The following is a 230,686-nucleotide window of genomic DNA, read 5'->3' as shown; positions in this document are numbered from 1 at the left end:
ATAGGTGTTGGTGCTCGTGAAATCGGTTTCCTTTTTGGGATGTATAAAAAAATACGCAACGAATTTACGGGGGTACTGACAGGTAAAGGACGTTCTTGGGGCGGTTCTCTTATTCGCCCTGAAGCAACTGGTTATGGAACTGTTTATTTTGCCGATAGCATGCTGAAAACCAATGGGGAATCTTTTAATGGCAAAAATGTTGTGATTTCGGGTTCAGGAAACGTGGCACAATATGCCGCTGAAAAAGTATTACAACTTGGTGGGAGAGTGTTGACCCTTTCCGATTCTGGTGGATACATTTATGACAAAGACGGAATTGACAATGAAAAACTAGCTTTTGTGATGGACTTAAAAAACAACCGTCGCGGAAGAATTTCCGAATATGCCGATAAATATGCTTCTGCTACTTATCATGCCGGTAAAACCCCGTGGGAAGTAGCATGTGATGTCGCATTACCGTGCGCCACGCAAAATGAATTGCATGGCGGTGATGCAGAAATTTTGATTAAAAATGGCTGTATTTGTGTTGCTGAAGGGGCAAATATGCCCTCTACACCAGAAGCTATTCATGCTTTCCATGAGGCTAAGATTTTATTTGCTCCAGGTAAAGCTTCCAATGCAGGTGGTGTTGCTACTTCAGGACTTGAAATGTCTCAAAATTCACTTCGTATTAGCTGGACCCGTGAAGAAGTAGATGAAAAACTAAAAGGAATTATGGAAGATATCCATGATTCTTGTATTGAGTTTGGCAAAGATGAAGAAGGCTACTGTAACTATGTAAAAGGTGCAAATATTGCCGGCTTTGTAAAAGTTGCCGATGCCATGTTGGCCCAAGGTGTTATTTAGGCCTCAGGCTTAAGAATACATATTTAGACCCGTTAGGCTTGTGTCAAGAATTTGGCATCTAAAAACCTAACGGGTCTTTATCTTTACAAAATGCTAGTAACCACCAAAGCAATTGTTCTTTCTTCTTTAAAATATGGAGACACCAGTCTTATTGTTAAAGCGTACACTGAATCAGATGGTTTAAAATCATATTTATTGAAAGGTGTTCTAACTTCAAAGAAAGGGAAGCTAAAGCCTGCATATTTTCAACCGTTAATGCAATTAGAGCTTACTGCATTCCATAAAAACAAAGGCACTTTAGAAAATATTAGAGAGGTTAAGGTCATTCATCCCTATTTAAATTTACATACCCATATTATAAAAAATAGTTTAGTGTTGTTTTTAGCCGAAATGCTTGGAAACAGTATTCAAGAAGAAGAGAAAGATCTTTCGCTTTATAACTATTTAGAATATGCATTGCAATGGCTTGACTTAAATGATAAAATTGCAAATTTCCATCTATTATTCTTATTGAATTTGACCAAGTATTTGGGGTTCTATCCGGAAGAAACAAATCATAAATCTAACTATTTTGATCTCTTGGAAGGTCAGTTCATTACAAGACCATCATTGAATCCTTTAATTGCAAAAGATCAACTTCTTTCTTTCAAACAGCTTTTGGGCATAAATTTTGATGCATTATTGACACTAAAAATAACCAAGGCCAATCGCGAATCGCTTTTAAAATCAGTTATTCTGTATTTTGAGCTACATTTGCACGGATTTAGAAAACCCAAGTCTTTGGCCATTTTAAATGCAGTGTTCGACTAGTATGCACAAGGTAGGCTTCATTGTTTTTTTGTTTTTCATTACCGCTTCAGTTTCTGCCCAGCAAATACATGTTTTAGATGCTGATTCAGGCAATGGCATAGTCAATGCAGCTATTTTCAACCAAGATAAATCTAAGACCGCCATCACCGATTTTGATGGACGCAGTGACCTTTCCACTTTCAATCCAAATGAGCGTATTACCTTCAGACATATCAGTTACGAGACCTTCCAAACCACAAAAGCTCAATTAAGTAAAAAAGGCAATCGAGTGTATTTGACCCTTAAACCCGAACAATTGGATGAAGTAGTCATGTCTGTATCTAAATGGGAACAACAACGAAAAGACATTCCTCAAAAAATAGCATCCATTGACGCAAGAAGCATTGCCTTTGCTAATCCTCAGACTTCCGCGGATGTGTTACAGAACAGTGGAAAGGTTTTTGTTCAAAAAAGCCAGTTAGGTGGTGGAAGTCCCATGATCAGGGGGTTTTCTACCAATCGCTTATTACTTTCGGTCGATGGCGTTCGTATGAATAATGCTATTTTTAGAGGTGGTAATGTTCAAAATGTCATCTCAATTGATCCTTTTACCATAAAAAATACTGAGATTATTTTTGGCCCTGGATCCGTCATTTACGGCAGTGATGCAATAGGCGGAGTCATGAATTTTTTTACTCAGGTACCAAGATTTTCTTATACGGATAGCCTTACTTTTTCTGGCAATACCAATTATCGATTTGCTTCAGCAAATTCTGAAAACACTTTTCATACTGACTTCAATTTAGGTCATCAAACTTGGGCTGCATACACCAGTTTTTCATATAATGATTTTGGTGATTTAAGAATGGGCAGTCATGGCCCTGAATCTTACCTACGTAATAATTTTGTGATTCGAGAAAATGGGCAAGATGCTTTAGTGAATAATGAAAATCCAAAAAAGCAAATTACATCAGGTTATAACCAGATAAATTTTCTTCAAAAATTTCGGTATAAGCCCAATAATATATGGAACTATGATTTAGGGCTATATTATTCTGAAACTTCTGATTATTCAAGATATGATCGGTTAATCAGGCCCAATGACACTGACGATGGATTACGCTCTAGCGAATGGTTTTACGGACCCCAAAAATGGTTCATGGGTAATTTCCAAATAACAAAACAAGGGAAAGGTAAATTCTATGATGGGGTAAAATTAACTACTGCCTATCAATTTTTTGAGGAGAGCAGAAACAGCCGAAACTTTCAAACTCTCGCCAGAAACACTACACTTGAACAAGTGGATGCCCTATCAGTAAATTTAGATTTTGAGAATAAAAAAATTGGCGATTTACAGTTGTATTATGGTGCAGAGTATATTTTCAATAAAGTGCGTTCTTTCGGAGAAGATCGAAATATTGAGACAAATGAAGTTTCTAGAGCCGTATCACGCCATCCTGATAAGTCTACATGGCAAACCTTTGCTGGCTATGTAAATGCCAGTTATCAAATAAAGCCTAATTTAACTTTACTTTCGGGCATGCGCTACAGCCAAGTTTGGGTTGATGCACAATTTGATGATACACTATTTGATTTTCCTTTTGATGAAGCAGATTTGATAACCGGGGCATTGACTGGCAGTTTGGGTATAAGTTGGTTTCCAAAAGCAGATTTGCAAATCACCTTAAACGGCTCAACAGGGTTTAGAGCCCCCAACATTGATGATATTGGAAAGATTTTTGATTCTGAGCCAGGTTCGGTTGTAGTGCCTAATCCTGACTTAGAGCCTGAATATGCTTATAATGTTGACTTCGGTATTCAGAAAAACTTTAACGATAAAGTAGTTGTTAAAGGTGCTGCCTTTTACACCTATTTAGTTGATGCATTAGTCCGCCGGGATTTTACTTTTAACGGTTTGTCTGAAATAGAATTTAACGGAGAGTTGAGTAATGTACAGGCTATTCAAAATGCAGCGAAAGCCTATGTATATGGTTTTGAATTCGGAGCTGAAGCTTTTATGACAGAAAACCTATCATTCGTTGGAAATTTAACCATAACCGAAGGGATTGAAGAAGATTCAAATGGAACTGATTCGGCAGCTAGACACGCAGCCCCCACATTCGCGGATGCCCATTTGATATGGAAAAATCAAAAATTTAAAGCTGACTTATTTTTAAATTATAATGAGGAAATTGCCTTTGAAGATTTGGCGCTTTCTGAACAGAGCAAAGATTTTATTTATGCTTCTGATAAGAATGGAAATCCTTTTTCTCCTTCGTGGTATACGTTAAATTTTCGGTCGCAATATCAAATTTCAAATGCTTTAAAAACTACCTTGAGTCTTGAAAATTTTACAGACCAACGCTATCGAACCTATTCATCAGGCATTGTTGCACCCGGCATCAATCTAATTTTAGGTTTAGGGTATTCCTTTTAAAACAAAAAACCCTGACTATTATGCCAGGGTCTAAGCTAGTGTGGGGTGTCTTAGCTTATCTATTATCGTCTGTGACTTCCTCTACTTCTTTAGCTATTTTGTTAGCTGTACCTTTCATATCATCTCCAGCTTCCTTTACAGCATCTTTAGCATCCTCCCCCATTTCTTTGGCTTTATCCATAGTCGCTTCTCCCGTTTTCTTGATACTATCCATAGCCTGCTCACCAGCTTCTTTTAATTCTTCTCCGGCCTCATTTGCTGCATCTTTTAAATCTTTGCCAGCTTCCTTTAGATTCTCACCTGCTTCTTCAAGCGCGTTTTCTGTTGCTTCCGCAGCATCCTTAGCCTTCTTTGTAGCTTCTTTACAAGAAACCAATACAGATGTGGTCATTGACAATGCCAAAATGGCCAATAATACTTTTTTCATTTAAATGGTTTTTAGTATTCGTTATATATTCATCTACGTTCGATAGTATGATTTAGATCTAAATCATACTAGTAAGACACAGCTTTTATCTTTTAGGTCACTGAATACTACCTAATTCGGTCTAAATTTTTATTTTTGCACCCTTATAAATCCAGAAGGAGAACGCTTTATGAAGTTTGCAGAATATAAGGGATTAGACCTGCCTAAAGTAGCCGATGACATATTGGACTATTGGAAGGAAAATAACATCTTCGAAAAGAGTGTGAGTACTCGTGAGGGTAAGGAAAGCTATGTTTTTTATGAAGGTCCGCCATCTGCAAACGGAATGCCAGGGATTCATCACGTTATGGCACGTACCATAAAAGATATTTTTCCTCGGTATAAAACCATGAAAGGTTTTCAAGTAAAGCGAAAAGCAGGTTGGGATACCCATGGCCTACCTATTGAGCTTGGAGTGGAAAAGGAGCTCGGTATCACTAAAGAAGATATCGGCACAAAGATTTCTGTTGAAGCCTATAATGAAGCTTGTAAAAAAGCGGTCATGCGCTATACTGATGTATGGAACGAAATGACCGAAAAAGTAGGGTATTGGGTAGATATGGATGACCCATATATTACTTACAAATCAAAGTATATGGAATCTGTTTGGTGGTTATTAAAACAGATTTATGATAAAGAATTGATTTATAAAGGGTATACCATTCAGCCTTACTCACCAAAGGCGGGTACTGGTTTAAGTTCACACGAACTTAATCAACCTGGCACTTATCAAGATGTTACGGACACAACGGTTACTGCGCAATTTAAAGCTGTCGAAAGTACCCTCCCAGACTTTTTGCAGAATGAAGGTACAGTTTACTTTTTAGCATGGACGACAACCCCCTGGACCTTGCCTTCAAATACAGCATTAACCGTAGGGCCAAAAATTGATTATGTTTTAGTGGAAACTTATAATCAATATACTTTTAAGCCTATGAATGTTATACTTGCCAAAAACTTGGTAAGTAAACAATTCGCTGGGAAATTTCACCAGGTTGAAGAGAAGCCTGCACTTATTGATTATAACGCAGGTGATAAACAAATACCTTTCTACATTGTAAAAGAATTTAAAGGTAAAGACTTGTTGGAGATTCGATATGAACAGTTGATTGATTATACATCTCCATATCAAAATCCAGAAAATGCTTTTCGCGTAATCGCAGGTGACTTTGTAACTACTGAAGATGGTACCGGTATTGTGCATACAGCTCCTACTTTTGGAGCAGATGATGCCTTTGTAGCTAGGCAAGTACAACCAGAAGTTCCGCCTATGTTGGTGCTAGATGAAAACAACAATCCTGTTCCCCTTGTAGATCTACAAGGTAGATTCCGTCCAGAATTAAAAGAGTTTGGAGGGAAATATGTTAAAAACGAGTACTACGATGATGGCAAGGCACCCGAAAGATCTATTGATGTTGAAATTGCCATTAAACTAAAAGAGGAAAATAAAGCATTTAAAGTAGAGAAGTACCTGCACAGTTATCCGAATTGCTGGCGTACTGATAAGCCTATTCTATACTATCCACTTGATTCTTGGTTCATTAAGGTCACCGACATTAAAGACCGTATGTTCGAATTGAATGAGACTATCAATTGGAAACCAAAATCAACAGGAGAAGGTCGATTTGGCAATTGGCTGGCGAACGCCAATGATTGGAACCTTTCACGTTCACGCTATTGGGGAATTCCATTACCAATTTGGAGAACCGAAGACGGTATGGAACAAATCATGATTGGCTCTGTAGCAGAACTCAAAGCGGAAATGGGAAAAGCAGTTGAAGCTGGAGTTCTTGAAAAAGACATCTTTGATGATTTTGTGGTGGGTGATATGAGTGAGACTAACTATGATAAAATTGATTTACATAAGAATATCGTAGATCAAATTATACTGGTTTCCGTATCAGGAAAACCCATGAAACGTGAATCTGATTTAATTGATGTATGGTTTGACAGTGGTTCTATGCCTTATGCGCAATGGCATTACCCATTTGAGAACAAAGACTTTATCGATAATAACAAAACTTTTCCAGCAGACTTTATTGCCGAAGGTGTTGATCAAACGCGCGGATGGTTCTATACACTTCATGCGATAGGCACCATGGTCTTTGATTCTGTCGCCTATAAAAATGTGGTCTCCAACGGATTGGTACTCGATAAAGAAGGCAAAAAAATGTCAAAACGTTTGGGCAATGCCGTAGACCCATTTGAAACACTACCAGAACATGGTGCAGATGCAACACGCTGGTATATGATTTCAAATGCAAATCCCTGGGATAATTTAAAGTTTGATATTGATGGCGTTGTTGAAGTAAAGCGCAAATTTTTTGGAACGCTTTACAATACGTATTCCTTCTTTTCGCTTTATGCCAATATTGATGGATTCTGCTACAAAGAAGATGAAATTGAACTTGCTAATCGTCCTGAGCTTGATCAATGGATTCTATCAGAATTGAATACAGTCATCAAAAAAGTTGATGAAGCTTATAACGACTATGAGCCCACCAAAGCGGCTCGTTTTATTTCTGACTTTGTACAAGAAAATTTAAGCAACTGGTATGTACGTTTAAGTAGGAGACGTTTTTGGAAAGGTGATTATCAACATGACAAAATATCTGCCTACCAAACTCTTTATACCTGTTTGCAAACTGTTGCCAAATTGGCTGCACCCATTGCTCCATTCTTTATGGATAGGTTGTATAGAGATTTGGATGCCGTAACCAATAATGAAAGTTTTCAAAGTGTGCATCTCGCGAACTTTCCGGAGTTTGATTCATTAATGGTCAATACAGGTTTAGAAAGCAAAATGCAAAATGCTCAAAAAATTTCGTCTTTGGTTCTTTCAATCCGTCAGAAAGAAAAAATTAAAGTACGGCAGCCTTTACAAAGAATTATGATCCCTGTTTTAAGTGCTGTGCAAAAAACAGAAATTGAGGCAGTTACGGAGCTTATCAAATCAGAAGTCAATGTAAAGGAAATTGAATTAATGGATGACGCCTCTGATATTTTGGTCAAACAAATTAAGCCCAATTTTAAGGTTCTTGGTCCTAAATTTGGGAAGGACATGAAATTAGTTTCAAATGCTATTAGCACCTTGAATCAGGAAGATATCCAAAAAATTGAACAACAAGGCGAAATATCGCTTGCATTAGAAAATAAAACTATTATTTTACAGTTGTCAGATGTAGAAATTACATCTCAAGATATTGAAGGTTGGTTGGTAGCAAGTTCAGGTTCTTTGACTGTTGCCTTAGATATTTCCATTAGTGATGACTTAAAAAATGAAGGTATCGCTAGGGAGTTGGTCAATAGAATTCAAAATTTGAGAAAAGAATCTGGTTTTGAAGTTACTGACAAGATAAATTTAAAAATTTTAAAAGATGGCTTTGTAGAAAAAGCTGTAGCAAATAACGAGAATTATTTAAAAAGCGAGACATTGACAGCAGAACTCGTTTTTGAAGAACACTTAGATGAAGGCACTGAAATTGCCTTTGATGAAATAAATACAAAATTGTTTATCCAAAAACATTAAAAATGGCACAAGATTTAAAAATAAGATACTCAGATAAAGACTTGGCAGAGTTCAAGATTTTGATTGAAGAAAAAATAGAAAAAGCCAATAAACATCTAGAATTGTTAAAGAGTTCTTACATGAACGATGGAAACAATGGCACCGATGATACCTCACCGACTTTCAAAGCTTTTGAAGAAGGTTCAGAAACCATGAGCAAAGAAGCAAATACACAATTGGCAATTCGTCAAGAAAAATTTATTCGAGACCTAAAAAATGCACTTCTTCGTATAGAAAATAAAACCTATGGTATTTGCCGTGTTACAGGAAAGCTTATAAATAAAGAGCGCTTAAAACTTGTTCCACACGCAACATTGAGCATTGAAGCAAAGAATATGCAGAAGTAGTAAAAACGCTTGTAGGCGTTTTTAAAGTTATGAGAGTATCTCTCTTTTTTATTTCCTTTATTTCATTTTTCCATTTAATACAATCACAAAAATTGGTTAAAAAAGTGATTGCAAATCCTGATAACCAATATATTTTTATTGATACAAAAAACTGTTATCAGGTTAATTTAAAAACTATCGCTTCTAAAGAATTGGTAGTAAAGGCATCTATAGAAGGGGAATATCTGAGAGATTTAGTAGTTAAGGTCGAAGACAATGGCAAAGATGTGTTTGTCAGCGCAGGTTTTCTGCCAAATTTTATAGCACCTAACGATAAGTTAAGTGCACATAAGGTAATTTCTATATCCTTGGATATTAACATTCCTCAAAACTCCAATGTCCAACTTTTTGGAACAAATAGTATTCTTTATGCAGAAGGAAATTACAAGTTATTGCAAGTAAGTCTAGCTGACGGTGACTGTACTTTGAACAATATAATTGAAAAAGCAGAGGTTAAAACCCAAAAAGGCAATATCGTAGTAATCGCAAAAAACGGAACTATTGAGGCAACAAGTACTTATGGGGAAGTTAGTGAACATAATATTCCGAAAGGCTTCGCAAGCTACATATTAAAGTCTGTTGAGGGTGATATACAAATAAATAAAACCGAATAATATGGTTATTTTTGCCAATCTATAATTGAAAAATGAGTCTAAAAAAATCACTGCTTCTAATAGTTCTTGTACTACTGATAGACCAAATCAGTAAAATTTATATAAAAACACATTTTGTATATCAAGATTCTATTGAGGTATTTAGCTGGTTCAAAATTCTTTTCATTGAAAATGAAGGAGCGGCTTGGGGAACAAAACTCAGTGATCTCTTACCAATTTCAGATTCGGCAGGAAAACTAGTCCTAACTATTTTTAGACTTTTTGCCATTTGCGGAATTGGCTATTGGCTATATGATATCATCAAAAAAAGTGCTCCCAAGGTATTGATATTGGCAGTATCTCTAATTTTTGCTGGTGCTTTGGGAAATATTATCGATTCTATATTTTATGGAGCAATTTTCAATGATAGCTATAATGAAGTTGCCACATTGTTTACTGATGAACCCTACGGTAAGCTTTTTTATGGTAAAGTTGTAGACATGCTTTATTTTCCAATAATCAAAAACGCAACTTGGCCATCATGGATTCCATTTATCGGTGGGGATAATTTCTCTTTTTTTGATCCCATTTTTAATGTAGCGGACACCGCAATTAGCACTGGTGTTGGTATTCTTATTTTCTTTAACAAAAAAGCATTTGCTAAAGCCAAAGCTTAGAACTTATATATATTATCAGGAGCAACGCAATAGTCCAAGGGGATATCATGTTCCCCAACATCCTTAATTTCCTCTTCAGGCTCAAAAAATGAAAGTCCGACTCTAGTAACATCTTTTCTACATTTAGCTAGAAAAGAATCATAATACCCTTTTCCGTAACCCACTCTGTTTCCATTCTTATCATAAGCCAATAAAGGAATGAAGACAACATCTATTTTGTTATCTTCAATTTTTATTCCATCTACAGGTTCTGGAATATTTAATTTATTTGGTTTTAGTAATGTGCTATCTGTTAAAAGATAGTTCTCTAAACGATTTGCTGAGATAGTTTTAGGAACTACAATGTTTTTATCCTTGCCTTGAAGTATAGTAATAAGGGGTGAACTATCAACTTCTTGATTTTCTTTAATCGATAAGAAAGTGTGATAAAAAGAAAAATTCCAAATAGGAAGACTTAACATTCTATTTGAAATTTCTAAACTTTGATTTGCAATAGTATCGGAATTGAGTAAAGCTCTTTTACTCTTATAATGTAATCTAAGTTCTTTTTTTAGCACCTACTTTTTAATGTAGATTTAGTTTTAGGGAATCAAAAAGTACTTTAATCTCGTGTTGCTACAGCGTAGTATATTTTGAAAAATAGCATCAAAATCAAATACATCCCTAAAACAATGATATAATTTTCCATGCGTGAATTAATTTTCATCTAAAATAAGGAATAATATTAATAAAGTCCTATGAAATGTTTGATTTTATCGTTGAAATACACTTTTTTCAGAAAAATTTAACTAAAAAACTATAAATAATTGAAAATCAAACATTTAAATTTTTTAGCTTTTTGACATTTAAATACATTATTTAGGTGTTAGAACTTGAAAATCTCGAATGAAAGCGAAAATTTGTAAGATTATGTAAAAAAATAGGCTCACTAAATGTTGAAAATGAATAATCTTAATAAATAATTGAAAAATTAATAATTCCAAATTACTTGTATGGGATTGAAACACTTTCAAGTTCGATATAAATGTTGGTTGAATAATGTGCCGAAAAGCAGTAATTTTAAATCATCTCATTAAAAATGAGAACGGTTTATGACAGGCTTACCTATAGATGTACAACTTAGTGCGCTCCCCTCAAATCCAGGGGTGTATCAATTTTATGATACAGAGGGCAAGATACTTTATGTTGGCAAGGCTAAAAACCTAAAGAAACGCGTATCCTCATATTTCACAAAAAACCATGAATATGGCAAGACCAAGGTTTTGGTCAAAAAAATCGAAGACATCAAGCACATTGTGGTTGCAAATGAATCTGATGCTCTTTTGCTTGAAAATAGCCTTATAAAAAAGCATCAGCCCAGATATAATGTTCTTTTACGCGATGATAAAACCTACCCTTGGATTTGCATAAAAAACGAACGTTTCCCTAGAATCTTTCCAACAAGAAAATTGATTAAAGATGGGTCTGAATATTTTGGCCCGTATACAAGTATGAAAACGGTAAAAACACTCTTAGAACTTATTAAAAGTGTTTATCCTCTCAGAACATGTAATTATGACCTTTCTGCTCAGAAAATAAGCTCAGGTAAATACAAACGTTGTTTAGAATTTCATTTGGGCAATTGCAAAGCTCCATGTGAAGACTTGCAAACAGCGGAAGAATATCATAGACAAATAGATGATATTCGACTTATCATTAAGGGTAATTTTAAAAGCTCTTTAAATTATTTCAAACATCAAATGAAAGTTCTAGCTCAAGAAATGGAGTTTGAAAAAGCACAACGCATCAAAGAAAAAATAGAAGTCCTTGAAAATTATCAAGTTAAGTCGACTATCGTCAATCCTAAAATAAGTCACGTAGATGTGTTCTCTATTTTTGCTGATGAAACGCATGGTTATGTGAATTTTTTACAAGTCTCACATGGTTCTATAATTAGGTCACATACGCTAGAGATAAAAAAGAAATTAGATGAAACCGATGAAGAATTGCTGCAATTGGGTATCATTGAAATACGCCAACGTTTTGGTTCAAAATCAAAAGAACTTTATCTACCATTTTACGTGGCACTTGACAATAGCTTAAAAGTCACCATTCCTAAGTTAGGAGATAAACGCAAATTACTAGACCTGTCAACAAGAAATGCTAAATTTTTCAGGCAAGAACGGTTCAAACAAATAAGGATTACAGACCCAGATAGACATACCAAACGAATTATGGCTCAAATGAAAGCCGGTTTAAGACTTTCCGAAGAGCCAAGACATATTGAATGTTTTGACAATTCAAACATTCAGGGCAGTAATCCTGTTGCTGCATGTGTCGTTTTTAAAGATGGAAAGCCATCAAAAAAAGAGTACCGTCATTTCAACATAAAAACAGTAACGGGGCCTGACGATTTTGCATCTATGGAAGAAGTGGTATTTAGAAGGTACAAAAGACTTCTTAACGAAGCAGAATCATTACCGCAGCTTATTGTAATTGATGGAGGAAAAGGACAACTTTCTTCTGCCGTTAAAAGTTTAGATATTTTAGGTCTGCGCGGTAAGATTGCCATTATCGGAATTGCTAAACGATTGGAAGAGATTTATTTTCCCGAAGATTCCATACCGCTATACTTGGATAAAAAGTCAGAAACCCTAAGAATTATCCAGCAATTACGCAACGAAGCACATCGTTTTGGCATCACTTTTCATAGAAACAAGAGAAGTACTAAAGCGATTAACTCAGAGCTGGCAAAGATTGAAGGAATTGGTGACAAGACAGCAGAACAACTTTTAAAAGAATTCAAATCTGTAAAACGAATAAAAGAGGCTTCTATTGATACCTTAGCAGCGACGATTGGCCCGGCCAAGGCAAAAAAGGTTTTTGAATCATTTCATTGAAGTAACGGTATGCTCAAAAAAAACATTTTTCTTGTCTTCTTACTTATTGCTAGCAATGTGCTTTCTCAAAAGGAACAGAAAATTGGCTTGGTATTAAGCGGAGGAGGTGCCAAAGGCCTTGCACATATAGGAGCTTTAAAGGTTATTGAAGATGCTGGTGTTCAAATAGATTACATAGGTGGAACAAGTATGGGAGCCATAGTTGGTGCTTTGTATGCCTCAGGTTATTCGGCGTATGAATTGGATTCTATTTTTAGTTCAACTGATTTTGCAAAGCTTATTCAAGATAATGTACCCCGCGGCGCAAAAACATTTTACGAGAAAGATGATTCTGAACGATATGCCCTTGGGTTACCTTTTGATAATTTTAAAGTTTCTTTCCCACAAGCGATTTCCGGCGGACAAAACATATACAATGAATTCGTTCGATTACTATATCATGTAAAAGACATTAAAGACTTTAATAAATTACCTATTCCGTTTTTATGTATTGCAACGAATGTTGAAACAGGAAAACCTGTTTTATTGAACAACGGCTATCTACCAGAAGCCATTATGGCAAGTGGAACATTGCCATCACTTTTTGAACCGGCAGAAGTTGGTGGAAATATATTGATTGATGGGGGTGTTGTCAATAACTACCCAATTGATGAGGTTAAGGCCCTTGGTGCAAATTTAATTATTGGTGTTGATGTTCAAGACGAATTATCTAGCCGAGAAGCTCTATCCTCGGCCACTGAAATACTCCTTCAGATTAACAATTATCGAACGGTTAACGATATGGTATTAAAAAAAGAAAACACAGATATTTATATAAAGCCCGATATTAAGAACTTTTCGGTTATATCATTTGATGAAGGAACTGAAATAATTGAAAGTGGAGAACTTGCGGCAAAACAAAAGCTGGATGAACTAATTGCCTTAAGTAAAAAAAAGAAAAAAGAAGCTTTGTTTCAAGACAAAGTAAATACTATTGATAGTCTTACCATTAATCGTTTAATAATTAATGGCAACGAAACCTATACAAGAGGTTATATAAAAGGAAAACTGCGTTTTAACCTAGCCGATAAAATCTCTTTTGAGAAATTAAAAAAAGGCATAAACAACCTTGCAGCAACAGGTAATTTCAAGGCTATTCGATATCAATTGGTCTCTAATGGCCTAGGTACAGACCTTATTCTAAAACTTAAGGAAAAGCCCACGAAAATGTACATAAAAATGGGCGCACATTATGATGACCTTTACAAAAGCTCGGCCTTGATAAATCTTACTCGAAAGAATTTTTTTTTAAAGGATGATGTTGCCTCTTTTGATCTAATACTAGGTGACCATGTACGTTATAATATGCAATACTATGTTGATAAGGGTTTTTATTGGAGTTTTGGCGTCAACTCAATGTTCAATGATTTTGATGAAGAGATTAATTTTAATTTGATAAGAAACAATTTCGATGTATTAGATGACCCAAATATTGCGGAAATAAATTTAGACGTAACAGATTTGACCAATCAGGTTTATTTACAGACCGTTTTGCGAGAGGAATTTGCATTTAGTATGGGGCTAGAACACAAACTACTTCGCTATAGTACAAGAACGATTAACAATATTGCTCCTGACCAATTAGAAAATTTTCAGCCCGCACCAGGCAATAGAACATTTTTTGAAGACAGTCATTATTTTAGCACTTATGGTAAATTGACTTTTGACACTTATGATGATAAATACTTTCCAACAAAAGGATTGTTTTTTGACGGTGATTTTCACTTTTATCTATTATCATCTGACTTTAATAATAACTTTAAAGAGTTCTCCGTTACAAAGGGCAGAATAGGGACAGCAATACCTATTTTTTCTGATTTGTCAATAAACATTGAGACAGAAGGTGGATTTAAGTTAGGCACTTCAAATGTCACCTCGTTCGATTTTGTTTTAGGCGGTTTTGGCAATGACCCAATAAACAATTTTATTCCTTTTTTTGGATACGATTTTTTAAGCCTGCCCGGTAATAGTTTTGTAAAAGCTTATACAAGGTTAGACTATGAAATCGCTCCAAAAAACCATTTCTTGTTTACGGTTAATGTAGCTAATGTGGCCGACGATATTTTTAGAACGGGAGATTGGTTTACCAGTCCTGATTTTTCGGGTTATGGAATAGGTTATGGCCTTGAATCTTTTATTGGTCCTATTCAAGTTTACTATTCTTGGACACCGCAATTAGACGCAGGCAACGTATTTTTTAGTATTGGGTACTGGTTCTAAGATTGCATTTTGTTAGCAATTTGTCTTAGTTTTTTCTTAAAAAAACAAATAGATATATTAAGGTATTGCAAATAGTCTGGTATCAAAGTTAAAGTTGGTTAAAAACAAAAACATACAATTGCATACAACATATATTTGTAGAGCAAGAGGGGTGGTTCCCTCTTAACTTTAAGTATTGGTTTTTCATAATTTAAAGTTTGGTTGGTTATTTAGGAAAAGCCTTGATGTGTACATCGGGGCTTTTTTTGCACAATACTTTGGAACAACTTTTGTTTAAATAATTGTAAAAAGCTGTTAGCTAGCACGTATTTTAATAATTTTACATCAACTATGCAGTTATGAAAAAGATACTCATATTCATATTTTGCTTTTCTGCAATTTCCCTTTCTGCGCAAAAAACAATGGCTTATAAGTCGGGGGAATGGCTTAAGTTTAGAATTCACTACGGTATTTTCAATGCTAGTTTTGCAACTCTAAAATTGGAATCTGAAAAATTAGACACGGTTCCAGTTTATCATGTCATAGGTAAAGGAAGAACAACAGGTTTAGCAAAGATTTTCTTTAAAGTGGACGATACTTATGAGAGCTATTTTGGCAGATATGACAATAAGCCCTACAGGTTCATTAGAAAAATTGATGAGGGTGGTTATACCAAGGATATTGAAATTGACTTTGATTATGAGGAAGATAAAGCCTTATTAACAGATAACAAGAATAAAAAGAAGTTTGATTTTGAAATTCATGATAATGTACAAGATTTACTTTCGGCAGCTTACTATCTTAGAAATAATTTTTCAGTTGAAGAATTAGTTATTAATGAAAGTATCGTTATGGATATGTTGTTCGATGATGATGGAATGTACCAGTTTAAACTCAAATTTTTAGGCAAAGAAGTCGTAAAAACCAAGTATGGTAAAGTCGAATGCTTAAAATTTAGGCCGTATGTACAATCTGGTAGAATTTTTAAAGAGCAAGAAAGCTTAACTTTGTGGGTGTCGAACGATTTAAATAAGATTCCCATTAGAATCAAAGCAGATTTAGCTGTAGGTTCAATCAAAGCCGATTTAGATGGTTATAATGGACTTAAAAATCAGTTCAAAATAATTATGGATTGATTATCACCAATGAAGAAAGATGAGCTAATTGAGTCCCAAATCAACAAGCTTGAAGAAAAATTTAAAAACTCTGGTCAAGATTTAAGTTCTTATCTAGATGGTCTTCTCTACCAACGTTACCTTACGTACTGGGACTATATACATTTAGACACCTTACTTAGCATCCAGGTTCCACGAACCCACTTTCCAGATGAAGAAATTTTCATCATGTACCACCAAATTACCGAGCTATATTTTAAGCTCATTCTACATGAAGAAAAACAAATTGTTGATGACAAATCGCAAGACTTAGCGTTTTTTATTTCAAAGGCAAATCGAATCAATAGTTATTTTAAGGCATTGACATCTTCGTTCAGCATCATGATAAATGGTATGGAGCGAGAGCAGTTTTTGAGGTACAGAATGGCTCTATTGCCAGCTAGTGGTTTTCAATCGGCACAATATCGCATGTTGGAAATTTATGCCACTCCAATGCAAAATTTGGTACACCATACTGAGCGAAACGATTTTTCAGAAAAAGATTCCATTGAAGAGCTTTATGAGCATATTTATTGGAAAAAGGGCGCAACTGATCTTAAAACCGGAGAAAAAACTTTAACCCTCAAGCAATTTGAATATCGTTACACCCCAAGATTGATACGTATTGCCAATCAGGTTAAAGGAAGTACTATTTATGAAAAGTACCTTAGCCTACCTGAATCACATCAACAAAACAATACGTTAATAGGGGCACTTAAAAACCTTGATATCAATGCAAATATCAATTGGCCATTAATGCATATGGGGTCTGCTTACCGTTATTTGGCAAAAGATAAAGCTACGGTTGATGCCACGGGAGGCACCAATTGGAAAGAGTATTTGCCCCCAAGTTTTCAAAAAATAATATTTTTCCCAACTTTGTATTCTAAAACCGAGTTAGAAACTTGGGGAAAACAATGGGTGGAACATATCTTCAACCCTCAGAATAAAAATTAAAGCATGCAAAAATATTGGGGCATTATTTTGGCATTGGTCGTACTTGTTGCTTGTAAAAAAACACAAAAAGTAGAATCACCGGAAATTGCACAACTTCCGGTTCAACAACCAATTGTCAAGACTTACGGATTTAATTTTGAGAAATTTGATGTTATACATGACACCATAAAGAATGGAGATAGTTTTGGCAAACTAATGCTTCAAAATTATGTTGACTACCCCAAAATTGTAAAAATTGCGGAAGAGTATAAAGATACGTTTGACGTAAAAAGAATCAAGGTTGGCAAACCATACATAATTCTTAAAGCAAAAGACACTACAGAAAAGGCCCAGATATTCATTTACGAAAATGACCGAATCAATTACACCGTAGTTGATTTGCGCGATTCCGTTCAGGCCTACACCAGTAAGAAAAAGGTTAAATACGTTCAGCGCGAGATTGCAGGAGTAATTAAAAACTCCTTATCCATTGATATGGATTCACTTGGCGTTGATTATAATGTCACTTTGAATTTAGCAGATATCTATGCTTGGACTATCGATTTTTTCAGATTAGAAAAAGGTGATGAATTTAAAATAATCTATGATGAACGTTATATAAATGATTCTATATATGCAGGTGTTGAACCCATAAGAGCCGCATATTTTAAGCATAAGGGGAAACCTATCTATGCATTCCCTTATATAGCTGACTCCTTAAAAAGCCTAACAGATTATTATGATCAAGATGCGAACAATCTCAGGAGCACATTTTTAAAAGCACCTATTAAGTTCAATTATCGTTTGTCTTCAAGATATAATTTAAGAAGGCGTATCGCCTACTATGGTTATAAAGTACGTCCGCATAAAGGAACTGATTATGCCGCCGCAATTGGAACACCAATTGTGGCAACAGCCGACGGCACTGTTACAGAATCAAGAAGAAAGGGCGGTAATGGTAAATATGTTAAGATAAAACACAATGGCACATACAGCACGCAATATTTGCACATGAAGGCCCAAAAAGTTAAAAGGGGAGAGTTTGTCCGCCAAGGAGATGTTATTGGATGGGTGGGCATGACCGGTAATACAGGGGGTCCACATGTTTGCTATCGCTTTTGGAAAAATGGCAGACAAGTTGATCCCCTTAGAGAGAAATTGCCTTCTGCTGAGCCGGTAGCTGATTCACTAAAAACTAACTATTTTAACCATATTGAACCCATAAAATCACAACTTGATTGCATCGAGTATATTATCCCAATTAAAAATGAAGAGGAAGACCTCATAACACTTAACCAAAACGATGGCACTATCCAAGATCAATCCAACATCAACTGAAGCGTGGTCTAAACTCGCTTCACATTTTGACAAGACCCAAAATCAAACCTTAAAAACTCTTTTCGAAACTGATTCCTCCAGAGCAAAAAAGTTTACCATAAAGTGGAACGATTTCTTTGTGGACTTCTCAAAAAACAGAATCTCTGAAGAGACCATAAGTCTGCTCTTGGAATTGGCGGATCAAGTAAATCTAAAAGAGGCAATTACCGCTCAATTTTCAGGAAAGCTTATCAATGAGACTGAAGGTCGTGCTGTTTTGCATACTGCTTTACGAGCGAAAAAAGATGATACCGTTATAGCAGATGGCAACAATATAGTTCCTGAAGTGTTTGAGGTCAAAGCGAACATCAAAGCCTTTACAGATACTATTATTTCTGGGACTAAAAAAGGCTATTCAGGTAAAGCTTTTACTGATATTGTGAATATTGGTATTGGAGGTTCTGATCTGGGACCTGCAATGGTGGTTGAAGCGCTTAAATTTTACAAAAACCATCTAAAAACACATTTTGTCAGCAATGTAGATGGCGACCATGTTCATGAGATATTAAAAGAGCTAAATCCTGAAACAACTTTATTTGTTGTCGTTTCTAAAACGTTCACCACCCAAGAAACACTTAGTAATGCAACAACCATTAAAAAATGGTTTTTAAAAGATGCTTCTCAACAAGATATTGCCAAGCATTTTGCTGCGGTTTCAACAAATACTGAAAAAATAGCTGAATTCGGAATTTCACCTGAAAATGTTTTTCCAATGTGGGATTGGGTCGGTGGACGCTTCTCACTCTGGAGCGCAGTAGGGCTTTCAATTGCATTATCAGTTGGGTACGACAACTTTGACAAGCTATTATCCGGAGCAAATGAAATGGACACTCACTTTAGAGAAGCTGAGTTCTCTCAAAACATTCCGGTTATGCTTGCTTTGTTAAGTATTTGGTATAATAATTTTTATGGAGCTGAAACTGAAGCTATAATACCCTATACGCAATACTTAAGTCGCTTTTCTACCTATTTACAACAGGGCATTATGGAGAGTAATGGCAAAAGTGTAGATAGAGGAGGCAATAGAATAAACTATGAGTCTGGCACTATTATTTGGGGCGAGCCAGGAACAAATTCACAACATGCATTCTTTCAACTGATCCATCAAGGGACGAAATTAATTCCTACGGATTTCATCGGCTTTAAACATTCCTTACATGGCGATACAGATCATCACAATAAATTAATGGCCAACTTCTTTGCCCAAACAGAAGCATTAATGAACGGCAAACCAAAAGAAGAAGTTGAAAAAGAATTTGAATTAGTGGGCAAAGCTATATCTGAGGTAGACCAGCTTATTCCCTTTAAAGTTTTTGAAGGCAATAAGCCTACGAATACTATCTTAATTGACAAATTGACCCCTAGATCTTTAGGCTCTCTTATCGCCTTATATGAACATAAAATCTTTGTTCAGGGTATTATTTGGAATATTTTTAGTTATGACCAATGGGGGGTAGAATTGGGTAAACAACTTGCCAAAAATGTGCTCAATGATATTGAAAATTCCGAAATTGGCAAACATGATTCTTCCACAATACAGCTTTTGCAATATTTTAAGAATTGATTAATGATTTCATAATTTTCACGTTTTTATAGTGTGTTGAATTACAGGTACTTATTCATAATTTAAATTGTTTTTACCCTTCATTCTTAACATTAGATTAACGTATTGAATTGAGTAAAAGAAGACTTTTGCGCAGACAATTCAAACACATTTAAAATGAAAAAAATCTACTTACTTGCTGTTGCTGTACTATTTTCCGCAATGGCTTTTTCACAAGGGGTTACCACGTCCTCCATTGGTGGACAGGTAACCGATAACACAGGAGAACCTCTACCAGGAGCAAGCGTTGTGGCAATCCACACTCCTTCTGGTACTACCTATGGAGCAGCAACGGATTTTGATGGCTTTTACCGTATATCTGGTATGAGAATAGGCGGTCCATACACCATCACCATTTCGTACATTGGTTTCAATGATGATGTGAGTCAGGGAATTTATTTAAATCTAGGGCAATCAGAGCGCATAAGTAAACAAATGAGTGAAAGTGCCACTGCATTGGATGAAATCGTTGTTACGGCACAAAACAACGGGATCTTTGATTCTAACAAAACTGGAGCGTCTACTAGTATAGATAACAGAAAGGTAACTGCACTGCCGAACGTATCGAGGTCTATTGCCGATTTTGCAAGGCTTACTCCCCAAGCACAAATTAGAGAAGATAACGAGATTTCAATAGCAGGTCAAAACAATAGATATAACGCATTATATTTGGATGGTGCTGTAAATAATGATGTTTTTGGACTTTCTGGATCGGGAACCAACGGTGGACAAACAGGTGTGAACCCGATATCAATTGATGCCATTGAATCTTTTCAAGTAAATGTTGCACCGTATGATGTTAAATTAGGTGGTTTTGCTGGTGGTGCCATAAATGCCATAACCAAATCAGGGACCAACGAGTTTAAGGGAACCGCGTATTATTTATTCAGAAATCAAGATTTAGCTGGTAAGACACCAGGTGTTGAAGAAGACAGAGAAAAGTTACCCGAGTTTACAGCCGAAACATATGGGGTAAGCATTGGAGGCCCTATTGTAAAAGACAAGTTGTTCTTTTTCTTGAACTATGAAAGACAAGACGATGAAACGCCGACCCCTTTTGAAGGTGTTTACGATGGAGACTCAGGCTTAGCTGGTTTAGAGAACTTCAGTAATTTTCTCCAATCAGAATATGGTTATAACCCTGGCTCATTTGAAACGAATACATCTACCTTGAGCAGTGATAAATTGACTTTAAGATTGGACTGGAATATCAACGAAAACCATAAACTTTCGTTTAGAAACAATTACGTTAAGGCAAATAACTTTAGTGTTGGCAGATCAACAAGCACAAATATCAATTTTGATAATGGGGGACTAGATTTCGAATCAATCAGTAACACTGCATCATTAGAACTAAATTCAACATTTGGCAATAATTTGGCTAATAACTTCATATTGGGATACACTAGAGTAAGAGACGATAGAAATCCAGTAGGAGATCCATTTCCAAGAATAGAAATCAATGATGGAGATTCTCGTATTTTTGCTGGTTCAGAACCTTTTTCTACGGCTAACCTGTTGAATCAAGATATTATAACATTAACAAATAATTTAGAGATTTACTCTGGTCGGCATACAGTTACATTAGGTACACATAATGAATATAGTGATATCACCAATATTTTCTTTGGTAGAAATTTTGGAGAATATACCTATAGCACTCTTCAGGGCTTTTTTGATGATGATGCCAATGAGTACAGAAGTAGTTATTCTGTTTTAGGTGGTGTTGGTGATGATTCAGTTGGAGCAGCTGAATTTGAATTGTATCAACTTGGATTTTATGTGCAAGATGAGGTTCAAATTTCTGATAACTTCAAAATATCTGCCGGTTTACGCTTCGATTTCCCTATCTGGGATGACGGAAGGGGAAATACTGATTTCAATACCAGAGGCATTTCACTTTTAGAAGCTGCAGGCAAAGATTTACAAGGGGCTAGAGTAGGTCAAGGACCTAAAACTTCGGTCCATATATCGCCAAGGTTAGGATTTAACTTAGATGTCAAAGGCAATAAAATGACCCAAATCAGAGGTGGTCTCGGTATATTTACATCAAGAATGCCCTTAGTTTGGCCTGGAGGAGCTTATAACAATACAGGAAATAATGTTGCTAATACCAGAATTTTTCGCCCACGTGATGCGGGTGACCCTAACAATGTACCTAGTTTTAACCCAGATGTTAATACGCAATTCAGAGAAGATACGCCATTTCAAGGTAATATAGATTTACTAGCTGAAGATCTAAAATTACCTCAAGCGTTTAAAGCTAGTTTAGCAATAGACCAGAGATTGCCTGCTGGTTTTACTATTTCAGCTGAAATCTTAAGTAATACTACCATAACAGGATTGAATGTTGAAAATGTAAATTTAGCTGGACCTCAATTTTCTACATCTGGAGCTGGAGCAAGGACTAATTTCGGGGGAGTCACTTTAGATGATACATACGGAGGAATATTTTTAGTGTCCAATACGGGGGAAGGAAAATCTTGGAATACATCTTTGACATTATCGAAGAATTTCTATAGTTCTTTAGTGGACGTTCGTGCACAAGCTACCTATTCTTATGGGGATTCTGATGTATTGTTCGATGGAACATCATCGCAGATAATCTCTAATTGGGCATTTAATGAAAGTGTAAATGGAGTAAACAACCTTACATTATCTACTTCAGATTTTGCTCAGGGAGACCGTTATTTGGCTAACGTTGTGGCCGATTTCAAATGGTCTGAAAACCTTAAAACCACAATAGGTCTGTTTTATGAAGGAGTTGATGGAACGCCTTTTAGTTATGTGGTTGGTAACTTCGGCAGTGCTGATTTGATTGATGACAGTGGCGAGGCTTTTACGGCATTACCATTTATACCTCGAAATTTTACAGAAGCACAACTTGTTGATGATGGAGACTTAACTGCCGAACAACAATGGGAGCTTTTGGATGCTTTTATTAGTAATGATGATTATTTAAGTACCAGACGAGGTCAATTTGCTGAACGCAACGCTTCAAGAGCTAGAATGAGTCACATTGTGGATTTAAAATTGGCTCAGGACTTTTCTTTTAGTGTAAAAGGGGGTAAAAAGAATACCATTCAGATTTCTGCAGACATCTTTAACTTTACAAATCTTATTAATAAAGATTGGGGCAGAAGGTACTTTACAAGTACTTTTGATACAGCTAGTCTAGTAAATTTTGAAGGTTTTGAAGCTGATGGTACCACTCCAACATATTCGTTTAACACCAATATAGATGGTGCACTTAACAATATAGATGATGGCGGTTTTTTATCTTCAAGATGGCAAGCACAACTTGGTTTACGTTATATCTTCAATTAAGTTTAGTAAAAAAGTTCAAGCAAAAGCCCCGCGATTGCGGGGCTTTTTTATGCCTAAAATTCTGTACATTTAAGCATCAAATTTTTATCATGGAAATTGTAAAAAACCTTCATTCTTATTTTGCTTATATCGTATTGTTTATTTTACTCGCCGCTACATTAAATGCCATTACAGGTTGGCTGGGGAAAAAAGAGTTCCGATTTGAAAAAGACTTAAGAATCAGTTTATTTGCGTTGATTTTGAGCCATATCCAATTACTTGTTGGTTTGATTCTCTTCTTTGTTTCTGTAAATGGATTAAAGGCAATTCAAACATTGGGTATGGGTGGCTTAAATTCTGCTTCAAGACTGCTCGCGATAGAACATCCATTTATAAATATCATAGCGCTTGCTTTAATTACCATTGGGTGGTCGCGCCATAAGAAAAAAACCGATGATACCGCAAAGTTTAAGAGTATTGCTATTTTTTATGGGCTTGGGCTACTTTTAATCTTAAGCCGTATTCCATGGGGGCAGTGGTTTAATTAATATAAATTATTCCGTTTTAACCACTTTTACCAAAATCGAATACGATGAATTTATCTGAGTATTAGGATCTTCTAAAGAAATAGTGGTGCTGTTATAGTCTGCACTTTCTAAAGTAACTGAGGTTCCACAATATACAACACCCTCAAACTTATCCCTTATCTCGGCAATTGCCAAAGTGTAATTTAAGGTGTCTTTATCAGTTTCCGACAAGCTGATAACCCATTGATTTTTTTCTTCATTACCTAAAAAAGTTGGCAAGTACAAGGTGTGTTCTTCTTCGATAAATTCTGGCGTTAAATCTTCCGAATTTAATACAATTCCACTAGTTGAAGCATGAATAAAATCCATATCGTAAAATCCGTTTTCAATAAGATTGTTGTTGTCTTCATCTACCAATTCAACCAATAGACTTCTTGAACCAACAAAATCGATAACACCGCCACATTCTTCATCAAAAATATCATCTGAACTGCACGATACCACAAAAAAGCCAAGAATAACGAATAATAATATCTTTCTCATAGTCCATAGATGCTTGTTAAAACTTCTGGTTGCGTTAAGAAATCATTACCCTATTCTATTGTTTTTAGTAAATAGAGATAAATAGGAAAATGATCAGCATAACCACCTTGATAAGTAGTGCCTACATAAGTTCTAAAGGGATACCCCTTGTACTTACCACTTTGATTCTGCAAATAAATAGGGTTAAAAACTCCTACTTTCCAATAAGAGTAATTTGTCTTTTCTTTGCTTATTAGGTTAGATGTGAAAAAAAACTGATCAAAGAGATTCCATTTATCCCGATATGCCAAAGAACCTACTCCTCTTTTAAAAAGCTTCTCCATAGGATTAAAGAATGTAATACTATCTAACTTCTTTGACTTTCCAACAGTCTTTAAAACCTTTTTGAAACTATCATCTATTGGGTCATCATTAAAGTCTCCCATACTTATAACCCGCGCCCTACCATCCATTTTTTGAATAGAATCAATAATCCGCTTGTTCTGTTGAGCAGCTTTAATTCGGTTAGGCTTACTTCTCGCTTCACCTCCGCTTCTTGAAGGCCAATGATTTACTATAAAATAAAACTGCTCATCATCCAATAATCCGCCAACTATCAATTGGTCTCTCGTATAATCGCGTTGACCATCGGTATCAAAAAGTAATACTCTTTGACTTTTAAATGAAGTAGGCATAAAAACTTCTTTCTTATAGAGTAAGGCTACATCAATTCCCCTTTCATCAGGTGAGTTAAAATGGATAATTCCATAATTTTCATCTCGCAAATTATCATGAGCTATTAAATCTTCAATGACTGCTTTTTTCTCGACCTCACAAAGACCGATAACATCTGGAGAAGTAGTAGTAACATCGTTCCCTATTTCATAAAGTACTTTTGAAATATTGGCAATCTTTTTTTGGTAACGCTCTTCAGTCCAACGATAATCTCCCATTGGTGTTCGTTCACAATCAAATACCAAAGTGTCGTTTTTAGTATCGAAAAGATTTTCTACGTTGTAAAAAGCAACGGTCCTTACCTTATAGGTATTGGTAGATTGTGCAAAACAAATTGCAGAACATAAGAAAATAAGAGAAAACAAAACCTTCATAAGATCGAAAATAACCAAGAAGTTGAGTTTTTTAATTAAAAAGTAAGCGGTTTGTGCATTTTTATGTAACATTGATAGACACACCAACCATTTTATGCGATTATTGCTTTCGTTCACTTGTTTATTGTGGACATGCTTTTATTGTACTGCACAACAAACCCAATCGGTTTCAGGCAAAGTATTGAACAACCAGACCAAGGAAATCTTAGCTAGCGTCACTATAGTCATTGAAGGCACTATTTACAATACCCAAACCAATTCGGTTGGAGCTTTTAAGATTGATACCGATCTTCAAGGTGATTTTGTATTGAACATTTCTAAACCGGACTTCAGTGCTCAACGATTGGCAATTTCTTTGGATGGAAATTCCATAGATTTAGGAACCATTTTTCTTGAGAAAGATTTTACTTTAGAAAAAAGTGACAACCTAATTACATTGACCGATGGCGATTTATCTGACGATGATCAATCTACTTCCGTTTCGGCAGGTTTATTACAGGCAACCCGTGATGTTTTTTTAAATCGTGCAGCTTTTGATTTTGGACAGGCATTTTTTCGCGTTCGTGGTTACGATTCGCAAAATGGGCAAGTATTGCTAAACGGAATTGCCATGAACAAATTTTTTGATGGCAGGCCGCAATGGAATAATTGGGGCGGATTAAATGACGTGATTAGAAATCAAGAATTTTCTAACGGTTTAGAAGCTTCTTCTTATACTTTTGGTGGCATTTTAGGCAACACCAATATTGACATGAGACCTTCAACCTTGCGCCCAGGCACTCGACTGTCAAGTTCCATATCAAATCGTACCTATACAGGTCGTTTAATGACCACTTACACTGCTCCAGTTTCTGAAAAAGGTATTGCTTACACCTTTTCAGCATCGCGTAGATGGGCAAAAGAAGGATATTTAGATGGTACTTTATATGATGCCTATTCCTTCTTTGGGGCTTTTGAATATAAGCCCAATGAAAAGCATAGTTTCACTTTGACTTCTATTCTTGCTCGAAACAGAAGAGGGCGTTCTTCTGCTATTACCGAAGAGGTTTTAGAACTTGGTGGCAGAAAGTACAATCCGTATTGGGGCGAGCAAAACGGTAAGATTAGAAATGCCCGAGAGCGAGAAATTTTTGAGCCTATTTTCATGTTCAATCATTATTTTAAAAATAAAAGTTTAAAATTGACCTCAGGTATATCTTATCAATTTGGAACAAATAGTAGAAGTAGGTTAGGCTATTTTAATGCTCCAAACCCAGATCCAACCTACTATCGATACCTGCCCAGTTTTTATATCAATAATCCTGTTGGAGCTGATTTTACAAATGCAGCTTTAGCACGTGAGGGTTTTGGTGAAAATCCCCAAATCAATTGGAACAATCTTTATACTTCTAATTCAAATATCCAAAATGGTGGAAAGGCATCTTATATTTTGAACGATGATACTACCAATGATTCCCAATTGTCCATATCCAGTATTGCTAACATCAATATCAATGCAAAGTTTAATCTTGATTTTGGAATAAATTACCGCAGTATAGCTTCAGAAAACTACGCTCAAGTCAACGATTTGCTCGGGGCAGATTTTCATGAAGATATTGATCCATTCTCTGATACCCAAAACGATATCAATGGCAATTTGAATAAAACGGTTGGGGACATTTTCAATTACCATTATGATATAAAGGCATCCAGATTTAGTTCTTTTGGACAATTTCGGGCAGCATTTAATAAATGGGACGGCTTTATAGCTATTTCTGCATCAAATACAAATTACCAGCGTATTGGGCTATTTCAAAATGAGCGTTTTTTAGAAACTTCTTTTGGTGAAAGTGAGCAAATCAAATTCTCCGATTATGGCTTCAAAACCGGATTTGCCTATAAGCTTACAGGCAGGCATTGGATAAAAGTAAATAGCGCCTATATTTCAAGACCACCGACTTTACAAAATGTTTTCATTAACCCACGAGAAAATAATGAGTTGGTGTCCAATCTGCAAAGCGAACAGATTTCTTCTGCAGATATAAACTATTTTATACGATTACCTGATCTAACAGGTAGACTAACAGGTTTTTATACACGATTTCAAAATACAACAGATATTAATTTTTTCTTTGTTGACGCTGGCTTAGGCTCTGATTTTGTTCAAGAAGCCATTACCGATTTAGATAAACTCCACATGGGCATAGAAATGGGTCTTGAGTACCAAGCCTCATCAAGTGTGAAACTTTCTGCGGTCGCCAATATTGGTAAATACGTTTATGCTAGCGATCCTAATGTTACCATAAATTTTGATACGGCTGGCGCGGAAGAAGATTTAATTGACCCAGAAGGAAACATTGACCTGGGAGTTGCCAAAATAAAAGATTTGAAATTGGCTCAAGGACCTCAACAGGCTTTTGCATTAGGCATTGAATATCGTGATCCTAAATATTGGTGGGTCGGGGCAACAACAAATTATTTGGCGAACAATTACGCTAATATCTCGACCATTACAAGAACACAAAGTTTCTTTCTAGACCCAGAAACGGGAAAAACTTTCCCCGATGCCACTTCTGAAAATGTTGAGAATTTATTGAGACAGTCCAAACTAGATGATTTTTACCTATTGAATTTAGTTGGTGGCAAGTCTTGGCTCAAAAATGGAACTTACATTAGCATTTTTGCCAGTATCAATAATGCTTTTGATACGGTATTTAGAACTGGTGGGTATGAGCAAAGTCGTAACGGTAATTTTGGGCAATTACAACAAGATAACTTAAGGAACGACCCCTCTTTTGCTCCAAAATATTGGTATGGTTTTGGTCGAACGTACTTTTTAAACTTTGCGATTAGTTTTTAGTATCGCAAACGTTATAGCATTTCAGAATATTCATAAACCTCGTAAACTCATAAAAAACATCCAACTTTTAACTATATTAGAGGTTCAATCTGATTAAACAACACTGAACTAAATTCAGCATAAATGAAAAAACTTATCCTATTCATCGCTTTAGGAGCTTTTATTGCAAGCTGCGGTGGTAAAAAAGACGCAAAGAAAGACGGTTTTGAAGTAAGCAGAACCAAAGAGGCTAAAGCAGTTGCCGAAAGTGAAGGCGTCCCCATTGACTTAGACAACAAAGGCATTGGTCCAATTAAAGAAGTAGACTTTTCTGGTGACATTGACACAGAAATGGCCGCTCGGGGTGAAGCTAAATTTAATGCTATTTGTGTGGCTTGCCATATGGTCGACCAACGTATGATCGGTCCAGCAATGGAAGGTGTTTACGAAAGAAGAAGCCCTGAATGGGTGATGAATATGATTCTGAATCCTGATGGAATGCTAAGAGAAGATCCTATTGCAAAGGCGTTATTAAAAGAATATAACAATGCCATCATGCTTAATCAAAACCTAACGGAAGATGAGGCACGTGATGTAGCAGAGTATTTGAGAACACTATAAGACTTAATTATATTTTTTTGAAATGCTGTTATCCATCACAACTGGGTAACAGCATTTTGTTTTAAACCCATTATTATGAAAAAACTAACGCTACTTTTCATTTGTTTGACATTCATCACTTTTTCCAATGCACAATCACTTATCGGGGCATGGGAAGCCATTGTTGAACAAGAGGGCAAAACCCTTCGCAACGTTGTGATTTTTTCAGAGGGGCATCAAGTAGCTACTTTCTATGAGGCAAAAACTGGTGTGTTTATTAGCTCGAATGGCGGAAGTTGGTCTTTAGAGGGCAGTACCCTTTCGGAAACTGTTGAGTTTGACACCGAAAATTCAGAAAGAGTAGGTACAACAAGTTCGTTTGAAATTGAATTGAACAATCAAGAGCTCAAAATAAAAGATTCGCCCATGGTCTGGAACCGTCTCGACGATGGCACACCTGGAGCGCTTTCTGGCGCCTGGTTAATGTCTGGTCGTAAACGAAACGGAGAGTTTCAATCAAGAGACACCAATCGCCCGCGTAAAACCATGAAAATACTTTCTGGAACTCGTTTTCAATGGATTGCTTACAATACCGAAACCAAACAATTTATGGGTACAGGTGGTGGAACCTACACTACCATTGATGGAAAATACACCGAGAATATTGAGTTCTTTTCAAGAGATGATTCGCGGGTTGGCGCAAGCCTAGGTTTCGATTTTGAATTAAAAGATGGTGATTGGCACCATTCAGGTTTCAGTAGTAAAGGAGCTCCTTTATATGAGGTTTGGAGCCTTCGAAAAGATTAAAGTCAATTTTCAATGAGGAAGCATAATCAATGGGATGTTTTCAGATTGCATTTACGACACCGGGCAGTTAGTTCTTATGCGAAGGGCAAACGGTTCCCCGAAACCTAAATGTCAATGTATTCTTAGATAAGACCAGAGAAGATTATAGCCCCCAAACTTTAAAGGGGTTGTGCTCATTTTCATTATTCTTTTTCTTAACCTTATCCGTAACCACTTTATACGTTGGGTCTTCTAAAACATTGACTTCAATAATATCTTCTGCATTTTTAAGAAGCCTAATACAGTCTTTACTCAAATGCCTTAAATGAACATTCTTACCAGCTTTCGTGTAACGCTCTGTTAGCCTGTTTAGAGCTTCAATACCAGACATATCGGCAACCCTACTTTCTTGAAAATCGATAATGACTTCTTCTGGGTCGTTTTGAATGTCAAACTTTTCAGCGAACAACGTGGTAGACCCAAAGAAAAGTGGCCCGTAGATTTCATAATGCTTGATGCCATCTTCATCAACATATTTTCTAGCTCGAATGCGTTTTGCATTCTCCCAAGAATACGCAAGTGCAGAAATGATTACCCCTAATAGAACCGCAATGGCCAAGTTATGGGTTATTGCCGTAATCAAAGTCACTAAAATCATCACAATTACATCTGAATTAGGCATTTTACGGAACGTTTTAAAACTTGCCCATTCAAACGTGCCAATTGCAACCATAAACATTAGCCCCACCAAAGCAGCCATTGGCAACTGTTCTATTAAACTACTTCCAAACATGATAAAAACCAATAACATTACTGCAGCGGTTATCCCCGAAAGTCTGGCACGAGCTCCTGATGAAGTATTGATCAAACTTTGACCGATCATGGCACAACCTCCCATTCCTGATAGAAAACCAGACAGAATGTTGGCAGTGCCTTGAGCAACACATTCTTTATTACTTCGCCCTCTCGTTTCGGTTATTTCATCAATAATGTTTAAGGTCAACAAACTCTCTATCAAACCTACACCTGCGACAATGGCCCCATATGGAAGAATAATCATAAAGCTTTCCAATGTAAAAGGTATTTGTGGGATTGATAATGGAGGAAAACCACCTTTAATAGTCTCACCTTCCCTCATGGTATCTGCAACGGTCAAAGTATCGATACCAAAGCCTAAGACAATAGCTGAAACCACCACAATGGCCAATAATGATGACGGCACTGCTTTGGTCAATTTTGGCAAACCCCATATGATGAGCATTGTTAAAAGGGTCAGTCCAAGCATGATATAAAGTGATGACCCTGATAATAGTTCATCTGTTCCTTTTTCGTAAAAATTAGGAAATTGTGCCATAAAGATGATAATGGCCAACCCATTTACGAAACCAAACATTACAGGATGTGGTACTAAACGTATAAACTTTCCTAGACGTAATAGTCCTGCTAAAATTTGTAATACCCCCGCAATGATTACCGTTGCAAAAACATAATTTAAAATGGTAGTTGGCTCAATACCAGGAAAGGTATTTTTTAATTCTAAAATCAATCCAACAAAAATAACTGCAACGGCACCTGTCGCCCCTGAAATCATACCGGGACGGCCTCCTAAAATTGAAGTAACCAAAGCCAATATAAAAGCAGCATACAGACCGGTCAAAGGTGAAAATCCTGGAATTAATGCAAAAGCAATCGCCTCAGGCACCAAAGCTAATGCAACAGTTAACCCTGAAAGGATTTCGGTTTTATAATCTACCTTTTGTTTAAAGTCGAACAGGTTAAGGTACTTGCGCATATCAGTCTATTTGAAGCCGGCAAAATTAATCCATTATATTTAAACGCAGCCTTTTAAGCCTTCGATTTACATACTCCAACTTATTATTGAGAAAATTGGATTATTTGAGCTGTTAATTTGCCCAATAGTCAACAACAAATACCTTTTCTATATGGGGGCCCAAGCTGGCCACAAATTCTTGATGCTTAGGATGAGGCGTGTATATACTATCTCGATCTTCTTCTGATTTAAATGTAAGCAAATAACAATGCGTAAAGCCCTGATGAAAATCTTCTGGACTATCATTTAGACCCCATTCAAAATCTTGGATAATATCGATATGATTGGTTAAATCAGCAAAGCTTTTGTTTAATTTTTCAACCTGTTCAGTACTTGTGCTATCATTAAATTTAAAAATAACAACGTGTCTCAATAATTTTTCCTCTTTCATTTCTTCTGATTTAACTTCTTTTTCTACAACTACTTTCTCTTTTGTATCCATACATGAAATAAGTAATATTACACCCAATACTGCTCCTAATAATTTTTTCATTCCTCTATTTTTATAATTAATAATCAATTGTATGCTATTAAAGGTTTTAAATTAATCCCCCAGTACTGCCACCATCAACTTTAATAGCAGCTCCATTCGTTGCCGATGCCAGCGGACTGCAATAATACAATATTGTAGAGGCCACTTCATCTACACTGGCAAAGCGTTGTAAGAGTGAAGACGTTCTTATATCTTTAAAAAAATCAGCCTCTACATTTTCTTTTGTTTTACCTGATTTGGCTGCTTCATTCTCCAAAAACTGTTCGGCCCCTTCTGATAATGTTGAGCCAGGTACGATTGAGTTGATGGTTACACCGCTAGCTTTAGTTAATTGGGCTAAACCTTTTGCAATGGAAATCATTGCTGTTTTTGTCATACTATAAGCTAACAAATCTGGGGGAACCAATTCTGCACATTCACTTGAAATGAACAAAATACGACCCCAGTTCTGGTCCAGCATCTTAGGCAAAAAATATCGCGACAAACGTACCCCACTCATCACATTGATTTCAAATTGTTGTTGCCAATCACCATCCTTCATATCGAAAAAGGATTCGGCTTTGTAGATACCAACATTATTAATCAATATATCTAAATCTGGTAGTTTTTTGCACAAAAGATTGACTTCATCAGTATTTTGAAAATTGGCCGCAAAACCAGAAACATCATTAAGGGGAAACTCTTGTTCTAGCTTTGCCACTGCCCTTTCAACAGATTCTTTCGAACGCCCATTTATAATTACCCTAGCCCCTTCGTTTAAGAGCGTTTTAGTAGTTGCGAAACCAATTCCAGCGGTAGAACCCGAGATAAAAACCGTTTTATTTTTTAGTTTTAAATCCATATTAACTTGCTAATCCCAAAGGGCTAAATAATGCCCATAAGGCCAATACAAAAACTATTAATACCACTGTCAAGGTTGCATCTTTTGACCATTTACTTGTGGTGGTTTTATTGGATTTTTGAAAGGTCACCAAGGCTAATTCTTCATCGGACTTTGATTGTCCAAATCGACTCACTATGGCTAATACAGATCCACAGAATAGAAAAAGAACTAGTGCAAAATGCAAAAAATTAATCTCTAAAAAATAGGACAATAACGTTCCCTTCTCTACCTGAAATACACCTTCATTGGCCATGAATTCAGTAACCAACCTAAGAATACCTAAAATAAAGCCTGACCAGAGCGCAACAATCGCCCCTTTGGCATTTATCCATTTATAAAAAAGTCCGAATAAAAATACTGCAGCAATCGGAGGGGAAATATAAGCCTGTACACTTTGTAAATAATGAAAAATTCCGCCTCCCATTAAGCTTCGCATGAATGGTATCCATCCTAAGCTTACAATAACTAATATGATTGTAGCCACCTGCCCAAATCTAACCAAACTTTTGTCTGAGGCGTTGGGCCTATATTGCTTGTAGAAATCAATGGTCAATAATGTTGAGCTTGAATTAAAAGCAGATGATAATGAACTCATTAACGCCGCTAACAGTCCTGCAATTGCTAGACCTTTCAACCCAATTGGAAGAAAGCTATTGATCATTGCTGGCAATGCTTGGTCTGCATTATCCAACACAAAATTAATCTCCCCTTTTTGGAGCAATGCATAGGCAATCACCCCAGGAATGAAAAATATAAAAACAGGTAATAACTTTAAATAACCCGCAAAGAGCGCTCCTTTTCGAGCATTGGAAACATCTTTGGCTGATAAAGTTCGTTGAACGATATATTGGTCGGTACACCAGTACCAAACACCTAAAATTGGCGCCCCAAAAAGCATTCCCGTCCAAGGGTATTCGGTATCCGACATTGGTCTCCAAAGATTAAAAAAACGTTCAGCAGGCGGATTACCAGGAGTCTGCGAAGCAACTTCAAGAGTGTTAATTAGTCCATCCCATCCCCCAAGTTGATATATTCCAAAGAAGGTAACAGCTATAGTTCCTACCAATAAAATTACAGCCTGAACCATATCTGTATAAATTACCGCTTTTAAGCCTCCTAAAACTGTATAAAACCCTGTTGCGATTACTGTAATTATAGCACCCGTCCAAAAGGGTACTCCTATGGTCTCAAAAACCAAAGCACCAGCAAAAATGATAAGGGAGATTTTTGTGATTACATACGCCAATATAGAGACTACAGAAAGATAATTTCTACAAGCTTTTGAATATCTTTTTTCTAAAAATTCGGGCATCGTATACACCCCTGTTCTTAGGTAAAAAGGAACAAATACCCAGCCCAATAAAATCAAGACTAAAGAAGCTATGATTTCAAAATTGGCCATCGGCATATTTGCCCTAGCACCAGCGCCGGATACGCCTAAAATAATTTCAGAGCCAATATTTGAAGCAAATAAAGAGGCCCCTACAACTAGCCATCCTTGATTTTTGCCGGCAAGAAAGTAATCTGCAGCACTACCTTCTTTGTTCCCCTTTGATGCCCATTTTGCAATCCATAATATTATAGCAAAATAGAATAGGATGATACCCACATCCCAAAAACTCATTGTGGTTGTCATATATTTAGTTTGGTTTCTTAGTGGTTGTTCTCAATTACCAATTTTTCAAACCTAGTAATTTTTCCCCAAGGTCTGTGAGTTTGGCAGCGTCATATTTATCTCGTTCCCAGTTTCTTGGATCACCAGGAAAAGCGTAACCTTCTGGAGCAACTCTATTTTTCCATGAGTTGACGCGCCAATTACGAAGTTGTTGATTATCTTCCTCAGCAGGCATCATGGAAATGTACTGTGCGATACGTACCTTATCTTTTGATTTATTAGGTCTGATTCCATGAGGTTCCGTGCTATTGAAGATCAATAAATCTCCTGCCTCCATTTTCACTTTTTCAATTTTGTCCTCCAAACCTTCTAAACTAGGTTGAAAATGATTCCTGTCTTCAGGCTGGGTCAATTTCCATGTGTCATAATTTCTATACAACCAAGGTATGCATTGAAAGCCACCCATATTCTCATCGGTCTGATTGGCCAAAGCCAATACTCCTTGAACATTCTGAGGTCGAGTTTCGGGATCATAATCCCAATGAATAAAACCTTTTTTATTCTCTCCTGCTCGTTGCGGGAAATTTAAGTTTGCTCTATCAATGGTTACCCATAATTTTTCAGTTCCCCAAACATCTACAAAAGCGTCATAGACTCTTTGCATTTGTCTATTATTCCATAGATGTTGATTGTTGTAAACTTCCACCATCCCTGTTCCCGTAAGCTCTTTCATTTGCATTTCGGCTCTTGGTGGCGCATACCATGTTGAGGAATCGTTAGGGTCTTTTTCATCAAATTCCCATAAAAAATTTGCTGTGGCTTGAGCTTGTTCTCTTGGAACAGCATTTTTAATAACAATATATCCATTATGCTTCCAAAATTTCCAATCTTCTTCAGATAATACCCTTAGTTGTTTTCCATTGGACCTATCATTCAAACTTATCTTACTGCTAGTAGCTGTGGATGGATTACCAGGAATTTCTTCATGTGCTTTGTTGGCCATTTCCAATTTTTCTTCGTTCTGCATCATATCTATTATTTTAGTTTACATCTTTTTTCTTAAACAAAACTAAAGGTAGGTCAAACTGTTTTCAACCTTGATATTGATTTAAATTTGAACAATATTGATATTTTACTTATTTTTTAGTTATTTTTTAGTGAATTTTGTATAATTTCAATTAAGAATCATTCTGAAATCTTCAAGTGAAAATCCAATTAGAAACCATCTCACCAATTAGTAAAAGTCCATTTAGACTTTTACATGACCCAAAACTGAATCATTTATTTTATTGGCATTTTCATCCTGAATATGAATTAGTATATATAGAGGGGGCAAGCGCTAAAAGACATGTTGGTCACCATATTTCAGAATATAAAGAAAGTGATTTGGTATTAATAGGTTCAAATATTCCACATCTTAATTTTGACCATGGCGTAACAACCACTTACCTAAAAGAAGTGTTACATATTAAATCAAACTTTAAAGATATAATCTTAGATGGCCTACCAGAATTACAACAAATAGATCGGCTAATTGAATTATCTAAATATGGGATTGCTTTTTCTGGTTCTACTAAATATGAGGCAGGAAAGCTTTTAAAAAAACTTCATCAACTAGAACCTTTTGATTTTTTTTTAACCATAATCCAAATCTTAAAACTGCTAGCGAATAGTAACGAATTTGAACTTTTACATAAAAAGCCTTTCATAAATAAATACAGTAAAAAAGAACAAGAACGAATACGAAAGGTTTATGCCCTTATTGATGAGCGATACCAAACCAAAATTAAACTAGATGAGGTTGCCACCTTATGCAATTTAACTAAGCCTGCATTTTGCAGGTACTTTAAAAAAGCCACGGGAAGCACTTTTATTGAATTTTTAAACCAATATCGCATTAGCCAAGCAAAGCGTTTACTTTTAAAGGGTAAAAATGTGAGTGAAGCCTGTTATGAATGTGGTTTTGAAAGTCTATCCTATTTTAATCGTAGTTTCAAAAAAGTTACTGGCGAAAACCCGTCAGAATTTAAAACCACTTTTAGTACAAAAAAGAACCGCCCTGAGTAAAGATACTCCAGGGCGATTCCTAACTAAATAACCAACCAAAAAACTTTTATAATAGTCGAAGACTATTTGTATTCCTTACATTTTACGCTGACGCGTTACATTCATTTTCTTATTTGAGGATTTCACCCTCTTTTTATCAACCTTACTTGACTGACTTTTCGACTTCAAGAATTGTACGAAACCACGTCCTCCAAATTCATATACCGTTTCGCTAGTGACATGATATAGTTCTATGGTACCATCATCAATAACGTAGAGTTCAAAGTAATCATTGCCCATAAAGTCATAATCGAGTGTTAAAGTTTTGAGTGTTTCATCATTTGTGTCAAAAACCTCATAGTCACCTTCAAAATCCCATTGCAGGTTTGTTAAAGGAGTACCTATTTTATCAACTGAAGATCTAAAATAGCCGCCATTGTCAGAAAAAAACTGAAGGTAGTTTTCATCATCAAACTCATTTATAGCTCCTACTTCGCTCGTAAAAGTTTTCTCCCAAGCGTCATATTCTTGTAAAAAGTAATTGATGTTCTCATAAAATACCCGATCGTAATCAAAATTACTTGTACGATATCCGTTCAAAAAATATGAGGTTCTAGATCTAGAGTCATACAGTTCTATAGTGTTATTATTTATGGCATATACATCTAATGACCATAGACCATCAATATCATGGTCGATTTCAACAATGCCGCTTAACGTGGCGTAAGATCCAACATCAATACCTAATCCGCCACCTGTCTTGCCAATACCCACAATGTTATTGTTGGCCAATAAAATTCCGTTATCGAATGCTACGGTAAAAGCACGTTGTAAAAATGGTACTTCTCCATTGCCTTCTGTAGCATTAATATCTACATACCATAAATCATAAGACTGTAAGACTTGATCCGTATTAAATGCTGATTCTACAATAAAATCATCTTCAATAATAACTTCTGTATAACAAGAAGTTGCTAAAAGAGTGATTCCTAATAATCCGAATAGTAATTTTTTTGCTTTCATATCTCATGGTTTTATGGTTCGATTAGTTAAAACCAAGCATCATGCCAAAAATCATAATATTCTGATAATCAATTATTAACATATCAAATTTGAATTTATATACCTTTGGTGCGGTATAAATAAAACTCAAGAACTATTGAAATTTGCTGTTTTAGGAGGAGGTAGCTGGGCAACTGCTATAGTAAAAATGTTAACTGAAAACTTAGATACTGTCCATTGGTATATGCGAAACCACAGTGCCATTGAACATATACAAAAAGAAGGCAATAACCCAAATTACCTTAGCTCGGTCGATTTAAAGATTCGTTCGCTATTTTTAACAAGTAATATCAATGAAGCAATTTCTTCAGCAGATTATCTGATTTTTGCTATCCCCTCTGCTTTTTTGGATAAAGAACTTCAAAACCTTAGTGCCAACTTAGAAAACAAGGTTATTTTCTCCGCAATAAAAGGTATTGTTCCTGAAACAGGACTTATAGTCGGCGAACATTTTCATGAGGAATATAGTGTCCCTTTTGAAAATATCGGCGTGATTACTGGACCATGTCACGCAGAAGAGGTAGCTCTAGAGCGATTATCTTACCTAACCATAGCATGCGCTGATGAAGTCAAAGCCCAATTATTGGCAGAACACCTTACCAGTCATTATATAAGGACGAAAATCTCTGATGATATTATCGGAACAGAATATGCAGCCATGTTGAAAAACATTTATGCCATTGCCGCAGGAATTGCACACGGATTAGGATATGGCGATAATTTTCAGAGTGTACTTATGAGCAATGCCATTCGCGAGATGAAACGATTTATTGGCCGCGTGCACAAAATGAAACGTAATATTAATAACTCTGCTTATCTAGGTGATTTATTAGTTACAGGTTATTCCACATTTAGCCGTAACCGAATGTTTGGCAATATGATAGGAAAGGGCTACACGGTAAAAAGTGCCCAAATGGAAATGAATATGGTAGCAGAAGGCTATTATGCCACAAAAAGTGCCCATTTATTGAACCAAAAGCATGAGAAGAAATCTAAGACGCCAATTATAGATGCAGTGCATCAAGTGCTGTACGAAAAGAAAAACGCTAAAAAGATTTTTAAGAAGCTAACCGAAAAATTGGATTAAGCTCGTTCCAACGAAAAATTAGAATGCCGCTCTAGTTCCTTTTCTAATTGTTCTTTAAAATGCAACATCGAATCATCTGAATATCCAAAAGCCTTTTTGACATCATCAAAGACAGGATTCATGTACATTCTGATACTCTCTATGTCAAAATACAATCTGCCTGTACGTCGAATAAAGAAATCTAAGGGATTTGAAACCATTTCATGTTCCATACCAAACTTTAGTTCTGCTCGCATCAATCGCAATTGGCTGTCCTTATTTCTAAAGCTCTTGTAATTGTCTAAAATTATTTCAGTCTGCTTACCATAATTGGTGACCAAAAACCAGGCATCGTGTTCTGTAAGCCCATCTGGCTGAATTCGTTCGAAAACTTCTTGAATGTATTTTTTTACATGTTTGAATTTTTTAAAATCACTACCACATAATGGAATCTTATCTGTAGTACAAGCAGCAACTTCAACGCCAGTCTCTTCCTCTATTTTTTTTGTAATACGATTGACGACACGTTCAGCCATTTTTCGATATCCGGTAAGTTTACCTCCCGCAATGCTTATTAATCCGCTATCTGATGTGAAAATCTCATCTTTTCGAGAGAGTTCAGAGGCAGATTTGCCTTCTTCGTGAATCAAAGGACGGAGTCCTGCCCAGGATGAAATAATATCCTCCATCTCCAAATTGATATCTGGAAACATGTTGTTTACTGCGGATATCAAATATATAGCATCTGCAAGGTCCGTTTCTACCCTGTCCTTGTCTAGATTGAAATTGGTATCGGTAGTGCCAACATAGGTTATCTTGCCTCTAGGAATTGCAAACATCATTCGTCCATCTGGAATGTCAAAATAAACGGATTGATTTACAGGAAGCTTTTCAAAAGGAAAAACTAAATGAACCCCTTTGGTCAAGTGTAAACGTTTTCCTTTTTTAGAGTTATTTGTACTTCTAAGCTCATCAACCCAAGGGCCAGCAGCACTAATTACATAGTTAGACTTTATCTCTAACATTTCACCGCTAATATTATCCTTGATTTTTACCCCTGCAACTTTTTCGTTTTCATAAACAAAATCGGTAACCTCGGCATAGTTTAGCGCTTTAGCGCCATATTGCAAACTGGTTTTAATATTCTCCGTAGTCAAACGGGCATCATCAGTTCTATATTCCGCATAATAACCCGCTCCGTTCAATATCTTTTTTGGTAGGAGCGGCTCTAATTTGAGAGCTTCTTTTTTTCCTAACATTTGTCGTTGATCTTCTCCCTCGACCTGAGCAAGAATATCATAAACCTTTAAACCAATTGATGTGAGCCATTTTCCATAAGAACCACCATCAATAAGTGGTAATAACATTTTTTCCGGAAGTACCAAGTGAGGTGCCAATTTGTGCACTATAGCACGTTCAGAACCAACTTCTTTGACCAACCAAAAATCAAACTGCTTCAAATAACGCAATCCACCATGAATAAGTTTGGTTGATTTACTGCTGGTACCTGAGGCATAGTCTCCTTTTTCGACCAAAGCAACTTTAAGCCCTCTCGAAGCAGCATCCAATGCAATTCCACCACCAGTTATTCCGCCGCCAATAACTACGAGGTCATAGCGCTCTTTAGACAATTCTTGAACAATTTCTTTTCGATCAAGATTTGAAAATCGTAATGGCTTATTCATATGGTACAATTTTTTGCAAAGATGTAAAAAAATACTGTGCTATTCTGTGCTATTATTTAGATTTTCTATGATTAAACTCATATTCCCGTTCTACTCGGCAAACCCGAACTTTATACCAAGAATACCAATCAGACATTCCTTTATTTTGAGCAACCTGATGGTCAAGATTGGCCTTCCAATTCGCAATAGCCTCCAAACTATCCCAATAACTAACAGATATGCCCAATTGATCACGAGCTGTTTCAAAATCTATAAATCCCTTTTGTTTTCTGGCAAGAGTTTCCATTGCTGCGGCCATTTCGGCATAGCCATTATCACCTACTGTTCTGGTATTGGTAAAAATAACTGCGTAATACTGTTTTAGAAGTTCCATTAGGTTATAAATTGTTTTTCAACAAAGTAATTTACGATGGCCTCCTTCATCAAAACAGTTTGTTCACCTGCTTTTAATGGGGGTAGTTCTTCTTTGATACTATAATGTGGCCAGCCATCATCATCAAAAAAATCAAACTCATAATAACCATAGGGTTCCAAAAGTCTACATATGGCAATATGCATTAAATTTACTTTCTCATCCTTTTTATAAGCACGCTGGTATTGACCTAGTTCTTGAACCCCTACCAAATAAATAATAGCATCCAATTCCAATGGATCGCCATCAGAGAATTTTGCGGATAGTTTATCAACCAATAAACCCCATCGTTCTTTTAAAACAATATCTCTTGACATATACGGCAAAGATACTATTCACGGCGTACACAATTGAAATCTATTTGTTCCAAAATTTTGATGTTGTTCGCTATCAACTATATTTGTTTAAACCGGTGGCATGAGCTTCATAGATATCGTTTTGGGCATTCTTTTAATTTGGGGACTATATAAAGGCTTAAAAAATGGTCTTTTTGTTGAGCTCGCATCTTTGATAGCTTTGATTGCTGGCATATTTGGATCTATTCATTTTTCATATATCGCTGGGGACTATCTTTCGCAAAACATGAATTGGAATGAGCGTTATATAAAAATAGCATCCTTCCTTATTACTTTTATTGCGATTGTTTTGATTGTACACTTAGCTGGAAAATTTTTAACAAAGATTGCTGATTTTGCTATGCTTGGGCTTTTGAATAAAATTGCAGGGGCAATATTTGGCACTTTAAAAGTAGCAGTAATTCTTGGTGCACTACTTATCTTCTTTGAAAGGGCCACCTCTTCTTTCAATTTTGTCAATAAAGAAACGCAAACAGATTCTATACTGTATAAACCAATTCGTGATATTGGTGCACTTGTGTTCAGTACTGTTTTTAAACAAGAGACTAATTCTTTAGAAAAGGAATAATGTTTTTACCACTAGTCGACACTTTTTTGCAATTGACCTAGCCCCATTTTTAACATATGCCGACAAACGGTATTCAACACTCGACAAGAGGTTAAAATTCGTTCAAAACGTCTCTTTTCTTCGATGAAATGACGGCAGCATTTTGTCGATAACCCCTTATTATACTTGATTTAGCAGCTTGTCGATTAAAAAGCGATTCTTAAAGATATTCTGAGGTCTCGCCAAAGACTCGATATACTTTAGCTAAACAAATCAGAAGCAAAACAACCAAAGCAAAAATTTTAAGCCTACAAAACATGAAATTACATTACACTATATTATTTATTTCAATTTTAGCCTTTACTTCATGTAGCACAACTTCGGTACAGGATGAGGAAGTCCTTTTTGAAAATGAAGAAACTGCATTAATTATATCAGAGAAGGAATCTGAGCTTTTTAATATTGTTAACACTTATAGAACTTCATATGGCTTAAGTGAATTGACTTTCAGTACTACTATATATAAATATGCGCAAGAACATACCCAGTTTATGATAGTAGAAGATGAGATAAGTCATGATAACTTTAATGCTAGGGCAACACAAATAGCTAAGGAAACAAGTGCTACCCATATTGCGGAAAATGTTGCAAAAAACTATCCCGATCCAGAAATGGCTTTACAAGGCTGGTTAGATAGTGCTACGCATAAAAACACAATTGAAGGTAATTTCACGCACACATCAATAAGTATCAAAGAAAATTCAGAAGGAGAATTGTTTTACACCCAAATTTTCTTCAAAAAATAAAAATACTATTCGATTTTTATATTAAGTGTTTTAATAAGTATTTCAATGGTTTGAATAGGGCTCATATTATTATGGGCCTTATTTGTTTTTGTATTATAACAACAGCTTTTTTGTAACTTTCAAAAAAAAATATGGCCATAAAAGCCCCTTTTAATCTCAATAAATGGATTGAAGAAAACAGAGGTTTACTAAAACCGCCAGTAGGAAATAAAAATCTATATAAAGAAGCAGGAGATTATATTGTAATGATTGTGGCAGGACCAAATGCACGTAAAGACTATCACTACAACGAAACAGAAGAGTTATTTTATCAACTTGAAGGAAATATAGAGGTCCATATTCAAGAAGATGGAGAAAAGAAAACCATGAAACTAGGGCCAGGGGATATGTATTTGCATCCGGCTAAAGTTCCCCATTCGCCAGTTCGTCATAAAAAATCAATTGGTTTGGTGGTTGAACGTAAGAGAAATCAAATGAATGTTGATGATGGTCTTTTATGGTTCTGTGACAATTGCAACCATAAATTGTATGAGGCTTATTTTACACTCCATGATATTGAAAAAGACTTTTTAGGTCATTTTAAACATTTTTACGGGTCTAAAGAATTACGGACCTGCAAGAATTGTAATACTGTGATGCCCGTTGATGAACGCTATATCGCCAAAAACAAAGAATAATGATACTACTCATTACTAAAATTATTATCGCTATTGTTGCCCTATTACATTTTTACTTTCTATGGTTAGAGATGTTTGCTTGGACCACTAAAGCGCGAAAAGTCTTTCTAAATTTTCCGCAAGATTTATTCGAACCCACAAAGTCAATGGCTGCTAATCAAGGATTATACAATGGTTTTTTAGCTGCTGGTCTTGTGTGGTCTCTTCTAATCCAAGATATGCAGTGGCAAATTTACACCGCACTTTTCTTTTTGTCATGTGTAGCTATTGCAGGTATTTATGGAGCGATTTCGGTTTCAAAAAAGATATTTACTATTCAGGCCCTCCCTGCGTTAATCGCCATTATTTTGCTTTTAGCTACCCTTTATTCTTCGTAGTTTTGTGCAAAATCCAACAATACTGCTTTAAAAAGTTATAAAATGTCAAAAATTGCTTCAGCTTTCGGATTAGATACCGCCCTAAAACAACTAGGCCTAAAAGAAATTAATGATGGTACCTCAACGGGTATAAATAGTTTTGGGTCGGGCGAATTAATAACATCCTATTCTCCAGTTGATGGTGAGTTAATTGGAAAAGTAAAAGCAACCACAAAAGCTGAATATGAGAAAGTGATGCAAGCAGCCACTACAGCTTTTAAAGATTGGAAAACCATGCCTGCTCCTCAACGTGGTGAAATTGTCAGACAGTTTGGTGAAAAATTAAGAGAGCTCAAAGAGCCTCTTGGCAAGTTAGTTTCATATGAAATGGGCAAGTCATACCAAGAAGGATTGGGCGAGGTACAAGAAATGATTGATATCTGTGATTTTGCTGTTGGTTTATCAAGACAATTACATGGATTAACCATGCATTCTGAACGCCCTGGTCATCGCATGTATGAACAATATCACCCTTTAGGGGTAGTTGGAATCATTTCCGCATTTAACTTTCCTGTTGCTGTTTGGGCATGGAATACGGCTTTAGCATGGGTAAGCGGAGATGTTTGTGTTTGGAAGCCTTCCGAAAAAACGCCTTTGTGTGGTGTTGCCTGTCAAAATATTATAGCCGAAGTTTTAAAAGATAATAATTTGCCAGAAGGAATTTCTTGTTTGATCAATGGAGATTACAAAGTTGGTGAAATGATGACCAACGACAAAAGAATACCTTTAGTTTCGGCTACAGGATCCATTAGAATGGGGAAAATAGTTGCTCAAGCCGTAGCAGCTCGCCTAGGCAAATCATTATTAGAGCTTGGGGGAAACAACGCTATTATTGTAACGCCAGACGCGGATATTAAAATGACCGTTATTGGTGCTGTTTTTGGTGCTGTCGGTACTGCTGGACAACGCTGTACATCAACCCGTAGATTAATTGTTCATGAATCTGTGTATGACCAAGTAAAAAACAGCGTTGTCGATGCGTATAAACAGCTTCGTATTGGCAATCCATTGGATGAGAACAATCATGTAGGGCCGTTAATTGATACTGATGCAGTAGCCATGTACAATGCTTCTCTTAAAAGTGTTCTCCAAGAAGGTGGTCAGATTTTAGTGGAAGGTGAAGTTTTAAAAGGAGACGGATATGAAAGCGGTTGCTATGTAAAACCGGCAATTGTAGAAGCTGATAATTCATTTGAAACGGTACAGGAAGAAACTTTCGCTCCTATTCTTTACCTGCTCAAATATTCTGGAAGTGTAGAAAACGCCATAGCACAACAAAACGGTGTAGTACAGGGGTTATCTTCCGCCATAATGACCAATAATTTGCGTGAAGCCGAGCGTTTTCTATCAGCTGCTGGCAGCGATTGCGGAATCGCAAATGTAAACATTGGTACTTCGGGTGCTGAAATTGGCGGGGCTTTTGGTGGTGAAAAAGAAACAGGCGGTGGTCGAGAAAGCGGCTCTGATGCGTGGAAAGTTTATATGCGCAGGCAAACCAACACCATCAACTATACAACCGAACTTCCGTTAGCACAGGGGATTAAATTTGACCTATAAAGTCTTAACTAAGCCTTCTTAAATTTTTATACGAGTTTCTTAAAGTTTCCTTAGGGTTAGGGGCTATATCACGTTCCAAAAAAAGTGATCTACGCCCGATACTTTTGCTTGTGCGATAATTTGGGCAATATCATAAACCCATCGCCTGGGTCACTCTTTAAAGGAAAACCTGCCATCCATTGATCTGGTGTTTGACCGTCACCTTCAAAACGGAATTCTTTCGCAGCATCTTTAGTATACGATACTTTATGATTTCTTAAATACTTTTTTATGCTCTTCAAAAAAATAAAAAACCGCTACCCACAAAGGACAACGGCTTTTAAAACCAACTTAACTAACTCAAACTTATATTTTGAAAACCCTATCTCAATGCCGGAACCTTGTCGGGAGAAATAGAGTTCTAATAAATTTTGAATTCAAATCTCTAAATAATACTCCAGACTATAAACACCACTGTTATAAGTGGTCAAAAAAACTGTATAATTGGTTAGTTTTTAGGCTTTCTACATTTTTAAATTCGTAAAGGTTGTAAATTACAATTTCGTAATCCTTTGGTAACGAATAATTTCCTAGTAAAATTTTAACTTTTTTAACTAATTTTTAATACTTTGTGCCTCAAACACTAAACTATTAAACATGACAAGAAACCTATCCTATTTATTGGGTATAATTATTACCATTTTAATAGGAACCTATTTCTATTTTACTTGTTGTAGTGATTGCCGTTTGGCGACTACAGACAATGAACAGGCTCACGAAGAAATAATACCTGTTACTGAACCCCAACCTACTTCGTTTCCATTTTCGGTTAAAGATGGCGAGTATGCATTTGAAGTTAATGACAATTTCAACTTTGACCTTTCGTCGAAAAGTATTCTTATGCCTATTTCTGAAAATGTTAGCAACGGTGTTCAAAGCCTAAAGTCGTACTTATTGGAAAATACCAATAAGGTCATTGAAATTACTGGTCTTTACCGCAATGATGAAGACAATCCTTCAGCTTTTCCAAATCTTGGCTTGGCCCGCGCCAATTCGGTCAAAAATTATCTCGTATCTAATGGCATTCCATCAGCCCAGACAAATACTTTTGGAAAGCTTATGGATGAATTGTTGCCCATGAATAATAAATTGTTAGGCCCAATTACTTATTTAATTTCTGCTGGTAATGAAAATACAGCTGATGATTTAAAAGTCTTACATGATGAAATCGTAGCTAGTCCTCTAGTCTTATATTTTGAAACCGGAGAGGCTGCAATTTACTTAACTGCAGAACAACGTCAGAAAGTAGCAAACATCTCTACTTATCTAGATAAAGTATCTGGAGCTGCTTGTAATGTGGTTGGTCATACTGATAATACTGGTAATCGAGCGACCAATATTGGGTTAGGTCAAGAACGTGCAGATTTTGTCAAGGCTTATCTTGTTCGAAATGGAATTATAGCTGATAAAATAAATGCAACTTCTCATGGCCCTGATTCCCCTATTGCAACAAACGCAACTGAAGAAGGAAGGTCAAAAAACAGACGAACTGTTGTAACACTCAATTAAAAATTAAATAACACTTAAAACTATAAAAAATGAATTTTGATAATATTTGGTGCTGGTTAATTCCATTGTTAGTAGGCGCAATTTGTGGTATAATTGGCTATTACTGGGGCAAAGGAAAAAGTGACGTCATTGATAATTCTCCAGAGCTGAAGGCCCTTGAAAATGAAAATGCAAGTCTGAAAGCAGATTTGGATGCCTGTAACAAAAAATTGGCTGTAAAACCAGTTGCAAAACCTGCTAAGTCTAAGGTTGCTTCTTCATTAGCCGCCGGGTCAGCTGCAATGGCTTTTGATGCGGCAGCAGCCAAAGCTGCTTTTGGAAAAAAAATAAAGCAGGATGATTTAAAAATTGTTGAGGGAATTGGGCCAAAAATTGAAGGTTTGTTTCACAATTTTGATATTAAAACATGGCAGGCACTATCAGACGCGACAGTTGCTAAATGTCAAGAAGTTTTAGACTCTGGGGGCAAACGCTATCAGATACATGATCCAGCTTCATGGCCAATGCAGGCTAAGATGGCCTTTAAGGGAGACTGGAAAAAGCTTGCCAAATGGCAAGATGAACATAAAGCAGGTAAACTATAAAAAGTTTCTGCGCTTAATAACCACCAAAAGAAAACCGGCTTCTTTCGAAGCCGGTTTTTTATTATAGCATTCCATTCGCCTCAACCCATTTAAATTTATATTGGTCTTGACCAAACTGCATGCGTTCTGAAATTCGTTGTAATCTATCTGGTAATTTCATTAAATAATCACGGGCTTTCTCGGCTTGCTCCGAAAGAGAAGTTACATTACCTATATCCCAATAATCATTCAATTTCCTCAAAATATCAACATAGTCCTGCGCCGTATAAACACCGAGTCTTTGTGCGCAATTAGAAAACAACTCAAATGCAGAACTGCTTTCGCCGCCAGATTCTCTTAAAAAATGAGCTGGCATAACAATTTTCTTTCTCATCATATCGGCAAAAGCAAGCATCATCCCATCGGAATCTTGACCAAAAATAGTTTTCACAAACTCTCTATAAGCTAAATGATGGCGCATTTCATCACCCGCTATTATAGTGCACATCTTACCAAGTAATGCATTACCTTTTTTCTTTGCCATTTGACCCACTCTTTTATGTGAAATGTTGGTAGCAAGTTCTTGAAAAGTAGTGTACACAAAATTTTTATAAGGATCTCTATCTGTGCCTATATCAAATCCATCAGCAATTAGATGTTGGGTTGTGATTTCTATTTCACGCATGTTCACTCTACCAGACAAATACAAATACTTATTAAGTACATCGCCATGTCTATTTTCCTCAGCAGTCCATGCACGAACCCATTTTGACCAGCCATTATCTTTACCTGAATGTTGATCAATACCCTCAACATCCATTAACCAAGATTCGTAGGTAGGCAAAGCTTCTTCCGTTATGGTATCAGCGACTAAAGTCACCCAGAAGTCATATCCCAACTCTTTTGATTCTTCACGAATTTGTTGCACTTCATCAAAAAAAGTATCTTCTTGAGAGTTAGGCAAAAAATCTGTAGGCTGCCATATCTTTTCAATGGGCACCAAAAAGTCTTCCATAAAACCTTGAACTTTTGGTTCTATGGCCTGCATTACTTCTAAACGTATATTCTTTAACGACATGGAAAGCGATTTTAAGTAAAGGTCATTAATATTATCCGAAATCGGATCTTTTAAATTTAGTTTCTTCCTTTTTCATTCGGATAGAAACTTTGAACGGGTTCACTTTGCCAAAATTCCTTTGTGTTTACATCCATAGCGCTTAGAGGTCCTTTAAAAGCGGCCCCGGTATCAACATTCCAGACATTAGCTCCGTTTTCTGGTATTGCGATACCTGTTTTTGAAAGTGGCGTATGACCAATAAAAATCTCTTTATAATGTGTCAATCGTTTTGGGTAGTCTTTATCTTCCGGCTTAAGGTTAGCATCAAGTGCTTTGGCAAGTTCCCAAAGGGTCCTATCCCAATAAAATAATTTTTCAAAATACTCGTAATCTATTCCCTTAAGATTAGTGAATCCAGCATGCAGATATAACCTATTGTCTTTATCAATATAGGTGTTTTTCAACGACTCATAAAAATTCAAGTGCGGTTTCCAGTGCTGCTTACCCGCCTTAAGATAAGAATCTCTTGTTGCTACTCCACCGTGCGCCAACCATGTCGGATTCTCCTCTCCTGTCAACATCCAGTCTTTACAAAGCTCATCGTGATTACCGCGAATAAAAGTACAATTATGCGATTCATTCAAAGCAATCAAAAATGATACTGTCTCAAAAGCATCACTCCAAGAATCCACATAATCACCCAAAAAGACAAGATGATCTTGTGGAGTAACCTTTGCACGTGCTAACAATTGTTTCAGACCCTTAAGCCCAGAATGGACATCGCCAATAACGAGTCTTCGCATTATCTTAAATTTTTGGCAATATTAAACACAATTATATCTTTAGATGAAAAGTTTCGGTTAAGATTTAAAAAACCGAGTTCGATATTTTTTGTACAGGGAATAGAATTCTATGTACCTTGTATTCTCATTTTAATCATCAAATCATGACCCGAGTTTTTTGTATCGGTGAACTTCTTATTGATTTTGTTGCCGAAAACCAAGGCAGCGACCTTTCAAAAGCCATGGATTTTACTAAAAAAGCTGGGGGTGCTCCTGCCAATGTCGCTTGTGCTATAGCCAAATTGGGAGGTAAAAGTTCATTTATAGGTTGTGTTGGAAAAGATCCATTCGGATCTTTTTTACTCGATGTGCTCAAAAATGAAAATGTGGACATTTCTATGGCTCAACGATCTAAAACGTTCACCACTTTAGCTTTTGTTTCATTGGCAGAAGATGGAGAGCGTGACTTTGTTTTTAATCGGGGCGCTGATAAAGAATTAAAATATGACTCTAACATCAAAAAAGAATTTGAACGAAATATAATTCATCTTGGAGCTGCGACAGCCATGCTTGGAGGCGCCCTTGAAGAAGCTTATGGGCATTACTTTTTTGATGCATTGACCAAAGATTCGTTTATAAGTTTTGACCCAAATTTTAGAATTGATCTTTGGAAAAACAATGAATCGGTTTTTATTAAAAAGTGCATGCCTTATGTACAAAAATCACATCTATGCAAATTCAGTTTAGAAGAGGCTTTACTGCTTTCTGGTAGAGATACCGCAGAAGATGCCTGTAAGGTTCTTCATGAGGCTGGGGCAAAAATTATCACTATTACCTTGGGTAAAGAAGGTACTTTTGTAAGTATGGAAACTTTGCAGCAAACTGTACCGAGTGTTAAAGTTTCTCCAGTAGATACAACTGGTGCTGGCGATGCTTTTATTGGGTGCCTATTGTACCAAATTTCTAAATTACCTAATTTCAACACAATCTTTGATAATGCTTCATTATTGTTGAAAATGGTTGAAAAAGCGAACAAAGCCGGCGCCATCACTACTACCAACTATGGGGCAATTATAGCTTTGCCCACCTTAAAACAACTAGAAGCTTAAAATGAACCAGGCCGCGTTGCATAGACTAGTTTCTTCAAAATCGAAGAAAAAAGACCTTGACACTTTATTTGAATTACGGTTAGCGACTAATCTTACTTTAATCAAAGATTTGTTTCTATCTATTTATCCTGATTCTCAAAATAAGGCATTTGAAAATCTATTATTGATTCTTCCAAAATTATTTGAAAAACGTCCTCAAATTCTTAAAAAGCAAGACATACATAGAATAGAAGTGGGTAATTGGTATCAATCAGAAAAGTTGATGGGCATGCAACTTTATGTTGACCATTTTAATAAAAATCTCAAGGGCCTTCAAGACAGGTTATCTTATTTTGAAGATTTAGGTGTCAATTTTTTGCACCTGATGCCAATTACCACTAGACCAAAAGGAGAAAATGATGGTGGTTATGCTGTGAATAGTTATACAAAAATTGACAAGCAATACGGCACTAAAAAAGACTTACAAGAACTCACCTCAATTCTTCAAAAAAAGAAAATGTACCTGATGCTCGACTTTGTGGTCAACCATACATCAGATGAACATCAATGGGCAAAAAAGGCAAAAGCTGGTGATAAAAAATATCAAGCTTATTATTATTCTTATGCTGACCAAACAATACCAAAAGAGTTTGAAAAGACCCTTCCTGAGGTCTTTCCTGAAACGTCTCCAGGCAATTTCACCTATATAGCCGAAATGGAAAAATGGGTGATGACGGTTTTTAATTCGTATCAATGGGATTTAAACTATACAAACCCTAATGTCTTTATCGCGATGCTCTCTAATTTGGTGGAACTTTCTAATTTGGGTGTAGATGTGGTGCGTTTTGATGCATTGGCATTCCTCTCGAAAAAGTTGGGGACCAACTCTCAAAACCTTCCTCAAGCACATAATATTATTTCTCTTTTTAGAATGTGTCTTCAAGTAATTGCACCTGGTACCATACTGCTAGCAGAAGCCATTGTTGCACCTTCGGATATTGTTAAATATTTTGGCGAAGAATCAAAAACGGGTAATGAATGTGAAATTGCTTATAATGCTTCATTGATGGCTTTATTATGGAATTCTATCGCCACAAAAAAAACAGCGTTGCTTCATAAAAGTCTAACTAATGCGCCCAAAAAGCCAGTAGATGGAACATGGGTGAATTACATTCGCTGTCATGATGATATTGGACTGGGGTTAGATAACCAATTTATTAATGAGTTGGGATGGAACCCCCAAGGGCATCGAAAATTCTTATTGGATTATTACTGTCAACGACTTGATTGGTCACCGGCTAAAGGGCTAAGTTTTATGTACAACCCTAAGACCGGGGATGGTAGAATTACTGGCAGTGCTGCCTCATTATTAGGACTTGAAAAAGGATTACAGGAAAAAAATTCTGAATTGATTCGTCAGGCCATCGACAAAATTATCATGATGCATGGTATCATATTGTCTTTTGGTGGAATACCTCTAATTTATGCTGGTGATGAAATTGGCACCTTGAACGATTATTCTTTTTTAAATAACGCCAATAAAAAAGAAGATAGTCGCTGGGTGAATAGGCCTCAACAAGACTGGAATGTTATTGATGCATTAACAAAAAAGACGACTCCACAAACTGAAATTTATCACAAGCTAAAAAAAATGATTGCCATTCGAAAGAAAAATTCCGTTTTTGCTGATAAAAGCAATTGGGAGATTTATCATACGGGCAATGAACACATTATGATCTTTGAGCGAAGCTCAAAAACAAAAGATGGTTTACTTGTTATTGCAAATTTTGACAATAGTCCACAAGTCATTGATGCAAGCTGGATATCTAAATTAGGTTATTTAAGAAACCAAGAATGTCACGATTTAATAACGTACGACAGCATAAAATTGACTAGTGGGTTTTTAGAAGTAAACCCATATCAATTGCTCTGGCTGCAAAAAGATTAGTTGTACCTCACCTTTCTCAAAACCCTAAGCGACTCTTTTAAAGATTGATAAATGCTTGTGTCCATTTTTTTAAGAATTGCTCTTGCCAGCTCCATTTGCTCTTTTGCATCTTCAAAACCATTGAGATAACAAATCAAATACGTATCGGGTAAAAATTCTAAATCAACTTTTTCGGCAGCTGTCAACTGTATTTTCTTCTCTAATTTTTGCAACAAGGCGTTGTTCGCATTAAAAATATGATAAAGGGTTTTTTTATCATATTGCGGAGGTTCAAAAATTAATTCACTGTTAATCGTATAGTTCCCATTGTCAGAAAAGGTGATTGTAACTTCTTCAAGCGGATAATATTTTTGTTTTTTACTCAATCCAAGTTGTACGAATTCAAGAATTGTAAAAGAATCTTCATCATAGGTAATTGTAATTTCATCTAAGGCGGAGTAAAATAGTTTTACTTGTTCATTGATGAGTTCAATATCAACCCGGGAATAATAAACTTGCCTTTTTACCTTTTTCTCATGCCCTGCCCAACAAAGCACAAACTGCTCTTTGAAAACTTTATAATTACTGCTCAAATCGGCATGACGGTTATTGATAAAATCGATTACCCCATCCAAGGTCAACTCAATATTGTTTTTGGCGTGCAGCTCTATAGTGGCAACCTTATTAGAATTGATATCCTCCAATTTTATATCAAACGCCTTGGGCAGGCTTATGCTGCCCTCTCTAAAAAAAACTGCTCCCCCATAATACTTCCAAATATTCTTTCGCAAGGCGCATACCTGACCATTAGACATTATAGTCACTAACCCCACTACCTTGCCGTCGGGCAAGTGTGGAAAAGGTATGTTTTCATATGAAATTTTGGGAGGATTATCTAAATAGGCATTGACCAAATTTTGAATTTTACTATCGTCAAAAAAATCAACCCCAACAATTTTATTATCTTCATCTTCAACACCCACAACAATGAAAGAATTGTTTTGGGGATTGCTATTTGCCAATGCGCAAACATGCTTTAGAAATTTTGCCTTACCCTCTTTTTCACCAATAGAAATAAAGCGTTTTTTGTCATAGAAACTATTTTCATCGTTATGAGCAAGTAAGTTTTTGACTAAAAGACGTTTATTGATCATAAACTTTTCTTCACAATAGTAGAACTTGCTTGAGCTGTTGACATCACTACTAAATCGGCTATGTTAACGTAATAGGGTCTAGTGACTACAAAATGGATAATGTCTGCAACATCTTCAGGTCTTAACGGTTGGTAGCCTTGGTATACTTTTTCTGCTCTCTGAGTATCTCCTTTAAAACGGACCTCACTAAATTCAGTTTCCACAAGGCCGGGATTCACAGCTCCAACTCGAATCCCATATTCATTCAAATCTATTCGCATGCCTTGGTTAATTGCATCTACGGCGTACTTGCTTGCACAATACACATTACCCTTGGGATACACTTCTTTACCCGCTGTAGAGCCAATATTGATAATATGACCTTCTTTTCGTTCGACCATTTGTGGCAGAACTGCTTTTGAAACATAAAGCAATCCTTTTACATTGATATCGAGCATGGCATCCCAATCATCGAGATTCCCATTTTCAATAGGGTCAAGCCCATGGGCATTACCAGCATTATTAATCAATACATCTATTACAGAAAAGTTAGCTGGAAGTGATGCTACCGAATCAAATACCGCTTTTCTTTCTCTTACATCAAAATTTAAGGTGATCATATTAGTGGCCTTACCGAGTTTTTCTTCTAAGTAATCTAGCCTATCTTGGCGCCTTCCACAGAGTATCAGTTGAAATCCATTTTGAGCAAACAATTCAGCCGTAGCTTTGCCTATTCCACTAGTTGCCCCAGTAATTAATGCAGTTTTTGACATAATAAATTATGGTATTGGCTCTCCTTTACTGGCTTCAAGTAACTTAAACCAATCTTGCAAGTCTAAATTAATATTGACCGCTTGCATAGAAGCTTTTAATCGATCTTTTGTAGCTGTACCTACAACCGGATATATTCCAACCGGGTGTTTTAAAATGAAGGCAAGTAGTAATTGACTTTCATCAACATCGTATTTTTCTTTTAGTCCATCAATAACCAACTTAATTCTAGAGTTCTGTTGATTTTCTTCTCTAAAATAAGTGCCTAGCGGACTCCAAGACATTGCCATTCTCTTATTGGCAATACAATCATTGAAAGTTCCATCATACATTGGATCGTCATGGGTCAGTGAAAATTCTACTTGATTTGCCTCTACTGGCAACACCATCTCTAACATTTCTATTTGGGGGGGAGTAAAATTTGAGACACCAAATTTTTTAATCTTACCATCGGCCAAAAGATTTTGAATAGCTTCTGCAATTTCATCTGGTTGCATTAAGGGGCTTGGACGATGTAAAAGCAACAAGTCTACATAGTCAGTTTGTAAGTTTTTTAAAGATTGTTCAACAGACCAAGTAATATAAGCGGAATCATATTGATAATGAGCTACTTTGTTCTTTCTGTGATTTATCATTTGAATACCACATTTGGTAATCAACTGAATATCTGATCGCTTAATTCCACACTGAGCAAAGGCTTTACCAAAGTCAGATTCGGTGCCGTAATCACCATAAATATCAGCATGGTCAAAGCTGCTAATCCCTAATTCGAGACAATAATTCATAAGGTCGATTATTTCACGAGTAGAAAGTCGCTTTCCCCAGCTGCCCCATGTCATGGTGCCGGCAATAATTTTTGAGTAAAAAGATGTATTTTGCATAAGATGTGAAAATATAAAATTAATACCTTAAACTCTTCATAAAACTAGGGCTTCCGCAGTTTTTTTAACCAATAATTAACAGGTCATTTTTAAATAAATTTTCATTTTGCACTCTGTTAAAATTTTAAACCAAAGAATAAGTCATTACAAAATTTCGTATGGAAGAAAATACTACAATAGACATTAGTGCTGTGAACGAGAAAATTGCAAAAGAAAGCGCTTTTATCGACCTGCTAACTTTTGAAATGAATAAAGCAATCGTTGGTCAAAACCATATGATAGAAAGGCTCCTCATAGGGTTATTGGGCCAGGGGCACATTCTGTTAGAAGGCGTCCCCGGGTTAGCAAAAACCTTAGCTATTAATACTTTGGCCAAAGCGGTAAAAGGGAGTTTCAGTAGAATTCAGTTCACTCCCGATTTATTACCTGCTGATGTTGTTGGCACCATGATTTACAACATAAAGGAAAATGATTTCTCCATAAAAAAAGGCCCAATCTTTGCAAATTTTGTTCTTGCCGATGAGATTAACCGTGCCCCAGCCAAAGTACAGTCCGCCTTATTAGAGGCCATGCAAGAAAAGCAAGTGACTATTGGTGATGAAACTTTTAAGCTTGCACCTCCTTTTTTAGTAATGGCGACCCAAAATCCTGTAGAACAAGAAGGAACTTACCCTCTTCCTGAAGCACAGGTTGACCGATTTATGCTGAAAACAGTAATAGATTATCCAAAGTTGAATGAAGAACAATTAATTATCCGTCAAAACTTAAAGGGTAGTACAGAGGCCATTAAACCAGTAGTGACCCTCAAACAAATATTAAGTGCACAGCAAGCAGTTCGAGAGGTTTATATGGATGAAAAAATTGAAAAGTACATTCTTGATATTGTTTTTGCCACTAGATATCCAGAAAAATATAACCTCGAACATTTAAAACCCCTTATCAGTTTTGGTGCTTCTCCAAGAGGTAGCATCAACCTTGCCAATGCTTCAAAGTGTTATGCTTTTATAAAACGAAGAGGCTATGTAATTCCAGAAGATGTTCGTGCTGTAGTTCATGATGTTCTTAGGCATAGAATCGGAATCACATATGAAGCTGAAGCTGAGAATATTACTTCAGAAGGAATCATAAATAAGATTGTAAACGAGGTTGAAGTGCCTTAAAGTTCAAAGTATCGAGTTCAAAATTTGTTGAACCTTAAACCTTGAACATTTATGAATACAAAAGAGTTACTAAAAAAAGTTCGTAAGATTGAGATTAAGACAAGACGATTGTCTGATCATATTTTTGGAGGTGAATATCATTCCACTTTCAAAGGTCGAGGTATGACTTTTAGTGAAGTAAGGCAATACCAATTTGGTGATGATGTTCGCGCCATAGATTGGAACGTTACCGCACGCTACAACGAACCTTTTGTGAAAGTTTTTGAAGAAGAACGCGAATTGACCATGATGTTAATGGTTGATGTAAGCGGTTCTGAACTTTTTGGAACATCAAATCAGTTCAAAAAAGAGGTTATTACTGAGATTTCCGCAACGCTTGCGTTTTCTGCGATGCAAAACAATGACAAGGTCGGGCTCATTTTATTCTCAAATGAAGTGGAATTATTCATTCCTCCTAAGAAAGGTAAAAGCCATGTACTTCGCATTATTCGAGAATTGTTAGAATTTGAACCTAAGAGTTATGAAACCAATATATCCGAAGCATTAAAATTTCTAAGAAACGTAATGAAAAAGAAAGCTATCGTTTTTGTGCTTTCTGATTTTATTGCTGAAGATTATGATAATACACTTCGCATTGCAGGCAACAAACATGATGTTACCGGGATTCGGGTTTATGATGAAAAAGAAGAATATATTCCCAATTTAGGTATGATTCAGGTGCAAGATTCAGAAACAGGAGCTATTCAGCTGGTCAATACCAGTTCAAAAAGAGTTCGCCACGAGTATTGGAAATATCATTTGGAGCGTGTAGATTATTTTAATGATGCTTTTGCCAAATCAGGAAGTGGGGTTATTAGCTGTAGAGTTGATGAAAGCTACGTGAAAAAATTGTTGGGGTACTTTAAACGAAGGGGATAAATGAAAGTTAAGAGGGCAAATTTTAAAATTCAAAGTTTACCAAGACCTATTAATCGAGGGTGGCTGGGTGGCTGGTTGTTATTTTCATTTGTTGGGTTGGCCCAAACTCAATCTACCGTTAAAGCTAATATTGATTCCACTTCTATAAAGATTGGAGAACAGATTCAATATAAGATTACCGTAGAAACTGATTCTCTTAATATTGTTTATTTCCCTGAAGACCAAACATTCTCTCCCCTAGAAATGGTGGAGGCGTTAAAAATTGATACTACTAAAAACAAAGATAGAATTACTTTACAGCGAATTTATGCCCTAACACAGTTCGATAGTGGTGCCTACACCATACCACCTCAGCGGATAGCAATCAACGAAGAACCTTTCTTTACCGATTCTTTTCAAATAAAAGTTGCTGATGTCGTTGTAGATACTACTAAACAGAAAATGTTTGACATAAAACCGCTTATTGAAGTGGAAAAAAGCAATGCAAAACTTATAAGAACTTTACTTTGGGTTTTGTTTGGCTTACTTATTGTTGGTGGGTTGATCTATTGGTTCTTCTTAAGAAAAAAACCACTTACCGAAGAAGAGAAAGTGGCCTTATTACCTCCTTTCGATCGTGCCTTGTTGCAGCTGAAAGAATTAGAGAATTCAAGATATCTTATCCAAGATGAATACAAAAAATACTACTCAGAACTGACTGATATTGTTCGTTCATATTTAGAAGAAGATGTACATGTATCTGCATTAGAAAGTACAACTGATCAATTGATTGAAAAATTAGAGCTATTAAAAGATGCTGGTGAGCTTACGTTAAAAGAAGATACTATTGAGCAGTTTAAGAAGGTATTAAAAACTGCCGATTTAGTGAAATTTGCCAAATCAAAACCACCTACTTCGGTTGCCGAACAAGATCGGCAATTAGTTGAAGATATTGTCGTAAAAACGAAAGAGGCGCTTCCAGAACCAACTGTAGAGGATTTGTTGCAAAATGAGGCTTATCTTGAAGAACTGGCGAAGAAAAAACAACGAAAAAGAATTTATATTGCTGCCGCAGTATTTGCAGGCCTATTGATTATTGGTGCGGCAACTTCCATAGGGTATTATGGGTTTGGTTATGTTAAAGATTCTATTTTAGGTCATCCTACAAAAGAATTATTAGAAAGTGAATGGGTACAGAGTTCTTATGGTTATCCCCCTATAGATATTGCCACCCCAAAAGTATTGATACGCCAAGAAATTAGGCTTCCTGAAGAAGCAAAAGCACAAATATCGGGCTTGCAGGCTTTTGGATATAGAAGCTCAATAGGCCTTTTTACCGTCTTGACAACATCAACAACTTTTGCCGAAGCCAACGAGCCTGATTTTGAAAAACCCATAGAACAATTACTTCAAGGTTTTGAACAGCAAGGGGCAAAAAATATTATCACCAAGCAAGAAGAGTATGTAACTCTAGCAGGGGTAAAAGGCTTAAAGACTTTCGGTAGCGGAAAGTTTAAAGTGCCAGAATCATCAGAATTGATTAGGGGAAAATATGCAATTCTAAGTTTTGGAGGTAAAGGATTTATGCAACAAATAGTAGTTACTTGGTTGGATGGGGATGATTATGCAGAGCAGATTGTTGAACGTGTATTGGCCTCGGTCGATGTAAAAACCCAAGCCTAATGTTTGTTACTACAGAATTTGCCCACCCCCAGTTTTTTTGGCTTTTATTATTATTGCCTCTTGCTATAATTTGGTATATCCTAACTCGGAAAAAACAGCTTGCATCATTAAAAATCTCTACGGTAAAAGGTTTCAAGGGAAGTAGTGTATTATCCAAATTAAAACCATTACTTTTTACATTACGTTTGTTGGCCTTAGCTTCAATCATAACTGCTTTAGCACGACCCCAAACGGAGGATATTTCAACTCGAACAAAAACAACTAAGGGTATTGATATTGTAATGGCTATCGATGTTTCTTCAAGTATGCTGGCTCGCGATTTAAAACCCAATCGCCTAGCTGCCTTAAAAGAAGTCGCCGCCGAATTCATAAAAAAAAGACCCAATGACCGAATAGGTTTGGTTGCCTATGCAGGTGAAAGTTATACTAAAACGCCAATTACAAGCGACAAATCAATTGTTTTAGGCGCACTACGAGAAATCACTTACGGACAATTAGAAGATGGCACCGCGATTGGAATGGGATTGGCAACATCTGTAAATCGATTAAAAGAAAGTAAATCGATAAGCAAAGTCATTATTTTGCTGACCGATGGAGTTAACAATTCAGGTTTTATTGAGCCTCAAACAGCAGCTGACCTGGCTGTAGAATATGATATCAAAACCTATACCATAGGCCTTGGTACTAATGGAAACGCACTTACTCCAATAGCTTACAAACGAGATGGCACCTTTCAATATGGCATGCGCCAAGTTGAAATTGATGAAAAATTGTTGCAAGATATCGCCGATGCAACAGGTGGCCAATATTTTAGAGCAACGGATAACGAAAAATTAGAAGAAATCTATAACGAGATCAATAAGCTTGAAAAAACCGAAATAGAAGAGTTCAAATATTACAAATACGAAGAAAAATTTCGTCCTTGGGTGTTTTTGGCAGGGGCTTTGTTATTATTAGAGTGGGGATTGAGAACAACGCTATTTAAAAGTTTTATATAACAAGATGGTTCAATTTGACGAAAAATTATACTTCTATTTACTAGGTATTGTACCTGTACTTGTATTGCTTTTTCTCTTGTTACAGGTTTGGAAAAAAAGCAAGCAGCATGAGTTTGCAAATTCAAAATTATTAAAACGTCTTGCTCCTAATAAATCAAAATTTAAATCAACATTAAAGCTAATAGTTCTTTTATTAGGGCTTGCTTGTTTAGTAGTTGCCTTAGTCAACCCAAAAATTGGAACCAAATTAGAAACAGTTAAGCGTGAGGGCGTTGATATAGTCTTCGCCGTTGATGTATCTAAAAGTATGCTTGCTGAAGACATCGCGCCAAATCGCTTAGAGAAGTCAAAACGCCTGGTTTCAGAAATCATTAATCAATTAGCAAGTGACCGTATAGGTATTATTGCTTATGCTGGTCAGGCTTATCCACAATTACCGATTACAACGGATTATGGTGCTGCAAAAATGTTTTTACAAAGCATGAACACCAATATGCTTTCATCACAGGGTACGGCGATAAATTCTGCCATTGAACTTGCTACTACCTACTATAATGATGAAGAGCAGACCAATCGTGTATTATTTATCATATCTGATGGAGAAGATCATTCAGAAGGCTCCACTTTAAATGCAGTTGGAGAAGCCACACAAAATGGAATTCGAATATTTACTATTGGGGTAGGTAAACCCAAAGGAGCACCAATCCCTATAAAACGTAAAGGGGTTGTTGAAAGTCTAAAGAAAAATGCTGAGGGTGAAGTTGTAATTACCAAACTCAACGAGCCAGTTTTATCGGCAATAGCCGACGAAGGAAATGGAGTTTATATTAATGGGGCCAATACCGAAAATGCTGTTGAATTTATTAAAGAAGAGTTGAATAAAATGGATAAAAAAGAATTTGAAGCCAAGCAATTCGCAGAATACAAAGACCAATTTCAATGGTTTTTGGGTATGGGCCTTTTCTTTTTATTTTTAGATATTTTCTTATTAGATAGAAAAACTAAATGGTTGAAAAAGTTGAATCTTTTTAATGAGCATGATGAATAGAAAACACATAGTCTTAAGTTTTGTTTTGTTATTTCTAGGTTTTGTTCAAGCCCAAGAAGATACGGATGCTATAAAAGCTCAAGAAAGAGACTTTAAAGAATCGAAGAATATTACCTATGATGCTAACGAGACTCTTACCCAAAATGACTTTATTAATGCAGAAGCTGATTATAGAAGAGCAATTTCGAAAAGCGAAAAAAATGCTGCCGCTCCTTATAATTTAGGGCGGGCGTATTACAATCGCGAAAGCTTTACTGAAGCTTTTGGCAGGTTCAAACAAGCTGGTGAAAAAGCTGATGAAAAACCAGATAAACATAAAGCTTTTCATAACATGGGCAATGTATTCATGAAAAATGAAGAATATGAAAAAGCAGTTGAAGCCTACAAACAAGCATTGCGCAACAACCCTAACGACGAAGAAACTCGTTACAATCTTGCTTTAGCCAAAGAAATGCTAAAAAAACAACAAGACGAGCAAAAAAACGACCAAAACCAAGACGACAAAAAGAACGAAGACCAAAAAGACGATAAAGAAAAAAATCAAGATCAAAATCAAGACGGAGATAACGAAAAGGATAAAGAGGGCGATCAAAAAGATGATGAAAATAAAGATGAGGGCGATGATGGTGATAAAGGAAAAGAAAAGCCCGAAGAAAATAAAGAAGGTGAGGGCGACGAAAAGAAAGAGCAAAAACAGAAACCCAATGAAGGTGATAAACCTAAAGAACAGAATAAACCAAGACCCAACCAGCTTTCAAAACAGCAAATTCAGAATTTGCTAGAAGCCATGCAAAATGAAGAAAAGAAGGTGCAAGAAAAGATGGAAGCCAAGAAAGTGAAAGGTGCCAAAATCAAAAATGAAAAGGATTGGTAATGCCCAATATACTGTTTAAACGTATTTTATTTTTAATCCCCCTTATACTATTGGGTTGCTTTGTTTTTGGGCAAGAACAAAGTGATGTTACTTTTGAACTAAAGCTCAGCAAAGAAAAGCTTGGCATTAATGAACGTTTACGTGTTGAGTTTACCATGAATAAAGATGGTGACAATTTTAACCCTCCATCTTTTGAAGGTTTTAAAGTGGTAATGGGACCTTCACAATCGATAAGTTCATCTTGGATTAATGGTAAACGAAGTTTTTCCAAATCATATACTTATGTTTTAAAACCCAATCGACAAGGTTCATTCGCTTTAGGTCAAGCTACGATTGAAATTGAGGGAAATACTTATAAAACATTATCAAAGAATATTGTGGTCACGGCAGCGGTTGACAACCCAAATGCTCCTAAAAGTGCAGATGATGTTGCAGATGAAAGTCTTCATTTGGTTGCAGAGGTTTCTAAGGCTAGCCCTTATTTGAACGAAGCTGTAACGGTAGTTTATAAGCTCTATATAAGCCCATCTATTTCTGTTACCAATTTTAGGCCGGTAGATAGCCCAAAGTATAATAATTTTTGGAGTCAAGATATTCCCGTAACCAAGTACAATACAAATAATGGCACTTATGAAGGCAAACCTTATCGAAGTGTAGTCTTAAAAAGGGTTGTCCTTTATCCACAAAAAACTGGCAAACTTGACATAGAACCCTTATCTCTTGAAATTTATGTTGACGTACCCACAAATAGAAGAGATTTTTTTGGTGGTAAGATTTATACTCAAGCCAGTAAAACTGTTTCTGCAGGAAGAAGGACCTTAACTGTAAAGTCATTACCCGAATCTGGTAAGCCTGCCAATTTTGGAGGTGCCGTTGGTGAATTTAATTTTTCGGTATCTACGAGTAAAACAGCTTTGAATGCTTCAGAATCATTGCAAGCCATTGTAGAAGTTACAGGCAAAGGTAATTTAAAGCTATTTCAACTACCTGAGCCAGATTTACCAAGTGCTTTAGAAGTTTATGAACCTGAATTTGGTGAAAGTGTTAGAACCACTGTTTCTGGTATGCAAGGAAAAGTTTCTAATAATTATACCGTAGTTCCATCTTTTAGGGGGAAATATCCTATTCCTTCAATCTCATTTAGTTTTTTTAACCCTAAAACAGCCAGATACACTACCATCAATTCTGATGAAATCACCATAAATGTAATGGAAGGACCTGCGGATGCCGCAGCTATTAATCCTGCAACTGGGGGGGTAGCAAAGATTGCAGTTCCAACCAGTGAACAATTTCACTTCATAAAAGTCACTCCAAATTTAACCAATATAGGAGCTAATTATTTTTTTGGATCTAACCGATTTTATGCTCTTTTGTTCTGTCCTTTTTTACTGATTCCCTTAGTTATTGTATACAGGAAAAAGCTTAAAAAAAATGCTGAAAGTATTGAAGGAAATAGGTTAAAAAAAGCAAATAGATTGGCAAGGAAATATTTATCAACCGCAAAAAAAGAATTGGGCGATGAAGACAATTTTTATGTTGCTTTAGAAAAAGGTTTACATAACTATTTAAAAGCAAAGCTTAAAATAGAAACTTCAGATTTTAGTAAAGAAAAGATAACTGGATTATTGAATGAAAAAAATGTTGAAATTGAACATACCGAAAGTTTTATTGCATTATTGAAAAATTGTGAAATGGCACGTTACAGCCCTTTTACAGATGTTCAAATGCAACAAGATTATCACAAAGCGAGCGAAGTAATCTCATTGATGGACAAGCAATTATGAATAGGAAACTTCTGACCATTTTATTCTTAATTTTTTCATTTGGTGTTGTTGCCCAGAACAATACCCTTTTTGAACATGCGACCGAAGCTTATAACAAAGGAGAGTATCAAAAAGCCATTGGCTTTTACGAAAAGATATTAGAGAACAAACAACACTCTCCAGAACTCTATTTTAATTTAGGTAATTCATATTATAAGCTGGGCGAGATTGGTCCCAGTATTTATTATTACGAAAAAGCATTATTACTTAAACCAAATGATATTGAAATAAAGAATAATTTGGGCTATGCTAATAATATGCGGTTGGATGCCATTGATGAAATGCCAGAAACCGCATTTACAAGTTTTTATAAAACAGTTACAAATTACCTTTCATTTGAACAATGGGCCTACTTGTCTGTGGGTATGGTTTTTCTTTTCGTTTTAGGGTATGTAGTGTATTATTTTTTATACAATGCCACGCAAAAGCGTATTGCTTTTATAATTAGTGCTTCCGGACTAGTTATCGCGGCAATATCGGTCGTAATGGCTTATTTTCAATACAAAGATTTTAAACATGATAAACCTGCCATAATTTTCAGCCGTGAAATTGCGATTACTTCTGAGCCTAATGAACGAAGTGAGAAACTATTTACATTACATGAAGGCACTAAAGTTAATGTGTTAGAAAAACTCGGAGATTGGCAAAAAATCAAAATTGCCGATGGACAAACGGGTTGGTTACCTTCAGAAAATTTAAAACTGTTAAAGAATTTTTAACAGAATTTAATAGGTTTACTATTATCTTTATAATTCAGATTTGTCGGATGTTAAAGTCTTTTACATTTTCGTTGATTGCAATAATGCTTGTCATTTCTATCCTAGCACCTTCCATTGAGGCACTTTGTAAATCTGATCATGAAAGCGCTGTAACTATGGATTTAAATGAAGAAGAAAATAACAAAAAAGAAACTGAAAAAAAATTTGATGAAAACGAATTATTTTTTTCTAATTCAATAGAGAACAAAAGTATTTATCTTACTCAGCAATTGACTAGAAATCAAGCTTATTTGTTATTTTATGCTGACGTTTCAACAGAAATAATACTTCCTCCACCAAAAAGAGTCATTTAAGACTTTACTGTTTTTTAATCATTTTTTTCAATTGTCTTTAAAACAACTTAGAAGACTAAAAACTATTTCACATGTTTAAATATATAAAAAACGACTTGCCAGCAAGTATCGTTGTATTTTTTGTAGCACTTCCTTTATGTCTAGGTATCGCCTTAGCAAGTGGTGCACCTCTTTTCTCGGGTCTAATTGCTGGTATTATTGGTGGTATTGTTGTGGGTTCTTTAAGCGGATCACACATAGGCGTTAGTGGTCCGGCTGCAGGTTTAGCTGCCATAGTATTAACTGCTATTGGTGCCTTAGGAGGTTATGAAAACTTTCTAGTCGCGGTTGTTTTAGGTGGAATCATTCAAGTAGTTTTTGGCGTTTTAAAAGCTGGTATTATTGGATATTATTTCCCTTCTTCTGTAATTAAAGGAATGTTGACCGGAATTGGTATTATTATTATTTTAAAACAAATTCCCCATTTCTTCGGATATGATCCAGATCCAGAAGGAGATTTTGCTTTTTTTCAAGTTGATGGTAAAAATACGTTTTCAGAAATTTTTGAGACTATTAATAATATAAGTCCTGGTGCAACTATAGTTGCTCTTATCGGTCTGGCTATTTTAATTCTCTGGGATAGAGTTCTTTCTAAAAAAGGAAAAATATTTCAACTAGTTCAGGGTCCTTTAGTGGCCGTAGTTGTTGGCATCATTTTCTTTGTGCTAACAAAGAATAACGACACACTTGCTATTTCGGCGAATCATTTAGTAAGTGTTCCCATACCCGAAGACGCCGAATCTTTTATCGCACAATTCAGTTTTCCCAATTTTTCAGTCATAGGGAGTCCTGAAATATGGATAACGGCCTTCACCATAGCTTTAGTAGCGAGCTTAGAAACCCTACTTTGTGTTGAAGCTACCGATAAATTGGATCCCGATAAGAGAGTTACCCCTACCAACAGGGAGTTATTGGCACAAGGAACAGGAAATGTTATTTCTGGAATGATAGGTGGCTTACCTATAACTCAAGTTATTGTTCGCAGTTCGGCAAATATTCAATCTGGTGGTAAATCAAAAGCTTCTGCTATTATTCATGGATTCTTCCTTTTAATTTCTGTAATTCTAATTCCAAGGTTACTGAATATGATTCCTTTGTCCGTTTTAGCGGCAATTCTATTTATTGTTGGTTATAAACTTGCGAAACCGGCTCTTTTTAAAAAAATGTATGATATGGGATGGAAACAATTTATTCCTTTTACAGTAACAGTCCTGGGAATTGTATTCACAGACCTATTGATAGGTATTGGGCTTGGCTTGGCAGTTGGTATCGTTGTTATACTCATTAAAAGTTACCAGAATTCCCACTTTTTACATATTGAAGATAAGAGTAATGGAAAACATAAAATTAAGATGACGCTGGCTGAAGAGGTAACCTTTTTCAATAAAGGAGCAATTCTGAAAGAGTTAGATAGTCTTCCTGAAGATTCATATCTTGAATTAGATGTTAGAAAAACAAGGTATTTGGACAACGACATTATTGAAATTCTTGAAGATTTTTCTGAAAAGGCTAAAAACAGAAATATCGATATTAAATTAATTTCACAAAGAGGTGAAGTAGAAAACCCGGATAGCTATATCCAATTTTTTAAACTGAGACCAAAAAAAGTATAAAATAAAATCATGATAACACAAACTAAAGAATCTCAAGCGGCACTTAATCCTAATAGTGCCATAACCTTATTAAAAGAAGGTAACGAGCGCTTTGTTGAAAATAAAAAAGCCAACAGAGATTTACTTGGTCAAGTAAAGCAAACCACATCAGGCCAATATCCTTTTGCAACAATATTGAGTTGTATTGACTCAAGAGTATCAGCCGAACTTGTTTTTGACCAAGGAGTAGGCGATATTTTTAGTGCTAGAGTAGCTGGAAATATTGTAAATGAAGATATTTTAGGCAGTATGGAGTTTGCCTGTAAGTTGGCAGGCACAAAAGTAATTGTTGTTTTAGGACATACAAGTTGCGGTGCCGTAAAAGGCGCTTGTGATGATGCTAAAATGGGTAATCTCACTACCTTGCTCCATAAAATAAAACCAGCAGTAAGAGCAGTAAGCGAACCTGCTGATGAAAGTCAACGAAATTCAAAAAATCTTGATTTCGTCAATGCTGTCGCAGACACAAATGTTCAATTGACCATAGAAGATATACGAAGTTTAAGTCCAGTCCTAAAAGAAATGGAAGATAATGGTGAAATTGCTATTGTTGGTGCCATGTATGATATTGCAGATGGTAAGGTTCATTTTATGTAAAACAAATCACCCACCCTGAATTTAATGTCAATGTTATTTTTAGCATTGACTTTTTTTTTAACATTAATTCTATATAAAGGTCCTAATGAATCTAAAATAGGTAAAAGTTTAAAAAAGGACTAAATTTGTAGGTTAATAGCGCCATCAACCATGATTGATACTATAAAAGAACATCTTGCTAAAGTCGAAAAATTCACTTCTACCTCAAAAGAGGAAATCGAGACTTTTCGAATCAAGTATTTAGGAAAAAAAGGGTTATTAAATGACTTTTTCGCTGAATTTAAAAATATTCCCAACGACCAGAAAAAGGAATTTGGCCAAGTTATCAATCAATTGAAGACTACTGCTACAGAAAAAGTAAACTTACTTAAAGAAGTTCTTGAAAACCAGACGGAAGTTGCAGGACTGTTTGGTGACCTTACAAGACCAGGGCAGCCCATTGAAATTGGAGCAAGACATCCAATTTCTATCGTTAAAAATCAAATCATCGATATTTTCTCAAGAATAGGTTTTAATGTTTCTGAGGGGCCCGAAATTGAGGATGATTGGCATAATTTTACAGCCCTAAACTTACCAGAATATCACCCAGCTAGGGATATGCAGGACACTTTCTTTATTCAGACAGATCCAGATATTCTATTGCGAACGCACACCTCGTCGGTACAAGTGCGCTATATGGAAAATAATCAACCTCCCATAAGAACTATTTCTCCTGGAAGAGTATACCGTAATGAAGCTATCTCAGCCCGTTCTCATTGTTTTTTCCATCAGGTAGAAGGTTTATATGTTGATAAAAATGTTTCGTTTGCGGATCTAAAACAAACACTACAATTCTTTACTTCTGAGATGTTCGGAAAATCAAAGATTAGACTTCGACCTTCTTATTTTCCATTTACGGAACCAAGTGCAGAAGTTGATGTTTACTGGGGATTAGAAACAGAGACCGATTATAAAATGACCAAGGGGACTGGTTGGTTAGAAATTATGGGCTGTGGAATGGTAGATCCTAATGTTTTGACCAATTGCGGAATTGATCCAGAAGTTTATTCTGGTTTTGCCTTTGGTATGGGCATTGACCGAATTACATTATTACTTCATCAAATATCTGATATTCGTCTGCTGAGCGAAAATGACGTACGCTTCTTAGAACAGTTCAAAAGTTCACTTTAAGGTTAAATCCATAACAAGCTTTAGCTCTTGTAGTTTGTTTAAAGAATTATTGTGATTATTTTTAAATAATCAAACACTAGTCTTTAACTATACTGCTATGGCCAAATCATTTTATAATACCAAATACTTGAAAGGGGATATTACCGGCGGACTTGTTGCCGGAGTAGTTGCTCTGCCCCTTGCTCTTGCTTTCGGTGTACAGTCTGGCTTAGGAGCAATTGCTGGGCTTTATGGTGCCATTGCCGTCGGTATTTTAGCAGCACTTTTTGGTGGTACGGCCACACAGGCCAGTGGACCAACTGGACCAATGACAGTTGTATCAGCTGCTCTTGTAGCTAACGCAATTGAAGTGGCAGGTAGTCTTCAAGATGCCATGGGCATTATTCTTTTGAGTTTTTTGGTAGGGGGTGCATTACAGATTGTCTTTGGGTTGATAAATATTGCTGGATACATTAAATACTTTCCATATCCTGTTGTTTCTGGGTTTATGAGTGGTGTAGGGCTTATTATTATAATTCTACAGATATTCCCATTTGCAGGATTAGATTCTGCTAAATCCACACTTAAAGTCATGGCAGATTTACCAAGGCTATTCACTGATTTTAATTGGCAAGCATTGGTTTTGGGTGGGATGACCGTTATCATATATTATCTTTTTCCAAAGATTACGAAAACGATTCCAAGTGCGTTGGTTGCGCTTATTACCGTTTCAATATTTGCTTATTTTATTAAATGGGATGTTCCTATTATTGGTGAAATCCCTTCAGGATTACCTTCTTTGCAACTAGATGGTCTGTTTTCTGTTGATAGCGATGCATATGGCCTAGTACTTGAATATGGATTGGTTCTTGCAGTTTTGGGATCGATTGACTCCCTATTGACATCTGTTATTGCTGACAATATGACCAAGACCAAACATAACAGTAACCGTGAGCTTATAGGTCAGGGTATTGGCAATATGGTCGCTGCCCTAATTGGGGGAATTCCTGGTGCTGGCGCAACTAAAGGTACAGTAGTCAATATTAATTCTGGTGGCCGTACTAGACTATCTGGAGTACTACATGGTGTATTTCTTTTAGCCGTACTACTAGGGCTAAGTTCATTGGCCGCCTATATCCCCTTAGCGGTTTTAGCTGGCATTTTAATCCCTATCGGATTTAAAATAGTAGACACCAAAGGACTAAAACATCTTAAGGTAGTACCACGAGCAGATACCATCGTTTTGATAATTGTATTGCTTTGGACTACTTTTGGAAGCCTGATACAAGCAGTAGGAATAGGTGTAACCTTAGCTGCATTGTTATTTATGAAGCGTTCGAGCGATATTGGTGAAGAGGGTATGGAAGTGGGTACCTTAGCTGGTTTTGATGGTGAAAAACCATGGGAGGATGAAACTGATTTCTACGAAAAATTCAAAGATAAAATCTACATCAAACATTTGTATGGACCCTTATTCTTTGGTTTTACCTCACACTTTCAAGAACAGGTAAAAAATATTGATGATGGCATTAAAGTCTTGATAATTAGAATGGATCGCGTGCCCTATGTCGATCAATCAGGCATTTATGCCTTAGAAACCGCTATTTTAGATTTAACCTTAAAAGATATTAAGGTTATCATAACCGGACTGCAAGAGCAGCCCAGAGATCTTTTAAAAGGTATTGACATCATTCCTGATTTAGTGCCAGAAAATCAAGTTTTTGCTCATATTGAAGATAGTTTTAGTTGGGTTTCAACTCAATTGAAAAAATAAATTTCAACTCCATCAAGATTCATGAAAAAGGATATTGAAATTCCCGTTGCTAAGGATGTTTACGTTGTTATTGCACATGAATGGAATAAAGAATTCTTAGGCAAAGACTGGAATGCGTATCTTATCAATAACCGTTCTACAACAATTGAAATGGCACTTGTTGTATCAAAAGGTTATGATGGCGAACGAAAAACCTCAACGCTACGATATGCCTTTGGTGTAGTTAAAGCTAAAGGATTTGAAAAAATTGAAATGGTTCAAGAAGAGGTTTTAAATTTAAATAATGAATTCTACGTCACTTATTACGCAGATAATAAGCTGTACGAAAAGCGTTTTTTCTTCGCAAAGAACAGTGTTTCCGAAAAAGATTTAGTTCAAATTCCTCTTTTAGAAATGGAAGGCATCTTTGCCAAATAAGGGTCACTAGTTTTGTTTAAACATTTCATATTAATAATTTTTATAGGGTCAAAATTCACATCTCATATTTTAACGCATTGATTTTTATTGTTTTACCATAGGATTTTTATAGTACTCCCTATAATTTAGACATATTGCTAATTCACAAGAAAACACCTATGAAATCAACCACGTTAAATCGAAGAGATTGGCTTAAAAGAGGAATGCTAACTGCCGGTGGAGTTATGGCAGCACCGTACTTTAGTTTTGCTGAAACTTCTGTCGTACCATTACGGTTAGATATAAATGGAGATGCTATTTATAGTCCTTTTTTTAAAGAATATTTACAAGAAAATGTTAGAGAGTTTCCTGTCTTGGAAGCCAAATTGAATGCTAATGAAAATCCGTACGGACCATCACCAATGGCACTAGATGCTTTAAAAAGTTCTGCTGGCGGAGGTAATCGATACGCATGGAAAGAACTTTTTCAACTTGTTGATAAAATCGCTGATTTTGAAGGTGTTACCCCAAAGAATATTATGATGGGCCCAGGATCATCTGATTTATTGGAGAAGACAGCCATGGTCTTATTCATGAATGGTGGTAATGTAGTTTCTGCAGATCCTGCTTATATGTCTTTGATAAGGGTAGCTGAAGCTGCCGGTGGTACTTGGAAATCCGTACCCTTGAAAGACGATTGGTCTCATGATTTAAAGGCAATGGAAGCTGCTATTGACGAAAATACTAAGTTAGTCTACATCTGTAACCCTAATAATCCCACGGGCACCATAACTGATTCTTCTGAGCTGCTTGATTTCTGTTCTAGAGTTTCAGAAAAAGTTCCCGTTTTTGTTGACGAAGCTTATTTGTGGTTTTTAGAAGATGGCGCAAAACAAAGTATGGTTTCTTTGATTAATAAGGGCAAAGATGTTATTATTGCGCGTACTTTCTCTAAAATTCATGGCATGGCGGGTCTTCGAGTAGGTTACGCCGTCGCTCAAGAAACTACCTTAGATAAGCTTCAAAAAATAACCCGTGCAGGAATGGGAATCTCTTACCCTTCTGTGTATGCGGCAATGGGTGCGATGGATGATGCCAAATTTTTAGAAAGTTCTCGAATCAAGAACACCGCCTGTCGCGAATATGTTTATGAAGAGCTGAAGAAAATGGGCATTGAATATGTGCCGTCATACACAAGCTTTATGATTTTTCCTATCGAAATGGATGGCAAAGAATTTCTCCAAAAAATGACCGAGTTAAAAGTAGGAGTCCGTGCCTTCAATTTTATGGGTAAAAATTGGTGCCGTGTCAGTATGGGTACCATGGATGAGATGAAACTTTTTACCGCTGCATTAGGTAAAGTTATTGTCTAAACAAATGGATATTAGTTTTCAAAAAACGATAGTCTTTTTATTTTTTATCTTCATTGGATTTTTACTTAAAGCTAAATTTAAATCCAAAGAAGAAGTAACTGGCATTAAAAAAATCATTTTAAACCTTGCCTTGCCGGCTACAATTTTTATTGCCCTTTTGGGTGTTCAGGTTGAACTAAATTTGTTGTTGTTACCCCTGCTTGCTCTTGCACTTAACTTGCTTTTGTTTTTAATTTTTCCATTAGTCTTGCCCATTTTAGGAATCAAAAAAAACACCTCAGAATTTAGAACTGCCCGATTGTTGGTTCCTTCATTAGCACCAGGATTATCCTGCTTCCCCTTTGTATTAGAATTTTTGGGCGAAGATTATCTCGCCAAAGCAGCAATGGCCGATTTAGGGAATAAAGTATTCGTTCTGGTCATTTTGTATTTGGTTGCAATGAATTGGTACTTAAGAACACATGATAAAAAACGAAAAAAGGGAGTATCAAAAACAAGTTCTATGTTTAAGGTCATGGTTTCTGAGCCAGTAAACATCTTTATCGCTATGGCATTATTGCTGCTCAGTTTTGGTTTTAACATGGATTCATTGCCTTTTGTTATTAGCGAAACCTTGCAAAAGTTAAGCTTAATAATGACACCATTGGTATTGTTATTTATTGGGCTAGCTGTAAAAATTAAAAGGAAACAATTTATTGAAATCTTCTCTTTATTGACATTACGGGCTGGTGTCGTTTTTTTAATAAGTGGTTTGTTTGTTGTATTCACAGGGTTACAAGCTAAAAATGAAATATTATTGCTTTTAGCTTTTGGACTTAGCGCTTGTAGCTTTTGGCCCTATGCACATATTTCGGCAGTTGATAGTTTAGAAACAGCTGCTAAGGCAAAAAAAAATACCTTTCATAACAATTATGCCATTAGTATCCTAGCGCTCTCTTTTCCACTTTCTACGCTACTTATCTTAGGGGTTCTCAATACAGGTTCGTTCATCATGATTACATCTAACATTTTCGTGATTTCTGCTACCTTGTGCGCGATTGGGTTACTTGTACCGCTATTTTCTTGGTTCAGAAAAGGAATAAAAGGACAAAAAATCTTGAATCCTAAAATAGATTCAGCCAGGGCAGAACATATCTAGATACTGTCGATTAGTCATAGTATTCAAAATAATTGACTAATTTTCAAAGTATTAATCAACCAAAAATCAAGTACAGCCATTGGTACTGTTCTGTAATGATTAAATTCTTTTAGAAATCATCAAACCGGCATTGGCAATCAAAGTAATCGCCAGCCAATAGATTGATAAAATTATAAGACCTGAACACTCCAACGGAAATTTAAATTTGTTTACGGCAATCATAGTATCAGAAAACATAAATAATACCACTCCAAAAACTATGAAACCATATGCCTTTTTTTATCTGCAACGTATAATCCAATTCCCTGTCAAGCCATAAAAAGAATGATCAATAAGGTAGTTGATGGTTTAAACAAATTGAACAAATAGTTATCACTAAAATCTAAGACAATAGAAATAGTTGCGCTCAATAAAATCAGCACGTTCAAAGATTTTCTTAGATTCCCTGAACCCATTTGCCAAAGGGGTTTTTACTTAGTTGTGAATTGTAATATTTAGTTTGCCCCGTAACTTCATCACCAAGCCAATCGGGTTTTGTAAAGTGTTCGTCTTCATGCTTTAGTTCTACTTCCACTATGACCAACCCTTTATTTTCGCCCAAAAATTCATCCACTTCAAAAACAAGGTTTTCAAATGGCACTTCAAACCGATTTTTTTCTAAAATGCCTGGCTCACACAAGTCAATCAAATTGGTAGCTTCTGAAACTGGTATCTCACTTTCCCACTCAAAACGGGTAGTTCCCGAATCGTTTCCTTTTCCTTTTACGGTCAAGTAACCCTTATCGTTCCGTATGCGAACACGCACTGTTCGCTCTGGGTCTGTGTTCAAAAAGCCCTGAACAATTCTACTAACTGCGGTAGCCTTGTTTTTATATGCTTCTGAGCCGACCAAAAACTTTCGTTCAATTTCTAAGTGTTGCATTATCTGCTATTTGCTTTAAAACGTGAGAGGGAATCCGTTTTTTATTGTTAGGATTATTGGCCAACCAAACCATCGTTATTGCAATAGTATCAGGATGGATGACTCGATATTTTTTTAAGGATCCTTGTAGTAAAAACCCAAAAACTAACATTAGTTTTTTAAAGAAGTACTCTCCCAATCTTTTTTCTTTTCTATCACCACCGATCATTGAAGGTTGCACAAGATGCGTTTTGGCAATCTTCAATCGTAGAACCTCATCTTCCATTAAACCTTTAATTCGATTATAAAAAATACGGCTACTACTGTCGGCACCAAGAGCAGACACCACAATTATAGTTTCTATTTTATTAGCGACACATAATTGGGCCGCCGCAACAGGAATGCCATAATCTATTTCTTTATAACGACTCTTATCTGATGTTTTTGCATTCGTCGTACCTATACAACAGAACACCTCATCGGCATAAAATCTTTCAGTTTGAGTTTCTAAATTGAGTAAATCAATCACTTCTTCTTCTATCTTGGGATGTTCAAAACCAATAGCCCGTCGAGAAAACAACTTGATTGTTTTGTAACGCTTATCGTCAAGTAATCGTTTGATCAAAAAGCCACCGATCAAACCTGTTCCTCCTAGAACAATAGCTATTTTTTGATTTGTTCCCATCAAAATAAATATAACCTAAATTTGAGTATGGGCTTTGATTTTCCTTTACGAAAAATTATTCATGTTGATATGGATGCCTTTTACGCTTCTGTAGAACAATATGATAATCCTGAACTCAAGGGGAAACCCGTTGCGGTTGGTGGAGGCTCAAAGCGTGGGGTGGTTTCAGCAGCCAGTTATGAAGCTCGAAAATTTGGGGTGCGCAGTGCCATGAGTGGTTACATTGCACAACGCAATTGCCCCGAACTCATATTCGTTAAGCCACGCTTTGACCGTTATAAAGAAGTCTCACAACAAGTGCGAAAAGTATTTTTTGAATATACTGATTTGGTGGAGCCGCTTTCCTTAGACGAAGCTTATTTAGATGTAACTGAAAATAAGAAAGGAAATCCATCAGCTACCCTTATCGCTAAAGAAATTCGGCAAAAGATATTAGATAAAACAGGTTTGACAGCCTCAGCAGGAATTTCCATAAACAAGTTCATCGCTAAAGTGGCCAGTGACTATAACAAGCCAAACGGTCAAAAGACGGTAAACCCTGAAGAAGTCATTACTTTTTTGGAAGATTTGGATATTCGGAAATTCTATGGCGTGGGTAAGGTTACCGCCGAAAAAATGTATAAACTAGGTATTTTTACGGGTAATGATTTAAAAACCAAATCACTAGACTTTCTTGATAGTAACTTTGGAAAAAGTGGACGGTATTATTTTAATGTAGTTCGCGGCATTCATTTAAGCGACGTAAAACCTCACCGTATCCCGAAGTCAGTAGGTGCCGAGCGCACCTTTAGTGAAAACCTCAGCAGTGAGGTTTTTATGCTCGAAAAATTAGAGCATATTGCAAATGAGCTAGAAAGACGATTAAAAAAATCAAAAATTGCAGGCAAGACAATCACCCTTAAAATCAAATACAGTGATTTTACGCTTCAAACCCGAAGTAAAACACTACCCTACTTCATCACCGAAAAGGCTTTGATTTTTGATTCCGCCAAAGAGCTGTTATACCAACAGCAATTACAAAACTCTGTCCGTTTATTAGGTATTTCATTGGCAAACCTCAACACTGAAAAGAAGAAAGCTCCTACCCCAAAAGATAATGAGCCTTTATTGGTACAATTAAAGTTTGATTTTTAATCAAAATCAAACCTAGACAGACCAGTCTTTACTATCTTTACAATATGCAAAGAACAAATATCAAAGAACATATTATCACCATCGCCAGTAAATTGTTCTACATGAATGGCTATAATGCTACTGGTATTAATGAAATCATTGCAAAAGCTGAAATTGCCAAGGCTACTTTATATCATCATTTTAAATCAAAAGAAGACATTTGCATAGCATATTTAGAGGAGCGTCATGCTGTTTTTATGGATGATTTAAAAGAATATATAGCCAAAAAAAACGATGGAAGGCAAAAACTGATAGCTATTTTCGATTTTTTAAGAGATTTATATCGAAAAGGAGATTTTCATGGTTGTTGGGGCATAAAAACACTTGGTGAACTTCCTCCCGAAAATCAAAAAATTGTTGCTGTCATACAGCGCCAAAAAAAGGAGTTGCTATTGTTCTTGGGCGAAATAGTAGGTGATACTATTGCAAACATCTCCAGAGCCGAAACCGAGAAAATTTCTGGTGGGCTTTACTTGCTTTATGAGGGCGCCATTACAGAGAGTCATTTGCATAGAAATGATTGGCCCATACACTTAGCAAAAAGCATTGCACCTTCAATTTTTGCCGAATCAAAATTGAACTGAAAAAGCCAGCTATAGATTTAAGTCTACAACTGGCTTTTACTTTGAATCTAATGTAAAATAATTATTCCACTACCAAAGTATTGTCAGTAGCAGTAGGGTTCAATGGACAGAAATATACATATTCGCCCTTGCTTAAAGCTGTAGGTTTTGAAGTTTGAGAACTATTAGTTTCTACTGGAGAAGTAACATAAGCTGTCTGAATATGATTTTCAGGTTTACTGATATCTTTTCCTTTTTCTACTAACACAAAACCAACATTATGGTCAACCCCTTTATTGGCAATTTCAAATACATAAGTGCCTTCTGAAACTGTTACTGTTTTTTGGGTGAACTCTCCTGGCACTTGTTCCAATTTAATGGTCTTTACTGCCTTGTCCATCATTTTTTCTTGCGCATTTACTGAAAACACTGTCGTTAACGCTATTACTAATATTACGATTACTTTTCTCATGATACTTATTTTATTTCTATTGTTAAATTATTTATACTATTACTTCTTCTAAAGGTTGTGCTACCGGAAAATCAACAGGTACATCAGTAGTCTTGTGCAAATAGTTTGAAATAGTCTTATCTCCAACCAAAACGATAGTGTCAATAAGATTTTCTTTTGTCCATCCTGCAGTAAAGAAATTATCGACCACTGCACTATCTGTCGCTCCTCTATTCTCCGTAATATTCTTCGCTAAACGTGCAAGCGCATCTAATTTGTTGTCAAAAGCTGAATAACCTGCTCTCAATTGCAGAATTTCTTCTTCAGTAAAACCATTCATTTTACCAATAGCTGTATGTGCAGATAGACAGTAAATACAATTGTTAACCTGGCTTACAGCAAGATTTACCACTTCTTTCTCTTTTGCTTTTAATGAGGTCTTTGCATTAGATAGGTTCAAATAGTTGCCCAAAGCATTTTCTGAGTAGGCATAGGTTGCAAAAAGGTTTGGAACAAAGCCCACAGCCTTTTCTAGATTGTCAAAAATAGCTTGGTTTTTACTACTTACTTCTTCTCTTTTGGGTACATCAAATGTGCTCATAATTATTGCTTTAAAAATTATTATTAATTGAATTAAATATTTGTTACAAATGGTTTCTCAGCATCACAATAAAAATCGTGGTGGTGTTTCTGTTCACAATGTGATTCTGATAATACGCTCTGAATAGAAGGTTTTCTGCCTACTCTAAATATTTCGATTAAATTGAAAATCGATTTCTCTGCTATGTTCATCTCTATTGATTTTTAATTACACGGCAAAGATGTGGCGAAATGATTGGCAGTTGTTAGCAGCAATTTCCCGACTGCTTGCAGAAATTTCCCTTATGAAACAATCTTCTGATTTTCTCGGTATTCAGAAGGGGTCATTTGTGTCATTTTTTTAAAAAAACGACTGAAGTGGGCAGGGTCATTAAAACCAAGTTCATAAGCAATCTCTTGGTTTTGTTTTTCAGTATAATGAATAAGGCGTTTAGCTTCCAATGTCAAACGATCAAGAATGATACGCTGTGGTGATTTTTGGTTGTAAATAGAAAACAGATTAGAAAGTGTTTTGGGTGATTTAAACAATAAGTCTGCATAATCACTTACTTTCCGTTTTGTCTTATAGTGAAGGTCTACTAAATAATTAAACTTTCGAATGACCTCAACTTGATCATTATTCAAGGTTTTTACAATGAGTTGTTCTTTGGCCAAACGGGTACTCATGATAATAAATCGTTTTAAAAGCATTTGAAGCATATCACCTTGAATTTTATCTGGGGTCGTAAATTCTTCTACAAATACATCATACCATAAATCAAAACGATTTTGTAGATTATTGGGGATGGTAATTATAGGTAAATCTTGTGTGCCAAAAAACAATATTCCGTTACAAGATACTTCGCTATCATGATCCGATATACAGTAGAATTCACGATTAAATAAAATGGCAGTTAGAGGAAGCTCTAAAGCCTCATATGAGACATGCTGCAAATAGGTAGTGGTGACCATCTGGTTTGGCAATAGCTCAAGTAGTAGTCCATCAACCTCAAATATTACTGGCTTTTCATTTCTATTCCATAAAAACTTGATGGTACTATCAATGCTTGAAAAATGGTCTTGATTTTTTTTAATATCATCTGTCAATACTAAAATTGAGTCTAATTTGCTTTCACGAAATTCAAATTTCATATGCTTTTATTACTATAATTCATCCATTAGTCCAAAAATTCTGTTCATTCTTACAGTCATCTATAAGCATTTCGGGTACTAATATTTTGAACAGAACTGTTAATGAGGGTTATATTTTTTTATAGGATTGGAACTTTTCATAGTATTGATTATGAAAGAACTACAACATTACGATAAGGCTGCACATAATTTCTATAGAAAACAGAGTGTACTAAGCTTACCGATTTATGGGTGGGACATATTCTCTAAGTATTTTCAAAAAGTGTGTGATAACCTTAGTGATTTGGTAGTTCTTAAAAATATTTCTGAAGAAAAAGCTTGGGAAAACCGCTTCCCTTTCGAAAAAGAAATCATTCAAAAAAAGCATGTTATTGTTGTCACTGATGCCGAATTAAACATTGTTCATGCTACCAAAAATATTTTTGATATGAACGGTTATATGCCCGATGAAATATTAGGTAAAAAACCAAAAATATTTCAAGGCGCAGAGACTTGTAAAGAAACTGCGTCTGAAATATCTAAAGCTGTAAAAAATAAACAAGCTTTTGAAGCTGTTATTTTAAATTACCGAAAGGATGGTTCTACTTATAATTGCTGGATAAAAGGAGCTCCTATTAGAAACAAAAAGGGTGAAGTTGTAAACTTTATAGCTTTTGAAAGAGAAGTAGCTTAAAAATTACAAGTTTCAATCTCAGTTACTCTTAGGGTATTTACCATACCCTTATCCTTAATTGGCATAGCTGCAAGGCTAATTAGCATATCACCAACATCTAGAAAGCCTTTCTTACAGGCAATTTGATTTACATCATCAATGGTCTCATCAGTTGAGACGTATTTATCATAATAGAATGCCTTTACCCCCCATAAGAGGTTTAATTGCGTTAATATTCTTCTATTAGAAGTAAATACCAGAATATGCGCACTTGGTCGCCAAGCTGATATTTGAAAAGCAGTATAGCCGCTATTGGTTAATGTAGAAATTGCCTTGGCCTGAATCTCATTAGCCATTAACGCCGCATGATAACAAACTGATTTTGTAATATATCTTTTTGTCTTAATATGAGGCGGTGTTTGTGGTACATTGATTAGACTAGAACCCTCAACACTTTTCAAAATACTTGTCATTTTCTCAATCACCTGAACCGGATAGTTTCCTACAGATGTTTCACCAGACAACATTACCGCATCTGCACCATCCATAACCGAGTTAGCCACATCATTCACTTCTGCTCTCGTTGGTGTTAAACTGGTAATCATGGTCTCCATCATTTGGGTTGCAATGATTACTGGTATTCTTGCTTTTTTAGCACGAAGTACCAATTGTTTTTGTATCAATGGCACCTCGTGTGCAGGCACTTCAACACCTAGATCGCCACGAGCAACCATCAGTCCATCGCAGTAAGCAACAATCTTATCAATATTTTCAACCGCTTCAGGCTTTTCAATTTTTGCTACTATCGGAATCTTGTGCTCTGAATGTTCTTTGATCAAATTTTGAAGGTCGATTAAATCTTGGCTAAAGCGGACAAAAGAAAGTGCAATCCAATCTACATCTTGACCAATCGCAAAAATGGCATCTTTTACATCTTTCTCGGTTAATGCCGGTAAAGAAATATTCGTGTTTGGTAAATTTACCCCTTTCTTTGATTTTAAAGGACCACCTTGTATAACCTTTGCTTTTACTTCATTTTCTCCGTTTGTAGAAACTACTTCGAACATCAATTTTCCATCATCTAAAAGAATATTTTCCCCTGCTTTTACATCTCTAGGAAATTCTTTATAGTTCATATACACACGCTCAGCATTACCTTCGAAAGGTTCCCCTGTAACAAAAAGAATCTCATCGCCTGGTGCTACGACCACTTCGCCACCCATAACACCGACCCTTAATTTGGGCCCTTGTAAATCGGCTAAAATAGCAGTGCTCATTTGCAGCTCTTCATTTAATTCCCTAATGATTTTAATTCGCTCAGCAACATCATCATAACTAGCATGGGAAAAATTGATTCTAAATACATCTACCCCGGCCAATATCATGTTTTTCAACACTTCCTTTTTACTAGTTGCAGGACCTAAGGTTGCAACAATTTTCGTCTTTTTCTTAGTTGGCATTATTAAAAAATTAGGTTTCTCTTTGATTTTAAACTAGCTGCATCAATATTGTAAGCAGTAATCACTTTTGGTATTTTATTAATAGATGTTACAATCGTATTTATCGGACAATTAGCATTCTCTTCAATCTTTAAAAAGTAATCAACTTCCTTCCGTTCCTCAATCAAATAATGTGTTCTTTCTTCATTATTTTGATTAAAAAGGTCAAAAGATTCTCTTTTCTCTGTCTTCGTTATGGCATTACTCACCAAAGTCCAATTTGCATCATTACTATCATCTTTCCATTCAAAAATGGGAAATGAAAAATTAGCGACATCTAAATCTTCAATGCTTCTTTCTAGTTTCAATGCAACTGCCTTATTAATATTATATGCCATGGCATAGTCGTTCAAACTGCAGTGCAAAGCAATGAGCTTAAAACTATCGTCATATAACTCAGCAGTTATCTTGTGCGTTGTTATCATAAAATTAAAGCGAATTGTAAATATAGTTCTAATACATAAACCAGCCTAGTGTATGGTACTGTTTAGAAATGTAGGAGGTTACGAAAACGTTTTAGTTTACTTTTTCTTAAAACTAAGGGCTTTCTATTTTATGCTGAAGGGCGAAATATGCTCTTTTTGAGGCTTTTTCTTCTGCCTTTTTTTTTGAAGTAGCTCTTGCCTTGGCCAATATTTTTTCTTCAATAGTCAATTTCACTGCAAAATGTTTTAAAACATCGTTGCCTGTGTCCTCATAAACATCGTAATAGAAGCTCTTTTTCTGTTTTTGACACCATTCAATGACAAGGCTTTTATAACTTATTACCTTGCCTTCTAACTGTTCTATATCTACATAAGGCTCAATAACACGTGATTGAATAAATTTCTCGCAATATGTATATCCACGGTCTAGATAAATAGCTCCGACCAAAGCTTCAAATACATTACCATGAATGTTCTCTCCAAAATGTGATTTCGGAATTCGGCTTTCCACATAACTCAATAAATTCAAATCTTTGCCTAGTTCATTCAGGTGCTTTCTGCTCACAATTTTAGAACGCATTTTGGTCAAATAGCCTTCATCCCCTTCTGGAACACTACTATAAAGATGTTTAGAGATAATGGTACCCAACATAGCATCTCCCAAAAACTCTAACCGTTCATAATTCATTGGATTACCTTGATCATCGCGTTTGTTTACTGATCGATGCAAAAAGGCCTTTTTATAAATGTTGGTATTTTTAGGTTTGAATCCTAAAATGCGCTTAATCCCTAAAAAAAAATCCCCATCCTGTTCAGAATGGGAATTAAATATTTTGGGAGAAAATTTCATCTATTATATTAACTAAGTTTTTTAAATAGCACACAGGCATTATGTCCTCCGAACCCAAAAGTATTGCTCATGGCTACATTCACCTCTCGTTTTTGCGCGGTATTAAGCGTTAAATTTAATGAAGGGTCTATATTTTCATCAACTACATTATGATTTATAGTTGGAGGAACCAAACTGTGTTCCATTGCCAAAATAGATGCAATTGCTTCAATAGCCCCAGCCGCCCCTAGTAAATGGCCAGTCATTGACTTAGTAGAATTAATATTAATGTTTGGGGCATGAGATCCAAAGACTTTTGATATTGCCTTAAGTTCTGCTACATCACCTAATGGCGTAGAAGTTCCATGCGTATTTATAGCATCAACATCTTCCGCTTTTAAGCCCGCATTTTCAAGACAATTTTCCATTACCTTAACAACCCCTATACCTTCTGGGTGAGGAGCGGTCATATGATAGGCATCGCTTGAAAGACCTCCACCTAATACTTCGGCATAAATTTTTGCTCCTCTCGCCTTGGCATGTTCATATTCTTCAAGAATCAATGCTCCAGCACCCTCTCCTAAAACAAAACCATCCCTTGTTGCATCAAATGGTCTTGAAGCAGTTTCAGGGCTTTCATTTCTAGTAGATAGCGCATGCATAGCATTAAATCCGCCCATACCTGCAATGGTAACGGCAGCTTCGCTACCCCCGGTCACAACTATATTACAATGTCCCAACCTTATATAATTTAAAGCATCAATCATTGCATTAGCAGATGACGCGCAAGCTGATACCGTAGTATAGTTTGGCCCCATAAAGCCATGTTTAATTGAAATATTGCCAGGAGCAATGTCGGCTATCATTTTAGGGATAAAGAAAGGGTTGAATCTAGGCGTACCATCACCAGCTGCAAAATTCAAAACTTCATTTTGAAAAGTTTCCAAACCACCAATACCTGCGCCCCAAACCACACCTACTTTAAACTTGTCAATTTTTTCTAAATCAAGTCCAGAATCAATAATTGCCTCATCAGAAGAAATCAGTGCATATTGTGCAAAGCGGTCTAATTTTCGAGCTTCTTTTCTATCAAAAAAGTTTAAGGGGTCATAATCTTTAAGTTCGCAGGCAAACTTTGTCTTAAACTTTTCAGTATCATAATAAGTAATGGGAGCAGAACCGCTTTTTCCGTTCTTAAGAGCATCCCAATAGGTTTTAATATCGTTCCCAATCGGTGTCAGAGCACCAAGACCAGTAACTACAACTCGCTTTAACTGCATAGAACTACTTTTTACCTATTTACCGTTGAAATTAAAAAAAATTATCCATGTGGAAGATTACCACATGGATAATTGTTACTCTTTAGTAAGATAACATGAAATTACTTAGCTTCTTCTATATAACTGATTGCTTGACCTACAGTAGCAATGTTTTCAGCTTGATCGTCTGGAATTTGAATATCGAATTCTTTTTCGAACTCCATGATAAGTTCAACAGTGTCCAATGAATCAGCACCTAAATCGTTGGTAAAACTTGCTTCAGATACAACTTCATTTTCATCAACTCCTAATTTATCAACGATGATAGCTTTAACTCTTGATGCAATGTCTGACATAATAATATCGGTTTTAAAATTTAATCTCGGCAAAAATATAAAACTTTGGATTAAATCCACCATTTGTCGATAAAATGTGCTGTAAATTACTGTTTTAACCTACTTAGACTTAATTTAGCGGCTAATTTAAAGCATATATGTGCCTTGAAAACTAGAAATGAATAGAATAGTTATACTTGCCTCAGGGTCGGGGTCAAATGCAGAAAATATAATTAATTACTTCAAAAAAAGCCCTCAGATAAAAGTGGTTTGTGTTTTGACCAATAAAAGATTAGCTGCGGTGATTGACCGGTGTAACCGTCTAAAAGTGCCAGCATTTTATTTTAATAAAACTGCTTTTTTGAATTCAGATATGGTTCTTTCATTTTTGAAGTCTCAAAACCCAAGCCTTATTGTTCTTGCTGGTTTTTTATGGAAGATTCCTAAAAATTTAATTGTTGCTTTCCCTAATAAAATTGTAAACATTCACCCTGCATTACTTCCTAAATATGGAGGAAAAGGTATGTACGGAAACCATGTACATGAGACAGTAAAAGCCAATAAAGAAACGGAGACAGGTATAACCATACATTTTGTCAATGAAAATTATGATGAGGGTGCCGTTATACATCAAGCCTCAACAAAGGTTTCACAATCAGATACCGCCGAAGATATCGCAACTAAGGTGCATGCTTTGGAATATGAACATTTTCCAAAGGTCATTGAAAAATTATTGAACAATAATGGCTAAAAAGAAAAAGTTTTATGTGGTATGGAAAGGAAAGCATCCGGGTATTTTTGATTCTTGGGATGATTGCAAAGCTCAAATTGAAGGGGTGAAAGGAGCCCAATACAAATCTTTTCAAACTTTTGTTGAAGCCAAAAAAGCATTTAACAGCAATTACCTTGAATATAAAGGAAAGACAAAAGGCAAGTCTGAACTAACACCTGAAGAACTTCTTAAGATTGGAGAGCCCAATATGCATTCCATTTCTGTAGATGCAGCATCAAGTGGCAATCCCGGGGTAATGGAATACCAAGGGGTTGATACCAAAACCAAAAAAAAGCTATTCAAACAAGGCCCCTTCAAAGAAGGCACTAATAATATCGGGGAGTTTTTAGCCTTGGTGCATGGTTTAGCTTTTTTAAAACTACAAAAAAGTGACCGAGTCATATACTCAGATTCTAGAATAGCTATTGGATGGGTTCGCAAAAAAACTTGTAAAACCAAACTAAAGCCTAATCTTAAGAACAAAGAAGTTTTTGAATTGATTACCCGTGCAGAAGCTTGGCTGAAAAACAACAGTTATAGTACTCCAATTGTAAAATGGGAGACCAAGGCTTGGGGTGAAATTCCAGCGGATTTTGGAAGAAAATAGTTTTATAAATAAAGGTATATTTGCAGCAAAATTCCAATTTAATGGGTAAACTTTTGATTGTTGGCTCCCTTGCATTTGATGCTATTGAATCACCTTTTGGCAAAACCGATAAAATATTGGGAGGTGCAGGAACTTTTATAGGTCTGGCCGCATCAAAATTTCATGTTGACGCTGCCATAGTTTCTGTAGTAGGTAATGATTTTCCCCAGGAATACTTTGATGTATTGACGGGCAGAAACATTGATATTTCAGGCGTTGAAATTGTAAAAGATGGAAAGACTTTTTTCTGGAGCGGAAAATACCATAACGACATGAATTCTCGTGACACTCTAGTTACTGAATTGAATACCCTAGGTGATTTTAATCCCATTGTTCCTCAAAATTATAAGGATGCCGATGTGGTAATGCTGGGCAATTTACACCCATCAACCCAGCTGAGCGTAATCAATCAAATGAAAGAACGACCAAAGCTCATCATTTTAGATACCATGAATTTTTGGATGGACAATACCTTACCAGAATTGTTAGCTGTAATAAGACATATAGATGTCATCACCATTAATGACGAAGAAGCGAGACAGTTATCAGGTGAATACTCTTTAGTTAAAGCAGCTGAAAAAATAAGTGAAATGGGACCCGAGTATGTAGTTATTAAAAAGGGTGAACATGGTGCGCTTCTCTTTCATGAAAAAAACATCTTTTTTGCTCCGGCGCTTCCGCTAGAAGAAGTTTTTGACCCTACAGGTGCAGGAGATACTTTTGCAGGTGGTTTTGCAGGATATTTGGCAAGCACAAGGAATATTTCGTTTGAGAACATGAAAAATGCCATTATACATGGCTCTAATTTAGCATCGTTTTGTGTCGAGAAATTTGGAACGGAACGAATGCAAACATTGCAAAAAGAAGAAATTGATAAAAGGCTCCATCAATTTAAAGCCTTGACACAGTTTAATATTGAATTACAATAACCCATGCCCTGAAGATTCGGGGCATTTTTATTTGACAAAACATGAGTGATGCTATTAAGCACGAATGTGGAATTTCATTGATTCGATTGTTAAAACCTCTTGAATATTATAAAGAAAAATATGGTACAGCCTTCTACGGCGTAAATAAAATGTACCTAATGATGGAAAAACAGCACAATCGTGGCCAAGATGGTGCAGGTTTTGCAAGTATCAAGTTAGACATGGAACCAGGCGAACGCTATATGAGCAGAGTTCGTTCTTCGCAACAACAGCCAATTCAAGATATTTTCAAACAAATAAATGATCGTATCAACTCGGCTATAGCAGAAAGCCCTCAGTTATGGAATGATGTTGCACGTCAGAAAAAAGAGATTCCCTATATAGGGGAATTGTTGTTGGGTCATGTGCGCTACGGAACTTTTGGTAAAAATAGTATTGAGAGTGTTCATCCATTTTTAAGACAGAACAATTGGATGCATCGAAATCTCATTGTCGCTGGTAATTTCAATATGACCAATGTTGATGATTTGTTTGGAAGCTTAATTCAGTTAGGGCAGCATCCAAAAGAAATGGCAGATACCATTACTGTAATGGAAAAAATCGGTCACTTTTTAGATGACGCTGTAGCTAAGCTCTATAAGCAAATTAAAAAAGAAGGTTTTAACAAACGTGAAGCTTCTCCAATAATCGCAGAACGGTTAAACGTGGCCAAAGTGTTAAGAAAAGCCGCAAAAAATTGGGACGGTGGCTATGCCATGGGTGGTTTACTAGGTCATGGTGATGCTTTTTTATTGCGTGACCCCGCAGGCATTAGACCTAGCTACTATTATAAAGACGATGAGATAGTTGTTGTTGCTTCTGAAAGGCCGGTTATACAAACTGTTTTCAATGTAAAATATGAAGAAGTTAAAGAATTAGACCCAGGTCATGCCATCGTTATCAAAAAAAACGGAGCGGTTACCTTTGACCAAATATTAGAACCAACAGAAAGAAAAGCATGTTCTTTTGAGCGTATTTATTTTTCTAGGGGCAGTGACAAAGAAATTTACCAAGAACGAAAAATGCTTGGAAAATTGGTGTTTCCAGAAATCTTAAAGGCAATTGATGGAGACATCAATAATTCAGTTTTTTCATACATCCCTAATACTGCCGAAACCTCTTTTTTAGGAATGGTAAAAGAAGCACAGAACTATCTTAACAATAAGAAAGAAGAACAAATTTTAGCTCTAGGTTCTGATATCACCAAAGAACAATTGCACAAAATATTAGACGTCAGACCCAGAATTGAGAAAGTAGCTATTAAAGACGCGAAGCTAAGGACCTTTATAACCCAAGATAGCAGTCGTGATGATTTAGTCGCCCATGTTTATGATATCTCTTATGGTTCTGTAAAACCCGATGATAATTTGGTCATTATTGATGATAGTATTGTTCGTGGTACGACGCTTAAAAAAAGTATACTTCGTATGCTTGATCGCTTAAACCCTAAGAAGATTGTTGTAGTCTCTTCAGCTCCTCAAATTCGTTATCCTGATTGTTACGGTATTGATATGGCTAAGTTGGAAGATTTTGTTGCATTTAAAGCTGCCTTGGCACTGCATAAAGATTATGGCACTACTGCCAAAATTGAAGAAATCTATCATAAATGCATAGAACAGGTGAATTCAAAAGACAAAGACGTTGTCAATTATGTAAAGGAGTTTTATCAACCCTTTTCTTCAGAGCAGATTTCTAAAAAAATCGGTGAAATTTTAAGCCCTGATGGTATTGGCGCTGATGTAGACATCATCTACCAAACCATCGATAACCTACATATTGCCTGTCCTAAAAATCTCGGTGATTGGTATTTTACAGGAAACTACCCAACACCTGGTGGAAATAGAGTAGTTAATAGAGCTTTCATCAACTTTTTTGAAGGTAAAAACGAACGTGCTTACTAATTCTGCATTCCAATAATCAGAAGAGTGCATTTCATCGATGAAAATGGCCTTTTGCCGTCTTTTTGATTTTTCGACTTTACAGCAGTTTATATTAGTAGCTACCATAGCATAAGTAGGTTAAGTTCATGGTAAGATTTGGGGCAAAAAAGGTGGAGACTTCTCCACCTTTTTTATTTTAATCGACTTTCTTCAGCACTTGTACTCCTTTTCTTTAGCTTTTATAATCCATTTTTTGACTTGTGGCAGTTCAACCTAATTAAAGGGCGTTTGTCTAAAAGCTTTTATAGTAGAGAACTGTTAAGATACATTTGTAGAACCATAGCATAAGTAGGTTAAGTTCATGGTAAGATTTGGGGAAAGAAGGCGGACATTGTTCCGCCTTCTTTATGTTTGAATACCAATGTATTATCTCCAAAAAATGTTAAATTCAAAATTTCCGTTCATTTTTCGGTATCAAAAAATTCTTAAAATTTCTTTGTTATTTCTCACAATACCAGTAATTTAGTCATGCCATAGCATAAGTAGGTTAAGTTTATGGTAAGATTTGGGACGAAAAGGGTGGAGGCTTCTCCACCCTTTTCTATTGTACTTATTTCGTTGTAAGACAAAAAAAGCGCAGTTATGAAACTGCGCTATTATTCCTACAAACAAAACTTGCGTCTATTTACTCGCTGCATAATTCTCTGAAACCTTGTCCCAATTGATCACATTGAAAAAAGCAGAAATATAATCAGGTCTTCTGTTCTGATAATTTAAGTAATAAGCATGCTCCCAAACATCCAACCCCAAAATTGGATGACCTTCACAGGCAATACCGGGCATGATTGGATTGTCTTGATTGGCAGTAGAACAAATTTCAAGTTTACCTCCTTTGTGAACACATAACCAGGCCCAACCAGAACCAAATCTTGTCCCTGCTGCTGCGCTAAATTTTTCTTTAAATCCATCAAGAGAACCAAACGCATCATTTATTGCATCTGCAAGCTCCCCTTCAGGATTTCTCCCTCCATCAGGTGACATTACTTCCCAAAAAAGTGAGTGATTATAAAAGCCCCCTCCATTATTTCTAACAGCTGCATTATTCATGTCCATATCAGAAAGTATGTCCATAATACTTTTTCCATCTAAGTCCGTACCTGCAACGGCACCATTCAACTTGGTGGTATAACCATTATGATGCTTGGTATGGTGTATTTCCATGGTACGTGCATCAATATGTGGTTCCAATGCATCGTACGCGTATGGTAACTTGGGCAATTCAAAAGCCATAATATGTGTGTTTTTAAGTTATTAATTCTGTCTATCAAAAATACAATTTTAACAAACAAAATCAGTATAATAAATGTTAACAAGATGGTAAGAATCCGTACTTTGCAATAAAACTATTTGAATACTACAGGCTTTAAAATATATAATGCTTCAGCTGGTTCTGGAAAAACATACCAACTCACCAGAAGATATCTTATACTAGTACTTACACCAAAATCAACACAAAAGTACGCACAACTTTTAGCCATTACATTTACCAATAAAGCCGTTGGTGAAATGAAGCAACGTATTCTACAAAATCTTTATGATTTTGGACTTGTAGAAGCACCATCAAATAGTGCCGATTTATTTGAAGAAATAAAAGCTTATTTCAATTTAACTTCAGAAGAACTTAGAAAAAAAGCAAAAGTAACCTTAAAAGAGTTATTGCATAATTATGCTTATTTCGAAATTTCGACAATAGATAAATTTAATCACAAAATCATTCGAACTTTTGCACGTGATTTAAAAATCGCACAGAATTTTGAAGTTGAACTTGATATCGATTTACTTTTAAATCAAGCAGTTGCCAGGGTATTGAACAAAGCTGGCACAAACAAAAAGCTTACTGACTTTCTAATTGATTTCGCTTTAGAAAAAATTGATGATAACCGAAGCTGGAATATAGCCTATGATCTAAACATAATTGGGAAAATTTTGTTTCGCGAAAATCATGTTTCTCATCTAAAAAAACTTGAGAATAAAAATATTGATGATTTTATTGCTCTTAAAAATCTGCTGAAACTTCGTATCAAAAAGAAACAAAACGGTATTGTAAAAAAGGCGCAAAAAAATTTAGAGCTTATTTCTGAAGCTGATCTGGAATTTCAGGATTTTTCTGGAAAATATTTTCCAAAATTCATGGAAACCATAAGCCGTGCCAATTTTACTGTCAATTTCAATGCGGGATGGAAACAAAATTTTGAGACTAATCCATTATACAATAAGTCTTGCCCTGAAAATATAAAAGCCATCATTGACGAACTTCAACCAGAATTCACGACTAATTTCAATACTATTAAAGAAGGGTTTCAATATCTGTCGTTCTTATCAAAAGCCTACAAAAAGATAGTACCATTAACCCTCATAAATGAGATTTCAAAAGAATTAAAAAGTATACAAGAAGAACAAAATCTTCTGAATATTAGCGAGTTTAACTCCATCATTTCTAATGAAATAAAAAACCAACCCGTCCCTTTTATCTATGAACGGCTAGGCGAAAAATACAGGCACTATTTCATTGATGAGTTTCAAGATACTTCACAAATGCAATGGAAAAACCTTATTCCTTTAATCGGCAATGCTCTAGAAAGTGAAGATGAACTAGGTCAAAGAGGATCTTTGTTATTAGTAGGTGATGTAAAACAGGCTATATATCGTTGGCGTGGCGGTGAAGCCACCCAATTTTTAAATCTTTCATTGGAAAATGAAAACCCGTTTGTTGTCCACCCCTCCATAGAAAACCTAGATAAAAATTGGCGAAGTCATGATGAGGTAATAAACTTTAACAATCACTTTTTCACATTTATAGCCAAAAAACTTGAGAATAATCTGTATCAAAAGCTTTATCAAGAAGGAAACCAACAATTAAAAAACGCTAAATCGGGTGGTTATGTTTCCATTTCTTTTTTAGATGCTGATAGACAGCAAGAAACACATACGCATTGTATGCAAACTCTAGAAAACATTCAAAGCGTTTTGTCTAAAGGGTTTGACTACAAAGACATTTGTATTCTCGTTCGCAACAACAATCAAGGGGTGTTGATTGCCGACTTTCTTTCCCAAAACGAAGTGCCTTTAGTCTCTGCTGAAGCGCTTTTGCTCAAAAACTCTCCTGAAGTCAATTTTCTGATAGCACTATTATACTTCATTGAGCAGCCACAACATAAAGAGTATCGATTTTTGATTTTAGAATATCTAGCTGACAATACTTCCCTTAAACATGATTTTATTGCCGGCAATATTCAAGAATTAGAAAAATTTTTAAGCAACGTTTATAGCTTTAAAGTAGGGGTTTCAAAACATTTACCATTATTGGATTTGCTGGAATTAGCTATTCAAAAATTCAACTTAGTCCCAAAATCAAATGCTTATGTAGCTTATTTACTAGACGAAGTCTTTGTTTTTGGAAAAAAAGAAAGTAATTCTATTTTTGATTTTTTACAATACTGGGAGCGCAAAAAAGATAAACTTTCTATTGTGGCTCCTCAGAATTTAAATGCGGTCTGTATTATGACCATCCATAAATCCAAGGGACTGGAATTTCCGTTCGTTATCTTTCCATTTGCTCACAATAAAATTGATGACAAATTAAAAAGCAATGATCTATGGGTGCCTGTACCCGAAGAAGATTTTAATGGATTTGATGAATTATTGCTAAAAAATTCTTCTGAACTTGAAGATTTCTCTGAAGAAGCCAAAATGGCTTACATTATAGAGTCTAATAATTCGGTATTAGATGATTTTAATGTACTTTATGTTGCCCTCACAAGGGCTATTACTGGTCTATTCATAATTTCAAGTCCTCCAAGAAAAAGTAGTACAGACTCAAAAAATATGTCTTATGTATCTCTATTGACAAATTATCTTAAGTACTTAGGTCAATGGGAAGATTCAAAACCTCATTATTCATTTGGTTTACTTGAACAGAACAAAGCTGTTCAAAAAGACAAGAATCTACAATTTAGCATACCATATATATATACAACCAAAAGTACTGCCCGATTTAACATGGTGAAATCAGAATTTGTATTTATCAATCCTGACCAACAAGAAGCCATAAATACGGGCAACCTTTTACATAAAGCATTGAGTTTAATTTATACAAAAGCTGATATTGTTCCTTCTATCAATGAACTCCTAGAAAGTGGTGAGGTAAACCAACTTGAGTATAGCTACCTTGAGAAAATAGCACATGAAATTGTAATGCACAATCAACTTAAAGAGTACTATGCCAATAACCTTATTGTTCAAAATGAGATTGAAATACTAAACCCGAGTGGTTCGTTGGTTCGGCCCGACCGTGTAATTATAAAAGATAAAGAGGTTACCATTATTGACTATAAAACTGGGCAACCCTATGAATCTCATAAAAATCAGTTGGAAGATTATGCGGCGGTCTTTACAAAAATGGGGTACTTTGTATCTGATAAAATACTTGTTTATATAAACAAAACTGTCAAACCCATATTCGTTTAATTATGTACGGTAAAATTAAAAAGCATTTACAAAAAGAGTTGAAATCTATTGAAGAAGCTGGCCTCTATAAAAAAGAGCGAATCATTACTTCCCCGCAAGATGCTGTCATCAAAATTAGCAGTGGAGAAGAGGTTGTCAATTTTTGTGCAAATAACTATTTAGGGCTATCGTCACATCCTGAAGTCATCAAAGCTGCAAAAGACGCTCTTGATACGCATGGTTTTGGAATGTCATCGGTTAGATTCATATGTGGGACTCAAGATATACACAAGGATTTAGAGTCAAATATCGCTGAATTCTATAAAACAGAAGATACTATATTATATGCTGCAGCATTTGACGCCAACGGTGGGGTCTTTGAACCCCTATTTACTGCTGAAGATGCTATTATTTCAGATTCTTTAAACCACGCCTCTATCATTGATGGTGTTCGCCTATGCAAAGCTAAAAGGTATAGGTATGCCAATAGTGATATGAATGATTTGGAAGAGCAACTAAAACAGGCTAACTCAGATGGTTCGCGGTTTAAGATTATTGTAACTGATGGTGTTTTTTCAATGGATGGACTTTTGGCCCCGTTAGATGACATATGTGATTTAGCAGATAAATATGATGCATTAGTAATGATTGATGAATGTCACTCAGCTGGTTTTATTGGAGAAACTGGCCGAGGAACTCTTGAAGAAAAAGGGGTTATGGGCCGCATCGATATTATAACTGGAACTTTGGGTAAAGCATTGGGCGGTGCCATGGGCGGTTATACTACTGGAAAAAAGGAGATTATTGAGTTATTGCGACAAAGATCAAGACCTTACCTATTTTCAAATTCTCTAGCACCGGCAATAGTAGGTGCATCCATAAAGGTTTTTGAAATGCTGCAAAACGACACTACATTGCGTGACAAACTTTATGAAAACACCCTCTATTTCAAAAAAGGAATGAAGGAAGCTGGTTTTGACATTGTTGAAGGTGATTCCGCTATAGTTCCTGTCATGCTTTATAATGCCAAGCTATCCCAGCAAATGGCCGATATGTTACTAGAAAAAGGTATATACGTTATTGGTTTCTTTTATCCAGTAGTTCCTAAAGAGAAAGCTAGAATTCGAGTACAACTGTCTGCAGCTCATGAAAAAGAACATTTAGATAAAGCAATTAATGCATTTATTGAAGTTGGAAAAGCATTAAAAATCGTTTAAATGCTTAAAAAAATCTATATAATACGTTAAAAAAAAAAGAAAATTGATTTTGTTAATAGTTCTTAACAACTTACATTTGCAGCTGATAAACACTTAAACGTAAAATTTTGAACATGAAACATCTTAGCAAATTATTAGTTGTTGCCTTATTGGTTTTAGGCGTAAACAACATACAAGCGCAAGACGAAAATAATCCTTGGCAGATTAGCTTTGGTGTAAACGCTATTGACGTTTATCCAACTAATGACGCTTCTGCTTCTTACCCTACAGGAACTTTATTTTCTGAGTACTTTAATGTCAATGACCACTGGAATATTATTCCCTCTTTATCTTATGTCGGAGTGTCTAAGTATATTGGTGATGGCTTCTCAGTTGGGGCTAGAGGTTCTTTGAACAAAATTGAAAACCTTGGTGATGTAGCTGTTGACGATCTTTCGCACTATGCAATTGATGGTACAATTAAGTACAACATTTTAAAAAATAAAAAACTTGATCCATTTGTTGAAATCGGTGGTGGTTACACATGGGTTGATGAAATAGGTGCTGGTACTTTTAATGGTGGTTTAGGCTTGAACTATTGGTTCAGTGACAACGTAGGTGTTACCGTTCAATCTCAATACAAGCATGCTTTTGAAGATTACGGTGTAAAACACTTCCAACACTTAGCAGGTATAGCAATCAAATTTGGTGGTACTGACACTGATGGTGACGGTATTTATGACAAAGACGATGCTTGTCCAGAAGTTGCTGGTCTTGAAGCTTTCAATGGTTGTCCTGATTCTGATGGCGATGGCATCGAAGATGGTAAAGATAGCTGTCCTGATCAAGCTGGTTCTAAAGAAATGAACGGTTGTCCTGATGCTGATGGAGATGGTATTGCTGATAAAGATGATGCTTGTCCTAATGAAGCAGGTATTGCTGCCCTTGCAGGTTGTCCTGATGCTGATGGTGATGGTGTAGCTGATAAAGATGACGAATGTCCTAGTGAAGCAGGTCCTGCTGAAAACAAAGGATGCCCTTGGCCTGATGCTGATGGCGATGGTGTATTAGACAAAGATGACCAATGTCCTCAAGTTGCTGGTACTGTTGCTAACAACGGTTGCCCTGAAGTAACTGAAGAAGTTCAAAAGCAATTAAATGATTATGCTAGAACTATATTGTTTGATACTGGCAAGGCTTCTATTAAAGCTGAATCAACTTCTGTGATGGTTGATATCATTCAAATCTTGAGCGAATACCCAACTGCTAAGTTTACGGTTGAAGGTCACACTGATAGCGTAGGTAGTGCTAAACTAAACCAAAGTCTTTCTGAGAAGCGTGCTAACTCTGTTAGAGATTTCTTAATTGACAAAGGAATTGGTTCTGATAGATTAACTGCTATTGGTTATGGAGAAGACAAGCCAATCGCTACAAATAACACTAGAGCTGGTAGAGCTCAAAACAGAAGAGTTGAAATCAACTTGATAAAATAAGTTTAAGTATAGACTTTTAAAAAAGCCTCGACAAATATGTCGAGGCTTTTCTTTTTATAATTAATGGATTCTTTTTTACAATATGTAACCAAAAACACCTACAATAAATACGGTTCTTTTGAGAACTTAATTTTTGTTGTACCAAGTGTTCGTTCTGGCACCTATTTAAAAAAATATATTGCCCAATTAATTAACACACCCATTTTTAGTCCCACTATTATAAGCATTGAAAACTTTATCCAAGAAGTTTCTCAACTACGAAAAACACCAAATACAGAATTAGTATTCAGGCTATACAACATTTACTTGAAATCAGATATAAAAGAAAAGGATGATTTTTTCTCCTTTAACCGATGGTGTCAAACCTTATTGGCTGATTTCGATGAGCTCGATAGGTATCTAATAGATACCCACAGTCTATTCGATTACTTGACTGCCCTTACTAAAATTAAAGAATGGGGTAAGACCAACAATCTTACTACTTTGATTACCGATTATGTGAAATTTACTAAATCATTCAAGTACCTCTACGATACTTTGACCGATGATTTGCTGAAAACTAAAGATTCTTATCAGGGGCTTCGATACAAAGAAGCTGTTAAAAACATTAAATTATATATTAACCAAACAGAAACCAAATCACATATTTTCGTTGGTTTTAATGCGCTAAATAGTGCGGAAGAATTTGTCATCCAAAAAATTCTAAAAGAATCCAATTCTGAGATATATTGGGATATTGACGAATACTTTTTAAAAGATTCGTTACATGATGCCAGGTATTTCATCCATAAGCATAAAAAAAACTGGTCTTATCTTACCGATAAACCCTTAAATGGAATAAGCAACCATTACCTTTCTAAAAAGAGATTTGAAATTACGGGTATTCCTAAAAACATTTCTCAAGCCAAATTTATTGGCTCATTATTGTCAAAAATCCATTTAAAGAAAGATTCCAATCAGCCCATAGCTCTTGTTCTTGCCGATGAAACATTATTGCCCGCTGTATTAAATTCAATTCCTTTAGAAGTTACTGAAATCAATATCACCATGGGGTATCCTTTAAGTGATACAACGGTTTCAAATTTCTTTTCAATTCTTATCGATTTTCATATAAGTGCCTCAAATGATTCTTGGTACTTTAAAGATATTCTGCGCCTACTTTCAAACCCAATCTCAATAACACTATTAGATAGCAATGAAGCACTTACCAGCATGCTTATTGAAAAAATTCTGAAAAATAATTATTCTTATTTAAGTGCTGAAGAACTTCATGGGCTAATAAAACATGATAGTTCTTTCTTTAATGGCTTATTTCCACTAAAAAAGTTGAATTCCAAAGAATTTATAAACCTTTCTGTGGCCATTGTTTCTTATTTAAAATCTTACTATACCCAGGCAAATCAACTTATTGAATCAGAAAGCTTACAACTCTTTCATAAATTATTTAATCAACTCTCGCAATACACGACCAAGCTAGACTATCTTAAAGATTTAAAACCTCTAAAAGCAGTATTGGTGGAACTCATCTCACTAGAAAAACTGAATTTTCAAGGTAGCGCGACCGATGGGTTACAAATTATGGGAATGTTAGAGAGCAGAACTCTAGGTTTTGAGACTGTTATTATAAGCTCTATCAATGAAGGTATTTTACCCGCTGGAAAAAGTAATAACTCCTTTATACCCTATGATGTAAAAAAGGAGTATCATATGCCTACTTTTAAAGATAAAGATGCTGTTTATACATATCACTTTTATAGGTTGTTACAAAGAGCCAAAAATATTTATCTAACCTATAATACAGAACATGATGTTCTTGAAGGTGGTGAAAAAAGCAGGTTTATAACACAATTGATGACCGATTCTAATTTGACGGGATCTGTTATTCATCAAATTGCTGTGCAGGATACCCCATCTAATCTATACTCTGAAAAACAAATAGATAAAACCCCTATGCTGCTTAAACAAATTAAGCAGATCTGTTCATCGGGGTTCTCGCCTACATCTTTGACGAATTATATTAAAAATCCTTATGGTTTTTATAAACAACATATCTTAAAAATTAAAGATTTACAACAGGTTGAAGAAACCATCGCCCACAATACTTTCGGTACCATTATACATGATACTTTAGAAGATTTGTATACCCCTTATATCGGAAAAACACTAAATAAAACTTTAATTACGTCTCTTAAAAAGAGAGTAGAAGTTATTGTGCGCCATAATTTCTCCAAAAGCTATTCGGATAAAAATATAGAGAAGGGTCAAAATCTTATTGTGCTAAAGGTCATTAATAAGTACATTCAATCGGCTCTTGATTTTGAAATACAAGAGGTAGAAAAAAAGCAAATCAAAGTTTTGGCATTAGAGCAAGAACTAAAAATAGAACTTGATATTCCTGATTTAGATTTTCCTGTTTTTCTAAAAGGAAAGTTAGATCGTATCGATGAGGTCGATGGTCAATTGCGAATTATAGATTATAAAACTGGGCAAGTTACTTCAAGTGAGTTAGAAATTTCAACCTTTGAGGAGCTTACTCTTGATGATAAAAAAACCAAGGCTTTTCAATTACTTTGCTACGCATTACTCTATTGCAATAAAAACAGTATACAGTTTGTGAATGCAGGTATTCTTCCCATCAAAAATCTAAATAAAGGGATTTTATATTTCGCCAAAAAATCTACCGCTAAACCAATCAGTAAAAACAATTCAATTACCGAGCAGCTCTTGCAAGATTTTCAATCTCAACTAAAACACCTTATTTTAGAAATTACAAACCCCAATATTCCATTTAAGGAAACTCTGGTTTAATTATTTTAAATCGGGTCTAGTAGGTCTAACCTCTATCTTACTAGGCAGCGTTCTTGGATTCATCTGAAGTAAATCAATGACCAATTTACCAATATCTTCAGGTTGAATTTTCCAAGCATCTTTTTCAGAAGGCTCATTACCATTAAAATAAGTCGCTACAGAGCCTGGCATAATCGTACTGACTTTAACGTCATATTTTCTTAAATCTAACATTGCGGCTTGTGTAAACCCGACCACCCCAAACTTTGTCGCGTTATAACCGGCTCCTGAAGCAAAAAAGTTTGTACCGGCCAAACTGGCCAGAGTCATATAATAGCCTTTTGCATTTTTTAAAGCTTCCACAGTTGCTTTTAAGGTATAAAAAGCTCCTGTTAAATTCGTATTCAACATTTGATCCCATTGCTCCAAATTCATTTTGTCGATAGGCGCAAAATACCCAACTCCAGCATTTGCTAATACAACGTCCAATTGTCCCCATTTATTCAGAATATCTGTAACAGTCTTCGCTTCGTCTTCATATTTTGTTACGTCTGATTGTAGTCCTAAAACAACATTTGTTGGACCCAAACTTTCTGCAGCTTTCTGAACTGTATTTAGATTTCTACCACTAATAGCAACTCTCATTCCTTTTTTTAATAATGCTTCGGCTACGGCATATCCAATTCCCTTACTTCCTCCTGTTATATATGCGACTTTGTTTTCTAAATTCATGTCAGCGTCTATTCAAAAATTAATCTATTATATAGTCAAAAATAACAAGTTATATTCCTAAAAATCCTAATTTGAACTTTATAATCGTATTTTTTAAGTTCTCTATATGATTAAAGTTAAAGCCCCGGGAAGAGTATGTTTGTTTGGTGATCATCAAGACTATTTAGGGCTACCCATTATTGCCTGTGCCATTGACAAACATATTTATTTAGAAGCCGTCCCAAATCAATCTCAGGTGATTAAAATTCAATTCATAGATATCAATGAAAATAGAGCTATTGCTGTTCCCATTAAACTTGAAAATTATGATCCAAAAGATGCATTTACGGCAGTTTTAAAAGTACTTCAAAAACAAGATTGTTTTCCCAACAAGGGATATGATATTACAATAAAAGGGGCTATCCCCATCAATGCTGGCCTATCGAGTTCTTCAGCCTTACTATTGGTTTGGATTGGTTTTTTGGTCGGAGCTTTTGGAAAGGGCAAACAGTACCACCAAGAAGAACTAGCTAAAATCGCCTATGAGGCCGAGGTTCTAGAAAGAAATGGTCCAGGAGGAAAAATGGATCAATATAGCATTGCTTTAGGCCACATCATTTATCTTGAAACGAATGACAATGCCAGCTACAAAACATTTAAGAGAGAATTACCAGGTTTGATTATAGGTGAATCAGGTATCTCTAAAGACACCTTAGGACTTCTTGCCGACAGGCGTAGTTTAGCTATTGAAGCGTTGAGGTTTCTAGAAAATCAGTTGCCAAGTTTTGACATTAAAAAAGTAACCCTATCGACAATTGGTACTTATACAAAAGTATTACCCAATCATCTTAGCCCTTATTTCAATGCTGCAATCAATAACTATTTGATAACTCAAAAGGCTTTATTAGAATTTCAAAGAGATAAGCTCCACCTAAAAAGTATAGGCGTTCTGATGAGTGCACACCATCTTATTTTAAAAAATGACTTAAAAATTACCGTCCCCAGAATTGACCATATGATTGATGCTGCCGTATTAAACGGTGCCTATGGCGCCAAGATTGTAGGCTCTGGCGGAGGTGGTTGTATTGTAGCATTAGTGCCAGAGCAAAATGAAGAATTAGTAATCAATGCACTTAAAAAAGCAGGAGCGGTTAATGCTTATAAAGTCAGTGTATCAGAAGGCATTATATTATAAATAATACTGCAATGAATCAGAATCTTATCATTTTAGCTGGAGGTGTCTCTTCGCGTATGAAGAAACAATCTGAAAGACAGAATCTATCTTCAAAAACTATTCAACAGGCGAATACACGCAGTAAGGGACTGATTGAGATTGGAGATGGCAATATACCTTTTTTACATTATTTGGTAAACAACGCAAAAATGGCTGGTTACCTAAATATTTATATGGTCATTGGTGAAAATGATACGCTGTTTCAAGAAGTTTATGGGAAAAAAGAGCGTGAAAACAACTTCAAAGGGCTTATTATCTCTTTTGTCCGGCAATATATTCCTGACGGAAGAGTAAAGCCCTTTGGCACTGCTGATGGGGTTTTTCAAGCTTTAGAACAGTATCCTACTTTACGGTCAAGTATGTTTACCGTATGTAATTGTGACAACCTTTATTCTAAAAACATACTTGCGGCATTAAGAAAAACAAAAGCGCCCAACGCGCTAGCTGGTTATGACCGTGATAGTCTTAAATATACTACAGAACGAATTGCTAGATTTGCCCTAATGAAAGTGGGTCAAGACAATAGTCTAATCGATATTATAGAAAAACCATCCGATGAAGAAGTATTGAACTATTATGATACTGAAGAAAAATTAAGGGTCAGTATGAATATTTTCAGATTCAATGGCGACCTATTTTACCCTTTTCTACAAAACTGTCCAGTCCACCCACAACGAAATGAAAAAGAACTACCTACAGCTTTATTGAATATGGTTAATGAGATTCCAAGAAGTGTGGAGGTCATTCCAATTTCCGAACATGTGATTGATTTGACAAGTAAAGAAGATATTGCTACTGTCAATGAATATTTAAAGAAACATTATCCTAATGGGCTAGATTGGAAATAAAAAGCCCACGTATCTATGAAGGCTTTTTCGTTTGAAATAATCCCTCTTTAACTTATTTAGTTGTAGAGGGTATTTAAAATTCCAATTCGGCAAGGGCAAAATCCCCTTTCGGACTACCGCATACAGAACAACAATAATCTTCAGGAAGATCATTAAATTTTGTTCCCTTCGCAATAGTGTTTTTTTGGTCGCCAAAACTATGGTCATATATGGTCATACAAGAAAGACATTGATATACCTCGTTCAATATTATTTCCTTATCGGAAACCTCAGTTTCCTTGTTTTTTAAAGTCCCCAACTGGTGAAAGTACTTTTTGCTAAGTTCCATTAATAAACCAGGTAGCTCAATCTTATCGATATCTTGGGCGTAAGTAATATAGTTGTTTGTATTGGGGTCAAAACTTTCAAAGTGCAATACATTGTATGTAGGTCGCACCTCAAAATTCCTTATAATAGTGGGAGGTTGGTTCTTCTCGATAATAACCGAAGAAAAGTGAGATCGCTTACCGACATCATTACTTATACCAAAAGTGAGTCCATAAGTACTAATATCATTTTGGTCAAAACTACGAACCAAGTATTTTTTCAATTCTAGTGCTTCATCATCATCTACCGGCAGGTGCCAATTCATCTCTAATTGCGAGTGCCTTACGTTGATACCCCATTGCCCTAAAAAACGCTCCAAATCAGGCCTGCTGTTTTGTTTTATGCCTTTTACAATGAAGGACTTCCAAGGTGTAATGCAGATTTTCCCAACTCCATTATCGAGGCAGAAACCACAAAATTCCTTTAAAAAATCAAGGTTGTATCGATTATTCCTCCAGTACAGTCCAAGCCAATATTGATCTAGTCCCATTCGATTCATTCCCTCATAGTAAGGAAAAGTCAAATACGGAATTTCTAAGGCCTTATCCATATGCCTATGATTGGCATCGGTTCGTTGGTTGAGCATATAGAAAAGAGATTCAATATTCTCTGCCTCTTCAGAAATCTCTTCAACTGCTTTACATATTTTTATAATGTCCCAGGTATATACCAATACTGATAAATACATGGGTTTCTTCCAATGTGGAAGATCTACATGCAGATACCAATAATCTTCTTGTTCAGAAGCTATAAAATTAAGATTCCCGCTAAAAATGGGTACTAATCTTTGTTTAGGATCAGTAATGTTGATTTTTAGCTTTGGTAAATAATCAAATTGTTCTAAAATATAGAGATACGTAGACCCTTTGAGCCAATAGGTCATATCAAATATGTCAGCCGCGACGTATGAACTCACGATGTTTTGATAGCTCCTGTCACCAATGATATCGGTATTAAATTTTGATTCACATTCAAGTTCTAGCTCATTATTATGTTTTAAGGGGAAAAGAAGGTCTTGTCGTGAACCAAAAAATACTTCGGTTAGACCTGCAGAGACCAACATAGCGATACTGTCCTTTAGTTCACCAGGTGAGGTAACACCCCCTTTAAAAAGTATACGGTATAGATCATTATTTTCCATAAATCTTATTTAGGTAGCCACTGATTTTAATTCCATATCCAAAAGTGCTTTAACCTCTGGCTTGCAACTTCCGCAACCAAGGCCAGCCCCGGTCTCTGAACAAATGTCAGCAAAATTTGTACGGCCATTGGAAATAACCTCTTTAATGTTTCCTTCACCAACTTGACTACATGAACAGACCAGTTTACCTTTTAAAGGTGCCGTTTTTGAACTACCCCGTAACAATTCATCCCTTTTTTCCGAAAGTTCAATTTGTTCTTCAATCAAACGCTTGAATTCCGCAAATTCATTTTTATCCCCCATTAGAATGGCTCCCTTAAGGGTATCATCTTTAACAATACACTTTTTGTAGAATCGTTTGCGCACATCCATCAAAATGATTTCTTCATAAGAATTGTCTTTTGGCGGAATATTAACCATTCCTATACTGCACAAATCAAGGTTCTCAAATTTCAAGATGTTCATTAATACCGAACCCGAATAAATACTGCTCAAATCGCCCAACAAATAGTTCGCAGCAATATCAGCTTGCTGTTCGGCGGCCGAAGTAATCCCAAAAAGTGTATTTTCAAATTCTGCAATTTCACCAAGAGCAAAAATTTCAGGCTTGCTCGTCTGCATATATGGATTCACCTCAACACCTCTTCGCGTCTTTAATCCGCTATGTTTTGCCAACTCAATATTGGGTCGGGTACCTATGGAATAGACTATAGCATTACAACTTATAGTACGACCTGTTTTTAGCGTGACCAGTAGGTTGTGTCCATCTTGGTTTTCCTCAAAAATCGTACTTACCTCATTATCAAAATAAATTTGTATGCCCCTTTCCCCTACATCTTCTGCAAGCAATCGACTGGCCACAGGGTCTAACTGACGTTCCATCAACCGAGGGGCACGTTGAATGATACTAATATTGATATCTATTTTTTTCAACGATGCCGCAAGTTCCAATCCAAGAAGACCTCCACCTACAATGACTACATGCTGTTGATTTGGGGGCAAACCGGTTTCATCTAAATATCTTTTTAATCTGTCGGCATCGGTTCGTTCGCGCATCGTAAAGCGACCTGGCAAATCCATACGTACATCAGCAGGTACAAATGCCCTGCTACCTGTAGCAATGACCAAAATATCATACCTATGCAGTAGCCCATTATCATCGGTTACTGTTCTTGCTTCAGTATCTATAGCGCTTATTCCATTCGATGGGTATAAGTTGACTCGTAACTTCTCTAATTCTCCCTGCTTCAACTTTAATAGGGCATCCCATGGTAGTTCTTCATTCACATACTCGGGCAACAATACTCGATTGTAAAATGGATAGGCTTCTTTTGAGAAAACATGTAGCTCGTCGTCTTCATTTTTCTCACGATAAGATTGTATAAAGCGATATGCAGCAGCCCCAGCACCGATAACAACTATTTTTTGTTTTGGTTTGATATATTTTTCTACGCGAACTGCACAATACTTAAAATCAGGTTCTTTTGAAATGGGATCTACAAGATTATTGGTCAGGTTATTGGCCCTACTAAAATCACTGTTCAAAATCTTGCCCCAATGCATGGGCATAAAGACTACCTTTTCGCGGATATCTAAATTAATCTTCACTTTTACCCTAACACTTCCCCTTCTGCTTGTTACCACTGCAATATCTCCTTCATTGAGCTTGTTCAAATAAGTATCTACCTTATTCATTTCAAGATATGGGGTTGGTATATGCGTCAATAGACGTTTGACTTTGCCTGTTTTTGTTCTTGTATGCCATTGATCACGTATACGACCCGTATTCAATATCAATGGATATTCTGCATTGGTTCTTTCTGACTGATTGTAGATTTGCTTAGGTGCATTGAAATGAGCCCTGCCGTTCATGGTAAAATATGTCTGATCTTGAAACAGTCGTGGGGTACCTTTATGGGTTTTATGTGGCACGGGCCATTGAAAACTACCCTCGTTTTTTAATCGTTCATAAGAAAGACCTGAAATATCAATATTCGTGCCTTTGGTCATCAAACAGTACTCATCATAAACTTCACTGGCAGAAGTATAGTCAAAGCCAGAATAGCCCATTTCTTGAGCAAACCTCCATAAAATTTCAGCATCTGGCCGAGCCTCTCCCGGGGGGTCAATAACTTTTGGCAAATAGCTGATTCTACGTTCAGAATTCGTCATTGTACCCTCTTTTTCTAGCCAACCAGCGGCAGGTAGCAAAATATCGGCGTATTTGGTTGTTTCTGAGTTATGTGAAATATCTTGAACCACCACAAAATTTGCTTTTTTTAGTGCTGCTTCTACTTTTCTAGCATTGGGCATGCTCACTACCGGATTGGTACAGATAATCCAAATAGCCTTTAGTTTTTCACTATCCAGAGCATCGAACATTTCTGTGGCGGTAAGGCCAGCCTCTTTTTTAATGGGTTTACCGCCCCAAAACTCTTGTACTTCATTTCTGTGGTTGGCATTGTTCAAATCACGATGTGCTGCCAAAAGGCTTGCCATTCCTCCAACTTCACGCCCGCCCATGGCATTGGGCTGCCCCGTTAATGAAAAAGGCCCGCAACCAGGTTTTCCAATTTGCCCGGTCAATAATGATATGTTCAATAGCGAAACATTTTTGTCCACCCCAATGACGCTTTGATTCAGACCCATGGTCCACATGCTGATAAAGCGCTTGGCACTACCTATAATTTTAGCTGCTTTTTTTATTTCCTCTACGGTGATTCCACAATGTTTTGCAGCCTCTTTTAAGGTTAAACTAAATGCACTTTGTTTACATGCTTCAAAATTGGAAGTATATTTTTTAATAAAGCTGGTGTCTATTTTCTTGCGTTCAATTAACCAACGTGCGATAGCATTGAACAACACAACATCCGTGCCTGGTAATATTTGCAAATGAAGGTCTGCCAAAGTACATGTCTGTGTTTTCCTTGGATCTACCACCAATACTTTAACCTTAGGATTGTTTTCTTTATGCTTTTCTAACCTTCTGAATAAGATGGGATGGCACCATGCCGGGTTCGCCCCTGCAATCAAGAAACAGTCGGCAAGTTCGATATCGTCATAAGAGATAGGAACAGCATCCTCACCAACTGCTTTTTTATATCCTACCACAGCAGAACTCATGCATAGACGAGAATTAGTGTCTATATTATTTGTGCCTATAAAACCCTTGGTCAATTTATTGGCGAGATAATACTCTTCCGTCAAACATTGTCCCGAGACGTAAAAACCCACGCTATCCGGACCATAATTATTAATAATACTTTTAAACACAGCGGCGGCACGTTTAAAGGCGATATCCCATGTAACCCTTTGTAATGGATGGTTTCGGCTCCATTTCATTTCAGGATGTAAAATTCTATCGCTCGTATCTTGGGCAACGTAATTCAGGTTTTTACCTTTAGAGCACAACATCCCTTTATTTACGGGGTATTCATCATCACCTACCACACTGAGGGCACCATTGTTATCCTTATTAACCGTTATACCACAGCCCACTCCGCAATAGGAACATATGGTATTATGGCTTTCTTTTTTTTGCATTCAAAACATGGTATTGGTAGGACTTCCTAAAAGGGAAAATTATAAAATTACGTAGTAATACGTAGTGTATAATTCATAATAGTTAGATATTATTCTACTAGAATCGCAATTTTTTATTAATAATGTTGGGAGTTCCTCAACGCGTGAATTGAAGTAGTAAATACTATATCAAACCTGCTTCTCCAGCCTTCTTTGAAAGTTCTATCAAGTTTTTGACTTCCATCTTTCGCATAAGGTTAAAACGATGGGTCTCTATGGTACGCTTACTATTGTGAAGCTTTTCTGAGATTTCTTTATTGGTATATCCGGCAAGAATAAGTTCTAATACCTTGAACTCTTTATTTGTAAGATCAAAGGTATTTGCTTTGTTTGTCTTGGACGATTGTGCTTTCTCATCTGGTAATCCTTGGTTGAGCAGATTATTGACCAAAACATTTGAAATATCTCCACTAAAATATTTGCCCCCTTCTTCCACAGTGTGAATGGCCTTGATAAATTCGTTTTTATCGGTATCCTTTAACAAATAGCCATTTGCCCCAGCCTTCACAGATTTTAAAATATACTCCTCAGAATCATGCATGGAAAGAATAATACACTTGGTCGTCGTCTTGTGTGCATTCAATTTTGCCACAGTTTCTATGCCTCCCATTTTAGGCATACGAATATCAATAATCAAAATATCAGGGGCTTTGTTCTCCACCATAGACATGGCCTCAATACCGTTCGACACCTCACCAATAACCTCAAGATTCGTTTCTTCTTCCAACAAAGCACGAATACCATCGCGAACCAGTGCGTGGTCATCTGCAAGTACTATCTTGGTGGTTTTTTGAAGTATGGCTTCGTCCATCTTAACAAATGTAAGTTAAAATTAAACCATACTAAAAAATGGGGCTACTGTACTAAATTATGAGTGCAATAACCCCTTGAAGCAAAATCTTTTTTCCTTTTTGATAAGGAAAAACAAATTAGTTATTGGCAGTGTTTAGAAATTTAGGCTTAATAATCAACATGGCCCATGCCCAGTTTTGGGTATCTGATGCCAATTCTTCGGTAATGCCCTTTAGTTCATACATGCCATCAGCCGGGAACAAGTGAGAGTATCCTATTTTTAGAGCAAAACCTTTAAAGCCTTGTGTATATACCAAATCAATTTCAGTACCTAGCGCATTCTCTCCACTTGGCAGGTCTTGTTGACCAGAAAAATTCAACACTTTAGCAAAAAGGCTTCCTTTCTTGCCTAATTTGAAATTAGCACTTGCGTGAATATCGAATAAACCAATAGTATTGACATGGTTGCCCACATAAAAATAATCCATAAAACCATTAAATTTATGATTGGTGCCAAAGGTGGGTAAGAAAGCTTCGGTTTTGTCGTTCGTATCGGCGTCATCGCCACTGATTATCTCTATTCCTGCACCCAAGCCTAACTTACTGGAAGCCTTGTAAGACAAATCAAGGCCCAAAAGAAAGGCGCCTTTTACATCAGTACTTCCATTAAAAAAAGTCCCTGATTGAATAAAAACATTGGCGGCAGCTCCAAAACTGCCTTTTTTATAGTTAAGGTGTGAACCTAAGGTAAGAAGGCTGTTTACACCATCGGCCTCGCCATTGGCATCAAAGTTTTGATGGGCATAGTTGACCGCTAACAAACTTGCGGAAAAGCTTTCCCATTTTTGCTTAGCATAAAGATATTGCATGGTCTTGTATTGAAAGGGATTGTTAGCCGGATAAGTTGTGCCTTGATTTTGGAACCCAAACAAAGGCCCTCCATTATCATCTAGGTCTTGGTTAAACGCCAAGCCAATATCCATAATGAAACTGTCTTTTTTATATTTTATCATGGCCAAATCGTGGTTTCGGCCTTGCTGCGCCCAATCGAGCCCTCCGAAAAAGCGTTGGTCATCATAAGAAAGTACTTGTCTACCAAGTTTTGTAGACCACCCTGAACCTAGTTGTAGTTCTGCCCATGCCTCAAAAATGGCAAAGGAGTTATTAGAATCAACGGGAATTATCTGTGGGTTTTCACCCCATACCAAAAGGTCTTGTATACTCAAATAAACCTTGAAGGTTTCTGCCGTAAAACCGGCATTTAATCTAGCCCTAGTATTAATTGCAAACCCTGGGTCTGCTGCATCTGGAATCAATGTCTGAAATCCATTTCTATATTCTGCTCGTGGTCTAAACTGCCCATCTAAAGTGAATTGGGCATTTATTAATTGTACCGATAGGATAACTAGGATAACTAATCCATATTGTTTTTTCATGATAAACTGGTTTTTAATTTTTTTTGATTGTTAGTGTTCTAAAAAGTCGATTAAGTGTTTCCGGTAATTGTAATAGTCATTGTGCTCTAATACTGATTTTCTGGTTCGTGGGCGTTCAAAATCAATAGTAAGGATATCCCCTATTTTTGCGCTTGGCCCACTTGTCATCATTACAACACGGTCTGCCAAAAAGATGGCTTCATCAACGTCGTGAGTAATCATAACCGCTGTAATTTTTTCTTTATTCCATATTTCTATGAGGATGTCTTGTAACTCACCCCTGGTCAGTGAGTCCAGCATTCCGAATGGCTCATCCAACAATAAAACTTTTGGTTTTATGGCAAATGCCCTGGCAATACCTACTCGTTGTTGCATACCCTGCGAAAGTTCATTCGCTTTTTTGTCAAAAGCACCCTCAAGGCCCACTTTATGCAAATAGTATTTTGCGATGTCTTTTCTTTGTGCCTTCGTCGCATGAGGAAATACGCGATTCACTCCCAACAATACATTTTGAAGTGCCGTCATCCAAGGCATTAAGCTTGGTGCTTGAAAAATGACTCCCCTATCTGGCCCTGGACCTTTTACCGGGTTTCCTAGTATGGCAATATTGCCCCCAGAAATAGGATTTAAACCGGCAATCATGGATAGCATTGTTGTTTTACCACAGCCTGAATGGCCAATAATAGTAACAAACTCCTCCTTCATAATTTGAAGGTTGAGGTCCTCTAAAACCACATAGTCTCCCTTTGGTGTTGGATAGACTTTTTTAAGTTCTTTAAGGTCCAACATGATGTTGGAAGGAAAAACAATTCCGTTTTCAACATCTGTCTCTTTTGTTATGGTAGTTGTACGCATCTTTTTTTATTTCAAGGTTAGGCCACAAAACTCTTCGGACTCAAATCAGGCAGTTCATAATTTAGCTTTGAGACCGCTTTTCGCTCTTCGCCAATGCCCATTAAATAAGCGATTATGGCATTTCTTGTTTTCTTGTATTCCGCATTATCATTTAATTCTGTTTTATCTCTTGGGCGGTCAATGTCAATCTTAAATTCTGGTCCTAATGTAGCTTTTGGTCCAGGTCGCAATGGAATAATTCTATCAGCCATATAAATACCTTCGTCAACATCATTGGTAATCAATAAAGCAGTTCGTTTATCCTTTGTCCAAATATTTAAAATCTCATCTTGCAAGTTTCCCCTAGTAAGGGCATCTAATGCCCCCAGTGGTTCATCCATTATAATCATCTCTGGATTCATGGCTAAGGCGCGGGCGACGGCAACTCGTTGTCGCATACCACCAGAAAGTTCTTTGGGTCTTTTGTTCATTGCTGGTGTCAAACTCACCATCTCCACATAATCTGCTACCCTTTTTTGAATGACCGCCTTATTTTCTTTTGGAAACGCCTCTTTAACAGCCATTGCTACATTTTGACCAACGGTCAACCATGGCAACAACGAGTAATTTTGAAAAATGACACCCCTTTCATGACTGGTGTCTTTCACAAGTTCTCCTTTGAACAATACCTCACCACTTGTCGGTTGCAATAATCCGTTGACTAGATTGACCAAGGTCGTTTTTCCGCTTCCTGTAAAGCCAACGATAGCCACAAATTCTCCTTCTTCTATAGAAAGATTGATATCGCTCAATACCTCGGTGGTATTTAACCCTTGTCCATAAGTCTTGCAAACATTTTTAAGTTCTAAATAAGCCATATCTAGGTTTTAAGCAGTTGCATTTTTATTGAAGGACACCGTATTTTGAATCATCAACATAATACGATCCAATAAGAATCCAATAATTCCAATAACGAACATGGCGACTATGATCTTTGAATTTGAATCATTTGCCCCATTCTGAAACTCTTCCCAAACGAATAAACCAAGACCTGGACTTTGCGCCAATAATTCAATGGCAATCAATACCATCCAAGCTACAGAAAGTGTTATACGAAGTCCTGTAAAAATCAAAGGCAAAGAAGAAGGCAATATCACCTTAAATACTTTTTGAAGAGGGCGTAATTTCAAAACTTTGGCCACATTGATATAGTCTTTGTCCACTGAAGAAACGCCCATAGCCGTGTTTACTAAAGTTGCCCACATAGAGCATAGGCCCACACTTATAAATGAAATCACAAAAGAGTTATCAGAACTCGTACCTATCAATAAGGTCTTTACAATCATAAAAACCAGGAGGTACCAAACTACGGGGGATACTGGTTTGAAAACCTGTATAAACCAGTTGATCGCGTTGCGCAAGGTATCGCTCAACCCAATTACAATTCCAATTGGTACAGCAATAAAAAACGCTAACAAAAACCCTGCAAAAACGGTCTTTAAACTGGTTAAAACAATATCAATAAAAGATGGTCTTCCCGTGTATACGATTGCCGATTTGCCTTGCTCTGCGCGCTGTGCATTTACTGCCGCAGTTTTTTCAACGAAGGCTGCCTTGTCTGCTTTAATAACATAGTGATCTGCAACCAATGTTTGTACCGAAGCCCAAACCTGACTTGGTGAGGGCAAGGTATTAGTTTGACAATCTGTGCCGTTACCCGCAAAACAGTCAGCCATAGCGTCTGCAGCTACTTGACCTTGATCTTGTAACGTTTTTTCAATTCGAAAATCAATTTCGCGCTGGCGCAATAAATCTGCTCCAAAATGCCAGAGGCCAAAAAATGCGACGATGGACACCAAAGGGATAATGAGCTTTTTCAATATTGTATTAAACTCAAATTTTGGTGGTTTTACCTTAAACTTTGCTAAGAGCGCTTTTAAAGTATCCGCTAGTTTAAATGATGATGTTTTGGGTACTGCTACACTTTGCTTCATTGGTATAGATTTTATAAGGAAGAATCTTCGTCCTTGTTCCCGATTTTAAAACTGTTGATATATCCGATAGGATCTTTGGCATCATAGCTGTTACCATCAATAAAGTCTGACGAAGCCGGCTTATAACCATCCGTAGTTGGGATATCACCTGCTGGAATATGACCTTCCGTCACCAAGATATCAGCGGCTTTTTTCCAAATATCTGGTCTATAGATGTCCTTTATAGTTTCTTGATACCAACCTGCTGGCTTGGCTTCAGGAATTTGTCCCCATCTGCGCATTTGGGTCAAAAACCAAATACCGTCAGAGTAAAAAGGGTAAGTGGCGTTGTACTTATAGAATACATTAAAATCAGGCATTGATCTTTTATCTCCTTTTTCAAACTCGAATGTACCTGTCATAGAATTTGCTAAAACTTCTTCAGGGGCACCTACGTATTGTGACATTGACAAAATCTTCACTGCTTCTGCACGATTGTTCGGTTCATCCAACCATTTTCCGGCACGAATCAACGCTTTGGTCACGGCAATTGCAGTATTTGGGTTCTCATCAACAAATTTCTTTGTCATTACGAATACTTTTTCAGGATTGTTTTTCCAGATATCATAGTTCGTGGTTACCGGCACTCCAATTCCTTTGAATACCGCTTGCTGATTCCAAGGTTCTCCAACGCAATACCCATATATGGTTCCGGCTTCCAAAGTTGCCGGCATTTGTGGTGGTGGAGTTACTGATAATAATACCTCTGCATCAATCTGTCCCTGTACATTATCTGCGGTATACATTCCTGGATGAATCCCAGCTGCAGCCAACCAATATCTAATCTCATAGTTATGTGTTGATACCGGAAAAACCATTCCCATTTTAAAGGGCTTTCCGTTATTCTTATATTCAGTAATTACCGGCTTTAAAGCATCTGCTTTTATCGGATGTGCCGGTTTTCCCTCAGCATCAGTAGGTACATTGGGTTTCATTTTTGACCATACATCGTTTGATACTGTAATTCCATTTCCGTTCAGATCCATAGAAAAAGGAGTAACCAAATCAGCCTGCCTTCCAAAGCCTGCGCCAGCAGCGATGGGCTGACCAGCCAACATATGGGAACCGTCCAATTGACCGTCGATTACGCGATCCAGAACATTTTTCCAGTTTGACTGGGCCTCAACAGAAACAAACAATCCTTCATCTTCAAAAAATCCCTTTTCTTTTGCTATGGCCAAAGGCGCCATGTCGGTAAGCTTAATAAAACCGAAGGTCAATTGTGGCTTTTCTATTTCGAGCGACGTGGTCGTCTCTGTATTCGCTTCGGCTAAATCTTTCGATTTTTTTTCTTTCTTTCCGCCACAAGCTATTAATAACATTCCTGCCATTAGTAAGCTGCATAAATTTTTCATGGTTGTTTTCATAATAATATGTTTTAAAAGATTGTGTTCTTTATCTGTAACAAACATAATGGTTTATTTAAGTATTAATACGTAGCTATTAAATATTTTACGTTTTAATACGTATTTTTATTTACTTGTATCGAAAACCTTTTGAAAAATTGTGAATTGAAAAAAATCCTTATTCCAAATTGTGAAATTCAAAATTATTGTTTGAGACAATGGAATATGCAAGGCTTTTGCGGAACGTAGGATTCCCTGAAACTAATAAAGTCCGATACGGACTTTATTAAAACAGTAGTTTGCTGACCTTATTTACTTTTGTTCGAAAATGTGATTCTAGACCTATTCGGTCTTTGCAACTGCAATATCTTTTTTTGTACTTAAAGCAATTGCCGCTACCTCATCTATCATATCCCCAGGCACATTCAACTCTTCTAAACTAGAGACTAAGTGTTCTGCTACTGAATTAAAATGATCTTCAGTAATATTCATATGCGCATGTGCCTCTCGCATACTTTTTCCTGTATACCCCATAGGACATCCAAAAGCATAGGCCAAAAATGCTTTTTGTTTTCCAGCTTGATATTTCATATTCGTATTCGTGAAAAAATGACTTATACTTTCATCAGCTAATACTTTGGTGTAGAAAATGTCTACTGCAGCATTAACTGCGTCCATACCGCCTAGGCGGTCAAAAAGAGGTTCTTGTTGTTCCATTTTACGTGTTGAGTTTAATTATCCAAATCAATTTATAAGTATTATTACGTAAAATCTAAAAAGCAAGTAGCGTTTGTTGCATTTTTAGTGATTCTATAAATCAACGGTATATATTCTAAATACTACTAAAAATTTCATAAGGGTTTTTAATGATTTACTAACTATAGTTGTGATGCAATAACCCGCTGTACTTCGTCTTCAAAGAAAGTAGGATGTTCTGAGACAACGTCACCAATAACAATAATACCAGGCTGTGAAACATCCAAATTAGAGGTTATATCTCCCATATTATTTAATGTGCTTACCATACAAAACTCATTTTCCAAGGTTCCGTTTTGTATAACAGCTAATGGGGTTAACCCACCTCTAAATTCCTTAACAAGTGTAACTATAGCATCTATTTTTCGTAACCCCATCAATATTACCAGGGTCGCTGATGACTGTGCTGCAAGACGTAAATCGTTCGAAAAAGACCCTTCTTTTTTAGTTGCCGTAGCCACCCAAAAACTACCACTTACTCCTCGTTTTGTTAAAGGTATCCCCTGATTTGCTGGCACTGCTATGGCGCTACTTATCCCTGGAACTACGCCTACTGGTATTCCAAAAGATTCTATATGTTCAATCTCTTCGGAGGCTCTTCCAAAAACAAAAGGATCTCCGCCTTTAAGACGTACAACATGTCCATAATTAAAGGCGGACGCCACTAGTAAAGCATTAATTTCTTCCTGGACCATGGAATGATGCCCACATCGTTTTCCTACGTATATTTTAGGCGTATTAGCAGAAGCTTCATTTAACAACCCTTTGTCCACAAGTGCATCGTACAGAATAATATCTGCTTGTTGCAAAGCTCTTAAACCTCTTATTGTTATTAAGTCTTTACTACCAGGGCCAGCACCTACCAAGGTAACTTTTGGAATTATTGATGATTGCTTCATTGTAATTATTTCTTAGTTCCTATTAGCAATATGGCAACAAGAGTACGTAATTATTTTGATATAATTATATAAAAAATACGTAATTATACGTAATATTGTTTTTTCAATTTAATTGGCTCCTATGAAAACAATTCTTGTTATTGGTAATGGAATGGTTGGATACAAATTCTGTGAAAAGTTTGTAGCACAAGAGAAAGCTCAAGAATTTAAGCTAATCGTATTTGGCGAAGAGCCAAGGCCAGCTTATGACAGGGTTCATTTAAGCGCCTTTTTTGACAATCAAGACGCCAAAGCGCTGGAAATGGCTCCAGCATCATGGTACGCAAAACATCATATCAAATTAATTACAGGGGAACGTGTTGCCGAAATTCATAGAACTGATAAAAAAATTACTACAGCTAAAAATCGAACTTTTTCCTATGACTATTTAATTATGGCCACGGGATCTTCACCTTTTGTGCCACCTATTAAGGGTGTAGAGAAAGAAGGTGTTTTTGTATACAGGACTATTGAAGATCTTGAGGATATGATGGCCTATGCTCAAAAGATAAATGCAGAAAAAAGCAATGGAAGAGCTGCTATTTTAGGCGGCGGGCTTCTAGGGCTAGAAGCCGGAAAGGCAGTTTTAGATATGGGATTAGAGCCTCACGTAGTAGAATTCGCTTCTAAATTAATGCCAAGACAGTTAGACGCAAGAAGTAGTAATGTACTTCAACTAAAATTAGAATCCATTGGACTAAACATACACTTAAGTAAGGCAACAAACCAAATTCTAGGCGATAGTAAAATCACTGGAATGGAGTTTGGTGAAGAAGATATTCTAGATGTGGATATGCTCATTATATCGGCAGGTATTAGACCAAGGGATGAACTTGCTAAAGCTTGTGGGTTGGATGTTGGTATTAGAGGCGGTATTGTTGTAGATAATACAATGAAAACTTCCGACGACAGCATCTATGCCATTGGAGAAATTGCACTTTACAATCAAATGATTTATGGCTTGGTCGCTCCTGGATACGAAATGGTAGCAGTAGCGGTAAATCAAATTATTGGAAATACAAATATCGTAATGGCAGAAGCCATTGATATGTCCACTAAACTAAAATTAATTGGCGTAGATGTAGCAAGTTTTGGTGAGCCTTTTATGCCTGCTTCTAAAGGACATTCTATCATTTTTGAGAATAAAACCGAATTCTCCTATAAGCGAATAAATGTAAGTCATGATGGAAAATCCTTATTAGGCGGAATATTGGTTGGTGATGCTGCAGATTACAATATGCTCCATCAAATGTATTTAAACGGTATGAAAATACCAGAAAACCCTGCGCAGCTAATTCTTCCTGCAAGTGATGGTTCCACTTCTTTAGGGAATGTGATGGATTTACCAGATGAAGCGCAAGTATGTTCTTGCGAAAGTGTTAGCAAAAGGCAGATTTGTGGCGCTATTGAAAACGGTGAGGCAAAAGATTTAGCAGGTGTAGTTAGTTGTACAAAAGCAGGTACGGGCTGTGGTGGTTGCAAACCAATGGTAAAGGACTTAACTGTAGCTACTTTAAAATCTTTAGGTATTGAAGTAAAAGATACCATATGTGAGCACTTTGATTACAATCGTCAGGAATTATATAGTCTTATACAGGTCAAGGGATACCAAACTTTTAATGAAGTCTTAGATACCCATGGAAATGAAGGGGACGGTTGCGAAATTTGCAAACCTGTCATTGCATCTTTAATGGCCTCCATAAATGGCGATACTGCAAATAAAGAATATGCTATCCAAGACTCCAATGACCGGTTTTTGGCAAATATCCAACGTAATGGAACCTATTCTGTTGTTCCTAGAGTGCCTGGTGGAGAAATTACCCCAGACAAGTTAATTGCCTTAGGGGCAATTGCCAAAAAATATGATTTATACACTAAAATTACAGGTGGAGTCCGGATAGATTTATTTGGTGCTACCTTAAATCAATTGCCCTTAATTTGGAAAGAATTAATTAGTCATGGTTTTGAAAGTGGTCACGCTTATGGAAAATCCTTGCGCACAGTGAAAACCTGCGTAGGTTCCACTTGGTGTCGCTATGGCATGGATGAAAGTGTGAGTTTTGGGATAAAGCTAGAGAACCGTTACCGTGGTATACGGGCTCCTCATAAAATTAAAGGTGGTGTATCTGGTTGTATTCGAGAATGTGCAGAAGCAAGAGGTAAAGATTTTGGTTTAATCGCAGTAGAAGGTGGTTGGAACCTATATGTTGGTGGAAATGGCGGGGCAACACCACGCCATGCTAAATTATTAGCAGAACAAATTGATAATGCAACTGTAATAAAGTATTTAGATCGGTATTTAATGTTTTACATGCGTACCGCAAAACCATTACAACGTACGGCCTCTTGGCAAGAAAACCTTGAAGGAGGCGTGGAGCACTTAAAAGAGGTCATTGTTCATGATAAATTGGGTATTGCAGAAGATTTGGAGCAAGAGATGCAAACTCTGGTGAATAAATTTGAATGTGAGTGGACACAAGCTGTTAATGACCCAGAAATGATGAAACGCTTTAGTCATTTTGTAAACAGTGAAGAAGAAGATGACAACTTGGTTTTTGTTCCTATGCGAGAACAAAAAATGCCACAACAATGGAATTACTAGTTTCCCTTTAATCCTTAGAAAATTATGGAAGAACTATTAGAAAAATATACAAGCACTCCATTAGAAAGCATTAAAACTTGGTACAAAGCAGCGGCTGTAGCAGATTTCCCCATAGATGGGGGGGCTTGCGTAAAATACAAAAACAAGCAAATTGCCGTTTTTAATTTTGCTCGAAAAAACAAGTGGTACGCATGTCAAAACCTATGCCCACATAAAATGGAAATGGTATTGAGCAGAGGTATGATTGGAGATGATAAGGGAATCCCAAAAGTAGCCTGCCCAATGCACAAAAAAACCTTTTCGTTGGAAGATGGTGTTAATTTAAATGGTGATTTACCAGCAATTGCCACTTATCCCGTTAAAATAGAAGAAGGTTTTGTGTATCTTGGTTTTTCAGAGTAACCTTCTGAAAAACGATGTATTTAAATGGCACTATCTGAAAAATTAAAAGATGCTTTTCAACGCTTTGATCAAGCAAATAGCGAAGACCCCAATATAGAAGTATTCGGTGGGGCTCCATATCCCAAAGAACTTTTGTATGCAGAAAGAATGACCGCGGTTCTCAATGATTTTGAACCAAATGCCTCCGAAGCCCTTCAACTCACTGCGCGCTGTCAACATATTTGCCGCTGGGAAATACCTCGCAATCAATATGAAATGAACAAGCCAGGTTATCTTAGATGGCGGCAGGACCTAAAAAAATTCCATGCTAAAAAGGCTAGAACCATCTTGACCGAGGTGGGTTATGATGAAGATACCATCAAACAGGTGGCCTTTTTACTCTTAAAAAAACAATTGAAAAAAAGCGCTGAAACACAAGCACTTGAAGATGTTATCTGTCTGGTGTTCTTACAATACTATTTTGAGCCCTTTGCGGCAAAGCATCCAAATGAAAAGGTAATTGATATTCTTCAAAAAACATGGGGAAAAATGTCAGAGAAAGGGCGACAAGCTGCATTGCAAATATCCTTTTCGAAGACCTCAAAAAATTTGATTGACCAAGCACTAAAAGCCTAAATGGCTTAGATTAGGTACTGCGATGATGGAAAAAACCAAAAAACTGGCATTAGATACGACGACATTTCTTAGGATTCAGAAATGGTATCTACTTGCTTTGGCCGGTATCGCTATAACCATCATTTTTGCCCAAGTACTCATTCAACAACATTTGACCTCACAATTGACCGATTCTCGTGTTATTAATGTGGCCGGGCGCCAACGTGCATTTAGTCAAAAGTTGGTGAAAGAAATATTGTTGTTGCAAAAAGCCGACGATACTGATAAACAAAATATACTTTCCAATTTAAAAGAAACCTTAAAGGTTTGGAAGGTCTCTCATCTAGGGCTACAAAAGGGTAATGATAGCATTGGTCTACCCGTAGAAAAGAACAACGAAATCATACTGCTATTTAAAGATTTAAATCCTCACCATGAAGCTATGGTTGAAGCTGTCGAACATATTTTGGAACATGATAACAGCATTGAGAGCCAAATCGCCGTATTGCTTGAAAATGAGCGGCCCTTTTTAAAAAAAATGGATGGCATCGTCAACGAATATGATGAGCTTAGCAAGGCACAGCTAGAAAAATTGAAATTGAAAGAATTATTGTTATTTGCCTTCTCGCTCTTGATTTTATTTCTTGAGATTGTCTTTATTTTTCGCCCTCTTTCATTGCAAATTAAAGAGACCATTTCAAAACTCATATCAAGTCAAAAGAAGACAGAAGACGATGCTGCGGAAATTAAAAAGCTTTTTGTTGAAAAAGAACGGTCTCTTGTTGAGCTTCAAGAACTAAATTTCGTTATTGATAATGCTGCGCTTTTTGCCAGTACACGAAAAGATGGTTCAATAGTCTTTATGAGCAAAAAGTTTCTTGCCCTGTTGGAGCAAACCAAAGATAGTTTAAACCACCCTCTTTCTGAGATTTTGACCCAAGAAGAAGGTCAACAGCAATACCTACGTGAAATCATGATTAGCAGACGTAAACATATTCGGTCTGAAGAAATAGAAGTGAAAACAGCTTCGGGTAATAAGTTATGGCTTGATATGTCTATCATCCCCATGCGCCAATCAAACTTGGAACAGAGTATCCTTATTTTATGCTCTGATATTACCGAACGAAAGCGAAACCAGTTAAAGATTGAAGAGCTCACCAAGCAGAGTTATGAAGAAAGTATTCGTCAAAAACAATTGCAGGCAAGTCAAATCGTAGAGGGCCAGGAGGAAGAGCGTAAACGCATCGCCAAAGATATTCATGACGGTATCGGCCAGATGTTAACGGCGCTGAAATTCAATATTGAATCTATAAATCTTGACCAAAAGGAAAAGACAAAGGAAAAAATTACTTACCTAAAGACCTTGACCTCAGACCTTATCAAAGGGGTTCGTACGGCAACCTTTAATTTGACCCCGCCTGAACTACAAGACCATGGCATTTTCCCTGCACTTCAAAAAATGACTCAAGAATTGAGCAAATTGACTGGAAAAAATATCTTATTCGAAAACAAATCAAAAAAGAATATCCGTTTTGATCAACTGGCGGAAACCAATATTTATAGGGTGACCCAAGAAGCTGTTAACAACGCTATTAAATACGCGCATCCAAATTACATCTTAGTAACCATAAACCACACCGATACCCTTCTTAGTGTAGTCGTTGATGACGATGGCAATGGCTTTGATCCGGCAATTTTAAATCAGGCTCCAAAAAATAATAGTGAAGGCGGTATGGGAGTTTTCTTTATGAAAGAACGCATCGGTTATATTAATGGAAGATTATTTATAAATTCAACCCCTGGCAAAGGCACCAGAGTGACCATAAACTACAATCTTAGTAATGAAAACATCAATGGAACGAAATGAGCTATATCCCGTTTTTCTTAAGGTCAATAATCTTAAGGTTTTAATTGTGGGTGGAGGCAATGTAGCCGAAGAGAAATTGACTTTTTTGCTTAAATCGAGCCCCAACGCAAGGGTAGAGATGATTTCGCCGATATATCGTGAAGCAACTGTTAAATTAGCTAAAAATCATGGTGTGAAGATGTTCAAGGGTAAATACCGCAGATCATTTTTAAAGGGAAAACACATTGTGGTCGCCACGACCGATGTGCCAAAAGTGAATGAAAAAGTGTATGCAGATTGCCGTAAACGGGCCATTCTTGTCAATGTGGCCGACAACCCCCCCTATTGCGATTTTTATATGGGCGGAATCGTAACCAAGGGCAATGTAAAAGTTGCCATTTCTACCAATGGTAAATCTCCAACCACAGCAAAGCGTCTTCGACAGTTTTTTGAAGATGTAATTCCAGAAAATATAGATGATCTCGTCAAAAACCTAAATGAATATCGAAAGACAATCAAGGGTGATTTTGAAGAAAAAGTGGAAACCCTGAATGAGTTCACCAAAGGTTTGGTCAATAAAAAAGATAGTAATGAAAATTAGAATCAAAGGAAATTCAGTAAGGCTACGCTTAACGAAAACAGAAGTTGAAACTTTTAGCGAAGCCGGCTCTCTCTCTGAAACCACTTACTTTGGGAGCAAGGCGCTGACCTATTGTTTGCAATCAAAAATGGGAATCTCCGAGCTTGAAGCGGATTTCATTGATGATATCATTACAGTGCACATCCCTGCTGAAGCCCAAAAAACATGGGCAAGTAGTAATCGGGTTGGTTACAGTAATAAAGTAGATTGGGCTGATGATACTGAGCTTTCCCTTTTAGTAGAAAAAGACTTTACCTGTTTAGATGAGACTGTTGAAGATCAGTCAGATAATTACCCGAATCCGAGGTTAAAACCCTGATAGGACTGAAAAGATAAGATTCTCATCTGGTTCTGATTAAATTGATTTAAAAAACGTCTCTTTTTGGTTTTTCTATCAGTAGTTTCCATGTCAAATTAATCGCCTTATTTTCTTTTTTAAACACCTCTGTTCTTTTAAGTTGTTCTTTGTTAGTCTTCTTATTTTAGAAACGAGAAATCAAGACCAATGAAATTATTTCTATTACAAATTTTATATTTTTTATGAGCTCCTATTCTTTCTCAGTATTTTGACAATACGGTTGATTACAATCTCTGAGAGGTTCCATTCATATCCATTAAAATCAGTAGTATTGATAAATTGAACAACAACCGCATCTATATCTTTGTGGTATTCTGCAAGGCTCTGATAGCCAACAACCAAACCTCCATGATCGTATTCATAGGGATAAATTTCCTGCTCTCCTTCATCAAACACAGAACCATCGTTTAAGGCCCGCAAGAATATGCCCACATCTTCTGCAGTAGCTAACATTCCATACTCCCTAGCTTTAAAATCTTCATCATATCCAACATAATAGCCACTCATTACATCATCTAAATCGACTTCGTTTATCGAAAAAAAAGTGTTCTTCAGTTCGAGTGGCATTAATATTCTCTCCTTGATATACTGTTGGTGGCTATAACCCAATACTTTATCCATAAGCTCTCGAAGCAATAAATAATTGGTGTTAGAATATTCATACCCATCATCAGGTTCAAAACTAGCTGGTAAATCAAGAGCAAAATCAAGGGGTTTTTTACCATTTTCTTGTTCATTTTCCCAATATTTCGGATTATCGGTGAAATTGGGAATACCGCTGCGATGTTGCACCATCATTCTCAAAGTAATTTTTTCTGCATTTTCGATTCGACCCACAAGTTCTGGAAAGTAATCAGCGACCGTTTCATCTAAGGACAAACGTTCGTCTTTGGTCAGTTTCGTGATAGAAACGGCAGCATACAATTTGCTTATACTGGCAATTTTGAACAACGATTTTGGATCGGCAGGTATTTTGTTTTCTCGGTCTTTCCAACCTGCCGTATAAAATGCAGGTGGTTTTCCTGCTTCGTCCACATAAACAATCATTCCATCAAACCCATGACCAATGGCTTCATCCACTTGTTCTTGAACGGTATCGGGCAATGGTAAAATCCATGCCTTTACCAATATCCATGGCACGAAGTACAGGGAGCCTATGCTTATAGCAATAAATAGTATTTGGAGTAATTTCTTTATTTGTTTCTTGGTCATTTTTTCTTCTCTAGAGTTTGACAAATGGGTCGAAAGAACTTATTCATTATTAATAGCATCTATTTCCTCAATTACGTTTTCGCCTAAATCTTTTAATTGAGTATAAAGATCAACCATGGTATCAAACTGCCAGGCTGCTAAACTAATCACGTTCCGATAGGGGGCGGCCGATGTATATGCTGCAAAATCCTCAAAATACTCAGCTTGCGTTGTCGCCCTTATTTTTCGGGAATCTGGTGGCACAAAAGCATAAGCGAGCATCAGAGATCTATCGAACTGGGTAGAAAGATATGCCTGCTGACTTTTTGCATAATCGTTATAACTACCTTCGCTTGCTGCAATTTCTTCAATTAAACTATGGTATCTGGTTAAGAGGGAATCCAATGGTGTATTGTTGATTTTTCCAAAATAGTCTGAATTTTTTAATGCTTCATAGCCCCCGGTATTCGGTTTAAAATATAAATCTGCAAAGGCAAACCCACTAGACATAAAAAGAATAAGGTTCTCGTGTTCTGTCTTATCCAAGATACTTGCACGGGCCTTTTTACAAAGCTCGGCTATTTGTGTTCTACCCCTTGCTATCGAGTCCAGTTTATAAAGGTCTTCTATTGTGTGAGACTTGATCTTAACCAAATACTCTTTTAAAGCATTGTTATCCTTTTTGGCTTGGTTCCAATTATTGATTTGCAAGGCAATCAAAATACCTATGACCACCAAAACAATTTCGCCAATGGCGTATTTTAAATACTTACCTGTTTTATTATTTTCGATTTGTTCGTAGCGGATTTTTCGAAAGATTTTCATCTTAATTTATGGATTTCAAAAGTTGCTTTCATATAAATAAAATGATGGGAATTAACCATAGAATCAACTTTAAGTTATGCTATTCTTACTTCAGGTCGGACATTGAAGTTTTGTTCTTTAGAATTTCATTGAAGTCCATTTCAATCCGAATAAAGGTCTTAAGAAAACCACCCTTCGAAGAATAAATTCATAAATAAGATAGCAAATAATATCCGTAATCACCGTAATCGCGATAAATTTTAGGATTACAGAAATTTACTTAAAACGTTTCGACAATACTACTTTAGATGATGCAAATGAATTAATAATATTGTAATTAAAAATGAGGAAGGAATCCCTACTTTTTATTCCAGACATATCAAGATTCACCGAGTTCATCGAAAGAACGGAGGTCAATTATAGCCAGAATGTCATTGCCGAGCTTTTGGAAATACTCATTGGAGCCAACACATTGGATTTACAATTAGCTGAAATTGAAGGGGATGCACTTTTCTTTTATAAAGAAGAAATGATTCCATCACAGGAACTTTTACTGGCACAAATTGCATCTATGTTCACAGCGTTCTATAGTCACCTCGAACTGCTGAGAAAAAACAGGATATGTCCGTGCAATGCATGTGCGGAAGCACCAAACCTTCAACTAAAGATCATTGCAATACCTCTAGCAAGAAGCTAAACATTTTTTTAGAAAATATTGTCTTGAAAATCGTTCGTTTTTAAGAGGCTTTCTAGAAAAACTTCAATACAAAAAGTAGACTTATTTAATCGGACAAAACGTTAAGAATAAAAAATCACATCCTAATAGAAGTAGGTATTTTTTTAGTTTATTTAAGGCTGTTAAGTACATACTTTTTAACTTACCAGACAAAAAAGACGCAACCTTAATGATTGCGCCTTTTCGCTTAAACTAACTCAAACTAAACAACTCAAATTATGAAACTAAACTACTTAACTTTTACTCTTTTAATTTTCTAAATCCTTTCAATTTTAAATAGGATAATAGTTCCTCTGGCCTATCCGTCATTATTCCATTAGCACCATTTTCTATTAACCATCCCCATGAGTTATCTGGTCCTTCCAATAGGCTCATTTCATCGGTGTGTCCTGCCACCAAAGCATCCCATAAGGCAATGTTGAGCACAAAAACACCCTCTCTCTTCAACATTGCAATTTGTTTGAAATTTTTAGAACTCTCTGTTTCAAAAGTCACTTCATACGCAAAGGGAGATAGATTCTTATTATAATCTTCAACAAATTTTACAGGATTCTCTGTATTATCAATTAAAATAGGCATGTAAACAATAGAATCTAACAAATCACCATATTTGGACCTCATGAACTGTACAGTCTCCCTTCCTTTGAAAATTGCTTGATTAACTGTATTTGTTTTCTTTAGTATAGCATAAGCCTCTTTAACTGTTTCTCCTTCCACCTTATCAAGATTGATCATAATTTTATCTTTGGTCAAATTCATTATCTCTTCCAAAGTAGGCACTTGTATTCTAGAACCTCTAGCACCACAAGCATTTTTAAGACGAAGTAATTTTATCTCTTCTAAAGTTAGGTCATTTACCTTGCCTTTTCCGTTGGTCGTGCGGTCAACAGTTTTGTCGTGCATAGCCACCAAATGTCCATCTTTAGTTAGTCTCACATCTATTTCAACAATATCCACACCCAAATCAACACACCGTTGAATGGCAGGTAAACTATTCTCAGGGGCGTATCTCCAATCTCCTCTATGGGAGACAGCTAGAATGTAATCTTTTGAAGGGTTTTTTAAATGATCTAAAATTATAGAAGTCCTAGTCGAATCAGTTTGTCCTTTAAGCAAGAAACCGATAAGCAGCAAACCGATAAGGATAACTCTTTTAAAATATTTTTTCATGGTTAAACCGATTTATAAGCTTGTATTATTATTTGTGTAATTCTTTACTTCTTAAATATTCTATAAGTAGTTTTGGCCTATCCGTCTGAATGATATCAATATCATTTTCAATAAACCAATCGTAGATAGTAGGGTCTAGAACTGCCTTTTCATCATCATGGCCTCCATTGTGTGGTGGCCATAAAGAATTTACCCATACAGAGGAACCTGCTTCGCGGATGTCATCAAAATATTCAATCATTTTTATGGTGTCTTGAGGAACAGTAAATTCAAATGCCACAGGTTGAAGACTGTCTAAATAACTATCTACTATTTCTCTAGAATTAGGTTCTTTAAGACGGACGATTGGCATAAAAAACACGTTATCCAAATAGGTGCCAAATTCGCTTTTTACTTGTTGATAAGGAATAGCTCCTTTGATAACTACTTGGTTTTGAGTTCCCGTCTTTTCAATGATTTGGAAACATTTATCAAAAATGGAGTAGCTTTTATCAAGGTTAACCAAGATTTTGTCTTTGCATAAGTTCAAAGCCTCTTCTAAGGTGGGTATTTTATGAGGGGTTTCATGCCCAATACCATCTCTCAATTGTAATGTCTGTAGATATTCCCAAGTAAGGTCAGAGATCTTTCCAGAACCGGTTGTTGTTCTATCAATAGTTTCATCGTGCATTAATACTAATTGTCCATCCTTGGTCTCACGGATATCAATCTCAACCATATCTACACCCATTTTAATGCAGTTTTCAATAGCCTGAAGTGAATTTTCTGGGGCATTTCTCCAATCTCCCCTATGTGCGACCACGATAACCTGATTATCTTTTGAATCTTCTAAATTTGATATAAGTGCAGCTATTGGGGCAACAGTTTTTTCAGTTTTAGTTACCTCTTCCCTAATTTGTGTAATTTGACTTGATTTAACTTCCTTTTTACAAGAGGAAAAAGTCAAGAAGCACAAAAAGAAAATTATGGATATTGGATGTTTCATTGCTTAAGTTTTAAAAAAGGGCGATTTTAGATGAACCGCCCTTTTTTGTTTTAAATCTAATACCCAGGGTTTTGTTCTATAAAATCAGGATCAGTATCAATTTGACTTTGCGGAATAGGCAAAACCAAATTGTTATTGTCAATGGTTACGTTTGCTCCGGTACTTCCAAAAAAAGCGTTCATTACTTCTACAGCAGTACCATAACGCTTGAGGTCAAACCACCTTTTACCTTCACCAATGAATTCAAATCTGCGTTCTTGTCTAATAGCTGCTCTTACATCGGCCTGGCTAGTTGCCGTTGTTTCGGCTAATCCAGCTCTGGAACGAATGCTATTTAATTGCGTGATTGCTTCAGCAGTTTGGTTATTCTCATTCAATGCTTCCGCATATTTCAATACTACATCTGCGAAGCGAATGATTAGGTGATCACTACCCCCATCATCAGCACCAGTTGCTGAAACCTCGTACTTTGTTAAGAAGTAAAAAGGGTTGGCATCAGGGTCTACCGTAACGTAATCATCAAGTCTGGTGTCACCAGCTTCAAAAGAATCAATGAAAGCTTGAGTTGGCAAATTGTGACCTTTTGCATTTGCAGTTGTTCCAGAAGGTCTGAACTGAGACCCAGCTGAACTTCCTTCGTCACTTCCGTCAGCATTAAATCCACTTGCATACTGAATTTCAAAAAGAATTTCTGGATTTCCTTCATTTGCCACTCCAAAAATATCAGAAGTGGTAGGCATCAACTCATATTCCCCTGAATTTACTACAGCTTCTAAATTTGCTAGTGCAGTAGAAAAATTACCCTGAGTCATCTGTACATCAGCAAGTAAAGCCCTTGCTGCCCCATTAGCAGGCCTTCCAGGAGCCTTTGTAGTTGGTAAATCTTGAGTTGCTTCCGTTAAATCTAGCTCTATCTGGGCATAGACTTCTGTTGATGGGGTACGACCTTGACCAAAAAAGTCAAAAGGGCTTTCCGTTTCTTCTACAACTAACGGTACATCTCCATACAAGCGAACTAGATTGTAGTAAAGTAAAGCACGAATAAACTTCATTTCTCCAATACGATTGGTTTTTAGAGAAGCATCTTCAAACTCGATATCAGTAATTCTATTTAAAACTACGTTTACGCGTTGAATACCTTCATAAGATTCTCTCCAAATGTCCCCAACTAAGTCATTGCCAGCATTGGTAGAAAAATCATCTAACTGGCCAAAACGGCCTCCGTCATTTGCTGCGATTTCTTCAAAAGTGTCTTCTGCAGAAATTTCTCCAACTCCAATTAAATCAAGACCATATAACCCATTGTTTTGCAATTGTCCATAGGCACCAATTATAGCACTTTCAATTTCAGCCTCATTGGAAAAAAAGCTGTTTGCAGATTTTTCTGTTATAGGAATAATATCTAATTCGTCTTCACAAGCAATAAAACTTAGTGAAACTGTCGTCAATAAGAATATGTATTTATAAATTTTCATTTTATCAATCTTTTGATTTAAAATTTAACGTTTAATCCAAGGGCCACAAATCGAGTTAATGGACTGGTAGAATTTATAAATCCTCTTGTTAAGGTTTGAGATTCGTTACTGGTAGCCGTAATACCGTCAGAATTGTATCCTCTATAATTCGTTATATTGAAAATATTGTTTCCTGTCATATAGAGTCTTAGGGAATTAATACCTAGGTAATCGGTTATTACTGGCTGGAAATTGTATCCAAGTTGAACACTTCGTAATCTGAAATAATCAGCATCATAAACAGACAAGCTTGACGCTCGAGTTAGCCTACCCGCTGAAGAGAAACTTGAGAAATCAGGCCTTCTGAAAAATCCATCAGGATTTCTATCGTTAAAATAATTGTCAACATAATACTGGGTTGGAACAAAGAAGCCTTCTCCACTCTCCGCATCATAAAGCATATTATCAGTTACTTTTCTTCCTTCAATACCTGTAAATTGCGCATTAAAATCAAAGCCCTTATAATTTAAGTTGATGCCAAAACCATAAGTGAATTCTGGATTGTATTGTCCCAATGTAGTTCTATCATCTGGGGTAATTTCTCCATCACCATTTACATCTCTGACTACGTAGTCTCCAACCTCGGTTCCTGCTAAAGGAGAAATGGTTTCAGCATCTAATTGTTCTTGCGTTCTGTAAACCCCAACAATATCGTAAGTATAAAACTCGGCGATACTACCACCAACTTTAGTTAAAAAACCCATACCACCATTACTGGTAATAATCTGGTCTTGTCCTTCACCCAGCGCTATAACTTCATTTTTATTGGTTGTAAGGTTGGCATTAAAACCTAATGCGAAGTCACCAATTTTAAAATTGCTTCCGCGTACTTCAAATTCAAAGCCCCTATTCTCCAATTCACCTATGTTCTGCAATGATTGCGAAAACCCCGATTGTTGTGGAACTGGGACGTCCAAAAGAAGATCTGTTGTTTTTGAGTTGTAGTATTCTGCGGTTAAGAACAGCTTATTGTTTAAGAAACCTAAATCTAGACCTAAGTTCAGGGCAGTATTGGTTTCCCAAGAAAGATCAGGGTTTGGAGAAGTTCTTGTGAATGAGCCCGAAACCAATTGGTTATCAATAACATAGTTGTCAGGTTCTACAAGTGCAATTGCGGCAAAATCACCAATTTGATTATTTCCTGTTTGCCCCCAACTAGCTCTTAGCTTAGCAAAGCTTACTAACCTGTCTTCTGGAAAAAAAGTTTCATTGCTCAAAACCCAACCACCAGAAAGGGAAGCGAAATTACCGAACTTAGTATTTGCTCCAAATCTTGAAGAGCCATCTCTTCTCAAAGAACCAGATATTAAATATCTGCCATCGTAGTCATATTGCAGTCTACTGAAATAAGAAGTTAGAGCCCATTTACTTCTAGCTACTTCAGAGGAAGGATTGGTAGCTCCAGCAATATTTCGAAGGTTGTCATCAGCAAAATTGTTGCTTTCTAAACGTGTCCTAAAAAAGCTTTCTTGCTGATAACTGAATCCAAATAGAGCGTCAATTGTGTGCTTTCCAAAAGTATTATTATAAGTCAATAGATTTTCGGTAATGTAATTTTCCCTTCTATCATTATTTTCAAATGCAATTGCTAGATTATTTTCAACTGGGGTTCTGTAGTTCCCAATATTGGAAGGAGCAAAGAATTCTGAAAAAATAGTATTGTAATCCCCTCCAAATGAAGTTTTGAAACGAATACCGTCCCAGATATCAAATTCCACATAAGTGTTTCCAAAAACTCTAAGACGGCGTTCAAAAAAATCTGTTAGTTCTGCCTTTGCAACGACGTTTTCAGATATTGGACCATCCCAATTATCATTGTTATCATCTATTTGATTCGCAATGGCAAAAGAACCGTCCGCATTATAAATTGGATAATACGGATGCATAAGTACAATAGCATATGCGGGATCGGGTTGTCTGTTTACCCCTGTTTCATGCGAAGACCAACCTCTTTCACCAGTTGGGTTTGAGTTAACCAAGGAGATATTGGAGGTTATACCAAAACGAATTCTATCGCTGACCTGCGTATTCAACTGAAAATTGGTCGTGTAACGCTTATAATCAGAACTGATGATAATATTTTCCTGATCTAGATAACCGAAAGACACAGAATAATCTGTTTTTTCGGTACCTCCGCTCAAATTAATATAATGGTTCTGTTGGCTAGCTGTTCTAAAGACCGCATCTGTCCAATTGGTATTGGTTAAACCAGATTGACCATTTATATAGTCTTGTAGAAAAGGTTGTACTCTACTACGTTTTCCACCACCATTAGCATCACGTGTGGCATTATCGTCATTGACACTTCTTCCAGAACCACCTGAAACATAACCAAAATTACGAGCATCAAGATCAAAAAGTGCCGTATCAAACGCATCAGCCAATGCGAAGTTATCTATTCGGTCTTGGAAACCGTAATAAGTATCATAAGTAACTTTTAAGTTTCCTTTGCGACCTTTTTTTGTAGTAATCAAAATTACCCCATTGGAGGCCCTTGAACCATATATTGCAGCCGAAGCAGCATCTTTTAAGATGTTTATGGACTCAATATCTTGAGTACTGATTGAACTAAAAGAAGAACCTTCAGAAAGTGGATTGCCATCAACAACAATTAATGGATTAGTGCCAGCTGTTAATGTATTCAAACCTCGAATCTGAATAACTGAATTTTCACCAGGGTTCTTTCCATTACCAACAACTTGCACACCTGCAATATTACCAGCCAGGGCTTGCTCAAAATTAGCAGAAGAAAAGTTATTCAGTTTCTCGGTTTCTACTTTTGAAACAGCTCCATTAAATTTTTCTTTTGTTCCTGTACCATAACCATAAACAATAACCTCCTGTAATTTATCCACATTCTCTGTTAAAGTAACGGTCAATTCTGTCTGATCACCAATAGAAACTTCTGTTGTAGTAAAGCCTAAATAAGAAAAAACAAGCACATCACCTATAGAGGCCTGTATACTGAACTTACCATCAAAATCGGTTACAACTCCTGTATCACTGCCTTTTACAAGAACGGTGGCACCAGGTATTGGAGCCCCTGATTCATCTAGGACACTCCCCATAATGAAACGTTGTTGCATTGATTTTTTTACAGAAATGTTAGTGTCTGAAATTTTGTAAACCAGATTAGCTTTCTTGCCTATATCATCCAAAACTGTTTTGAGAAGAACGTCTTTGTAGTTAAATGAGAATTCGAGTTGGTTCTCCAAAATATCGTTAGAATAGCGAAATGAGAATGGCGTTTTTTCTTCTATGTTTTTAAATATTTCATCTATTTTCTTGTTTTCAGCTTCAATACTAATTTTGATATTTTCAAAATTATTTGCTTGGGCATGTAATGAAATACTGAAAAGAAGTACTGTTATAAAGAGTTTGTAAATAGCAAACCGTTGTTTGCCATATTTGTTGGTTTTCATATGTTTGTAATTAGAGATTTATTTGCTTTAGTAAATTTCTTTTTGTGGGTTGGGACCATTGCACTGGTTTCAACCCTTTTTTCATTTTTCAGTTCTTGTTCATGTAGTTGGGTTTTAGTGTGATCTCGTTATTTTTTTCATTTTTATCAAAATCAAAGTCAGTCATAAAAGCCAAATCTGTAAGCACTGTATCTAATGATTCACTTTTATAGCTTGCCCTAATTTTAGTTTTAAGAAGTTCAGAATTTGAGCAAAGAATACGCACGCCATATTTCCGTTCTATCTGCCTAATAGCCTGACCCAATTCTAGGTTCTCAAAGTGTAACGTGTCATTTCTCCATGCCATGATTGACATTGAATCGAAAGCGGTTTTTACCAAGTTACCGAGCTTTAAATCATAATTGGATTGCTCACCTTTAACTAGAGTAATTTTAGAATCGGAAGCAATATGTGAAACCTCCACTTTTCCACTTTTGACTGAAACAGTAGAAGGTTCATCTTTAAAATTGGATATGTCAAATGATGTTCCGAGTACTTTAACCAAAAGCCCATCAGTTTCAACAGTAAAAGGCTTTGATGGGTTTTTTTCAACCTCAAAAAAAGCATTCCCTTCTAAAACTAGATTTCTTGATTCTGATTCGAATTTTTTTGGATAGGAAATAGATGAACCATGATTGACCCAAACTTTCGAACCATCAGGCAAGAGCACTTGTTTTATTTGTTCACCGGATGTGACTTGCACCTCTACAATATTGTTAGTGGCTGAATACAAGAAAACAGACAATGCAATTAATGCAGCCAAACCTGCCGCAGCTCCATATTGATATAGTCTAATAACACTGCGTTTTCTAATACCAATTGTATCAGCGAGCTTATTCCATGCAACATTTTTTTCTTTATTACTTACCTTAATTGAATTTGATTTTTTCCAATTTGCATGCAAAACTTCTTCAAAATCAGCATCATTTTTATTAAGAGCTTCCAAAAGCTCTGCTTTTTCTTTAGAAGTTGCTGTTCCTTTCTTGTACTTGTTCCAAATATTTTTGATGGACGTCATAAATTATAATCTACTTTATAGATATATCTAAATTGAGGTATTTGCACCCTAGAGGAACATGTTGTCAAAACGTTATGAAAATATATTTTTGTTGTTAACGATGCTTATTGAAGAAATAATAGGATAAGACTGGCCAGATATCGCAATTCTTTTTTGAGTGAAGACAAGGCGGAATTCATATAATTTTCAACTGTCTTAGGTGAAATACCCATTTTTTGTGCTACTTCTTTGGTGGTCAACCCTTCATAGCGTTTCATTTGAAATACAGTTCTTGATTGTGGCGGTAAATTAGCAATTGAAGATCTTATCTTTTTATCGTAGAGTCGAATATCCAGCATTTTATCTACAGGAATAGTAGAATCTTTTACTTCAATTTTTAAAGATTCAATATCACCAATGATTTGTTTTCGTAAGTTCTTTAAAGCAAGATTTTTTGCAATGGTAAAAATGTAAGAATCAAAGGATTTCTCTAAATCTATATTTTCTCGCTTATTCCAAATAATGATGAATGTTTCTTGAAGAATATCATCTAAATCTTTTTGCAAATTAGAGGCAACAAGAAAGGATTTGACTTTAGGATAGTACATTTCAAACAACTTTTTAAAAGCTATTTCATCCGATTTTTTAAGTCTTATGAAAAGTTGTTTCTTTAACATCTAAGAGATTTATTCTACTTTAATGTAAAACCAAAGTACTCAAAAAAAAATGTTTTGTCTTTCTTAATTCTAAATATAACCTTTAATTAATAAGAGGTAAAAGGAGATAATAAACATCCTGTTTTTCAAAGAAATATTTGAATAATATCACATGCAAAATAGAATATTTTCATCCTACAATTTTAATTCGCTTCCTCAAATAATAGCAAAAACACTTCTTCTCAAACCTATTCCTTAAAAGGCCAGTTCCTGAAACTGTTTTAGTAGTCGAGCGGTTTTCAAAAAATCGTTAGGTTCTTTAGGGCTTGAAAAACTGAGGTCGTTAGTTGAAAAATGACTAACTTACTTCTTGTTAAATTTGAAGTTATGGTACAAAAAATCAGTTTATTAGCTTTATTTATAGTGCTATGTTCTTGCAAGGACAACAACAAACAAACGGTGAATTATTCGCTAGATGCTATTAACAAATGTCAAGAAGCCTGCGTCCTAGACTTCGATGGCATTCTTAAAGGCGCGCAGAACAATCTTTCAGAATGTCAAACCATCGCTTACAATGCATTTAGTGTGCAAATGGAACGATGTTATGGGCTGAACTTAAATGATCTTTCTGGATATCGGGGTTGTATCATACCGGAGGAGATAGTTTATAGAAATGCTCTTAAGTCATGCCAACTGAACTATGATGAAGAGTCTGACGATGCGATATGGAGGGAAATCAACAGAGTGAGAGCCTGTCGACAAAAATGTATTAAGGATGTAATAGGGGCAATTTCAGAAGAATAATAAATAGCAACACTAATGTACTTCTTCTCATGTTCATGCGCCAAACGACAAATCTTTTTGAGGGTAAAATATAAATGGAGAAAACCCCAACAAATTGATTAATAATTAGTTGAGGTTTTTTGTAATAAGAGAATACCGGAGTAACGATGTTCCTCCTTTTTATCGCACTTCTGTAAATAGAAAAGCAACTGCATAGTGCTATTTTTTACAAAAATTTCAAAAATGAATTTTTTAATTTTTGCATAAGAAAAGCTGTGCGTATACGCACAGCTTTTCTGCTTAATGTGGAGAATACCGGAGTCGAACCGGTGACCTCTTGCCTGCCAGGCAAGCGCTCTAGCCAGCTGAGCTAATCCCCCAAGAATGGGCAAAGGAAATACTTTTTAGCCCAATTTCAAAATACTATGAAAATCAGTCCTTTTTGGCACTAAGAACCAATACCGGAACAGTGGCATAAAACTCCGCTTTGGGAACAGTGCTTTTCTCCCAAAGCTTTTTGAAAAAACCTCGTTTTCTTCTGAACACACAAAGCATATCTGGATTCTTATCATGTAAATGTTCCAAAACACCAAGGTAAGTAGTTGGGTTTTCAGAAATGATGAGGTTTCTACTTACATCTAATAATGCCGTATTTATTTGTAAATCTTCTTCTTTATAACCAGGAGTTTTTACAAGTAAAAGGTTTACAGTTGCCTTATTCTTGCGCATTATACTTACCAATGGATACAATATCTTGCTGCGTTTTAAAATCCCAGATTTAAACGCAGTTAAAATACTCTCAATAGGCTTATACGAGGTAGCCTTTGGAACAATCAGCGTGGGAATATCAGTTTGCTTGATAATACGCCCCGAGGTATTACCTAAATACAATTCCTCATTAATATCATTACTTCTAGGGGCGATAATAATCAAATCAATTTCAAGTTCTTTAGTTATCTCTTTAAGCCCATCAATAATGTCCCCATTATAAGAAGCAATTTTCACATCTACTCCCTTAGTGTCTATGTTTGAGACTAATTCTTTAATTTTTTCTCGGCTAGTACTAGTTACTTTTTCTGTCACATTGCCTAAACTGCCCGCTCCTGTGCTTACTACGAATACATCCATAATAAATACACTTGCCCCAAAGTCAGCGGCAAAATCTATGGCATATTTTAAAGTTTCATGTGAGTCCGGCGCTGTGCCCAGCGGTACCAAAATATTGTTCATGGTCTGGTTATTAGTATTATACTCTAAATTTACAATTTAATCGAAATCAATTCATGATACGACGTGCAAAGTTATCTGAAATAAGTGATATTCTAACAATAACAAGGGCCTGCGCTGCCGTTATGGAGCAAAAAGGCATTTTTCAATGGAATGACCACTACCCTTCTGAACAGGTTTTTTTAAATGATTTAAAGCGAGATGAGCTTTTTGTTTTAGTCAAAGAAGAAAAAATTATAGGAATAATTGTAATTTCTACTTTAATGGATGAAGAATATGTTCCGGTCGAGTGGTTGACTAAAAATAAGAACAATATTTATATCCATCGCTTAGGTGTCCATCCAAAATTTCAGGGCAAAGGCTATGCTCAAAAGTTAATGGATTTTGCAGAACACTTTGCTAAAGAAAATGACTACAGCTCTATTAGACTTGACACCTTTTCTCAGAACAAGCGCAATCAACAATTTTATGAAACAAGAGGATATAAAAGATTAGGGGATATCTTTTTTCCTAAACAAAGCACTCATCCTTTTCATTGCTATGAACTAGTTTTGTAGCCCAATGATAACCAAAACCGCTGTTACTTTTAAAAACATCAATCGGTTGGCGATTCCGGCAACTATTTCAGGTATTGCAGAGCCAATTCTATCCATTACTGACACAGCAATTGTAGGTAATATTCCGGTTGATGGATTAGAATCTTTAGCAGCAGCAGGCATTGTGGGCTCTTTCTTATCCATGCTCATTTGGGTACTTGGACAAACCCGAAGTGCCATTTCGGCAATAATTTCACAATATTTAGGTGCAGGTAAAATCAAAGAAGTGGCGAACTTACCGGCGCAAGCTATAGCTCTAAATATTACCCTCAGCTTAATTATTTTGGGAAGTACCATTTTTATAGTTGAAGATATTTTTATGTTGTTTGAAGCCTCTGGTAAGATTTTGGAATACTGCGTTTCGTATTATTCTATTCGTGTTTGGGGGTTTCCGTTAACCCTGTTCACGTTTGCCGTTTTTGGCATTTTTAGAGGCCTGCAAAATACCTATTATCCTATGGTCATTGCCATAATAGGTGCAGTACTTAATATCATTCTTGATTTTATAATGGTGTACGGTATTAATGGACTTATTCCGGCAATGTATTTAGAAGGTGCGGCCTGGGCGAGTTTGATTTCGCAAGGCGTTATGGCTATTCTAGTTTTCTTTCTACTTCGCTCTAAAACCGATATCAGCTTAAAACTTCGATTTCCATTCAATAAAGAGTTGAAAAGATTGATTTTTATGAGTTTAAATTTATTTGTGCGAGCTTTGGCCTTAAACGCCGCACTGATCATAGCCGTTCGAGAAGCAACAGCCCTCGGAGATCGATTTATTGGGGCCCATACTATCGCTATCAATTTATGGTTATTTTCCGCTTTTTTTATTGATGGATATGGAGCCGCTGGAAACAGTATGGGGGGCAAATTGCTGGGTGAAAAAGACTACGGCGGACTTTGGTCTCTAGCTAAAAAAATCATTGCATATGGAATGCTGGTCAGTCTGGTTTTGATGGCTTTTGGGTTCATTTTCTATTACCCGCTAGGGCGTATTTTCTCTAATGAGGCAATCGTTTTGCAAACCTTCTATGGCATCTTCTATATTGTGATTTTAGGATTGCCTATGAACACACTGGCTTTTGTGTTTGATGGTCTTTTCAAAGGCTTAGGTGAAATGAAATATCTGCGGAATGTGCTGCTCTCTGCTACATTTTTGGGCTTTATCCCTACACTATTTTTAGGCAAATACTTCGGCTGGGGCTTTTATGCCATTTGGATTTCTTTTGTAGTATGGATGGCCATAAGAGGTGGTGCCTTGGTCTGGAAGTTTCGCCGAAAATTTCGCCCCCTCTTGCAAAACCAGTAACTTTCAGCAATCAATTAAATTGAACAAAATGGGTACTGATAGACCTAACGGAAGTCTTTATACCAAAATTGAAAACCGAATAGCCACAATAGAATTTGGCCATCCGGCAAGCAATTCTTTTACTTCTGAATTGTTGCAAAGACTGACGGATGAAATTCATAAATTATCTGAAAACGAAGCAATTTCGATTCTAGTCTTAAAATCTGAAGGGGAGCGTGCTTTTTGCGCAGGAGCGTCCTTTGATGAATTAGTGGCCATTTCAAACTTAGCAGAAGGCAAAGCCTTTTTTAGCGGTTTTGCGAATGTTATCAACGCCATGCGCACTTGCTCTAAGCCTATCATTGGCAGAGTACAAGGCAAAGCTGTTGGCGGTGGAGTGGGCCTGGCAGCAGCATGTGATTATGTCTATGCCACTGTAGATGCCGCAATTAAACTTTCTGAAATCTCTATTGGTATTGCACCTCTGGTTATCGCTCCAGCCGTAGAACGAAAAATTGGTAAAGATGGCCTTGCAGAAATGGCTTTGCATCCTACGGAGTGGAAGAATGCCTACTGGACCAAAGAAAAAGGCTTGTTTGCCAAGGTCTATGATTCTATTTCTGAAATGGACAAGGCATTGGAATATCATAGTTCAAGCCTGTCAAGTTATAACCCAGAAGCCCTTTCCGTTATGAAAAAAGCACTTTGGGAAAATACCGAGCATTGGTCTGAGCTTTTAATACATCGAGCCGAGCAATCAGGAAAATTGGCTTTATCAAAAACTACAAAATCAGCCTTAGCGAAATTCAAAAAATAAGATTTCTTACCTTATCCTCTACTAATCAAAAAACTAACCGAAACTAAATTTAGTACAAATGAAAAAATTCGCAACGGAGATTAAATGGGGTATTATTTTCACTATTGCCAGTCTTTTATGGATGGTATTAGAAAAAGCTTTGGGTTGGCATGATACCCATATTGACAAACATGCTATTTACACAAATTTCTTCGCTATAATAGCTATTGCAATTTTCGTATTTGCCTTATTAGAAAAACGCAATAAAGATTTAGGAGGGAAAATGACATGGGTCCAGGGTTTTGTTTCGGGTATCATTATCAGTGTTATAGTCGCCATACTTTCACCGCTTTCGCAATATATTACCCATGAATATATCACTCCTGATTATTTTCAAAATGCTATAACCCATGCAGTCGAAAATGGGGGAATGACCCAAGAAAATGCAGAAACCTATTTTAACTTCAGTAGCTATCGTATCCTAGCTGCTTTTGGGGGCCTAGGTTCGGGTATCGTTACCTCAGCCATAGTTGCGCTATTTATTAGAAAAAAATAATACAAAAGAATCTTCGTTGTTAAGTCATGGTCATTCTAACGTCAAACAACCATAGGCTTTTAAATCCCAATCTATAACCAATGGACATACTTTCAATTTTAAATAGCGATTTAATACTTCCCATTGTGGCCTTATTTGTCATTGGTATATATATCTTCACCCGTGTCAGAAATAATAGAAAGTTTAAAAGGTAGTCATAGTAGTTCCCTTTTTGATATTAAGATTTTCATATCTTGTTTATCAAAAGAATTAAGATGAATATGAGGCCCCTATTGCTGTTACTTTCTGTTTGCCTGTTTTGTTTTTTAGGATGTAAAAACAAAGTCGAATTAGAGGATCAAAAGACAAGTGAACTGCCAAAAGAACAAACTTATTATCAAGGTAAGCCTCTAAAAGTGGCCGTTATCGGTTTAGTACATACCCATGTACATTGGATATTGGGCCGCGAAAAATGGGGCGATATTGAAATCGTTGGTATTGTAGAACCTAATAAGCGACTTGCCAAAGGGTATAGCGAACAGCACGGTTATTCCATGGATATTGTTTTTGACACCATGGAAGAATTATATGAGAATATCAAACCTGAAGCAGTCACCGCTTTTAATACGATTTACAACCATTTAGAAGTCGTAGAATTCTTTGCGCCAAAAGGGATTCATATTATGGTCGAAAAACCGCTAGCGGTAAATTGGGAGCATGCACAGCAAATGGCTGAAATTGCAAAAGTGAACAATGTACACTTGTTAACTAATTATGAAACCTCATGGTATGGCTCTAATTATGATGCCTTTAATCGAGTAAGCACAAAAAATGAAATAGGTGAGATTCAACGTATGGTTTTTCACCATGGTCATCCTGGACCCATTGAAATAGGTTGTAATGAAGAGTTTTTAGAATGGTTAACCGACCCTATTTTAAATGGTGGGGGCGCAATTACCGACTTTGGTTGTTACGGCGCGAATTTGGCAACATGGTTTTTAAAAGGCGAAAAACCTGAATCAGTGGCAGCAATAACTAGAAATTATAAACCTGAAAAATATCCAAATGTTGATGACGATGCCACTATTATTTTGAATTATGATAGCTCGCAGGTACTCATTCAAGCTTCGTGGAACTGGTCTCATAATCGAAAGGATATGGAAATCTATGGCAAAACCGGTTATGTAATTTGCCAAAATGACCAAGATATGCAAGTGCTCTTAAATGAAAATGAAGGAGCAGCCAATTTTAAGGCCAATAATTTGAAAATGGGTATTCATGACCCTTTTGCCTATTTAAATAAGGTTGTTCAAGAAGAATATCCAATTGCTCCTTTTAGTGTTTCATCCATTGAGAATAACCTCGTTGTCATGCAAATTCTTGAGATTGCCAAAGCGGCCGCTAAGACAGGCAAAACAATTGAATGGGACGTTTTTTTCAACCAACCTGAGCATTAAGTTTGTTATTTTTACCTAAGAATGAGCAAAATTGAAATCCCAAAGGGCAAAAAAGTCTACTTCGCAAGTGATAACCATTTGGGCGCTCCCACCTCTCAAGATAGCTTGCCCAGAGAGAAAAAATTTGTGGCTTGGCTCGATAGTATTAAAAAAGATGCAGGGGCTATTTACTTAATGGGAGATCTTTTTGATTTTTGGTTCGAATACAAAAAAGTTGTTCCAAAAGGATTTACAAGAACCTTAGGCAAGTTAGCTGAACTATCAGATTCAGGAATTGCCATCACCTATTTTGTGGGTAACCACGACCTTTGGATGAACGGATACTTTGAGAAAGAATTGAATATTCCCGTATTTCATACCCCACAACAAATAAGCGTTAATAACACTTCTTTTTTTATTGGTCATGGTGATGGTTTAGGCCCGGGTGATAAGGGCTTTAAAAGAATGAAAAAAGTGTTTTTAAACCCAGTAAGCAAGTGGTTGTTTCGCTGGTTACATCCTGATTTAGGAGTACGGTTGGGGCAATATATGTCAGTAAGCAACAAAATGATTTCGGGTGATGAAGATGCGAAGTTTTTAGGTGAAGAAAGTGAATGGTTGGTGCAGTATGCCAAACGAAAATTAGAAACCCAGCATTATGATTATTTTGTTTTCGGACACAGACACCTTCCTTTAGAAATCAAACTAAACGAAAAGTCTACTTACATAAATCTTGGAGATTGGATCAATTACTTCACTTATGCAGTTTTTGATGGGGAAAAATTATCCTTGGAGAAATTAGAAAAATAAGCAGTTCATTATTTAAAAAACAGCCCTCCTCTCGACAGCTGACCCAGAGAAATGAATTCGCCTTTCTGGTTACGATTGGGGGACTGTATTTCTAAACTACAGTTATCAAAAATGATAACAAAGTTTAAGGCACTTTATTCGATAAAGTGACACAAAAATTGAAGCTTTTAAACTAAGCCTCTTTTTCGTGTTCTTCAACGTCTTTTGACAAATCTAATCGTCGAAATGTAGGTGAAACCAATGCTGTTGTCCCAACAGTCAGCAATGTCATACAACCTCCAAAAACAACCGCTGTAACGGTTCCTAGTAATTTGGCAGCTAAACCACTTTCAAAAGCGCCCAATTCATTTGAAGATCCTACAAAAATAGAATTCACTGAAGCCACTCGACCCCGCATATTATCAGGTGTTTTTAATTGAAGTATTGTTTGGCGAATAATCATACTCACGCCATCTACAGCACCACTTAGAAAGAGTGCAATTACAGAAAGCCAAAAGAGTTCAGAAACTCCAAATACAATAATACAAATCCCAAATGCAAAAATTGCCCATAGTAATTTACGACCCGCATTCTTATGTAAGGGGAAACGGGTGGATCCAAGCATGGTTATGGATGCGCCCACAGCTGGTGCTGCCCTTAAGATTCCGAACCCTTCCGAACCCACATGTAAAATATCTTGGGCATAAATGGGCAATAAGGCTACTGCTCCACCAAAAAGTACCGCAACCATATCTAAAGTCAAGGCGCCAAAAATAGCTTTGCTGCTGAACACAAACTTTAAGCCATCCTTTAAACTTTGAAAAACAGGCTCCCCCAGTTTTGGATTCAATATGGGCTTCTTTGAAATTCTAAAAAGGAATAGCAATGCTAAAATTGAAAAGCCAAAAATGATACACATGGACCAGTGCACCCCAATCCAACTGATTGCAAATCCGGCAAAGGCCGGACCGAGTACCGATGCCATTTGCCATGTTGAGCTGCTCCAAGTTGCGGCATTAGGGTAAATCTTCTTAGGTACTATTAAGGCTATTAATGAAAAAATAGTTGGACCAATAAAGGCACGGACCAATCCGCCCAAAAAAACCAAAGTATAAATTGAATACAATACCGTTTTTGAAGTATAATCAACTCCTACCGAAGGATGGGTAATTAAAAATAAGCCCAAACTGACCACTGAAAATCCCAAAATACACTTTACCAAAAGGTTCCTTTTCTCACTTTGATCTACGATATGACCTGCGAACAAAGCAATGCTTACCGCAGGAATAATTTCCATTAACCCAATAATCCCTAAGGATAAAGGGTCTTTGGTCAACGAATATACCTGCCATTCAATAACAATAAATTGCATCGACCAAGCAAATACCATCGCAAAACGTACTCCTAGAAAAATGTTGAACTCCTTAAAACGTAAGGCTGCATAAGGGTCTAGTTTATTTTCCATATTCAACCCTGATTTCGATTTGGTTCAACCTGCATATCGCTATTTTAAATCTTTTAGTTTCAATTGAATACTTACATTGCCCTGCCATTCATTTTCATCAAGATTGAAGGCGATATCAAAACGATTTTTACTTTTTACAACACCAATCTTATCGCCAAGATTAAATCCAATTGCTCCAATTGGTTTCGAGCCTTTTTGCGTAACGGTTAATTTTAAATGCTTTTCATCTTCGCCAACGCCTTTTGCATAACCCGTATCCTGAACATTTTCTGCCATAAAAACAGGGTTCATATTTCCAGGCCCAAAAGGAGCAAACTGGCGTATAATCCGCATTAGTTTAGAGCTAATTTTATTTAACGCGATTTCAGCATCAATCTGTTGTTCAGGAACTAAAAGTTCAGGTGGAATGCTATCTGCAACCACATTCTCAAATTGTGATTTGAAATTTTCATACTGCTCTTCTAAAAGTGTAAGCCCAGCAGCATATTTATGTCCGCCAAATTGTTCAATGCAATCAACACATCCTTCTAAGGCCTTATAGACATCAAAGCCCTTTACAGAACGAGCAGAGGCAGCTAATTTATCTCCACTTTTAGTAAAAACCAAGGTTGGGCGATAATAGATTTCCGTCAGTCGTGAAGCCACAATACCTATAACCCCTTTATGCCAGTTCTCATTATAAACGACAGAGGTAAATCGATTTTCCTCTTTATTGGTTTTGATTTGGTCCAATGCCTCTTTAGTGATTTCTTGGTCTAAAGACCGTCTATCAAAATTGTATTGTTCTATTGCCGCTGCAAAAGTTTCTGCCTGTTTTAAATCTGTTTCTGTGAGCAGATTTACTGCATGTTGCCCATGTTCCATTCTGCCAGCAGCATTTATTCGTGGAGCTATAATAAAAACGACATCGGTAATGGTCAATTCTTTCTTTTTGACCTGATTGATAATCGCTTGAAACCCAATTCTAGGATTGGAGTTTACTACCTGCATGCCGTGGTACGCTAAAACACGATTCTCTCCTGTGATAGGAACGATGTCCGCTCCAATAGCTGTGGCTACCAAATCTAAATATGGAATCAAACTTTCAATGGTTTGCCCTTTTTTAGATGCCAAAGCTTGTATCAATTTAAACCCCACTCCACAACCGCACAATTCATCATACGGATATTGGCAATCATTTCTCTTTGGGTCAAGAACTGCTATAGCATCAGGTAATTTCTCCCCCGGACGGTGGTGATCGCAAATAATAAAATCAACGCCTTTTTCTTTAGCATAATTTACTTGATTAATGGCTTTTACTCCACAATCCAAAGCAACAATCAAAGAGAAATCATTATCCTCGGCAAAATCAATTCCTTTTAAAGAAACTCCATAACCCTCACCATACCTGTCGGGTATATAAGTGGCCACATTAGTATAATCTTCCAATAAATATGATGAAAGTAAGGCAACTGCAGTAGTGCCATCAACATCATAATCCCCATAAATGAGAATATTCTCATTCGAATCAATTGCCTTTTCAATTCTAGCGACTGCCACCTCCATATCTTTCATCAAAAAAGGATCATGAAGATCACTTAACTCGGGACGAAAGAATTTCTTGGCCTCGTCATAGGTCGAAACTCCTCTTTGTAATAGCAATTGGGCAACCAAATCATCTACCTTGAGCGAATTCGCCAATTGGTCAATGTCAGCTTGCTTGGGTTTGGGTTTTATGGTCCAGCGCATTATGTAATAAGTTCATTTTTCGTTTTGACCAGAAGTCAGTTCGAGTTTTCCGAACAAGTTCGGAAAGTATCGAGAACAAATCATTTAAATTTCATTTTGGCCAATTTTGGAATGTACTTCTCGATACATCCCGACTCTTCTGTCAAGACACTCAAAGCGACGTTAACTTACTTTTTATGAAAAACCGTCTTGATTTCTAACTCTGCAAACCGTCTGAACATTTCCATCACACCGCAATACTTCTCAACCGACAAATCTACGGCACGCTTCAGTTTTTCTTCATTTAAATTAGCCCCATGAAAATGATATTCAATAACCACATAATCATAATATTTTGGATGCTCATCAGTAAGATTCGCTATGGTTTCAATACTAAAATCATCAACATCAAGTTTCATTTTTTTAATAAGTGATGCAACATCTAATCCTGAACAACCCGCCAGGCCTGAAAGCATTAGCGCCTTTGGTCGCAATCCCTCTCCTTGACCTCCGTCATCGGGGCCTGCATCAATGGTTAAATTAAGTCCTGAAGGATTGTTGCTTTCAAAGGCCATTCCGCCTTTCCATTTCGTGCTAGTATGATTCGTTGTTCCCATAAATTTTTGTTTCTTGTAAGAGATAAAAATACGATAAAAGAAACCAAATGGCATTAGTACAACCCCTTGATCCAAACCATGATGCAGACACCAAAAAATTAGCTGAATTCTTTAATGAGACCTTAGGTTTCTGTCCAAATTCAGTGCTTACCATGCAGCACAGACCGGCTATTTCTAAGGCATTTATCAACCTAAATAAAGCAGTAATGGCCAATGAAGGACGCGTTACTTCAGCTTTAAAAAGAATGATTGCTTGGGTGAGCAGCAATGCTACCGGTTGCCGTTATTGCCAAGCACATGCCATTAGAGCTGCAGAGCGCTATGGTGCAGAACAGGAGCAATTGGATAATATTTGGGAGTACAGAACACATCCTTCATTTTCAGAAGCTGAACGCGCCGCATTGGATTTTTCTTTGCAGGCCTCCCAAGTACCCAATGCGGTTGATGCAGAAATAAAAGAACGTTTGTACCAACATTGGAATGAAGGTGAAATCGTAGAAATGCTTGGTGTTATTTCCCTCTTTGGATACCTAAACCGCTGGAATGATAGTCAAGGAACCGACATTGAAGACGGGGCCATTGAAAGTGCCAATCAATATTTGGGCAAACATGGCTGGGAGAAAGGGAAACATGATGGGAGTACGTATTAGAGATTAGAACGTTTCGCTTTAGATATGAGATTTTAGACCCTGCCCCTTGGCGGGGTTTTTCATAGTTGAAACTATTGAATCTCATGATACTGTTATTTCTTGACCTAAATCAACTTCTGGAAAAAGACTTAGTTGCAACTTTGTTGTAATCAAAAAACGAACAGTCATGGCAAATTTGTTACTTACCCCTGAAAACCAAATTCAGCGATTGAACCTAATTTTAAGCAAGGTTGAAAATCTTCAAAAGCTACCGCTTAATCATTTAATAGATGCACCATACAAATCATGGAACACCCTAGAGGTTTTGGAGCATTTAAGCATTGCCTTTAGCTTTTATGATTCAAAGATTGAACATGCTCTTAACGAACTAAAAGGAGAAGCTTCTGAACCTTGGTCTTTTAAAGCAAGATGGTGGCAAAAGTTTGTTATTGAAGGACAACGTCCGAAAAACGGGAAAAGGCCTTTTAAAATTAAAACCTTGAAACGCTTTGAGCCTTTACTTCAAAAAGAACAGCTAACTTCAGAAAGCACAAAGATTATTTTTAATCGGTTTTTAACCTCATATGATAGTTTAAAATCAAATGTTTTAAAAAGCCGAAACAGGCATATGAAACACAAGACCTTTAATTCCGCTATTGGTCCAATCGTCAGTTTTTATCTTCCAGAAGCTTTTGAATTTTTGATTTGCCACGCAGAAAGACATATGGTCCAAATTGATAAAATTCTTACTTCGCCAACATGATTACTATCTTTATGCACATATGAACGAGATACATTCAAGAGCATTAAAATCAGTATTCAAAGGCATTTCTTTTACTAGAAAACAAGAAATTACATTTACTGATTTATGGCATGAAAAATCATTTAAGCAAAACGAATTCCTGACGGAAGCAGGGCGAATTGAAAAATACTTTTATGTAGTACTTGAAGGTGTTCAAGCAGTATACCTCTTAAATCAAAAAGGGGGAAAAGTGGTGTTGGGGTTTTCATACTCTGGTAGCCCTTCTGGTGTTTTTAATTCTTTTATCAACCAAAAGCCGGCTGACATGTTTCTTGAAGCATTAAAACCCTCAAAACTACTGGCTATTTCTAAAAAAGATTATGTTTCCTTATTTGAAACTTCTCATGACTTTCACAAATGGGCGCATGGGTTTTTCAAAACAATATTATTTGGAAGACTTTCGAGAGAAGTGGAATTATTAACCTTATCTGCCGAAGAACGCTATATGACTTTTATGAGACGTTGCCCAGAAGAGCTTAAAGTGATTCCACAAAAATATCTGGCCTCTTATTTAAATATGAAGCCCGAAACCTTCAGTAGAATACGTGCTTCGGTTAGATACTAAAAGCTTCTTTTACACTACTCCCAAGTTTAGGAACTACCTCATCATCAAACCACGGATTCTTTGACAACCAAAATCGGTTTCGTGGAGATGGGTGCGGCAGCGGAAAATATCTAGGCAAGTAGTTTTTATAGGCTCGAACAGTTTCAGTCAGGTTCTTTTCCATCCCTTCTTTTAGATAATATTTTTGGGCATAGGTGCCTATTACTATGATCAACTCTAAATTAGGCATACTGTTCCATAGTTTTTGATGCCATAAAGGAGCACATTCTGGTCTTGGTGGTAAATCTCCTCCCCTTGCCTTACCGGGATAGCAAAAACCCATAGGTACTAATGCTATTTTTGTTTCATCATAGAATACCTCATCGGAAACTCCGAGCCATTTTCGTAATTGTCGACCGCTTGGGTCATCCCAAGGCACCCCTGTTTCATGAACTTTGGTACCAGGTGCTTGGCCAATAATGATGATTTTAGCTTCGGGATGAGCGGAAACAATAGGTCTCGGGCCCAGAGGAAGGTTTTCTGCACAAACCGAACAGTTTCTAATTTCTGTGAGCAGATTCTTCATTTCTTCCCTCCTACAACAATGACCAACTCTCCTTTAGGGGGCTTTTGCGTGTAGTGCTCCAAAACCTCAACTACTGTTCCACGCACTGTTTCCTCATATAATTTGGTCAATTCTCGAGATATAGAGACTGATCTGTTACCTCCAAAATATTCAGAAAATTGGGTGAGTGTCTTTAATAACTTATGCGGAGATTCATAAAAAATCATGGTTCTATTTTCTTGGGCCAAAAGTTCTAGACGAGTCTGTCGCCCCTTTTTAACCGGAAGAAAACCTTCGAACACAAAGCGGTCGTTTGGCAAACCACTATTCACTAAAGCGGGCACAAAAGCAGTTGCCCCGGGCAAACATTCTACTTCAATATCATTTTCAATACAAGCACGAGTCAATAAAAAGCCTGGGTCAGAAATGGCTGGAGTTCCAGCATCAGAAATCATCGCCATGCTGGTGCCCGCTCGTAGCTTATGTATTAGGTTTTCTGTTGTGCGATGCTCATTGTGCATATGATGGCTATGCATCTGGGTGTTAATATCAAAATGCTTTAAAAGCTTACCGCTAGTTCTGGTATCTTCAGCAAGAATCAAATCCACTTCTTTTAAAACAGTAATCGCCCTAAGTGTAATGTCCTCTAAATTTCCAATTGGTGTAGGTACCAGAAATAGTTTTCCCATACAACAAAGTTAGGGCCTAACTTCTTTCCCTGTAAAATAAGAAACTAAAACTGCTATAGTAGCTATTAATGCACCCATGTGTTCACCATCATTTACCATATAATGCGCAAAAAATGCCAAGACCACATTAAAAAAGAAGCCGGCATATGCCCATTCTTTGAGTGATTTAGAGAAATTACCCCATATGGCCACTAACCCTAAAAGTTTGGCAATTGCAAGCGGATAAATGATATAGGTCGGATACCCAAAATTCTCAAAGAAACCTACTATGAGATCATGGTTGAAAAAATAATTATAAACTGAAAAACACATCATTAGGGTCAACATCCCTGTTGAAACCCAAAAAAGAATCTTTTTTATCACGACTAAAACATTTAGTTGGTTTCACTAAATGTACAAAAAAGGATAATTAGGCGAACTTTCGCTCCACTAGGGCAATGAAACGTTCAGCATATTCTTCTTTTCCTTCCCAGTTTTTATATTCTGGTTTTACCATATTATTGATAAAGGCAATGGAACGTTCTTCAGTATCAATGGTGGACAATTGTGAGAGTACTCGCGTATAATCTTCCATATTGTTGTTAAACAGATGCTTTACAAAGGCAAGTTTGTCATTCAAGCCAATCTGCAAGTCCTTATTCAGCTTATCGTTCAGTGATTGGTTCTTTGAAATGGTATTTTCTGTAGTAGGTTCAGGTGAAATTTCTTCATTATCGTTCTTTATGGGCTTCGCCATAAAATCTCCAAAAATATACTCAATAGCCTCCGTAGGCATCTCAGAAACCATTCCTTTTATGGTATCCATTCCTGGCGTGATGATGTCCTCTTCATGCGGGTTCGTCTCTGGAACTGTTCTATTTTCACTCATTACGGCACCTGCCATTTTTTCAAAACGAGATGCTATCACATTTTTCGAAACATCAACTTCAACATCATTGAGCTTCTCATCAATAAATTTTAGCACAGCCAATTTCTCGTACAAGTTCTTGGCAACCTCGTATAGGTCCGTAAGTTCTTTGTCTTCGCGAGAAGTGATTATATTGGTGGAAAGTTTGACCAACTCTTCTCTTAGCTTTCTTTTCATCTTCTATCTCTTTAACTCGATAATCGAGATTTATATATTTCGACGTTTGTATCGGATTTAATATTGTATTTACTTTTAATAATCCACAGGTTTTCCTGAAGATAGTACTATAAATGTAATACCTATTGTCATTTTAATTTGAGAACAAAAGGTTAAATTATTAAGGTTTAAGCCCCAGTATTTTTAATTAATTTCGCGCCTCACATCAATTAAAACGAACAAACCTCTTAATTTAGTTTAAAAGTACAATATGTTTCTTGAAAACACCGTAAACCATAAAGAACAATTTGGATGGATTGAAGTCATCTCGGGTTCTATGTTTTCAGGAAAGACCGAAGAGCTGATTCGCCGCCTAAAACGCGCCAAATTTGCACGTCAAAAAGTAGAAATATTTAAACCTCAGGTAGATACACGCTATAATGAGGAAATGGTGGTGTCGCATGATTCTAATGAGATTCGCTCTACCCCAGTTCCTGCGGCGGCAAATATTCGATTATTGGCTGATGGTTGTGACGTGGTTGGTATTGACGAAGCCCAATTTTTTGATGATGAGATTGTAACGGTTTGCAATGATTTGGCCAATCGTGGGGTTCGTGTTGTAGTTGCCGGACTTGATATGGATTTTAAAGGAAATCCGTTTGGTCCTATGCCAGCCCTAATGGCTACTGCTGAATATGTCACAAAGGTGCATGCTGTTTGCACAAGAACAGGTAATCTGGCTAACTACAGCTTTAGAAAATCAAGTAATGACAATCTAGTTTTATTAGGTGAAACGGAAGAATACGAGCCTTTAAGTAGAGCTGCCTTTTACAAAGCCATGTTGAAAGAAAGGGTGAAAGAGATTGATGTTGATGTTGAACAAGTTGAAGTTAAAAAGAAAGCGCCCAATGAGTAATATTGGAGAAACTACCTTAGAAATTGACCTTTCGGCACTGGAACATAATTTCAAGTATTTTAAATCAAAATTAAACCCCCAAACCAAATTTTTAGGGGTAGTCAAGGCTTTTGCTTATGGAACTGATATGGTCGTCATTGCAAAAAAATTAGAAGCACTCGGAACCGATTATTTTGCGGTCGCCTATGTAAAAGAAGGTGTTTTGCTCAGAGATGCCGGCATCACATCACCCATTTTAGTATTACATCCCCAACCTATTAACTTCGGCGTACTCATCGACCATTGTTTAGAGCCAAGTCTGTATTCTCCAAGAATATTAAAACTCTTTTTAGAACATGCAAACGAAAAGAAACAAACCCACTACCCTGTACATTTAAAATTTAATACGGGACTCAATCGGCTAGGGTTTTGGGAAAACGATATTGATTATATACTTAAGACTCTTGATGCGCGAAACGAGTTAAAAATCAAGTCTATTTTTTCACATTTGGCAGCATCAGAAGATCAGGGTGAACGCGAATTCAGTCTTACCCAAATCAGCACCTTTAAAAAAACAGCAAATGAATTGAAAGAAAAAGTAGATTATTCTTTCTTTAGACATATGCTGAACACCTCTGGTGTTTTAAATTATCCGGAAGCACAATTTGAAATGGTTCGAAGTGGAATCGGGCTCTATGGTTATGGAAACCATTCAGAAATAGACAAACACCTTAAGCCCGTTGCCACTTTAAAAACTAGTATCTCTCAAATACATAAAATTGAGCCTGGCGAAAGTGTGGGTTATAATCGGGGCTACACCTCCGATGGATATCGCGTAACGGCAACCTTACCTATCGGCCATGCAGACGGTATTGGCCGGCAATACGGAAATGGAAAAGCCACTGTTATAATCAATGGAAAACACGCTACCATTATCGGTAATGTATGTATGGACATGATTATGGTTGATATTACCCATATTGATTGTAAAGAAGGCGATGAGGTCATCGTTTTTGGAAAGGAATCATCTGCAGAATCGTTTGCCAATTCAAGCGGAACTATTTCCTATGAAATTTTAACGGCAATATCGCAGCGGGTCAAAAGAACTGTTGTTTAAACCGTTCAAATCAACTTTTAACATCTCTTTTAGTTTTTTTGTACATTGTGTGGGTATTAACCACTTAAACTATAAATACAATGCTTAAAGAATTTAAAGAGTTTGCAATGAAAGGAAACCTGGTAGATATTGCCGTTGGTTTCGTTATGGGTGCTGCTTTTAAAGAAGTAGTGACATCATTTACTGGTGGAATAGTTTCTCCACTAATTGGATTACTTTTTGACTCGGACTTCAAAGCTTTACGAATGAAATTAAAAGATGGTGCATTAAACGATGCAGGAGAAATGGTAGGAGAAGTATATTTAGAGTATGGTACATTTTTGACCAGCGTCATTGACTTTATCATCGTTGCCTTTGTCATGTTCTTAATGATCAAAGGAATCAACAATATGAAGAAAAAAGAAGAAGAAGCACCCGCGGAACCAGCAGGGCCAACTACAGAAGAATTACTTGCTGAAATTCGTGATGCACTCAAAAAATAATTGTTCTTAGTATTTTTCTAAGAATGCCGTTACATCACATTTTAACCTTAAGCCGCTTGGTAGCATTCTACCAGGCGGTTTTTTTGTTTTATTTTAGTTCCGAACATAGGCTGAGCTATATGGATTATTAATAATCTATATACAATTGTTATGTGCAAGCCCCTTCAAAAATGAAAATACTGACGAAAGGACAATATTACGGCATAAAAGATTTGGAAAAATCATTCAATGGGATTCTGTTATCCCAATACAATTATAACACAGGTAGGCCTACTGATTGGCATTACCATGAAAACCCCTATTTCTGGTACGTTCTAAACGGAAATATGAAAGATTGTAATACCAAAATGAAAACCTTATGTCCTGCAGGAAGCTTAATGTTTACTAATTGGCAAGAAACCCATTATGGTTCCAAGCACTCGGAGAATGCTGCAGGGTTTCATCTTGAATTTGAAAAAAGTTGGCTTAAAAAAAATGATATAAATCTGACGATTTTAGAAGGCAGTCAATTAATACAACACCCTAAAATACATTTTCTTTTTGCTAAACTATACCAAGAGTTTTTACAAAATGACACATACAGTAAAATAGCCATTGAACTTTTATTGGTACAAATTTGTGATGCTCTGAGTGACTTAAGAGATAGTAGCACTACTCAAAATATTCCTGAATGGGTTGAACACTTGAAAGAACTTGTACATTTTGATAATTCCGATCTCAATTTAAAATATCTTTCAGAACAGCTTGGAGTGCATCCGACTCATATTTCTAGAGCCGCCTCCAAATATCTTTCTGTAAATCTGGGTGAGTACATAAGGCAACAAAAACTAAAAAAGGCCATACCCCTTTTACTCAACATAGATTATTCGCTAACTACTATCGCATACGAAGCAGGATTTGCGGACCAGAGCCATTTTAACCGCGTGTTTAACTCTGTTTTTGATATAAATCCTAGTTCCTACCGAAAAAAACTGAATAAATTCTAGTCATGTCAATCTGATACAATTTTTGCTAAAATCCTTATGCTATTTTTGGGTTCAATTAAAACCTGAATTATGTTTAAATACCCACGATTTTTAGTATTCTTTTTACTAATAGTTATATCCAGTTGTGCGCAGCAAATAAGTGATAAAGACCTTGTAGGTGAATGGGTAGGAAAACTTAAAGATACCAATGGTTTATTATTAGATATAATTATAAAATTAGAAGAAGAAAACGCAATTTTCGCAATTTCCTCCAATAAAAAAATTATAACAAAAGAGTTTAAACTTAGTAATGCGTTTAGGCTTGAGTTAGATGAAAATATTATGTTTAACGGTAAGATCAATCAAGGTCAATCTATAATAAATGGATTTATGGGCTTAAAAGGAAATTTTTATCCGGTCAAACTATACAGAAAAGGAAATCTTTATGTCGGCAACTTAAATTTGACAGTATTACATCATTTAAAACCAAACAATTTAAGGCTTAAAATAGAAGAAGTAAATGAAAATGGCCATACGATATATCCTCTATTGGGATCATTCTGGGTTAGCGATTATAAACAAGAAAAAAACAACATCTCTTTTAATGATTATCCGACAGGGCTCAAATTTCAAGGCCAAGTAAAACCTTCAGAGATTGTGTTTGATATTAGCTTAGCAAATAATTTAATTGCAAAAACAACATTTAAAAAAATTGATCTATATAACGCGAACCCTTTAGTTTCAACAAATGAAAATATAAGAATAAATGACGCCTGGGAGTCATCAAAAAATCGCTTAGCACTGCCACAAATGGAAGCAGATATTCAAAGTGATAGTCTAGAGGGTATGGAGAGCATTCTTGTCGCACAAAAAGGAAAAATCTTATATGAAAAATACTTCGCAGGTTTCGATGCCAATACACCACACACTACACGTTCTGCCTCTAAAAGTATATCATCAGCTATCATAGGCATTGCTATTGATGACGGAATCATCGAAAGTGTTGATGAGAAATTATATGATTTTATACCCCAAGAATATCAATACACAAAAGATTCCTTAAAGTCTAAAATCACGATTAGACATTTATTGACGATGAGTTCTGGATTAGATGTAAATAATAAAGCATCTGAGGAATTCTACCAAGATGGATCAGATGATAGTTGGTTGAAAACAGTTTTAGAAGCGCCTATTGTACATAAGCCAGGAGCTTATACCGATTATGGTTCTGCCAATCCATTTTTATTAGGGGTTTACCTATACAATCGGTTAGATATGCCCTTAGAATTTTATATGCATGAAAAGCTTTTCGCTCCTTTAGGGATTACAAATTATATTATAAATACTGATGATACTGGAATTATACCCTATTTTGGAGGTGGTTTGCCCTTAACCCCAAGAGATATGCTCAAATTTGGTCAACTTTATCTTAATGAAGGGATATGGAACGGTGAGCAAATAATTTCTAAAAGTTGGGTTCAAGAGTCTTTTAAAAAACATACGCGCCTTCAAGATTCTCGCAATAAAGATGAATATGGCTATTTCTGGTACCACCATACCTATTTGATAGATGGAAAGTCTATTAAATCTATTGAAGCAAGAGGCACTGGGGGGCAATTTATTTTTGTAGTGCCAGAGTTAGAAGTTGTAGCTGTTACTACAGCAGGTAATTACAGAAATAGAAAAACAGGGCAATCACTTGAAATATTCAGAGATTATATCCTTCCTGCTTTGTTGAAATAAAAAGCTAGCACATAACAATATGTAAAAACAATTGCTTGTTGCTTAGGTATTCAGAAAATTTCACGGATTTTCCTTTGGCTCGTTTCATTTTTAGTAAGTTAGTTGCTTAATCTTGCAGCTATTTTTGCACCAACCGTTAGCGCCAATTTCAAAACAGCGTCAACTTATATAAAAATGAAAAAAGAAATTGATTTAAGTATGATGATTCGTAAGTCATCAATTCAATATAGGATTATTTTTTTAACGCCTGGGCTATTATTTTTTTTATCACCGTTAGTTTGGTCACAGAAAAAAATAGTTAAAGATTCGGTATCAACTGAACTATCCATTGAAAAGATGGTATTGCAAATCAATAAGGAAGTTGATCCTGAATTTGATTATGATTACAAAAAGACAAAATTTGTTCCTCCCCATGGAAAAACTCTACTTATCATGGGTCAAACGGTTGAAAGTATTTCAGAATATCTTGAGAATTTTCCGAATCAAAAGAATCCAGGGGGCTGGTCAGCCTATTGGGGTATCCCCGAATTTAAAGGGGTTACCGAGACCCATATAAATGAAAGCGGTTCTTCTCAAAACCACCAGATGTTAATCGAGAATTTTCCCAATACTGTTATTCAAAGTGCTCTGTGGTTGGTAGGAAAATGGAATATTGCGAAATTTACAGGCAATGGGGATTACGACCGTATTATTAAGAAATATAGTGCTTGGGCCAAATCGGCGAACAGACCTATTTACTTGAGAATTGGTTACGAATTTGATGGACCCCATAATGAACTTGAACCAGAGGAATTTATCAAGGCATATAGACATATTGTTGATCTTATACGCAAAAAAAAAGTAGACAATATCGCATTTGTTTGGCACTCTTATGCATCTAAACCATTTAAGAACTATCCACTTTCTGCCTGGTATCCGGGCGATGATTATGTAGACTGGGTAGCTATTTCTGTCTTTGGGCATGCATATAACGGCACAGACTTTGGTGCTTACTGCGATGATGTTCTGAAATTTGCCAAACAACACAAGAAACCAGTAATGATTGCAGAATCTAACCCGATTAACGGTATTGACGGCAAAAGTGTTGACGTTTGGAATCAATGGTTTGTAAACTTCTTCACATTCATTTACCAAAAGAATATTAAAGCCGTTAGTTTTATAAACGAAGATTGGCCTCAAACAAGAATTTCCGGAATTTCAGAATGGAAAGATAGTCGTCTCTACAACAACGAACAAGTATCCCGAGCTTGGTTTGAAGAGACCAATAAAGATCGTTATTTAAAACAATCAACAGAACTCTTTAAATTGCTGGGGTATTATTCTAAGAACTAATATTAAAAATTTTTACGAAAGAATTATATCAAAGTGTTCTGCAAAAGTATTAAACACAAAAATCGCTAACAACTTGCTCAACCAAATTACACAGTACTTTGTAACTACAAATAACTCTCAGCAGCTCCTTCAAACGGCCAATGTGCAATAATATAAAATCTCCAAGATACAACCACTATAAGCTATCTACTTGACAAAGGGCAAAATCAGGGACATAGGAAGTCAAATTCCGATTTCATAGTTAACGGGTAGAAGAATATGATATGGCGATTGTGTTAAATCAATAGGTGCTTTCTTAAAATTTCTAATCACGATAAATCATAATATTAAGGCATATAAAAAATTATCCGCTTATCGGGTTTGGATGGTATACAACCAAACCTAAATTATAATAATCGAAAACGCGATACACTTTTTCAACCTTAAGACGCTTGACAGCATTCTAATAAGCGGTTTTTTTGTTTTACTTTAGTTCCTTACATAAAAGAAATGTCCAAACAAATTAGGATGTGAAATTTACTTTCAAACAAACGCCTTACAATTATGGGTTTAAAAGCCAATTATTGATTGGGGTTTTTCTGGGGGGAATATTAACCTTTGTTATGATTTTCCTTCAACCTTTTGGCACATATAGTTTTGAATCAAATCATAAATATTTAATATTTTTTGGTTTTGGTCTGTTATTCTTTATGATGTATTTGCTTTGGTCAAGAATCGAGAACTTATGGTACAATTACAAAAGCAAAAACTGGGAGATTAAAGATGAAATTATTTCTTTCATTCTTTTCATTCTGATTTCTAGTGTGCCAATCCATTTTTACAACGAAGTCTTCCTCAACGATTTTTTTAATTCCAAATATTATGAATATGATTATTTGAAACATGGCCTATGGTTCTTTCAACACTCAATAGTACCAATCATGTTGATTCTTCTCCCTTTTTATATTTACTTAAGAAGTAAATTCGGGGAATTAATTACTTCTGATTCTTTAAATGAAATTGATATCTATGGAATTAATAAGGATGAAAAAATAACAATTAAAAAAGAAGAGTTATTGTATATTAAAGCATCTGAAAATTATGTAAATATTTATTATACAAAAAACAATATTATACAGCTCAAAACCTTTAGAAGCACCCTAACGGCGGTCAAGAAACAAGTGCCATTTTTATATAAATCACATCGCTCTTATTTGGTAAATCTTTCAGAAATAAAAGCAATAAAGGGAAATTCTCAAAATGGCAAAATTGAGTTTCATTATGAAGGTCTCCTTGTTCCCTTATCAAAATCGTACTACAAAACCATAAAGTCAATGTTAGGCATTTAGCCCAGAAATTATTATTTCAGCCTAAAAATTAATATTCAATCAATATAAATATCGATTTGTCACAATTTTTTTTGTCTTCATAATTTTCTGATTCTATTAGATGAATTATTAAAAATGTAACGATGAAAATAATTCAAATTAAAAGCCTACTTGTATTATCTATACTGCTATTAATAGTCCTAATAAGTTTTAGATTCTTAAATCAAAACAACTTACATCAAGAAATAGAAAAGCAGACAAATGAAATTTCCAATAGTTTAATTAAAATAAGAAGGGATTTTCACCAGTATCCTGAATTGGCTGGATATGAAAAAAGGACTTCTAAAGCTATTGCCGAATATTTATCGAATTTAGGATTAGAGATTAAGACAGAGGTCGCGGGTTACGGCGTCATTGGAATTCTGAAAGGAGGAGGAGAAGGAAAAAATATAGCATGGAGAGCTGATATGGATGCCTTACCCATGCATTTTCCAGAACAAGTATCATATAAATCTAAAATTAAAGGAGTACAGCACGGCTGTGGTCATGACGTTCATATGGCAATAGGACTCGGAATAGCAGAGGTACTATCCAAAAACAAAGAATCAATTAATGGTACCGTATATTTTATATTTCAACCTGAAGAAGAAACCTTTGATGGTGCCAAAAATATAGTCGACAGCAACTTATATTCAGAAATGAATATAGATGAAATTTATACATTACATGTAACTGCCTTGCCAGTAGGTCAGATAATGGTTAAACCAAACGAGTTATATGCTTATCAAAAAATAATACAACTTAAATTCAACGGTGAATTGTCAAAAGAAGATGCAGAAGAGCTATACAATCAATTAAGAAATGAAACTTTACGAAGAAAAGATTCTACAAATCCTTGGCAAATTCTAAAAGCATTTGATGCTAAACTTGGATTAACGAACCCTAATACTTTTTTCAAGGACTATCTGTATCTGCAAGAAAATTTTATCATTGAAGAAGACGACAATCAACTTACTTTAATAACTGAGGCCTACGAAACCGATAAGTCTAATTTACCTAATATCTTGCCAAAAATTGAGCAGATAATTAGTAAGTCAAAACACCAAGACAAATTCATATCGGCATCTTTTATTCAAGAAAATCCAACAGTCTTTAATCATAAATCCTTAACAACAGATGCGATTAAAACTTTGACTACTATTTATGGTGAGAACCATGTTGAAATGAGTCATGGACAAATCCCATATTTCAATGATGACTTCATTTATTTTCAACAGAAAACACCAGGGGTTTATTTTTTATTGGGTGGTGCAAATCCTAAAAAAGGAATTAGTGCTATGAATCACGCACCCAATTTTGATGTTGATGAAGAATGTATAAGAGTTGGAGTGAAATCTTTTTCATCATTGATTTTAGAAAGAGTTAATAATGAATAAGGCACTATAAACAACAATTGTCATAGGTAGTATATTATAGCTAATATCCTAGGGGTTTTTATAGTAACTTAGTGCAGCTTCAAAACAATTTTGATTACTAATCATCCCTATTAAATGTAAGTCTAAAGATGACCAAATCAACAACTAAACTTATTATAACATATATAGTAAAAACCCTTTTTTGGTTCTTGATTTTTACGGAGTCCGTATCTGCTCAAGAAAGATTATCTAAAAGCAATGTTGACCTTCAAGATTCTCAATTCGAAACCTTGGTCTGGTCCGATGAGTTTGAAGGTGAAGGTGCGATAGATACCGAGAAATGGTTTCATCAAACACAGTTGCCCCCAGGAGGAAGTTGGTGGGGCGGAATAATACAGCATTACACAGATCGACAAGAAAATTCTTTTTTAAAGAATGGGTATTTAAACTTGATGGCTAAAAAAGAGGTGTTTGATGACCAAGGCCAAATAAAATATCATACTTCTGCGCGATTAAACTCAAAGTTTGCCTTTACCTATGGACGCATAGAGATAAGGGCAAAACTGCCAAAAGGTGTTGGCACTTGGCCAGCTATTTGGATGTTAAATAAAAATATTAATGAAGATGGTGCCTATTGGGACAACAAAGGTTTTGGAACGGTAAATTGGCCAAATTGCGGTGAAATAGATATTGTAGAACATTGGGGCAAAAATCAAGATTATGTTTCAAGTGCGGTCCATAATGGGTCAAGTTATGGGTACCAGGTAAAAAATGTTGGTGGGCAAAACATCAATAGTGCTTCAGATGAATTTCACCTATATACCCTCGATTGGACTGAAGATAAAATGATATTTAGTGTTGACGGCATTAAGCATTTTGAATACAAGCCATCAACAAAAGATACTGATACTTGGCCTTATGATGCTGATTATTATTTCATATTGAATATAGCTATAGAGCCCGATATTGAGTCAACTTTTAGAGAAAGTCCCATGGTAGTGGATTATATAAGGGTTTATCAATAGCCTAAAACCATATTTGATTCAAAGAAAACACTCCCTGCTTAATTGTTGTAAATATAACTTTTTGTTTCATTTTGTAATTGGTATTTTCATTGCTTGTAATTTCCAAATTGCGAACTACCTTTGGCATTCTAAAAAAATTATAATGAAAGTAGCAGTTGTTGGCGCCACAGGCATGGTCGGCGAGGTCATGTTAAAAGTTTTGGCAGAACGTAATTTCCCAATCACAGAATTGTTGTTGGTCGCTTCTGAACGCTCTGTTGGTAAAAAGTTAAGTTATAAAGGCAAAGCATATACTTTAGTTGGTTTACAAACGGCCGTGGAAGCTAAGCCAGAAATTGCTATTTTTTCTGCTGGCGGAGGCACTTCACTAGAATGGGCTCCCAAATTTGCAGAAGTTGGCACTACGGTCATCGACAACTCTTCCGCATGGCGAATGGATCCAACTAAGAAATTAGTGGTTCCAGAAATCAACGCTTCTGAACTCAAAACCGACGATAAAATTATAGCTAACCCTAATTGCTCTACAATTCAATTGGTCATGGCCCTGAATCCTTTGCACAAAAAATACGAAATGAAACGTGTAGTGATCTCTACCTATCAATCAGTATCAGGTACTGGTGTTAAGGCCGTTAAACAGCTTGAAAATGAAATGGCGGGTATTCAGGGTGAAATGGCATATCCATACCCTATTAACCGTAATGCTTTACCACATTGCGATGTCTTTTTAGAAAATGGGTATACTAAAGAAGAAATGAAACTCGCTCGCGAGCCTCAAAAAATATTGGATGACCGTAAGTTTTCTGTTTCGGCAACCGCGGTTCGTATCCCTACTGCAGGTGGGCACTCAGAATCTGTAAATGTTGAGTTTCAAAACGATTTTGACGTATCAGAAGTGAGAAAATTATTAAGTGAAACTCCAGGTATTACAGTACAAGATAATCCAGATACTAACACCTACCCAATGCCTATCTATGCACATGATAAAGATGATGTTTTTGTTGGGCGAATTCGCCGAGATGAAACACAGCGCAATACTCTAAATATGTGGATAGTCTCTGATAATCTTAGAAAGGGAGCCGCTACCAATGCGGTACAAATTGCAGAGTATTTGGTTGAAAATAAGTTGGTATAAAAACCTTGGACGTATACGTTAAAAAAAGTTAAGTCTTCATTATTTTAAGGCACTTTTCATTGATTTGGACTATTTTGGGGTGGTTAAATCAATATGAAATGAAAACCCTAGCTTCTTTATGTACAGTACTTTTTTTTATCTGTACCCAAACGACCATGGCACAGAACAAAGTCATAAAAGATTTAATTAAAGTGAACTACCCTTACACCAGTAAAATTGGACAATCAGATACCTATTTTGGAACTGCCGTTGAAGATTCCTATCGTTGGCTTGAAGATGACCGAAGTAAAGACACTGAAAAATGGGTCAACAAACAAAACAACGTCACTTTTGGATACTTAGAGAGAATTCCCTTTCGAGAAGACTTAAAGAAAAGGCTTGAAGAGCTTTGGAACTATGAAAAAGTAGGTTCTCCTTTCAAAGAAGGTGATTACATTTATTTCTATAAAAATAATGGGCTTCAAAATCAATATGTGGTCTACCGAAAAAAAGGAGATGGGGAAGCCGAAGAGTTTTTGAATCCAAATACTTTTTCAGAAGATGGAACAACTTCTTTGGCCGGTTTAAGTTTTACCAAAGATGGTTCAATGGCAGCTTATCTTATTTCAGAAGGTGGTAGTGATTGGAGAAAAGCAATTGTTATCGATACAGAAACCAGAGAACGGGTCGAAGATACTCTGGTAGATATTAAATTTAGTCGCTTGTCGTGGAAAGGTAATGAAGGTTTTTATTATTCTAGTTACGATAAACCCAAAGGAAGCGAACTTTCGGCAAAAACCGACCAACACAAACTGTACTTTCATAAATTAGGCACCCCACAATCCGAAGATAAGTTGATTTACGGGGGCATTCCTGAAGAAAAACACCGCTATATTGGTGGACGGGTTTCTGAAGACGAACGCTTTTTATTTATTTCTGCCTCGGTTTCCACTTCTGGAAACAAGTTGTTCATGAAAGATTTATCAAAGCCCAATAGTAGTTTGGTGACAATTTTAGACCATACCGATTCTGATACTTATGTGATGGACAATGAGGGGCCTAAATTATTTTTGGTCACCAACTTGAACGCTCCGAATAAAAAAATCGTGGTCGTTGATGCAGCTAATCCTACTCCTGAAAATTGGAAGGATTTTATCCCAGAAACAGAGAATGTGTTGACTGCTGGCAGTGGTGGTGGTTATTTCTTTGCTGAATATATGGTTGATGCCATCTCAAAAGTTTTTCAATATGATTTCAATGGAAAATTAGTGCGAGAGGTCAACTTACCGGGAATCGGAAGTGCCGGTGGCTTTGGCGGGAAGAAAGAAGATAAAGAATTTTATTTTTCATTCACCAATTATAGCACTCCTGGTTCTTCCTTCAAGTACAATGTTGAAACAGGAGAATACGCACAGTATTGGAAGCCAAAAATCGATTTCAATCCATCCGATTATATCTCCACTCAAGTATTTTACGAGTCAAAAGATGGTACTAAAGTGCCTATGATCATTACACATAAAAAAGGAGTGAAGCTTAATGGAAAAAACCCAACCATACTTTATGGTTATGGTGGTTTCAATATTAGTTTGACCCCATCATTCAGTATTACTAATGCTGTCTGGATGGAGCAAGGTGGTGTTTATGCGGTTCCTAACCTTCGTGGTGGTGGAGAATATGGTAAAAAATGGCATAATGCGGGTACTAAAATGCAAAAGCAAAACGTATTTGATGACTTTATCGCTGCAGCAGAATATCTAATCGAAAACAAATACACATCAAAAGAATATTTGGCTATACGTGGTGGTTCAAATGGAGGCCTTTTAGTTGGTGCGACAATGACCCAACGACCAGATTTAATGCAAGTTGCCCTACCAGCAGTTGGGGTGCTCGATATGCTTCGCTATCATACCTTCACCGCTGGAGCTGGATGGGCCTATGACTATGGCACTGCAGAAGATAGTAAAGAAATGTTTGAGTATTTAAAAGGTTATTCTCCTGTACATAATGTAAAAGCTGGAGTTGAATATCCCGCAACACTTGTTACTACAGGTGATCACGATGATAGGGTGGTTCCTGCACATAGTTTTAAGTTTGCTGCCGAACTACAAGAAAAGCAATCTGGCAATAACCCTACGCTTATCAGAATTGAAACCAATGCAGGACATGGAGCAGGTACTCCGGTCAGTAAGACTATAGAACAATATGCAGATATTTTTGGTTTTACTTTTTTCAATATGGGTTTTGAAACTTTACCAAATCAGATAAAAATTACAGATGGAACCGATTAGGTTTTTTCTGAAATAATTAAGACAGAAAATCCGTTTCTTAAGAAACGGATTTTTCTTTTCCATTTTCTATGTTAAACGTTGGTAATATTTCTTTTTCGTATCAAGATGAGCTTATTCTTAAGGAGATTACATTCACTTTGGAAGAAGCAAAACATCTTGCTATCATGGGGGAAAGTGGTTCTGGAAAAAGCACCTTACTAAAAGCAATTTATGGCCTACTTGAACTTGATGAAGGAAACATTCATTGGAAAAACAATGAAGTTTTAGGGCCAAGCTATAATCTGGTTCCTGGGGAAAAGTACATGAAATATGTGGCACAAGATTTTGATTTGATGCCTTTTACCTCAGTATCTGAGAATATAGCAGAATATTTGTCCGCTTTCGAAATGGAAACCCATCAAGCCCGTATCGATGAATTGCTTTCTGTCATTGAAATGGAGGACTATGCAGACATCAAAGTAAAAAACCTAAGTGGCGGTCAGCAACAGCGTGTGGCATTGGCTAGAGCATTGGCGCAAGAACCTGAAGTGTTATTGCTAGATGAACCTTTCAGTAGTATTGATCAATTCAAAAAAAATGAATTGCGTTATAGGCTTTTTCCTTACTTAAAAGAAAAAGGTATTACGGTTATCAATGCCAGCCACGACCCTAATGATGTATTGCCCTTTGCTGACGAAACCATTGTTTTAAAAAATGGAGCGGTTCTAGCTCATGAACCTACACTAGAATTATATCAAAAACCAAAGAAAAAATACACCGCCTCGCTCTTTGATATTGTCAATCAAATTCCGGTTTCCCTGTTAAAGGAGTATGGCACAGGCGATAATGTTATTTTAGTGTATCCGCATGAGTTTGAAATTTCTAAAGCTTCTGGATTTGAAGTTTATGTCGTTAACAATCATTTTAAGGGAAGCCACTATTTAATAGAAGGCCTCTCCAATAATGGTTTAAGCGTATTTTTCACCAATCGCCATGCCCTAAAAGTAAGTTCACAGGTATTTCTAAATGTCTCTCTTCAACTGGTCAATAAAAGATTACAGAACTAATCGTCCATCTTTGAATTCTTAACTTTATCGAAAAAAGGGTTTTGGATTACGATAAAATCATACAAGAATTAAAATTTAAAGCCATTCGCGGCAGTGGGGCGGGTGGTCAGCATGTGAATAAAGTATCTTCAAAAGTGGAGCTTAGTTTTGATGTTTTAAAATCGGAAGGACTATCGGAATTAGAAAAGGAAAGGTTATTAATTAAGTTAGTAAATAGGCTTACAAAAGAGTATGTTTTAATCCTTCAATGTGATGAGGCCAGAAGCCAGCATAAAAATAAAGCACTCGTTGTAAAACGATTTTTTGAAGTACTAAAAAAGGCTTTGCATGTTCCTAAAAAAAGGAAACCTACAAAGCCTTCAAAATCTTCTGTCGAAAAAAGGATAAAGTCAAAAAAAGCGGCTTCAATTAAAAAAACAAATCGACAAAAACCGAATTTAGATTAAACTACATTCCCTGCCCCATATCTGGCAATTGGTAATGGTATGTTGCTCTTGTTATTTGGTCGTTCTCCACCTGGTAAACACAAAGTTCATCCATTTGTTGACGCCCTCGGTCTTTAAAAGTGGCATCTATTGACATAGGTACCACAAAATGATTGCCCGCAATCATCGGTTCGCCAACAGAGCCTCCATGCATTTCTTCAATATTTTCAGCCCATTGTTGGTACTCCTTAACAATATTCTCTTTTCCAGTAGTAATATGGTTTGGAATTCCTGGCATTTCTTCACTTACTGCATTGTCTGCATACATTCCATATGCTTCATCATACTTGCCCTCTTTACATAAGGTTACAAATTGGTTTGCTACTTCTTGTGTTGTCATGATTGTTTTATTTATTGATTATTCTTCTTAAATATAGAAAAGAAAACACCTAAATACTTTAAGGAAAAGTTAAATGAAAAATGCCATATCTAGCTGATTGCTATTATTTTAGATTTTAGTTTATTAAACTCAAAATTGTGGTCGACTTCTTTCCCTAAAAGTAATCTTGCAATAGGAGTATTTGGAGAAATACAAAAAATCTCAGCGGCTTTAGCTTCATATTTCCCTGCGGATATAGCAATGTAATAGAACGTAGTATCTGTTTGAACCAAACTTCCTAAAACTACTCTTTCACTATTTGTTTCTGTTGGAACTTTTTTAAGAAGCTGTTGCATTTTTTCTGCTTCCAGTAGTTGTTGACCTAATTTTTCTCGTTCTAATTGTAACATCGCCCTACCTGTTTCATGCTTATCCCCTGCTGTACTTTTTGATTCGGAAGACAATGACAATTTAACCTCATTAATTTGTTTTTGAATTCGTTGTATTCTTGAATTAACGTATGCTTTACAATATTGATATGCTTCCGTTTTCAAAATATTAATTTAAAAAGTTAGGGTAAACACAGTTTCCGTACCAGGCTTTGAATATAGTTTTAAACTGCCCCCATGCAATTGCATGATTTGTCTTGAAAGACTCAATCCAATTCCTGTTCCTTTTTCTTTTGTAGTGAAGAAGGGTACAAATATTTCATCTATCATTTCTTCAGGAATTCCAGGCCCATTATCCTTAATCACGATACATTTTCTCCCTTTATTATCTTGCCCAGCTATGACTTGAATTAGTCCAGAAGCTTCAAGTTCCAAAGAATGAATCGCATTTTTTACAAGGTTGATGAGTACTTGTGTCAATTGTTTCTCATCAATAAAAAACTCAATCTCAGGTTCATTTTGAATCCATTTTATTTTAGTCGTTGAATTCTCATCTAGCTGCATCAATACTTGAACCCTGTCAAATAAGCTGCTGGCACTGACAATGGCTCTATCAGGCGAAGGAACGTTCAAAAAACTTCGATAGCCCTGTACAAAATCCATTAGATTGTTCCCTTGACTTTTAATCACTTCCAACCCCCTTGCGGCACTAGAAATTTTTTCCTTATCTAGTTGTTCCACAATCGCACCATCTTTTTTATGGTAATACTTTAAAATAGATTCTGAAATGGAGGTTATGGGTGTTATCGTATTCATGATTTCATGGGTGAGTACTCGAATCAAACGAATCCATGAGTCAGTCTCCTTTTCATCAAGTTCTTCATTGATGTCTTGCACAACTACCAATAAAAGAGGGTTTTCATCTAAGACAACTTGTGTGGATTTTAAAGCCAATTGAATTTGTTCGCGTTCATTGGTTAATTGAAATAGTTTGCGTTCAAAAGGCTTGAAAGACTCAAATACTTCATAAAGTTTGGCGTCTATTTGCTTTAACTGTTTGATATGGTTAAGTGGCCTATAATTTAATAGGTTCTCTAGCGTCGGGTTTGAAAAAAGAATATGCCCTTTATCGTTAAAGGTCATGATACCAATATTCGCCTGCTTTAAAATTTCTTGGTAATATTTTTCACGTATCTGAAGCTGTAAGTGTACTTCTTGAATTAATCCGTTGACACGATTTAAACTCTGATTTAATTCTTTAAACGATTTAATCGAAACCTTCTCTGGAAACCTCAGCGTAAAATCTTCGTTCTTAATAGCATCAAAAAAATAGGCGATTTTTCTATTGGTACTATTGATAAAACGGATAAGGTCATAGACTTGAGATACCAAAGCTATAACAGTAACAAAGAGTATTAAATACCAAGCCTCTACAATGGCAAAAGCCATTACCATGGCGGTTGCAGTAATAAATAGTATTCTGATTATTAATTGAATATAAAAATTTCTACTTGCCATTATTTACTAAGCTTCTTCATTTTATTATATAGGGTCTGCCTTGATACTCCCAATTGTTCCGCGGCCGCACTATAATTTCCATCATGAAGTTCCAATGCTCTTGAAATCATATGATGCTCCATTTCATCCAAAGTAATCAATTCAGTTTCTAAAGATTGTGCCGGTTTTGAATGTAATAAGAAATCGGTGGGCTTTAGAACATTCCCTTCCGATAAAATAACAGCACGTTCCATTGTGTGTTGTAACTCACGAATATTACCTGGCCATTGGTATTCCATCAGTTTTTCTTGGGCCAAATTATTTATTTTCAATCCAGATTTATCATACTTATTGGCAAATTGTTTCAAAAAGAAATCTGCCAAAACCAAGATATCACCTTCACGTTCCCGAAGCGGCGGTACCTCAATATGAATGGTGTTAATTCGGTATAATAAATCTTCTCTAAAAAGACCATCAATAACCATTTGATCTAAGTTACAATTGGTTGCACATATTAATCTGATGTCAACATCAATTGGTTTATTAGACCCCACCCTAACAATAGATTTATTCTGTATTGCAGAAAGGAGTTTCGCCTGGGTTTGAAGTGAAAGGTTGCCCATTTCATCTAAAAATAGACTTCCAAGATTGGCAGCTTCAAACTTTCCTGCACGATCTTCTTTAGCATCGGTAAAAGAACCTTTGGCGTGCCCAAAAAGTTCACTTTCAAACAAACTATCCGATATGGAACCCATGTCAACATTTATGAAGACCTCATTCTTCCTGCTTGATAGCCGGTGTAATTCTCTTGCTATTAATTCCTTACCCGTTCCATTTTCCCCTGTAATCAAAACGTTTACATCCGTTTTAGCGACCTTTTGAACGAGGTTGAGTACTGCTATTAAAGCTTTTGAATTACCAATGATGTGGTTCTTATCCTCATTGATAAACCGTTTAAGGTGACTTTCTTTCTTTTTAAGTTGGTTAATTTCTTCTTTTGACTTTCGAAGCTCATAGGCTGACTTTACCGTAGTCAATAAACGTTCATTGTTCCATGGTTTTAAAATAAAATCAGATGCGCCCTGCTTTAAAGCTTTAACCGCCAAATCTACCGCCCCATAAGCAGTCATCATAATTACAGATGTGTTTGGTGATTTCTTTTTAATTTCATTCAACCAAAACAAGCCTTCATTACCGGTATTTACGCCAGCTGAAAAGTTCATATCCAATAATACGATATCAATTTCTTTAATATTTGGAAAGGATGAGATTTGATTTGGATTAAATAAGGTCTTAACACTCTTATATTCGAACTGTAATAGAATCTCTAAAGCGCTGAGAACACTTTTGTTATCATCTATTACCAAAATGTTTGCGTTGGTCATAATCAATGGTTTTAACCTACTAACTCGAAAACAAATTATGTACCGTTTTTGTAACCTTTCTATCTTTTAGAGGTCTTTATTTTGGTATTCCCTTCAAATGAAGGGCTTGCCAGACCACCCCATAATTTTTAAAACTACGGATTGATTATTCAAAAATAAAAGCTATGTAAAATTATTTTACACTTTTTGTATAAAAATTTTACACATCAAATTGTTGGATTTTAATAAAAATTTTTTAAAAATCTGATTATCAGGGTTTTAATTTTATGGCACGAGAATAGCATCCATTCTGGCATAGCAATTTAATATGAGCTTAAAGAAAATCTTTTTTATACTATTAGCATCAAGTTGTCTTACAACGATGGCACAACAAGTTTGGTCTCTGGAAGAATGTGTTGCCTATGCCATTGAAAACAATCTTCAATTGAATGATTTTGAGTTTACAGAACAGTCCAATAAAGAAACTTATCGTCAATCTGTCAGAAACTTATTGCCAAATGTAAATGGCTTTGCAGACTATAATGTAAGCTTTGGTAGGCAGATAAACCCGAATGATAACAGTATTTCCAATACCGAATTTTTCTCGAACAACTACTCATTAAGTGGTTCTTTTGATGTTTTTCAAGGGTTTCAAAAAATAAACAGCATCAAAGCCTCTAAATTTTTATATAAAGCTGCAAAAGAAGAGAGCGTGCAGCAAAAATATCTTTTAGCTTTTCGAGTAATGCGGGCATTTTATGACATTCAGTTCATTGAAGGGTTGATTACCATTTCCGAAGAGCAGGTCGAAATTTCAACCACGAATTACGAATTGGTTCAAAAACAGATTGAGGTCGGACTAATGGCTGGGGCAGACCTGTATGAAGCTGAATCTTTGTTGCTAGCAGATGAACTTGTTTTAACCCAGAACAAGAATAGATTGACAGCAGCCAAGCTCGCACTAATTCAGGCCATGAACTTAGAAGATGAAACTGATATTTTCATTCGCCCTGAAATTGAAAAGGTTGATAGTATTGTTAGTTCGGCAATCACCTCTGATTCTGTTTTTAATACCGCGATGGAGTTTATCCCTTTGATAAAAGCTCAAGAGCTTCGGGTAAAAGCGGCCAAAAAACAGGTATCCATTGCAAGAGGTAGCTTGGCTCCATCAATTGCCGTGCAAGCGGGCTATGGTACGGGCTATTTTGAAACTATTACAGATACCCTTGGGGTAACCATACCATTTAGGTCACAATTTCGTGACAATACCAATCAATTTATTGGGGTATCCTTGAACGTTCCAATTAGCAATGGATGGTCTGGCCGTTCTAGGGTCAAACAACAAAAAATAGCTTTGGCCAGAGCCAAAAACAACTTTGAAATACAAGAACAAGAACTATATCAGCTTATACAACAATTGGTGCAAGAATATAATGCTTTAAATACCGAAGTGCTCCAAACTGAAAAAAGAAGCAAATCACAGGGATTGGCATTTCAAATCGCCCAAAAACGATACGAGAAAGGACTTATTAATGCGATAGAACTAGGAAGGGCCAAAACCCTTTTTGCTACAGCACAAAATGAAAATTTGCAGGTCAGACTTCGCTTAAAAGTAAATAAGAGTACACTAGATTTTTACAATAACCTACCTGTTTTCAATATTAATTAAATTCAAACATGGATATACAACTCGAAAAGAAAAAAGGATTACGCCCAAAACATTATGGCTATATCGCCCTGGGCCTACTCTTATTGTTTGTTGGTTGGAAAATACTTTTTAATACATCGGTTTCTACCTTCAGAACAGAGAAAGACCGGCTTTCTATAGGCCAAATCGCAGAAGGAAAGTTCGATGATTATATTACCATTAATGGTAATGTTGCCCCCATAGCCACAATTTATATGGATGCCTATGAAGGTGGAAGGGTGTCGGAAAAATTAATCGAAGAGGGCACCATGGTCAAAAAAGGTGACATCATATTGAAGTTAGAAAATATGAACCTTTACGAGCAAATTTTGGCCAGTGAAAGTAATCTGGCGCTTAAACAAAATGATTTAAGGTCTACTAAATTGACCTTTGACTCAAGACAGGTAGAAGGCAGACGCTCTTTGGCCACGGCAAGTACGGATCTACAGCGCTTAAAAAGAAATTTTGAGCAAAATGAAGCTTTGTATCAAGATGAGTTGATTTCTAGAGAAATCTATTTGACTTCGAAGGAAAACTATGAACTGGCACAAAAACAATATGATATTGTTAAACTTCAAACCGAACAAGATGATGAATTACGAAAGACATCACTCACAGGTCTTGACACAGATTTAAGTAGAATGCAACAGACTTTATCAATGGTTTATGAGCGACTAGATCATTTAAATGTGCGTGCTCCTGCAGATGGACAATTAGGGTTTTTAGATGCCGAAATTGGTCAAAATATTTCACAAGGGCAACGAATTGGTCAGGTCAACGTGCTTACAGACTTCAAAATTGAAGCTGAAATAGACGAACATTATATCGACCGGGTAAAAAGAGATTTATCGGCAAGCCTAGAGAGAAACGGAAAAGAGTTTCCGTTACGCCTAAGAAAAGTCTATCCTGAAGTTCGGAATGGAAGATTTAAGGTTGATTTGGTTTTTACCGGTGAAAAGCCTGAAACCATTCGTGCAGGTCAAAGTTATAATATCAAATTACAACTAGGAGCTTCTAGTGATGCCTTGTTACTCCCTAAAGGAGGCTTTTTTCAAAGTACGGGCGGTCAATGGATTTTTGTAGTGAACCAGGCTGGGGATGAAGCCATCCGAAGGAATATAAGAGTAGGAAAACAAAATTCAAGATATTATGAGGTTCTTGAAGGTCTCGAACAAGGCGAACAGGTGATTACCAGTAACTACGACAGCTTTGGTGAAGCAGAGCGGATAGTACTAAAATAAAAAGATTAAAACTGTGACATCGAGAGGAATCGAGATGTCTTTAACTAATAGAAATAACAATTACAAAATGATAACAATCAAAGACTTAAAAAAGAGCTTTAGAACTGAGGAAGTAGAAACTTTGGCCTTGAACAGCGTCAACCTTCATGTTGAGAATGGCGAGTTTGTAGCCATTATGGGACCATCAGGTTGCGGAAAATCGACCTTGTTGAATATTATAGGAATGTTAGACAATCCTACGGAAGGCAGTTACAATTTTGCGGGCAATGAAGTTGGTGGGCTAAAAGAAAGTCAAAGAACCCAATTGCGTAAAGGAAATTTAGGCTTTGTTTTTCAAAGTTTTAACCTCATCGACGAGCTTACGGTTTATGAAAACGTAGAGTTACCATTGATTTACTTAAAAATGGGTAAAGCTGAGCGCAAGCAAAAGGTGATGGAAGTACTGGAACGTATGAAAATTGCGCATAGAGAGAAGCACTTTCCACAACAATTATCAGGGGGTCAACAACAACGTGTCGCCATTTCAAGAGCGGTAGTGACCAACCCAAAACTGATTCTTGCCGATGAGCCTACGGGTAACCTCGATTCTAAAAACGGAATTGAAGTAATGAACCTTCTCACCGAACTAAATCAAGAGGGTACCACTATTGTTATGGTAACTCACTCAGACAGAGATTCACATTATGCACATAGAGTAGTAAACCTATTTGATGGCCAAATAGTAACTGAAAGTCAAAATAGGGCTATAGGGGCAACCGTTTAAAGGAGTTTATTCATCTGCCCTGAGCTTGTTTCGGGGTAAATCAAATTAGTCATCAATCAAAAAATGAACGGTCATGTTTAAGAACTATTTAAAAATCGCTTGGAGAAATATCCTAAAAAACAAGGGATATTCCATTATAAATATTGGTGGCTTAGCCATTGGACTTGCTTGTTTCTTGTTGATTGCAATTTTTATATCCAACGAACTTTCTTACGATAATTATCATGAAAAGAAAGATTCTGTCTATAGGGTAATACATCATTCAAACGCCGATAGCCCTGATGACGCTTGGGTATGGGGGAATGCACCTGTAGGTCCTGCACTAAAATCTGATTTTCCAGAAATTATAGAAAAAGCCCAGTTTTCTGGCAGGAGCGACATTCTATTAGAATACAATAACCGTAAATTTCAAGAGGGAGATTGTTTTTATGCAGATACTTCAGTATTTAATGTCTTCAGTTGGCCATTGATTAATGGTGATCCAAAAACTGCACTAGAAGCTCCTTATTCTATTGTTCTAACCGAGACTACAGCAAAAAAATACTTCGGAAACGAGAATCCAGTCGGCAAGACTATTGAAGGTATTGGTGGCAGGGCAGCAGATGGAACCTATACGGTAACGGGAGTTATGAAAGATGTTCCTCAAAATTCCCATTTTTCTTTTGACGTACTCATGTCTATGAGCAGTTTTTATCAGACCAGACCTGAAATTTTTGATTCATGGGGCTATGTTGATTTTTATACTTATGTATTAGTTTCCAATAACTTTGATCAAACCGCATTCGAATCCAAAATACCTGATTTTCTAAAAAAACATATAGAGCCAGAAGTTGCTGAGCAGTACTACTACAATTTCTCTTTAGAATCCATGAATAAAATTTATCTGTATTCAAAGGCAGATCGTCAACCAGGAGAAACCGGCAGCTTGTCCAATATTTACATATTTGCTATCATAGGTCTTTTTATTTTGATAATTGCCAGTATTAACTTTATGAATTTAGCCACAGCTCGTTCAATGGAACGGGCGAAAGAGGTAGGAATACGGAAAGTGATTGGCGCAGAACGCAAAGGGCTTATCTATCAATTTTTGGGAGAATCATTGATTTTGGTGCTATTCGCATCACTTCTCGGTCTTCTTCTAGCTTTTTTAGGGCTGCCATGGTTAAGTTCCTTAACAGGTAAAGCATTTGCGATGGCCTCATTTATTACGGCTCCTATTCTTTTACTTTATTTTGGGACAACATTGCTAACCGGGTTTTTCGCTGGTAGTTATCCCGCTTTTATTCTCTCAGGGTTTAAACCCGTAAGGGTATTAAAAGGTGCTTTTAGAACTTCTGCTCAAGGAGCGAATCTTAGAAAAGGCTTGGTTATTCTTCAGTTCAGCATATCCATTGCGCTCATTGCCAGTACAGTTGTTGTATACTATCAACTTGGATTTATGTTAAATAAGGACATGGGCTTTGCTAAAGACCAACAACTGATATTAGATTTTAATTGGGATGGAGAAGTATTGAACAACGTAGAGGCGATAAAAGGAGAGTTTTTGGCATTAGCGGATGTTAGCTCAGTTTCACTTTCCCGAACCGTTCCCAGCAGTCACTTTCCTGCTGCCGGAACAGATATAGAAACCTACGAAGGAAATATGGAGAATTTTTCTCCCTACATCTATGAGGTAGACAATAATTTTATTCAACATTACAAAATTGATGTTGTCGCCGGCAGAGCTTTCTCACCAGATTTTCCAACCGATAGTATAAGCTCACTAATTATAAATGAGGCAGCAGTTAAAGAATTTGGATACAATGATCCTAACCAAATCATTGGTAAAAAGTTTCAACAATGGGGTCGCGAAGGAAGCATAGTTGGGGTTGTAAAAGACTTTAACTATATATCACTGCACTCAGAGGTCGCTCCACTTACTTTAAGGCAAGTCCCCTATGGGAGATACCTTTCTTTGCGTATAAGCTCAAATAATTATAAAGATGCCATTACAGCCATAGAAAAAAAATGGAATGTATTGGCTCCACATCGACCGTTTATATACAGCTTCTTGGATGAAGCTTTTAACAAACAATATATATCAGATATACGATTTAGAAAATTATTTACCATATTCTCCTGTCTAGCCATATTTATCGCTTGCCTAGGTCTTTTTGGTCTGGCTACCTATAGTGCCATGTTACGCACCAAAGAAATTGGTATTCGAAAGGTTCTTGGAGCTAATGTATCCACCATTGTTGCTTTATTATCAAAGGATTTTATAAAATTAGTTGGCATAGCCATTCTTATTGCCATACCCTTTTCTTGGTATGCAATGCGACAATGGCTTAATGAGTATGCGTATAAAATTGATGTGGAATGGTGGGTGTTTCTATTAGCAGGAGCAATTGCATTGTCTATTGCCATTGCAACCGTTGGTTTTCATGCGTTTAAATCAGCCAATAACAATCCAATAAAAAGCTTAAGAACAGAATGATAGGCATTCAATGCCTTGATACCATAAAAACGAAAATCATGAAATCATCAATCAAAAATAGTAGTGCAAAACTTTTTATCTTGAGTTTTGCACTACTTTCAATCAACGCTTTTGGACAGTTAAAAAAGGTAGTTGTAGACAATTATGATAAAATTATTGTAAGCCCGCATATTGCGGTCACTTTTATTAAAGGCGACTCAGAAAACGTTGAGGTTCATACAAGTACAGAACCGCTTGACAAATTGAACATTGAAGTGGTTGGGTCGACCTTAAGGCTTTATCTGGATGGTGCAAAAACGTATACCGATGGCAAAAATGTTAATGGTGATAACTATGATTACAAAGTGCCTATTTATAAGGGCACTGTAATTACTGCTACAGTAACGTATAAATCTCTTAAAGAGCTTTCATTGAGGGGTGAAGAAAAGTTTGCTTGCGAAAGTATCATCGAACAATCAGAATTTCAACTTAAATTATACGGAGAATCCGAGGTCTATTTTAATGAAGTTCATTTTGATAATTTAACTACGACCATTTACGGCGAAAGTTATTTAGAGCTTAAAAATGGAACAATTGATAGACAAAAAATCACCGCATATGGCGAAACTACTATCAATACCTTGGGCGTTAAAAACAACAGCACCAAAATCACTGCTTTCGGTGAAGGCAGTTATCGGGTAGCTGTCAAAGAACGATTGAAAGTTACTGCATATGGAGAAGCAACCATAGCATACGAAGGCTCGCCCGAAGTAAAAAAGGGTATTGTAATTGGAGAAGCGACCATTCAAAAAATCAACTAAATCATGTTCAAAAACTACTTAAAAATAGCTTGGAGAAACCTTTGGAAAAATAAAGCGTATAGTGCGTTGAATATTTTTGGACTCGGTATAGGTATTACATGCGCCTGTCTCATATTGCTCTGGGTTGAGGATGAGGTTAATTATGATAGTGTTTTTTCAAAACAAGATTTGATTTATTACGTACCTACAAACCAAACGTTTGAAGGTGAGGTGTATACTTTTTACTCTACTCCTGGGCCTCTGGCCAAAGACCTAAAAAACGAAATCCCCGAAATTTCCAAATCTTCCACTACATCAGGTCAAGAGATTTTACTTGCAAATGGAGATAATGGAATCAACAGATATGGAAGGTATGTCCATCCCGATTTTCTTGATATGTTCAGCTTGACGTTTTTGGAAGGAGAAATGAATACCGCCCTTTCCAGACCTGATGGAATTGTTTTAACACAAGAAACCGCATTTGCACTCTTCGGTTCTGACAAAAATATATTAAACCGGGTCATTCAAATCAACAACGAATTTAGTTTTACCGTTACAGGTCTTATAAAAAATCTCCCCAGTAATGTGACATTTGATTTTAATTGGCTGCTGCCATTTGAACGCTTTGAATTGGGAGAAGATGATATGTCTTGGACAGAAGAATACGGTAACAACTTCGCCGATACCTTTGTAGAGCTTACCCCCAATGCCAATTTCAAAGCCGTTGACAATAAGGTCAGGTCTATAATCGGCTCAAAAATGAACACCACCAACAATTCTCCTAACGAGGCCTTTCTGCATTCCATCAAAGATTGGAACTTACGCTCCGATTTTAAAGGGGGGAAAAAGGTGGGTGGTCTTATAATATTGGTAAGATCTCTGGTTTTTATTGCTTTCATCATTCTTTTGATAGCATGTATCAATTTCATGAACCTTTCTACCGCTCGAAGTGGTAAACGAGCCAATGAAGTTGGTGTGAGAAAAGTGTTGGGTTCCAGTAAAAAAAGATTAGTTGGCCAATTTATGTCGGAGGCCATTATTTTAGCAGGAATCTCTGCCTTATTCAGCATTGTTTTATTGCTGCTTCTGCTCCCTTCATTCAATATCTTGGTAGAAAAACAGATTGAACTAAGGCTGTTTGAGCCTATTCATATACTTTCCCTTCTAGGGATTACGTTGATTTGTGGCCTCTTGGCCGGCTGGTATCCCGCTTTATACTTATCCTCTTTCAGACCAGCACAAGTACTTAAGGGCGTTAGCAAAAGTCAAGGAAGTGCTTCAGTAATCCGCAAAGGTCTTGTAGTTACTCAATTTGCAGTTTCCATAGTTTTCATCATTTGCAGTACCATCATCTTTCAGCAGATACAACATGTAAGGGCCCGAGATGTGGGTTATGAAAAAGGAAATTTGCTAAATGTGGCCGTTAGTGGTAATATGATTGATAAATTTCTTCCTATTAAAGAAGAAATGATTGCATCTGGTACTATAGAAGACGTAGCATTAACCAATTCAAATATGCTTTCCAGTGGCAATAATGGATCGGGGTTGAGTTGGCAAGGTGGCAGTGATACGGACGATGTTCTTGTTAGATTTAGATACGTGAGCCCTAATTTTATTGGCACAGTGGGGCTGGAATTCGTTGAAGGGCGCGGTTTTAATAATGATGCCATTGTAGATAGCACCAATGTTATTATCACCCAATCCTTCGCCAAATTAATGGGGAAAAACAGTGCTTTGGGTAAAACCATTACACGGGGCAATACCGAATACAGGGTTATAGGGGTCGTAAATGACTATCTCTATGGTGATTTATATGGCAATGGAAAAACAGGCCCGGTCATGTTTTTCAATAATGCGGACTATGCCAATACCATGTATGTAGGCCTGAAACCCAAATCATCCGCGACTGCCGCATTAATGGTCGTTGAAAATGTTCTAAGAAAATATAACCCTGCATTTCCATTTGAATATCGGTTTGAAAATGACCTGTTCAATTCTAGGTTCAAAGACGAAGAGTTGGTTGGGGAGCTTGCCAAAATTTTTGCCGCTCTGGCCATCATCATTTCTTGTCTGGGCTTATTCGGATTAGCGGCATATACCGCAGAACAACGAAAGAAAGAAATTGGGGTACGAAAGGTATTGGGTTCTAGTGTTTCAAACATAGTTCAGTTGCTCTCAAGAGATTTTATGGGTCTGGTCGTAATTGCCTTATTCATTGCAATCCCTTTAGCCTGGTGGTTTATGAGTTCATGGCTGGAGCGTTTTGCTTATAAGGTTTCCATTGACCCTTGGGTTTTTGTGGCCGCTGGTGTAGTCGCAATGATTATAGCAATAGTTACTGTAAGCTTTCAGGCAATAAAAGCAGCCTTGGCCAATCCTGTAAAAAGTTTACGTACAGAGTGAAACTTTTTCAGATTTATGGAGTCCTTAATTAGAATGACGCCATTATAAAAAAGAATCAATCAAAAACAGAATTATCATGTTTAAAAACAATTTAAAAATCGCTTGGAGGAACCTCCTAAAAAATAAGGGGTATACTGTTATTAATATTGGGGGCTTAGCATTGGGAATTGCCGTGACCCTTATCATTGGTCTGTGGATTAATGATGAGCTGACCCATGATAATTATTACAAAAACAAAGAAAAAATTGCGCAGGTTTGGCAATCGCAGACCTTTAATGGCAGAACAGGAACAGGACCAGCAATTCCTCTTCCATTAGAACCTGCGCTGCGAGATGGATATGGAGATAATTTTGAGCATTTGATGATGGCTTCTTGGACACAGGATAGTTACATCAAATACAAAGAGAATAGCATATCGAGACCTGGAAACTATATGCAGAAAATGGCCCCGAAACTTCTTAATCTTGAAATACTAAAAGGTGATAAAGATGGCTTGCGGGAAATTAATTCCATAATGCTTTCCAAATCAACTGCAGATGCACTTTTCGGAAAAGAAAACCCAATAGGTAAGATTGTAAAAATCGGTAATCAATATGACTTAAATGTCACTGCGGTTTATAATGATATTCCATACAATAACACCTTTAACGATACGGATTACATCATTCCTTGGGACCATTATGTTGCCAATCGCGAATGGATACAAAATTCCCTTGATAATTGGGGTAATAATTCTTTTCAGATGTTTGTGCAATTGTCGGCTAACGCCAACATGGAGAATGTAACTAGCATTATTAGAAACGTCAAAAAGGATTTAAATGAAGACACGGCTGAGTTTAATCCTCAGCTTTTTCTTCTTCCTATGGAAGACTGGTATTTACGCTCAAATTTTGAAGAGGGCAAACAAGTTGGAGGCCGTATTAAATATGTCTGGCTCTTTGGTATTATTGGGGCTTTTGTCCTGCTCTTGGCTTGTATCAATTTTATGAACCTTAGTACGGCACGTTCAGAAAAAAGAGCAAAAGAAGTTGGTATTCGTAAATCCATTGGATCACAGAAAGGTCAATTGATATATCAGTTTTTAAGTGAGTCATTTTTGGTCGTACTTTTTGCATTTTGTGTAGCCTTATTAATAGTTTTAATTTCATTGGGCGGTTTCAATGAATTAGCCCGAAAAGAAATTATATTCCCTTGGGACAATATAGGTTTTTGGGGAATTTCCATTGTATTTATTCTTTTTACATCATTATTGGCAGGAAGCTATCCAGCATTGTACCTGTCCTCATTTAGACCAGTTGATGTTTTAAAAGGAACCTTTAAATCAGGAAAACATGCCAGCCTACCAAGAAAGATATTGGTGGTACTCCAATTTACAGTATCAGTAGCATTTATCATTGGTACGGTAATCGTCATGCAGCAAATAAACCATGCAAAAAATCGTCCAATTGGTTATGATAGGGAAGGGTTGATTCAAATTCCCACATGGTCTGCAGATTTTGAAGGCAAGACAGATTTAATGCGAGAGCAATTTATAAGCTCTGGTGCTGCAATCGAGATGGCAACATCTAGCAGTCCTACAACGCAAATTTGGTCTAATAGAAGCGGCTTTACTTGGGAGGGGAAACCAGAAGGTTTTCAAGAAGATTTTGCATGGACTGAAGTATCTCCTGAATATGCAAACACGCTCGACTTAAAAATAGTACAAGGAAGAGACTTCTCTAGAGATATGGCTTCAGATTCTTTAGGAATACTAATCAATAGAACTGCCGTAAAATATATGGGTTTGGAGAATCCGGTAGGTACCATTATTCGTGACTCAGATGAAGAAGATCCAGGTCCGTCAATGAAAATTATTGGGGTTGTTGAAGATATGATTGCCCAATCACCCTATGAGCCAGTTAAACAAGGGTGGTATGTTTATGATCGCCACAATAATTTTAGTTATTACAATTTAAGACTGAATCCTAAGCAAAGTGCAAGCCAAAACTTGGCGATTATAGAACGAGTTTTTAAGGAAAACTTTCCCGCTATTCCTTTTCAATATGATTTTGTTGATGACCAATATGCTCGCAAATTTGCAACAGAAAAACGCGTTGGTACTTTATCCGGAATTTTCACTGCACTGGCCATATTAATTAGCTGCCTCGGATTGTTTGGACTTACCTCTTTTGTTGCTGAACAACGCACCAAAGAAATTGGCGTACGAAAAGTGCTTGGTGCAACAGTATTCAATGTTTGGAACATGCTTTCAAAAGACTTTCTAAAATTGGTGATTATCTCCTGTTTCATTGCCGTTCCCATTGCTTATTATGTAATGAACGGGTGGTTACAAGAATACCCGTATCGGGTAATTTTAAAATGGTGGATTTTCGTATTGGCGATGATGGGCGCTATGGGCGTTACCGTATTGACTGTAAGCTTTCAGGCTATCAGAGCTGCCAAACAGAACCCTGTGAAGAGTTTGAGAACGGAGTAAATTGTGAAGATTATACTGTAAATATATTATACAAAACGTGTCAAAATATTTTACATATTGGAAAATAGATTTTATTGTAACATTCTAAATTTTAGATACTTATGATTTTGGCATGATAATCGTTTTTTGATTGATATCAATCAAAAACAACTGTTGTGTTCAAGAATTATTTAAAAATCGCCTGGAGAAACCTCATCAAAAGAAAAGTATTTACTACCATTAATATTTTGGGGCTTGCTATCGGGTTTGGAAGTGCCATATTGATCTATCTCTTTTTAAGCTATCATCTGTCGTTTGATAATTTTCACCACGACAAAGATCGCATATATAGAATGGCTACCGAAGAGCATATGGATAACGTCGATTATTCGGCCAGTGTTCCTCCGGCCTTTGCTAAAGTATTCCGTGAGAACTATGCGTATGCTGAAAAAGTGGCCAAGATTGTTGATAGAGAAGGTTTGATCATCGATGTTGAACGAAATGGGAGTGTCAATAAGTACAGCAAGGATGTCATATTTGCCGAAGAAGATTTTTTCAAGATTTTCAATTTTCCACTTACGAACGGTGATAATGCTATTTCCTTATCAGCGCCAAATACTGCAGTAATCACCGAAAGTGAAGCGCTTGAACTCTTCGGAAGTATAGAGGTGGTAGGCGAGACTTTTATCTTGGGAAATAATGAGACCATTGAAATCACTGGGGTACTAAAAGATATTCCCAACACATCCTTCATGGATTACGATATCTTTATTTCCTTTGAGAACCTAGAGGAATACTCGGAGTTTGCACATGGGGAAAACTGGGGGGGCATCACTACCAACCTGCAATGTTTTACCCTATTAAAACCCAATCAAGATATCGCTAATATAGAAACTGCGCTATTGGAACTTCCCAAAGAACATAGACCAAACAGCAAGAATACACACATATACAAACTTCAACCATTGTCCGAGATTCATCTTAATTATGAGTACGGTGGTTTAGACCCGGTCTTTTTGATTGTATTTGGCATTATTGGCCTATTCTTAATTGCCATTGCTTGTATCAACTTTATAAACATATCAACAGCTCAAGCATTTTACCGCTCCAAAGAAATAGGTATTCGCAAGGTATTGGGCAGTTTTAAAAGCCACCTTTTTTGGCAATTCTTAAGCGAGACCTTTCTCATCAGTTTAATTGCCATAGTATTAGGTATTGTCATGGCCATACTATTTCTTCCTGCTTTTAACGCCCTATTTGAAATACAATTGACCATGGAAAGTCTTGTAAGCTTGCGGTTCATTAGTTTCTTGTTATGGCTATTGGTATTGGTCTCTTTATTCTCTGGAAGTTATCCTGGTATATTATTATCTAGAACAGTACCCATTTTAGCACTAAAAGGGAAACTTAATCATAATGATACTGGCGGTGCTACTACAAGAAAAGTCTTAGTAGTGGCACAGTTTGTTATTTCCATATCGCTTATTGTGGCCACCTTGGTAATTTCAAAGCAAATTGAATATGCTACCAAAACAGATTTAGGTTTTGATAAAGAATCTATAGTAATGCTCGAAGTTGCCGAGACTTTGGATTCCGAGCAATTTTATGGCCTAAAGGAGCGGCTGAAACAAGTGGTGGGCGTGCAGCAGGTTACAGGTTGCTTGACCAGCCCAGGAGGAGGAAACACTTTTTGGGATACCACAGTAAAATACAACAACAGGCCCGAACGTGAAGAGTTCAGTATTTCAATAAAGGTCGGCGATGAAGACTATTTAAATGCTTTTGACATACCTCTGGTTGCAGGGCGCAATTTCTTTAAAAATGATTCCATAACCGAAATGCTCGTCAATGAAAAATTTGCAGAAAAGGTAGGGGCATCATCAGTAGACGAATTATTGGGCAAAACACTAGCTGTAAATGGTGAACGCGTCGAGGCTACTATTGTAGGCGTAGTAAAGGATTTTCATGATAGCAGCTTTACCGAAGAAATAAAACCAGTATTTATTGCTCCAACAGTCAGATGGTACAACGAACTAGGTATTAAAATCAACCATTTAAATACTGCGGGGACATTAACTCAGCTAGAAAAAGAGTGGTCGCAAACGTTTTCCAACCATATTTTTGATTATCGCTTTTTGGATGAGCGAGTAGCTGAGCAGTACGAAACTGAGCAGCGGTACTTGTCCTTGTCCAAAGTGTTTTCCGGACTGGCCATTTTCATCGGCTGTATGGGACTATATGGCCTCATACTATTTTTTGTTGGGCAACGAAAAAAGGAAGTGGGCATCAGAAAAGTTCTTGGCAGTAATGTTGCCGATATTTTAACTTTATTCTCAATGGATTTTCTAAAACTAATACTTATCGCTGGCGCCATTGCCGTTCCTCTCGCTTGGTATTTTATGGATATTTGGTTGCAAGGATATACATATAGAACTGAAATTCACTGGTGGTATTTCGCTATTTCAATATTGGCAGTATTGGTACTTACGCTGATTACCATTAGCTATCAAACCATAAAGGTGGCCATGAAAAGCCCTGTAAAAAGTTTACGAACAGAATAGACAAGAGTTCTCCTTAAGGAAATAGAAATCCATTGAAAGAAGATAAAAGACAACAAAACATTTATAAATGAAAAACAAACTGATTGCAACGCTCCTTTTCACGATTTGTTCAATTGGATTGAAAGGCCAAATTACCTTTCCACCAGATGGAAATAAAAAAGCTTCCGTTTCAGAATACATTGGAATCACTGAAGCAAAAATAAACTACTCGCGCCCAGGAGTTAAGGGACGTGAAGGGAAAATTTGGGGTAAATTGGTGCATTACGGATTTGCTGACCTTGGCTATGGAACGAGTAAGGCCGCACCATGGCGAGCAGGAGCCAATGAGAATACCACCATTGAGTTTTCTACCGATGTCTTAATTGAAAACAACATATTACAAAAAGGAAAGTATGCATTCTTCATTGCCATGGGAGAAAAAAAGGCAACATTGGTGTTTTCAAAATTCAATAACGCTTGGGGCAGTTTCTACTATAAGAAAGAGAATGATGCGCTGCGAGTCGAAGTGCCTGTGGAAAAAGTAGAGCAAAGCACCGAACGTCTCAAATACGAATTTGTAGATCAGACAGAAAATAGCGCGGTCATTTCTATGCAGTGGGAACGAATCAAGGTTCCTTTCAAGGTAAGTGTCAATTTGCAAAAGACTCAAATAGAGGCTTTCAGAAACGAGGTAGATTCCGGTATTTTTTATCGCTATTGGCAAAATTTACAAATGGCTGCTGATTATTGTTTGACGAACAATATCAATTTGGAAGAAGGCTTAAGTTGGGCAGACCGTTCAATCAATACCTATTTTGGGGAATCTAACTTCAAAACTTTATCGACCTATGCCGGCTTACTACAGAAATTGAACAGAGGTACAGAGGCAGATTCAATAATGCAGAAAGCCATCTCTATGGGTACTTCTCAAGACTTGGTCACATATGGTGTTCGTTTAAACCAAATGCGCATGCATGAAGAAGCTTTCAACATTTTCAAGAAAAACTATGATAAAAATCCCGATGACTTTTACGCACATTTAGGAATGGTAAGTGGTCATTTCTATTTGGGCGACAAAAATGAAGCGTTGAAATTTTGTGAATCTGCCATGAAGAAAACAACCGACAAAATGTTCCTTTCCTATATTGATAACCTAATAACTAATATTAAAGAAGGGAAAGATATTTTCAATTAAATCATCAAGCAAAAAAGATAATTATGTTTAAAAATCACATCAAAATAGCTTGGAGAAGTCTAAAAAAGCAACCCTTTTTTACCTTTCTCAACACCTTTGGGCTTGCTATTGGTATGGCTGGGGCATTATTGATTTCCTTATATATCTATGACGAACTGGGGTTCGATAAAATGTTTGCTGATGCCAATCGTATTTATCGAATAGACGCCGACATTAAATTTGGCGGTGCTGAAATTGATGCTGCCCAAAGCTCTGCCCCCATGGCAGCCACTTTACAGCGAGATTTCCCACAAGTCGAATCTACAGTCAGGTTTCGAGACCAGGGTAGCATGCTCTTAAAACTAGATGGTGCAAAAGATAATATTAAAGAGCTTCAGACCACATACGTTGATTCTACCTTTTTTGATTTTTTTGGAATTAAACTGTTGGCTGGTGATATTAAGGCCGCACTTACACAACCAAATACATTGTTGTTGACAAAAACAGCTGCTGAGAAACATTTTGAGGTGCAAAATGCCTTAGGTCAAAGTCTTGTTTTGAATAACAGAGATACTTATACTGTTGTAGGGGTAATTGATGATTTGCCAAAAAATTCCTTTCTGAGAGATCATAGTGTCTTTTTAGCCATGGCCGCATTGGCAGATTCACGCGAAAATCTTTGGGGAAATACTAACTACTATACGTTTATCAAGCTCCTACCGACAGTTAAGGTTGAAGATTTTCAAGCTCCCCTACAATCCGTCCTTGATAATTACCTACTTCCGTGGGCACAACAGGTTTTTCCAGGTCTCACAAAAGAGTCGTTTGCAGCATCCGGAAACTACTACAGATATCATACCATGCCCTTGACCAATATTCATCTTTACTCTAGCAGACAATCTGAAATGAGTGCCAATAGCAGTATTCAAAATGTGTATATACTTTCATTCATAGCACTTTTCTTGATTGTTTTGGCCAGTGTAAACTTTATGAACCTCTCAACCGCACATTCTTTAAAGCGGGCAAAAGAGGTCGGTATTCGCAAAACCCTCGGGTCGAACAAATTGGAACTGGTGCGTCAGTTTTTAATTGAATCAGGGTTGATTTCCTTTATTTCATTGCTTTTGGCTTTATTGCTCGCCTTGGTGGTACTTCCCTTCTTCAATGACCTTTCCGGTAAATCGATTTCCATTCCATATGCGAGTCCTTTCTTCTGGTTGACGATATTGGTCACTACGGTTTTATTGGGGCTGTTCTCTGGCAGTTATCCTGCTTTTTTTATGTCGCGGTTTATGCCAGTTAAAACTTTAAAAGGCGCGGTTCAAACAAATGCAAGGGGCGGGGGTATTCGAAATGCTTTAGTGGTATTTCAATTTGCCATTTCAGTTCTTTTGATCATTGCCACATTAGTGGTTTATCAACAATTGAATTTTATTCAAGGCAAAGACCTTGGCTTTACAAAAGAGCAGATATTGTTGATCGATGACACATTTGCCGCAGGAAATCAAACAAATACGTTCAAAGATGAGGTCGTAAAGCTAGGTCAAGTGCAAAGCGCTACCCTAAGCAGCTTTTTACCTACCCCTTCCTCACGGTCCAACACTTCTTTTTTTAGTGAAGGTTCTAGAGAGCAAGAAAGTGCCATACAAATGCAAATTTGGAATGTGGACAAAGACTATATTCCAACCTTGAACATGGAGCTTACCACTGGGCGTAATTTTGACGACCGATTCGGTACCGATTCCACTGCAGTAATAGTTAACGAGGCAGCGCTGCCCGTCTTGGGTGTTGAAGCCAAAGAAGCACTTGGCATGAGAATTTCACAAAGTATCGATTCTGAAGAACCTGAATATTATACGATTGTTGGTGTGGTAAAAAACTTTCACTACGAATCCCTGCGGGAAGATATTGGGGCGCTGTGCCTTTTGATGGGCCGTTCTAACGAAAACATGGCCGTAAAGTTAAAACCTGGGGATTTCTCCAGCACAATAGCTAGCATTGAAAACGTTTGGAAAAAACTTGCCCCTGGTCAACCCTTTAGTTATCGCTTTATGGATGATTCTTTCAATACCGTCTACGATGCAGAGCAGCGACTAGGTAAGATATTCATGGTATTTTCCATCCTCTCTATTTTAATCGCTTGCCTAGGCCTTTTTGGCTTGGCCACCTTTAATGCCCAGAAGCGCACCAAAGAAATTGGAGTGCGAAAAGTATTAGGGGCAAGCGTAAGTCAAATATCATATCGACTTACCTTAGATTTTCTAAAACTTGTTGGTATCGCAATAGTTGTCTCACTGCCTCTGGGGTGGTATGCCATGAACAAATGGCTAGAAGATTTTTCTTACCGAATAGAAATCAATTGGTGGGTATTGGCCTTGGCCGGATTCTTAGCCATTGCAATTGCGATTATTACGGTAAGCTATCAAAGTATAAAAGCTGCCATCGTCAATCCGGTAAAAAGTCTAAGAACAGAATAACTATTACTCTCAATCTAAAAATTTACCGATCATGTTAAAAAATCACATCAAAATTGCTTTAAGATCTTTACTTAAAAATAAAGCATACTTGTTAACCAATATTTTTGGATTGTCTGTTGCTTTAACGGTGTCTTTTTTAATGCTGCTTTGGGTTCAAGATGAACGGAAAATGGATAAATTCCATGAAAATGACAATCGTCTTTTTAGTGTAAAACGAACAATCCCCTTGGGTGATGGTACACTCGATGTATACCGTTCAACATCATATCCTCTCTTACACACCGCAAAAGAGCAGTTGCCAGAGGTTGAAAATTACATCCCTCTAGGGTATAGTTTTGAGGACAATTTAAGACTTGACAATATCAATTTAAGGGCCCAAGGAGCTTTTGCCAGCGCCTCCCTTTTTACAAGCTTTACTTTTCCTGTCCTGATGGGCGACATTTCTCAACTTGATCAAAAGTCGGAAGCCTTGGTAATTTCTGAAAGTCTAGCAAAACGATTTTGGGGCGCTAACTGGAAAAGCAGAGCCATAGGAAGTTCTATAGATATTCTTGACAATGGAACTTTTACTATTGAAGCGGTGTATAAAGATTTCCCTAAAAGTTCAACAATTCAGAACGATTTCTATTACAGTTTCAATAGTGTTTTGGCCAAAGGTGATTGGATGGACAAGTGGGATGTTAATAGAATGGCTGGGGCATTTCTACTCAAAGAAGGTGCAGATTATAAAAAGGTTGAGGACAAACTGGAAAAACTTTTTCAATCTCATTTAGAGGGAGAGCAAAAAGAAGGGATTTTATTGCAAAAATTTTCAGATGGTTATTTATACGGCAAGTTTGATGAGCAGGCGGAAGTTAGCGGTGGTCGCATAGAATACGTTCGCATATTTACCATTGCAGCGTTCTTTCTTTTGCTAGTATCATGTATAAATTTTGTGAACTTGTCTACGGTCCATGCGGTAAAAAGGTCCAATGAAATAGGGGTGCGTAAGGTAGTAGGAGCAAAAAGAAATACGCTCATCGCTCAATTTATTACCGAAACAGTTATTATCACGGCTATTGCTTTTAGCATTGCATTTGTGTGCACCATTTTATTATTGCCCTCGATAAATGGTTTCGTAGAAAAAAGTCTGGTAATAGATTTTGGGCAACCTTCTATTTGGATTGCTCTTATTTGCTTGTTTCTGCTCACCGCCCTACTCTCTGGATTATATCCTGCAATGGTCATTTCTTCCTTCAAACCTATTATGGCATTAAAAGGAAAAGGGAAAGAAAAGAAAAACACGGTCTCCCTAAGAAAAGGTCTGGTGATACTTCAATTTGGCCTTACCATTCTCTTAATTTTTGCTGCCATGGTCGTAAAAATGCAGGTGGATTTTATCAATAAAAAAGACTTGGGTATTATAAAAGACCATGTGGTTTCAATTCATCAAGATCAAGAACTCACAGAAAATTATGAGGTGCTTAGAAATGAATTAATTGCATCAGAAGGTATTGAAGATGTTACATTGGCGGGGCCATCCCCTATAAACATGAGCGCTTCCACCAGCGGGGTGGTTTGGCCAGGCAAATCTGTTGAACAAGAGAATGTTGAATTTGCATTGCTATGGGGAGCACACAATTTCCCTAAAGTTTTTAAAGTAGAGATTACAGACGGAACTTATTATCGAGAAGGGTCAATGGATACGCTGAACATTGTAATCAATGAGCAGGCAGTGGCCGTTATGGGACTCCAAAATCCTATTGGAAAATCAATTCAATTGTGGGGTCAGCCGAGGGAAATTATTGGGGTTTTAAAAGACTTTCATAATCAGTCCCTTTACGAACCTATACAACCCGCTGTCTTTTTGTTAAACCCTGAAAATGCTGGGAATCTGTTTGTAAAAATTAAAGCAAAAGAGACCGAAAAAGCATTGGCTTCACTAGATGCGGTATTCAAACGTACTGTTCCGAATATTCCTTTGCACTACAATTTCATGGATGAGCAATTTGCAGCCTCCTATAAAACCGAACAATTGACCAGTACCCTTGCCTATTACTTCGCCATGATATCGATATTAATTTCTTGTTTGGGACTTTTTGGATTGGCAACTTTTATGGCCAAACAACGTACCAAGGAAATTGGAATACGAAAAGTCTTGGGCGCTAGTGTGAGCAGCATAACTACCCTTATATCAAAGGATTTCTTAAAACTGGTGTTGCTCTCCATTGTGATTGCCGCTCCTTTGGCCTATTATTTTATGGATAACTGGCTTCAAGATTTTGCATACAAAATAAACATTCGATGGTGGGTTTTTGTTCTTACGGGGGCACTCGCCATTCTTATTGCCCTAATTACCATTGGTTTTCAAGCAATTAAAGCGGCAATAGCAAACCCAGTAAAGAGTCTTCGGACAGAATGATCATTCATCTCAATCAAAAAATCATCAATCATGTTTAAAAACAATATCAAAATCGCTTGGAGAAGTTTAAAAAAGCAACCCTTTTTTACCTTTCTCAACACCTTTGGGCTTGCCATTGGCATGGCCGGGGCCCTACTTATAACCCTTTACATTCACGATGAGCTGAGTTATGACAGAATGTTTGCCGACGCCGACCGCATCTATCGCATCAATGCCGATGTAAAATTTGGTGGGCTACCTGAACAGCTCGGAGAATCACCCGAACCTATGGCCGAAACCTTGATGCGCGATTATCCACAGGTTGAGCTGGCAACTCGTCTTAGAAATCAAGGCAGCATCTTACTCAGAAAAGCCAATGTAACCGCCAATGTAAAAGAGCTGAACAGCACCTTTGCCGATTCCACTTTCTTTAAAATGTTTGGGATTCAACTATTGGATGGAGATGCCAAAACCGCCTTGAAAGATCCAAATACATTGGTTTTGACCCGAACGGCGGCAGAAAAGCATTTTGGTATCAATAATGCAGTTGGTCAAGAAATGGTTCTTAATAATTTAGGAACCTTCAGGGTAACCGGTGTTATGGAAGATATGCCCAAGAATTCTTTATTGAGGGACCATACGGTCTTTATGTCAATGCCCAGTTTTCAGTATGCACAAATCGGTCATTGGGGTAGCCTTAATTATTACACTTTTGTAAAAATGGTACCTAGAGCTGATATGGCGGCTTTTCAAGAGGGGTTGAATTCCTTAATCGGACGCTATTTAATTCCATGGATTCAGGATTTTTATCCGGGTATGACGGAGGAGTCTTTTAAAGCCTCTGGAAATTTCATCAATTACAGCGCCATGCCTTTGACGGACATTCATTTGTATTCCAACATGAAATCTGAGCTCAGCGCCAACGGAAGCATCCAAAACACTTATATCCTTTCGTTCGTAGCCTTGTTTCTGGTGATTTTGGCCGTGGTCAATTTTATGAACCTCTCAACAGCATATTCTATGAAAAGGGCAAAAGAAGTGGGAGTGCGTAAGACTTTGGGTTCAAACAAGTCCGATCTGGTCAGGCAATTTCTAACAGAATCTGGATTGATTTGCTTCTTATCGCTTTTGATAGCGGTCGGCATTGCTTTTCTGGCCCTTCCCTTCTTTAATGAATTGGCCAATAAAGCCATTTCCATACCATTCGCCAATCCAGTCTTTTGGTTGGCAATAGTCTTGGCAACGATACTACTTGGCTTGTTATCTGGTACCTATCCTGCATTTTTTATGTCCCGGTTTATTCCTGTCAAAGTATTAAAAGGAAGCGGGCTTTCCAATTTGGGTGGCAGTAAAGTAAGAAACTCGCTGGTCGTTTTTCAGTTTGCCGTATCCATTCTCTTAATCGTTGCTACGGTCGTAGTTTATCAACAATTGAGTTTTATCCAAAGTAAGGAGTTGGGGTATGACAAAGAACAGATTTTGGTTTTGGAAGATATCAATAATGTAAATGGTCAAGAGCAAGCTTTGAAGAGCGAAATATTGCGCTTAGGACAAGTACAACATGTGACCTTAAGCAGTTTTTTGCCGACGCCTTCTGCTAGAACTGGGCAAACTTTTTTCAAAGAAGGTGCTAACAACCAAGAAGATGCCATTAACATGGAACATTGGAGGGTCGACCATGATTACCTATCCACCATTGGTTTGGAGTTAGTCGCCGGGCGTGATTTTGATGTGCGTATTCCAACAGATTCCAGTGCGATTATTATCAACGAGACAACACTAAGAACATTAAATGTAAGTGCTGAAAATGCCATTGGTCTTAGAATTTCTTCAGATCTCGGAGCAAGTGAAGAAGATATTACTTATCAGACGATTATCGGTGTGGTCCAAAATTTTCATTATGATTCTATGCGAAACAACATTGAATCCCTTTGTTTAGCGATTGGCCGTTTTCCGGGGTCCATGGCCATAAAGATGACAGCCCAGAATACTGCTTCTACAGTCTCGGCTATCGAGGGTATATGGAATGATATCGCTCCTGGACAACCTTTCAATTACTATTTCATGGACGATTCATTCAACAACAGCTTTGAGTCGGAACAACGTTTGGGGCAAATATTTTCCATCTTCACCGTTCTTTCGATACTGATTGCCTGTCTTGGGCTATTTGGGCTGGCCACCTTTAACGCACAGAAACGGACCAAAGAGATTGGTATACGAAAAGTGCTGGGAGCAAGTGTAAGTCAAATATCCTATCGTTTGACCACCGATTTTCTGAAAATGGTCGGATGGGCCATAATTATTTCCTTGCCGATTGGTTGGTATGCCATGAACAAGTGGCTTGAAGATTTTAGCTATCGCATTGAGATTCAGTGGTGGATGTTGTTATTGGCCGCGTTTCTCGCCATTTTCATTGCTGTAGTTACCGTGAGTTATCAAAGTATAAAAGCTGCCATCGTAAACCCAGTTAAAAGCTTGCGTACAGAATAATCAAGAAAAAGGGCAATGTTAAAAAACTATCTAAAAGTAGGATTTCGGAACATCATGCGGAATAGAACTTTTTCCGCAATCAACCTCTTGGGGTTGGTACTGGGAATGGTTTGTTTTCTGTTCATCTTTTTGTGGATCGAGGACGAAAGAAAGATAGATAACTTCCACAGTAATAATGAGCACCTATACAATGTATACTATAAGGTTACTTCCGAGGGAAAGATAGATGGCACCTATACAGGCCCGACCAGTTATGAAAATGAACGCTATGCTCCACTACTAGAAGGTGTTGACGAAAAAGTATTGGGCATAGAGCACCTCAATTTTTACACAACAGGTTATGAATTGCCCTGGGGATATCCTGAAACTTTTGAGGCTGGCGACAAAATGTACAAACTTGAAGGTTCGAGGGCTACAAAAGACTTTTTCAAAATGTTCGACTACCCAATCATAGCAGGTAATTCTGAAACACCCCTTCATGACCTGAATACAATTGCCATTTCAAGAAAAATGGCCGAACTTTTTTTTAAAACCCCAGAGCAAGCAGTTGGTAAGACTATAACCTATGAAAATTCTTTGGATCTGACCGTTACCGCCGTTTTTGAAAACATAACTTCAAAAAGTTCATTGCGATTTGATTATCTCATCGATTGGGAATCTTATGCTAAAGCGCGTATGTTATTAGCTTCACATAATATACTTACAACGGTCCGTATTGAGAACGCGGCCAATCCTAAAGAGGTGGCGCTAGGAATCAACAGGTATTTGCAGACCAAGATGAATCCTAATGACCAAGTTAAAATTGAAGCTAAACTTGCCCCGTTTCAGGACCGATACTTAGTCGCGAACTTTGAAAATGCCAAACCCGCAGGTGGCCGCATCGATTATTTAGAACTTTTTGGAGGGGTAGCTTTATTCATCTTAATAATAGCCTGTGTCAACTATATGAACCTTTCCACGGCACGCTCCGTAAAACGAGCTAAGGAAGTCGGGGTACGTAAAGTAGTGGGTTCTTCGAAATCTCATTTGATACGACAGTTCTTGATGGAATCGCTCTTACTTTCATTTTTTGCCGTGGTTGTGTCGATAGCGCTAACTTGGTTGTTACTGCCCTATGTAAATACTTTGACAGGAAAACAGATTGATCTTCCCTATGTAAACCCTTCATATTGGTTTGCAGTATTAGGTCTCGTGGTTATAACAGGTTTCATAGCGGGAAGTTACCCAGCACTTTTTATGTCGTCTTTAAAACCTGTTCAAGTGCTACAAGGAAAGCTCCAATTTACTGGCACTTCCAAATGGTTGAGAAAAGGACTCACCGTATTTCAATTCGGTCTTTCTATATTATTACTTATTGGGACCTTGGTTGTTTCAAGACAGACTGATTATTTGCAAGACTCCCACTTAGGCTACGACCGCGAAAATTTACTTTACATAAGAATCGAAGATGAGTTGGCCGATGCACAAAAGTATGCCCTCTTTAAAGAAGAAGCCTCTAAATTATCAGGTGTTGCCTTAGTGGATCGCAGTAGCGAAGCACCCCATTCGATGACTTTCGAGGTAACAGACCCCATAAATTGGCAAGGAAAAAGGGAAGGTCAATCAGTTGGGTTCAAACCAAAATCTGTAGGGTTCGACTTCTTGAAATTGATGAATTTAAAAGTTGCCGAGGGACGTGGATTTTCAAGAACCATTGCCACTGACTCCTCAGATGCCTTTATGGTAAATCGTGAAGCCGTGAAGCAAATGGGTTTGATGAATCCGTTGGGGAAATGGATTTCAGCATGGGATAAGAAAGGAAAAATCATTGGAATATTGGAAGACTACCATACGGCATCTCTTCATGAAAAAATCAAACCTGTTGTTGTTGATATAAAGGAAAATCTCAATTTCGGAGTAATCCTTATTCGTACCGAAGCGGGTCGTACACGCGAAGCAATTGCCGGCTTGGAAAGTATCTACCAAAAGATAAACCCTAATCGGCCATTTGATTTTCAGTTTACCGACAACGAATATCGAAAAATGTACGAGAGTGAACAGGTTATTGCCAAACTATCGAATATTTTTTCCGTTTTGGCTTTGCTTATTTCTTGTTTGGGAATTTTAGGCCTGGCCATGTTTTCCGCTGAACAGCGTATTAAAGAAATAGGAATCCGAAAAGTCTTGGGGGCATCAACGGCGAATATTATCAATCTGTTTTCAAAAGATATTTTACGTCTGATAGGTTTTTCATTTTTAATCACCGCCCCAGTTGGATGGTATTTCATGAATAGTTGGCTTCAAAATTTTGCATACCAAATAGAATTGGCTTGGTGGATATTTGGACTTGCTGGTCTGATAGCATTTGTGATTGCTTTTTTAACCATCGGGTCTCAATCTTTAAAAGTTGCCCATACAAATCCAGTTAAAAGTTTACGTTCCGAATAGAATTTATAACTTCACTCAATGCTAGCAAAATATGCCCTTCGCAACCTTAGAAAAAGACCTGTTTTAAACGGCATAAAAGTTATTGGCCTATCGCTTGGGCTTTGTGGAATCTTATTTATTGCATTATTTATAAAAAACGAATTGACCTATGATTGGCATCACCAAAAGGCAGGTCAAATCTTTCGGTTAACGGTTACCACTCCTAATATGTTTGAGGACAACCATTTTGCGAGGTTCTATGCTTCGCAAGAGTTACCCTCTTTGACATCACCTTTACCAGAGGTAAAGGAATATTTGCGGTTAGCACCCATTCGGGGAAATTTGGTACAGCATCAAGAACAGTTCTATGGCATTAACCAAGGTTTTGTGGTCGACGATACTTTTTTTGAATTTTTTGATGTAGAAATCTTGGAAGGCAATAGCGCCAGCGTATTTCAAAATCCAGAGTCGGTCGTGATATCTGAAACACTGGCAAAGAAGGTCTTCAAAAATGAAAATGTCATAGGTCAAGTAATTTCCTTGCCCAAGGGACATTTTAACGAACAGCGGACTGATTTCGAAGTTACCGGTGTTATGGAAGACCCTGTTCAGAAAAGCCATATACATCCTGATATTTTGTTTATGCCAGGGAAGGATAAAATAGAAGGTTGGGCCTATCAGTATTTGTTATTGGATGAAAATGCAAATACAGCTGGGTTGGTAAATAAATTCTCTACAGCACTTTCTAACCTCTTTACCCCAGAAGGTGCTGAAGACAGAGTTGATGTTACCGCACATTTAATGAACGTAAAAGACATTCATTTGAAGTCCAATTTATTTCGTGAGATTGAACCCAATGGGTCAATGTCAAATATTTGGGTGCTTGCCATAGCAGGTTTGATTCTGATTCTGATTTCGTTGAGCAATTTCGCAAGCCTCAACCTAGGAATGGCTGGCTATCTATCCACTTTTTTGGCGCTTAATCAAATATTGGGTTCTTCAAAACGAATAATGGGGAAATACTTTATTATTGAAAGTACCTTAATCATTCTTATGGCTATAGGGCTGGTACTTTTGGGGATGTTTCAGTTCAATACCCTGATTTATCAAAACTACCAATTGGATTTGCTTCAGGGTAATACTTGGTTTACCGCTCTCACGATTTTGATAGCAATAGTTTTAATGCTCATCGCTGGGCTTCAACCTGTTCTTAAAAACCGTTTTGAACATCTGACCCTTAATCAGACTTTACAGAAAGCTGGTAAGGCCAAAGGTCATAACACACTGTTAGTGACCCAATTTACTTTAGCCATTGTCTTGTTAATAGGAGTGGTCGTTATCTCAAAACAGACCAATTTTGCACTTGATAAAGGTTTGGGCGCGCAAGAAAATATAGTCTGTCTACCGTCGGTACATTCCGAAGTACAAAAAGATTTTGCACTTTTTAAAGATGAGCTTTTAAAACAGGCCGATATCACTTCAGTCTCCGCTATGATGGATAGGCCCGGTAGTGAAACCCATGATATGTTCGCTTATAACCTCGAAGGTGTTCCCGAACCTGAACCTGGTTCAAACTTGATAGGGGTTTTTGCTGCCGACTATTCCTTTGCAAATGTATTTGGACTCCAATTCTTAGGGGGTTCCAATTTTACCAAAAATAATACCGATGAAAATGGCAACGGTGAATACCTCATCAATGAAAGTGCTTTAAAGCATTTAGGGTTTCAAGATGTCAATGCTGTTGTCAGTAAGGGTTTCGGAATTGTTTCGCCTGTGCCCGGAGTAGAATTGCCCGAAGGAAAAATCATTGGGGTCGTAAAAGATTTTCACCTTTCAGGCCTTCAGAATAAAGTGGAACCCCTTGTACTATTTAAAAGAGCAAACAGCTGGTTGAACAGCATTGTGATTTCTTATAGGGCAACCTCCAAAAAAGAAGTTGTTCAAAAAATTGAAAGCGTTTGGGGAGAATTGTTCCCGGCCTATCCTTTAGATCATGTCGCTATAGAAACCATTTATCAAGGAGTCTACAAAACCGAGCTATTGCAAAAACGCTTGATGCTCGTGTTTGCCATAATTTCCATCTTTGTATGCATCATGGGGGTTTTAGGTCTTTCATTAATGGTTGCACAAAGTCGTTACAAAGAAATTGGCATTCGTAAGGTCAATGGCGCAAGCAAGACCGAAATACTGACCTTATTGAGCAGTTCTTTCTTAAAATGGTTGGTCGTGGCCTTTATTCTAGCTATGCCCTTAGGCTATTTTGCCGCAAAAGCATGGCTCGAGGGCTTTGCGTACCATATTTCACTTACTCCATGGATGTTTCTGTGGGCTGGCAGTGGTGTTGTTTTCATTACCCTTTTAACCGTAAGCTGGCAGAGTTATAAGGCAGCCAACCAAAACCCTGTTGATAGCCTTCGCGTGCAGTAATTTCCTTTTTGACTATTTGTAAATAAATTATACAAATTCTGTCAAATTATTTTACACTTTCTTTTAGCGATTTTTTGTAAACGTCTGTTTTTTAGATATTTAATGATTTGGCATGAAAATCGAATACTTTTTGTATTGCAAAACATGTGATTCACACATTAAGTACAAATAGCGATCATGAATACATTATTTATCAAAATTGCATTAAGATACCTGTTAAAGAATAGGTTGTCCGGAAATAAAGTTGTAGTCAATAAATCAATCAAAATATTATGTTCAAAAGTTACTTAAAAATCGCTTGGAGAAACTTGATGAAAAAAAAGGCTTTTTCATTTATTAATATAGTTGGCCTATCTATTGGTCTGGCAGCATGCATGCTTTTGATTATATATGTTTTTGATGAGACCAGTTATGATAGCCATCATAAAGATGTAAATCAAATTTATAGGGTGGCTACCCAGGTTGAAGAAAATAAATGGGCCGCTACACCCGCTCCATTGGCACAAGGGCTAAAAGCCGATTTTCCAGAAGTTAAAGAAGTTTCTCGTGTTCTCAATTTTCCAAATACGGAAAATCTACTTTTAGAAAATGCCGAAAAAAATATCAAATTTTATGTAAAGAAAGGTTACTACGCCGATTCTACTTTTTTTGAATTATTCTCTTATGAATCTAAATACGGCAATCTTTCCAAGGCCTTGACAAGCCCTAATACTATTGTGCTTTCTGAAAGTGTTTCTACTAAATTATTCGGCAGCGAGAACCCTTTAAACAAAACAATATCGATTGAAATTCCTTACGGCATACTTGATTATACCGTAAAAGGTGTTTTTAAAGAAACGGATACAAAATCTCACCTATCGCCGAACCTTATTTTGTCAATGCAGAACGGAGATATTGGTCAATGGGTAAATGGCCAAGACAATTGGGCAAACAATAACCTTTTTCATACTTATATCAAGCTTCAAAAAGGAAGCAGCGTTACTAGTTTTGAATCAAAATTACCCGCATTCTTTGAGCGATATGCTGGTGAAGACCTTAGTGCTTACAATATCAAAAAAAGCCTCTTTTTGCAACCTTTAAAGGACATTTACCTGAAGTCTGATATTGGCAATGAGATAGCTCCCAATGGTAGTATGACCTATCTATACATTTTTAGCTCAGTTGCTTTTTTTCTGCTTCTTATTGCATGTGTGAATTTCATGAATCTTTCTACAGCGCGTTCAGAAAAAAGAGCTAAAGAGGTTGGTGTTAGAAAGGTAATGGGTGCGAATAAAGATTCCCTGGTCTATCAGTTTTTAGGTGAATCTATGTTTTTGAGTCTATTTTCATTATTACTTTCATTGGGTATTGTGGCAGTAGTTTTGCCAATCTTTAATGCCTTTATTCAAAAAAATCTTAGCCTTTTTCAATATCCCAAAACGATTTTATGGATTGTTGGAATAACACTAATGACCGGGTTACTATCGGGGCTCTATCCCGCATTTTATTTATCATCTTTCAAACCTGTGACCGTATTAAAAGGAAAGATCAAGAACAATCTTTCAGCAAGCTTGTTGCGCAAAGGATTGGTCGTTTTCCAATTTACGGTATCCGTGGCCTTAATTTTGGTTTCGGTCGTGATATGGAATCAGATGGATTTTATACAGCATAAAGATTTAGGCTTCAAAAAAGAACAACAATTGATAATTCCTTTTCGTAGCGAAAATACGGTAAGGAATTATACGGCATTGAAAAACAAGGTGCTTAAGAATTCCAACATAGTCTCAGCAACTGTTGGCACCACCTATCCAGGTTTTGAATTAGTATCCGATATGTCTTTTTATGCAGAAGGGAAGTCAATGGAAGAAAACGTGTACATGAAGTTTGCCCAAGTTGACCATGATTATGTAAAAACGTTGGAATATGATATTTTAAATGGGCGAGACTTTGCAAAAACTGATGATGCTGATATCGAATCCATCATTATCAACGAAACCGCTGTTAAAAATTTTGGTTATACCATTGATGATGCCATAGGCCGAACAATAACCTATGAGTTTGGCGAAGAAAGTAATGTTTTGAGGATTATTGGGGTAGTTAAAGACTTCAACCACCAGAGTCTTCATGAGGCCATATCGCCTTACGGAATAGTAAAGTTAGATCAGGCACAGCCCAATTACTTCATTGCCAATATTGATGGCAATTTGGACGGTGTTTTGGCGTATGTAGAAAAGGCCTGGCAGACCATCAATCCTGAGGTCCCTTTTGAATACTCCTTTTTAGGCGACGATTTTGACAAAAACTATGCGACCGAAGCAAAGACGTCTACCATTGTTTTCATTTTTATGTTCATTGCCATATTTATTGCTTGTATCGGTCTTTTTGGTTTGGCCTCTTTTAGCACTGAACAACGTAAAAAAGAGGTAGGTATTAGAAGGGTTCTTGGAGCTACAGTTAGTGAAATCACCTTAATGCAATTGAAAGATTTTTTGAAATTGGTTACCCTTTCAATTTTAATAGCAAGCCCTCTTGCTTATTATTTTGGAGATAAATGGCTTCAAAATTTTTCATATCAAATAGGTATAAGTTGGTCTTTATTTGCAACTACGGCCCTCGCAACATTTTTAATAGCATTTATTACTATCGGTTTTCAAGTAATTAGAGCAGCAATTGCTAATCCTGTAAAAAGTTTACACACAGAATAATTCCTCATCAAAAAAACCATCATGCTAAAAAACTATCTTAAAATAGCCTGGAGAAATTTACTTCGAAATAAAAGCTTTTCGCTGCTGAACATCATGGGGCTATCTATCGGCTTAGCAGTTACTGGACTAATCTTATTATGGGTTAATTTTGAATTTGGGGTAAATCAATTTCATGAAAATAAGGACCGTATTTACGAAGTATACAACAAGTATGAAGTGGATGGGGAAATTTGGACATGGAACTCTACACCCAAGGTTATGGCTTCGGTCATCAAAAAAGACTACCCGGAAGTTGAACAAGTCTCTCGGTATTTCTATGAAAATATATTCTTGTTTTCAAGTGGCGACAAAAAGATAAAGGCCAATGGCACCATTGTTGACCCAAGTTTTTTAAAGATTTTCAGCTTTCCGTTAATTGAAGGTGATATAGAAACCGTGTTCGAAGATGTAAATTCCTTAGTTGTTACCGAAGAATTCGCAAATAAAATGTTCGGTGATGAACCTGCCGTGGGCCAGGTAATAACCGTTGACAATACCGATAGTTTCAAGGTTACCGGGGTGCTGAAAAATCTACCTGTAAATACAGAGTTCAACTTTGAGTATCTCATGCCATGGTCCTATTTAAAACAAAAAGGGTATGATGATAAGAACTGGAGCAACAATTCAATAGCCACCTATGTCTTGTTAAATGAAAGTGTAAATTACAATGACTTCTCTGAAAAGATCAAAACGCTACGCGAATCTTATGATAAAGAAGCGCCAGAGATGGTGACCTTTTTATATCCCTACACGAGGTCTCATTTATATTCTGAATTTGATAATGGTAAAGAAGTGGGAGGGCTGATTGATATCATTCGCCTATTTGGTATCATCGCTATAATTGTATTAGTAATTGCCTGTATTAATTTCATGAATCTAAGCACAGCCCGAAGTGAAAAAAGAGCTAAAGAAGTTGGGGTTCGAAAAGTAGTTGGCGCGCGCAAAAATGCACTGGTTTTTCAATTTTTAGGAGAATCCATCTTAATATCATTTATAGCGGCAGTATTAGCTTTAATTATTATTGTAATCGTGCTCCCCACATTTTCCGAGTTAGTCAATGAAAGGCTAGATATTGAATGGGAGAATCCTTGGTTTTGGGGTTTCTTTTTCGCTACAATAGTTCTAACTGGACTACTTGCGGGCAGTTATCCAGCTTTGTATTTATCTGCATTTAAACCCTCGGCGGTTTTAAAAGGTACATTCAATAAAATAAACACCCTGGTAGCCCCAAGAAAAGTCTTGGTTGTCGTACAATTTTCTGTCGCTATTATTCTAATTACTGCAACCATTGTTGTAAAAGAACAGATTAGTACAGTTCAAAATCGTAAACTCGGATATAACAAAGACAATCTAGTCTATGTTCAAATGGAAGGTGATGTAGAAAAAAATTATGCTTCCATTAAATCCGAATTACTAGAAGGCGATATTGCCACTTCAATTTCAAAAACCAATTCGCCAATCACCGAAAGTTGGAGTAATAGCTGGAATATTCAATGGAAGGGTAAAAGTGAGGATAACAAAACCTTAGTTCATAGATTGGTGGCAGATGATGCCATCATCAAAACTATGGGATTACAACTCGTTGAGGGGCGGGATTTTGAATTAGATAAATACCCAACCGATTCCACCGCAATAATCCTTAACAAATCTGCTGTAAAACTCATGGGATTTGCAAACCCCCTTGGCCAAACCATAAAAGATAACGGAACAGATTGGCATGTTATAGGAGTTATTGAAGATTTTGTTTTCAATTCACCATTTCAAAAGATAGAGCCTATGGTTATTGAAGGTGCAAGAGCTTGGTTCAATATGGTGCACATTAAGCTGAATGTACAAAATACTACGTCTGAAAACTTAGCAGCCACAGAAGCTATATTTAAAAAATACAATCCTAATTATCCTTTTAATTATGAATTTGTTGATGAAGATTATGCCCAAAAGTTTGCTAATGAGCAACGAACAGAAAAATTGGCTCGTTTATTTACCGTTCTGACCATTTTAATTTCTTGTTTAGGTCTATTTGGATTAGCAAGCTATATGGCTCAAAATAGAATTAAAGAAATTGGTATTCGCAAAGTATTGGGGGCTTCGGCAAGTGGAATAACCAAACTTTTATCTATAGATTTTTTAAAATTGGTTTTAGTTTCAATGCTAATTGCAATTCCTATCTCTTGGTACGCCATGAATCAATGGCTTCAAGATTTTGCCTATAAAATTGATCTTTCTTGGTGGATGTTTGTGATTGCTGGTATTTTAGCTTTAGCAATTGCATTTGTTACGGTGAGCTACCAAGCTATTAAGGCAGCAAAATCAAATCCAGTGAATAGTTTACGAACGGAATAATACTAAAAATTATGTTATTACAATTAAAAAACATTTTTAAATGGGTCAACTCAGGTGGCCAGCGAATTTTTTTACTAAAGGATATCAATATGGAAGTTGAAGAAGGAGAATTCATTTCCGTAATGGGTCCCTCAGGTTCTGGAAAATCAACTTTACTGAACGTTATTGGTATGCTTGATACTTTTGATGAGGGGGAGTACAATTTTTTACATGAATCTGTTCATACACTTAAAGAAAAGCACCGCTCCAATCTCTACAAAGAATACATCGGTTTTGTATTTCAATCATATCATCTATTAGATGAGTTGACCGTTCAAGAAAATCTTGAAATGCCATTATTATATAAAAAGTTTAAAGGTGCTGAACGAAAGGCTATGGTGGCCGATATGCTTGACCGATTTAATATTGTAGGTAAAAAAGACTTGTTCCCGACTCAGCTGAGCGGTGGGCAGCAGCAATTGGTGGGTGTGGCCAGAGCATTGATTGCCAACCCAAAATTAATTCTGGCAGATGAGCCAACAGGAAATCTCAACAGTCAACAAAGTGAGGAAATCATGGAGCTCTTCAAAAAACTAAACCAAGAAGATGGGGTTACGATTATTCAAGTGACCCATTCAGAAAAGAACGCGGCTTATGGATCGCGAATAATCAATTTATTGGATGGTCGAAAAGTATAGTTTACAAATGATAATATCTGCTAATCCGTATACCCTTCAGGATGCATTTCGTCAAAATCGGTGTTGTCTTGAAAAGCTTTTGCCAATAAAAGAATACTAGCTTCGTCATATAAATTACCCACCAAGGTCATACTTGTTGGGTGTTTTTCTTTATCTAACCCTGTAGGTATAGCTATGACTGGATGACCGGTCAGATTTGTAATAATCAATTGCCTATTGCCGAAAGTAGGAGAGATAAGTACATCGTAATCCTTAATAATAGCATGCATTTTTTCAATAAGTACTTGTCTTTGTCTATTAGCTTGTATGTATTCCACAGCTGGTATAAACCGTGCTTGGCGTAACGAATTTGCACGTGAACGTTGTGTTTGTTCTACCATTCTGTCCACTTCTTTAGAACGTACCAAATCATCAAAAAAAGCACCAGCTTCAGCTCTTAAAATAACGTCAAAACTGTTATAAGGAATATCTTTAGGCAATTCAACTTCATCTAACGTTAGGCCCATATCTTCAAAAGTCTTCAATGCCTTTTCAAGGTTATTCTTGCTAAGAGAAGTGTCTTTTTCTATATCTTTTTTTAAGTAGGCAATACGCAACGATTTGTAATCCTTCTTGGGTTCATATCCGTCAGGATAATTTGAAGTCATTGCATCTTTTGAGTCTTTTCCTGCGATTACACTATATACAATAGCGCAATCTTCTGCACTTCTAGCCATAGGGCCCACTTTATCCATAGACCAACTTAAACTCATTACACCGTGTCTACTTACCCTTCCATAGGTTGGGCGCAGTCCTGTAATTCCGTTTCTATTACTTGGAGAGGTTATAGAACCTAATGTTTCTGTTCCCAATGAATAAGGCACCAAACCTGCAGAAGTAGCGGAACCAGAGCCTGCTGAAGAGCCTGACGCACCTTGCTCAGTATCCCATGGATTTTTTGTTTTTCCGCCGAACCACACATCACCACGGGCCAAAGACCCAGAAACAAGTTTCGCTATTAAAACACCCCCTGCATCTTGTAACTTTTGAACTACGGTTGCATTCACGTCAATTTGTTGGTCTTTATAGGGTGCTGCCCCCCAAGTAGTCTTATAACCTTGAACAGCCATTAAATCTTTTACCCCATAAGGTATCCCATGCAAAATCCCACGATAGTTACCAGCAGCAAGCTCCGCATCCAACAGTTTAGCTTGCTTCAATGCCATTTCCTCTGTAATGGTAATAGTACATTCTAAAATGGGATTATACTTTTTTAATCGTGCTATAAAGAACTTCGTCAGTTCAAGAGAGCTTATTTTTTTGTTTTTAATAAGGGATGCAAGTTGAGGTATGGAGTAAAAAGCGAGGTCGGCCTCTTTTCTTGGAAGTTGAACCCCCACTGGAATTTCCCACTCCGGAAAACCCGATTGTGCTCTCGGTGTAAAATTCAAAGGCAATGGATCAAACCTAACTGCAGGTATGACGTTATTATCTAAGGTGTATTTTCTCAGCGAATCAAATCCTTCCTTATTTCGTTTTAAATAAGGGTAGAGGGTATCAATATATTTTTTGTCAAAATCTAATCCTACCAGCTTTTGAGATCGCTTTACATCCTTTTTAGAAAATTCGTTTTTAGAGCTCGAGCAAGATAAAATACTAAAGAAACTGAAAAGGCCAAAAATTAATAGCTGAGATGTTCTTCTTGTAGGTTGGTACATATACATTGAATTTTTAAAAAGATTTTATTTATGTTTTTTGCATTGTTCCCTTTTGTCCATAAATCATCTAATGAAGATAGGTAAAAAGCAAAGAGTTAAAATACATTCATTTCTTCCGCTAAGTGAAAAATGAATGACGCACAGAAAATCTAAAGTAGATTAGCTAACTCTTTGCCAACAGAGCTGCCAATGGCAATGCCCATTCCACCTAAACGCACTCCGCAGAAGACGTTTTTTGAAAGCTGTTTTACAATTGGTTTCTTGTGTTGCCCAACACCCATAATCCCACTCCATCTGTAATCAATTTCAAATTCGATGTTTGGTAAAATCATATGATTAAGAAGGCGTTCTAACTCTGCCTGAATTAGCTCAGTTTGACCAAAAGCATCTGTTTTTTCTGAGTGAAAGTCAAGATTTCGGCCCCCGCCAAACAGAATGCGATTGTCAAGATTTCTAAAATAGTAATAGCCCTCATCAAAGTGAAAAGTTCCCTTGATGTGCAAATTCTTTATGGGCCTGGTAATCATTACCTGCGCTCTTGCAGGTTCGACTTGCTCATCCAATAATTTTGAAGCAAAACCATTAGTTGCAATCAGCAACTTTTTGGTATGAAACTCAAAGTCAACTGCCTTAACAAGAACACTATCACTTTTCTCTTCGAACTCTTCGACTTGCACGGAATTTAAAATTAAAATACCCTTTTTTTGTACTAAATTCAGTAAGGAGTTCATCATTCGTCCTGTATCAATTTGTCCTTCTTCCGTATGCGTGATAATGTCTTGGTTTATATTCTTAAAACCACAAGTATTTCGCGTAATTTTAAAAACAGGTTTTTTAAACACAGGTTTTAAAAGTTTATTAATGTAAGTAGTAGACGATTGACATTTTTCGAAAAGAGGGAGGTCTTTATTTAGAAAGAGTTCATGCCCTCCCAAGTTTTCATAACCAAGATTTTCATCACCCAAAATCTCACGAAGTAATTGAATGCCCTTAAAACGCTGTGCTGCTAATTGAACTACTTCTTCTTCCGTATGTGACTTTAAATCAGATAAAACCTCAGAAATACTTCCAAAACAGGCAAAACCTGCATTCTTTGTACTTGCTCCCTGGGGTAGTATGCCTTTTTCAAGAATAAGAATCTTCGCTTTTGGAAATCGCTTTTTAAGGTGCAAAGCGGTATTCAAACCAACAATTCCACTACCTACAATAGTGAAGTCAATATTAGAAAGCCATGTTTTATATTCCCAATAACTTAATTCCATAGCCAAAAAACCCCGATAAATCGGGGTTTAAATTAGTAGTCGTATTTTTCATCCATTTGAAAGTCTTCCATAAACTTGGTCGTGTAATTACCCGCCAAATAATCTGGACTATCCATCAATTGTCTATGAAACGGTATCGTAGTTTTGACACCTTCAATAACAAATTCATCCAGAGCACGTCTCATTTTATTTATGGCCTCTTCACGGGTTTGCGCCGTTGTTATCAACTTCGCTACCATAGAGTCATAGTTTGGAGGAATAATATAGCCACTATAAACATGGGTGTCTAAGCGAATACCGTGACCCCCTGGCGTATGCAAGGTCGTTATCTTACCTGGAGAAGGTCTAAAGTTATTGTATGGATCCTCGGCATTAATTCTACATTCAATAGAATGCAACTTAGGAATATAATTTTTACCTGAAATAGGCACTCCACCAGCCACTAATATTTGCTCGCGAATCAAATCATAATCTACAACCTGTTCTGTGATAGGGTGCTCTACTTGAATACGGGTATTCATTTCCATAAAGTAAAAATTTCGATGTTTATCCACCAAAAACTCTACTGTTCCTGCTCCTTCATACTTAATATATTCAGCAGCCTTCACCGCAGCCTTACCCATGTCATCCCTTAATTTGTCAGTCATAAAAGGAGACGGGGTTTCTTCTGTCAACTTTTGATGTCTCCGTTGAACCGAACAATCACGTTCTGATAAATGACAAGCTTTACCATATTGATCCCCTACAATCTGAATTTCAATATGGCGAGGTTCCTCAATCAATTTTTCCATATACATGGCGCCATTACCAAAAGCAGCGGAAGCTTCTTGAACTGCACTGTCATATAACTCTTGCATCTCATTTTCACTCCAAACAGCACGCATACCCTTACCACCGCCACCCGCGGTAGCCTTTATCATTACAGGATAGCCCATTTTCTTGGCGGTTTTTTTGGCATCGGCCACATCTTTCAATAATCCATCAGAACCAGGCACACAAGGCACACCTGCTTTTTTCATAGTTTCCTTAGCAGTGGCCTTATCACCCATTCTATCTATTTGGTCACCTGAAGCACCAATGAATTTAATCTTATGCTCAGCACAAATTTTAGAGAACTTAGAATTTTCAGATAAGAAACCATATCCAGGATGTATCGCATCAGCATTTGTGATTTCGGCAGCCGCAATAATATTGGGGATCTTCAAATACGATTCACTACTCGGGGCAGGACCAATACATACTGCCTCATCAGCAAAACGGACATGCAGGCTCTCTTCATCAGCCTTTGAATACACGGCAACCGTTTTGATGCCCATTTCTTTACAGGTTCGTATCACACGAAGTGCAATTTCGCCTCTATTTGCAATTAATATTTTTTTAAACATGCTTTTCAGTTTAAGAGTTTATGGTTTAGCAGCTTATTGGTTTAAATACAGTTAGTTGATTTAAACATTAAACTTCAAACTTCTAAACTTAAAATTATGATGGATCAACCAAAAATAAAGGTTGGTCAAATTCTACTGGAGAAGAATCGTCAACTAAAATTTTGACAATCTTACCGGATACTTCAGACTCAATATCGTTGAAAAGTTTCATTGCTTCAATTACACACAACACATCCCCTTTATTAATGTCTTGCCCTACCTCAACAAAAGAAGGTTTGTCCGGTGATGGTTTTCTATAAAAAGTACCTATAATTGGTGACTTAATGGTAATATATGTTGAATCATCTTCAGCCACTGGAGCAGCTGGCGCCGGAGCTTCTGCAGCGACAGGAGCAGGAGCAGGAGCAGCAGGAGCCTGAGCCATTGGAATTTGTTGAACAATAGTAGTTTCTGGAGTACTTGAAATACCACCCGTTCTAATGGTAATTTTAATATCTTCCATTTCCAACTTCACTTCACTTGCGCCAGATTTGGCCACAAATTTTATCAAGCTTTGAATTTCTTTAATATCCATTGATTTTGATTTAGTTAGTTCTTATAAATTGTATGCCCATTTAAGGTATATGGAACCCCATGTAAAGCCACCGCCAAAAGCAGCAAATACTAAGTTATCTCCTTTTTTCAGTTGTTTTTCATAATCGAACAACAAAAGAGGTAAGGTGGCAGATGTTGTATTTCCGTAGCGGTGAATATTCATCATAACCTTACTATCTTCCACTCCCATTCGCCTTGCCGTAGCATCGATAATGCGTTTATTGGCTTGATGGGGCACCAACCATTGCACATCATCATGTGATAGCCTGTTTCTCTCCATTATTTTACCTGAGACATCAGCCATGTTTGAAACTGCAAACTTGAAAACAGATTTACCATCTTGATACACATAGTGTTGGTTGTTTTTTACTGTCTCTTCACTTGCTGGCAAAATGGAACCACCAGCATCCATTTTTAGGAAGTTTCTGCCAATACCGTCAGAACGTAAATATTCGTCCTGCAGGCCAAGACCCTCGTCATTAGGTTCGAATAAAACCGCTCCAGCTCCATCACCAAAAATGATACAGGTAGTTCTATCGGTGTAATCTATAATGGATGACATTTTATCGGCACCTATCAATAATACTTTTTGATACCTACCCGATTCAATATAGCTGGCCGCAGTTGACATTCCAAATAAAAAGCTGGAACAGGCGGCTTGTAAGTCGTATGAAAAAGCATTGACAGCTCCAATTTCAGATGCTACGTAAGCCGCTGTTGAAGCGACCATCATGTCTGGTGTAGCCGTAGCTACCAAAACAAGGTCAATTTCCTTTACATTCAAGTCTTTTTTAGCTATCAAATCTTCAGCTGCCTTAATAGCCAAATATGATGTTCCTTGACCTTCTTCTTTTAAAATTCTACGTTCTTTGATTCCTGTTCTAGTTGTAATCCATTCGTCATTGGTCTCTACCATGGATTCTAGTAGCTGATTGGTAAGAATGAAATCAGGTACATAACCCCCGACAGCTGTAATCGCTGCTCTTTTTTTATTCATGCTATTTTCCTTTTTTGTCAAAAAAGCTTTAAAAATGAATCAAAATCGACGAAAAGTAGTGATTTTTTGCGACTTTTTGATTAAAATTAACCCTTTTGAAATAAATTGAGTCCATAAAAAAACTCCCTATTACAAGTAATGGGAGTCACGTATCTATTCTTTTATCGAAAGAAGCTAAGCAGCAGCTTCTTCTTCCGTTTTATCAATAAGGATTTGACCTCTATAATAAAGCTTTCCTTCATGCCAGTGCGCTCTATGGTATAGGTGCATTTCACCAGTTGTAGAATCTTTAGCAATAGTAGGTGCTACAGCCTTATAGTGCGTACGTCTTTTGTCTCTTCTGGTTCTTGATATTTTCCTTTTAGGATGTGCCATTGTAACCTATTTGTCCGTTAATAATTTTTTTAATCCGTCCCATCTGGGATCAGTATCTTCTTTTTCTTCTTTTGTCTCTTTTAATTCTAGCTCTTCAAGCTTATCCAAAGCTTCTGATTGCAATGTGCCGTCAAGCACGCCAGGATGAACTCTTTTATGAGGAACAGCAAGCACTAACATTTCGTACACATATTGTGCAATATAAAGTTGGTGTTCGCCATGTGGAATGATTAAAATCTCATCATCCTCATCATTATACTCCTCACCAAACTTTATGACTAACTGCAAATCTGATGAAATAGCTTGTTCATAAGGCTCATTAGTTAAATCACAATCTATATTGATTGTGCCATCAGCCCTTAAATCAAGTTCCATCATGGTATTCATCTTATTTAACTCTGCCTTCAATGCAATTGAAGTTGCGTTAAACTCTTGATAACCAAAAGATTCAAAGAACTTATTTTCAATCTTATACTCAAACTCGTGTCTTCCTAATTTCAATCCTGAAAAAGGAATAAAAAACTCCTTCAACTTCATCATTTAACTCGTATGGTTTGTGTACCAGCCATTAAGGCGGGTGCAAAGATACTATTTATTTGTAAAAACCCAATTGTTTGACGAAAATAAAGCCATTGCTTTTAAGCCGATTTTCTTGGGTTCTGTTTTTTCAACGGGTTTTTCGTCAAATCAAGGTATTCTACTCTATTTCTAAAGATATGAATAGCGCTAAAAACGGCCTCTTTAAAGGAACTTTCGTCTGCTTTTCCTTGACCGGCGATCTCATAAGCAGTACCATGGTCGGGCGAGGTCCTTATTTTTCTTAACCCAGCAGTAAAGTTAACCCCTTTACCAAAAGAAAGGGTTTTGAACGGAATCAATCCTTGATCATGGTAAGCGGCTAAAATAGCATCAAAATTTTGATGCGAGTTGGAGCCAAAAAAACTATCTGCAGAATAAGGTCCATATACTAAATTGCCTATGTCAAATAGGTCTTGAATTGCAGGTTTCAACAGTTTTTCATCTTCTTCTCCAATAGTTCCGTTATCGCCACTATGTGGGTTAATGCCTAAAAGGGCAATCTTAGGTCTACGAATACCAAAATCCATTTTTAAAGACTTGGACATTGTTTTCACTTTGTCTTTAATCAACTTTGTCGTAATAGCTTGCGCCACATCTTTTACCGCAATATGATCTGTCAACAAACCAACTCGAAGTGTATCCGTTACCATAAACATGAGGCTTTCTCCGTCCAATTCTTGGGCGAGAAAATCTGTGTGCCCCGGAAATTTAAAATCCTCAGCCTGAATATTGTTTTTGTTTATTGGTGCCGTTACTAAAACATCAATCTCTCCATTTTTAAGTGACTTGACTGCTGCTCTAAGAGATTTTATGGCATACTTGCCACCTTCAGTAGTAGCTTTTCCAAATTCAATTCTAGGCGACTCTTTCCATACATTGACTACATTAATTTTTCCATCTAATGACTTTTTAGGGTCATGAATTCCATGAAAGTTAAGATTCAAGCCAAGTTGTTGTTTATGCGCAGATATTGTTTTATTAGAAGCGAAAATTACTGGAGTACAGAAATCAAGCATTCTTTGGTCTTCAAAGGTTTTTAATGCCACTTCACAGCCAATTCCATTTAAATCTCCTATTGAAATGCCTAGTTTTATTTTCTTCGTTTCTGACTTAGAATCCATATCTGAATACCTATTTTTACATTACAAAGCTAATTAAATTGACAGAGACATGTTTACAGGTATTATTGAGACTTTAGGCGCCGTCACCAAACTCGATAAAGATGGTGGAAACCTGCATATTACCATATCATCTTCAATAACCCAAGAGCTCAAAATAGACCAAAGTGTTGCGCACAATGGAGTTTGTTTAACAGTGATTGCCATTAATGGCAATAATTATACGGTAACCGCTATTCAAGAAACTTTAGACAAAACAAGTATTGGCGAGCTCAAAGTAAATGATAAGGTTAATCTTGAGCGTGCCATGCTTTTGGGAACGCGATTAGATGGACATTTAGTGCAGGGTCATGTGGATCAAACTGCCTCTTGCACAAAAATTGAAGAAAAAGATGGTAGTTGGTTCTTTAGCTTTCAATATGATACTTCAAAAAACAATGTTACTATTGAAAAGGGCTCGATAACTATTGATGGCACAAGTTTAACCGTAGTAGCTTCCAAACAAGATAGTTTTAGTGTTGCCATTATTCCGTACACCTATGAGAACACTCGGTTCAATTCTTATGAAGTAGGAACGAAAGTAAATTTAGAATTTGATGTTATCGGAAAGTATGTGGCTAGACTTTTAGGCAATCAACCTGATTAAACCTTTATGAAAATCTTCTTTTTGTAAAGCACATAGGCCAATAAGCAATAAAAGGCAACTACACTTAAACCATAAAGTAGCGATGATAGCTCCATAGACATAAAGTTTTGCACATAAATATTTTGGAATAACCAGCCGTGCAATGAAGTATCGCCAATTTTAATTTGACCCATGATTTTACTGATAAAACTGGACAAGAAATAGACAACAATGGCATTGGCCCCTGCATATCTAAAAATACTGCCAAATTGGATTTTCTTAATATCAGTCAAATAGTAAATAAGTGCCAATACAATATTTGCCCAACCTGCAGTCACCAATACAAAGCTGCTTGTCCAAAGTGCTTTGTTGATAGGGAAAACAAGGTCCCAAAGGTGGCCAACAATTAATAATACTCCGCCTAATCCAAATAAAATAGTGGCTTTTTTCTTTTGTTTTGACAATAGGATAAGCCCAGTAAAAATTCCTAATATCGAGCTTGCTATGGAAGGGATGGTGCTTAAAAAGCCTTCTGGGTCATAGTCAGCTTTATAGTTGTGGGAGCCAAAAATTTTCACATCCAACCAATTAGCAAGATTGTTAGGCGCTCTGTCCAATGTTGATTCTATGTCGTTAACTGGAATTAGTGTCATTAACAACCAATACCCAACAAGCAATCCGACTGTAATCACAATCAAGGTTTTCCATCTAAAATTCAAAAAGAAAATAGCTGCAAAAAAGAAAACCACGCCAATACGCTGTAATACTCCTGGAAATCGAATCGCTGAAAATTCTTTAAGAAATGGAAAGCTGATAGTGAATGCGCCTAAAAACAATCCCAATCCAATTAATTTAAGCGTTCGAATACTAATCTTCTTATATGTCCCACTATTTGTTTTTTTGTTTTGATACGCAAAAACAATGGAAGTGCCCACAATAAATAAAAAGAAAGGAAACACTAAATCTGTAGGAGTATAGCCATGCCACTTAGCGTGCAATAAAGGTGGAAATACGTTTGACCAAGTACCTGGGGTATTGACTAAAATCATTAAAACAATAGTTGCGCCTCTAAAAATATCTACCGATAGAATCCTATCTTTCATAATCTAGTATTTACAATATATTTTCCTTCATGCCTTTCCAAACCTTAATAAGTGATAGCCCTGAAACCAAAGCTATACCGCTACCAATTATGGCGTATGTAGTTTCCCCATAAATCCAATACCCAGTGGCAAACATCGTTGAATATACCAAGGTAACGCCTAATAACATAGCTGTAACCCCAGAAGGTACGCTCCATTTTTCTTTTGCGTTTACAATTTCAACATTGTCAGTTTCTGCTTTAGAAACTACTTTTGCCCAGCCGGGGCCTCCAGGCTGTATTTTTTTATAAAATGACCTTAAAGTAGCATCCGATTCAGGTTTGGTCATTAAAGTCGCTGCCACCCAAATGGCAGTGGTCACGACTACTACAAAAGGATAGTTCGCCCATTCTGGCAATAACCCAGTGATAGGGTCAAATAACATCTCGCCTAAACTAGTTTTAACCAATAAAATTGATATGATACCAGAAACAAACATTGCCGTAATTTCACTCCATGCATTGATACGCCACCAAAACCATCTCAAAATAAAAACCAGGCCTGTACCGGCTCCAAATGTCACCAAAAGGTCAAAAACTTCAAACGCATTTTGCAAAGTAAGTGCTAAAAGCGCACTTAGTAACATAAGTACTACGGTTGAAATTCTGCCCACAGTCACCATTTGTTTTTCTGTTGCATCAGGATTGATTTGTTGCTTATAAAAATCAAAAACAATATAAGAAGAGCCCCAATTTAATTGGGTTGAAATCGTACTCATATAAGCTGCAACTAGTGATGCTAAAACAACTCCCAATAGCCCGCTTGGGAGTTTTGTAAGCATCGCTGAGTATGCCAAATCGTGCCCTAATTTATCATTTGCCACATCAGGAAAAGCTTGTGCGATACTGGCGATATCAGGGTATACGACCAAAGATGCCAATGCCACTAAAATCCATGGCCAAGGACGCAGCGCGTAATGCATAATATTAAAAAAGAAGGTCGCGCCTATAGCATGATTCTCATCTTTCGCAGCCAACATCCGTTGTGCAATATAACCACCACCACCAGGCTCGGCACCAGGGTACCATGAACTCCACCATTGCACTGCAATCGGAATGATGAACATAGTAATAAGTACACTTGTGTTATCAAAATCAGGAAGGATATTGAGTTTATCAGCGACATTTTCATGCGCAATAAGCGCTTCTATCCCGCCGACCTCAGGAATATTAACTAAATAAAACGCTGCCCCTATGGCACCGGCCATAGCAACAAAAAACAAAAGAAAGTCAGTATAAACTACACCTTTAAAACCTCCGAGTGCACTAAAAACAACAGTAATTAAACCTGCCCCGACAACAGTTTCCCAAGGTTCAAGGCCTAACATTATTCCCCCAATTTTTATTGCGGCTAAAGTAACGGATGCCATGGTGATGATGTTGAACAAAGCACCTAAATAAATGGACCTAAACTTTCTTAAAAAGCTTGCAGGCTTGCCTCCGTAGCGCATTTCATAAAACTCAAGGTCGGTTTTAACGTTAGATTTGCGCCAAAGCTTAGCATATACAAAAACGGTAAGCATGCCCGTTAGTAAAAAGCACCACCAAACCCAATTACCAGAAACACCAGAAGTTCTTACAATATCTGTAACAAGGTTGGGTGTGTCCGTAGAGAAGGTGGTGGCTACCATTGACAACCCCAAAAGCCACCAGGGCATGGTTCGGCCAGAAAGAAAAAATTCTGAAGAGTTCTTTCCAGATTTTTTTGAAACATAAACTCCAATTCCTAAAACAAGAGAAAAGAAAACGATGATAAAGCTATAGTCAAGCGTGCTGAGTTCCATAATTGGTTATTGGTTGATTATTAAAGATATAATTTTTTTATAATCAGACTTTAGTCAGTGCATAATATGCTATTATTCTAGCACTATTTGACAATTTTCCATATAATCACATGCTAATTTGAACTATTATTTTTGACTAAATCAAGCTCTTCTAGTAATATGACTTAATTTTAATGCCAACATTTTACCTCAATGTCAACAATAGATTTTGCCGAAGTTTCCATTTTAGGCTGGGTTTTTGCATGTACTGCTGCTTTCTTAATGGGTATTTCAAAAGCAGGGTTAAAAGGGCTTTCTATTTTTAATGTTACCCTAATGGCGTTAGCTTTTGGAGCAAAACAGTCTACTGGTTTTATTATACCGCTCTTACTAGTAGGAGACCTTTTTGCTGTTATTTATTATAACCGTCATACTAAATGGAATTATATCATAAAACTGCTTCCATGGATTATTATTGGTATTTTAATTGGTGTAATTGTCGGTAAAGATTTACCCGAGCATCAATTTAAAATAGCGATGGTAGCGCTCATTTTAATTAGCCTGGCAATTATTGTTTATTGGGATAGACGAAAGTCTAAAAAGGTGCCGACACATTGGACGTTCGCTGGCAGTACTGGAGTTGTTGCAGGTATTTCAACTATGGTAGGCAATCTGGCTGGGGCCTTTACAAATCTTTTCTTTTTAGCCATACGACTACCAAAAAACGAGTTTGTAGGCACCGCTGCTTGGTTGTTTTTAATCACCAATCTTTTTAAACTGCCATTTCACCTTTTTGTTTGGAAAACCATATCCACCGAAACATTAGTAGTCAATTTAAAGTTGCTTCCTGCCATTTTTATCGGACTCTTTTTCGGGGTAAAATTAGTTAAAATGATAAATGAAAAACAGTACCGACGATTTATTATAGTGGTTACCATAATAGGAGCGGTAGCAATCCTATTAAAATAAACATAACCTTAGTTTAACATAGAAGACCCTATAAGTTGATTATTTTATTGATTATGAATATTTAGATTTTTAAATTCCTGATTTCATAAGTGGGCGAAACATTATGAAATTTGTTTTCAATTTTACTTTTTTACTCTTTTCGGCGACTCTTTTTTGTCAAAACTCTGGTATGCCTTTTCTAAAAAATTATGGTCCAGATACTTTTCGAGCTAATCGCCAAAACTGGACGGCAGATCAAGATGAAAATGGTTTCATGTACTTTGCCAACACTCGTGGGCTTCTGGTTTACAATGGGGAAAAATGGCGATTAGAAAACCTGCCAAGCAAAGGTCATATTCGCTCTATGGATATTGAAGGGCCCAAAATATATGTTGGAGGGCTTAATGAGCTTGGATTCTTCGAAAAAAACAAAAACACCTATACGTACACTTCTTTTACAGAGCACTTACCAGATAGTTTAAAGCAGTTTGGCCGTGTGTGGGAAACTGTGTTCCATAAGGGATATGTGTATTATCAGACCTATAGTTTTGTACTACGAATCAAGGAAGATGGCAGTGATTCTAAAATCTGGGCTGGGTGGGAAAACAGACCTTGGAAATTGCTGCTGCACAACAACCATTTTTATCTCAATATTCCTGAGAAGGGAATGTTGGTGCTTGACGAAAAAGATGAATTTGTAAAAGCAGATTTCTCAGAAAAATTCTTGGGCGCAGGTACCGAGTTTCTCATATCTATGCAAGAGGGCCTTCTTTTTGAAAACAACGATGCCTTGGAGATTTTAGATGGCGAAAATACCTTTCCATTCGAAAATGAGGCTTCAGAAATATTTGAGGAATTTGGTATTAATACTGCCGTCAAAATGCCCTCAGGGGATTTAGCTGTTGCAACAACCAATAAAGGGCTGGTCATATTGGATTCTGAAGGAAGGTTAAAACACCATTTTATTTCAGACAACGGGCTCAATAACGATGTGGTTCGCGGACTTTTTGTAGATAGTCAAGGGTCTTTGTGGTGTACGCTCAATGTGGGAATAACCCGCATTGATTTTGGGTCGCCCATTACTTACTTGGATAAAAAAAATGGTCTAAATGGTTCTGTGATGGATATTCAAAAATTCAATGATAAGCTATATATATCAACCAATAACGGACTTTTTGTTTTAAAGAACAATAGCTTGAAAAGAGTGGGTAATATCTCAAGAATTGTTCGTGACCTCGACACCTTGCAAAACCAATTAATTGTACTTGCCAGTTTTGATAAAACCTATGTAATAGATAAAGATGAGAACATTGGCATAATCGACGATTCCCAGATAGATAATGGCAACATAAACCAGAATGGACTGCACTTGTTAGAGGATGAAAATTCCATGGCCATCCTCTTTGATGATGGCATTTATCAAATCCAATCAAATAAGTTGAATGGCTGGACTGTTAATGGTCAATTAAAAGGATTTTTCAATGGTGCAAGAACAATTCTTCAATTAAAAGAAGGAGTGTTTTGGATTGGAACAACTAGCAGCGGTGTTTACCAAGTAACTTATACAACAGACGAACAAAAACGCATCAATTTTGACACTGCCAAAGTAATGCATTATGGAACCGACAAAGGCGTTCCGCCCGGGTATTGTAGGGTATTTAAATTTGGTGATGACGTATTTATTATTACCTCTGAACGTAACATTTATAGCTATAATGACAACAAAGACTCTTTTCAGAAGAGCACGGATTTTAGTTCTTACCTAGGTTTAAAAAATGAAAGTCTTTATCCATATACAGGTCAGGGAGAAAACATAAAATGGTTAAAAACAAAAAATTCGTTTAAAGAACAGCTTGTTGAATTAGATAGCTCCAGCAAAGGTTACCAAGCCATCTATCATCCTTTTTCAAGTGCTGCATCCCAACTAAAAGATCCTTTCACTACGATTACTTTTCATGCTTCAGGAAGCAACCTATACTTTGGGATATTGGATGAAATTGTACATTTTGATTTATCCAAACAAGAAAAGAGCCTTGGAAAACCTAGTATTTTGGTAACCGAAATAACTTCTTCAACTGATACAATTCAAAATGCCGCAGATTCGATAACGTTTAATGATTTACCTTATAACAACAATCTGCTGTCCTTTTCCTATACTTCTCCTAATTACAAACATTCTCAAAACAAGCAATATCAATATAAATTGGAAGGCTTTGAGGACAATTGGAGTGCTCCTTCAAAAGAAAGCACAAAAGAATATACCTCGCTACCCCCAGGCGACTATATTTTTAAGGTCAAGGCATTGAATGATTATTTTGTAGAAAGTGCAGAAGCTACCGTGCGCTTTACCGTAAACCCTCCTTGGTATTGGAACAAGTTTTCCATTCCTTTTTACATACTTGCCTTGGGGTTGATGACCTATCTCTTTAGCCAATGGCGAAACAAAAACCTGAAAAGAAAAAATCTGCTACTTCAAGAAGCCATTGATAATGCCGTAGCAGAAACCAAACGCCAAGCAGAGGAAATCGCAGAGCTTTACGAAGTAAAAAACCGGTTTTTTTCAAATATTTCACATGAGTTGCGAACACCCTTGACTCTAATTCTAGGGCCATCTTCTGATTTGATAGAAGACAATACCTTAAAGCCTGTTCAAAAAAACAAACTGACCTTCATCAATAACAACGCCAAGCAGCTTTTACGGTTAATCAACCAGCTGTTGGACCTTTCAAAATTGGAGGCGGGAAAATTGGAGCTTAGGGCCAGTCAGCAAAATATCATCAAACTGGTTTCTGCCATCACAGAGTCCTTCAATTCCATGGCTGTCTCTAGGGGAATCAAATTGAAATTCAATAGTGACCTGGAAGAGCTTTTCGTCTTCTACGATGCTGATAAGATGGAAAAGATACTGGTCAATCTCTTGTCCAATGCCATGAAGTTCACCCAAAAGGGAGGCGCAGTAGAAGTGACGGTAGAAAAGCAAGAAACTAACTGCTCCATAAAAATCAAGGACTCAGGCATCGGTATTAACCAAGAACAACTACCTTATATTTTCGACCGCTTTTTTCAGGCCGATAACCGGGAGTCACGTGAGCATGAAGGTACGGGCATTGGGCTATCCCTCACCAAAGAATTGGTAGAACTGCACGGCGGTGAAATTCAAGTTAAAAGCAAACCCGATCAGGGTACGGAGTTTTTGATATCCATTTCCTTGGGCAGGGAACATCTAGAGGAACACCAATTGGCCAAATTCAAGGCTGTCCCCAAAGCGGCCGTTGAACATATTGTGGCACCATTCATTGTAGAGGAACCTTCATCCGAAAGTGATGCAGATGAAATTGTGCTCTTGGTCGAGGACAATAGCGAAATGAGGGCCTACATCAAAACCCAGTTATTGGAGAATTATAGCATTTTGGAGGCCGAAAATGGGAAAAAAGGGTTTGAAATGGCCAAAGAGCATGTGCCTGATCTTATTGTGTCTGATGTGATGATGCCGAAAATGGATGGCACCGAACTTTGTAAAAGAATTAAGCACGAAGACGCAACTTCCCATATTCCGGTAATTTTGTTGACCGCCAAGGCTTCAGAAGAGGATAAAATCAAAGGATTGAACATTCAGGCTGACGCCTATTTGGCAAAACCTTTCAACAAATTGGAACTGGAAGCCCGGGTCAGAAATCTCATCCTCAACCGAAAAAGGCTTCAAAAAAGATTTGCGCAGACCACCTTGATCTCGCCAAAAGAAATAGCGGTCACTTCAATGGAGCAGCAATTTCTTGAAAAATTGATCGATGAGATCGAAGAAAAAATTGGGGACGAAACTTTTGGTGTGGAGCAATTGGCAGATGCCATACATCTGAGCCGATCCCAATTACACCGAAAAATGATTTCGATTACCGATCAAACCCCAAGCCTCTTCATTCGTAAATATCGACTTGAGCGCGCAAAAAAATTATTGGAGCAAGGTGCCGGAAGGGTGTCCGATATCGCTTTTCAGGTCGGGTTTTCAAGTCCCTCATATTTCACAAAGTGCTATGTCGAAGCATTTGGCGAAACCCCCACAGAAACTAATAAATAAGGGGCATGCGACCTTAGTTATAGTTTTTGCCACCTCATTTACAGTTGCCTATTCCCATTTTTTTGTTGGCTACGACAGTTATAGTTTTTGCTAAAATGGTAATAGTGCAAAAACCACTTTCACCATTCCTTTGTCCTCGAAAATAATGAGCGATTATGCTCAAAAGTTCCTCAATCAAAAACAATAATTAAAAAGTAGAAATCATGAAAGTAACATTTGAAAAAACGCCCACGGAAGTAAGGAGATTCTCGTTCATGTACCAACAAAGAAAAGTCAGAAGGGTCAATTGGGCAGAACACAGAAGATTCAATAGTTCCTCATTTTTCAATTAATGGGAAAAAAAGAAAAAGACAATAAAATTTAAAAATAATCAAAATGAAAAGTTTAGTAATATCAGTAATTTTTACAGTTGGTTCATTTACAATGAATGCACAGAAAATTGAGCCAAAATATGAAAAAGTGGGTGAAATTGTAAAGGCCATTTACTTTCACGACAATGGACAAATTGCACAAATAGGTTGTATAAAAAATGGAAAGCTTCAGGGCGAATGGGTAATGTTCACAGAAAGTGGCAAAAAAATTGCAATAGGGCATTATGATGAGGGTAAGAGAATTGGCGAATGGTTTTTTTGGAAAGTCGATGGTGAAGCCTTACGTGAGGTCACTTATTCAGAAGGCAGATTGGTCAATGTCATTGAATGGAATAATTCAAAAGACATTACACTTTAGATTCGTTGTAAGTTAATTTAAAAAGAGGGCCATATGCCCTCTTTATTTTTGAACATTAAATTAGCTGAACAACATTAGTCCAGTATATTAAGATGGGTCTTACAACCAATAAAACAGGGAGCACTGAGAAGGTAAAATACTGGCTAACTGTTCATTAGATTTGTTAAGAGTTTGTTAATTTTGATAAAATATAGTATCTTCATACGAAACAAATTAACTAACCAAAAATGAACCCTTCAGAAAAATTGCTATCTGCACGTATACTTACCATATGTTTGACCATAAGTGCCCTTTTACTTAGTCTTGTGGTCTACGATGCTTACGCTGCCCAAATTCAACAAGAAATTACGGATGCTGTATTAAACGCCCTACCTGATTTGGACAATAGCTTGGCCAAACTTTAAGGCTTACTCAATAATTGAGGTGCTATGATATACTGATTACTTCCTTTATAAGCATCAGCTAATAAATCTGATATTCCCGAAATAAAGCTTGAATACGTATTTTCGGTTATGGAACCTACTCTATTCAAGTTAGCAACTCCTGGGCCTGTAATTCCGAAGGTATGCATACTAAACTTTACAGTGGCTTGACCAAAAATTACACTTGCGGTTATCTGTTGCGGAGTATCTAGCTTTGCCTTTCTTTTATGACTGGTTACCCGCATCATCAATCTTGCTCCAATACCGTACTTTTTTCGCTTTCCGTTACAGTAAACTGAGCCCTTTTGTAAATATTCAATTACGGTTATGCGCTCTTGTTTTTTAATATCAACATTTAAAAAACCCAACAGGCTCAATGCTTTTTCATCACCATCAAAGAAATCGTAAGCATCAATTACGACGCCATCTTTTAAATCTTGTATTCCTGAAGGAGCGGATGCTAAACAATTATACATGCTTTCTAAGGCGCTAACCTGGAAATTAAAGTCTATTTTTTTGCTTGCATGTGAAAAATGAAATAGCAAGCAAATTTGAGCAATTGTTAGTATAGTTTTCATTCTAGCTTGATTTATTATCAAACTAATAACTTAGGCTTGATTAGAAAACCATAATTGAGTAAAGTACCCTTTACAGTTAGTGAGATGAAAATAATGAAGGCTAGTATTACTGTGCATACTCAGCTACTCGATGTAAATCTTGTTGTGTTAGTGGTTTTGTAACGTATCCATCAATGAAATTATAGGTCTTAGAAAGATTCATGTCTTCAGGGGCAATGGAAGAAGTTAAAATATGAACCTGAACCTGATCCCTTATTATCGCTGGTGCAGATTTTAATTCTTCTAACAACTCCCAGCCGTTCATCACTGGCATGTTAATGTCCAAAAACATTAAATCAGGCAATTGGCCTTGATTCTCACTTAAGTCAATAAGTTTTTCATATACTTCCAGACCGTTTTCAAAATGACTTATTTGATATCCTGGAAATATTTGTTTTATCAAAACTGTTGCCGCAGTTCTGAATATTAAATCATCGTCAACCAAGAATACTTTTTTTTCCTCCATGAATTTATTTGTTAATTTTTAAAATACAGATTAAATGTTGTGCCTTTACCGACAGTACTTTCAGCTTCAATTTTTCCATCCATTGCTTCCATATGGTTCTTGGTTATAAAAAGGCCAATGCCCTTTGAGTCTTTATGGTTGTGAAATGTCTTATACATACCGAAAAGTTTTGATCTGTGTTTTTTTAAATCAATCCCGATGCCATTGTCTTTAAATGAAATTACTGTCTGATTTTTTAAAACTTTACTATTGATTTCAAGTTCAAGTCTTTTATCCAAATCCCTATATTTTAAACTATTCGTAAGCAAGTTTATAAAAACACTCGTCAAATAAGGCTTTATACCTTTTACCCTTAATTTTTCATCAATAGCAATTTTTATCTTGGCATCAGATTCTAGTATTAAACCATTCAAGCTTTCTAAAACCTTATTAATTGTAGCCCTAATTGGAATTTCTATAATTTCACTCTTATCGGTGGCTTGAATTTTTGCAATCTCATTCAGTTGCACAATGATTTCATCAAGTTGTTCTGATGAGGTTTGGATCATTTGAATAAACTTTTTTTGATCCTCAATGGGCAAGTCTTGATTGAGCATTCCTGAAAGCATTGAAATATTACTTGAATTAGATCTTAGGTTATGGGAAACTATTTTAGTGAATTCAAGTAATCTTTGGTTTTGTTTTTCAGTAATATTGAGCAATTGACGTAATCTTTCATCTTTCCTCTTCATTCTGGTAACATTGGTATTGGCACCAATCAATCTATAAGCGACCCCATTTTTATCATTAAAAACTTTGGCTTCTGCATGAATATATTCTATGCTACCATCATTTTTGATGACCCTAAATTCTGTATTAAATTCTTTTTTGCCCTGAATTGCCAATTCCACCTCTGTCGCAGCCAGTTCTTTATCGTCTGGATGAACAGAACGTTCCCAGGCCTCATACACTCCATTAAAATCATTTTTATCTACACCATACAGGTCATACATTTTATCATCCCAAAATAATTCATTGTTTACGATATCATAATCCCAAACGCCTACGTTTGCACTTTCGATTCCTACCCTTAAACGATTGCTTATAGTTTCATATTCTAAGCGACTTCGTTTCTTTTCGTCAATATCTTGAAAAACACCTTTGAAACCAACAGTCTTGCCATTTACCCTTTCTGCAGCCCCAATAGACCTAATCCATTTTTCTTTTCCTGTAGCGGTGATAATTATAAGTTCCACGTCGAATGATTTGCCAGATTCTATACATTCTGAAACGGCCTCTATAATTCGAGCTCTATCGTCTCCTTCTTTATAAAAATCAATACCTTTTTCGAGGTCTGGTACAAAATCTAGTGGTACTCCATGAATCTTTTTGGTCATATCCGACCAAAAAATAGTATTATTGATCAAATCAACGCTCCAGCTACCAACCTTTGCAAGTTCTTTGGCTTTTTGGCCCAAACTATATTGAATTCTTTCTTCTGTTACATCATCAAAACTTAATTGAAAGAAGCCTTCTTTATCAAAAATAGGATAGGCGTTTACTTTTATCCAGCGTTCTTGACCAGTCTTAGAAATTAATTGAACAGTTTCCGTGAAATATTTTTTTTTCCCTAGTTTATGCTTAAATTCAATGGAAACTTCACCAAAAATGTCGCATAAATCATTAAAAGTAAACTCAGTTGGTTGTTCAAAAAAGTGGGAAAGGGCATCAGAACATTCCCATATTTGAATATCTTTATCTACAACCAAAGTAGGTATTGCAGATTGTTTTAGGGAATATTTAGAAGAGGTCTTTGTTTTCAAACTTTGGTTTTAATTAATATAAACGTAAGAATTTTCTTATTATTTTCAACATAAATGAAAATTAGAATAAAGGCCAGTTCCATACGCCTTCGCCTAACCAAGAGCGAAGTAGAAGAATTTTCTGAAAAAGGACTTATACGAGAAACTACACAATTCTCCAATAAAAGTTTTACTTGCGTCTTGAAGTTCAATTTTTACTACGATGCCATTTCTACAAATTTTCCTAAGGGACTTCAAAAAGCATGGGCTTTAAAAGAAGTAAGTCAACTGTAGAGATAAAGTTGATTGAAATGGTCAGAAGTCCCTTTCTCCATTGGTAGAAAAAGACCATACTTGTTTATACGGCACAATTGAACATTAACCTGTTAATCCTCAACCCAAAATGGGATATTGCCATGCGCTGTATGATGGTGCCCGTCTTCCACATAGATAAAAAGTCGATATGCACCGCCTAGTTTTGGCGCGCGAAAAGATGTAAAATCTTCCATAGGCTCTGTAAATAGGTTGTTCATTTTTTCGGGGATGTACTCTGCATCTCCTCCTGTTTTTGTCGATTGGCTTTCTCGCATAATTTGCCAGCGATACGTTAATTTATCATTGTCAGGATCTTCTATGGTTACTTCGGTTTTATATAATTCTCCCGCAGAAAGCTTAATGTTGTCTATAGCTCTTTTTCCATTTAAAGTGAAATCTTTCAGTCTCGGACTTCTGTTTTTGGGCCAAACCCCATTCCAAGCATAATGCATTACGTCCACGGATTCCGTTTCCTTGCCATCTGGCATAAACATACCGAACCAAGTAGGTGTACGTTCTTGTTTCTGCCCCCATAAAAAGACGTAAGAACCCATAACCTTTTCAGATTGGCCCAAAATAGCGTTTTGGTACCGCTTCAAATAAAGGTCGGCCTTTTTGGAGCTGTTGTTCTCCAGGGGAGCACCCCAATCTGTTTTTTCTACCTCCCACCAACCGGTAGCACCCCATTCGGTAACCATTAGGGGACCATCATAATCGGAGGCTCTGATAAGTTGTGGAAGCACATCTATAGGACCGTAAAGCTGCACGCTTAAAAAATCTATCTCAGGCGCCCTTTGTGTCACTAGGGCTACATCCTTTTTGTCAATGCCGGCCAGAGGCGTAGTGGTTAGATGATTTGGATCTACCTCATGAATCATTTTGGCAATATCGTTCACTGCATCCCACACTTTGGGGTTTTTGGATTCAAGGTTCATCTCATTACCAATACACCAAATCATCAAAGCTGGGTGGTCTTTTAATTGCAATACCTCTTTACGAATACGTTCAAACTGTCTTTGAATGGCTTTTTCATCATTGTAATTGAACCCATGGCGTTCCAATCCCACCCATATCCCCATCATTACTTTTAATCCCAATTTGTGAGCTTGGTCCAAAATCTCTTTCCCATTATCCATACTCCATGTTCTTAGGGAGTTAGAACCATGTTTGGCCAAGCCCTCCATATTACCATTATCCATGCCAGCACCCTTAACGTAAAAAGGCTCACCGTTCAAAAAAAGTTTATAGCCTTTTTCGGTTAGTTGAATTTCGGATTTGGTGGTCTGGGCGTTCATGATTTGAATACAAGACAAAAGATAGGAAAGCAAAACAATCAATGTTCCAAAATTGGACCCATAAGGAAGTTTAAAATAGTGAATTTTCATGATTAAGTTATTTCGTATTAGTACAAATTATTTTATCAGAAAACTTGAGTTTACCAATCTTCTAGAGTAGCTTCATTCCTCATCCAGCCCCACTCCACTTTTTCCATAAACCATGAAAATGCTTGAATATCTGAAACACCCCATGCTTTGAAATCTTTGATAGTCTGGAAAAGGGCCTTAGCGTGTTTTGCGTTAGGCTCTCGGAGCAATGTGTTCATCAAGTCCATTAGCCCTTCAGGTTTTTCATGACATCTTCCCAAATACTCATAAAACCATTTGTGGTACGGAAAAAAAACGCGGTTATGGGCCAATATCAACCTTCCTGTAAACAACACAAGCTGCGAAGCAGCCCTGCTTTTAGTGTAAAGGTTATTGTGGCGTTCTGCTTCGTTCATTAACCAATTTTGAATAAAGGACATGGCATAAAAACTCTTGAGTTTGTCTTCCCTTAACTCCTCAGGATATCGCCTAATACTCTTAATCAACCCTTCTAAACCTTGTATTTTTGAAAAGGCCAAAAAAGCTCCGTCAAAAGCAGCACGCGTAGGCTCGTTACCCTTTTTATCAACCATATTAAGATATGACATGTCAATTATCTTTCCATCAACAAAGCCATTTGAATAATCGGTCAGGTCCGTTCTATTGATAAACAGATCATCTTTCTGATTCCGTTTTTCAAATTCGCTATCGTTGGCCACAATCATAAAGTCGATATCAGAATCGGCACGGGCGCATCCTTTGGCTACCGAACCTCCAATAATTAGGGCTTCAAAACGTGAGTCATTCTGATATTCGTTTACTAAATTATAAATCGCTCTTTGATGATGGGGCCTAATTGCAGCTTTCATTTCTATGTTAAACTAAAAAAAATTTTATTTGATAATTTGACTTATTTGAACAATGGGTTGAATGTTCGTGTAATTTGGTATATCGCCACGAATCTTGTCTGCATTTGGGCCAAAAGCCTCTTTATAATCGGAAAGTTTTTCAAAGTAAAAATAACCCACAGCAATATAGGTGACGGCATCATCGGACGTTCTACCAGACAGGCCCTTGTCGATAGAGTAGCCCTTTAGTCTATCCCCAAAAAGTGCGGCTACCATGGGCATGTGTGTTTTTGAATAATAGTCCATATTAAAATACTGTCCTTCCCTATTAGGGTATAATATAGAAATTTTAAACCAGCCTGGTAATCCGCTCCGCTCAAAACCCATAGAATCTCTTTGAGCAATGCCCAGCGATGTAATTAGTATAAAATAAATTAAAAGTGGAATCCTCATAGATGCAGATATTTATAGTGCTGATACTTTTGATTATGGGAAGCCTGTTTTACTTTCCATTTTCGTATGATTTCCCATTCTTTTTCCATAAAGCCCATATTTATGCTCCTTTACCAAACATGATAAGGATAAGTTCCACGCTCTTGTCGGACTCATTCCACCATTTATGATGAACATTGGCAGGGATAAAAACAGTATTCCCCTCAGAAACTGTTACGGGTTCTCCATCGACAATGCCCTTCGCGGTACCCTTAATTATGACCCCCATCATTGGAAAAGGCATAGCCTGTTCTCGAGCATCTTCCCGAACACGATCTCCTGGCAACATATTTAACCAACCCGTCCGCAATCCCTTTTCGTAATAAAAAATAGTACCTCCGGCACCATGCGCTTTTCTAGTAGCGCTAGGACGAAATGGTATAACTTCGGGAAATCCCTTAGTCCAAAAATGGAATGAAAATGCATTCCATTCCCCATTTTCTTCCTCCGTAGGCTGGTAGCCATTAATTTCTTCATCATCTAGAGGAGCATAATCTGATGAGAATGCTTTCATCTGGGCAGTCATGGCGTTCATTTCGCCATTATAAATGGCCTTAAGCGCACTGACCTCGGCACGGTATACAGCGGTTGGTATAGTGGGTAAGCCCTCGTTTAGCAAAACTTCCCATTTTTTATTCCCAATTTCTTTTCCCGTAACTGTAATTGTCCATTTCCCATTTACTTCAGGTACCCTTATCCCCACCACTCGTTGTTCTCTGGCATGCCTATCGGTTTTATAATCCTCTACAAAAGAGATTATAATTTCTTTCATTTCTTTTTTTAGGGATGCTTTTGATTCATTAGGGCTAACACTAACCAGTTCTGAGATTCTGGGACCTTGAGCGTGTAAACCTGTTACAAATACACAAAGTGAAAGTATTTTCACAAAAGTTTTCATTGTTTTGAACGTTTTTATTTGATAAGATTTAATATGAACGGAACTATTTCCGAATGCCCAAAAGAAAAAAGAAAGCTTCTGTTAAAGCCTAATAAACCTGAGGTTGTGGGGAATACACAAGAATTTGGGGCTAATGAACAATCTTTGCTTTGATGTCTTTAACATATTGAGCGGAAACTGGGATTCTATCCGGTTGTCCCATTAACTCCAATAGCATACTTCTGCTTGTTGCTTTTTGGATAGCAACCTGGCCAATGTTGATCAAGAACCGCCGATGACACCTCTGTATAGGGGAAATGGGATTCACCAATTGCGTTTCCATATATTTTAAGCTGGCCCGCACTATCAGCTTTTTACGAACATTATCGTCCATATAATGTATATCTACATAGTTGTCGTCACTAGACAAATACAAAATTTGATTTAAGTTCAATCTATAAGACTTGCCGTCAGAAGCCGTAAAATTAAACTCCTCCCCCGAAACAAGGCGCGTTAGTTTGTTTCGATTCAACAATTGGTATATACCAACAATAAAAAATGCTACAGTACCCCCAATCGCCAATGTACGGGCAAGCACAAATACCCACTCCTGAAGGGTAAAATCCCTGAAACCGGCCAAATAGCTTTTATAAATGAAGTTTATGGTACCAGCAAACAGAAACACTAGAGTATACCAAAGTAAGGCCTTTCCAATGTTCCATTTTTTAAATAAATTCGGAGATAGCCACGGAATTCCCCACTCCATTACTATAATGGACACTGCAAAAACCCCTCCCAAACTAAGCAATAAAAGATTGGTAGACAATTCTCCTGCTTGTCTAGCAATTTCAAAAGGGTTAAACAAAAAGATAAAAAGGCTGCCCCCTATGCCGAGCAACCAAATAAACAAGAACTTTTTAAGGCTGCGTTTAGGGGCCGGGAAGGGTACTTTAAGCAGCTTTGAAACATTCATTTTTTGGCCATCTTTCGTATAAAAATATTAATTCTGTGTCTTTATGCCAACCCATTAACATGGAGATAATTCTTTATACCATTTTTCCAATATGAGAAGACTTGTGGTAGAGTAAAATTAATATTAAACTAGAGTTCGTGATAAGATAAAAGAACTATGAAAATAGGAGGCCTATTTAAAAGTTTTGGCGATCTCTCCTGGACTACATATTTTGAAGTCTAGTGAACTCCTTTGATACCTAAAGTCAACTCAATCAGTATTATATCATTGAAAAGCAGGTATATAAATTAAGCAAATATTGTCACCGATGTTTACCAAATATCATTTTACCATACAAATTTCGTACAATCAAAAACAAAAAAATCCGCAATCATCTTTTTATCAATGAGTTACGGATTTTGAAAGTGGTCCCACCTGGGACTGAACTATTCTTATATTTGATTCATTTTCAATGTTTTGCAAATCTTTAAGATTGATTACTCACCGAAAAGCTCACCAAAACTATGTCGGATTTTAAATGAACGTTTATACAATTAAATATACGTATAAATTATTGAGATTATTTTCTTAAGAATTTAAATCTGAAAGTATATATCACGGTCAAGCAACCAATCAACAAATTTTGCGTCTGTTTAATCTATACTCATATAAATTAAACAGAATGAACAGTCAACTAGCAATGGAAGTGGAAACCTTTGAAAGGATGAAAATGAGCCATATGTCCACAAGTGACAGGGTTGTCGCCTCAAGAAAGGCTAAGGAGCTTGTACTCACCATTAACGAGATTTATAAAAAGACCAAGGACTCCAAACTAATGGAGGTAATGAAAAGGATTACCGTCAAAAAAAGGAAGATTGAAAAACGGTTGAAAGGTAGACCTGAAATTTAGTGTTTAGCGGCCATTCCCACTGGTATATGATGGTGGAAACATTGCTATGAGATGTGGTTAGTTAATTTAATTGCCTTTGGGGTGGCCCTAAACATATCTACTATGATATCAATATTTAATCCTAATGACAACTGAAAAATATGCCTTTTCATTACTGCGGCGGTTTGAACAATCAACTGGTCTGAACGTTTCTATTCCGAATAAGTAGTATGTAATGAAAGTTTGGGTTTTGTCTCAAAACCTTATCCTGTTAAATTATTTTTGTTTAATACATTTAACTTAAAATTAAACAAAATTTGAATTAATCTATGTAACATTACGCATACCAAAAAAACAAAACATGAAAAAACAACTATTAGCATTGGCCTTAATCGGCGGCCTAATGACTGCTCACGGATGTGCGGACACGAAAAAGAAAAATACTGCTGAAGAAACAGAAACTGCAGAAACAGAAATCCAAAAGGAAGAAGTAATTGAGGTACAGACACCCAATATAGTTGGTGTGGCTGCAGGAAATGAAAATTTTTCAACACTTGTAGCTGCTGTAAAAGCTGCCGGCCTTGTTGAAACATTAAGTGGTGAAGGCCCATTCACGGTATTTGCACCAGTTAATACTGCTTTCGAAAAATTACCGGAAGGTACTTTGGATGGATTGTTAAAGCCCGAGAGCAAGGCGACCCTGACCTCCATTTTGACTTACCATGTAGTATCTGGCAATGTAAAAGCTGCCGATGTGGTCAAAGCGATTCAGGATAACAATGGTTCTTTTGCTATTACCACGGTTCAAGGAAACACGCTTACTGCTTCACTTGATGGTGAAAATGTAATCTTAACCGACGCCAAAGGCGGTACATCTACCATTGTATTGACTGACGTAGAAGCCTCAAATGGTGTAATACATGCCATCGATACTGTTGTGATGCCATAACTGATTAGAATAAGTTATCTTTAGAGACCTTCCGAACTCGACAATTTTTCTGGCTGTAATACCTTAGCTTGTAAATTCACGGGTTTGGCGGTGCTCTTCAATAAATGGGTAGTCTAGCTGCTATCTGACACATGTGCGCATAGTCACCGACCTTATTTATTTCTGAATCTATACCTTAGAGACAGTTCATAACAATATCTGTGGCTTTTTGCAAGAACGACCAGAATGACGATTTAAAAAACAAAACAACGCATTATGGAAGCGGACAATCTAAACGCAATCGGGCTACATCCGGAAAAAAGTAAAGAGCTGGCCGATCTTCTTAACGACTTGCTGGCCAACTATTCCACCTTTTATCAAAATACAAGAGGCTATCATTGGAATATCAGTGGTGATAAATTCTTTGAACTACATGTAAAGTTTGAAGAATTGTATAACGACCTTTTCGTAAAAATTGATGAAGTGGCCGAAAGAATCTTGACCCTTGGGCACGTACCCCAGCACAAGTTTACGGACTATCTCAATAATTCAAAATTACCTGAAAGTGACCAAGTCACTGATGGTAGAAAGGCAATTGAAGAAATACTGATGGCTTTTAAGACACTGCTTGCCAAACAACGTCATATTCTTGTCGTTTCAGCTGAAATTAATGACGAGGGAACGAACGCTCAAATGAGCGACTATATACGAGAACAAGAAAAATTGGTGTGGATGTACTCAGCCTATCTTAGGAAATAATAGGTTTTTTGTCACACTGGCGATAGATAAAGAACTATTGGTCAACTTATAGGAAAAATAAGTTGAGACCTCGTAAAACCGCTAAAAGGATTGCCAGGTTGAGCACCGCATAGAATAATGAAGGCGTTGATTTAATGAAACTGTCCCTAAGATGAATGCGAATAGCTAGTCCCATGAACATTAAAACTGAGAGACCAGCACTGCCAATGACAATAAGGGGTAAATAAAACAACCCCGCTAGAAGGGCCAGGGATCCTAAAATCTGTAAACTACCGGTAAGATGACGATATTTATTGAGCCCGTACCGCTTGAACTCCGCTAACATAAATGGAGAGGTTAAGCATGAATAACCAAAAAAGATAAATGAGATTGCAGAGAACAAGATAGCTACTAATAGTGATGGGGATTTTGTAACCATTTAAGTTCGAAACTAACTGAGCATTAATTTTAAAAATACAAAGATGGAATATATAACTATCATAATAAAGGTTTTTATTTTTTTTAGCATTGTGAACGTTTGGTTTTTACGATTTAACAAACCGACTTCATGGCGTGGTGGACAAGCAACAAACATGAAAAAGGAGTTCGAGATATATGGCTTGTCCGAAACCATGCTATATCTCGTGGGAGGCCTTAAGGTCTTGGCTGCAACGCTGCTACTTGTTTCCATTTGGGTGCCTCAACTAACCTTGCCGGCATCGGCTATTATAGCCATTTTGATGGCTGGCGCAATAGCAATGCACAACAAGGTAAAAGACCCTTTAAGAAGGTCATTCCCTGCGTTTGCCTTCCTTGTATTGTCCATTGTTTTAATTCTATCTAACATATTATAAAATTTAAAAGAAAATGAAAAATTTTACCCTTCCCATTCGTTTTGGTTTGGCTACCAGCGGATCCCTAATTGCCTATTTCCTTGTGCTATCCTTGTTCGATTTGCATACCAATATTTTCTTCAGTCTGTTCAACGGAATTATAACCGGATTTGGAATTTATGAAGCAATAAAATATAGACGCTTAGAAGAAGGTGGAAATTTTAGCTATAGTAAAGGTTTTTCAACAGGTATAGTCACAGGGTTTATGGCTACCCTGGTATTTACAGTTTTTTTCACTATATATTGCACGGAAGCTAATCCTACATTTTTGGCAGAACTATCAGAGCAATGGTTTAAAAATTTAAACTTTAAAGGAATTGTATTCTTTACCGTGGCGATAATGGGCTTTGCTACCTCTATTGTACTTACACTTTCCTTTATGCAGCTTTTTAAAGCGTCCAATAATATCTCGCTCCTAAAACCTTAATTCCTTAAGCTAAAGTTTACACCATAGCAAATTAAAGAGAAAAGAAACTATTGAATCAAAACATGTTGTAAAAAACAGCAGTTTTTCTAGTACCTTATAATGAACGGTTAATAAGACTCCGACCATTTTGTAATCTATTCTTTTCAAGTGCTACTATATAACTATTTCATTTCCCGTAGTTTTTTTAAGTTTGGTCACTATGACACTTTGAAGAATCAAACTTCGAAATAATTTCATCGAAAGCATTAGTATTTTTCATATTCATGTTAGTCCATTTTTGGATGCGGTATCGTAATTTGTCCTAAAAGCATTGACAAATGAGTTTTATCGAAATCAAACATCTTAGACTTATAGATACCATCGAACGGGTAGGCACTTTAAAGAACGCAGCGGAGAGATTGTATTTGACCCAATCGGCCCTCAGCCATCAACTGAAGGAACTTGAGGCACGTCTGGAAACTCGGATTTTCCACCGCATAAAGAACAAGTTGGTCTTTACTCCCGCGGGAAAAGAACTTCGGGACGCCGGCAAAGAAATTCTGGAAAGGCTTGAGGTTCTGGAAGGCAAAATCCATGAAATCAACAAAGACAATATCAAAGATTACATACATGGATATTCAGATGAGGAAACTATCCGTTTGAACGACCAGGCCGGGTCTATTTCGGAAATACTCCATTGGGATTCGAAATGGGAGGAAGGCTCTCTAGTTTTGGAGGCCGGTTGCGGGGTCGGAGCACAAACGAAAATCATAGCCCCTATGAATTCCCGGGCATCGTTCGTTAGTGTCGATCTTTCTTCTTCCTCCATAGAAAAAGCAAAAGTAGCAATCGCCAAAGAAGATATAGGAAACGTTCGTTTCCAGCTTGCGGATATCTTTGAACTCCCCTATAAAGATGGTCATTTCGACCACGTTTTCGTTTGTTTCGTTCTGGAACATCTTACCCGGCCTATGGATGCCCTAAAAGAATTAAAACGGGTTCTGAGAAGTAACGGAACGATAACTATAATCGAAGGCGACCATGGTTCGACCTATTTTCATCCGGACAGTAAAAACGCCAGAAAAGCTGTTGAAGCACAAGTAATGCTTCAGGAAAAAAGAGGTGGTAACGCGAACATAGGAAGGGAATTATATCCTATACTTAGTGACGCCGGATTCAACAGTATTAAGGTTTCTCCGCGTCAGGTATATGTGGATGACTCAAAGCCCGAACTGCTCGAAGGCTTTATAAGAAATACTTTCACTGCAATGATAAAGGGCATTTCCGAAGAAGCACTCGCGCAAAAGATTATCGATAGAGATGAAATTGATTCCGGTATCGAAGACCTGTACAGAACCTCCAATGGTGGGGGAACATTTTGCTATACCTTTTTTAAGGCTAAAGCCACTAAAAACTTAGTGCCGTAATACCAAGGTTTAGTAGACTGATGTGTACCTATAATTTGAGATTGAAAATAAATCGGGCGTGCGATTTGATTTTGACTACCTGAATATTTTTAAGGGAAATGGAAACAAAAAAAGAAATGCATCGTATCAAGAACTTCCTTTAGGACCTATTTACATTTACAATAAACCCAAGCAGGTATTACCGAATACAAAAGCCGAGGTGGTTTATGTTGTACCGAAATTTACTATTCGTGATAATGAAAAGATAGAAGTTAGATTGCAAGAATTGAATACTTCAAGACTCGTTAGGTTATTTTGGAAATAATGAACTTTTATGTTATCCCGAACAGCTTTAAAAGAGGCTATCATTAGTTATGATAGCCTCATCTTTTGCGATTAAAAGGCTGGTTCGGGCTTTCCTTTTAATCGAATTTCTATTTTTTTCTTTTTCACGGTTAATCGCTTCATAACATCCATTAGATGCGATTCTTTGGTCTTTTTATAGATTTCGTTTATTGCCAAAATAAGCCGTTTTGCTTCCCTTGAAGCTTTTACTCGGTCACTTGTGGACATATGGCTCATTTTGGCATTCTCGAAAGCCTCTGCTTCCTTTAGAATGTCTATAATTTTTTGTTTATCAATATTTAGAAATAATTCAACAACAAACAATTTCCTAAAATTAGCTTTGGATTATGATTGTTTTAAGATTCTTAAATAATTCTAGAACTGTTAATAGCATTCAAAACGCCTAAAGCAGCTCTTTCACCGGAGAGCATTGCTGCATTTAAAGAACCATTAAGTTGTGTATCGCCCGCTAGAAAAATATATGATGTTAGTTGTGTTTCCGACGGTACTATTTCATACTGAACATTTTTTAAATCCGGAAGCGCCATCGGTATGGTATATCGTTTTATAAATGTAAAGGAAGCAATATCGCAATATTCTTTTAATTCTCGTTGAACACTAAGTATTAATGCTTCTTCAGTTAAATCGTGTTCTTTTACTATAGTGACGGAAAGTAATTCTTTTTCGGATTGAT

Annotated in this window: 201 protein-coding genes and 1 tRNA gene (2 of these 202 running past the window's edge); 118 read left to right on the top strand and 84 right to left on the bottom strand. The window is 36.7% G+C overall.

Annotation, left to right across the window (positions count from 1 at the left end; translation table 11 throughout):
- The 3 genes from gdhA to RM706_RS05735 all read left to right on the top strand — a co-directional run.
- Nucleotides 1–846: the 3' portion of an NADP-specific glutamate dehydrogenase gene (gene gdhA / locus RM706_RS05745; RefSeq protein WP_311350072.1), read on the top strand. The gene continues 498 nt to the left of window position 1, outside the view; 846 of the gene's 1,344 nt are visible here — the last part of the coding sequence; the start codon falls outside the window, past its left edge; the stop codon is at nucleotides 844–846.
- Nucleotides 847–936: 90 nt separating this feature from the next.
- Nucleotides 937–1,656 carry a DNA repair protein RecO gene (gene recO, locus RM706_RS05740; RefSeq protein ID WP_311350071.1) on the top strand — a complete coding sequence of 240 codons (720 nt, stop codon included), beginning with the start codon at nucleotides 937–939 and terminating at the stop codon, nucleotides 1,654–1,656.
- A 1-nt stretch (nucleotide 1,657) separates the two neighbouring features.
- A complete protein-coding gene (locus RM706_RS05735; RefSeq protein ID WP_311350070.1) occupies nucleotides 1,658–4,072 on the top strand; it encodes a TonB-dependent receptor in 2,415 nt (804 codons plus the stop codon).
- A 55-nt stretch (nucleotides 4,073–4,127) separates the two neighbouring features.
- Here RM706_RS05735 and RM706_RS05730 read toward each other — a convergent pair whose 3' ends face one another.
- Nucleotides 4,128–4,499 (bottom strand): hypothetical protein, encoded by a 372-nt coding sequence (locus tag RM706_RS05730; protein ID WP_311350069.1) that lies wholly within the window; start codon nucleotides 4,497–4,499, stop codon nucleotides 4,128–4,130.
- Between the two features lie 169 nt (nucleotides 4,500–4,668).
- Here RM706_RS05730 and ileS point away from each other — a divergent pair, with 169 nt between their 5' ends.
- The 4 genes from ileS to RM706_RS05710 all read left to right on the top strand — a co-directional run bounded on the left by ileS (nucleotide 4,669) and on the right by RM706_RS05710 (nucleotide 9,762).
- Nucleotides 4,669–8,067 (top strand): isoleucine--tRNA ligase, encoded by a 3,399-nt coding sequence (gene ileS, locus RM706_RS05725; protein ID WP_311350068.1) that lies wholly within the window; start codon nucleotides 4,669–4,671, stop codon nucleotides 8,065–8,067.
- A 2-nt stretch (nucleotides 8,068–8,069) separates the two neighbouring features.
- On the top strand, nucleotides 8,070–8,453 hold the full coding sequence (locus RM706_RS05720; protein WP_311350067.1) for a TraR/DksA family transcriptional regulator: 384 nt from the start codon (nucleotides 8,070–8,072) through the stop codon (nucleotides 8,451–8,453).
- A gap of 92 nt (nucleotides 8,454–8,545) precedes the next feature.
- Nucleotides 8,546–9,106 carry a hypothetical protein gene (locus RM706_RS05715; protein WP_311350066.1) on the top strand — a complete coding sequence of 187 codons (561 nt, stop codon included), beginning with the start codon at nucleotides 8,546–8,548 and terminating at the stop codon, nucleotides 9,104–9,106.
- 32 nt (nucleotides 9,107–9,138) lie between these two features.
- On the top strand, nucleotides 9,139–9,762 hold the full coding sequence (locus RM706_RS05710; RefSeq protein WP_311350065.1) for a lipoprotein signal peptidase: 624 nt from the start codon (nucleotides 9,139–9,141) through the stop codon (nucleotides 9,760–9,762).
- On the opposite strand, the gene RM706_RS05705 is transcribed toward RM706_RS05710, so the two are convergent.
- Nucleotides 9,759–10,319, bottom strand: coding sequence for a 5-formyltetrahydrofolate cyclo-ligase (locus tag RM706_RS05705; protein WP_311350064.1), 561 nt, complete (start codon nucleotides 10,317–10,319; stop codon nucleotides 9,759–9,761). The two genes, RM706_RS05710 and RM706_RS05705, sit on opposite strands and share 4 nt — an antisense overlap.
- A 534-nt stretch (nucleotides 10,320–10,853) precedes the next feature.
- On the opposite strand from RM706_RS05705, the gene uvrC reads away from it, so the two are divergent.
- The 8 genes from uvrC (at nucleotide 10,854) to RM706_RS05665 (ending at nucleotide 23,803) form a co-directional block, all read left to right on the top strand.
- Nucleotides 10,854–12,641 (top strand): excinuclease ABC subunit UvrC, encoded by a 1,788-nt coding sequence (gene uvrC, locus RM706_RS05700; RefSeq protein WP_311350063.1) that lies wholly within the window; start codon nucleotides 10,854–10,856, stop codon nucleotides 12,639–12,641.
- 9 nt (nucleotides 12,642–12,650) lie between these two features.
- Nucleotides 12,651–14,900, top strand: a complete 2,250-nt coding sequence (locus tag RM706_RS05695) for a patatin-like phospholipase family protein (RefSeq protein ID WP_311350062.1) — start codon at nucleotides 12,651–12,653, stop codon at nucleotides 14,898–14,900.
- A gap of 338 nt (nucleotides 14,901–15,238) precedes the next feature.
- Nucleotides 15,239–16,015 carry a DUF3108 domain-containing protein gene (locus RM706_RS05690; protein WP_311350061.1) on the top strand — a complete coding sequence of 259 codons (777 nt, stop codon included), beginning with the start codon at nucleotides 15,239–15,241 and terminating at the stop codon, nucleotides 16,013–16,015.
- Between the two features lie 9 nt (nucleotides 16,016–16,024).
- Entirely contained in the window at nucleotides 16,025–16,990 is a 966-nt protein-coding gene (locus RM706_RS05685) for a tryptophan 2,3-dioxygenase family protein (RefSeq protein WP_311350060.1), read from the top strand.
- 3 nt (nucleotides 16,991–16,993) lie between these two features.
- Nucleotides 16,994–18,307 carry a M23 family metallopeptidase gene (locus RM706_RS05680; RefSeq protein ID WP_311350059.1) on the top strand — a complete coding sequence of 438 codons (1,314 nt, stop codon included), beginning with the start codon at nucleotides 16,994–16,996 and terminating at the stop codon, nucleotides 18,305–18,307.
- Nucleotides 18,273–19,910, top strand: a complete 1,638-nt coding sequence (gene pgi, locus RM706_RS05675; RefSeq protein WP_311350058.1) for a glucose-6-phosphate isomerase — start codon at nucleotides 18,273–18,275, stop codon at nucleotides 19,908–19,910. The genes RM706_RS05680 and pgi overlap by 35 nt, the downstream gene beginning before the upstream one ends.
- Nucleotides 19,911–20,066: 156 nt before the next feature.
- Nucleotides 20,067–23,276 carry an outer membrane beta-barrel protein gene (locus tag RM706_RS05670; protein WP_311350057.1) on the top strand — a complete coding sequence of 1,070 codons (3,210 nt, stop codon included), beginning with the start codon at nucleotides 20,067–20,069 and terminating at the stop codon, nucleotides 23,274–23,276.
- A gap of 89 nt (nucleotides 23,277–23,365) precedes the next feature.
- The gene (locus RM706_RS05665; protein WP_311350056.1) at nucleotides 23,366–23,803 is read left to right on the top strand and encodes a hypothetical protein; all 438 of its coding nucleotides are present in this window, start codon (nucleotides 23,366–23,368) and stop codon (nucleotides 23,801–23,803) included.
- Nucleotides 23,804–23,809: 6 nt separating this feature from the next.
- Here the strand turns inward: RM706_RS05665 and RM706_RS05660 are convergent, their stop codons facing one another.
- Together RM706_RS05660 and RM706_RS05655 are read right to left on the bottom strand one after the other, a co-directional pair.
- Nucleotides 23,810–24,325, bottom strand: a complete 516-nt coding sequence (locus tag RM706_RS05660) for a hypothetical protein (RefSeq protein ID WP_311350055.1) — start codon at nucleotides 24,323–24,325, stop codon at nucleotides 23,810–23,812.
- 50 nt (nucleotides 24,326–24,375) lie between these two features.
- Nucleotides 24,376–25,413, bottom strand: a complete 1,038-nt coding sequence (locus RM706_RS05655; RefSeq protein WP_311350054.1) for an endonuclease/exonuclease/phosphatase family protein — start codon at nucleotides 25,411–25,413, stop codon at nucleotides 24,376–24,378.
- Between the two features lie 94 nt (nucleotides 25,414–25,507).
- On the opposite strand from RM706_RS05655, the gene RM706_RS05650 reads away from it, so the two are divergent.
- From RM706_RS05650 to RM706_RS05640, 3 genes are all read left to right on the top strand, one after another.
- A complete protein-coding gene (locus RM706_RS05650) occupies nucleotides 25,508–28,252 on the top strand; it encodes a TonB-dependent receptor (protein ID WP_311350053.1) in 2,745 nt (914 codons plus the stop codon).
- Nucleotides 28,253–28,375: 123 nt separating this feature from the next.
- On the top strand, nucleotides 28,376–28,852 hold the full coding sequence (locus tag RM706_RS05645; protein ID WP_311350052.1) for a c-type cytochrome: 477 nt from the start codon (nucleotides 28,376–28,378) through the stop codon (nucleotides 28,850–28,852).
- A 75-nt stretch (nucleotides 28,853–28,927) separates the two neighbouring features.
- Nucleotides 28,928–29,638: a DUF4488 domain-containing protein gene (locus tag RM706_RS05640; protein ID WP_311350051.1), complete on the top strand. Its 711-nt coding sequence runs from the start codon at nucleotides 28,928–28,930 to the stop codon at nucleotides 29,636–29,638.
- Nucleotides 29,639–29,780: 142 nt separating this feature from the next.
- Here RM706_RS05640 and RM706_RS05635 read toward each other — a convergent pair whose 3' ends face one another.
- The 5 genes from RM706_RS05635 to RM706_RS05615 all read right to left on the bottom strand — a co-directional run bounded on the left by RM706_RS05635 (nucleotide 29,781) and on the right by RM706_RS05615 (nucleotide 35,469).
- The gene (locus RM706_RS05635; protein WP_311350050.1) at nucleotides 29,781–31,409 is read right to left on the bottom strand and encodes a SulP family inorganic anion transporter; all 1,629 of its coding nucleotides are present in this window, start codon (nucleotides 31,407–31,409) and stop codon (nucleotides 29,781–29,783) included.
- 112 nt (nucleotides 31,410–31,521) lie between these two features.
- Nucleotides 31,522–31,941, bottom strand: a complete 420-nt coding sequence (locus RM706_RS05630) for a Dabb family protein (protein WP_311350049.1) — start codon at nucleotides 31,939–31,941, stop codon at nucleotides 31,522–31,524.
- A 46-nt stretch (nucleotides 31,942–31,987) separates the two neighbouring features.
- Nucleotides 31,988–32,782, bottom strand: a complete 795-nt coding sequence (locus RM706_RS05625; protein WP_311350048.1) for an SDR family NAD(P)-dependent oxidoreductase — start codon at nucleotides 32,780–32,782, stop codon at nucleotides 31,988–31,990.
- A 1-nt stretch (nucleotide 32,783) separates the two neighbouring features.
- On the bottom strand, nucleotides 32,784–34,460 hold the full coding sequence (locus tag RM706_RS05620) for a sodium:solute symporter (protein WP_311350047.1): 1,677 nt from the start codon (nucleotides 34,458–34,460) through the stop codon (nucleotides 32,784–32,786).
- Between the two features lie 34 nt (nucleotides 34,461–34,494).
- Nucleotides 34,495–35,469 carry a phytanoyl-CoA dioxygenase family protein gene (locus tag RM706_RS05615; protein WP_311350046.1) on the bottom strand — a complete coding sequence of 325 codons (975 nt, stop codon included), beginning with the start codon at nucleotides 35,467–35,469 and terminating at the stop codon, nucleotides 34,495–34,497.
- Between the two features lie 173 nt (nucleotides 35,470–35,642).
- Here RM706_RS05615 and RM706_RS05610 point away from each other — a divergent pair, with 173 nt between their 5' ends.
- Nucleotides 35,643–36,506: a helix-turn-helix domain-containing protein gene (locus tag RM706_RS05610; RefSeq protein WP_311350045.1), complete on the top strand. Its 864-nt coding sequence runs from the start codon at nucleotides 35,643–35,645 to the stop codon at nucleotides 36,504–36,506.
- A 75-nt stretch (nucleotides 36,507–36,581) separates the two neighbouring features.
- On the opposite strand, the gene RM706_RS05605 is transcribed toward RM706_RS05610, so the two are convergent.
- A complete protein-coding gene (locus RM706_RS05605) occupies nucleotides 36,582–37,508 on the bottom strand; it encodes a nicotinic acid mononucleotide adenyltransferase (protein ID WP_311350044.1) in 927 nt (308 codons plus the stop codon).
- 136 nt (nucleotides 37,509–37,644) lie between these two features.
- On the opposite strand from RM706_RS05605, the gene RM706_RS05600 reads away from it, so the two are divergent.
- Nucleotides 37,645–38,634 (top strand): NAD(P)H-dependent glycerol-3-phosphate dehydrogenase, encoded by a 990-nt coding sequence (locus RM706_RS05600; protein ID WP_311350043.1) that lies wholly within the window; start codon nucleotides 37,645–37,647, stop codon nucleotides 38,632–38,634.
- Here RM706_RS05600 and RM706_RS05595 read toward each other — a convergent pair.
- The 3 genes from RM706_RS05595 to RM706_RS05585 are packed head-to-tail and all read right to left on the bottom strand — an operon-like array spanning nucleotide 38,631 to nucleotide 41,027.
- Nucleotides 38,631–40,298: a glycerol-3-phosphate dehydrogenase/oxidase gene (locus RM706_RS05595; RefSeq protein ID WP_311350042.1), complete on the bottom strand. Its 1,668-nt coding sequence runs from the start codon at nucleotides 40,296–40,298 to the stop codon at nucleotides 38,631–38,633. The genes RM706_RS05600 and RM706_RS05595 overlap by 4 nt on opposite strands.
- Nucleotides 40,299–40,350: 52 nt before the next feature.
- On the bottom strand, nucleotides 40,351–40,671 hold the full coding sequence (locus tag RM706_RS05590) for an antibiotic biosynthesis monooxygenase family protein (protein WP_311350041.1): 321 nt from the start codon (nucleotides 40,669–40,671) through the stop codon (nucleotides 40,351–40,353).
- On the bottom strand, nucleotides 40,671–41,027 hold the full coding sequence (locus RM706_RS05585) for a hypothetical protein (protein ID WP_311350040.1): 357 nt from the start codon (nucleotides 41,025–41,027) through the stop codon (nucleotides 40,671–40,673). Before RM706_RS05585 ends, RM706_RS05590 begins: the two co-directional genes overlap by 1 nt.
- A 100-nt stretch (nucleotides 41,028–41,127) precedes the next feature.
- Between RM706_RS05585 and RM706_RS05580 the strand changes: the two genes are divergently transcribed.
- The 5 genes from RM706_RS05580 to amaB all read left to right on the top strand — a co-directional run bounded on the left by RM706_RS05580 (nucleotide 41,128) and on the right by amaB (nucleotide 45,069).
- Nucleotides 41,128–41,634 carry a CvpA family protein gene (locus tag RM706_RS05580; RefSeq protein WP_311350039.1) on the top strand — a complete coding sequence of 169 codons (507 nt, stop codon included), beginning with the start codon at nucleotides 41,128–41,130 and terminating at the stop codon, nucleotides 41,632–41,634.
- A gap of 296 nt (nucleotides 41,635–41,930) precedes the next feature.
- Nucleotides 41,931–42,419, top strand: coding sequence for a CAP domain-containing protein (locus tag RM706_RS05575; RefSeq protein ID WP_311350038.1), 489 nt, complete (start codon nucleotides 41,931–41,933; stop codon nucleotides 42,417–42,419).
- A gap of 131 nt (nucleotides 42,420–42,550) precedes the next feature.
- A complete protein-coding gene (locus RM706_RS05570; protein WP_311350037.1) occupies nucleotides 42,551–43,096 on the top strand; it encodes a 3-hydroxyanthranilate 3,4-dioxygenase in 546 nt (181 codons plus the stop codon).
- Entirely contained in the window at nucleotides 43,096–43,473 is a 378-nt protein-coding gene (locus tag RM706_RS05565; RefSeq protein WP_432264963.1) for a DUF1304 domain-containing protein, read from the top strand. The genes RM706_RS05570 and RM706_RS05565 overlap by 1 nt, the downstream gene beginning before the upstream one ends.
- A 42-nt stretch (nucleotides 43,474–43,515) precedes the next feature.
- Entirely contained in the window at nucleotides 43,516–45,069 is a 1,554-nt protein-coding gene (amaB, locus tag RM706_RS05560; protein ID WP_311350036.1) for an L-piperidine-6-carboxylate dehydrogenase, read from the top strand.
- 89 nt (nucleotides 45,070–45,158) lie between these two features.
- Here amaB and RM706_RS05555 read toward each other — a convergent pair whose 3' ends face one another.
- A complete protein-coding gene (locus tag RM706_RS05555) occupies nucleotides 45,159–45,350 on the bottom strand; it encodes a hypothetical protein (protein ID WP_311350035.1) in 192 nt (63 codons plus the stop codon).
- A gap of 355 nt (nucleotides 45,351–45,705) precedes the next feature.
- Between RM706_RS05555 and RM706_RS05550 the strand changes: the two genes are divergently transcribed.
- Nucleotides 45,706–46,617 (top strand): OmpA family protein, encoded by a 912-nt coding sequence (locus RM706_RS05550; RefSeq protein WP_311350034.1) that lies wholly within the window; start codon nucleotides 45,706–45,708, stop codon nucleotides 46,615–46,617.
- 29 nt (nucleotides 46,618–46,646) lie between these two features.
- Nucleotides 46,647–47,201, top strand: coding sequence for a hypothetical protein (locus RM706_RS05545; RefSeq protein ID WP_311350033.1), 555 nt, complete (start codon nucleotides 46,647–46,649; stop codon nucleotides 47,199–47,201).
- Nucleotides 47,202–47,262: 61 nt separating this feature from the next.
- On the opposite strand, the gene RM706_RS05540 is transcribed toward RM706_RS05545, so the two are convergent.
- Complete coding sequence (locus RM706_RS05540; protein ID WP_311350032.1) at nucleotides 47,263–48,258, bottom strand: acyl-ACP desaturase; 996 nt, start codon at nucleotides 48,256–48,258, stop codon at nucleotides 47,263–47,265.
- Nucleotides 48,259–48,314: 56 nt separating this feature from the next.
- Nucleotides 48,315–49,040 (bottom strand): metallophosphoesterase, encoded by a 726-nt coding sequence (locus RM706_RS05535; RefSeq protein ID WP_311350031.1) that lies wholly within the window; start codon nucleotides 49,038–49,040, stop codon nucleotides 48,315–48,317.
- Nucleotides 49,041–49,183: 143 nt separating this feature from the next.
- Here RM706_RS05535 and RM706_RS05530 point away from each other — a divergent pair, with 143 nt between their 5' ends.
- Both RM706_RS05530 and RM706_RS05525 read left to right on the top strand, forming a co-directional pair.
- Nucleotides 49,184–50,128 (top strand): carbohydrate kinase family protein, encoded by a 945-nt coding sequence (locus RM706_RS05530; RefSeq protein ID WP_311350030.1) that lies wholly within the window; start codon nucleotides 49,184–49,186, stop codon nucleotides 50,126–50,128.
- Nucleotide 50,129: 1 nt separating this feature from the next.
- Nucleotides 50,130–52,055 (top strand): alpha-amylase family protein, encoded by a 1,926-nt coding sequence (locus tag RM706_RS05525; RefSeq protein WP_311350029.1) that lies wholly within the window; start codon nucleotides 50,130–50,132, stop codon nucleotides 52,053–52,055.
- Here the strand turns inward: RM706_RS05525 and RM706_RS05520 are convergent.
- Genes RM706_RS05520 through RM706_RS05510 form a run of 3 tightly spaced genes read right to left on the bottom strand, consistent with a single transcriptional unit; the run spans nucleotide 52,052 to nucleotide 54,819 of the window.
- Nucleotides 52,052–53,188, bottom strand: coding sequence for an ATP-binding protein (locus RM706_RS05520; protein WP_311350028.1), 1,137 nt, complete (start codon nucleotides 53,186–53,188; stop codon nucleotides 52,052–52,054). The genes RM706_RS05525 and RM706_RS05520 overlap by 4 nt on opposite strands.
- Nucleotides 53,185–53,940 carry an SDR family NAD(P)-dependent oxidoreductase gene (locus RM706_RS05515; RefSeq protein ID WP_311350027.1) on the bottom strand — a complete coding sequence of 252 codons (756 nt, stop codon included), beginning with the start codon at nucleotides 53,938–53,940 and terminating at the stop codon, nucleotides 53,185–53,187. Before RM706_RS05515 ends, RM706_RS05520 begins: the two co-directional genes overlap by 4 nt.
- Before the next feature lie 6 nt (nucleotides 53,941–53,946).
- Nucleotides 53,947–54,819, bottom strand: coding sequence for an aldo/keto reductase (locus RM706_RS05510; protein ID WP_311350026.1), 873 nt, complete (start codon nucleotides 54,817–54,819; stop codon nucleotides 53,947–53,949).
- Nucleotides 54,820–54,977: 158 nt separating this feature from the next.
- Here RM706_RS05510 and RM706_RS05505 point away from each other — a divergent pair, with 158 nt between their 5' ends.
- The 16 genes from RM706_RS05505 to RM706_RS05430 all read left to right on the top strand — a co-directional run bounded on the left by RM706_RS05505 (nucleotide 54,978) and on the right by RM706_RS05430 (nucleotide 72,492).
- Nucleotides 54,978–55,979: an AAA family ATPase gene (locus RM706_RS05505; protein ID WP_311350025.1), complete on the top strand. Its 1,002-nt coding sequence runs from the start codon at nucleotides 54,978–54,980 to the stop codon at nucleotides 55,977–55,979.
- 51 nt (nucleotides 55,980–56,030) lie between these two features.
- Nucleotides 56,031–56,897: a DUF58 domain-containing protein gene (locus RM706_RS05500; protein ID WP_311350024.1), complete on the top strand. Its 867-nt coding sequence runs from the start codon at nucleotides 56,031–56,033 to the stop codon at nucleotides 56,895–56,897.
- The gene (locus RM706_RS05495) at nucleotides 56,898–58,559 is read left to right on the top strand and encodes a BatD family protein (RefSeq protein WP_311350023.1); all 1,662 of its coding nucleotides are present in this window, start codon (nucleotides 56,898–56,900) and stop codon (nucleotides 58,557–58,559) included.
- Nucleotides 58,559–59,557, top strand: a complete 999-nt coding sequence (locus RM706_RS05490; protein ID WP_311350022.1) for a vWA domain-containing protein — start codon at nucleotides 58,559–58,561, stop codon at nucleotides 59,555–59,557. Before RM706_RS05495 ends, RM706_RS05490 begins: the two co-directional genes overlap by 1 nt.
- A 4-nt stretch (nucleotides 59,558–59,561) precedes the next feature.
- Entirely contained in the window at nucleotides 59,562–60,605 is a 1,044-nt protein-coding gene (locus RM706_RS05485; protein WP_311350021.1) for a VWA domain-containing protein, read from the top strand.
- Complete coding sequence (locus tag RM706_RS05480; protein WP_311350020.1) at nucleotides 60,598–61,479, top strand: tetratricopeptide repeat protein; 882 nt, start codon at nucleotides 60,598–60,600, stop codon at nucleotides 61,477–61,479. Before RM706_RS05485 ends, RM706_RS05480 begins: the two co-directional genes overlap by 8 nt.
- A complete protein-coding gene (locus tag RM706_RS05475; RefSeq protein ID WP_311350019.1) occupies nucleotides 61,479–63,263 on the top strand; it encodes a BatD family protein in 1,785 nt (594 codons plus the stop codon). Before RM706_RS05480 ends, RM706_RS05475 begins: the two co-directional genes overlap by 1 nt.
- Nucleotides 63,260–64,021, top strand: coding sequence for a tetratricopeptide repeat protein (locus tag RM706_RS05470; RefSeq protein ID WP_311350018.1), 762 nt, complete (start codon nucleotides 63,260–63,262; stop codon nucleotides 64,019–64,021). Before RM706_RS05475 ends, RM706_RS05470 begins: the two co-directional genes overlap by 4 nt.
- A gap of 47 nt (nucleotides 64,022–64,068) precedes the next feature.
- Nucleotides 64,069–64,374, top strand: coding sequence for a hypothetical protein (locus RM706_RS05465; RefSeq protein ID WP_311350017.1), 306 nt, complete (start codon nucleotides 64,069–64,071; stop codon nucleotides 64,372–64,374).
- A gap of 71 nt (nucleotides 64,375–64,445) precedes the next feature.
- Nucleotides 64,446–66,026 carry a SulP family inorganic anion transporter gene (locus RM706_RS05460; RefSeq protein WP_311350016.1) on the top strand — a complete coding sequence of 527 codons (1,581 nt, stop codon included), beginning with the start codon at nucleotides 64,446–64,448 and terminating at the stop codon, nucleotides 66,024–66,026.
- A 9-nt stretch (nucleotides 66,027–66,035) separates the two neighbouring features.
- On the top strand, nucleotides 66,036–66,662 hold the full coding sequence (locus RM706_RS05455; protein WP_311350015.1) for a carbonic anhydrase family protein: 627 nt from the start codon (nucleotides 66,036–66,038) through the stop codon (nucleotides 66,660–66,662).
- A 150-nt stretch (nucleotides 66,663–66,812) separates the two neighbouring features.
- Nucleotides 66,813–67,832, top strand: coding sequence for a phenylalanine--tRNA ligase subunit alpha (pheS, locus tag RM706_RS05450; RefSeq protein WP_311350014.1), 1,020 nt, complete (start codon nucleotides 66,813–66,815; stop codon nucleotides 67,830–67,832).
- A gap of 97 nt (nucleotides 67,833–67,929) precedes the next feature.
- Nucleotides 67,930–69,585 (top strand): SulP family inorganic anion transporter, encoded by a 1,656-nt coding sequence (locus tag RM706_RS05445; RefSeq protein ID WP_311350013.1) that lies wholly within the window; start codon nucleotides 67,930–67,932, stop codon nucleotides 69,583–69,585.
- Between the two features lie 21 nt (nucleotides 69,586–69,606).
- On the top strand, nucleotides 69,607–70,002 hold the full coding sequence (locus RM706_RS05440) for a hypothetical protein (protein WP_311350012.1): 396 nt from the start codon (nucleotides 69,607–69,609) through the stop codon (nucleotides 70,000–70,002).
- A gap of 158 nt (nucleotides 70,003–70,160) precedes the next feature.
- A complete protein-coding gene (locus RM706_RS05435; protein WP_311350011.1) occupies nucleotides 70,161–71,354 on the top strand; it encodes a pyridoxal phosphate-dependent aminotransferase in 1,194 nt (397 codons plus the stop codon).
- 4 nt (nucleotides 71,355–71,358) lie between these two features.
- Entirely contained in the window at nucleotides 71,359–72,492 is a 1,134-nt protein-coding gene (locus tag RM706_RS05430) for an AEC family transporter (RefSeq protein ID WP_311350010.1), read from the top strand.
- A 99-nt stretch (nucleotides 72,493–72,591) separates the two neighbouring features.
- On the opposite strand, the gene RM706_RS16520 is transcribed toward RM706_RS05430, so the two are convergent.
- From RM706_RS16520 to RM706_RS05420, 3 genes are all read right to left on the bottom strand, one after another.
- Complete coding sequence (locus tag RM706_RS16520) at nucleotides 72,592–72,753, bottom strand: lysoplasmalogenase family protein (protein WP_432264968.1); 162 nt, start codon at nucleotides 72,751–72,753, stop codon at nucleotides 72,592–72,594.
- A 175-nt stretch (nucleotides 72,754–72,928) separates the two neighbouring features.
- On the bottom strand, nucleotides 72,929–73,414 hold the full coding sequence (locus tag RM706_RS05425; protein ID WP_311350009.1) for a CYTH domain-containing protein: 486 nt from the start codon (nucleotides 73,412–73,414) through the stop codon (nucleotides 72,929–72,931).
- Entirely contained in the window at nucleotides 73,395–74,078 is a 684-nt protein-coding gene (locus tag RM706_RS05420; RefSeq protein WP_311350008.1) for an NAD-dependent epimerase/dehydratase family protein, read from the bottom strand. Before RM706_RS05420 ends, RM706_RS05425 begins: the two co-directional genes overlap by 20 nt.
- Before the next feature lie 27 nt (nucleotides 74,079–74,105).
- On the opposite strand from RM706_RS05420, the gene dinB reads away from it, so the two are divergent.
- Together dinB and RM706_RS05410 are read left to right on the top strand one after the other, a co-directional pair.
- The gene (gene dinB, locus RM706_RS05415) at nucleotides 74,106–75,212 is read left to right on the top strand and encodes a DNA polymerase IV (RefSeq protein WP_311350007.1); all 1,107 of its coding nucleotides are present in this window, start codon (nucleotides 74,106–74,108) and stop codon (nucleotides 75,210–75,212) included.
- Between the two features lie 44 nt (nucleotides 75,213–75,256).
- Nucleotides 75,257–75,835: a TetR/AcrR family transcriptional regulator gene (locus RM706_RS05410; RefSeq protein ID WP_311350006.1), complete on the top strand. Its 579-nt coding sequence runs from the start codon at nucleotides 75,257–75,259 to the stop codon at nucleotides 75,833–75,835.
- Between the two features lie 61 nt (nucleotides 75,836–75,896).
- Here RM706_RS05410 and RM706_RS05405 read toward each other — a convergent pair whose 3' ends face one another.
- The 3 genes from RM706_RS05405 to RM706_RS05395 all read right to left on the bottom strand — a co-directional run bounded on the left by RM706_RS05405 (nucleotide 75,897) and on the right by RM706_RS05395 (nucleotide 77,996).
- Entirely contained in the window at nucleotides 75,897–76,286 is a 390-nt protein-coding gene (locus RM706_RS05405) for a plastocyanin/azurin family copper-binding protein (protein WP_311350005.1), read from the bottom strand.
- A 31-nt stretch (nucleotides 76,287–76,317) separates the two neighbouring features.
- Nucleotides 76,318–76,866 (bottom strand): carboxymuconolactone decarboxylase family protein, encoded by a 549-nt coding sequence (locus tag RM706_RS05400; RefSeq protein WP_311350004.1) that lies wholly within the window; start codon nucleotides 76,864–76,866, stop codon nucleotides 76,318–76,320.
- A gap of 281 nt (nucleotides 76,867–77,147) precedes the next feature.
- The gene (locus RM706_RS05395; protein WP_311350003.1) at nucleotides 77,148–77,996 is read right to left on the bottom strand and encodes a helix-turn-helix domain-containing protein; all 849 of its coding nucleotides are present in this window, start codon (nucleotides 77,994–77,996) and stop codon (nucleotides 77,148–77,150) included.
- A 151-nt stretch (nucleotides 77,997–78,147) separates the two neighbouring features.
- On the opposite strand from RM706_RS05395, the gene RM706_RS05390 reads away from it, so the two are divergent.
- Nucleotides 78,148–78,669, top strand: a complete 522-nt coding sequence (locus RM706_RS05390; RefSeq protein ID WP_311350002.1) for a PAS domain-containing protein — start codon at nucleotides 78,148–78,150, stop codon at nucleotides 78,667–78,669.
- On the opposite strand, the gene pyk is transcribed toward RM706_RS05390, so the two are convergent.
- The 5 genes from pyk to RM706_RS05365 form a co-directional block, all read right to left on the bottom strand.
- On the bottom strand, nucleotides 78,666–80,108 hold the full coding sequence (pyk, locus tag RM706_RS05385; RefSeq protein WP_311350001.1) for a pyruvate kinase: 1,443 nt from the start codon (nucleotides 80,106–80,108) through the stop codon (nucleotides 78,666–78,668). The genes RM706_RS05390 and pyk overlap by 4 nt on opposite strands.
- A gap of 2 nt (nucleotides 80,109–80,110) precedes the next feature.
- On the bottom strand, nucleotides 80,111–80,572 hold the full coding sequence (locus RM706_RS05380) for an IPExxxVDY family protein (RefSeq protein WP_311350000.1): 462 nt from the start codon (nucleotides 80,570–80,572) through the stop codon (nucleotides 80,111–80,113).
- 112 nt (nucleotides 80,573–80,684) lie between these two features.
- Nucleotides 80,685–81,422, bottom strand: a complete 738-nt coding sequence (rnc, locus tag RM706_RS05375) for a ribonuclease III (protein ID WP_311349999.1) — start codon at nucleotides 81,420–81,422, stop codon at nucleotides 80,685–80,687.
- Nucleotides 81,423–81,430: 8 nt separating this feature from the next.
- Nucleotides 81,431–82,681: a beta-ketoacyl-ACP synthase II gene (fabF, locus tag RM706_RS05370; RefSeq protein WP_311349998.1), complete on the bottom strand. Its 1,251-nt coding sequence runs from the start codon at nucleotides 82,679–82,681 to the stop codon at nucleotides 81,431–81,433.
- 101 nt (nucleotides 82,682–82,782) lie between these two features.
- Nucleotides 82,783–83,016 carry an acyl carrier protein gene (locus RM706_RS05365; RefSeq protein ID WP_047247024.1) on the bottom strand — a complete coding sequence of 78 codons (234 nt, stop codon included), beginning with the start codon at nucleotides 83,014–83,016 and terminating at the stop codon, nucleotides 82,783–82,785.
- Between the two features lie 157 nt (nucleotides 83,017–83,173).
- Here RM706_RS05365 and purN point away from each other — a divergent pair, with 157 nt between their 5' ends.
- Genes purN through RM706_RS05345 form a run of 4 tightly spaced genes read left to right on the top strand, consistent with a single transcriptional unit; the run spans nucleotide 83,174 to nucleotide 87,282 of the window.
- Nucleotides 83,174–83,746 carry a phosphoribosylglycinamide formyltransferase gene (purN, locus tag RM706_RS05360; RefSeq protein WP_311349997.1) on the top strand — a complete coding sequence of 191 codons (573 nt, stop codon included), beginning with the start codon at nucleotides 83,174–83,176 and terminating at the stop codon, nucleotides 83,744–83,746.
- Nucleotides 83,739–84,374, top strand: coding sequence for a ribonuclease H1 domain-containing protein (locus RM706_RS05355; protein WP_311349996.1), 636 nt, complete (start codon nucleotides 83,739–83,741; stop codon nucleotides 84,372–84,374). Before purN ends, RM706_RS05355 begins: the two co-directional genes overlap by 8 nt.
- 41 nt (nucleotides 84,375–84,415) lie before the next feature.
- Nucleotides 84,416–85,342, top strand: coding sequence for a PfkB family carbohydrate kinase (locus RM706_RS05350; RefSeq protein WP_311349995.1), 927 nt, complete (start codon nucleotides 84,416–84,418; stop codon nucleotides 85,340–85,342).
- A 41-nt stretch (nucleotides 85,343–85,383) separates the two neighbouring features.
- Complete coding sequence (locus RM706_RS05345; RefSeq protein ID WP_311349994.1) at nucleotides 85,384–87,282, top strand: amidophosphoribosyltransferase; 1,899 nt, start codon at nucleotides 85,384–85,386, stop codon at nucleotides 87,280–87,282.
- A gap of 660 nt (nucleotides 87,283–87,942) precedes the next feature.
- Here RM706_RS05345 and RM706_RS05340 read toward each other — a convergent pair.
- Complete coding sequence (locus tag RM706_RS05340) at nucleotides 87,943–88,551, bottom strand: superoxide dismutase (RefSeq protein WP_311349993.1); 609 nt, start codon at nucleotides 88,549–88,551, stop codon at nucleotides 87,943–87,945.
- Nucleotides 88,552–88,668: 117 nt separating this feature from the next.
- Between RM706_RS05340 and RM706_RS05335 the strand changes: the two genes are divergently transcribed.
- From RM706_RS05335 to RM706_RS05320, 4 genes are all read left to right on the top strand, one after another.
- On the top strand, nucleotides 88,669–91,788 hold the full coding sequence (locus RM706_RS05335) for a UvrD-helicase domain-containing protein (RefSeq protein ID WP_311349992.1): 3,120 nt from the start codon (nucleotides 88,669–88,671) through the stop codon (nucleotides 91,786–91,788).
- 2 nt (nucleotides 91,789–91,790) lie between these two features.
- Nucleotides 91,791–92,984 carry a glycine C-acetyltransferase gene (gene kbl, locus RM706_RS05330; protein WP_311349991.1) on the top strand — a complete coding sequence of 398 codons (1,194 nt, stop codon included), beginning with the start codon at nucleotides 91,791–91,793 and terminating at the stop codon, nucleotides 92,982–92,984.
- Between the two features lie 113 nt (nucleotides 92,985–93,097).
- Nucleotides 93,098–94,456, top strand: coding sequence for an OmpA family protein (locus tag RM706_RS05325; protein ID WP_311349990.1), 1,359 nt, complete (start codon nucleotides 93,098–93,100; stop codon nucleotides 94,454–94,456).
- Nucleotides 94,457–94,519: 63 nt separating this feature from the next.
- Nucleotides 94,520–97,264, top strand: coding sequence for a PD-(D/E)XK nuclease family protein (locus RM706_RS05320; RefSeq protein ID WP_311349989.1), 2,745 nt, complete (start codon nucleotides 94,520–94,522; stop codon nucleotides 97,262–97,264).
- Here RM706_RS05320 and RM706_RS05315 read toward each other — a convergent pair whose 3' ends face one another.
- Complete coding sequence (locus RM706_RS05315) at nucleotides 97,265–97,975, bottom strand: SDR family oxidoreductase (RefSeq protein WP_311349988.1); 711 nt, start codon at nucleotides 97,973–97,975, stop codon at nucleotides 97,265–97,267. It abuts the gene before it with no gap.
- 106 nt (nucleotides 97,976–98,081) lie between these two features.
- Between RM706_RS05315 and RM706_RS05310 the strand changes: the two genes are divergently transcribed.
- Entirely contained in the window at nucleotides 98,082–99,149 is a 1,068-nt protein-coding gene (locus RM706_RS05310) for a GHMP family kinase ATP-binding protein (protein WP_311349987.1), read from the top strand.
- An 11-nt stretch (nucleotides 99,150–99,160) separates the two neighbouring features.
- On the top strand, nucleotides 99,161–100,036 hold the full coding sequence (locus RM706_RS05305) for a sugar phosphate nucleotidyltransferase (protein WP_311349986.1): 876 nt from the start codon (nucleotides 99,161–99,163) through the stop codon (nucleotides 100,034–100,036).
- A gap of 73 nt (nucleotides 100,037–100,109) precedes the next feature.
- On the opposite strand, the gene RM706_RS05300 is transcribed toward RM706_RS05305, so the two are convergent.
- From RM706_RS05300 to cobA, 10 genes are all read right to left on the bottom strand, one after another.
- Nucleotides 100,110–101,543: a rubredoxin gene (locus tag RM706_RS05300; protein ID WP_311349985.1), complete on the bottom strand. Its 1,434-nt coding sequence runs from the start codon at nucleotides 101,541–101,543 to the stop codon at nucleotides 100,110–100,112.
- Nucleotides 101,544–101,552: 9 nt separating this feature from the next.
- Nucleotides 101,553–105,086, bottom strand: coding sequence for a molybdopterin-dependent oxidoreductase (locus RM706_RS05295; RefSeq protein WP_311349984.1), 3,534 nt, complete (start codon nucleotides 105,084–105,086; stop codon nucleotides 101,553–101,555).
- Nucleotides 105,087–105,249: 163 nt separating this feature from the next.
- Nucleotides 105,250–105,936 carry a response regulator gene (locus RM706_RS05290; protein ID WP_311349983.1) on the bottom strand — a complete coding sequence of 229 codons (687 nt, stop codon included), beginning with the start codon at nucleotides 105,934–105,936 and terminating at the stop codon, nucleotides 105,250–105,252.
- A gap of 118 nt (nucleotides 105,937–106,054) precedes the next feature.
- On the bottom strand, nucleotides 106,055–107,353 hold the full coding sequence (locus tag RM706_RS05285) for an alginate export family protein (protein ID WP_311349982.1): 1,299 nt from the start codon (nucleotides 107,351–107,353) through the stop codon (nucleotides 106,055–106,057).
- Nucleotides 107,354–107,383: 30 nt separating this feature from the next.
- A complete protein-coding gene (locus RM706_RS05280; RefSeq protein WP_311349981.1) occupies nucleotides 107,384–108,208 on the bottom strand; it encodes an ABC transporter ATP-binding protein in 825 nt (274 codons plus the stop codon).
- A 17-nt stretch (nucleotides 108,209–108,225) separates the two neighbouring features.
- Nucleotides 108,226–109,065 (bottom strand): ABC transporter ATP-binding protein, encoded by an 840-nt coding sequence (locus tag RM706_RS05275; RefSeq protein ID WP_311349980.1) that lies wholly within the window; start codon nucleotides 109,063–109,065, stop codon nucleotides 108,226–108,228.
- A gap of 9 nt (nucleotides 109,066–109,074) precedes the next feature.
- Nucleotides 109,075–110,181, bottom strand: a complete 1,107-nt coding sequence (locus RM706_RS05270; protein ID WP_311349979.1) for an ABC transporter permease — start codon at nucleotides 110,179–110,181, stop codon at nucleotides 109,075–109,077.
- Nucleotides 110,182–110,192: 11 nt separating this feature from the next.
- Nucleotides 110,193–111,587, bottom strand: coding sequence for a CmpA/NrtA family ABC transporter substrate-binding protein (locus tag RM706_RS05265; protein WP_311349978.1), 1,395 nt, complete (start codon nucleotides 111,585–111,587; stop codon nucleotides 110,193–110,195).
- A 321-nt stretch (nucleotides 111,588–111,908) separates the two neighbouring features.
- Nucleotides 111,909–112,283 carry a group I truncated hemoglobin gene (locus RM706_RS05260; RefSeq protein ID WP_311349977.1) on the bottom strand — a complete coding sequence of 125 codons (375 nt, stop codon included), beginning with the start codon at nucleotides 112,281–112,283 and terminating at the stop codon, nucleotides 111,909–111,911.
- Between the two features lie 161 nt (nucleotides 112,284–112,444).
- Entirely contained in the window at nucleotides 112,445–113,221 is a 777-nt protein-coding gene (gene cobA, locus RM706_RS05255; RefSeq protein WP_311349976.1) for a uroporphyrinogen-III C-methyltransferase, read from the bottom strand.
- Between the two features lie 121 nt (nucleotides 113,222–113,342).
- On the opposite strand from cobA, the gene nirB reads away from it, so the two are divergent.
- Genes nirB through RM706_RS05225 form a run of 6 tightly spaced genes read left to right on the top strand, consistent with a single transcriptional unit; the run spans nucleotide 113,343 to nucleotide 119,663 of the window.
- Nucleotides 113,343–115,862, top strand: coding sequence for a nitrite reductase large subunit NirB (nirB, locus tag RM706_RS05250; protein ID WP_311349975.1), 2,520 nt, complete (start codon nucleotides 113,343–113,345; stop codon nucleotides 115,860–115,862).
- 24 nt (nucleotides 115,863–115,886) lie between these two features.
- The gene (gene nirD / locus RM706_RS05245; RefSeq protein ID WP_311349974.1) at nucleotides 115,887–116,264 is read left to right on the top strand and encodes a nitrite reductase small subunit NirD; all 378 of its coding nucleotides are present in this window, start codon (nucleotides 115,887–115,889) and stop codon (nucleotides 116,262–116,264) included.
- 24 nt (nucleotides 116,265–116,288) lie between these two features.
- Nucleotides 116,289–116,879, top strand: a complete 591-nt coding sequence (locus RM706_RS05240; protein WP_311349973.1) for a DUF4202 domain-containing protein — start codon at nucleotides 116,289–116,291, stop codon at nucleotides 116,877–116,879.
- 25 nt (nucleotides 116,880–116,904) lie between these two features.
- A complete protein-coding gene (locus tag RM706_RS05235; protein WP_311349972.1) occupies nucleotides 116,905–118,725 on the top strand; it encodes a PAS domain-containing sensor histidine kinase in 1,821 nt (606 codons plus the stop codon).
- The gene (locus tag RM706_RS05230) at nucleotides 118,712–119,305 is read left to right on the top strand and encodes a precorrin-2 dehydrogenase/sirohydrochlorin ferrochelatase family protein (RefSeq protein ID WP_311350457.1); all 594 of its coding nucleotides are present in this window, start codon (nucleotides 118,712–118,714) and stop codon (nucleotides 119,303–119,305) included. Before RM706_RS05235 ends, RM706_RS05230 begins: the two co-directional genes overlap by 14 nt.
- Nucleotides 119,295–119,663 carry a DUF7009 family protein gene (locus tag RM706_RS05225; RefSeq protein WP_311349971.1) on the top strand — a complete coding sequence of 123 codons (369 nt, stop codon included), beginning with the start codon at nucleotides 119,295–119,297 and terminating at the stop codon, nucleotides 119,661–119,663. Before RM706_RS05230 ends, RM706_RS05225 begins: the two co-directional genes overlap by 11 nt.
- Nucleotides 119,664–119,882: 219 nt before the next feature.
- Here RM706_RS05225 and RM706_RS05220 read toward each other — a convergent pair whose 3' ends face one another.
- Nucleotides 119,883–120,914: a serine hydrolase domain-containing protein gene (locus RM706_RS05220; protein WP_311349970.1), complete on the bottom strand. Its 1,032-nt coding sequence runs from the start codon at nucleotides 120,912–120,914 to the stop codon at nucleotides 119,883–119,885.
- Nucleotides 120,915–120,953: 39 nt separating this feature from the next.
- Nucleotides 120,954–121,718, bottom strand: a complete 765-nt coding sequence (locus RM706_RS05215) for a DUF6090 family protein (protein ID WP_311349969.1) — start codon at nucleotides 121,716–121,718, stop codon at nucleotides 120,954–120,956.
- A gap of 322 nt (nucleotides 121,719–122,040) precedes the next feature.
- Between RM706_RS05215 and RM706_RS05210 the strand changes: the two genes are divergently transcribed.
- Nucleotides 122,041–122,394: a DUF2652 domain-containing protein gene (locus RM706_RS05210; protein WP_311349968.1), complete on the top strand. Its 354-nt coding sequence runs from the start codon at nucleotides 122,041–122,043 to the stop codon at nucleotides 122,392–122,394.
- Nucleotides 122,395–122,673: 279 nt separating this feature from the next.
- On the opposite strand, the gene RM706_RS05205 is transcribed toward RM706_RS05210, so the two are convergent.
- From RM706_RS05205 to RM706_RS05180, 6 genes are all read right to left on the bottom strand, one after another.
- Nucleotides 122,674–123,603 (bottom strand): glycerophosphodiester phosphodiesterase family protein, encoded by a 930-nt coding sequence (locus RM706_RS05205; protein ID WP_311349967.1) that lies wholly within the window; start codon nucleotides 123,601–123,603, stop codon nucleotides 122,674–122,676.
- Nucleotides 123,604–123,631: 28 nt separating this feature from the next.
- Nucleotides 123,632–124,588: a glycerophosphodiester phosphodiesterase family protein gene (locus RM706_RS05200; protein ID WP_311349966.1), complete on the bottom strand. Its 957-nt coding sequence runs from the start codon at nucleotides 124,586–124,588 to the stop codon at nucleotides 123,632–123,634.
- 56 nt (nucleotides 124,589–124,644) lie between these two features.
- Complete coding sequence (locus RM706_RS05195) at nucleotides 124,645–126,063, bottom strand: RagB/SusD family nutrient uptake outer membrane protein (RefSeq protein ID WP_311349965.1); 1,419 nt, start codon at nucleotides 126,061–126,063, stop codon at nucleotides 124,645–124,647.
- Nucleotides 126,064–126,080: 17 nt separating this feature from the next.
- Nucleotides 126,081–129,524, bottom strand: a complete 3,444-nt coding sequence (locus RM706_RS05190) for a SusC/RagA family TonB-linked outer membrane protein (protein WP_311349964.1) — start codon at nucleotides 129,522–129,524, stop codon at nucleotides 126,081–126,083.
- A gap of 88 nt (nucleotides 129,525–129,612) precedes the next feature.
- Nucleotides 129,613–130,581 carry a FecR family protein gene (locus tag RM706_RS05185; RefSeq protein WP_311349963.1) on the bottom strand — a complete coding sequence of 323 codons (969 nt, stop codon included), beginning with the start codon at nucleotides 130,579–130,581 and terminating at the stop codon, nucleotides 129,613–129,615.
- A 104-nt stretch (nucleotides 130,582–130,685) separates the two neighbouring features.
- Nucleotides 130,686–131,237 carry an RNA polymerase sigma factor gene (locus RM706_RS05180; RefSeq protein ID WP_311349962.1) on the bottom strand — a complete coding sequence of 184 codons (552 nt, stop codon included), beginning with the start codon at nucleotides 131,235–131,237 and terminating at the stop codon, nucleotides 130,686–130,688.
- 438 nt (nucleotides 131,238–131,675) lie between these two features.
- On the opposite strand from RM706_RS05180, the gene RM706_RS05175 reads away from it, so the two are divergent.
- A complete protein-coding gene (locus tag RM706_RS05175) occupies nucleotides 131,676–132,020 on the top strand; it encodes a hypothetical protein (RefSeq protein ID WP_311349961.1) in 345 nt (114 codons plus the stop codon).
- 285 nt (nucleotides 132,021–132,305) lie between these two features.
- Here the strand turns inward: RM706_RS05175 and RM706_RS05170 are convergent.
- Both RM706_RS05170 and RM706_RS05165 read right to left on the bottom strand, forming a co-directional pair.
- A tRNA-Ala gene (locus RM706_RS05170) sits at nucleotides 132,306–132,379 on the bottom strand.
- A 52-nt stretch (nucleotides 132,380–132,431) separates the two neighbouring features.
- Complete coding sequence (locus tag RM706_RS05165) at nucleotides 132,432–133,229, bottom strand: universal stress protein (protein ID WP_311349960.1); 798 nt, start codon at nucleotides 133,227–133,229, stop codon at nucleotides 132,432–132,434.
- A 53-nt stretch (nucleotides 133,230–133,282) separates the two neighbouring features.
- Between RM706_RS05165 and RM706_RS05160 the strand changes: the two genes are divergently transcribed.
- From RM706_RS05160 to RM706_RS05135, 6 genes are all read left to right on the top strand, one after another.
- Nucleotides 133,283–133,783, top strand: coding sequence for a GNAT family N-acetyltransferase (locus RM706_RS05160; RefSeq protein WP_311349959.1), 501 nt, complete (start codon nucleotides 133,283–133,285; stop codon nucleotides 133,781–133,783).
- A gap of 4 nt (nucleotides 133,784–133,787) precedes the next feature.
- Complete coding sequence (locus RM706_RS05155) at nucleotides 133,788–135,128, top strand: MATE family efflux transporter (protein ID WP_311349958.1); 1,341 nt, start codon at nucleotides 133,788–133,790, stop codon at nucleotides 135,126–135,128.
- 28 nt (nucleotides 135,129–135,156) lie between these two features.
- Nucleotides 135,157–135,924 (top strand): enoyl-CoA hydratase/isomerase family protein, encoded by a 768-nt coding sequence (locus tag RM706_RS05150; protein ID WP_311349957.1) that lies wholly within the window; start codon nucleotides 135,157–135,159, stop codon nucleotides 135,922–135,924.
- A gap of 58 nt (nucleotides 135,925–135,982) precedes the next feature.
- Entirely contained in the window at nucleotides 135,983–136,459 is a 477-nt protein-coding gene (locus RM706_RS05145) for a DUF4199 domain-containing protein (protein WP_311349956.1), read from the top strand.
- Nucleotides 136,460–136,713: 254 nt separating this feature from the next.
- Entirely contained in the window at nucleotides 136,714–137,895 is a 1,182-nt protein-coding gene (locus tag RM706_RS05140; protein WP_311349955.1) for a Gfo/Idh/MocA family protein, read from the top strand.
- Between the two features lie 21 nt (nucleotides 137,896–137,916).
- Entirely contained in the window at nucleotides 137,917–138,684 is a 768-nt protein-coding gene (locus RM706_RS05135; protein ID WP_311349954.1) for a UDP-2,3-diacylglucosamine diphosphatase, read from the top strand.
- A 172-nt stretch (nucleotides 138,685–138,856) separates the two neighbouring features.
- On the opposite strand, the gene RM706_RS05130 is transcribed toward RM706_RS05135, so the two are convergent.
- The 3 genes from RM706_RS05130 to RM706_RS05120 all read right to left on the bottom strand — a co-directional run bounded on the left by RM706_RS05130 (nucleotide 138,857) and on the right by RM706_RS05120 (nucleotide 142,452).
- Nucleotides 138,857–140,128, bottom strand: coding sequence for an MFS transporter (locus RM706_RS05130; RefSeq protein ID WP_311349953.1), 1,272 nt, complete (start codon nucleotides 140,126–140,128; stop codon nucleotides 138,857–138,859).
- Between the two features lie 39 nt (nucleotides 140,129–140,167).
- Entirely contained in the window at nucleotides 140,168–141,856 is a 1,689-nt protein-coding gene (gene recJ / locus RM706_RS05125; protein ID WP_311349952.1) for a single-stranded-DNA-specific exonuclease RecJ, read from the bottom strand.
- 167 nt (nucleotides 141,857–142,023) lie between these two features.
- A complete protein-coding gene (locus RM706_RS05120; protein ID WP_311349951.1) occupies nucleotides 142,024–142,452 on the bottom strand; it encodes an OsmC family protein in 429 nt (142 codons plus the stop codon).
- Between the two features lie 47 nt (nucleotides 142,453–142,499).
- Between RM706_RS05120 and RM706_RS05115 the strand changes: the two genes are divergently transcribed.
- From RM706_RS05115 to RM706_RS05105, 3 genes are all read left to right on the top strand, one after another.
- Nucleotides 142,500–143,102 (top strand): carboxymuconolactone decarboxylase family protein, encoded by a 603-nt coding sequence (locus RM706_RS05115; RefSeq protein ID WP_311349950.1) that lies wholly within the window; start codon nucleotides 142,500–142,502, stop codon nucleotides 143,100–143,102.
- A 166-nt stretch (nucleotides 143,103–143,268) separates the two neighbouring features.
- On the top strand, nucleotides 143,269–143,844 hold the full coding sequence (locus tag RM706_RS05110) for a hypothetical protein (RefSeq protein WP_311349949.1): 576 nt from the start codon (nucleotides 143,269–143,271) through the stop codon (nucleotides 143,842–143,844).
- Between the two features lie 19 nt (nucleotides 143,845–143,863).
- Nucleotides 143,864–144,448: a Crp/Fnr family transcriptional regulator gene (locus tag RM706_RS05105; protein WP_311349948.1), complete on the top strand. Its 585-nt coding sequence runs from the start codon at nucleotides 143,864–143,866 to the stop codon at nucleotides 144,446–144,448.
- Here the strand turns inward: RM706_RS05105 and RM706_RS05100 are convergent.
- The 4 genes from RM706_RS05100 to RM706_RS05085 are packed head-to-tail and all read right to left on the bottom strand — an operon-like array spanning nucleotide 144,438 to nucleotide 146,765.
- Complete coding sequence (locus RM706_RS05100) at nucleotides 144,438–145,013, bottom strand: uracil-DNA glycosylase family protein (protein ID WP_311349947.1); 576 nt, start codon at nucleotides 145,011–145,013, stop codon at nucleotides 144,438–144,440. The genes RM706_RS05105 and RM706_RS05100 overlap by 11 nt on opposite strands.
- Nucleotides 145,010–145,681, bottom strand: coding sequence for a 16S rRNA (cytidine(1402)-2'-O)-methyltransferase (gene rsmI, locus RM706_RS05095; protein ID WP_311349946.1), 672 nt, complete (start codon nucleotides 145,679–145,681; stop codon nucleotides 145,010–145,012). Before rsmI ends, RM706_RS05100 begins: the two co-directional genes overlap by 4 nt.
- Before the next feature lie 9 nt (nucleotides 145,682–145,690).
- A complete protein-coding gene (locus tag RM706_RS05090) occupies nucleotides 145,691–146,044 on the bottom strand; it encodes a DoxX family protein (RefSeq protein WP_311349945.1) in 354 nt (117 codons plus the stop codon).
- Nucleotides 146,045–146,090: 46 nt separating this feature from the next.
- Entirely contained in the window at nucleotides 146,091–146,765 is a 675-nt protein-coding gene (locus tag RM706_RS05085; protein WP_311349944.1) for a DUF8457 domain-containing protein, read from the bottom strand.
- A 250-nt stretch (nucleotides 146,766–147,015) separates the two neighbouring features.
- Here RM706_RS05085 and RM706_RS05080 point away from each other — a divergent pair, with 250 nt between their 5' ends.
- The 13 genes from RM706_RS05080 to arfB all read left to right on the top strand — a co-directional run bounded on the left by RM706_RS05080 (nucleotide 147,016) and on the right by arfB (nucleotide 161,916).
- Nucleotides 147,016–147,660, top strand: a complete 645-nt coding sequence (locus RM706_RS05080) for a thymidine kinase (RefSeq protein ID WP_311349943.1) — start codon at nucleotides 147,016–147,018, stop codon at nucleotides 147,658–147,660.
- Nucleotides 147,653–148,756, top strand: a complete 1,104-nt coding sequence (alr, locus tag RM706_RS05075) for an alanine racemase (RefSeq protein ID WP_311349942.1) — start codon at nucleotides 147,653–147,655, stop codon at nucleotides 148,754–148,756. The genes RM706_RS05080 and alr overlap by 8 nt, the downstream gene beginning before the upstream one ends.
- 80 nt (nucleotides 148,757–148,836) lie before the next feature.
- Nucleotides 148,837–149,238 (top strand): large-conductance mechanosensitive channel protein MscL, encoded by a 402-nt coding sequence (mscL, locus tag RM706_RS05070; RefSeq protein WP_311349941.1) that lies wholly within the window; start codon nucleotides 148,837–148,839, stop codon nucleotides 149,236–149,238.
- Between the two features lie 170 nt (nucleotides 149,239–149,408).
- Nucleotides 149,409–150,224 (top strand): helix-turn-helix domain-containing protein, encoded by an 816-nt coding sequence (locus tag RM706_RS05065; RefSeq protein ID WP_311349940.1) that lies wholly within the window; start codon nucleotides 149,409–149,411, stop codon nucleotides 150,222–150,224.
- A 69-nt stretch (nucleotides 150,225–150,293) separates the two neighbouring features.
- A complete protein-coding gene (locus tag RM706_RS05060; protein ID WP_311349939.1) occupies nucleotides 150,294–151,946 on the top strand; it encodes a serine hydrolase domain-containing protein in 1,653 nt (550 codons plus the stop codon).
- Between the two features lie 174 nt (nucleotides 151,947–152,120).
- Entirely contained in the window at nucleotides 152,121–153,278 is a 1,158-nt protein-coding gene (locus RM706_RS05055) for a glycoside hydrolase family 26 protein (protein ID WP_311349938.1), read from the top strand.
- Nucleotides 153,279–153,880: 602 nt separating this feature from the next.
- Nucleotides 153,881–154,606, top strand: coding sequence for a LytTR family transcriptional regulator DNA-binding domain-containing protein (locus RM706_RS05050; RefSeq protein WP_311349937.1), 726 nt, complete (start codon nucleotides 153,881–153,883; stop codon nucleotides 154,604–154,606).
- 122 nt (nucleotides 154,607–154,728) lie between these two features.
- Nucleotides 154,729–156,021 carry a M20 metallopeptidase family protein gene (locus tag RM706_RS05045; RefSeq protein ID WP_311349936.1) on the top strand — a complete coding sequence of 431 codons (1,293 nt, stop codon included), beginning with the start codon at nucleotides 154,729–154,731 and terminating at the stop codon, nucleotides 156,019–156,021.
- Between the two features lie 128 nt (nucleotides 156,022–156,149).
- Nucleotides 156,150–157,025 (top strand): glycoside hydrolase family 16 protein, encoded by an 876-nt coding sequence (locus RM706_RS05040; protein WP_311349935.1) that lies wholly within the window; start codon nucleotides 156,150–156,152, stop codon nucleotides 157,023–157,025.
- A 142-nt stretch (nucleotides 157,026–157,167) separates the two neighbouring features.
- Nucleotides 157,168–158,157 (top strand): aspartate-semialdehyde dehydrogenase, encoded by a 990-nt coding sequence (locus tag RM706_RS05035; RefSeq protein WP_311349934.1) that lies wholly within the window; start codon nucleotides 157,168–157,170, stop codon nucleotides 158,155–158,157.
- 155 nt (nucleotides 158,158–158,312) lie between these two features.
- Nucleotides 158,313–160,424, top strand: a complete 2,112-nt coding sequence (locus RM706_RS05030) for a prolyl oligopeptidase family serine peptidase (RefSeq protein ID WP_311350456.1) — start codon at nucleotides 158,313–158,315, stop codon at nucleotides 160,422–160,424.
- Nucleotides 160,425–160,492: 68 nt separating this feature from the next.
- Nucleotides 160,493–161,470, top strand: a complete 978-nt coding sequence (locus tag RM706_RS05025; RefSeq protein ID WP_311349933.1) for an ABC transporter ATP-binding protein — start codon at nucleotides 160,493–160,495, stop codon at nucleotides 161,468–161,470.
- A gap of 41 nt (nucleotides 161,471–161,511) precedes the next feature.
- Complete coding sequence (gene arfB, locus RM706_RS05020) at nucleotides 161,512–161,916, top strand: alternative ribosome rescue aminoacyl-tRNA hydrolase ArfB (protein ID WP_311349932.1); 405 nt, start codon at nucleotides 161,512–161,514, stop codon at nucleotides 161,914–161,916.
- Between the two features lies 1 nt (nucleotide 161,917).
- Here the strand turns inward: arfB and RM706_RS05015 are convergent, their stop codons facing one another.
- The 4 genes from RM706_RS05015 to RM706_RS05000 form a co-directional block, all read right to left on the bottom strand.
- The gene (locus RM706_RS05015; RefSeq protein WP_311349931.1) at nucleotides 161,918–162,295 is read right to left on the bottom strand and encodes a SnoaL-like domain-containing protein; all 378 of its coding nucleotides are present in this window, start codon (nucleotides 162,293–162,295) and stop codon (nucleotides 161,918–161,920) included.
- A gap of 89 nt (nucleotides 162,296–162,384) precedes the next feature.
- Nucleotides 162,385–162,828, bottom strand: a complete 444-nt coding sequence (locus RM706_RS05010) for a 3-oxoacyl-ACP synthase (RefSeq protein WP_311349930.1) — start codon at nucleotides 162,826–162,828, stop codon at nucleotides 162,385–162,387.
- A gap of 9 nt (nucleotides 162,829–162,837) precedes the next feature.
- Nucleotides 162,838–164,181 carry a sensor histidine kinase gene (locus RM706_RS05005; protein ID WP_311349929.1) on the bottom strand — a complete coding sequence of 448 codons (1,344 nt, stop codon included), beginning with the start codon at nucleotides 164,179–164,181 and terminating at the stop codon, nucleotides 162,838–162,840.
- Entirely contained in the window at nucleotides 164,181–165,545 is a 1,365-nt protein-coding gene (locus RM706_RS05000; protein WP_311349928.1) for a sigma-54-dependent transcriptional regulator, read from the bottom strand. Before RM706_RS05000 ends, RM706_RS05005 begins: the two co-directional genes overlap by 1 nt.
- A gap of 361 nt (nucleotides 165,546–165,906) precedes the next feature.
- Between RM706_RS05000 and RM706_RS04995 the strand changes: the two genes are divergently transcribed.
- The 17 genes from RM706_RS04995 to RM706_RS04915 all read left to right on the top strand — a co-directional run bounded on the left by RM706_RS04995 (nucleotide 165,907) and on the right by RM706_RS04915 (nucleotide 198,965).
- Nucleotides 165,907–167,193: a TolC family protein gene (locus RM706_RS04995; RefSeq protein ID WP_311349927.1), complete on the top strand. Its 1,287-nt coding sequence runs from the start codon at nucleotides 165,907–165,909 to the stop codon at nucleotides 167,191–167,193.
- 8 nt (nucleotides 167,194–167,201) lie between these two features.
- On the top strand, nucleotides 167,202–168,452 hold the full coding sequence (locus RM706_RS04990; RefSeq protein WP_311349926.1) for an efflux RND transporter periplasmic adaptor subunit: 1,251 nt from the start codon (nucleotides 167,202–167,204) through the stop codon (nucleotides 168,450–168,452).
- A gap of 67 nt (nucleotides 168,453–168,519) precedes the next feature.
- On the top strand, nucleotides 168,520–169,215 hold the full coding sequence (locus tag RM706_RS04985; RefSeq protein WP_311349925.1) for an ABC transporter ATP-binding protein: 696 nt from the start codon (nucleotides 168,520–168,522) through the stop codon (nucleotides 169,213–169,215).
- Between the two features lie 73 nt (nucleotides 169,216–169,288).
- Nucleotides 169,289–171,691, top strand: a complete 2,403-nt coding sequence (locus RM706_RS04980) for an ABC transporter permease (RefSeq protein WP_311349924.1) — start codon at nucleotides 169,289–169,291, stop codon at nucleotides 171,689–171,691.
- 38 nt (nucleotides 171,692–171,729) lie between these two features.
- Nucleotides 171,730–172,491: a head GIN domain-containing protein gene (locus RM706_RS04975; protein WP_311349923.1), complete on the top strand. Its 762-nt coding sequence runs from the start codon at nucleotides 171,730–171,732 to the stop codon at nucleotides 172,489–172,491.
- Nucleotides 172,492–172,494: 3 nt separating this feature from the next.
- The gene (locus tag RM706_RS04970) at nucleotides 172,495–174,873 is read left to right on the top strand and encodes an ABC transporter permease (protein WP_311349922.1); all 2,379 of its coding nucleotides are present in this window, start codon (nucleotides 172,495–172,497) and stop codon (nucleotides 174,871–174,873) included.
- Nucleotides 174,874–174,949: 76 nt separating this feature from the next.
- A complete protein-coding gene (locus RM706_RS04965) occupies nucleotides 174,950–177,349 on the top strand; it encodes an ABC transporter permease (protein WP_311349921.1) in 2,400 nt (799 codons plus the stop codon).
- Between the two features lie 155 nt (nucleotides 177,350–177,504).
- Complete coding sequence (locus RM706_RS04960; RefSeq protein WP_311349920.1) at nucleotides 177,505–179,889, top strand: ABC transporter permease; 2,385 nt, start codon at nucleotides 177,505–177,507, stop codon at nucleotides 179,887–179,889.
- Between the two features lie 67 nt (nucleotides 179,890–179,956).
- Entirely contained in the window at nucleotides 179,957–181,063 is a 1,107-nt protein-coding gene (locus RM706_RS04955) for a DUF2911 domain-containing protein (protein WP_311349919.1), read from the top strand.
- A gap of 23 nt (nucleotides 181,064–181,086) precedes the next feature.
- On the top strand, nucleotides 181,087–183,519 hold the full coding sequence (locus RM706_RS04950) for an ABC transporter permease (RefSeq protein WP_311349918.1): 2,433 nt from the start codon (nucleotides 181,087–181,089) through the stop codon (nucleotides 183,517–183,519).
- Nucleotides 183,520–183,550: 31 nt separating this feature from the next.
- A complete protein-coding gene (locus RM706_RS04945; protein ID WP_311349917.1) occupies nucleotides 183,551–185,920 on the top strand; it encodes an ABC transporter permease in 2,370 nt (789 codons plus the stop codon).
- Between the two features lie 30 nt (nucleotides 185,921–185,950).
- Entirely contained in the window at nucleotides 185,951–188,389 is a 2,439-nt protein-coding gene (locus tag RM706_RS04940; RefSeq protein WP_311349916.1) for an ABC transporter permease, read from the top strand.
- 15 nt (nucleotides 188,390–188,404) lie between these two features.
- Nucleotides 188,405–190,816, top strand: a complete 2,412-nt coding sequence (locus RM706_RS04935) for an ABC transporter permease (RefSeq protein WP_311349915.1) — start codon at nucleotides 188,405–188,407, stop codon at nucleotides 190,814–190,816.
- A gap of 18 nt (nucleotides 190,817–190,834) precedes the next feature.
- Nucleotides 190,835–193,222: an ABC transporter permease gene (locus tag RM706_RS04930; protein WP_311349914.1), complete on the top strand. Its 2,388-nt coding sequence runs from the start codon at nucleotides 190,835–190,837 to the stop codon at nucleotides 193,220–193,222.
- Nucleotides 193,223–193,494: 272 nt separating this feature from the next.
- Nucleotides 193,495–195,906: an ABC transporter permease gene (locus RM706_RS04925; RefSeq protein ID WP_311349913.1), complete on the top strand. Its 2,412-nt coding sequence runs from the start codon at nucleotides 193,495–193,497 to the stop codon at nucleotides 195,904–195,906.
- A 21-nt stretch (nucleotides 195,907–195,927) separates the two neighbouring features.
- Nucleotides 195,928–198,288, top strand: a complete 2,361-nt coding sequence (locus RM706_RS04920) for an ABC transporter permease (RefSeq protein WP_311349912.1) — start codon at nucleotides 195,928–195,930, stop codon at nucleotides 198,286–198,288.
- Nucleotides 198,289–198,299: 11 nt separating this feature from the next.
- A complete protein-coding gene (locus tag RM706_RS04915; RefSeq protein WP_311349911.1) occupies nucleotides 198,300–198,965 on the top strand; it encodes an ABC transporter ATP-binding protein in 666 nt (221 codons plus the stop codon).
- A gap of 20 nt (nucleotides 198,966–198,985) precedes the next feature.
- On the opposite strand, the gene RM706_RS04910 is transcribed toward RM706_RS04915, so the two are convergent.
- The 8 genes from RM706_RS04910 to pdxA form a co-directional block, all read right to left on the bottom strand.
- The gene (locus RM706_RS04910; RefSeq protein WP_311349910.1) at nucleotides 198,986–200,662 is read right to left on the bottom strand and encodes an amidase; all 1,677 of its coding nucleotides are present in this window, start codon (nucleotides 200,660–200,662) and stop codon (nucleotides 198,986–198,988) included.
- Between the two features lie 149 nt (nucleotides 200,663–200,811).
- Nucleotides 200,812–201,924 carry an NAD(P)/FAD-dependent oxidoreductase gene (locus RM706_RS04905; protein WP_311349909.1) on the bottom strand — a complete coding sequence of 371 codons (1,113 nt, stop codon included), beginning with the start codon at nucleotides 201,922–201,924 and terminating at the stop codon, nucleotides 200,812–200,814.
- 32 nt (nucleotides 201,925–201,956) lie between these two features.
- The gene (gene accC / locus RM706_RS04900) at nucleotides 201,957–203,309 is read right to left on the bottom strand and encodes an acetyl-CoA carboxylase biotin carboxylase subunit (protein ID WP_311349908.1); all 1,353 of its coding nucleotides are present in this window, start codon (nucleotides 203,307–203,309) and stop codon (nucleotides 201,957–201,959) included.
- A gap of 94 nt (nucleotides 203,310–203,403) precedes the next feature.
- Nucleotides 203,404–203,883: an acetyl-CoA carboxylase biotin carboxyl carrier protein gene (gene accB, locus RM706_RS04895; RefSeq protein WP_311349907.1), complete on the bottom strand. Its 480-nt coding sequence runs from the start codon at nucleotides 203,881–203,883 to the stop codon at nucleotides 203,404–203,406.
- Between the two features lie 21 nt (nucleotides 203,884–203,904).
- Entirely contained in the window at nucleotides 203,905–204,900 is a 996-nt protein-coding gene (locus tag RM706_RS04890; RefSeq protein ID WP_311349906.1) for a beta-ketoacyl-ACP synthase III, read from the bottom strand.
- 174 nt (nucleotides 204,901–205,074) lie between these two features.
- A complete protein-coding gene (rpmF, locus tag RM706_RS04885; protein WP_311349905.1) occupies nucleotides 205,075–205,275 on the bottom strand; it encodes a 50S ribosomal protein L32 in 201 nt (66 codons plus the stop codon).
- A gap of 6 nt (nucleotides 205,276–205,281) precedes the next feature.
- Nucleotides 205,282–205,815, bottom strand: coding sequence for a YceD family protein (locus tag RM706_RS04880; RefSeq protein WP_311349904.1), 534 nt, complete (start codon nucleotides 205,813–205,815; stop codon nucleotides 205,282–205,284).
- Nucleotides 205,816–205,913: 98 nt separating this feature from the next.
- A complete protein-coding gene (pdxA, locus tag RM706_RS04875) occupies nucleotides 205,914–206,975 on the bottom strand; it encodes a 4-hydroxythreonine-4-phosphate dehydrogenase PdxA (RefSeq protein ID WP_311349903.1) in 1,062 nt (353 codons plus the stop codon).
- Nucleotides 206,976–207,024: 49 nt separating this feature from the next.
- Between pdxA and RM706_RS04870 the strand changes: the two genes are divergently transcribed.
- On the top strand, nucleotides 207,025–207,618 hold the full coding sequence (locus RM706_RS04870; protein WP_311349902.1) for a riboflavin synthase: 594 nt from the start codon (nucleotides 207,025–207,027) through the stop codon (nucleotides 207,616–207,618).
- Here the strand turns inward: RM706_RS04870 and RM706_RS04865 are convergent.
- Both RM706_RS04865 and RM706_RS04860 read right to left on the bottom strand, forming a co-directional pair.
- Nucleotides 207,615–208,700 (bottom strand): acyltransferase family protein, encoded by a 1,086-nt coding sequence (locus tag RM706_RS04865; protein ID WP_311349901.1) that lies wholly within the window; start codon nucleotides 208,698–208,700, stop codon nucleotides 207,615–207,617. The two genes, RM706_RS04870 and RM706_RS04865, sit on opposite strands and share 4 nt — an antisense overlap.
- A gap of 10 nt (nucleotides 208,701–208,710) precedes the next feature.
- Nucleotides 208,711–210,522 (bottom strand): sodium:solute symporter family protein, encoded by a 1,812-nt coding sequence (locus RM706_RS04860; protein ID WP_311349900.1) that lies wholly within the window; start codon nucleotides 210,520–210,522, stop codon nucleotides 208,711–208,713.
- A 192-nt stretch (nucleotides 210,523–210,714) separates the two neighbouring features.
- Between RM706_RS04860 and RM706_RS04855 the strand changes: the two genes are divergently transcribed.
- The 4 genes from RM706_RS04855 to RM706_RS04840 all read left to right on the top strand — a co-directional run bounded on the left by RM706_RS04855 (nucleotide 210,715) and on the right by RM706_RS04840 (nucleotide 216,657).
- Entirely contained in the window at nucleotides 210,715–211,470 is a 756-nt protein-coding gene (locus tag RM706_RS04855; RefSeq protein WP_311349899.1) for a sulfite exporter TauE/SafE family protein, read from the top strand.
- A 169-nt stretch (nucleotides 211,471–211,639) separates the two neighbouring features.
- Nucleotides 211,640–215,524, top strand: a complete 3,885-nt coding sequence (locus RM706_RS04850) for an ATP-binding protein (protein WP_311349898.1) — start codon at nucleotides 211,640–211,642, stop codon at nucleotides 215,522–215,524.
- A 375-nt stretch (nucleotides 215,525–215,899) separates the two neighbouring features.
- On the top strand, nucleotides 215,900–216,253 hold the full coding sequence (locus RM706_RS04845) for a toxin-antitoxin system YwqK family antitoxin (protein ID WP_311349897.1): 354 nt from the start codon (nucleotides 215,900–215,902) through the stop codon (nucleotides 216,251–216,253).
- 227 nt (nucleotides 216,254–216,480) lie between these two features.
- Entirely contained in the window at nucleotides 216,481–216,657 is a 177-nt protein-coding gene (locus RM706_RS04840) for a hypothetical protein (RefSeq protein WP_311349896.1), read from the top strand.
- Here RM706_RS04840 and RM706_RS04835 read toward each other — a convergent pair.
- From RM706_RS04835 to RM706_RS04825, 3 genes are all read right to left on the bottom strand, one after another.
- Nucleotides 216,654–217,253 (bottom strand): hypothetical protein, encoded by a 600-nt coding sequence (locus RM706_RS04835; protein WP_311349895.1) that lies wholly within the window; start codon nucleotides 217,251–217,253, stop codon nucleotides 216,654–216,656. The genes RM706_RS04840 and RM706_RS04835 overlap by 4 nt on opposite strands.
- A gap of 106 nt (nucleotides 217,254–217,359) precedes the next feature.
- Nucleotides 217,360–217,758 carry a response regulator gene (locus RM706_RS04830; RefSeq protein WP_311349894.1) on the bottom strand — a complete coding sequence of 133 codons (399 nt, stop codon included), beginning with the start codon at nucleotides 217,756–217,758 and terminating at the stop codon, nucleotides 217,360–217,362.
- Nucleotides 217,759–217,769: 11 nt separating this feature from the next.
- Complete coding sequence (locus RM706_RS04825) at nucleotides 217,770–219,560, bottom strand: PAS domain-containing sensor histidine kinase (RefSeq protein ID WP_311349893.1); 1,791 nt, start codon at nucleotides 219,558–219,560, stop codon at nucleotides 217,770–217,772.
- Between the two features lie 54 nt (nucleotides 219,561–219,614).
- Between RM706_RS04825 and RM706_RS04820 the strand changes: the two genes are divergently transcribed.
- Nucleotides 219,615–219,833: a DUF7009 family protein gene (locus RM706_RS04820; RefSeq protein WP_311349892.1), complete on the top strand. Its 219-nt coding sequence runs from the start codon at nucleotides 219,615–219,617 to the stop codon at nucleotides 219,831–219,833.
- Nucleotides 219,834–219,925: 92 nt separating this feature from the next.
- Here the strand turns inward: RM706_RS04820 and RM706_RS04815 are convergent, their stop codons facing one another.
- The 5 genes from RM706_RS04815 to RM706_RS04795 all read right to left on the bottom strand — a co-directional run bounded on the left by RM706_RS04815 (nucleotide 219,926) and on the right by RM706_RS04795 (nucleotide 224,408).
- Nucleotides 219,926–221,239, bottom strand: coding sequence for a glycoside hydrolase family 2 TIM barrel-domain containing protein (locus tag RM706_RS04815; RefSeq protein ID WP_311349891.1), 1,314 nt, complete (start codon nucleotides 221,237–221,239; stop codon nucleotides 219,926–219,928).
- Nucleotides 221,240–221,289: 50 nt separating this feature from the next.
- Complete coding sequence (locus RM706_RS04810; protein ID WP_311349890.1) at nucleotides 221,290–222,087, bottom strand: nucleotidyltransferase domain-containing protein; 798 nt, start codon at nucleotides 222,085–222,087, stop codon at nucleotides 221,290–221,292.
- Nucleotides 222,088–222,111: 24 nt separating this feature from the next.
- Nucleotides 222,112–222,519, bottom strand: a complete 408-nt coding sequence (locus tag RM706_RS04805) for an EthD family reductase (protein ID WP_311349889.1) — start codon at nucleotides 222,517–222,519, stop codon at nucleotides 222,112–222,114.
- Between the two features lie 100 nt (nucleotides 222,520–222,619).
- Nucleotides 222,620–223,456, bottom strand: a complete 837-nt coding sequence (locus RM706_RS04800) for a cupin domain-containing protein (protein ID WP_311349888.1) — start codon at nucleotides 223,454–223,456, stop codon at nucleotides 222,620–222,622.
- Nucleotides 223,457–223,586: 130 nt separating this feature from the next.
- Nucleotides 223,587–224,408 (bottom strand): LytTR family DNA-binding domain-containing protein, encoded by an 822-nt coding sequence (locus tag RM706_RS04795; protein WP_311349887.1) that lies wholly within the window; start codon nucleotides 224,406–224,408, stop codon nucleotides 223,587–223,589.
- A 661-nt stretch (nucleotides 224,409–225,069) separates the two neighbouring features.
- Between RM706_RS04795 and RM706_RS04790 the strand changes: the two genes are divergently transcribed.
- The 3 genes from RM706_RS04790 (at nucleotide 225,070) to RM706_RS04780 (ending at nucleotide 226,963) form a co-directional block, all read left to right on the top strand.
- Nucleotides 225,070–225,297: a hypothetical protein gene (locus RM706_RS04790; protein ID WP_311349886.1), complete on the top strand. Its 228-nt coding sequence runs from the start codon at nucleotides 225,070–225,072 to the stop codon at nucleotides 225,295–225,297.
- 340 nt (nucleotides 225,298–225,637) lie between these two features.
- Nucleotides 225,638–226,225, top strand: a complete 588-nt coding sequence (locus tag RM706_RS04785) for a fasciclin domain-containing protein (RefSeq protein WP_311349885.1) — start codon at nucleotides 225,638–225,640, stop codon at nucleotides 226,223–226,225.
- Nucleotides 226,226–226,480: 255 nt separating this feature from the next.
- Nucleotides 226,481–226,963, top strand: a complete 483-nt coding sequence (locus RM706_RS04780; protein ID WP_311349884.1) for a Dps family protein — start codon at nucleotides 226,481–226,483, stop codon at nucleotides 226,961–226,963.
- A gap of 46 nt (nucleotides 226,964–227,009) precedes the next feature.
- On the opposite strand, the gene RM706_RS04775 is transcribed toward RM706_RS04780, so the two are convergent.
- Nucleotides 227,010–227,381 (bottom strand): DoxX family protein, encoded by a 372-nt coding sequence (locus RM706_RS04775; protein WP_311349883.1) that lies wholly within the window; start codon nucleotides 227,379–227,381, stop codon nucleotides 227,010–227,012.
- A 43-nt stretch (nucleotides 227,382–227,424) separates the two neighbouring features.
- On the opposite strand from RM706_RS04775, the gene RM706_RS04770 reads away from it, so the two are divergent.
- The 4 genes from RM706_RS04770 (at nucleotide 227,425) to RM706_RS04755 (ending at nucleotide 229,972) form a co-directional block, all read left to right on the top strand.
- Entirely contained in the window at nucleotides 227,425–227,796 is a 372-nt protein-coding gene (locus RM706_RS04770) for a DoxX family protein (protein ID WP_311349882.1), read from the top strand.
- Nucleotides 227,797–227,809: 13 nt separating this feature from the next.
- Nucleotides 227,810–228,262 (top strand): DUF4199 domain-containing protein, encoded by a 453-nt coding sequence (locus RM706_RS04765; RefSeq protein ID WP_311349881.1) that lies wholly within the window; start codon nucleotides 227,810–227,812, stop codon nucleotides 228,260–228,262.
- A gap of 317 nt (nucleotides 228,263–228,579) precedes the next feature.
- Nucleotides 228,580–229,668 carry a methyltransferase domain-containing protein gene (locus RM706_RS04760; RefSeq protein WP_311349880.1) on the top strand — a complete coding sequence of 363 codons (1,089 nt, stop codon included), beginning with the start codon at nucleotides 228,580–228,582 and terminating at the stop codon, nucleotides 229,666–229,668.
- Between the two features lie 40 nt (nucleotides 229,669–229,708).
- Nucleotides 229,709–229,972 (top strand): DUF4138 domain-containing protein, encoded by a 264-nt coding sequence (locus RM706_RS04755; protein ID WP_311350455.1) that lies wholly within the window; start codon nucleotides 229,709–229,711, stop codon nucleotides 229,970–229,972.
- A gap of 71 nt (nucleotides 229,973–230,043) precedes the next feature.
- Here RM706_RS04755 and RM706_RS04750 read toward each other — a convergent pair whose 3' ends face one another.
- On the bottom strand, nucleotides 230,044–230,271 hold the full coding sequence (locus tag RM706_RS04750; RefSeq protein WP_311350454.1) for a hypothetical protein: 228 nt from the start codon (nucleotides 230,269–230,271) through the stop codon (nucleotides 230,044–230,046).
- 86 nt (nucleotides 230,272–230,357) lie between these two features.
- On the bottom strand, nucleotides 230,358–230,686 hold the end of the coding sequence (locus RM706_RS04745) for an NAD(P)/FAD-dependent oxidoreductase (RefSeq protein ID WP_311349879.1). 928 nt of this gene lie beyond the right edge of the window; the window shows 329 of its 1,257 coding nt (coding positions 929–1,257); its start codon lies off the right edge, out of view; the stop codon is at nucleotides 230,358–230,360.

It is taken from the genome of Croceitalea rosinachiae, from assembly GCF_031846445.1.
Classification (GTDB): Bacteria; Bacteroidota; Bacteroidia; order Flavobacteriales; family Flavobacteriaceae; genus Croceitalea; species Croceitalea rosinachiae.
Note: the sequence above shows the minus strand (reverse complement) of the source record. Positions and strands in the feature narration are given on the sequence as shown.

Excerpts from the sequence above, each read along its gene's own strand:
- RM706_RS05460 (WP_311350016.1), top strand. The coding sequence starts at position 64,446 with ATGTTTAAATATATAAAAAACGACTTGCCAGCAAGTATCGTTGTATTT.
- RM706_RS05455 (WP_311350015.1), top strand. The coding sequence starts at position 66,036 with ATGATAACACAAACTAAAGAATCTCAAGCGGCACTTAATCCTAATAGT.
- RM706_RS05650 (WP_311350053.1), top strand. The coding sequence starts at position 25,508 with ATGCGATTATTGCTTTCGTTCACTTGTTTATTGTGGACATGCTTTTAT.
- alr (WP_311349942.1), top strand. The coding sequence starts at position 147,653 with ATGAGTAATATTGGAGAAACTACCTTAGAAATTGACCTTTCGGCACTG.
- RM706_RS05000 (WP_311349928.1), bottom strand. The coding sequence starts at position 165,545 with ATGACCAACGCAAACATTTTGGTAATAGATGATAACAAAAGTGTTCTC.
- RM706_RS05190 (WP_311349964.1), bottom strand. The coding sequence starts at position 129,524 with ATGAAAACCAACAAATATGGCAAACAACGGTTTGCTATTTACAAACTC.
- RM706_RS05515 (WP_311350027.1), bottom strand. The coding sequence starts at position 53,940 with ATGTCAAAAACTGCATTAATTACTGGGGCAACTAGTGGAATAGGCAAA.
- rsmI (WP_311349946.1), bottom strand. The coding sequence starts at position 145,681 with ATGGGAAAACTATTTCTGGTACCTACACCAATTGGAAATTTAGAGGAC.
- RM706_RS05680 (WP_311350059.1), top strand. The coding sequence starts at position 16,994 with ATGCAAAAATATTGGGGCATTATTTTGGCATTGGTCGTACTTGTTGCT.
- RM706_RS04920 (WP_311349912.1), top strand. The coding sequence starts at position 195,928 with ATGCTAAAAAACTATCTTAAAATAGCCTGGAGAAATTTACTTCGAAAT.
- kbl (WP_311349991.1), top strand. The coding sequence starts at position 91,791 with ATGTACGGTAAAATTAAAAAGCATTTACAAAAAGAGTTGAAATCTATT.
- uvrC (WP_311350063.1), top strand. The coding sequence starts at position 10,854 with ATGACAGGCTTACCTATAGATGTACAACTTAGTGCGCTCCCCTCAAAT.
- RM706_RS04880 (WP_311349904.1), bottom strand. The coding sequence starts at position 205,815 with ATGATGAAGTTGAAGGAGTTTTTTATTCCTTTTTCAGGATTGAAATTA.
- RM706_RS05420 (WP_311350008.1), bottom strand. The coding sequence starts at position 74,078 with ATGGGAACAAATCAAAAAATAGCTATTGTTCTAGGAGGAACAGGTTTG.
- RM706_RS04975 (WP_311349923.1), top strand. The coding sequence starts at position 171,730 with ATGAAATCATCAATCAAAAATAGTAGTGCAAAACTTTTTATCTTGAGT.
- RM706_RS05205 (WP_311349967.1), bottom strand. The coding sequence starts at position 123,603 with ATGAAAAAATATTTTAAAAGAGTTATCCTTATCGGTTTGCTGCTTATC.
- RM706_RS04795 (WP_311349887.1), bottom strand. The coding sequence starts at position 224,408 with ATGAATGTTTCAAAGCTGCTTAAAGTACCCTTCCCGGCCCCTAAACGC.
- RM706_RS05540 (WP_311350032.1), bottom strand. The coding sequence starts at position 48,258 with ATGTCGTTAAAGAATATACGTTTAGAAGTAATGCAGGCCATAGAACCA.
- RM706_RS05615 (WP_311350046.1), bottom strand. The coding sequence starts at position 35,469 with ATGATGCAGAACGAAGAAAAATTGGAAATGGCCAACAAAGCACATGAA.
- RM706_RS04800 (WP_311349888.1), bottom strand. The coding sequence starts at position 223,456 with ATGAAAACTTTTGTGAAAATACTTTCACTTTGTGTATTTGTAACAGGT.
- RM706_RS04760 (WP_311349880.1), top strand. The coding sequence starts at position 228,580 with ATGAGTTTTATCGAAATCAAACATCTTAGACTTATAGATACCATCGAA.
- RM706_RS05505 (WP_311350025.1), top strand. The coding sequence starts at position 54,978 with ATGGAAGAAAATACTACAATAGACATTAGTGCTGTGAACGAGAAAATT.
- RM706_RS05230 (WP_311350457.1), top strand. The coding sequence starts at position 118,712 with ATGGAACGAAATGAGCTATATCCCGTTTTTCTTAAGGTCAATAATCTT.
- purN (WP_311349997.1), top strand. The coding sequence starts at position 83,174 with ATGAATAGAATAGTTATACTTGCCTCAGGGTCGGGGTCAAATGCAGAA.
- RM706_RS05635 (WP_311350050.1), bottom strand. The coding sequence starts at position 31,409 with ATGCGCAAGTACCTTAACCTGTTCGACTTTAAACAAAAGGTAGATTAT.
- RM706_RS04945 (WP_311349917.1), top strand. The coding sequence starts at position 183,551 with ATGTTAAAAAATCACATCAAAATTGCTTTAAGATCTTTACTTAAAAAT.
- RM706_RS05280 (WP_311349981.1), bottom strand. The coding sequence starts at position 108,208 with ATGCGTACAACTACCATAACAAAAGAGACAGATGTTGAAAACGGAATT.
- RM706_RS05135 (WP_311349954.1), top strand. The coding sequence starts at position 137,917 with ATGAGCAAAATTGAAATCCCAAAGGGCAAAAAAGTCTACTTCGCAAGT.
- RM706_RS05210 (WP_311349968.1), top strand. The coding sequence starts at position 122,041 with ATGAGGAAGGAATCCCTACTTTTTATTCCAGACATATCAAGATTCACC.
- RM706_RS05225 (WP_311349971.1), top strand. The coding sequence starts at position 119,295 with ATGAAAATTAGAATCAAAGGAAATTCAGTAAGGCTACGCTTAACGAAA.
- RM706_RS05215 (WP_311349969.1), bottom strand. The coding sequence starts at position 121,718 with ATGAAAATCTTTCGAAAAATCCGCTACGAACAAATCGAAAATAATAAA.
- RM706_RS04855 (WP_311349899.1), top strand. The coding sequence starts at position 210,715 with ATGTCAACAATAGATTTTGCCGAAGTTTCCATTTTAGGCTGGGTTTTT.
- RM706_RS05665 (WP_311350056.1), top strand. The coding sequence starts at position 23,366 with ATGGAAATTGTAAAAAACCTTCATTCTTATTTTGCTTATATCGTATTG.
- RM706_RS05060 (WP_311349939.1), top strand. The coding sequence starts at position 150,294 with ATGTTTAAATACCCACGATTTTTAGTATTCTTTTTACTAATAGTTATA.
- RM706_RS05655 (WP_311350054.1), bottom strand. The coding sequence starts at position 25,413 with ATGAAGGTTTTGTTTTCTCTTATTTTCTTATGTTCTGCAATTTGTTTT.
- RM706_RS04870 (WP_311349902.1), top strand. The coding sequence starts at position 207,025 with ATGTTTACAGGTATTATTGAGACTTTAGGCGCCGTCACCAAACTCGAT.
- RM706_RS05440 (WP_311350012.1), top strand. The coding sequence starts at position 69,607 with ATGAAAAAGGATATTGAAATTCCCGTTGCTAAGGATGTTTACGTTGTT.
- RM706_RS05480 (WP_311350020.1), top strand. The coding sequence starts at position 60,598 with ATGAATAGAAAACACATAGTCTTAAGTTTTGTTTTGTTATTTCTAGGT.
- ileS (WP_311350068.1), top strand. The coding sequence starts at position 4,669 with ATGAAGTTTGCAGAATATAAGGGATTAGACCTGCCTAAAGTAGCCGAT.
- RM706_RS05290 (WP_311349983.1), bottom strand. The coding sequence starts at position 105,936 with ATGGACGAAGCCATACTTCAAAAAACCACCAAGATAGTACTTGCAGAT.
- RM706_RS05015 (WP_311349931.1), bottom strand. The coding sequence starts at position 162,295 with ATGACAACACAAGAAGTAGCAAACCAATTTGTAACCTTATGTAAAGAG.
- RM706_RS05395 (WP_311350003.1), bottom strand. The coding sequence starts at position 77,996 with ATGAAATTTGAATTTCGTGAAAGCAAATTAGACTCAATTTTAGTATTG.
- RM706_RS04990 (WP_311349926.1), top strand. The coding sequence starts at position 167,202 with ATGGATATACAACTCGAAAAGAAAAAAGGATTACGCCCAAAACATTAT.
- RM706_RS05050 (WP_311349937.1), top strand. The coding sequence starts at position 153,881 with ATGATTTTCCTTCAACCTTTTGGCACATATAGTTTTGAATCAAATCAT.
- RM706_RS05185 (WP_311349963.1), bottom strand. The coding sequence starts at position 130,581 with ATGACGTCCATCAAAAATATTTGGAACAAGTACAAGAAAGGAACAGCA.
- rnc (WP_311349999.1), bottom strand. The coding sequence starts at position 81,422 with ATGAAATTTTCTCCCAAAATATTTAATTCCCATTCTGAACAGGATGGG.
- RM706_RS05640 (WP_311350051.1), top strand. The coding sequence starts at position 28,928 with ATGAAAAAACTAACGCTACTTTTCATTTGTTTGACATTCATCACTTTT.
- RM706_RS04985 (WP_311349925.1), top strand. The coding sequence starts at position 168,520 with ATGATAACAATCAAAGACTTAAAAAAGAGCTTTAGAACTGAGGAAGTA.
- fabF (WP_311349998.1), bottom strand. The coding sequence starts at position 82,681 with ATGCAGTTAAAGCGAGTTGTAGTTACTGGTCTTGGTGCTCTGACACCG.
- RM706_RS05525 (WP_311350029.1), top strand. The coding sequence starts at position 50,130 with ATGAACCAGGCCGCGTTGCATAGACTAGTTTCTTCAAAATCGAAGAAA.
- nirD (WP_311349974.1), top strand. The coding sequence starts at position 115,887 with ATGGAAGAACTATTAGAAAAATATACAAGCACTCCATTAGAAAGCATT.
- RM706_RS05065 (WP_311349940.1), top strand. The coding sequence starts at position 149,409 with ATGAAAATACTGACGAAAGGACAATATTACGGCATAAAAGATTTGGAA.
- RM706_RS05580 (WP_311350039.1), top strand. The coding sequence starts at position 41,128 with ATGAGCTTCATAGATATCGTTTTGGGCATTCTTTTAATTTGGGGACTA.
- RM706_RS04835 (WP_311349895.1), bottom strand. The coding sequence starts at position 217,253 with ATGAAAACTATACTAACAATTGCTCAAATTTGCTTGCTATTTCATTTT.
- RM706_RS05530 (WP_311350030.1), top strand. The coding sequence starts at position 49,184 with ATGACCCGAGTTTTTTGTATCGGTGAACTTCTTATTGATTTTGTTGCC.
- RM706_RS05240 (WP_311349973.1), top strand. The coding sequence starts at position 116,289 with ATGGCACTATCTGAAAAATTAAAAGATGCTTTTCAACGCTTTGATCAA.
- RM706_RS04785 (WP_311349885.1), top strand. The coding sequence starts at position 225,638 with ATGAAAAAACAACTATTAGCATTGGCCTTAATCGGCGGCCTAATGACT.
- RM706_RS05390 (WP_311350002.1), top strand. The coding sequence starts at position 78,148 with ATGAAAGAACTACAACATTACGATAAGGCTGCACATAATTTCTATAGA.
- RM706_RS05545 (WP_311350033.1), top strand. The coding sequence starts at position 46,647 with ATGAATTTTGATAATATTTGGTGCTGGTTAATTCCATTGTTAGTAGGC.
- dinB (WP_311350007.1), top strand. The coding sequence starts at position 74,106 with ATGGGCTTTGATTTTCCTTTACGAAAAATTATTCATGTTGATATGGAT.
- recJ (WP_311349952.1), bottom strand. The coding sequence starts at position 141,856 with ATGCGCTGGACCATAAAACCCAAACCCAAGCAAGCTGACATTGACCAA.
- RM706_RS04770 (WP_311349882.1), top strand. The coding sequence starts at position 227,425 with ATGGAATATATAACTATCATAATAAAGGTTTTTATTTTTTTTAGCATT.
- RM706_RS05355 (WP_311349996.1), top strand. The coding sequence starts at position 83,739 with ATGGCTAAAAAGAAAAAGTTTTATGTGGTATGGAAAGGAAAGCATCCG.
- RM706_RS05160 (WP_311349959.1), top strand. The coding sequence starts at position 133,283 with ATGATACGACGTGCAAAGTTATCTGAAATAAGTGATATTCTAACAATA.
- RM706_RS05285 (WP_311349982.1), bottom strand. The coding sequence starts at position 107,353 with ATGAAAAAACAATATGGATTAGTTATCCTAGTTATCCTATCGGTACAA.
- RM706_RS05195 (WP_311349965.1), bottom strand. The coding sequence starts at position 126,063 with ATGAAAATTTATAAATACATATTCTTATTGACGACAGTTTCACTAAGT.
- RM706_RS05025 (WP_311349933.1), top strand. The coding sequence starts at position 160,493 with ATGTTAAACGTTGGTAATATTTCTTTTTCGTATCAAGATGAGCTTATT.
- RM706_RS05730 (WP_311350069.1), bottom strand. The coding sequence starts at position 4,499 with ATGAAAAAAGTATTATTGGCCATTTTGGCATTGTCAATGACCACATCT.
- amaB (WP_311350036.1), top strand. The coding sequence starts at position 43,516 with ATGTCAAAAATTGCTTCAGCTTTCGGATTAGATACCGCCCTAAAACAA.
- nirB (WP_311349975.1), top strand. The coding sequence starts at position 113,343 with ATGAAAACAATTCTTGTTATTGGTAATGGAATGGTTGGATACAAATTC.
- RM706_RS05165 (WP_311349960.1), bottom strand. The coding sequence starts at position 133,229 with ATGAACAATATTTTGGTACCGCTGGGCACAGCGCCGGACTCACATGAA.
- RM706_RS05710 (WP_311350065.1), top strand. The coding sequence starts at position 9,139 with ATGAGTCTAAAAAAATCACTGCTTCTAATAGTTCTTGTACTACTGATA.
- RM706_RS04790 (WP_311349886.1), top strand. The coding sequence starts at position 225,070 with ATGAACAGTCAACTAGCAATGGAAGTGGAAACCTTTGAAAGGATGAAA.
- RM706_RS05625 (WP_311350048.1), bottom strand. The coding sequence starts at position 32,782 with ATGGATTTAAAACTAAAAAATAAAACGGTTTTTATCTCGGGTTCTACC.
- RM706_RS04965 (WP_311349921.1), top strand. The coding sequence starts at position 174,950 with ATGTTTAAAAACAATTTAAAAATCGCTTGGAGGAACCTCCTAAAAAAT.
- RM706_RS04925 (WP_311349913.1), top strand. The coding sequence starts at position 193,495 with ATGTTCAAAAGTTACTTAAAAATCGCTTGGAGAAACTTGATGAAAAAA.
- RM706_RS05100 (WP_311349947.1), bottom strand. The coding sequence starts at position 145,013 with ATGAAGAATCTGCTCACAGAAATTAGAAACTGTTCGGTTTGTGCAGAA.
- rpmF (WP_311349905.1), bottom strand. The coding sequence starts at position 205,275 with ATGGCACATCCTAAAAGGAAAATATCAAGAACCAGAAGAGACAAAAGA.
- RM706_RS05320 (WP_311349989.1), top strand. The coding sequence starts at position 94,520 with ATGGATTCTTTTTTACAATATGTAACCAAAAACACCTACAATAAATAC.
- pgi (WP_311350058.1), top strand. The coding sequence starts at position 18,273 with ATGGCACTATCCAAGATCAATCCAACATCAACTGAAGCGTGGTCTAAA.
- RM706_RS05235 (WP_311349972.1), top strand. The coding sequence starts at position 116,905 with ATGGAAAAAACCAAAAAACTGGCATTAGATACGACGACATTTCTTAGG.
- RM706_RS04775 (WP_311349883.1), bottom strand. The coding sequence starts at position 227,381 with ATGGTTACAAAATCCCCATCACTATTAGTAGCTATCTTGTTCTCTGCA.
- RM706_RS04820 (WP_311349892.1), top strand. The coding sequence starts at position 219,615 with ATGAAAATTAGAATAAAGGCCAGTTCCATACGCCTTCGCCTAACCAAG.
- RM706_RS05045 (WP_311349936.1), top strand. The coding sequence starts at position 154,729 with ATGAAAATAATTCAAATTAAAAGCCTACTTGTATTATCTATACTGCTA.
- RM706_RS04950 (WP_311349918.1), top strand. The coding sequence starts at position 181,087 with ATGTTTAAAAATCACATCAAAATAGCTTGGAGAAGTCTAAAAAAGCAA.
- RM706_RS04905 (WP_311349909.1), bottom strand. The coding sequence starts at position 201,924 with ATGGAATTAAGTTATTGGGAATATAAAACATGGCTTTCTAATATTGAC.
- accC (WP_311349908.1), bottom strand. The coding sequence starts at position 203,309 with ATGTTTAAAAAAATATTAATTGCAAATAGAGGCGAAATTGCACTTCGT.
- RM706_RS05130 (WP_311349953.1), bottom strand. The coding sequence starts at position 140,128 with ATGGAAAATAAACTAGACCCTTATGCAGCCTTACGTTTTAAGGAGTTC.
- RM706_RS04780 (WP_311349884.1), top strand. The coding sequence starts at position 226,481 with ATGGAAGCGGACAATCTAAACGCAATCGGGCTACATCCGGAAAAAAGT.
- RM706_RS05685 (WP_311350060.1), top strand. The coding sequence starts at position 16,025 with ATGAAGAAAGATGAGCTAATTGAGTCCCAAATCAACAAGCTTGAAGAA.
- RM706_RS05105 (WP_311349948.1), top strand. The coding sequence starts at position 143,864 with ATGAACGAGATACATTCAAGAGCATTAAAATCAGTATTCAAAGGCATT.
- cobA (WP_311349976.1), bottom strand. The coding sequence starts at position 113,221 with ATGAAGCAATCATCAATAATTCCAAAAGTTACCTTGGTAGGTGCTGGC.
- RM706_RS05325 (WP_311349990.1), top strand. The coding sequence starts at position 93,098 with ATGAAACATCTTAGCAAATTATTAGTTGTTGCCTTATTGGTTTTAGGC.
- RM706_RS05030 (WP_311350456.1), top strand. The coding sequence starts at position 158,313 with ATGGCACAGAACAAAGTCATAAAAGATTTAATTAAAGTGAACTACCCT.
- RM706_RS05315 (WP_311349988.1), bottom strand. The coding sequence starts at position 97,975 with ATGAATTTAGAAAACAAAGTCGCATATATAACAGGAGGAAGTAAGGGA.
- RM706_RS05445 (WP_311350013.1), top strand. The coding sequence starts at position 67,930 with ATGGCCAAATCATTTTATAATACCAAATACTTGAAAGGGGATATTACC.
- RM706_RS05470 (WP_311350018.1), top strand. The coding sequence starts at position 63,260 with ATGAATAGGAAACTTCTGACCATTTTATTCTTAATTTTTTCATTTGGT.
- RM706_RS05200 (WP_311349966.1), bottom strand. The coding sequence starts at position 124,588 with ATGAAACATCCAATATCCATAATTTTCTTTTTGTGCTTCTTGACTTTT.
- RM706_RS05040 (WP_311349935.1), top strand. The coding sequence starts at position 156,150 with ATGACCAAATCAACAACTAAACTTATTATAACATATATAGTAAAAACC.
- RM706_RS05520 (WP_311350028.1), bottom strand. The coding sequence starts at position 53,188 with ATGATCAATAAACGTCTTTTAGTCAAAAACTTACTTGCTCATAACGAT.
- RM706_RS05595 (WP_311350042.1), bottom strand. The coding sequence starts at position 40,298 with ATGAATAAGCCATTACGATTTTCAAATCTTGATCGAAAAGAAATTGTT.
- RM706_RS05620 (WP_311350047.1), bottom strand. The coding sequence starts at position 34,460 with ATGACAACCACAATGAGTTTTTGGGATGTGGGTATCATCCTATTCTAT.
- RM706_RS04930 (WP_311349914.1), top strand. The coding sequence starts at position 190,835 with ATGCTAGCAAAATATGCCCTTCGCAACCTTAGAAAAAGACCTGTTTTA.
- RM706_RS05300 (WP_311349985.1), bottom strand. The coding sequence starts at position 101,543 with ATGGAAAATAATGATCTATACCGTATACTTTTTAAAGGGGGTGTTACC.
- RM706_RS04865 (WP_311349901.1), bottom strand. The coding sequence starts at position 208,700 with ATGAAAGATAGGATTCTATCGGTAGATATTTTTAGAGGCGCAACTATT.
- RM706_RS05305 (WP_311349986.1), top strand. The coding sequence starts at position 99,161 with ATGAATCAGAATCTTATCATTTTAGCTGGAGGTGTCTCTTCGCGTATG.
- RM706_RS05590 (WP_311350041.1), bottom strand. The coding sequence starts at position 40,671 with ATGGAACTTCTAAAACAGTATTACGCAGTTATTTTTACCAATACCAGA.
- RM706_RS05155 (WP_311349958.1), top strand. The coding sequence starts at position 133,788 with ATGATAACCAAAACCGCTGTTACTTTTAAAAACATCAATCGGTTGGCG.
- RM706_RS04940 (WP_311349916.1), top strand. The coding sequence starts at position 185,951 with ATGTTTAAAAACAATATCAAAATCGCTTGGAGAAGTTTAAAAAAGCAA.
- RM706_RS05270 (WP_311349979.1), bottom strand. The coding sequence starts at position 110,181 with ATGAAGCAAAGTGTAGCAGTACCCAAAACATCATCATTTAAACTAGCG.
- RM706_RS05575 (WP_311350038.1), top strand. The coding sequence starts at position 41,931 with ATGAAATTACATTACACTATATTATTTATTTCAATTTTAGCCTTTACT.
- RM706_RS04765 (WP_311349881.1), top strand. The coding sequence starts at position 227,810 with ATGAAAAATTTTACCCTTCCCATTCGTTTTGGTTTGGCTACCAGCGGA.
- RM706_RS05275 (WP_311349980.1), bottom strand. The coding sequence starts at position 109,065 with ATGGCTTATTTAGAACTTAAAAATGTTTGCAAGACTTATGGACAAGGG.
- RM706_RS05365 (WP_047247024.1), bottom strand. The coding sequence starts at position 83,016 with ATGTCAGACATTGCATCAAGAGTTAAAGCTATCATCGTTGATAAATTA.
- RM706_RS05570 (WP_311350037.1), top strand. The coding sequence starts at position 42,551 with ATGGCCATAAAAGCCCCTTTTAATCTCAATAAATGGATTGAAGAAAAC.
- RM706_RS04860 (WP_311349900.1), bottom strand. The coding sequence starts at position 210,522 with ATGGAACTCAGCACGCTTGACTATAGCTTTATCATCGTTTTCTTTTCT.
- RM706_RS05645 (WP_311350052.1), top strand. The coding sequence starts at position 28,376 with ATGAAAAAACTTATCCTATTCATCGCTTTAGGAGCTTTTATTGCAAGC.
- RM706_RS05400 (WP_311350004.1), bottom strand. The coding sequence starts at position 76,866 with ATGAGCACATTTGATGTACCCAAAAGAGAAGAAGTAAGTAGTAAAAAC.
- RM706_RS05585 (WP_311350040.1), bottom strand. The coding sequence starts at position 41,027 with ATGTCAAGAGATATTGTTTTAAAAGAACGATGGGGTTTATTGGTTGAT.
- accB (WP_311349907.1), bottom strand. The coding sequence starts at position 203,883 with ATGGATATTAAAGAAATTCAAAGCTTGATAAAATTTGTGGCCAAATCT.
- RM706_RS05410 (WP_311350006.1), top strand. The coding sequence starts at position 75,257 with ATGCAAAGAACAAATATCAAAGAACATATTATCACCATCGCCAGTAAA.
- RM706_RS04845 (WP_311349897.1), top strand. The coding sequence starts at position 215,900 with ATGAAAAGTTTAGTAATATCAGTAATTTTTACAGTTGGTTCATTTACA.
- RM706_RS04980 (WP_311349924.1), top strand. The coding sequence starts at position 169,289 with ATGTTTAAGAACTATTTAAAAATCGCTTGGAGAAATATCCTAAAAAAC.
- RM706_RS05485 (WP_311350021.1), top strand. The coding sequence starts at position 59,562 with ATGGTTCAATTTGACGAAAAATTATACTTCTATTTACTAGGTATTGTA.
- RM706_RS05345 (WP_311349994.1), top strand. The coding sequence starts at position 85,384 with ATGAGTGATGCTATTAAGCACGAATGTGGAATTTCATTGATTCGATTG.
- RM706_RS05565 (WP_432264963.1), top strand. The coding sequence starts at position 43,096 with ATGATACTACTCATTACTAAAATTATTATCGCTATTGTTGCCCTATTA.
- RM706_RS05425 (WP_311350009.1), bottom strand. The coding sequence starts at position 73,414 with ATGCAACACTTAGAAATTGAACGAAAGTTTTTGGTCGGCTCAGAAGCA.
- RM706_RS05430 (WP_311350010.1), top strand. The coding sequence starts at position 71,359 with ATGGATATTAGTTTTCAAAAAACGATAGTCTTTTTATTTTTTATCTTC.
- pdxA (WP_311349903.1), bottom strand. The coding sequence starts at position 206,975 with ATGGATTCTAAGTCAGAAACGAAGAAAATAAAACTAGGCATTTCAATA.
- RM706_RS04810 (WP_311349890.1), bottom strand. The coding sequence starts at position 222,087 with ATGAAAGCTGCAATTAGGCCCCATCATCAAAGAGCGATTTATAATTTA.
- RM706_RS05055 (WP_311349938.1), top strand. The coding sequence starts at position 152,121 with ATGAAAAAAGAAATTGATTTAAGTATGATGATTCGTAAGTCATCAATT.
- RM706_RS05350 (WP_311349995.1), top strand. The coding sequence starts at position 84,416 with ATGGGTAAACTTTTGATTGTTGGCTCCCTTGCATTTGATGCTATTGAA.
- RM706_RS05550 (WP_311350034.1), top strand. The coding sequence starts at position 45,706 with ATGACAAGAAACCTATCCTATTTATTGGGTATAATTATTACCATTTTA.
- RM706_RS05495 (WP_311350023.1), top strand. The coding sequence starts at position 56,898 with ATGAAAGTTAAGAGGGCAAATTTTAAAATTCAAAGTTTACCAAGACCT.
- RM706_RS05080 (WP_311349943.1), top strand. The coding sequence starts at position 147,016 with ATGTTTCTTGAAAACACCGTAAACCATAAAGAACAATTTGGATGGATT.
- RM706_RS05720 (WP_311350067.1), top strand. The coding sequence starts at position 8,070 with ATGGCACAAGATTTAAAAATAAGATACTCAGATAAAGACTTGGCAGAG.
- RM706_RS05605 (WP_311350044.1), bottom strand. The coding sequence starts at position 37,508 with ATGAAAGCAAAAAAATTACTATTCGGATTATTAGGAATCACTCTTTTA.
- RM706_RS04970 (WP_311349922.1), top strand. The coding sequence starts at position 172,495 with ATGTTCAAAAACTACTTAAAAATAGCTTGGAGAAACCTTTGGAAAAAT.
- RM706_RS05630 (WP_311350049.1), bottom strand. The coding sequence starts at position 31,941 with ATGAAAAAATTATTAGGAGCAGTATTGGGTGTAATATTACTTATTTCA.
- RM706_RS05260 (WP_311349977.1), bottom strand. The coding sequence starts at position 112,283 with ATGGAACAACAAGAACCTCTTTTTGACCGCCTAGGCGGTATGGACGCA.
- RM706_RS05035 (WP_311349934.1), top strand. The coding sequence starts at position 157,168 with ATGAAAGTAGCAGTTGTTGGCGCCACAGGCATGGTCGGCGAGGTCATG.
- RM706_RS05180 (WP_311349962.1), bottom strand. The coding sequence starts at position 131,237 with ATGTTAAAGAAACAACTTTTCATAAGACTTAAAAAATCGGATGAAATA.
- RM706_RS05085 (WP_311349944.1), bottom strand. The coding sequence starts at position 146,765 with ATGAAAAGAAAGCTAAGAGAAGAGTTGGTCAAACTTTCCACCAATATA.
- RM706_RS04955 (WP_311349919.1), top strand. The coding sequence starts at position 179,957 with ATGAAAAACAAACTGATTGCAACGCTCCTTTTCACGATTTGTTCAATT.
- RM706_RS04805 (WP_311349889.1), bottom strand. The coding sequence starts at position 222,519 with ATGAGGATTCCACTTTTAATTTATTTTATACTAATTACATCGCTGGGC.
- RM706_RS04915 (WP_311349911.1), top strand. The coding sequence starts at position 198,300 with ATGTTATTACAATTAAAAAACATTTTTAAATGGGTCAACTCAGGTGGC.
- pheS (WP_311350014.1), top strand. The coding sequence starts at position 66,813 with ATGATTGATACTATAAAAGAACATCTTGCTAAAGTCGAAAAATTCACT.
- RM706_RS05490 (WP_311350022.1), top strand. The coding sequence starts at position 58,559 with ATGTTTGTTACTACAGAATTTGCCCACCCCCAGTTTTTTTGGCTTTTA.
- RM706_RS05265 (WP_311349978.1), bottom strand. The coding sequence starts at position 111,587 with ATGAAAACAACCATGAAAAATTTATGCAGCTTACTAATGGCAGGAATG.
- RM706_RS05735 (WP_311350070.1), top strand. The coding sequence starts at position 1,658 with ATGCACAAGGTAGGCTTCATTGTTTTTTTGTTTTTCATTACCGCTTCA.
- RM706_RS05475 (WP_311350019.1), top strand. The coding sequence starts at position 61,479 with ATGCCCAATATACTGTTTAAACGTATTTTATTTTTAATCCCCCTTATA.
- RM706_RS04995 (WP_311349927.1), top strand. The coding sequence starts at position 165,907 with ATGGCACAACAAGTTTGGTCTCTGGAAGAATGTGTTGCCTATGCCATT.
- RM706_RS05005 (WP_311349929.1), bottom strand. The coding sequence starts at position 164,181 with ATGGCAAGTAGAAATTTTTATATTCAATTAATAATCAGAATACTATTT.
- RM706_RS05310 (WP_311349987.1), top strand. The coding sequence starts at position 98,082 with ATGATTAAAGTTAAAGCCCCGGGAAGAGTATGTTTGTTTGGTGATCAT.
- RM706_RS05405 (WP_311350005.1), bottom strand. The coding sequence starts at position 76,286 with ATGAGAAAAGTAATCGTAATATTAGTAATAGCGTTAACGACAGTGTTT.
- RM706_RS05465 (WP_311350017.1), top strand. The coding sequence starts at position 64,069 with ATGTTAAAGTCTTTTACATTTTCGTTGATTGCAATAATGCTTGTCATT.
- RM706_RS05695 (WP_311350062.1), top strand. The coding sequence starts at position 12,651 with ATGCTCAAAAAAAACATTTTTCTTGTCTTCTTACTTATTGCTAGCAAT.
- RM706_RS04840 (WP_311349896.1), top strand. The coding sequence starts at position 216,481 with ATGAACCCTTCAGAAAAATTGCTATCTGCACGTATACTTACCATATGT.
- RM706_RS05500 (WP_311350024.1), top strand. The coding sequence starts at position 56,031 with ATGAATACAAAAGAGTTACTAAAAAAAGTTCGTAAGATTGAGATTAAG.
- RM706_RS04890 (WP_311349906.1), bottom strand. The coding sequence starts at position 204,900 with ATGAATAAAAAAAGAGCAGCGATTACAGCTGTCGGGGGTTATGTACCT.
- RM706_RS05295 (WP_311349984.1), bottom strand. The coding sequence starts at position 105,086 with ATGCAAAAAAAAGAAAGCCATAATACCATATGTTCCTATTGCGGAGTG.
- RM706_RS05510 (WP_311350026.1), bottom strand. The coding sequence starts at position 54,819 with ATGCAAAATACATCTTTTTACTCAAAAATTATTGCCGGCACCATGACA.
- RM706_RS05120 (WP_311349951.1), bottom strand. The coding sequence starts at position 142,452 with ATGGGAACAACGAATCATACTAGCACGAAATGGAAAGGCGGAATGGCC.
- RM706_RS04935 (WP_311349915.1), top strand. The coding sequence starts at position 188,405 with ATGTTAAAAAACTATCTAAAAGTAGGATTTCGGAACATCATGCGGAAT.
- RM706_RS04850 (WP_311349898.1), top strand. The coding sequence starts at position 211,640 with ATGCCTTTTCTAAAAAATTATGGTCCAGATACTTTTCGAGCTAATCGC.
- RM706_RS05435 (WP_311350011.1), top strand. The coding sequence starts at position 70,161 with ATGAAATCAACCACGTTAAATCGAAGAGATTGGCTTAAAAGAGGAATG.
- RM706_RS05150 (WP_311349957.1), top strand. The coding sequence starts at position 135,157 with ATGGGTACTGATAGACCTAACGGAAGTCTTTATACCAAAATTGAAAAC.
- RM706_RS05660 (WP_311350055.1), bottom strand. The coding sequence starts at position 24,325 with ATGAGAAAGATATTATTATTCGTTATTCTTGGCTTTTTTGTGGTATCG.
- RM706_RS04910 (WP_311349910.1), bottom strand. The coding sequence starts at position 200,662 with ATGTACCAACCTACAAGAAGAACATCTCAGCTATTAATTTTTGGCCTT.
- RM706_RS05140 (WP_311349955.1), top strand. The coding sequence starts at position 136,714 with ATGAATATGAGGCCCCTATTGCTGTTACTTTCTGTTTGCCTGTTTTGT.
- RM706_RS05380 (WP_311350000.1), bottom strand. The coding sequence starts at position 80,572 with ATGATAACAACGCACAAGATAACTGCTGAGTTATATGACGATAGTTTT.
- RM706_RS05535 (WP_311350031.1), bottom strand. The coding sequence starts at position 49,040 with ATGCGAAGACTCGTTATTGGCGATGTCCATTCTGGGCTTAAGGGTCTG.
- pyk (WP_311350001.1), bottom strand. The coding sequence starts at position 80,108 with ATGCCAACTAAGAAAAAGACGAAAATTGTTGCAACCTTAGGTCCTGCA.
- RM706_RS05110 (WP_311349949.1), top strand. The coding sequence starts at position 143,269 with ATGGCAAATTTGTTACTTACCCCTGAAAACCAAATTCAGCGATTGAAC.
- RM706_RS05670 (WP_311350057.1), top strand. The coding sequence starts at position 20,067 with ATGAAAAAAATCTACTTACTTGCTGTTGCTGTACTATTTTCCGCAATG.
- RM706_RS05690 (WP_311350061.1), top strand. The coding sequence starts at position 15,239 with ATGAAAAAGATACTCATATTCATATTTTGCTTTTCTGCAATTTCCCTT.
- RM706_RS05220 (WP_311349970.1), bottom strand. The coding sequence starts at position 120,914 with ATGACCAAGAAACAAATAAAGAAATTACTCCAAATACTATTTATTGCT.
- RM706_RS05340 (WP_311349993.1), bottom strand. The coding sequence starts at position 88,551 with ATGGCTTTTGAATTGCCCAAGTTACCATACGCGTACGATGCATTGGAA.
- RM706_RS04815 (WP_311349891.1), bottom strand. The coding sequence starts at position 221,239 with ATGAAAATTCACTATTTTAAACTTCCTTATGGGTCCAATTTTGGAACA.
- RM706_RS04830 (WP_311349894.1), bottom strand. The coding sequence starts at position 217,758 with ATGGAGGAAAAAAAAGTATTCTTGGTTGACGATGATTTAATATTCAGA.
- RM706_RS05115 (WP_311349950.1), top strand. The coding sequence starts at position 142,500 with ATGGCATTAGTACAACCCCTTGATCCAAACCATGATGCAGACACCAAA.
- mscL (WP_311349941.1), top strand. The coding sequence starts at position 148,837 with ATGCTTAAAGAATTTAAAGAGTTTGCAATGAAAGGAAACCTGGTAGAT.
- RM706_RS05145 (WP_311349956.1), top strand. The coding sequence starts at position 135,983 with ATGAAAAAATTCGCAACGGAGATTAAATGGGGTATTATTTTCACTATT.
- recO (WP_311350071.1), top strand. The coding sequence starts at position 937 with ATGCTAGTAACCACCAAAGCAATTGTTCTTTCTTCTTTAAAATATGGA.